This window comes from Pseudomonas sp. TZ252 (genome assembly GCF_056110345.1).
Genome location: NZ_CM148566.1, coordinates 337589 through 560705 on the forward strand (window position 1 = coordinate 337589; position 223117 = coordinate 560705).

The following is a 223117-nucleotide window of genomic DNA, read 5'->3' on the forward strand; positions in this document are numbered from 1 at the left end:
AGAGGTTCGCTGATCGGGTGGCGCTTGAGCGGGTTGATCGTCGGGCCGTCCATCGGCACCCAGTCTTCGGCGCGCATTCCGCCCTTGCCGTCGAGGGCGCGGCCGGCGCCATCGAGCACCCGGCCGAGCATCGACATGCCCATCGGCAGGCGCCCGGTGTCCGGCAGCGGCACGACCCGCGCGCCAGGCGCGATGCCGGCGAGGCTGCCGACCGGCATCAGGTACACCTTGCTACCGGAAAAGCCCATCACTTCGGCCTCCACCTGCACCGGGTGGTAGCCGCTTTCGTTGATCACGTTGCAGCGGCTGCCGACCGCGGCCTGCAAGCCTTCGGCTTCGAGGGTCAGGCCGACCATGCGCAGCAGGCGGCCCTCGACCACCGGCTGCGCCGGCAGCGAGACAGCCTCGGTGTAGCCCTCCAGGCGCCTGGCGAAACTGGTTCGCTCAAGGCGCATCGACGTCTCCGGGGGCGTCGAGGTCGATCCGGATGTCGCTGGCCAGCGGATGGGTCGCCTGTTCGCGCTGTTGCTCGAACAGTTGCTTCACTGCCTGCGCCAGGCGCGTCTCGATGGTCGCGTCGATGCGACTGTGCTCGGTCTCGATGCGGCAGCCGCCGGGCAGCAACGAATCGTCCTCGAGAATCCGCCAGCTCTCTTCGTGGCGCTCGCGCAGCGCCTTGACCCGCTCGAAGTCCTGCGGGTTGACATGGATACGGATGTTCGCCGCGCCCATCGGCAGCAGCTTCAGAGCCTCGCGCAGGACCTGGCGGACATGGCTGGAGTCCATGTGCAGTTCGCGCTGGATCACTTGGCGGGCAACGTGGTTGACCAGGTTGACCATGCCCTGCTCGATCAGGGCGTCCTGCTCGGCGATGGGTTCCAGAAGCTGCGTCATCAGACGCTCGAGACTTTGCAGACGCTCCTTCAGCGCCTCCTCGGCTTCCTGCCGCGCCTTCAACTGGCCGGCGTGGAAACCGTCGCGCTCGCCGGTGGCGAAGCCTTCGTTGTAGGCGTCCTGGCGGATCGCCTCGATCTCCTCCAGCGTCGGCGGCTTGACGGTCTCCAGCTCGACCTCTTCCACCGCCGGCGGCGCCGGCGCGGGTTCGGCGACCGCGGGCACCTGCGGCGCGGCAACGGCCGGCTCGTCGCGCGGCTCGTCGAAGCTCGGCAACGACCAGAGGCCGAAGGCCGCCACGTCCTTGCCGCGGATCAGTTCGCTGGGATTGTCTTTGTCCTTGTCGTGGGGGACCACCTCAGATCATCTCCTCGCCACCCTTGCCGCCCAGCACGATATCGCCGGACTCGGCCATGCGCCGGGCAATGGTGAGGATTTCCTTCTGCGCACCTTCCACTTCGCTGACCCGTACCGGCCCCTTGGCCTCCAGGTCGTCGCGCAGCAGCTCGGCGGCACGCTTGGACATGTTCTTGAAGACCTTCTCGCGGATCGCCTCGTCGGAGCCCTTGAGCGCCAGCACCAGTACGTCCGAGGAGACTTCCCGGAGCAGCGCCTGGATGCCGCGGTCGTCGACGTCGGCGAGGTTGTCGAAGACGAACATCAGGTCCTCGATCTGTCCGGACAGGTCTTCGTCGACCTCGCGGATCGAATCCATCAGTTGGCCTTCGATGGAGCTGTCGAGGTAGTTCATGATGTCCGCCGCGCGCTTGACCCCGCCCATGGTGGTGCGGGTGGCGTTGGAATTGCCGGCGAACTGCTTCTCCAGGATCAGGTTGAGTTCCTTCAGCGCCGAGGGCTGCACGGTGTTCAGCGAGGAGACGCGCAGGACGATATCCAGGCGCACCTTGTGGTCGAAATGGCTGAGCACCTCGGCGGCCTGGTCGGGATCGAGGTAGGCGACCACGATGGCCTGGATCTGCGGGTGTTCGTAACGGATCACGTCGGCCACGGCACGCGGCTCCATCCACTTCAGGCTGTCCAGGCCGCTGGTGCTGCCGCCGAGGAGGATGCGGTCGATCAGGTTGTTGGCCTTGTCCTCGCCGAGGGCCTGGGTGAGCATCTTGCGGATGTAGCCGTCGGCACCGACGCCGAGGCTGGTCTGGTCGCCGACCACTTCGACGAACTCGCCCATCACCTGCTCGACCTGTTCGCGATGCACGTTGCGCATCGACGCCATGGCCACGCCGACCCGCTGCACCTCTTTCGGTCCCATGTGCCGCAGCACCTGCGCCGCGTCGGTCTCGCCGAGCGACAGGAGCAGGATGGCGGCCTTGTCGACCTTGGTCAGTTTGGCGGCGAGACGATTCTCACTCATGGCGCTTACTCATCGGCGTTGATCCACTCTTTCACGACCTGGGCGACGCGGCCCGGGTCCTGTGCGACCAGGTTCTTGATCGCGTTCAATTGCGCATCATACCCCTCCGTGGGGCTCGGCAGGAGGATGCTCGACGGCCCGCCGATGCTCACCCGGTCGTCGGCCAGCGAGCCTTCCAGGCCACTCTCGCCCAGCGCCAGGTCGCCGTCGCGACCGCCGCCGCCGGCCAGCGACTTGCCCTTGCCGCCGCCGGTGATGTTGCTCAGCACCGGACGCAGCACGCCGAACACCAGGACCAGGATGAACAGCACGCCGAGCACCTGCTTGACGATGTCCCAGAACCACGGCTGCGAGTAGAACGGAATGCTGTCGATCTCTTCGGCCTGGGCCGGGGCGAACGGCGCGTTGATCACGCTGACGCTGTCGCCGCGGCTGGCGTCGTAGCCCACCGAGTCCTGTACCAGGCGGGTGAAGCGCGCCAGTTCGTCGGCGCTCCAGGGCTGGTGGCTGACCTCGCCGGTCTTCGCGTCGACCTTCATCTGGTCGTCCAGCACCACCGCCACCGACAGTCGGCGCAAGCGCCCCTGCTGCTGCTTGGTGTAGCTGATCGAGCGGTCCAGTTCGTAGTTGCGGGTGGTCTGGTCGCGCTTGTCGGTCGGGTACGGCGCCAGCTCCGGCTTGCCGGTCTTCGGATCGATGATGGTCTGGCCGTTGGCGTCCTTCAGCGGCTGGCCCGGCGCGACGTAGTCGGCCGGCGCGCTGGCGGTGGCCTGCTGCGGCGCGCTGGCCGGGCCCGGCGGCTGGTTCGACAGCGCCCCCGGCACGCCCTGCGGGCCGGACGAATTCTGCCGTTCCTCGTTGTTGCGTTGCTCGCTGCGCAGGGCCGGCTGGTCCGGGTTGTACATCTCCGAGGTCGACTCGACCGCGCTGAAGTCGACGTCGGCGGACACCTCGGCCTTGTAGCGACCGTTGCCCAGCACCGGTTGCAGGATATTGTGCACGCGCTGGGTGAGCAGGCCTTCCATGCGCCGGGTGAAGTCGAACTGCTTGCCGGCCATGGTCAGCTCGGAGAGTTCCTGCTGGTCGGAGAGCAGGTTGCCCTTCTGGTCGACCACGGTGACCTGCGACTTGTCCAGCTCCGGCACACTGGTGGCGACCAGGTTGACGATCGCCATCACCTGGCTCGGCTCCAGGCTGCGACCCGGATACAGCTCGACCAGCACCGAGGCGCTGGGCTTGCGGTCGTCGCGGACGAACACCGAACTCTTCGGGATCGCCAGGTGCACGCGGGCGGCCTTGACGTTGTTCAGGCTCGACACGGTGCGCGCCAGCTCGCCTTCCAGGCCGCGGCGGTAGTTGGTGGCTTCCATGAACTGGCTGGTGCCCAGCGCCTGTTCCTTGTCGAGGATCTCGAAACCGACGTTGTTGTCGGTCGGCGCCACGCCGGCGGAGGCCACCTTCATGCGTGCCCGGCCGAGGTCGTCGGCCTTGACCAGCAGCGCGCCGGAGTTGGGTTCGACCTTGTAGGGAATGTCCGCCGCGGTCAGCGCTTCCACCACACGGTTCGCGTCGACCCCGTTGAGGCTGCCATAGAGCGGCTTGTAGTCCGGCTGCTGGGACCAGAGCACGACGGCGAAGCCGATCGCCACGCTGGCGGCGAGACCGACCAGCAGGCCGATCTGGCGCAGCATGGTCATCTCGGAAAGGTTGTCGAGGAACGACAGTCCCGGGAAGGATTTCTTCAGCATCCCGGCACCGCCGCTCTTGGCGGGAACCTGGCTGTCGATCAGTGCATCGGCCATGAACTAGTTATCCTCGCGCCGCTCAGACCGGCATCTGCATGATGTCTTGGTAGGCCTGGACCAGCTTGTTGCGCACCTGGGTCATGGCCTGGAACGACACGCTGGCCTTCTGGCTGGCGATCATCACGTCGGTCAGGTCGACGCCGCTCTGGCCGACCTCGAAGGCGTTGGCCAGAGCGGTGGAGGCCTGCTGGGTCTCGTTCACCTTGTCCACGGCCTGGGAGAGCATTTCCGAAAAGCTCGGCGCCCCCGCTTCGGCCGGCGCCTGAACCGGTTTGGCCTTGGCCATGGCTTCCATTTGCATGGAACGCATTTCCAGCATCAGACGATTGAACTCGACACCCTGACTCATGACTCTTCCTCCAACAGCCGCGGCTTTTTTGACGCCGCCCGGCACTTTGCAGAGGAGTTAGCAACAAGGGTGCCAAGTCGACCCCAAGGCCCGGCATCGGCGTTCGCCGCCAATGCCCGCGACCGCTGCAGGGTCCGTCCCTGCTCCGGTTATCGGCAGGCGCGCACGCTCGAACAGCCCCGGGCGACGACCGGCGGCGGACGCAAAAGGCCCGCACGAGGCGGGCCTGGGGAACATGGCGAGCCCTCAGATGGCGTAGAGATAGGCCTCCACGTCCATCCCCGCGTCGCGCATCTGGGCGAGCTTGTAGCGCAGGGTCCGCGGGCTGATGCCAAGGCGCTCGGCGGCCTCCTTGCGGCGGCCGCGCTCGGTGCGCAGGGTATCGATGATCACCTGGAATTCGCGGCGGCGCAGGTCGTCGCCCAGCGCGCCGCTAGCGTCCTGGCCTGCGGCCGGCGACGGAATCTCGACGCTCGGCGGGGTGGCCGGTGGCATTGCCGGCATGGGCACCGGCACCGGGGCCGCGAGCGGCATGCCGATCGGCGCGGTGAGACACAGGTCGGCGGGCTGGATCAGGCCGCCCTGTTGCAGGATCAACGCACGCTGGATGGCGTTGTCGAGTTCCCGTACGTTGCCCGGCCAGGCATGCCGGACCAGGCACTGGGCGGCCTCGGGGCCGAGCGCCACCGCGCCGAGGTTCATCTTGCGGCTGTGCTTGCGCAGCAGACGCTCGGCCAGCGGCAGGATGTCCGCAGGGCGTTCGCGCAGCGGCCGCCAGGCCAGCGGGAAGACCGACAGGCGATAGTAGAGGTCCTCGCGGAAACGCCCCGCCGCGACTTCCGCCGCGAGGTCGCGGTTGGTCGTGGCAAGCACGCGGATATCCAGGTTGATCGGTTTGCGCGCACCGACCCGCTCCACCTCGCGCTCCTGCAATACGCGCAACAGCTTGGCCTGCAGGCCGAGGGGCATTTCCGATATCTCGTCGAGAAGAATGGTGCCGCCGTCGGCCAGCTCGAACTTGCCGGGCTGGGCGGCAATGGCGCCGGTGAAGGAACCTTTCTCGTGGCCGAACAGGGTGGCCTCGAGCATGTTGTCCGGGATCGCCGCGCAGTTGATCGCGATGAACGGCTTGCCGGCACGCGGCGATTGCTGGTGGATATAGTTGGCCAGGACTTCCTTGCCGGTCCCGGACTCGCCGGAGATCAGCACGGTGGAATCGCTGCGCGCGACCCGCGCGGCCAGTTCCAGCAACTGCCGGCTGGCCGGCTCCAGGGCCACCGGACCATCCTCCTCGCTGCCCGGCAACTGGCCCAGCGCATGGCGTGCCACCAGGTCGAGCAGCGCCCGCGCCTCGAACGGCTTGACCAGGTAGTCGGCGGCGCCCTGGCGCATCGCCTCGACGGCGCGATCGACCGCGCCGTAGGCGGTCATCAGCAACACCGGCAGGTGCGGGTAGCGTGTACGGATCAGGCCGAGCAACTGGTGCCCGTCCATGCCCGGCATGTTCACGTCGCTGATCACCAGGCTGAAGGCTTCGCGGGCCAGGACCGGCAGCGCCGCCTCCGCCGAGTCCACGGCGACGAACTCGTGACCGCCCAGCAGCAGGGTGTCGCTGAGGGCTTCGCGTAGTGCGCGGTCGTCTTCGACCAGCAGGACTTTGGCTGCCATGGGGTTACTCCTGAATCGCAGAAAGAGGCGCCGCCGGAATCAGCGGCAGGATCAAGGTGGCGCAGGTGCCGCGCCCCGGCCGAGAGCGCAACTGCAATTGCCCCTGGTGGGCGCGCGCCACGGCCTTGACCACCGCCAGGCCGAGCCCGGTACCGGTGGTCTTGGTGGTGAAGAAGGGTTCGCCCAGGCGCGCCAGGGTCGCCGGGTCCATACCCGGTCCGTTGTCGCTGACGCTGAGGCGCAGGCTGTCGGCGCGGGCATAGAGATGCACCTTCAGGCGCAGTTCGGGCCCGCAGGCCTGGATCGCGTTCTCCACCAGGTTGAGCACGGTGCCCACCAGGGTGTCGCGATTGCACAGCAGCTCGCCGCCGCGCGCCTCGCACTGCCAACGCACCTGGAGCCCCTGGACATGGACTTCGGCCGCCGCGCGCAGGCTGTCGAACAGCGCCTTCGGCGCCACCCGGTCGGTCAGCGGCAGCTCGCCGCGGGCGAACACCAGCATGTCGCGTACCTGATGCTCCAGTTCGTGCAGGCGCTCCTTCAGGCGCCCGGCGAAGCGTTGCTGCTGGTCGGTCGGCAGCGCCTGCTCGCTGAGGTGCCCGGCATAGAGCAACGCCGCTGACAACGGCGTGCGGATCTGGTGGGCCAGCGAGGCGACCATCCGCCCCAGCGCCGACAGGCGCTCGTGGCGCGCCAGTTGCTCCTGGAGACGGCGGGTATCGGTAAGGTCGTTGAGCAGGATCAGTTGACCCGGTTCGCCGTTCAGCGAGCGGGTGGCGATGGACAGGCGACGTCCGTCGCGCAGGGAAATCTCGTGGCCGTCATCCTCGCGCGGAGCGAAGCAGCGGGCGATCACCTCGCGCCAGAGCATGCCCACCAACGGTTCGCCAAGCAGGCCCAGGGCCGCCGGGTTGGCCTCGCGGACCACACCATGGGCATCGATGACGATGACGCCGCCGGGAAGCAGGTCGAGCAGGCTCTGCAAGCGGTTCGCCAGGCGCTCCTTTTCCGCCAGCTCCTCCATGCGCTGCGCGCTGACCAGGGCCAGTTGCCCTTTCAGCTCGGTAACGCGCTCCTCCAGCAGGCTATAGGACTCGCTGAGCTGGCTGGACATCTGGTTGAACAGCGCGAAGGCCTGCTCGAGGCCGGCGCGGCTGGTGGCCTCGGCCGTATCGGCTGGCTGCTCGGGGAAGGCGTGGAGGGCTGGTTGCATTGCGTTTCTCTCGGTCGGCGCGACGTCATGGTTCTGTCGGTCGACGGAGATATAGCAATACCCGTGCCTAAATTTTTTTCATTTGAAAATCAAAGCGTTGCGAAACGACCTGTCAATCATCCGACAGGTCGTCGTCGCGCCGGCTCATGCCGTACTTGCGCATCTTCTCCACCAGCGTGGTGCGACGGATGCGCAGGCGTTCGGCGGCCCGCGCGACCACTCCGCCGGCGTCGTCGAGGGCCTGCTGGATCAGGCCCTGCTCGAGGTTGGCCAGGTAGTCCTTGAGGTCCAGGCCTTCGGCCGGCAGCATCGCCGGCGCGTCCATTCCCGGCAGCCCGGCGTTGATCGCCGCGCGCTCTTCCAGCTCTTCGCGCAGGCTGCTGGCGAGTTGCTCGTCCTCGTCGTCGACATGGCGGAATTTCTTCGGCAGTTCGCCGACCCCGATCACCCCGTAGGGATGCATGATCGCCAGGCGCTCCACCAGGTTCGCCAGTTCGCGGACGTTGCCCGGCCAGTCGTGGCGGCAGAGCGACATGATCGCTGCCGAGTTGAAGCGGATCGACCCGCGCTTCTCATGCTCCATCCGCGAGATCAGTTCGTTGAGCAGCAGGGCGATGTCTTCCACCCGCTCGCGCAGCGGCGCCATCTCGATGGGGAATACGTTGAGGCGGTAGTAGAGGTCTTCGCGGAAAGTGCCGTCCTCGATCATCTTCTCGAGGTTCTTGTGGGTCGCGGCGATGATCCGCACGTCGACGTTCTGCGTCTTGTTGCTGCCGACCCTTTCGAAGGTGCGCTCCTGCAGCACGCGCAGCAGCTTGACCTGCATCGGCAGCGGCATGTCGCCGATCTCGTCGAGGAACAGGGTGCCGCCGTTGGCCAGCTCGAAACGTCCGGCACGACTGGTGATGGCACCGGTGAAGGCGCCCTTCTCGTGGCCGAACAATTCGCTTTCCAGCAGTTCCGCCGGGATCGCCCCGCAGTTCACCGGGACGAAGGGCCCCTCGCGGCGCTTGGAATGGTAATGCAGGTTGCGCGCCACCACTTCCTTGCCGGTGCCGGACTCGCCGAGGATCAGCACGCTGGCATCGGTATCGGCGACCTGCTGCATCATCTGCCGCACCTGCTGGATCGCCCGGCTGGTGCCGACCAGGCTGCGGAACAGGTTCGGCTCGCGGGAGCGGCCGCGCTCGCGGGCCTGGTCGTACATCTCGCGGTAGACCTGGGCGCGATGCAGGGAGTCGAGCAGCTTGTTGTAGCTGGGCGGCATCTCCAGGCTGGCGAGCACCCGGCGGCGCAGCTCTTCCGGCCAGTCGGCCGGGGCCGGCTCGCCGATCAGCAGGATCGGCAGGTACTCGTCCCAACTGGCCAGCTGCTTCAGCAGCTCTACCGCCCCGCCCTTCGACTCGACGCTGCCGAGCAGCACGCACAGGGCTTCGCGACTGTTGCTCAGGCCCGCCGCTACCTCTCGCCAATCCTCGCTGTTACAGGTCAGCTGATCTTCGCCGAGGAAGTTGAGAATGACTGCCAGGTCGCGACTGCGATCGAGATTGTCGTCAATCAGCAAGAGTTTGGTTTCGCGCCACATTTTGATCAGCTGCCTTGCATCGAATGGGTCTCGCTCGACCCGAAAGAGGGCTGGGACTAATGCCTATTTCTAATAAGCAGCCAGCATTTGGCCACTAGTTAAGTCAAATGTGAACGATTAGTCAATTTTATGGCGTGTTTTTTTTGCTGTTTCCGACAGGGAGAGGCAATAAAAAACCCCTACAGACCGCATGGAAAGCAGTACTGGCAGGGGTTTTGGGGGATATGTAAATTTTTCCGAAAAGCCTTGCGCCAAAGTAACGGCACAAAGCCATGAAAAACTTATCCGAACATCTGGTAGACCTTGGCGCCTTTACTCGCACGCTGCAGACCGGTCAGCTCCGCACCGATCGCTTCGCGCTGCTGCCGGCAAGCGCTGAGCATATCGTTGTACAAGCTGAGCAACTGCTCCAGGCTCACGCGCAAGGCCTGCTCGTCGCGCTCGTCATCATGCATGGCCTGGTCGATCTTGACCTGACAGACCTGATCCAGCTCACCGATGGCATCCCAGTTGCCGGCCTGCAACGCATCGGCCAGGGCGAGTCGGGTTTCATCCAGTTGTTGCGTGGCTTGGCTCATAACCGATCCCTTTACATCTCTTTCAGTGCGAAATACCGTCCCAACCGGACTTCACTTCCAACAACAGGGCGCTGACTTCGTCTAGCAGGCTGGTATCGTTGCTGGTATTGGCCTCGACCAGACGAGCGATCATGTACTCGTAGAGACGATCCAGATTGCCGGCCAGCTCGCCACCACGCTCGCTGTCCAGCGCTTCGCGAAGGCCGCCGATGATGCCGATGGCCTTGCCGATCAGGATCCCCTTTTCCGGGATCTGCTCCCGCTCCATCGCACCACGCGCCTGGGCCAGACGCTCCAGACCACCCTGCATGAGCAGTTGGATCAGACGGTGCGGGTTGGCATCGGAAACCTGAGCCTCGATGCTGACCTGCTGGTATTGCTTCATCGCTTTCATCGCGTACATGGACCGCTCCCAGTGGGCTTCGCTATGACCAAGTTATCGGCAAGGAGCGCGGGAGCTTTACGGTGGGCGGGAGGTTTTTTTGCCGGCGATACGGCCTTGGGCCGCACCGCCAGCCAGCGGATCAGGTCTTCTTGCCGCTGCCGTAAGGCAGGCTGGCGAGGTTGTCCGTGATGCTCTTCTGACGCTTGGTCATTTCATCCTGCATCGCGGAAAGCAGGTTGAACTGAGTGGTCAGTTTCTCCTGCAGCGCCGCCAGCCGCTTGGCCAGATCAGCCTTCTGCGTGTCGACGTTGCTGAGGGTCTTCTGCAAGGTCGTGGTGCGCTGGTCGAGAATCCCCTGGGCGTCGGTGTAGGGCTTCATCTTATCGCCCAGGCGCTTGGCCAGGCCGGTATCGCCGGTGAAGTAGCTGGCAACGCCTTCGAAGTCGGCGCTGATCGCCTTGTCGAGCTTCTTCTCGTCGATCTCCAGCGTACCGTCCTTGGTCGTGGTGATTCCGAGGGCGGCAAGGTTGCGTACGCTGCCGTTCTCGTTGGAGGCGATCAGTTCGCTGCGCATGGTGTTGACCAGCGCACGGACGGAGGCATCGCCGAGCAGAGCACCAGTGACCGGATTCTTGTCTTCGCCGACCTTGGTCACCACGGTCTGTTCGTTGATGAACTTGGTGAGGGTGTTGTAGGCCTCGACGAACTTCTTGACGTTGTCCTTCACCCCGGCATCGTCCCGGGAAACAGTCAGGGTGATCGGCTTGCCGGCTTCGGTGACGGCTTTCACGTCGAAGCTGACGCCGTCAATGACGTCGCTCACGCTGTTGGAGGCGATGCTGCGCTTGAGGCCGTCGACGGTGATTTCACCGTTTGCCGCCTTGGTCACGTAGCCGGCAGCGGCGCCGTCGCTGAGCTTGGGAGCCGTCGCGGGATCGAAGGCCAGTTGACTGAGCGACGTATTGCCGCCGCTGCCGTCATCGCTGACCTCGACCTTGATGTCCTTGCCGTCGCCGGTCTTGGTGCTGCTCAGCACCAGACGCGAGCCGGAGTTGTCGGTAATGATGGTGGCGCTGACGCCCGCTTCCTTGCCGGCCTGATTGATGGCGTCACGCATGCCGGCCAGCGTGTTGTTGCTGGAGTCGACGGTGATCGCCGGCAGCTTGGTGTCGCCGACGGAGATGTTCAGCGTACCGCTGTTGAACTTGGCATTGGCCGGATCGGCGATGGCCTGGAGGGCAATCTTGCTGCTGGTGGCAAGGCTGTTGACCTGGATCTGGTAGGTGCCAGCCCCCGCGCTCTGGGTGGCGCTCGCCTTGAGAATGTCTTCGTTGGAAGACTTGGCGGTGCGCGCCATGAACACAGCATTGCTGTTCAGCGCCGTGAGCGCCGTCTGGAACGCGCTGATCGCACTCTTGAACTGGCCCAGGGCAGTGAGACGAGTAGTGGTGGTCTTCTCCAGGGTGGCGAGCTGGTTGGTCTTAGCCGCGCCCTCCAGGTTCACCATCTTGTTCACCAGATCGGTGTAATCGGTCGAGCCTACTCCTATCGAGATACCGGCCATAATCCATCTCCGTCAAAAAACCGTGCATGTACTGCCCTATCCCTTCGATAGGGCAAGCACCATGCCAAGTCGTTCAACCCGCGCGTCAGGCGCGGGTTTCGAACAGGACACTGCGTACGTCGTCGAGCCGGGCGGCAAGTTTTAGTACTTCTTCGGAAGGGATTTGCCGCACGACTTCGCCCGAGTCACCGTCGATCACCTTGACCACGACCTGGCCAGAGGAGTCGTCGATGCTGAAGTTCAAGTTGCGCTTGACGCTCTGCACGAAAGACTGGATGTCGCTGACGGCGAGCCCCAGGTCATCGCGAGATTCGCTGGCCTCCCGGGAAGCCGTCACTTCCGGCAACGGTTTGCCGCTGCCATCCGCTGCGCTGCGCGGCGCAAAGATATCGCCGCTGGCCTCCAGGGCCCTGCCGGTCTTGAACGTAGAAAGGGAAGTGATATTTCCGACGTCCATTTCTCATGCCTCGCAAAGGGAAAAGGGAGGAAGGGTCACCCCTTCCTCCCAGTACCGCGTGAGTGACCGTTCCCGGGCTTAGCGCAGCAGGCTCAGGACCGCCTGCGGCAGCTGGTTGGCCTGGGCCAGGATCGCGGTACCGGCCTGTTGCAGCACCTGGTTCTTCGACAGCGCCGCGGTTTCGGCAGCGAAGTCGGTGTCCTTGATGCGGCTACGAGCGTTGGTAGCGTTTTCCGAGATGTTGGTCAGGTTGTCGATAGTGTTCTTGAAGCGGTTCTGAACAGCACCGAGGTCAGCACGCTGGGCGTCGATCGCAGCCAGGGCGTTATCGACTACCGCGATGGCGTTCTGGGCGCCGTCGGCAGTGGAGATGTCGACGCTGGCAACGCTGCTCTTCTGCGCGGCGCTGGCGTTGCCGAAGACCTGCGAAGCCTGGGTGCCGGTACCGCTGACCGAGTAGGCGGTCGGCGAGTTCAGTTGCACGTAGCCGGTCACGATGGTGGTGGTAGCGGCAGTACCGGCAGCTACCACGTTCTTGGCGGCCGCTTCGAACTTGCCGTCGGAACCCTGGACCTTCACTGCGACCTGACCGGCAGTAGCGGTACCGGTCTGCGCACCGAACTTGACGTTCTCGCCGGTAGCGGAGGTGATGGTCAGTACACCCTTGTCGTTGATGCTGGCAGTGATGCCCAGCTTCGACGAGTTGGAGTTCAGTTGGTCGGCCAGATCCTGAGTGGAGGTCACGCCTGCCAGGCTCACGGTGTTGCTGCCAACGGTTACGTCGAAGTTCAGCGAACCACCGGTCACGCCGCTGACATCAGCGGTGAACACGGTACGGGCACGAGCCGACAGGTTCGGGATCGCACCGTCCATCTTCTCGGCGATGGCCTTGGCGCTATCGCCGGCGGCGATGGCGATGTTCTTCACCTGACCGCCACCGACCAGGTTGACGGTGCCCGAGGCGATGCCCGAAGCGGTCGCGGTGCCCGCTACGCTGGCGACGGTACCCGCGCCGTTGCTGCCGACCTGGTAAGAACCGATGGCGCTGGCAGAGGCATTCTGCAGGCTGATGTCAATGGTCTCGTAGGCGTTGGAACCGACCTGGAAGCTGGTGGTGCCGAAGGAGCCGTCGAGCAGCTTGCGGCCACCGAAGGTGGTGGTATCGGAGATACGGGTCAGTTCGGCCTGTTGCGCAGCGACTTCTTTCTGCAGGGCGGCACGGTCGGCGTCGCTGTTGGAGCCGTTGGCGGATTGCAGGGCCAGGTCGCGGATACGCTGCAGGATATTGGTGGACTGCTGCAGGGCACCTTCAGCGGTCTGCGCCAGGGAGATGCCGTCGTTGGCGTTGCGGGTGGCAACGTTCAGACCGCTGATCTGGTTGGACAGGCGGTTGGAGATCTGCAGGCCGGCAGCATCGTCCTTGGCACTGTTGATGCGGTAGCCGGTGGTCAGACGCTGCAACGAGGTGTTGAGGTCGTTGGAAGAAGCATTCAGGTTGCGCTGAGTGTTCAGGGAAGCAATGTTCGTGTTGACTGTAAGGGCCATGGTGATTTCCTCCAAAGGACCTATTTCGGTTACCTGAGCTTGCGATCTCTCGGCCTGCTTGCTCAGGTGCCCCAAGAATTCGCGTTCATGGTGTTTATCGGCGTTTCCCGGCGGAGCTTTAGAGAAAAAATCAACATTTTCTTTTTCTCTTCCTCTTCAGTGGGTTACATGCTTCGAAGAGGACTCGCCAATATCGGTCCTGAACCGCCCCCGGTTGGTCCGGCAGAGGGTGGAAGTTCCGACACCCATTGCATCGACCCCCCGGCGATTTTCTTTAGCCCTCCCGTGCAACAGGGCACGCCGGGCATGAAAAAAGGCCGATGGCTTGCGCCACCGGCCTCGTTCGAGAAAACCCCGGATTCAGTCCGGCAGCCAGGCTGCCGCCCATGCCTCGAGATGCGCGCCTTCGAGCATCCAGTCGCGGCGCACCGCCTCGCGCAACTGCGCGCCGGCCGCGGCGTTGGCGTCTGCATCGGCCAGGTGCGCGCGGATCGCCTCCAGCCAGTCCCTGGAACGGTTCTTCACCCGCGTGACCGGGAGACTGTCGCGATAGCAAAGCACGTCGCTGCAGATCACCGGGAAGCCGAGCACGCCGTACTCCAGGAGGCGCAGGTTGCTCTTGCACTCGTTGAAGCGGTTCTGCTCCAACGGCGCCAGGGCGAGATCAAGGTCGAGGCTGGCCAGGTAGGCGGGATAGCGTTCGATCTCCACCCCCGGATGGTATTCGCGCACATAGGGACGCAAGGCATCCGGGCAGAATCCGAAGAACACCCAGTCCACCTCGTCCGCCAGCTCGCGCACGACCTCGGCGATCACCTCGAGATCGCCGCCATGGCCGATCCCGCCGGCCCATCCGACCCGTGGCCGCTCTGCGTCCCGGCGCCGACTGGAAAGGTCGCGCCACCAGGGCAACGGAAGGCGGTTCGGCACGACCCGGATGTCCCCGTGCATGCGCCGGAATGCCTCCGCCAACGGTTCGGTCGAGACCACGAAACGGTCCGCCAGGCCCAGGGCACGACCGAGGATCTGGCGAATGTCGCCGGGCATCTCGGCCCGATGCAGGCTCTTCAGCGGCAGCTCGGGCAGATAGTCGTCCAGTTCGTAGACCCGGAAGGCGCGGTTGAACGACCGCATCCGGGAAATGGCCCGCAACTGCTCTTCGCTGATCTGCCGCTGGAGAATCACGCTGTCGACCTCCAGGCGCTCCAACGCCACCGGCTGCAGGAGCGACTCGCTGAGCATGCCGTCCAGCAGGCCGGCGTCGTGCAGCGCGCGGAACGGCTGACGCACGCGATAGTGGCCACAACCGTAGGGATCGGCAGGATGCGCCAGGACCCGCGGCAGCGGCGACCGTCCGAACAGCGGTTGCCAGGCCGGTACCTCGGGGCGCTCCAGGGCGAACCCGGCCCCCTCCAGGCTGAGATTGCGGTTGTACGCGGGATCCCGCGCCAATGCCGGTAGCCAGCGCCGGTAGAGCGACTCATCGGCCTCCACGGAAGGCAGCTCGACGTTTCCGTTCTGGGCCAGGATCGCATAAGGCGTCCACACGGACAGGTAGCCGAGCTGGCGGGCACGCAGGCTGAAATCGACGTCGGCGTGGCCATGAGCGAAGTCGTTCTCGTCGAAGCCGCCGAGTTCGTCGTGCAGCGAGCGCTTGAACAACAGGCAGGAAGCCGACAGAGCCGTGTGATTCTGGACGACCAGCAGGCGATGCATGTAGCCGGCGCTGTCTCCCGCCTCGCCGGCGAACGCGCGGCCCGCCGTGCCGCCCAGGCCAAGCACCAGGCCCGCCTCGCGGATCGTTCCGTCCAGGCCCAGGAGCTTGCCGCCGACCGCCCCGACCTCCGGGCGGCGGCCGTGGTTGAGCAACTCGCGCAACCAGTCCGGACGAAGGGCCACGACCCCCGCCCCCAACGACAGGAGGAATTCGCCTCGGGCCTCGGCCACGCAGAGGTTGAGGCACCCGGCCAGGCTCGAAGCCTGCGGGCTGAGCACCCGGATCTGCTCGCTCCCCAGTCCCTGGACCGCCTCCAGCCAGGCGGCCATGTCGGGCGCCAGCGGGCCGGAGGCGACCAGCAGCAATTCGTAGGACGGGTAGTCGGTGTTCTCCAGGAAGCTTTCCACGCTGCGCTGGAGAGCGCTCAGGCTGTCTCCCACGGGAAGCAGCAGGGACACTGCCGGCGTCCCCGGATAGTCGTAGGCGATGCGGTTGATCACCGCCAGCCGGCCCGGCTCGATCCGGTGCGGAACCCCGAGGCGGTTCAGGTGCTCGTCGACCACGCTCGCGATGAACGGGCGCACGGCGGCGCTCGCCAGCCATTCTCCGAAGGCGCGAGCGCTGTGGTAGAGGACCTCGGCGAGATGGCCGATACGATCCAGGCCCTCCCGCTCCGCCAGGCGGAACATGAAGTCCTGCAACGCCAGATCGCCGAAGCCTTCCTGCAAGCCGCCCTGCGCCAGCAAGGCGGCACGCTGGAAGGCCAGGGAACGACCGCAGTAGGGGTAGCTGCGCAGAAGGTCGAGGTTGAAGTCGGGCTTCAGCAACGGTGCCTCGTAGCGTCCGTCGCACACATGGTCTTCATCGCTGTAGCAGCACAGCAGCGCGGTTTCCGTACGGATCTTTTCCGCCAGCAGGAGCAACGCGGAACGCGCCAGTTCGTCTCCGGCATGGATGACGATCAGCCAGTCGGCGTCGCTGGCGGCCGCCGCCAGGTTGATCCGCTCGGCGGCGGAACCACCCTCGGCCAGCCACGCCAGGCCCTTGCGCGCAAACGCCGGGGCTCTGCCCAGTATCCGCGTGCGCCAGGCCGGCAAGGCCTGGCCGTCGATGCTCGCCAGGCTGCGCTGGAGGTCTGCGTCCTCGGCCTCCTCGGCAAGCACCAGGACTTCGATCCGCGAGTCGCGTCGCAAAGCGTCGATGAAGGGACGGTAGCGGGCCGGCTCCACTTCGCGCCCGTGCAGCCAGGTCTCGTATTCGCTGCGGAGGTCCTCCCCCGCCTCCGGGCTCGCTGCGCCGGCCGCGAGGGCCGCGCAATAGTCTCCCGGCGCCGGCTGGAACGCGGTCTGGAGCAGCAGGGAGACCGGCGTGGAAACGCCTTCGAAAGCCGGATAGCTGCCGTCGCACTCCAGTTCGATCGTCATGCCACCGCGTTCGTCACCCCGGAACGGCAGGACCAGCGACTTCGCTCGCGCGTCCTCGACGCTCACGCGGCTGAAGAGCTGGCCGTTGAGGCACACGCGCAACTGGAACGGGAAGCGGTCGTAAAGCTGGCTGGCGAAGGGCGTGACCTGCAGGACGACCTGGCGCTGGCGCAGCGGCAGGCCCGACACGCAAGGAACCGCGCGCAGCCGAGCGCGCGCGCAGAGCATATGCACGTCGCCCTGGCGCAACAGTCCCTCTTCGGCGAACAGGTTCAACTGCCCGACGGGCCATTCGACCGGCGCCTCGGCTGCCGCCACGGCGCGCAGCCACAACGGCTGCTCCGCTTCGTCCGGCAGGTCGGCCAGTTCCTCGCGCAACAGCGCGGGCGCCAGCAGACGCCAGGCCGGCTTCGGCTGCAGGCGGGCGAGCAACCTGTGCAGGCGGCGAGCGCTCCAGTCGGTTTCGCCAGCGGGCCCGGCCTCGCGCTCTTCCAACGCCAGCCGGGCATGCCGCAACTGGCCCATGGCGATGGCCGGCAGGAGCGCGCTTACCTGATGCGCGCTGCCCGGCAGCAACTGGCCGTCGTCTTCCACCAGAAGCACCGCCGAAGCCCTGCGTTCGAGCGTGGCAGCCTCCGCGTCGCACCAGGCCCGCCACGAATCGAAGCGCCGCACGTCGGCCGGCAATGCCGCGCCGGACGGAGCGATCAGGTCGATACGGCGATGGGCGAAGCAGGCCGCATAATGTTCGGCCAGTCGCTGCCCGCCATCCGCAGCGGCCCGCGCGTCGAGCACGATCTGCAAGCGCGGCGCCTCGGCGATCGCTGCGGCGACCCTCTGGACGCTGCGTCCGTCGCGAAACCGGCCGTACAGCTGCTGCGTGCGGTTCTCCTGGGTATCGCGACTCTCCGCGTGCCGGGTAAAGGCATTGGCCAGCAGGTCGAGCAGTTGCTCGTCGTCGGCGAACTCCAGTCCGATATCGCGCCAGGCGTTCCCTGGAGCCTCCGGGTTGTAGGCCCAGCGGGCGATCCGCTGTTCGCGGGAGAACAGCAGGATCGGTCGGTCGAGCGTCATGAACTCGAAGATCAGCGAAGAACGGTCCGCCAGCAGAATGTCGGCTTCGGCGAAGCTGGCCGCGATGCTCGCCTCGGGGTCGTCCACCAGAGTGACCAGCGGGTCCGTGCGTGACTGTTCGCGCCAGAGCTTCATGAGGTCGCGGAACAGATCCTTGTCGCTGACGAACGCATGTTCGTGCTGGACGATGGCGGGATGCGGCTTGATGATGATCCGCGACGCGGGATAGACCTTGCGGATCAACGCCACCACACGCTCGCCGAGGTGGACGGCGGCGCTGATCTCGGGGTTGTAGGTGGGGGCGAAGAGGATGGTCGGCGCGTTCTCCGCCGGGGTTCTCGCGGGCAGCCGGAACACCTCGTCGCACCAGGCGTTGCCGGTCAGCAGGAAACCGTTGCGCGGCATCACCGAGGAAGCCAGGGTGTCGTCGATGTCCCAGGCGCTACCGCACAGATAGTCGGCGTAGCGGTAGGTGCCCTCGGCGAATCCGTAGCGGGTGACCGAGCCATGGCGCATGCCGACCAGCAATACGTTGTGCGCATCGCAGTAGTCGCGCCAGAACTCCACCGACCAGCCGTCGGCCACCGCTATCACGTCCGGTTTCCAGGCCATGACTTCATCGATGTCGAGGCTCAGGAGGCTGTCCTCGAAACACTCGGCCAAAGGACGCAACGAGCGGTAGTGGAAAGGCATGTTGCCGTAACAGGCGACCCTCAGGCCCGAGTAGCGCTGCATGCGCGCAACCGCCAGGTCCTGCCGGAACAGTTGCAGCACCCGCTGGCGTCCGCCGTCGTCCGGCGCGCCCAGGTGCAGTTCCGCGACCTGCCGCAAGCCCAGGGAAAGCGCCAGGCGGGCCTGCGCCTGGGGACTCCGGCAAGCGCCTGCGGCGCATACCGAGAGAACCTCCTCCAGCAGCAGCCAGCCGCGATCCTCCAGGCTCTCCACCGCGCGCAGGAGCAGGCGCATGGCCTGCCAGTCGTCCGCCACGCCTCCCACCGCCCCGCCCAGGCAAGCCAGGCGGAAACGCTCGTTGCCAGGCAGCTCGCCAGCGACGGAAGCCTCGACGACCTTGTGTGCGCCCCCGGCGAACGGCGCGCCGTCCAGCCCGGAAACCCAGACCGCGTCCCCCTCCTCCAGCACCGGCAAGACCTGCCGCTGCAGCCAGGCCAATCGTTTCCCGGCATCCCCACCGTCGCGCCGGCCGGGTTCGCTCACGCTGTCCTCAATCATTCAGGTTCCAGTTATTCAGGTGCACGCGCCGCGCCATATCCAGGTCGCTGGCGGTATCGATGTCGAAGGCGTCGAGTTCCTGCGCGGGCAGCGGCAGGTACGGTTCGAGCGCCTGGTACACGTATATCGGCCGGTCCACCACCATGTCCGGCCGGAGAATCGCGATACCCGTCCATTCGTAGGCGTGCTGCGGCTCGCGGGTGAAAGCGGTGACCGCCTCGCCACCCGCATCCAGCAGAACGCGCACGCCATCGCTGGTGGTGTAGCGCGAGACGCCGATCAGGCCCGCCTGCCCGGCGGCGGCGCGGAGAAAGCGTTCGAACGAGCGATTCTCGATGAAGGTGTCGCCATCCACGGCGAGGAAGCGCCGGTCGAGATAACGCGAAACCCGGTGGATACTCTGCAAGGTATTGGTTCGGTCGAAATCGGGGTTGCGCACGATGATCGCGTCCCTGCGCAGGTTGCGCACCTGCTCGATGACCAGTTCCTCCTGAAACCCCACCACGACCCAGACGTTCGGGATCTCCGCCAGGCGCTCGAGGTGCTGGGCCAGCAGCGTCTTGCCACCAACCTCGACCAGGCACTTGGGTTTGTTCAGTCCCAGACGAGAGCCGATGCCCGCCGCGCTGATCACAGCATGTTCAATAGGCGACACAGGGCTTCTCCTTCATGGACCACGAAATCGCTCAGGCCGGTCAGCACCCGGTTCGGCACATGCACTCCGCCGTAGGCCACGCGCAGATCGGCGGCCTCGAACATCGGCACGTCGTTCATCCCTTCGCCGACGGCGACGATGCGCTCGAACTCGCCGCGCAGGGAGGTCACCGCATCGCCCTTGTGGAGGATCTCCTCGACTCCCTCCAGACGTCCGTCGCGCATCCGCGCCCGCGAGGTGAAGCTGCGCACTCCGAGGCGTTCGAGTACCGGCTCGACCCAGAGGTCCAGGTTGCCGGTCACGACGAAGCATTGCCGAGGGCGCGCGGAAATGAACGCCTGGATATGCGGGTCCAGCTCCACCTGCTGACGCAGGGCGCTGTGGATCCACTCCAGGTTCGCGTCGCGCAGCAAGCGGACACGCAGCTTGAAGGATTTGTCGAACGGCAGGAAACCGTCGATGGTGGCCTGGGTCAGCACCTCGATCTCGTCTTCGAGACCGACGGACGACGCGATCAGCGGCAACAGTTCCTGACGGGTCAGGGTTCCATCCAGGTCGAAGCAGTAGGCAGTGCGCACAGAGTCATCCCCGTCGCTGCAGGATCATGAAGTACTGGCGGGTCTCCACACGCTTTTCCAGCGCTTCGGCGAACAGGCAGTCCTCTTCGAGAATCGCAGGCCCTTCCCCTCCGCCGGCCTGTACGAGCATGTCCTTGAGTTCGGCGACGGTGCGATAGACCGCCGAATACTCGTGTTCAAGTTCCTTCGAAAAGAAGCGATCCAGGGTCAGGCGCTGTTCCACGGCTACCGGTTCGCGCAGGTAGATCCGCCCGCCCGGTGCGCACAGCTGCAGCGCCTGGCGCAACAGTTCCTGGCAGTCGCTGTCGTTGAGATAGATGAGTAGTCCCGAGACCAGCAGCAGGTCGTAGGGAGGACTGAGCGCCAGCTCGGCGGGACGGATGTCGGTCGCCGACATCCGCTGGAAAAGCAGCCGCTCGTAGCCGCGCTGCCGTGCCTCGTCGCGGGCTTTCTCCACCAGCGCGGCGGAGAAGTCGATGCCCAGGTAATCGGCCTGCGGCGCTTCCTCGGCCAGCAGCCAGCCCCAGCGCCCGATACCGCAGCCGATGTCGAGGACCCGCCGGGCCATACCGAGGGCGAGTCCCGGAGCGACGCGCAGTTTCTCGCGCCGATCGCGCTCCTCGACCAGTTCCGGCTGCTGGTCCTGATACATCGTCGAACTCAGGGCATTGCGATATTCGCGGGCGGCCCGACCTTCGAAGAAAGCCAGCGTGCTTTCGTAGTCGATAGCGACGGGCCTGCCCTTTATCCGTTGTTTGTCGGTCATTCCGTAGCCTGCTGTCGACTCCGCGCCCCTGCTGGGCTATCGCTTGTCATCCGCTTAACTCAGGTAGTTGAACAGGCTCAAGCCGCGAATCTTGACGAAACTCTGCTGCGCCGCATCCATGATGGTGGATTGCAGGGTCAGCCGTGACAGCGCTTCAGGGTAGTCCAGATCCTGGATCTGTGAGATCACGGCGGTATTCACCAGGGTCACGTCGTCGATGAAGGTTTCCGTCGATTCGGCGACGTTCATCCGCGCGCCGATGCGTCCCTGGCCCGTGAGGATTTGCGAGTTCGACGAGTCCAGGTTGGAGATCGCCACCCCCACCGCGTCGCGGATAGCCAGGTTTCCAGCCGGCGTGTCCTCGGCGCTGAGCAGGGCCTTGCGCAAGTCCGACACGGTATTGAGCAAGCTGCGCTTTTCCTGGTCCGGCTGGCGCTTGATACTGAAGGTGTCGCCGCCCTGCGGCTCGCCGTCGATCTGTACCTTGACGCCGCCGAAGGTGATGAAGTCGCTGGTCTGGGCGTTGTCGTCGATCTTGCCGCTGGCGAGCGTGGCGAAGCTCGGCGGGTTGGGGTCGCTGGTGCTCCAGTCGTAGCCCGGCGGGATCGTCTTGAGGTCGTAGACCACGTAGTTCTTCGCGTCGGTGAAGTGGATACCGACGCCATCGCTGGCCAGCGGTGGCGTGCTCGACGGGAACACCGTGTCGTAGGCTTCCTTGTCCGTCACCAGGCCCAGGGAGATGCTGCTGTCGCTGGGGTTGCCGCTGGCGTCCAGGCCTGCGGCGCCCTTGCCGGTGGAGACCCGGTTGGCGTTGCTGCCGCTTTCGAAAAGGATCTTGCCGTTGTCGCTGATGGCAATGAAGGTGCTGCTGGCGATCTGTACCTCACGCTGGCCTTCGTCGCCGTTGTAGGAGTAGGTACCGTCCGGGTTGCGAACGAACGGCTGGGTATCGCCCTGGCTGCCGGAGAACAAGTACTTGCCGCTGGCATCGCGGCTGTTGAGCAGGTTCAGCAGTTCGTCCTCGCGCTGCGCCAGTTCGGTGGCCAGCGCGTTCTTGTCCGAGGCGTCGAGGCCGCCGTTGCCGGCCTGCACGGCGATCTCGCGGATACGATGGATGACCGTGCCGACCGAATTGAGGATGGTCTCCTCCTGCTGCAGGCTGTTCTTCGCTGCCGTGATGCCCGATTTGTACTGACTGTTGAGCGCCTGCTCCTGGTTCAGCTGAAGCAGCCGGACGGCGCCGACCGGGTCGTCGGCCGGGGTCAGCAGGCGCTTGCCGGCACTGATTTCGGCCTGGGTGCGCGTCAGGTCGGCATAGTTGCGGGAGATGCCACTGACCGAGTTGTTGAAAGCCTGGATCGTTGAAATGCGCATGACGACGGTCTCTCGGTTAAGGCGCTCAGCGGAACGCGCCTATCAGGGTATCGAACAGCGAGCGGGCAACTTGAATGACCTGGGCCGACGCGCTGTAGTACTGCTGGAACTGGATCAGGTTGGCCGCCTCTTCGTCGAGGCTCACCCCGGACAGCGAGTCGCGGCTGTCCTGCGCCTGCTTGAGCACGGTCTGCGAGGCGTCGGCGCTGGCGCGCGCCTGGGCGGTCAGGGTGCCGACCCGCTCCACCAGGCCACCGTAGGCGTCGTTGTAGGTAGACCCCGTGCTGTCGGTACCGCCCACCGTCGGCTTGGTCTGCAAGGCATTCAGGTTGAGGGCGTTGCGGTTGTCCGCAATGCCGTCCTTGTTGAAGCTCAGGGTGAAACTGTCGCCGGTCTGCGGCACGTTGGACAGGTTGAACTCGTAGGTATAGGTCTGGCCGCTGCCCGGATCGGTATAGGCCATGCGCACGCTGTTGCTGGTACCGCTGTTCAGCGTCGGACTGCCGGGCAGCGCGTTGCCGTCCTTGTCGACATAACTCCAACCGGCCGGCAGCGGCGAGGTCATGGTGTAGGTCTTGCCATCCGCGCTGACCGTCGCGCTCAGCGGCAGACCATTGGCGCCGAAGGCGTTCTGCAGAACCGCCGGATCGATCGGCGACGGTCCGTCGACCAGGTTCGGCTGGCCGATGGCGCCGCTGCCGCGGTTGTTGGTGGTCGCCTCGGCGCGAGCGGACCCGGCGAAAGCCAGTTGCGAAGCGTTCTTCAGGGTCGTCTCGATATCGCTGGCGCCGCGCCGGGTCGGCTGCAGGGTGAAGCGGTCGCCCGCGGCCGGCAGTTGGTCGAGGGTCACGCTGAAGCCCTGGTCGACGCCGTTGGCATCCTTGAACGAGAGGGTGTAGGGACCGGTACCGCTGACCGTGACCTGCATGCTTGCGTCGTCGCCCAGGCGCCGCGCGGTGAAATTGGTGCCGTCGAAGTCCAGGCGGAAATCGCTGGAATTCAGCTTGCTGGTATCGGTGATGTTCAGGTTGGCGTGGACATTGCCGGTGTTGCCGTTCTTCGCCAAGACCCGGAGCGCCGTGATGTCCGGATCGTTGATGTCGCCGAACAGGTTGGCGCCGGCCTTGCCCGCCAGGTCTAGGCCCTGCCCCAGTTGCTTGTTGACGGTATCGGCGAAGGTCAGCGCAAGTTGGCCGAGCTTGTTGTAGGAGCTATCCAGGACGGTATCGCGATACGCCAGCAGGCCGCCCATCTGCCCGCCGGAGACCAACCGGGTCACGTTTTGCGTGGAGTCGCCAAGCGTGAGCTGCACCTGGTAGCGGGTCGGGTCGTCCAGCCCCGGCACCACGCTCAGCGTCGAAACGGTATTGCCCACCACCAACGGCTGGCCGCTGCCGATGAACAGGCTGACGCTGTTGTCGTCCTGGGTGACCGCGGTCACGCCGACCATCTCGGAGAGCTTGCGCACCGCTTCGTCGCGCGCGTCCAGCAGATCGTTGGGCACGGCCCCGGCGGATTTCGCCTTGGCGATGGCATCGTTGTACTCGGCCACGCTCTGGCTGAGATTGTTCACCTGCGAGGTCAGGGCACCCAACTGCTGGTTGATCAGGCTGTTCTGCTTGTCCAGTTGGTCGTAGAGGGTATTGAAGGTCTTGCTCAGGCCCTGCGCCTGGGCCAGCACCGCCTCGCGCGCCTCGGTCGAGGACGGGTTCTGCGCAGCGGTCTGCAAGGCGGAAAAGAAACGCTGCATCGCCGGGCTGACCCCGGTGGTGTTATCCGCCAACAGCGAGTTGAGCTGGTCGATCTGGCCCAGGAAAGCGTTCAGCTCGCTGTTCTGGCTGGTGGCGTTGCGCAACTGGCCGGTGAGGAAGTCGCTGGCCAGGCGGCGCACGTCGACGATCTGGCTGCCCGAGCCCATGTAGCCGGCACCGCTGAACTGCGGGATCCGGGTCTGCTGGATGGCATCCTGGCGGCTGTAGCCCGGCGTCTTGACGTTGGTGATGTTGTGCCCGGTGACAGTCAGCCAGGTCTGGCTGGTGCCGAGGCCGGACAGGCCTATCGAGAGTAGGTCGGACATGGGTCAGTTCCTCCTTGCTCAACCCAGAGGCGGCGTGCCGGCGGCGGCGACGGCCTGGTAGGTCTGCATCTGTCTGGCGATCTGCGCCACCTTGCGGGCGTACTGCGGATCGGTGGCGTAGCCGGCGCGCTGCAGTTCCTGCATGAAGCGCTCGGGGTTGGCGGCGCTGTCCAGGGCGTTCTGGTAGCGGTCGTTGCCCTGGAGGAAGCTGACGTAGTCGTGGAAGCTCTGCTCGAACGACGAGTAGGAGCGGAACGCCGCGACTTCCTTGACCGCCTTGCCGCCTTCGTATTCGGTGGTGAGAGCGCGCGCCGAGGCACCATCCCAGCGGCTGCCGGTCTTGATGCCGAACAGGTTGTGGCTGCTGCCGCCATCCTGCTGGCGGATGATCGATTTGCCCCAGCCGGTCTCCAGCGCGGCCTGGGCCACCAGGTAGCGGGCATCGACGCCGATCCGCTCGGCGGCCTTCTGGGCCATCGGCAGCATGGTGGCGATGAACTCGTCGGCCGAGGCGAACATCGACTTGCCCCTGGCCAGCGGCGGCTGGGCGATGCGCCGGCTGCCCTGGCTGTCGACGCCATCGGTGGAGAAACCGCGGCGGCTCGCCGCCGGGTAGCTCTGCGCCGGCAGGTAGCTGTCCTGGCCCAGGCTCTGCATCTGGCTGGCGGCCGGCGAGGCGGAGGGAACGATGCCGGCGAGCATGCGCTCGGTCAGCTTGCCCGGCAGCGCCAGGCGCCTCTGGTTGAGCAGCTTCGAGTCGTCGCGGCCGGCTTCCGGCATCGGCAGGGCCTTGCCGGCCTGCGCGCTGGGGTTGCTCGGCCAGCGACCGGCGCCGTTCTCGGCGACCCGGGCGAACGGGTTTTCGCCGTTGCCCCTGGAGCCTTGCTTCATCTTCGACAACTGGCGCACCAGCACGTCGGCCAGGCCGATGCCGCCGGCATTCTTCGACAGGCTCACCGACAGTTGCTGGTCGTACATGTCCTGGTACTGCTTGGTGGTCTGGCTGTTCATGAAATTGCCGTCGCCCAGCGCTTCGTTGGCCGAACGCATGGATTTGAGCATCTCGTTGAGGAACAGCGATTCGAATTCCTGGGCGACCTTGCGGATGTTCGCCTCGCCGTCGCGGTCCTTGCCGACCTTGAGCTGGTTGAGGCGGTTGAGATCGGTATAGGAGCCGCTGTCGGGGCCTGCGCCGATACCGCTGAGCAAACGGGAATCCATGGCGTCGTCCTCAGATCACGATCAAGTCGGCCTGCAACGCGCCGGCCTGCTTCAGGGCTTCGAGGATCGCCATCAGGTCGCTCGGCGCGGCGCCGACCTGGTTCACCGCGCGGACGATGTCGTCCAGGGTGGTGCCGGGACCGAACTTGAACATCGGCTTGGTCTCCTCCTCGGCGTTCACCCGCGAGCGCGGCACCACCGCGGTCTGGCCGTTGGAGAAGGCACCGGGCTGGCTGACGATCGGGTCCTCGGTGATGCTCACGGTCAGGCTGCCGTGGGTGACGGCGGCCGGCGATACCTTGACGTTCTGGCCGATGACGATGGTGCCGGTGCGCGAATTGATGATGACCTTGGCCACCGCCTCGCCCGGCTGCACGTCGAGGTTCTCCAGGATCGACAGGTAGTCGACCCGCTGGTTCGGGTCGAGCGGCGCGCTGACCCGCACCGAGCCGCCGTCCACCGCATGGGCGACGCCCGGACCGAGCAGTTCGTTGATGCGGTCGACGATGCGCTTGGCAGTGGTGAAGTCCGGGCGGTTGAGGTTCAGCGTCAGGCTGTTGCCCTGGTCGAAGCCGCTCGGCACCGCGCGTTCGACGGTGGCGCCGGCCGGGATACGTCCGGCGGACGGTACGTTGACGGTGATCTTCGAGCCGTCGCGGCCTTCGGCGTCGAAGCCGCCGACCACCAGGTTGCCCTGGGCGACCGCGTAGACCTGGCCGTCGATACCTTTCAGCGGAGTCATCAGCAGGCTGCCGCCGCGCAGGCTCTTGGCGTTGCCGATGGACGACACGGTGACGTCGATCGGCTGGCCCGGCTTGGCGAACGGCGGCAGGTCGGCATGCACCGATACCGCGGCGACGTTCTTCAACTGCACGTTGCCGACGTTGGCCGGCACCTTGATGCCGAACTGCGCCAGCATGTTGTTGAAGGTCTGCAGGGTGAACGGCGTCTGCGTGGTCTGGTCGCCGCTGCCGCTCAGGCCGACCACCAGGCCATAGCCGATCAACTGGTTGGTCCGCACGCCCTGGATGCTGGCGATATCCTTCAACCGCTCGGCCTGGGCCGCGCCGGCGGCCAGGAGCAGCGCGGCGAGGGCCAGCAGGTGCTTGAACTTGGTCATCGCGAGCGTCCTCAGAACGGCCACAGCGGGCTGAGGAAGAAGCGGTCCAGCCAGCCCGGCTGACTGGCATCGGCGAAGGCGCCGGTGCCGGAATAGGTGATCCGGGCGTCGGCCACGCGGGTCGAGGACACGGTGTTGTCGGTGGCGATATCGTCGGCGCGGACCAGGCCGGCGATGCGCACCAGCTCGTTGCCGGTGTTCAGGGTCATCCACTTCTCGCCGCGCACGGAGAGGATGCCGTTGGGCAGCACCTCGGCCACGGTCACGGTGATCGAGCCGGTCAGGCTGTTGCTCTGCCCCGCCTGGCTATCGCCCTTGGCGTCGCGCGAGCCGCCGTATTCGGCGCTGAGGCTGAGGTCGCCGCCGCCGATCGGGTTGTTGGTGGTCATGCCGCTGCCGAACAGCGAAGTCAGCCCCATCTTGGTCTTGCTGTCCTTCTGGATATCGGAGTTGGCTTTCTTGCTCGCCTGGGTCTTCTCGTTGAGGGTGATGGTGATGATGTCGCCCACGCGGAAGGCCTTGCGGTCGTCGTAGAGGTTCTGCTCGAAACCGGCCTGGTAGATCGCGCCGTTGTTCTGCGCGGCGGGCAGCGGGGTGCGCGGCAGCACCGGCGCGTAGTACGGATCGTTCGGCTTCGGCGGTGGATTGACGCAACCGCCCAGGGCGGTGGCGATGCCAAGCAGGGAGACGATCATCAGCCGGTTCATATCAAGCTACCTCGCGGCGTACAGCCAGGGCCCGGTCAGGGCCCGTCAAAGATTCTGGGTGACGAAGGACAACATCTGGTCGGCGGTGGAGATGACCTTGGAGTTCATCTCGTAGGCGCGCTGGGTGGTGATCATGTTCACCAGTTCCTCGACCACGTTGACGTTGGAGTTTTCCAGGGTGTTCTGGGCAACCGTGCCGAGGCCGTTGAGACCCGGCGTACCGACCTGCGGCGCGCCGCTGGAGCCGGTTTCCAGGAACAGGTTGTTGCCGATGGCCTGCAGGCCGGCCGGGTTGATGAAGTCGGCGGTCTGGATGTTGCCGATCACCTGCGGCTGGGCGTTGCCGGTGATGGTCACCGAGACGGTGCCGTCCTGGCCGACGGTGAAGGTCTGGGTCTCGTTGGGCACCACGATCGCTGGCTCCAGGGCGAAGCCGTTGGAGGTGACGATCTGCCCGTCGGAGTTCAGGTGGAAGCTGCCGTCGCGGGTGTAGGACACGGTGCCGTCCGGCAGCAGGACCTGGAAGAAGCCGCGCCCGTTGACCGCCATGTCCAGCGGCTGCTCGGTGGTCTGCAGGCTGCCCGGGGTGAAGATCTTCTGGGTGCCGACGACGCGCACACCGGTACCCAGTTGCAGGCCCGAAGGCAGCTCGCTGTCCTGGGTCGACTGGCCGCCCGGCTGGCGCCGGATCTGGTACAGCAGGTCCTGGAACTCCGCGCGGTCGCGCTTGAAGCCGGTGGTGGATACGTTGGCCAGGTTGTTGGAAATGGTGGTCAGGTTCATGTCCTGGGCGGACAGACCGGTCTTGCTGACCCACAGTGCCGATAACATCGTCGTGCTCCTCGGGTGCCGGTTTTATGGCACCACGCTCAAGTGATTAGCTGATTTGCAAAACCCGCGCCATGGCCGCCGAATCGTCCTCGGCGGTGCGCATCATCTTCACGTGCAGCTCGAATTGACGGGACAGCGAGAGGATCGCGGTCATCTCTTCCACCGCGTTCACGTTGCTGCTTTCCAGGAAACCGGAGACCACCTTCACGTTGGCGTCGGCCAGCGGCGCCTGCTCGCCCGGCTGCGGCTTGTAGTGCAGCAGGCCGTCGGTACCCTTCTCCATCTGCTTCAGGTTCGGGTTGACCAGTTTGATCCGGTCCACCACGGCGACCACGTTGGGGTTCTCGCCAAGGGCGCGGATGCTGATGGTGCCGTCCTGGCCGATCTCCACCTTTTCCTCCGGCGGCACGGCGATCGGCCCACCGTTGCCGAGCACCGGCAAGCCGTCGCCGGTGCGCAGCATGCCGAGGGCGTCGATATGCATGCCGGCGGTACGCACGTAGGCCTCGCTGCCATCCGGCGCCTGGACCGCGACGAAGCCGTCGCCGTCGATGGCGATGTCCAGCTCGTTGCCGGTTTCCTGGAGGCTGCCATGGCTGAAATCGGTACCGGGCCGCTCGCTCATGGCGAATACCCGCGCCGGGAAGCTGTCGCCGAACACCTGCATCGAACGCGCCTGCTCGAAGTCGCGACGAAAGCCGCTGGTCGAGATGTTCGCCAGGTTGTTGGCATGAGCACGCATCGCCAGGGTGTTCTGGCTGGCCCCGCTCATGGAGACGTACAGCATCTTGTCCATCGAATCCTCCAGGCACCGGCACAATCCGCCGGGCTTTCTTGCAGGTTATCCAGCAAGCGCCGTGCCAGAATTCGAAAAAACAATTAATACATTGATTTAAAAGGATTTTATAAAACAGAAAGCCTCCTTTCGGAGGCTTCGGGGGCAACCCCTGGCCATGGGTTGCCGCTGGCGGCAAGGGCCTTGCCGGTGCCCGGACGGCACCGGCACGCCGTCATCAGCGCAGGTTGATGATGGTCTGGGTCACCGCATCCTCGGTCTGGATGGTCTTGGCATTGGCCTGGTAGTTGCGCTGGTGGACGATGAGGTTCACCAGTTCGTTGGAGATGTCCACGTTGGACGCTTCCAGCGCGCCGGATTGCAACGCCCCCAGGGTGCCCGAGCGCGGCGCGCCGACCGCCGGCTCGCCGGACTCCGAGGACTGCACCCAGGAGGTCTTGCCGATCGGCGTCAGGCCCTGGATGTTGGCGAAGTTGGCCAGCACCACCTGGCCCTGCACCTTGGACTGGCCGTTGGTGTAGCGGGCGAAGATCACCCCGGTGTCGTCGATTTCCAGGCCTGCCAGCTGACCGGTGGTGTAGCCGTCCTGGATCGGGTTGCTCTGGGCGAACGCGGTGGAGTACTGGGTGGTCTTGCGCATGTCGAAGGAGATGCCGCTGGCGGCACCGGTCGCGCCATTCCAGGCGTAGGTCGGCGGGGTCTTGCCGTCCGAGGCCGCCGGAATCCAGCCGGTGCCGGGAGTCGGCGGATTGCCGGTGGCCGGGCTGAACTGGATCACGTTGGTGGTCGCGTCGATGCTGAAGCCCGGCCCGCTGGTGCTGCCGTCCGGAGCCCGTACCGAGGTCATCTGGCCGCTGGCGTCGAAGGTGACGTTGAAGCTCATCGGCGTCTTGTTCGACGGGTCGAGCGGATTGACCCCGTCGATCAGCACTTTCATGGTCCAGCTGTTCTCCGGAATCGGCGGGGTCGCATTCGGATCCGGCTCGTTCTTGATGAAGAACTGGCTCATGGTGTGGGAGTTGCCCTGGCTGTCATAGATGCCCAGCGAAGAGGACGAGTTGTAGGTAGCGGCGTCGGACGGATCGAACGGCGTCACGGTCGGCGGCTTCAGCGTCGAGTTGAGGTTGTACGACTGCTGGATGCTCGAGGTGGCCTGCGGCGCCTGATTGGCGCGCTCGACCTTGAGGTCGGTGACCACGCCGTTCTGCAACTGGCCGTTCGGCCCGACGGCATAGCCCTGCAGGCGGTAGCCGTTGTTGTCGACGATGAAATCCTGCTTGTCGGTATTGAAGTAGCCGGCGCGGGTGTAGCTGATCGCCCCGTTGTTGCTGGTGACGAAGAAGCCGTTGCCGTTGATGGCCAGGTCCAGCACGCTGTTGGTCGAGTCGATGTTGCCCTGCTTGAACATCTGCGAGACGTCCGAGAGCAGCACGCCGCTGCCCTGCGGGTTGCTGCCCGAACCCAGCACCGAGGCGGCGTAGACGTCGGCGAACTCCGCGCGGGATTGCTTGAAGCCTACGGTGCCGGCGTTGGCGATGTTGTTGCCGGTGACGTTCAGGCCGCTGGAGGCCGCCTGGATGCCGCTCAGGCCGATGTTGAAACTCATGGATAGCTCCTTGCCGGAAACGCCGGCTTACTGGCCGATGATCTGTACTTTGGACAGCGCGATGCTGCCCAGGCCTGCGAGGTTGAGCATCAGCTCGCCGCCGTTCTGCCCCAGGGTGACGCTGTCGACGTTGGCCGGCAGGTAGGTCTGGAGCCCGTAGGTCTTGCCGTCGATCGAGGTCTGCGCCTCGAACTTGTAGGTGCCCGGCGGCATGATGTTGCCGCTGCTGTCCTTGCCGTCCCACATGAAGCTGACGCTGCCGGCAGCCTGCTGGCCGAGGTTGATGCGATTGACCACGGTGCCCTTGTCGTCGTAGACGTTGACCCATACGTTGCTGCTGGAGACCGGCAGGTTGAGGGACGCCTTGAAGGTGTCCTTGGTGTCCACCACCGACTTGTCGGTCGCCACGATGACCTTGCGCCCCACCAGCGACGAGGCTTGCAGGGCCTGCGACGACTGGTAGTTGGAGAGAATGCTCTCCATGCTCTTGTTCAGCGACTGCACGCCTTCCACGGTGCTGAACTGGGCCAGTTGGGCGATGAACTCGCCGTTCTGCTGCGGCGACATCGGGTCCTGGTTCTTCAACTGGGCCACCAGCAGCTTGAGGAATTCGTCCTTGCCAAGGTTGCTGCTGCCCTTGACGCTCTGCCCGGTCTCGGTGGCGCCGCTGCCGGCGGCGCGCTTGCTGCCGTTGACGTTGCCGGTGTTGCTGCTGGTGCCGCTGACGTTATCGATGCTCATGCTCTACTCCGCTCACTGACCCAGGGTCAGGACCTTCTGCATCATCTGTTTGGCGGTATTCATCATTTCCGCGTTGGTCTGGAAGGCACGGCTGGCGGAAATCATGTCGGCCATTTCCTCGACCACGTTCACATTGGGGTAATACACGTAGCCGTTGGCATCCGCGGCCGGATGGTTCGGCTCGTAGCGCGGCATCAGCGAACTCTGGTCCTCGACGATGCCCAGCACCTGCACGCCGGCGCCGGAGCTGTCCTGGTCGGCGAACAGCGAGCCGCTGTCGCCCTGGGCCTGCTGGAACATGGTGGAGAACACCGGATGGCGGGCGCGGTAGGTCTTGTCGACGCTGGAGGAAACCGTCTCGGCGTTGGCGATGTTGCTGGCCACGGTGTTCAGGCGGGTGCTCTGGGCGCTCATGCCGCTACCGGCAATGTTGAAGACACTGGCGAGGGACATGGCGGTTACTCTCCACGCAGGGCGCTGACCAGCCCTTTGAATTTGCTGTTGAGGAAGGTGAAGGACGCCTGGAAGTGCATGGCGTTCTCGGCGTAGTTGGCCTGCTCGATCTGGGCGTCGACAGTGTTCTGGTCGATCGACGGCTGGACCGGGATGCGGTACTGCAGGCTGCCCTCGCCCATGCCGAAACCTTCGGCGGCGATATGCCGCTCGTTGGTGGTGCGGGTGGCGAAGGTACCCTTGGCGGCCTTGTCCTTCTGCTCGGCGAGAACCGCGGCGAAGTCCAGGTCGCGAGCCTTGTAGTTCGGGGTATCGGCGTTGGCCAGGTTGTTGGCCAGCACTTCGGCGCGCTGGGCGCGGAAGCTGAGGGCCTGCTGGTGGATACCGAGTGCTCTGTCGAAACTGATGCTCATGGCTGCGAACCTGTTTGCCGGTGTGGCTTTCGTCGCCAACACTTCAGCAAGGCCCGTGCCAAATTATTAAAAACCTTTATATTCAATAACTTGAGTTTATTTAAGGGCAACCCGGAAGCGGCAAGCGGCAAGCCGTTTCCGCTTGCCGGCAAGGGTGGCAAGCCCCTGGAACGGCTTCTCCGGCAAACGAAAAAAGGCCCGATATCGTCGATATCGGGCCTTTCCCATGCTTCCGGCCGCCAGGGACACGGCTCACTCGTGGCGAATGATCCGCTCGAGATCCACCGGTTCGCCGGGATGGGCATGCAGCTTGGCGCGAATGTCCTCGAACATCGCATCGTATTCCTTGTGCACCCGGGTGATCGCGCCGAACTTCGGGTGCAGGCCGTGCTTCTGGGCGACCCGCGTGGCATCGCTGGCGAAGTTGAAGGCGGTATCGCGCGGCAGCTCGAAGGAGTCGCTGAACGGCTTGCCGTCGATCTCGCCGTCCATGTCGAAGTGCACATAGGCGCCGGATTCGGCGTTCTGCCGCACCTCGTAGCGGATATGGATATTGATGTCCTGCTGGTCGAGGCCGGGCAGGCTGACCAGATGGAGGTGGCCTGGTTCGAACATGACGAATCTCCTGGTGGGAATCGGAATCAGTCTAGCCAGGGTCGAGCGAAAGAAAACCGCCCTGGATCAGTGCAACGTCGCTTTTTCCGCGCGTTCCTGAATGACCACCCAGGGCGCCACCACCACCGCCCAGAGGGTCGGGTCGCGTTCGAGGAAGTCCTTGGCCGCATCCTCCCCGACCTTGCTCAGGCCGCCGCCGGAAAGCCAGGCGGCGACCTTCTCGCGGTCGTCCCCGGCCAGGGCCTCGGCGACTTCCACCAGGTCCAGCGCGGCATCGACCTGGAGCAAGGCGCCACGGGCGAAAAACGGTTGCAGCTCGGCCCAGGAAATGACCGCGGTCTCGCCGAGCAGCTTGGCATAGAGGGTGCTAGTTTGTTCTGTCATGGGATCTACCTGGATTGCATGGGCGCCATGATAACGCCCGCCGGTAGCCCACGACAGCCGAAGGGAAACCGGGCCCAGGGAGGTGAGGCAGGTCCGCGCCGTTTTTCTATACGTTTATGTCAACCAGGCGACACGACTCACGGGAGCTCGCCGTGCCGTGCTTTTCAAGCGACGAAGCGCCGCTCTACACTGTACCGGTACAGTTCCCGGGGTCCGTCCATGACGATCACCCGGTCTCCTCCGGCCCCCGCGGCCGCGAGACTACAACAATGACAACACACAAGAAGAGTGGAGCACTATGAAGAAGGGTACTCAGCGTCTATCCCGCCTGTTCGCCGCGATGGCCATTGCCGGGTTCGCCAGCTACTCCATGGCCGCCGACACCATCAAGATCGCCCTGGCTGGCCCGGTCACCGGTCCGGTAGCCCAGTACGGCGACATGCAGCGCGCCGGTGCGCTGATGGCAATCGAACAGATCAACAAGGCAGGCGGCGTGAACGGCGCGCAACTCGAAGGCGTGATCTACGACGACGCCTGCGATCCCAAGCAGGCCGTGGCGGTCGCCAACAAGGTGGTCAACGACGGCGTCAAGTTCGTGGTCGGCCATGTCTGCTCCAGCTCCACCCAACCCGCCACCGACATCTATGAAGACGAAGGCGTGCTGATGATCACCCCGTCGGCCACCGCCCCGGAAATCACCTCGCGCGGCTACAAGCTGATCTTCCGCACGATCGGCCTGGACAACATGCAGGGCCCGGTGGCCGGCAAGTTCATCGCCGAACGCTACAAGGACAAGACCATCGCGGTACTGCACGACAAGCAGCAGTACGGCGAAGGCATCGCCACCGAGGTGAAGAAGACCGTGGAAGACGCCGGCATCAAGGTTGCCGTCTTCGAAGGCCTGAACGCCGGCGACAAGGACTTCAACGCGCTGATCAGCAAGCTGAAGAAAGCCGGCGTGCAGTTCGTCTACTTCGGCGGCTACCACCCAGAAATGGGCCTGCTGCTGCGCCAGGCCAAGCAGGCCGGGCTGGACGCGCGCTTCATGGGCCCGGAAGGGGTCGGCAACAGCGAAATCACCGCGATCGCCGGCGACGCTTCGGAAGGCATGCTGGCGACCCTGCCGCGCGCCTTCGAGCAGGATCCGAAGAACAAGGCCCTGATCGACGCCTTCAAGGCGAAGAACCAGGATCCGAGCGGCATCTTCGTCCTGCCCGCCTATTCCGCGGTCACAGTGATCGCCAAGGGCATCGAGAAAGCCGGCGAGGCCGATCCGGAGAAGGTCGCCGAGGCCCTGCGCGCCAACACCTTCGAGACTCCCACCGGGAACCTCGGGTTCGACGAGAAGGGCGACCTGAAGAACTTCGACTTCACCGTCTACGAGTGGCACAAGGACGCCACCCGGACCGAGGTCAAGTAAGCATCGTTGCAGTACGGAGCCCACGTCACCCACCGTGGGCTTTGTTTTAGTACCCGCATGATTCCGCGAGCGGCGGCCCGGCAAGGGCAGGCGAAGACCGGCAGCGTTCACTCCTGGTGGACGGGAGCGCGGCTTTCCCCTGCCTCCCGCCGGCCCGCCGCGCGCCGGATCGTGACGGGTCTCAGCAGCGTTCCGGCCCCACACCCGCGAGCCGAACGTCTACCTGCCGTACAACGGCGGGCGTTTAGCGAGAGAGTCCCATGCCCGAGATTTATCATTACCTACAACAATTGGTTAACGGCCTGACCGTCGGCAGCACCTATGCGCTGATCGCGATCGGCTACACCATGGTCTACGGCATCATCGGCATGATCAACTTCGCCCACGGCGAGGTGTACATGATCGGCTCGTACATCGCCTTCATCGCCATCACCCTGCTGGCGATGATGGGGCTGGACAGCGTTCCGCTGATGATGCTCGCCGCATTCGCCGCCAGCATCATCGTCACCAGTGCCTTCGGCTACAGCATCGAGCGGGTCGCCTACCGCCCGTTGCGCGGCGGCAACCGCCTGATCCCGCTGATCTCCGCGATCGGCATGTCGATCTTCCTGCAGAACGCCGTGATGCTCTCGCAGGACTCCAAGGAAAAGGCCATCCCGACCCTGCTGCCCGGCAACTTCGTGTTCGGCGAAAGCAGCATGAACGGCGTGGTGATCTCCTATATGCAGATCCTGATCTTCGTCGTCACCTTCCTGGTGATGTTCGGCCTCACCCTGTTCATCTCCCGCTCCCGCCTGGGCCGCGCCTGCCGCGCCTGCGCCGAGGACCTGAAGATGACCAACCTGCTGGGTATCAACAGCAACAACATCATCGCCCTCACCTTCGTCATCGGCGCCGCCCTGGCCGCCGTCGCCGCGGTGCTGCTGGGCATGCAGTACGGCGTGATCAACCCCGGGATCGGCTTCCTCGCCGGGATCAAGGCGTTCACCGCCGCGGTGCTCGGCGGCATCGGCAGCATCCCCGGCGCCATGCTCGGCGGCCTGCTGCTGGGCGTCGCCGAAGCCTTCGGCGCCGACGTGTTCGGCGACCAGTACAAGGACGTGGTGGCCTTCGGCCTGCTGATCCTGGTGCTGCTGTTCCGACCTACCGGCATCCTCGGTCGTCCGGAGGTGGAAAAAGTATGAGCCAGTCCCTCAAGCGCGCGCTGTTCAGCGCCCTCCTCGTGATCCTGGTGTCCTATCCGATCCTAGGCCTGAAGCTGCGCACCGTCGGCATCAAGCTCGAGGTCCTCGGCGCCGATGCGCAGACCCTCTGGACCATCGCCGCGGCCGCCCTGGCCATGTTCGTCTGGCAGCTGTTCCGCGACCGCATCCCGCTCAAGCTGGGTCGCGGCGTCGGCTACAAGGTCAACGGCAGCGGCCTGAAGAACTTCCTCAGCCTGCCATCGACCCAGCGCTGGGCGGTCCTCGCCCTGGTCGTGGTGGCTTTCGTCTGGCCGTTCTTCGCCTCGCGCGGGGCGGTGGACATCGCCACCCTGATCCTGATCTACGTGATGCTCGGCATCGGCCTGAACATCGTGGTCGGCCTGGCCGGCCTGCTCGATCTCGGCTACGTCGGCTTCTACGCGGTAGGTGCCTACACCTACGCGCTGCTCGCCGAGTACGCCGGGTTCGGCTTCTGGACCGCCCTGCCGATCGCCGGGATGATGGCCGCGCTGTTCGGCTTCCTCCTCGGCTTCCCGGTGCTGCGCCTGCGCGGCGACTACCTGGCGATCGTGACCCTCGGCTTCGGCGAGATCATCCGCATCCTGCTGCGCAACATGACCGAGATCACCGGCGGCCCCAACGGCATCGGCTCGATCCCCAAGCCGACCCTGTTCGGCCTGACCTTCGAACGCCGCGCGCCGGAAGGCATGCAGACCTTCCACGAGTTCTTCGGCATCGCCTACAACACCAACTACAAGGTCATCCTGCTCTACGTGGTGGCCCTGCTGCTGGTGCTGCTGGCCCTGTTCGTGATCAACCGGCTGATGCGCATGCCGATCGGTCGCGCCTGGGAAGCGCTGCGCGAGGACGAAGTGGCCTGCCGCGCTCTCGGTCTCAACCCGACCATCGTCAAGCTCTCCGCCTTCACCATCGGCGCCAGCTTCGCCGGTTTCGCCGGCAGCTTCTTCGCCGCCCGCCAGGGCCTGGTGACGCCTGAGTCCTTCACCTTCATCGAGTCGGCGATGATCCTTGCGATCGTCGTGCTCGGCGGCATGGGTTCGCAGCTCGGCGTGATACTCGCCGCGGTGGTGATGGTGCTGCTCCAGGAAATGCGCGGGTTCAACGAATACCGCATGCTGATCTTCGGCCTGACCATGATCGTGATGATGATCTGGCGTCCCCAGGGACTGCTGCCGATGCAACGCCCGCACCTGGAGCTGAAGCCATGAGCCGACCGATTCTCGAAGTGAGCGGCCTGACCATGCGCTTCGGCGGCCTGCTGGCCGTCAACGGCGTCAACCTGAAGGTCGAGGAAAAGCAGGTGGTCTCGATGATCGGCCCGAACGGCGCCGGCAAGACCACCGTGTTCAACTGCCTGACCGGCTTCTACCAGCCCACCGGCGGCCTGATCCGCCTCGACGGCGAGGAGATCCAGGGCCTGCCCGGTCACAAGATCGCTCGCAAGGGCGTGGTGCGGACCTTCCAGAACGTCCGCCTGTTCAAGGAAATGACCGCGGTGGAGAACCTGCTGGTCGCCCAGCACCGCCACCTCAACACCAACTTCCTCGCCGGCCTGTTCAAGACCCCGGCATTCCGCCGCAGCGAGCGCGAGGCCATGGAGTACGCCGCGCACTGGCTGGAGGAAGTCAACCTTACCGAGTTCGCCAACCGCAGCGCCGGCACCCTCGCCTACGGCCAGCAGCGACGCCTGGAGATTGCCCGCTGCATGATGACCCGCCCGCGGATCCTCATGCTCGACGAGCCGGCCGCCGGCCTCAACCCGAAGGAGACCGACGACCTCAAGGCGCTGATCGCCAAGCTGCGCAGCGAGCACAACGTGACGGTATTGCTGATCGAGCACGACATGAAGCTGGTGATGAGCATTTCCGACCATATCGTGGTGATCAACCAGGGCGCCCCCCTGGCCGACGGGACGCCGGAGCAGATCCGCGACAACCCGGACGTGATCAAGGCTTATCTGGGGGAAGCGTGAGCATGCTGAGTTTCGACAAGGTTTCCACCTACTACGGCAAGATCCAGGCGCTGCACGACGTCAGCGTGGAAGTGAAGAAGGGCGAGATCGTCACCCTGATCGGCGCCAACGGCGCCGGCAAGTCGACCCTGCTGATGACGCTCTGCGGCTCGCCGCAGGCGGCCAGCGGCAGCATCCGCTACGAAGGCGAGGAACTGGTCGGCCTGCCCTCCTCCACCATCATGCGCAAGAGCATCGCGGTGGTCCCGGAAGGCCGCCGGGTCTTCTCCCGCCTGACGGTGGAAGAAAACCTGGCGATGGGCGGCTTCTTCACCGACAAGGACGACTACCAGGTGCAGATGGACAAGGTGCTGGAACTCTTCCCGCGCCTGAAGGAACGCTACGAACAGCGCGCCGGGACCATGTCCGGCGGCGAACAGCAGATGCTCGCCATCGGCCGCGCGCTGATGAGCAAGCCAAAGCTGTTGCTGTTGGACGAACCTTCGCTCGGCCTGGCGCCGATCATCATCCAGCAGATCTTCGAGATCATCGAGCAGCTGCGTCGCGAAGGCGTCACCGTGTTCCTCGTCGAGCAGAACGCCAACCAGGCGTTGAAGCTCGCCGATCGCGCCTACGTGCTGGAGAACGGCCGGATCGTCATGCACGACACCGGCGCCGCCCTGCTGACCAACCCGAAGGTGCGCGACGCCTACCTCGGCGGCTGAGCACCGTCCCGCCGGAGACTTCAGCGCATAAAAAAACGGCCCTCACGGGCCGTTTTTTTATGCCGAGGCGTACCGGCTACAGGCCGTAGCGCTCGATAGCGTCCAGGTGCGGCTGGGTGTCGACCTCCGCCGCTTCCGCCAGGCGCAGCCAGCACATGCGGTGCGGCCATTGCCCGGTGGCCTCCTGCAACGCCTGGTGCAGGTCGCGCGGCGCCTGCTGCGCGGGTGTCGCGACGGTGAAGTAGATCGCCCGCAGTTCCTCGCCGCTGCTGGCATCGGTGACCTGGTAGTCGCGGTTGCTGTGCACCCAGACCTTCCAGCCGCGCGCGTCGAGCGTTTCGCGGAAGGCGTCGAAGGCCTCGTCGCCCGGATAGACGCCGTCCACCAGCCAGCTCGGCGAGTAACCACCGCTCTCGAGGACGTGCACCACCGCATAGGTGGGAACGAAACGCTTGCGCTCCTCCTCGTCTTCCGGAGCCGGATAGATCAGGCCGGCGTCGAACACCACCCAGTCACCGACCCGCTGGCTGCGATTGCCCGGCGCGTTCTCGAGGACCCGCGCGGTCACCGGGCCGGTGCGCCGGGCGTAGTAGTCGAGCGCTTCGCCATCCTCGATGTAACGGACGATCACCCAGCCCCAGTCTTCCTCGATCGGTCCGTCGCCGGCGGCGAACTCCATGCCCATGCCGGCAGCGACCTCGCGCAGCATCGTCCAGTCGCGCGCGGCGCTGGCGGCGGTCATCTGGTCCCACTGCACCGACTGCGGCTCCTCCAGCTTGCCGGCCAGACGCTGGTAGGCCAGCGCCGCCTCGGCGAAGCGATCCTGCTCCATCAGCGCCTTACCCAGCAGGCTGTGGGCTCCCAGCGAGCCGGGAGAAATTTCCAGCACCGATTGGCAGGCGCGCTCCAGCTCCGGCCAGTCGTTGAGTTTCTCGGCCAGCTTGACTTCGCTCCACAGCGCGATCAGCGGCACGCTGTCGGCGTAGAGCCGGCCGAGGCGCTTGACCTGGTCGTACTCGCCGCGGGCCAGCAAGGCATTGAGCAGGTAGTAGGCCAGTTGCTGCTCCTCGTCGGTGTGGCGCTCGACGTACTCCCAGAGCAGGTCGATGGCCTCGTCGTCGGCGGAGCAGGCCTGTAGCGCCGAGGCGGCCACTTCGCGCAAGGCGGTGTCGTCGGGCCGCTCGGCCAGCGCCTGGAGCAGCCACTGCACTTCTTTCTCCGGGTTGCGCGGCGCGTCTTCGCTGCCCTGAGCAGCCAGCCAGTCGAGCAACTCCGCAGCCGGCACCGGCAGCTCCTGCTGCTGCGGCGCGGCATCGATCTCCTCCCTCAACCCGGCGAGCAACTGGCTGGCGCCCCGATCGCGCTGCAACTGTTGAGCATGCTGTTCGGCCAGCGCCAGGTGGCGCCTGGCGCTCCATACCGAACCGCGTTGCAACGCGAGGCGGATGGCCTGGCTGGCAACATCGATGACCACCCGGTGCGCGCCCTTCTGCGAGTAGTGTTCGAGCATCTGCTGCAGGCGCCCGCCGAAGTCCCAGGTGTTGCGCTCAGGGGTCCGTTGCAGCAGCAGGTAGACGGCGCGCAGCCAGATCGTACGGTAGCGCGGGGCAATCTCGGAGAACGGCAGCAGCGCCTCCAGGGCCTCCTCGTCGCGCCCCAGCAACGCCAGGCCGTGGGCCTTGTACAGACGCCGTGGCTGGCTGATGTTGTTCCACTCCGCGCCCTCGACCTTCTCCTCCATCTCGCCGATCAGGGCCAGCGCCTGTTCCGCGCGCCCCAGGTTCAGCAGGATCGCCACACGCATCTCCAGGAGGCTGTCGAATACCTCCTCGCCGGCGGCGAGGATCTTCTTCTCCTGTTCGGCCAGGAAGGCCAGGGCATCTTCGCCGCGCCCGTCGTCGAGCAGCGCCTCGGCCTTCTCGTTGCTCAGACAGTGGAAGCAGGCCCAGGTCGGGTCGATCCGCGCCAGGGTCTCGTCGCACACCTCGATGCGTTCCTCCACCCAGCCCGGGCCGTCGACGTTGGCGTAGCACGACGCCAGGTCCTGGGTCACGCAGACCGACTGCGGGCAGGCCTGGGTGTCGTCGCGGTTGGCCAGTTCGAACAGGGAAACGGCGTCGGCCAGGGCGGTCTCACCCTCCAGTTGGTTGCCGACCCGGTTACGCATTTCCCAGTGGCGGACGAAGATTTCCAGCCACGGGTTGTTCAACGTCCGGCTCAGCGCCTTGACCTCCGGCAACAGCGCCTCGGCGCGCTCCACCTCGAGGTCGCAGACGTACGCGGTGAGTTCGTCGATCAGCCGCGCACTCTGCTCCTGGCCGGCCTCACGCAGGTCGGCGCGGAGCTTCTCCACCCAGTTCCAGATATCCATATGCTTCAGTCTCCATCAGGCGTGTTGCGAATTTTCTTATTGCCCCAGCAGGCGCTTCACCGAATCGGCGAGTCCGGCCAGGGCCTGGTTCAGCGAGGTCGCGGGCTGGCCGCGTCCCTGTCCGGCGATGATCACTTTGAACGAGCGCAGCAGCAACGCCGCATGGGCCGCTTCGTCGCGTTCCTCGCCGACGGCCGCGAGCAGCGCCTGCACCGCCGGATTGTCGAGGTTGACGTAGAGCCGGCTCGGCTGGCGATTGTCGAGCTTGCGGGTGAACTGCCGAGCCAGGCGCAACGCCGCGGTGGAAATACGCTTGTCGGCCTCGTCGTCCTCCAGTCGCCGCTTGAGTTCGGCGTCGCGGTCGGGCACCACCACAAGCGGCAATTCCTCGGGGCTGAAGCGGGCGATCACCAGTTGCTCCTCGGCGCCGCCCAGGTGTTCGGCCAGCCAGCCGGTCTCGCGCTCGGGCAGTCGGTCGAGGCGGAACAACTGGCGGTTGCCCTGCTCGGTGCCCAGCTCCACCAGGCGCATCCCCTTGGCCTGCGCCCAGCGACGGAGGAAGGGTACTACCGCATAGCGATTGCCATGGGCCACCGGTACGCCCATGGCACGGAACAGCATTTCCTCGAAGCCGCTGTCGTTGTCCAGCAGCACATGCACCGCTCCGCGCGAAAGGAGTTCGGAAGCCGGGAGGTCGCCCTGGGAGGTGGGTACGCGCAGGCTGTCCATCATCAGCGCGAACAGACGCTCGTCGCACAACGCCGCTCCCAGCAGGGCCTCGTTGTGCCGCAGCAGGACCCGCCGCCAGGCCTCCGGCTGCTGCCGCGCCACCTCGCCGAGCCCGACGATCAGCGCCTCGGCCAGCGCATGCTGGATCGCCGCGTAATGGTCGTCACGCTGCAGGTCCTCGCGGCTGGCGGTGGGCGTCAGGCGGTTCGACTCGATCACCCCGCCGACGAACCCGGCCCAGGACGGCAGCAGGTCGCGGGCGTCATCGTCGAGCAGCATGCCGCGAAGGAATACCGAGAGATTGCGGTTGTCGCTGGTGCCATAGGTGCCGCCGTCCTGGATCCACAGCAGGCCCTGCACGTCGACCCGCTCGTCCGGGCGCACCGGCAGGCAGCAGATCGGTTCGAAGTCATGTTCGAAACGCGCGGCGAACTCCAGGTCGCGGCGCTGCCGTTGCAGCGGGTGCAGCGCGGCGTCGGCGGCCAGCCGCCACGGCGGCGGCTCCGGGTTGATCGACTGGGCGTCGCCGCCGACGTGGATCGGCTCGCGCAGCAGCACGCAGTAGCGTTCGAGGATCTCGCGCAGGCGCGCGGCCTGGGTCAGCGCACTGTATTCGTCCTGCAGTTCGAGGGTGATCTCGGTACCCACCGGGCGCGCCGGCATCGGCGTCACGCTGTATTGCTCGGCGTTGCTGGAGACGTAGCAGAAGCCCAGTTCCGGCTGCTGGTAGGACGTGGTCCGCACGCTGACCCGGCGGGCCAGGACGAAAGCGGAGAGGAAGCCCAGGCCGAACATGCCGATCAGCCCGCTGTCCTCGTGGCCGGACTGGCGCAGTCCACGGGTGTAGCCGACGCCGACGGTGGCCAGGTAGGCGTGGATTTCGTGCTCGGTGAGCCCGGCGCCGGTGTCGACGATGCGCACGGTGTTGCTGGCACTGTCGCCGATCACCTCGATTCGCGACGGCCCTTGCCAGTCGGGCTGCTCCAGGCGGCGACGGAGGATCGAGTCGTGGGCGTTCTGCACCAGCTCGCGCAACGCCACGGTGGGCGTGGAATAGAGGTGCTTGCTGAGCACCGACATCACGCCGTTGAGGTCGACTCCAGCGCGACGGATCTGGGGAGTGTTCGATTGCGGAAAGCTGCTTTGCATGTCCCTATCCAAGCGTTCGATGAATGGCGTCCGCTCGCACGCGAGCGGTCCGGTGCGGGATTCTGCCACGTTCCGTCACGTTCCTTGTGCAACGACGTGCCCGCGATGAGCTTCAGGCCGCATGGAAGCGGCCCGGAGTGCAATAGAGCCGCGTCGCGGCGAAATGTTCAACCCTCCAGGCCGATCAATTGTCGCCGGCTGCGCTCGAACCAGTCGAGCAGGTAATCGGCGAGTACCTGGGTGCGCCGCGGCAGGCCGCCCTGGAACGGATGGACGAGGAACATCGGCGTGCTGCGCGTCTGGTAGTCGCGCAGCAACCAGGCCAGGCGGCCGTCGCCCAGTTCGTCGTGGACCATGTATGACGGCAGCCGGGCGATGCCGGTGCCGGCCAGCGCGGCCTTCTTCAACAGGCTGTAGTGGTTGCTGGCGAGAAAGCCGGCAACCCGTACCCGCTCCAGCCGATGGTGGCGGTGATAGAGCCACTCCTCGTGGCCGCTGTAGTGCGAGTTCAGCAGGCACTCGCGCTCGGCCAGCTCGGCCGGGCGTTGCGGCTCGCCGTGTCGCGCCAGGTAGGCGGGACTGGCGCAGGTGATTTCCTGCAGGACGAACAGCGGCCGCGCCACCAGCCGGGCGTCCTGCTCGACCCCAGAGCGGATCGCCAGGTCGAAGCCCTCGCCAACCAGGTCGCGCAGGCCGTTGTACAGGTCCAGCTCGACGCGCAGCAGCGGATGGCATTCCTGGAAGTCCTCCAGCAGTGCATCGAACAGGGTCTCGCCCAGCGAGACCGGGAGGGTCACCCGCACCCGTCCTTCCGCTCGCTCCTGCAGGCGCGCCACAGCCTGCCGCGCGCGCTCGGCCTGCACCAGCAAGGCCTGCGCCTCGGGCAGCAGCGCGGCGCCGGCGGCGGTCAGCGAAAGACGGCGGGTGGTGCGGTGCAAGAGGGTCACGCCGAGCTTCTGCTCGAGGACGCCAATGCGCTTCGACAGTTGGCCCTTGCTGCAACCGAGACGCTCGGCGGCGCGGGTGAAACTGCCCAGGTCGTGGAGTACGGCGAAGGCGGCGAGATCGTCCAGGTCCTTCACGATTGTTTCCCTATGAAAACGGCAGGTTGTCGATTGACAGGATTATCCATGGCAAAAGCGACTCTACACTGGAAACCACTCACCTTCACTCAACGAGAGGCCTGTATGAAAATCATCCTGATCGGCGCCAGCGGCACCCTTGGCAAGGGTATCGACAAAGAACTCTGCGAGCGCCACGAGATCGTCCGGGTAGGCCACAGCAGCGGCGATTTCCAGGTCGACATCAGCGACTCAGACTCCATTCGCGCCCTGTTCGAGAAAACCGGTCGCTTCGACGCGCTGGTCGCCGCGGTCGGCAAGGTGCACTTCGGCGCCCTGGAGGAAATGGGCGAGGCGCAATACCAGCTCGGCCTGCGCGACAAGCTGATGGGCCAGGTCAACCTGGTACTGCTCGGCCGCGAGTACGCCAACGACGGGGGCTCCTTCACCCTCACCAGCGGCGTGCTCGCCGAGCAGCCGATCCGCTTCGGCAGTTCGGCGAGCATGGTCAACTGCGCCGTCGAGGGCTTCGTCCGCGGCGCAGCCCTGGAGTTGCCGCGCGGCCTGCGCATCAACGCCGTCAGCCCGACCGTGGTCAGCGAGGCGCTGCCCGGCTACGCGCCCTACTTCCGTGGCTTCAAGCCGGTTCCGGCGGCGGACGCCGCGCTGGGTTACGCACGCAGCGTGGAAGGCGCGCAGACCGGCCAGGTGTACCGCATCTGGTAAGCGATATTTCTCAGGAGAGGCGGTCGGCGTAGCAGGTCGGCGAACTGCCCGGCTGCTGGCGGTCCAGCTCCTCCTCGAGGAACTCGGCCAGCACCACGGCATTGTTGTGCTGCTGGTCGTGGGCGCCGTAGAGCAGCGTCAGGGTGCCCTCGCGAGCGCTGTCGAGCAGGCCCCACCAATGTTCCGGGTGCGCCTGCAACTCGGCGCGGTAGTGTTCGCGGAAGCTGTCGAAGAGTGCCGGATCGTGGCAGAACTGCTTGCGCACCTCGTTGGAGGGCGCGACCTCCTTCAGCCAGTCGTCCATGGCCAGGGCTTCCTTGCGGATGCCGCGCGGCCACAGCCGGTCCACCAGTACGCGCCGGCCATCGGCGGGCGACGCCGGTTCGTATACACGCTTGCATTGGATCATCGATCGACTCCCTGGTTGCGATGAAGTCCGATCCGGACTTGAGCTAGGCCCGGACGCTCGGTAACGTGGGCGCATTTTCGATGGAGTCTTCCCTATGCGCCCTGCCCGTCTGCTGGTCTACAGCCTGCTCCCCTTGTTCGCCGCCTGCCAGGTGTGGAAGCCCGAATCGCCGAGCACCAGTGTAGACACCCGCTTCCAGGGCGAACTGGTGAAGATCAACGGCGCGCTGCAATTCCGCCCCTGTACCGAGAAGCGCCTGTTCAGCATCGAGGACGTGGCCAATACCGGCCTGCGCCGCGAAGCCGACAGCCTGTTCGACGACGGCGCCCAGGGCCTGTTCGTCGACCTGCGCGGCACCATGGGACCGGCCAAGGTCCGCGGTACCGACGGCAAGCTGGAGGTCAGCCGACTGTACCGCGTGCAGAACGAGGGCCCCGGCTGCGACGACCCGAACTTCAAGCTGCTGACCTTCGCCGCCAACGGCAACGAACCCTTCTGGAGCGCCAGGGTGAACAACCAGGGCCTGCGCCTGGACCGCCCGGAACACGAGACCCTGGCCTTGCCTTACGTCGCCGAGGAACTGCCGAACGGCAGCACCAGCTATTCCAGCGAGGCGAACGGCAAGAAGGTCGAATTGTGGATCGCCCCGTCGTCCTGCACCGACAGCATGAGCGGCGCCTTCAGCAGCTACTCCGCCGAACTGCGCATCGATGGCGAGACGCTGCGCGGCTGCGCCTATCCGGGCGCACTGGGCAAGTGAAGCGAGGGGCCGCGCAGCGGCGGCCCTTCCCTACAAGAGCAGTCCGGCCTGCTCCAGGCGCCGCCGCAGCGCCGTCAGGCCGCCCTCGTACTCCCAGTAGGCGACGCGCCCGTGGGAGGCGCTGACCAGCAGGTATTTCTCGCTGATCGACTGGATCCGTTCGATGCGCAGCAGTTTCTCGACGAAGCGTTCCTCGCCGATCTGCTCGACGATTTCCCGGTTGTCCGCGTCGTAGCCGTGGACCATGAAGGCGGCGCGCACCTTGAGGCGGATGAAACTCATCGCACGGCTCTGCGCTGGAGGGAAAGATTGCGATGGCACACTGTCGAGCGCCCCGAGCCGTTCGGTCGCCGCGCCGGATCGGCGTAGGTTTCCAGCTCGACGAAGCCGGCCTTGCGCATCATTCCCGCCGACGCCAGGTTCTCTTCGTGACGATCGATATAGACGTCCTCGATGCCTTCGTCGGCCAGTTGGGCCAGCACCGCCTCCAGCAACGCGCTGCCGAGCCCCTGGCCGGCCGCCGCCGGATGCACTACCGCCTCGCAGATGTAGGCCCGCGGCGCATCGGCACGCTGCGGCTGGTAATGGGCGAAATCCTCGGTACGACGGAAGCTGGCGAACCCCAGCAGCCGATCGTCGCGCTCGGCCAGGACGGCACGTACCTCGCCGTCGGCGATGGCTCGCAGATGCGCACGCACCCCCTCCTCCGGCAAATGGTTCCAGGGATTCGGCCCGTGGCGCAGCAACAGGTCGGTCATGGCCTCGATATCGCCGGTTTCGGCAGCTCGCAAACGGTGCATATCCACTCCTTCAAAGTCCAGCCACCAGCAGCCCGTCGGGCAACGCCACGCCCCGCTCGATGCAGGCAGCCAGCGCCTCGACCAGGGGTTCCAGCGCATAGCCCTGCCTGGCCAGCCAGACCGGATCGTAATAGGTGGTCGCATAGCGTTCGCCGCCGTCGCAGAGAATCGCCACCAGCGAACCCTTCTCGCCGGCCGCGACCATTTGCCGTGCGGCCACCAGGGCGCCGATCAGGTTGGTTCCGCTGGAGCCGCCGACCCGCCGCCCCAGGCGTCGGGCCAGGTAATGCATGGCCGCCAGCGACCAGGCGTCCGGCACCTTGACCATCGCGTCGATCACTTCCGGCAGGAAGGACGCCTCGACCCGCGGCCGGCCGATGCCCTCGATCCGCGAACCGCAATCCAGGGTCAGGCCACGGTCGCCGCTGACATAGGCGTCGAAGAACACCGAACGCTCGGCGTCGGCGCAGAGTACCCGGGTGCAGTGCTGGCGATAGCGCACGTAGCGGCCGAGGGTCGCCAGGGTGCCGCCGGTACCGGGGCTGGAGATCAGCCAGGTCGGGGTCGGGTACGGCTCGTGGCGCATCTGCTGGAAGATCGATTCGGCGATGTTGTTGTTCGCCCGCCAGTCGGTGGCGCGCTCGGCATAGGTGAACTGGTCCATGAAATGGCCACCGCTCTCCCGCGCCAGGCGTTCGGACTCGGCGTAGATCTGGGTGGGGTCCTCCACCAGGTGGCTCTGGCCGCCGTAGAAGGCGATCTGGGCGATCTTTTCCTTCGAGGTGCTGGCCGGCATCACGGCGATGAAGGGCAGGCCCAGCAGGCGCGCGAAATAGGCTTCGGAAATCGCCGTGGAACCGCTCGATGCCTCGATCACCGGCGCGGCCGGCCTGAGCCAGCCGTTGCACAGCGCATAGAGGAACAGCGAGCGCGCCAGGCGATGCTTGAGGCTGCCGGTGGGGTGGCTGGACTCGTCCTTGAAGTACAGTTCGACGCCAGGCAGGCCGGGAGTCTCCAGGGGGATCAAATGGGTATCGGCGCTGCGCTGGAAATCCGCTTCGATGATGCGGATCGCCTCGCGGGCCCATTGGCGGTGGTCGACGGTCATGGAAACTCCTTCAGTTCAGGACGCCGGCCGGAGGCGGCGGCGGAGCGCTGCGCCACTGGCTGATGGCGACGCCGATGAAGACCAGGCCGGCAGCGAGCATCTGCGGGCCGTTGAGGGTTTCGCCGAGGAACAGCGCGGCGAATACCAGGGTGAAGACCGGGATCAGGTTGATGAAGCCCGAGGCCTGGCTGGCCGGCAGTCGACCGACGCCGAAGTTGTACAGGCCGTAGGCGCCCACCGTGACCACCACGCCGAGATACACCACCGCCTGGATCCCCAGCGCGCTGGGCTGGCTCGGCAGGTCGGCGCTGGCCAGCGCCAGCGGCAGGAAGAACAGCGTGCCGACGAAGGCCTGCATGGCGGTCAGGGCGAATGCCGAGTAGCGCGCCGAAAGGTGCTTCAGCAACAGGGTATAGCCGGTGGCGCAGAGCATCGCGAGAAGTTCGAAGAAGTTGCCCAGCAGCGGCTGCGGCGCGTGCAGGTCGGGCTCGCCGGCGAGGCTCAGCCAGATCGAACCGAGCACCGCCAGGCCAAAGCCGATCCAGGTCATCCGGCCGATCCGTTCGTGCAGCAGCAACCAGGCCCCCACCGCCACCAGCAACGGCAGCAGCGCGGTGATCATCCCGGCCTGGGCCGCGCTGGTGTATTGCAGGGCGAAGGATTCGCAGAGGAAGTACAGGCAGGGTTCGCAGACGGCCAGGCCGAGCAGGTACTTCCAGTCGCCCGGGCGGTAGTCGATGCGTCCGCGCCAGCGCCAGGCAACGAGGAACACCAGGCTGCCGAGGGCCATGCGACCGAAGATCACCCAGAGCGGCGGCAGTTCGCGGAAAGCGACCTTCAGCACCACGTACGAACTGCCCCACAGCGCCATCGCCAGGATCAGGCAGGCCAGGGCGAACCAGCGCGTCCGAGTCAAGGGAATCTCCACCACGGGCGCCGCCGCGGCGCCGGAAAAAGGACTCCCAGTATAGGCAGCCGGCTAGCTGCGCCGACAGGCACAGAAAGCGGGCAAAACTGTTGCGCCGGGCCTCACTGCTCCCAGGGCTTGCCGCGAGTCTTCTTCTCCAGCGGCAACTGCTGCAGCACCGCGGCCTTGGCCAGCATGTAGGCGCTGACCGGGGCGCTGATGAAGAGGAACAGGCTGATCAGCAATTCGTGCAGGCTGATGCCCGCCTGGCGGTTGGAGAAATAGATCAGCGAGGCGACGATCACCCCGCCGACCCCGAGGGTGGTGGCCTTGGTCGGCCCGTGCAGGCGCATGAAGAAGTCCGGCAGGCGGTACAGGCCGATCGCGCCGATCAGGACGAAGGCGCTGCCCAGCAGGAGGAACGCCGAGACGATGATTTCCAGCCACAGGCTCAGGGGTTCGCCAGTCATTCGATGATGTCTCCGCGCAGCATGTATTTGGCCACCGCCACCGTACCGACGAAGCCGAGCACCGCGATCAGCAGCGCCGCCTCGAAGAACAGGTCGCTGTCGCGCCAGATGCCGTACAGCACCAGCAGGGCGATGGCGTTCACGTAGAGGGTGTCCAGCGCCAGCGCCCGGTCCGGCAGGCACGGCCCCTTGACCAGGCGCGCCAGGGTCAGCAACAGGGCCAGGCCGAGCAGCGCCAGGCACAGCGGGATCACGTAAGCGAGCATGGGAAGATCTCCTTCAGCGGCGCTTCGTAGCGTTGCTTGATCTCGGCGATCAGCGCCGCCTTGTCCGGCACGTCGAGGCCGTGCACCAGCAAGGTCTTGCGGTCGTCGCTGAGGTCCGACGACACCGACCCCGGGGTCAGCGAGACGATGCTCACCAGCACGCTGATGGCGAGGTCGTTCTCCAGCTCGATCGGCACCTCGACGAAGGCCGGACGCAAGCGCTCGATCGGTCCGAGGGTCAGGCGGGCGACCTGGATGTTGGCGACGAGGATGTCCCACATCACCAGCACCAGCAGCTTCAACAGCAGCAACGGATGCCACTCCTGGCTGCGCCCGACCAGCAGGCGGTTGGTCAGCAGCGGAATGCACACGCCGAGGAAGGCGCCGAGCAGCCAGTGGCCAATGGCGAAGGAATCCACCAGCAGCAACCAGACCAGCAACAGCAGGACACTAAGCACGGGATGAGGCAGTACGCGAAGAAGCGGACGCGGCAACGAGCGGCTGATCATGCGGCACCTCCGCGGGTGATGATCTGGCGATACAGGTCGAGGTCGTGCAACTGCGCCGCGGTGGCCTGGACGTAGGCCAGCAGCGGCTTCGCGGCGAACACCAGCAACGGGCCGGCGGAGAGCAACAGGATGCAGGCGAACAAGCGGCCGTGGTCCAGTTCGGCGCTACCGAGCACGGTATGCCCGGTGCGCCAGAACAGCGTGCTGCCGGCCCGGCTCAACGCCACCAGCGCCACCAGGCCGCTGCCCAGTACCACGCTCCACAGGGCCAGCGCCTGGCTGCCGGGAGCGACCGACTGCAAAAGCATGACCTTGCCGAAGAACCCCGACAATGGCGGCAGACCGGCAACGGCGATGGCGCCGATGAAGAAAGCCCCGCCGAGCAACCGAGGATTCTGCAACGCCGGGCCCTGGACCAGGTCGCCGGCCTTGTCGCCGCGCTGGCGGGCGACCAGGTCGGCGAGCAGGAACAGGCCACCGGCGATCCAGGTACTGTGCAGCAGGTAGTACAGCGACGCCGCCAGCGCCCGCTCGCTGCCCAACGCCACGCCAGCCAGGAGGGTTCCGGCGGAGACCACCACCAGGTAGGCCAGCAGGCTTTGCAGGGTCCGCGCCGCCAAGGCACCGATCGCGCCCAGGCCGAGGGTCGCCAGGGCCAGCGGCCAGAGCCAGGCCTGCGCCAGGTTGGCCAGCTCGCCGGCGGCATCGCCGAAGACCAGCGTGTAGACCCGCAGGATCGAGTAGATGCCGACCTTGGTCATGATCGCGAACAGCGCCGCCACCGGCGCGCTGGCCGCGGCATAGGCGCGCGGCAGCCAGAAGTACAGCGGCAACAGCGCCGCCTTCAGGGCGAACACCACCAGCAGCAGGAGCCCGGCTGCCGCCAGCAGCGGCGCGCGCTCGGCATCTGCCATGGCGATCTTCTGCGCCATGTCGGCCATGTTCAGGGTGCCGGTGAGGCCATACAGGGTACCCACGGCGATCAGGAAGAACGCCGAGCCGACCAGGTTTAGGATCACGTAGTGCAAGCCCGAGCGCACCCGCTCCGCGCCGCCGCCATGCAGGAGCAACGCGTAGGAGGCGATCAGGAGTATCTCGAAGAACACGAACAGGTTGAACAGGTCGCCGGTCAGGAAGGCGCCGTTGATACCGAGCAGCTGGAACTGGAACAACGCGTGGAAATGCTTGCCCAGGCGGTCGTCGCCACGCAACGCGTAGATCAGCGCGGCGCTGCCGAGCACCGCGGTGGCCAGCAGCATCAGGGCGGCGAGACGATCGAGCATGAGCACGATGCCGAACGGCGCGGCCCAGTTGCCCAGGGCATAGACGCTCAGGTCGCCGCTGGCGGCCGTACGTATCAGCAGCAGGCTCAGGGGGATCAGTGCCAGCGCCGCGAGCAACGACAGGCCGCGCTGCCAGCGCTCGGCCAGCGGCAACAGCAGCAGGCTGCCGGCAAACAGGGGGAGCAGGATCGGCAGGATCAGCCAATGGCTCATGGGCGCGGCTCCTCCTCGTCCGGGCGTCCATCTACGTGGTCGCTGCCGAGGTCACCGAGGCCACGCAGGGCCAGGACCACGACAAAGGCGGTCATGGCGAAGCCGATGACGATGGCGGTCAGCACCAGCGCCTGGGGCAACGGATCACCATACTCCCCGGGAGTGCCGATCACCGCGACGCTGCCGCCGAGCCGGCCCATGGCGAACAGGAACAGGTTGACCGCGTAGGAGATCAGCGTGAGACCGAGCACCACCGGGAAAGTCCTCGCCCGCAGCAGCAGGTAGACGCCGCTGGCGGTGAGCAGGCCGAGGGTGATGGCGAACAGGGCTTCCATCAGAGCGCCTCCTCTTGTGCGACGGGTTCAGGCATCAGGCTGAGCTTGCCGAGGTAGGACAGGATCAGCAGCGCGGCACCGACCACGGTGAGGTACACGCCGAGGTCGAACAGCATCGCCGTGGCCAGCTCGATCTCGCCGATCAGCGGCAACTCGAAGTGGCCGAACGCGGAAGTCAGGAACGGATAGCCGAACAGCCAGCTGCCGAGCCCGGTGAGCCCGGCGATCAGCACTCCGGCGCCAGCCATGGCCGCATAGTTCAGCGGCAGGCGCTGCTCGACCCACTGCGAGCCGCTGGCGATGTACTGCAGCACCAGGGCGATGGCAGTCACCAGGCCGGCGATGAAACCTCCGCCCGGCAGGTTGTGGCCGCGCAGGAAGATGAACACCGAGATCAGCAACGCCAGCGGCAGCAGCACCCGCGACAGGGTTTCCAGGATCAGCGGGTGCTTGGCGTGGGCCCAGTTGCGACCCTGCGGGTCGCAGGTCGGCTTGTGCAGGGCGAAACCGGCGAGCATCGCGTAGATACCGACGCCGGCAATCGCCAGCACGCTGATCTCGCCGAGGGTATCGAAACCACGGAAGTCCACCAGGATGACGTTGACCACGTTGTAGCCGCCGCCCCCGGAGACGCTGTTCTCGACGAAGAATCCGGCGATGCTCTCGTAGGGCCGGGTCAGCACCGCGTAGGCCAGCAGCGCCACCAGCATGCCGACCCCGCCGGCCAGCGCCACGTCGCGCAAGCCGCGCAGGCTGGAGGACTCCGCCGGAGTGCGCGAGGGCAGGAAATACAGCGCCAGCATCAGCAGGACCATGGTCACCACTTCCACCGACAACTGGGTCAGCGCCAGGTCCGGGGCCGAGAAGCGAGCGAAGGCCAGGGCTACCAGCAGGCCGGCGACGCTGAGGATCAATAGCGCGACCAGGCGCATGCGATGGAACAGCGCCGTGGCCAGGCCGCTGAAGGCCAGCACCAGCATGCCCAGGGCGGTGATACCGTCCAGCGGGGTCAGCCCGCGCGAGCCGGTCAGCCTCGCCAGCGGTGCCAGCTCGACCGCCACCACGACCAGCGCCGCGCCCAGCAGCCAGGCCAGGTAGCGCTGCAGCGACCCGTTCTCCAGCCAGGCGGTCAGGCGCGCGGCCAGGGCCACCACACGTTGCACCTGCTGCTCGAAGACCAGCTTGGCGTCCACCTCCGGTAACCCGGCGTACCAGTTGAACAGCGGCTTGCGCAGGACATAGACCAGCACACCGCCAACCAGCGCCACCACGCTCATCAGCAATGGCAGGTTGAAACCGTGCCAGATCGCCAGGCTGTATTCCGGCAGTTGCCCGCCAAGGCTGGCACTGGCGGCGGCGGCCAGCAGCGGCGCCACGGTGTAGGCCGGCAGCATGCCGACCAACAGGCAGAGGAACACCAGGATCTCCACCGGTACCTTCATGTAGCGCGGCGGCTCGTGGGGCGGGAACTTCGGCAACCGGGCCGGCTCGCCGTTGAAGAACACGTCGTGGATGAAACGCAGCGAATAGGCCACCGAGAACACGCCGGCCAGGGTCGCCACCGCCGGCACCAGCCAGTTGAAGCTGCCCAGCAGGTTCTGGCTGAGGGTTTCGCCGAAGAACATCTCCTTGCTGAGGAAGCCGTTCAGCAGCGGCACCCCGGCCATCGCCAGGGAGGCGACGATGGCCAGCACCGCGGTATGCGGCAGGTACTTCCACATCCCGTTGATCAGGCGCATGTCGCGGCTGCCGGTCTCGTGGTCGATGATCCCGGCGGCCATGAACAGCGAGGCCTTGAAGGTCGCGTGGTTGATGATGTGGAACACCGCGGCGACGTTCGACAGCGGGGAGTCGAGGCCGAACAGCAGGGTGATCAGGCCCAGGTGGCTGATCGTCGAGTAGGCCAGCAGCCCCTTCAGGTCATGCTGGAACAGTGCCATGCCGGCCCCCAGCAACAGCGTCACCAGGCCGCTCAGGCTGACCAGGTAGAAGAACCACTCGGTGCCGGCCAGCGCCGGATACAGCCGGGCCAGCAGGAATACGCCGGCCTTGACCATGGTCGCCGAGTGCAGGTACGCGGAAACCGGGGTCGGCGCCGCCATCGCGTGGGGCAGCCAGAAATGGAAGGGAAACTGCGCCGACTTGGTGAACACGCCGAGCAGGATCAGTATCAGCACCAGCGGATACAGAGCGTGGGCGCGGATCAGCTCGCCAGCCGCGAGGACCTCGGTGAGTTCGAAGCTGCCGGCGATGTGGCCGAGCAGCAGCACCCCGGCCAGCAGCGCCAGGCCGCCCCCTCCGGTAACGGTCAGGGCCATCCTCGCACCCTTGCGGGCGTCGGAACGGCTGCCCCAGAAGCCGATGAGCAGGAACGAGGACAGGCTGGTCAGCTCCCAGAAGAGCATCATCAGCAAGAGATTTTCCGCGAGCACCACGCCGAGCATGGAGCCCATGAACAGCAGCAGGAAAGCGAAGAAACGCCCCATCGGCTCCTGTTCGGAGAGGTAGTAGCGGGCGTAGAGGATCACCAGCAGGCCGATGCCGAGGATCAGCAGGGCGAAGAGGAAACCGAGGCCGTCCAGGCGCAGGCTGAGGTTGATGCCGATTTCCGGCAGCCAGGAATAGCTGGCGGTCAGGGTCTGCCCGGCGAACACCGTGCCGCGCTGTCCGAGCAACAGGATCAGGCCGATCAGCGGCGCCACGCCGGCGGACGCCGCGCACAAGGTGCGGCCGCCACGCTCGGCAAGCAGGGGCAACAACGCCCCCATGAACGGCAGCGCGATGATCAGCGCCAGAATCATGGGCTACTCCTCTTCGATGGCGGAGCCCCCGGCATGCCTGGCCGGCGGTGCTTCCCCGCGGTTGTCGGTGCGCGGCCGGATCGCCAGCAGCTCGAAGCCCCATCGGCCACCGGCAGGCGCGGCGCGACGGAACTACGATTATCGCAATCTATCGAACGAACGTCATGGATTGAATTATTACAAAATTCAGGCGTTCCGACTGCCGGAAAGCCGAAAAAAACTCTGCAGCGGCAACGACTTGAAGCTTAGCAAGACAACGCCGGCAGTGGTTCGGCGCTACAACGAAAACGGCCGGCGAAATGCCGGCCGCGGGATAACGTGGGAAGAATCAGTGGGCGACGCGGCTGGTGCCGTTGACGGTCAGGATGCGCACGCGCTCGCCGACGCGGAAGATCTGGCCCTGGTCGACCTGCTGGACATAGGCGCGGGTGCTGCCGTCGTCTTCGCGCACGGTGATCTCGACGCCCTGGGTGCGCGTCAGGCCTTCTTCGGTAGCCGCGCCCAGCAGGCCGCCAGCGACCGCGCCGATGATGGCCGCGACGTAGCTGCCCTTGCCGCCGCCCACCGCGCTGCCGGCGACACCGCCGACGCCGGCACCGGCGATGGAACCGATCGGGGTCTTGGTGCCTTCGATCTTGACCGGGCGCAAGGCCTGGATGGTGCCCATGCGTACAGTCTGCACGGTACGGGCTTCCTCACGGCTGTAGGTATCGCCGGTGAGGCTGGATTGGCAGCCGCCAAGAGCCAGGGCCATGGCGGTGAAGGAAGCAACGATCAAGGCAGACTTGCGCATAACGGCATCTCCGAAAGGGATAACTGACGAATATTAGACTCTCCCGCAGCCGCTCCTGTCACCTGGCCGGCGCGAGATAATCGAATCGATTCAGCAATGGTACAGGTTCGTTCAGTTTCGACCGAACCCTCCCGCTTTCATCGGCGGGACCGATCGGCTAGGGTGAGCGCCCGCAGAAGGAACAGCCATGGACTATTTCATCATCGTCGTCACCACCGCCGCCGGCCTGTATTTCCACTGGTGGATCTACTGGCGCATCCGCCGCTGGATGGACCGCGACCTGGCGCTGTCATTCGCCGGCGACGACCCGCAAAAGCGTGACTATCTGTTACAGCGACTGGCCGAGGCCAAGGCCAGCAAGGTGAAGCGGCGCGACCTGCCGGCCTGGCTGGAGCGCGCCGCCGCCGACTACCCTTCCCGCGAAGCCTGAGCCAGGCGCCAGAGCCGGGCGATCTGCTCGGCGCGCGCCTCCAGTTCCGCCGCCGCTCCGGCACAGGCCTGCTCCAGGCTGATCGGTCCCGGCGCCAGGCTGAACGCCGCATCGATGCCGGCGTCGTGCAGGCGCTGGTAGCCGTCGCCCAGGCTGCCGGCCAGGGCTACCACGGGAACGCCGGCCTGGCGCGCGATCCGCGCCACGCCCACCGGGGTCTTGCCGTGCAGGCTCTGCGCATCCAGACGGCCCTCGCCGGTCAGCACCAGGTCGGCACCGACCAGCGCATCGGCCAGCCCGGCCAGCTCCGCCACCAGTTCGATGCCTGGGCGGAAACGCGCGCGGAGGAATGCCCTCGCGGCGAAACCCAGGCCGCCGGCGGCGCCGACGCCCGGCACCCGGCTGAAGTCCTCGCCAAGGGTCGCCGCGACCACCTTGGCGAAGTGCGCCAGGGCGGCATCCAGTTGCGCCACCTGTTCGGCGCTGGCGCCCTTCTGCGGACCGAACACCGCCGACGCGCCGCGCGGCCCGCATAGCGGGTTGTCGACGTCTGCGGCGACTTCCACCGCGACATCCACCAGGCGCGGATCCAGCCCGCCCAGGTCGAGACTGTGCAGGCCAGCCAGCGCGGCGCCGCCGGGCGCCAGTTCCTCGCCGTCGGCAGCCAGGAAACGCACGCCGAGCGCGCCCAGCAGGCCGGCGCCGGCATCGTTGGTAGCGCTGCCGCCGAGGCCGAGGATAATCTTCCGCGCCCCGGCGTCCAGCGCCGCACGGATCAGCTCGCCAGTGCCACGGCTGCTGCTGCGCGTGGCGTCGCGGCGGTCGCGCGGGACCAGGTGCAAGCCGCTGGCGGAAGCCATTTCGATCACTGCGGTGGCGTCGTCCAGCCAGCCCCAGTGCGCCAGGGTCGGCTCACCGAGCGGGCCTTCGACCCGGCATTCGCGACGTTCGCCGGCGGTGGCGGCGAGTACCGCATCGACCGTGCCTTCGCCGCCGTCCGCCAGTGGCCGCAGCAACACCTCGGCCTGCGGGAAGACTCGCCGCCAGCCGCGGGCGATAGCCTCGGCGACGTCGGGCGCGGACAGGCTTTCCTTGAACGAATCAGGAGCAATCACGATTTTCATCAGTCACCTCGCAGGGCCGGGAGTCCCCGGCCCCGCTTCAATCAGAGCAGCACAAGGCTGAGCAGCCATACCGCGAGCATACCGGCGATACCCTGGACCAGGGTCGCCAGGGTCTGGGCGCGATAGGCAGTGGATACGGTCATGCGGCTGAACTGTGTGACCACCCAGAAGAAGCTGTCATTGGCGTGGGACACCGTCATCGCTCCGGCACCGATCGCCATGACCGTCAGCACCCGGCCCATCTCGCTGTCCAGGCCGAGCTGCGGCAGCAGCGGAGCGACCAGCGCCGAGGTGGTGACCAGCGCCACGGTGGTCGAGCCCTGTGCGGTCTTCAGCGCGGCCGCCACCACGAACGGCATGAACAGGCCGATGCCCAACGCTGACAGGGTGCTGCCCAGGTAGTCGCCGAGCGGAGTGATCTTCAGCATCGCACCGAAGGCGCCGCCGGCGCCGGTGATCAGCAGGATCGGCGCGGCCGACTGGATGCCTTCCACCACGCGCTCATGGAATTCCTCGCGCTTGCTCTGGCCCTTGAGCAGGGTGCAGGCCAGCGCCAGGCCGACCAGCAGGGCGATCACCGGTTGACCGAGGAAGTTCAGGCAGGCGAACAGTACGCCCTCGCCCAGCGGCTTGCTCGGGAATACCGCGACCGAGCCAAGGCAGATCAACAGGATCGGTACGAAGATCGGCGCGAACGCCTGGGTGGCGCTGGGCAGCTTGCCGTAGCGGGCACGCAGCTCGCTGAAGTCCTCTTCGGTCTGGACGACCTGGCCGTCGTCGACCAGGGGAATGTCCTTGCCGACGAAGCGATTGGCCCACCACATGCCGGCCATCGCGGTGACGAAGGCGACCACCAGGCCGACCACGATCACCAGGCCAAGGCTGGCGTCCAGGCCGAGGTTGCCGGCCGCGGCGATCGGTCCCGGGGTCGGCGGCACGAAGGTGTGGGTGGCGTAGAGACCGGTGGCCAGGGCCACGCTCATGGCGATGGTGGATATCTTCATCCGCGCCGCCAGGGCGTTCTTCAGCGAGTTGAGGATGACGAAGCCGGAATCGCAGAACACCGGGATCGACACCAGGTAGCCGATGATCGACATGGTCAGGGTCGGGAAGCGTTCGCCGAGCAGGCGGATCACGCTTTCCGCCATGGTGATCGCCGCACCGCTGCGCTCGAGGATCACCCCGATGATGGTGCCGAGCACGATGACGATGCCGATGTAGCCGAGGATGCTGCCGAAGCCGCCGGTAACGGTCTTGACGATTTCCGCCGTGGGTACCTGGTAGGCGAAGCCGGCGATCAGCGCGGCCGCCAGCAGGGCGAGGAACGGGTGCAGCTTGAGTCGCGTGGTGGACAGGACGATAAAGGCGATCAACGCCAGCAGGATCAGGACCAGGGTCATGAGCCGCCTCCTTGTTGTTATGGGTGTGGGATGGGCGCCCAGGGGCGGGTCATTTTCGCTCCGTCGGGACCGGACACGCCTTGTGCAACGGCCAGAGGAAGACGGCGCTGGAAGGGGAACATTTTGTGCGACTGCACAGTGAATCGATTGATCGCCCGTTACCCGCGGCGCGGAACGAGCAATTGCAGCCCCAGCAACAATTGCTGGCGGTGCTCCAGGCGAGCGAGATCGAGCCCGCTGATCGAAGCGATGCGCTCCAGTCGGTAGCGCAGGCTGTTGCGATGGATCCCCAGCGCCTGGGCACAGGCCTGGGCGTGCCCGTCATGGGCGCACCAGGACTCCAGGGTAGCGGCCAGCGAACCTTGCGGATCGTGGTCGAGCAACCGCTGCAAGGGCGCCAGCAGCTGCCGCACCTGCCAACTGTCGCGCTGGCTGAACAGCAGGCTGGCGAGGCGGTGTCCGTCCAGGGTCACGACCCGCCGACCGGGCAACCGGCTGCGCGCATAGTCCAGCAGGTCGCGCGCGGCGCAGGCCGAGGCGCGCAGCTCGGCCAGGTCATGCGCCGGGTCGCCGGCACACAGGCGCGCCACGCCCCAGCCGCGCGCGTCGGCGCGCTCCAGCCAGTGCTCGAGCGTATCTGCGTGGGCTACCGGCCGGCACCAGAACACCAGGCGCTCGCCCAGCGCCGCGCTCCAGTGCTCCGCCCGGCCGCCGAGTGCCGCCAGCAGGCGAGCCTGGCAAGGCAGCGGATCGGCATGCTCGGGCAGCTCCAGGAAGACCGCCTGGCGCGGCCAGTGCATGGCCAGCCCCAGGTGTTCGGCATCGGCCGCCAGCGCCCCGAGGCCGTGGCCGGGATCGAGCAACTGGCGCAGCCAGGCTTCGTGACGCTGGCGTTGCCAGTGTCGCTCGTCCTGCATCTGGCGCTGTTCCATGAGCATTTCCGCTGCCATCCGCACCAGCTCGGCATAGGGCCGGACCACCTCCGGCGCGCCGGTGATGCCGAGCACGCCGACCAGCCGCTCGGCGTGCAGCAACGGCAGGTTCACCCCTGGCCGCACCCCGCGCAGGCAGGCGGCGGCCTGCTCGTCGATTTCCACCACCCGCCGGTTGGCCAGCACCAGTTGCGCCCCTTCGTGGCGGGTATGCAGGCGCGATGGATCGCCGCTGCCGATGATCATGCCCTGGGCATCCATCACATTGATGTTGTGCGGCAGGATCGCCATCGCCCGATCGACGATGTGCTGCGCCAGCGTCGAATCCAGTTCGAACATGGAGGACTCAGGGCGCCAGGCGTTCGCGCAGCCAGCCGCCGTCCTGGCGTCGATAGTCGAGACGGTCGTGCAGGCGGCTCGGCCGCCCCTGCCAGAACTCGATGCGCTGCGGCAGGAGACGGTAGCCGCCCCAGTGCTCGGGACAGCTCGGCGGCTGGTCGGCGAAACGCCGCTCGGTGTCCGCGAGCAGCCGTTCCAGCTCGGCGCGATCGGCGATGACCCGGCTCTGCGGCGAGGCCCAGGCGCCCAGGCGACTGCCCAGCGGACGCACCTGGTAGTAGGCGTCGGATTCCTCGGGAGTGACCTTCTCGACGCTGCCTTCGATGCGCACCTGGCGCTCCAGCGCCGGCCAGAAGAAGGTCATGGCCGCCCGCGGATTGGCCGCCAGTTGCCGGCCCTTGGCGCTTTCGTAGTTGGTGAAGAAGGTGAAGCCGCGCTCGTCGAGGCCCTTGAGCAGGAGGATACGGCAATGCGGATAGCCGTCGGCGTCGACGGTGGCCAGGGTCATGGCGTTGGGTTCGACCGGCAGGCGCTCGGTCTTCACCGCGTCGTCGAACCACTGGCGGAACAGGCTGAAGGGATCGCTAGGGGCGTTGGCCTCGCTGAGGCCATCGCGGGTGTACTCGCGGCGCATATCGGCCAGGGACTGGGTCATGGCGCATCTCCAGGGGGAAATGCGCCATAGCTTAACCGCAGACTCCGCCTCGCGCTTGATCCGGGACAATGGCGCCAAGCGCCCTGCCCCGGTTCGGCTCAGTTGCCCTGGGCCAGGGACAGCAGGCTGGCGCGCTGGGTATAGAGCACTTCGACGCGACGGTTCTGGGCGCGGCCGGCGGCGCTGGCGTTGTCCGCGCGCGGCATGTCGGAACCGACCCCCTTCAGGCGCAATTGGTCGCCTTTCAGGCCGCTGAGGCGGAAGATCGCCGCCACCGACTGGGCACGCTCGAAGCTCAGCTTGTCGTTGACCGCCTTGCTGCCGGTGCTGTCGGTATGGCCGAGTACCAGGATACCGCTCTGCGGATCGGCCTGGGCCATCTTGGCGACCTTGCCCAGCGGGTTGAGGGTGATCGGCATCAGCATGGTGTGGCGCTTGGGATTGAACGAGTAGTCGGCGGGGGCGATGACGATCAATGCGTTGTCGCGGCGTTCGAGGGTGAACTCGCTACCGGCGATCGCTTCGCGCAGGGCTTTCTCATGGGCATCCAGCCACTCCTTGGTGACCTTCTGCTGGACCAGTGCCGGCTTGCCCGACGCCTTGCTCGCCGAGCTGGCGCCGAACGGCCACCACCAGGGGTTGGCGGCCTTCGGCTCGGCTGCGGCGGCGACTTCTTTCTTCGCCGCGGCGATCTCGGCCTTCTGCTCCGCAGCCTTGGCGGCTACGTCCCGACCGCCTTCGTCCTTGCCGAACGGCCACCACCAGTGGCTGGAGCCGACATGCTCGGCTTCGGCCTTCTGTTCCGTGGCCTGCTTGGCGACGGTCTGTCCGTCGTCCTTGCCGAACGGCCACCATGAATGGCTGGAAGCCTGCTCGGCCGGAGCCTTGGCTGGCTGCGAGGAAGCGTCCTGGGTCTGGAAATAGCTGCAGCCGGAGGCGGTCATGCAGAGAAGAAGCGTCGAGGTCTTAAGCAGTTTCATACGTCGGGGTCCGTTGGAAGTGAAAGAAGGCGAGCCCGATGGAACATTCGGCTCAACCGCCGGTCACATCGCAGCGATGCCGGAGTCGATCCACTGCCCCGGCAACGCCCTATCTCATACGACGCTTTAGATTGTGTCGCTAAGCCATTATTTGGCAATGAAATTTAGCGTCGAGCCGACAAGCGGTTAAAAGTTAACCAACGGATTACAGACACTCCCCCGCGACACGCGCCAGCTGCTGCGCCCGCGGATCCATCAGCACATACGGCCCCAAGGCGTTGCTGACAAAGGAAAAAGCCAGGTCGCGCTCGGGATCGGCGAAGCCGATCGAGCCACCCGCCCCAGGGTGGCCGAAGGCCTTGGGGCCGAGTCCGTAGGTCGCATTGGCCACGCCCGGTTGGTCGAGCATGGTGCCGAGGCCGAAGCGGGTCCGGGTCAGCAAGGTCCGATCCTCGCCTACCGCGTGTTCGTGGGCCAACTGGCCCAGCAGTTCATCTTCCAGCAAACGTCCCTGCAACAGGCCGCTATAGAAGCCGGCGAGCGCGCGCGCGTTGCCATGGCCATTGGCGGCCGGCTGCTGCATGCGTCGCCATTCCGGCTTGTTGGTGCTGGTGAGGATCGACGGCGGATTGGTGAAGGCACGGGTGGTCAGCGCCAATGGCTCGCTCATCATGGTCTTCAGCATGCGCTGGGCGGCAGCGTCGCCGAGGCTGCCCTTGCTCCGTGCCATGTGGGCGACGCGGCCGAACTGGCTGTCGTCCAGGCCGACATGGAAATCCAGGCCCAGCGGTGCCGCGGTGCGCGCCACGATGGCCTCGCCCGGCTCGCGGCCGTCGACCCGGCGGATCACCTCGCCGAGCAGCCAGCCATAGGTAATCGGTGCATAGCCGTGCGCTTCGCCAGGCGTCCACCAGGGCTCCTCGGCGGCCAGTGCCGTGGTCATCGCCTGCCAGTCGTAGAGTGCCTCGGGCGGCATCTGCTCGCGCAGCGCCGGCAGGCCGGCGCGATGGCAGAGCAACTGGCGCACGCTGATCGCTGCCTTGCCGGCCGCGGCGAACTCGGGCCAGTAGTGTGCCACCGGCGCGTCCAGTTCGAGCTTGCCCTCGGCCACCAGTTGCAGCACGGCAACGGCGGTGAAGGTCTTGGTGCAGGAGAACAGATTGAGGATGGTGTCGCGCTGCCAGGGCTGCTCGCCGTCCTTGTCCGCGACGCCGCCCCAGAGGTCGACCACCGTCTCGCCACCGACCTCCAGGCACAACGCCGCGCCGCGCTCCTGCGGATTGTCGAAAAGCCGGGCGAAGGCCTCGGCAAGCGGGGCGAAACGGCTGTCACAGTGGCCTTGGGGCGTCATGGGCAAGTTCCGGTGGGAAAGTGGTCGGGGCATTCTTCCAGCCCTCGGCGGCCTTGTGAACCCTGACATAAGAGGGGTTCGCCGCAAGCGGGCGGCGGTGAATGCGCGCTCATGAACCGGCTGAATCCTCGCGCGGCGGCAGAGGCTCGACGGCAGGCATGGACCTGGCCATCGCCGACAGTCGCGACAGGGCGGCAAGGTTGCTTCGGCGCACCGTGTCGACGAAGCCGGCGAACGGCAAGCCCGTGATCCCGACCAGGCCGATATGGCCGTTCTCGCCGTCCAGCAGACGCCCGCTGGCCGGTTGGTCGAGGTACTGGAACCAGTGGGCGCCGACGATATACGGACTCTTCAGCGCCGCCTCCAGGAACGTTCGGTAGGAGTCGCCGCGCGCCCGCTCATTGGCCGCCTCGCTGACACCACCCCAGAACGGACCGCGATCCCGCGAGCCGAAGTGGAACTCGCTGATCAGCACCGGCTTGTCCAGCCGCGCCAGCAGGGAGTCGTCCAGGCCCTGCCCGGGCAACGGCGTATAGAGGTTGAAACTGAGGAGGTCGCAATACCGGGCGCAGGAGGTGATCGCCTCGGGAGTGCTGACGGCGAAGCGGCCGCCGAGCAGGAGGTGGTTCGGTGCGTGCCATTGCAGGGCGTCGCGCAGGGTCTTGAAGTAAGCGTCGGCATACAGCCGGAGGAAGGCGCTGTAGTCCTCGGCGATGGCCGGATGCCCCTCGCCCGGCAGCGGAGCCGCGTAGCCCGGCGCCTCCAGGGCCTCCCAGGCGGCCAGCTCGATGCCCCAGGCCTCGGCCAATGCCTCATGGCCCAGGTACTTGGCTTTCAATTGCTTGACGAAGGCGCGCTTCGCCGGACTGTCCATGGACAGCGTCAAGGCTCCGAAAGCGAGGCCGTAGCGCGCCAGGGCCGAGCCGTCGCGCCCGGCCCAGGCCAGTTCGTTGTCGGCGTAGTAGCCGAGCAGCCAGGGATCGTCGCGGTGGTCGCGAGCAGCGATGGCGATGACGCGCTCGGCGGCCATGGCGAAGCGCGGGTCGAAGGGATCGGGCATGGCTCCCCACCAGTCGAAACCGCTGCTGACCGTGGCGTAGTCGCCGGCGATCGACAGCGGCAGGCTGTAGGGCATCCGCGCCTGTGCGGCGAGCGCCGGATCGCTCCAGTTGCCGAGGCTGTTGAAACCCCATGCCGAGAGGCGCTCCAGGGTGCGCTGGCGCCATTCGCCGGCGAGCTGGTCGGCACTCGCCTGGGGAGCGATGCGCTGGCGATTGGCACCGAGGAAATCGAACCAGCGGCCATGCCCGAAGCGCCGCCCGGCCTGCGCGGCGACGCCGCGGCGGTCGTCGCCCTCACCGAAGAATGCGGCCAGCGGCTCACCCTCCGCCGGCAGTTCGGCGAACATCGGCTCGCGTCCTTCGACGTAGGTCCGGCTGCCGTCGGCGGTCACCGCATTAACGCCCAGCGACCAGAACGGATGTCCTTCCGGAGTAACCAGCCACCAGCGCCCGCCACGTTTTTCCGTGCGGAAGAAACCGCTGGCTTCGAACACCGGCCCACCCAGCAGGCCGCCGAAACGGTCGCGCGCCGGTGTCTGCCGTTCCCAGTCGCGGAGCTGTGCGGCCTCGGCCGCATAGGCGCTGCGCAACTGTTCGTCGGAACGAATCTTTTCCGGCCAGTCGGCGCGGCTGTACTGGCCATAGCGATCGATCAGGCCGGTCAGGATGCTCCGCTCCACCGCCCTCCCTGTGCGTATGCCGAAACGTCCGAGCAGGATGCTCTGGGGAGCTTGCGGCGAGCGCAGGGACAGGCTCAGCGCTCCGACCCTGGCGCGGTCCAGCGAGCCCTCCACGCGTGGCGCCAGCAGCACCCGCTGGCCTTCGACCATCTGTGGCATCGGCGGCCCCGCACGCATGCCCAGAGCCTCTGGCGAAACCGCCCGCAACGGCACCAGCAGGGTCTGCGGCGGGCCTGCCGGTAGCTCGATGGATGCCTGCAGCCCCGGCGCGCCCTGCTCGCCCTCGATCGCGACCTCCAGGGTCATGTCCCAGCTCATCGCGTTCTGGATGCGCAGGCTCACGTAGTCCGCTGCGGACCAGTCCCAACGGCCCAGCGCCGGACTCATGCGCAAGGTGGGCCGTTGCGCCGGGCTGAAGGTGACGCGACGGAGAATGTCGCCCTCCGGGGTGGCCTCCGCCGTCGCGCTGGGCAGGTCGGCATCCTCAAGGGTGATGCCGACCACGGCCATTGGCTTGACGAAGTTGAACAGTACCTGCTGGATGTCGCTCGCCGCCAGCGGCGTGGCCACCGCGAGCAGGCCGAGAAGCAGGGGAAGATGCCAACGCGAACGGATCATGAAGCCTGTTTTCCTTAACTCCATCCCGGCCTGGGCAAATGCCGGGAATTCCTGATGCGGCTCGGACGTGAAGGCTGGCGCCCTCCCGCGCAGGCCAGCGCGTCAGGCGATTTCCCGGCGGAACGGCGGCAATGCATTGAGGATAGCCTTGCCGTAGCGCTGGGTGACCACGCGGCGATCCAGCAGGGTGATGGTGCCGCGGTCCTGCTCGGTGCGCAGCAGCCGCCCGCAGGCCTGGACCAACCGCAGCGAGGCGTCTGGCACGGCGATCTCCATGAACGGATTGCCGCCGCGCGCCTCGATCCACTCGGCCAGCGCCGCCTCCACCGGGTCGTCGGGTACCGCGAAGGGAATCTTGGCGATCACCACGTGTTCGCAATAGGCCCCCGGCAGGTCCACGCCTTCGGCGAAACTGGCGAGGCCGAAGAGCACGCTGTCCTCGCCGTCGTCGACTCGCGACTTGTGCTTGTTCAGGGTTTCCTGCTTGGACAGGTTGCCCTGGATGAACACCCGCTTGCGCCAGTCGCGGTCGAGACCGTCGAAGACTTCCTGCATCTGCTTGCGCGAGGAGAACAGCACCAGGCTGCCGCGCGCGCCCTTCACCAGTTCCGGCAGCTCGCGAATGATCGCCGCGGTGTGCTCGGCGGCGTTGCGCGGATCCGCCTTGAGGTCGGGGACCCGCAATACCCCGGCCTCGGCATGGTGGAAGGGGCTCGGCACCACCGCGGTGACCGCGTTGCGCGGCAGGCCCGCGCGCATGCGGTAGCGGTCGAAGGTGCCCAACGCGGTCAGGGTCGCCGAGGTCACCAGCACGCCATAGGCGACGTTCCACAGGTTGCGGCGCAGGGTCTCGGCGGCGAGGATCGGGCTGGCGTTGGCTTCGATGTCGTAGAAGCTGCCGCTCTCGGCGAGGGTCAGCCAGCGCGCCATCGGCGGGCTGTCCTGCGGGTCCTCGCAGGTGAAGGCGGTCCACAGTTCCCAGTTGCCCTGGGCGCGCGCCAAAAGACTACCGAACAGCGGGTACCACTCCTCCGCCTGGTGGCTGGCGATGCCGCCGGCGCCTTCGCCGTCCATCGCCTCCTTGAGGATATCGGTGAGGCGGGTGAACAGGTCGGTCAGCTTGGAGAAGCCTTTCTTCAGCTCGATGCCCATCTCGCGGATATGCTCGGGGACCACCCCGCCGACGAAACGGTGACGCGGCCGCTCGCGACCTTCCATGTCCTCGCCGGCGCGGAAATCGCCGATCTCTTCGCAGGCGGTGAACATGAACTGCTGCTGGGTCTTGATCTCCCGGGCCAGCTCCGGCACCTGTTCGATCAGGCGGCCGAGGTCGCCCGGCAGCGGGTGCTGGGCGAGCAGCTTGGTGAGGTTCTTGGCGATCTGCTCCAGCCAGTCGGCGGTAGCGCGCAGGCGGGTGAAATGGGCGAAATGGCCAATCGCCTTGTCCGGCAGGTGATGGCCCTCGTCGAACACGTAGAGGGTCTCGCGCGGATCGGGCAGGATGGCGCCGCCGCCCAGGGCCAGGTCAGCCAGGACCAGGTCGTGGTTGGTGACGATCACGTCGACCTTGGTCATCCCTTCGCGCGCCTTGTAGAAGGCGCACTGCTGGAAGTTCGGGCAATGTCGGTTGGTGCACTGGCTGTGATCGGTGGTGAGCTGCGCCCAATGCGCGTCGTCGATCGCCTCCGGCCAGCTGTCGCGGTCGCCGTCCCAGCGGTTGCCGGCCAGGCGTTCGATCATCTGGTTGAACAGCTTGCTGCTGGTCTCGTCGACATCGATGTAGAAACCGTCGTCGGCGAACAGTTGCGCCGTCGCGCTCTGCGCCTGGCCTTCCTGCAGCAGCACGTCGAGCTTGGACAGGCACAGGTAGCGCCCGCGGCCCTTGGCCAGGGCGAAGCTGAAGGCCAGCCCGCTGTTGCGCAGCAGGTCGGGAAGATCCTTGTGGACGATCTGCTCCTGCAGGGCGACGGTCGCGGTGGCTATCACCAGGCGCTTGCCACTGGCCTTGGCGCAGGCGATCGCCGCCAGGCTGTAGGCCACGGTCTTGCCGGTACCGGTTCCGGCCTCCACCGCGACCACCGCCGGCTCGCCCTCGCGGTGCCCCTCCTCGTCCTCCTTGATCGCGCCGAGGGCCTTGGCCACTTCGGCGATCATCAGGCGCTGGCCATAGCGAGGCTTCAGCTCCTTGGCTTCGAGAAAGCGGGTGTAGGCACCCTGGATCTGGGACTTGAGTTCGGCGCTGAGCATGGAATTCCTGGGCCCGGCGCGCAGCGGAAGACGAATCCGCCGGCGCGCCATAGCTGGATAAATTTTCAGTGGTTCGACAGGGCGGCTATGATAACGCGCTTCGTCACAACCGCCAGCGGAGATCGCCGAATGACCCCCTACGCCCTCGTCTACGCCCTGCATGTCCTGGCCGCCCTGGTCTGGGTCGGAGGCATGTTCTTCGCCTGGACGATTCTTCGTCCGGCGGCCGTCGCCGCGCTGGAGGCCCCAGCCCGCCTGGGCCTGTGGCTGGAGGTGTTCCGCCGTTTCTTCCATTGGGTCTGGGCTGCGGTGATCCTGCTGCCGATCAGCGGCGTCGGCATGCTGCACCTGAGCTTCAACGGTTTCGCCGGCGCGCCGCGCTACGTACAGGTAATGATGGGGCTCTACGTCGCCATGCTGGCACTGTTCCTGCGGGTGCAGGCGCTGCAAGTGCCGGAACTGCGCCGCGCGGTGCAGGCCCAGGACTGGCCGGCAGGCGGGCAGGCGCTGGGGAAGATCCGCCGCACCGTCGGCTTCAACCTGCTCCTCGGCCTGTTGCTGACAGCCCTGGTAGCGGCACGCCCGAGCCTCTGAACCGGCGATGCGCCGGAAGCCGTGCTGCCGGCCTCTCCTCAGAAGCGCACGACGTCCAGGCTGCCGTCGCTGCCGTTGGTGCCGTTCGCGCCGTCCTCTCCGCTGCGCCCCGCACGACCGGCATCCACCGAGTAGATCCAGCAACCGGTGGCGTTATCCGCCGCACCCGGTTTGCCGGCCTTGCCTCCAGCGCCGCCGACGCCGCCTTGCAGACGGGTTTGCAAGCGCTCCAGAGGAAAATCGCCCGGCACTTCCAGACGAATCCGACCGCCCGCCCCGCCCGGACCGCCGTCGCTTCCGGATTGGCCGTCGCCACCTTTCAGCGCGCTGCCCCAGAGGCAGCCGGAGGCCTTGCCGGAAGCCCCGTCCAGGCCATCGTAGCCTGGAGCGCCGACGCCACCGCGGGCGTCCAGCAGCAGGCTTTCCACCTCCACCGCCTGCAGGCGCAAGGTCAGGTCGCGGCCGTTACCGGCGCTTTGCCGGAAGGTGCCGGTCGCGCCGGGCGCGGAAATGATGCTGCCATCGGCCAGGCGGCCGCTGACGACTTCGATGCTGATTCGCTCCTCGCCTGGCGCCACGCCGATCCGGGCGTTCTTCGCCATGTGCAGTTCCTCGATGCGCAGGACGCTGACCTCCAGCGGAATCAGCAGGGCGGCATCCTCGCCGATCTCCACTCTGCGCAGGCGCAGCTCCTGGGCCCGCTTGGGCAGGCGCATCACCGAGTTCGCCTGCACCTTCACGGTTCCGCCGATACCCTGCTGGCGTGCCGGCGGCGCCTCGGCCGAAAACACGGCGCCAGCCCAGGCCAGGGGAACGACCAGGAACAATCCGAGCATGGCCTTACGCATGATCGTCCTCCTTGTCCTGCGGTAACTCGCTGGCCGGGCTCAACGCCGGCAACGCAAGCATGTGGAAGACCCCGAACAGCAAGACCTGGAGACGATCCAGCCAGGGATGCGCGCGCGCTTTCAGGCGTCCTCCGAGGACGAGAATCTCGATCAGGTGGATCAACAGGATCAGGCCGCCGGCTATCGACAACAGCCAGTTCAGCGGATAGGCGAACGGATGCAGCAGATTGACCAGCACCGCGCCCCAGAACACCAGGGTCACGAGCTTGCCCAGCCCGAGAAACGCTTTCATGGAACTCCCCCCAAGACATCGTGTGCGGGGGAACATACTCGCCAGCCCGCCGCGGCGCCAGCCATGAACGAAAACGGGGGCTTCGACGCCCCCGTTCTGCTCCGCGCCGCCTGCGTCATTCGCGCTTGATGAGGATTTCCACCCGGCGATTCTCGGCCCGCCCTTCGCGAGTCTTGTTGTCGGCGACCGGCTGGCTTTCGCCCAATCCCTGCACGCCGACGATGATGCTCGAAGGCACCCCGGCATCAATCAGATAGTTCGCAACGGCATTCGCGCGCCGTTCCGACAGCTTCTGGTTGTAGGCATCGGAACCGACGCTGTCGGTATGCCCGGTGATACTCAAGCGCGTACTGGCCGCCTCGCCTTTCAGGCGTTCGGCGATGCCGTTGAGCTTCTCGCTGTCGGCGGCGTCCACCTTCGACGAATCGAAGGCGAAGTGCAGGTCGCGCACGACAATGGTTTCTTCCTTGACGACGGGAGGCGGCGGCGCGACTTCCTCGACCGGCTGCGGAGGCGGCGGCGCGACCTGTTCGCCGGCACCGTGCACCCAGCAATAGGCGGCACCGACGCCACCGCCGATCAGGGCGCCCCAGCCGGCCCAGCTGCTGCTTTCGATCGCGCCCAGGCCGGCGCCGGTAACACCACCGACCGCCGCACAGGTCGGCCAGTCGCTTTTCTGCAACCCTGCGCAACCGGTCAGCAAGCCGCTGACCAGAATCAGGGGTAAAGCGGTCCTCGTGATGCTCATTGGAACTCTCCTCGTGGATCGGTTGTAACCGACAAATAGGGAGTAAAGACCCCAGCCGAAAAAAGCGCCAGCACTAGGCCATGCAGGCGCTTCAGGCTAGTCTTGGCGAATCCCAGGAGAGTGTTTTCCCATGAGCGAACCGATTTCTCCCCGCACCCCGCAGCAGGCCCTGGCCGCGTTGCTCGCCCGCTACGCGCCGAAGCGCTTGCTGCTGGTCGGCGCCAGCCGGCTGCCGGCGGTGGAGGCCTTCATCCACAACCATCCCCAGTGCCAACTGGCGCACAGCCCGGCGGCGGCATTGCCCGCCGAACTGGCCGGCCAGCGCTTCGACCTGGCGCTGTTCGTCGATTGCCTGGAACACCTGCCGCAGCGCACCGGTCTGCAGTTGCTCGCGGGCGTGCGCAACCTGAACGCCAGCCGGGTCGCCGTACTGGTCGACCTCGAGGCCAGCGACTGGCAGGAAACCGACTTCTTCGCCCTCGCCATGCAGAACAGCGAACGCTTCCAGCGCGAAGGCCAGACGCTGACCCTGTACACCTACGACCTGTACGAATACAAGCAGGTCCCCGATTGGCTGAACGCCAAGTTCTGGGCCAACCCGGAAAACTTCGGCAAGTACTGGTGGTAACCATGACCCAACCCTCTTGCCCCTGCGGCAGCGGCGACCCGCTCGACGATTGCTGCGGCCGCTATCACCAGGGACATCCCGCGCCTACCGCGGAAGCCCTGATGCGCTCGCGCTACAGCGCCTACGCCCTCGGACTGGTGGACTACCTGCGCGACACCACGCTGCCGGCGCAACAGGCCGGCCTCGATCTCGACGGCATCCGCGCCTGGAGCCACGGCAGCACCTGGCTCGGTCTGGAGGTGGAAAACCACGAGGTGCTCGGCGGCCAGCCGGAGCATGCGCGAGTCACCTTCGTCGCGCGCTGGCACGACGCCGACGGGGAACATGCCCATCGCGAATGTTCCGGCTTCGTCCAGCGCAACGGTCGCTGGTACTTCCTCGATCCGACCGTGGCCCTGAAACTCGGCCGCAACGATCCCTGCCCCTGCGGCGCCGGCGGCAAGCTGAAGAAATGCTGCGGTCCGTGGATCACCTGATGCATTCGCTCGCCAGCTATATCCGCGCCATCCATGCCCTGCCCTCGCCAGTCTCGATAAGCGATGCACAGGTCGAAGAGCAACAGCGCTGCGAGGACGGCGTCGAGATCCACAGCTGCGAAGCGCTCTACCGTTTCGACAACGGCGTGCGCCTGCGCCAGCACTGCGAGCGCGACCTCCTGCCGAGCAGCGGGGCCTGCGAGGAATGCTGGATCGGCTACGAAGTGCTGGATTCCGCCGGGCAGGAAATCAGCCCACGCCACAAGCACTTCGTCAACGCCTGCCAGGAACGCTTCTGGTTGCGCATGCACGCCTGAGATGCAGCGCCAGGCGGCGCGGTTTGGGCGTTGACGAGCGCTCGGGTAGAATGCGCAGCCTTTTCATCCGGGCCCCATCCCCATGCTGCTGACCGTGCTCTACATCATCGCCATCACCGCCGAAGCCATGACCGGTGCGCTGTCGGCCGGCCGGCGCAGCATGGACCTGTTCGGCGTGGTGCTGATCGCCTGCGTCACCGCCCTGGGCGGCGGCTCGGTACGCGACATGCTGCTGGGCCATTACCCGCTGACCTGGGTCCGTCACCCGGAATACCTGGCGCTGACCGCAGTCGCCGCGCTGGTGACAGTGTTCATCGCGCCGCTGATGCGCCACCTGCGCTCGCTGTTCCTGGTACTCGACGCGGTCGGCCTGGTGGCCTTCACCCTGATCGGCTGCCAGGTCAGCCTGGAAATGGGCCACAGCCTGCTGATCGCGGCGATCAGCGGGGTGATCACCGGGGTGTTCGGCGGCATTCTCCGCGACATCCTGTGCAACGACGTACCCTTGATCTTCCGCCGCGAACTCTATGCCAGCGTGTCCTTCGCCAGCGCCTGGTGCTACCTGATCTGCGTGGAGCTGGAACTGCCCTCCGAACAGGCGATGCTGATCACCCTGTTCAGCGGCTTCCTGTTCCGCCTGCTGGCCATCCGCTTCCACTGGGAAATGCCCAAGTTCGTCTACCAGGACGATTTCGACCACTGAAGCAAGCGCCTGCCCCTGGTCGACGCGTTCCTCCAACCCCTCGCCTGCCCCGATGCCACGGCCCGCGACGCGGTTATCCGCCCCACGCCCACGCTTGTCGCAGGCCGCTGCCCGCCTCAGTCCTGCAGGCGCAGGTGGCTGGTGTCCGGAGCCGGAGCCGCTGGCTCGGGGCGTGCCTGGCCCATGTCGCTACCGACCGGGGCGACGCTGAAGCGGCTCAGGTCGAGCTTCGGCGCCTCGGCTTCGGCCTTGGCGTCCTGTAGGTCGGCGCCTACCGGAGCCAGGCCGAAATCCGGCGCATCGACCTCGGCGAACGCCGCCATGTAGCCGTCCCGCGGCGCTACCTGCAAACGTCCGGAGGGCGCGCTGTCCCGCGCAGCGACGCGGGCCTGTGGGGCTTCCACGGCGGCCTGCTGCGCAGGCGGCGGCGCCATGACCACCTCCTCGATCTCCATCTCGGCGACCACGGCGATCGCTCCCGCTCGCTCCAGCACGCTGCGGTATTTTTCCGCGGAGGCGGCATCGAGGTTGTTCTTGATCACCACCCGGCGGCCGGAGAACAGCAGTTCGATACGCTGCGCGTCGGCCTGGAACAGCTTGGCCAGGTTGGCCTTGACCACCTCGGGCCGGGCGCCGGCGACCAACTGGCCGGAAAAGGCGATTTCAAAGCGGCTCATTGGCATCTCTCCGAGTGAAGGGCCGCTCGGCATGGCGGCCCTGGCGTTTCGTCGAACGATTGTACCCATCGACAGCCACGCGTGGAGTGACTGGGTCCGGCAAATTGGCCGGCGGGTCCGTTCAGGTTAGCCGAGCCGGTCACGCCAGCCGACGGGAAGACTTGCACGGGCGTACCCGCTTCTCCATGCTCCCCCGACTGCGCTACGGGAAACATATGGACACAGGCCTGTACCTGAAACATCTTTCCTCTATACAACAATAAGTTGCAGCACAATCACTGCTTGTTAAACTGGGGCGTCTCGGGGGGAATAGCATGAATTACCAGGCGCAAATGATAAGAATTATCAGCCTAATAATGGCGTGGGGAGTTCTCTCCAATCTCTCGGGCTGCAGCTGGATGACCGGCAGCTTCGAAGACCCCGACGTCAAGCTGCTGAAGGTGGAAGTGGTCAAGGCACGCTTGCTGGAACAGGAGTTCGTGATGCGCTTCCGTATCGACAACCCCAACGATTTCAGCCTGCCGGTACGCGGCCTGCAGTACGCCGTGCAACTGAACGACATCCAGCTCGCAGAAGGCGAGTCCGGGCAGTGGTTCACGGTTCCCGCCCACGGCCACGAGGTATTCGACGTGCCGGTGCGAACCAATCTCTGGCGCCACATGAAATACATCGTCAAGCTCCTCGAGCGTCCCGAGGAGCCGATCCGCTACCGCCTGCAGGGCGAAGTGAAGACCGGACTGATGTTCGGCCGCAGCGTGCACCTGAGACGAAATGGCGAGATAATTCCCGGCGATTTCATCCCAGAATAGGTCCACCATGAGTCAGGAACCCCACGTACACGGCCCGAACTGCAACCACGACCACGATCATCATCACGATCATGGCCATGGTCATGTCCATGGTCCGCACTGCAACCACAGCCACGAGCCGGTGCGCAATCCGCTCAAGGCCGTAGGCCGCAACGATCCCTGCCCCTGCGGCAGCGAGAAGAAATTCAAGAAGTGCCACGGCGCCTGACCCTTCGCACGCGCCGGCATCCGAAGGCCCGCTGAGCAGCGGGCCTTTTCGTTGGCGCGCCACCAGCCCCGCCGGGGCGTCATGCGCGACAGCGGTTTGCATCGAACCTAGGTTCCTGGCGTAGAGTCTTCCGTTCGTAGCCCATCGACGAGCCGGAGACGCACCGATGATCGACCTGTACTACTGGACCACCCCGAACGGCCACAAGATTACTCTTTTCCTGGAAGAAACCGGCCTGCCCTACGCCATCCATCCGATCAACATCAGCCAGGGCGACCAGTTCCAGGCGGATTTCCTGAAGGTGTCGCCGAACAACAAGATTCCCGCCATCGTCGATCGCCAACCGGCCGACGGCGGCGCTCCCCTGTCGCTGTTCGAGTCCGGCGCCATCCTGCTCTATCTCGCGGAAAAGACTGGACGCTTCCTCGCCAAGGACCTGCGCGCGCGCCAGGAAACCCTGCAGTGGCTGTTCTGGCAGATGGGCGGGCTGGGGCCGATGGCCGGGCAGAACCACCATTTCAACCGCTTCGCCCCGGAGAAGATTCCCTACGCCATCGACCGGTACGTCAAGGAAACCGCGCGCCTGTACGGCGTTCTCGACCAGCGCCTGGCGGACCGCGCCTTCGTCGCCGGCGACGACTACAGCATCGCCGACATGGCCATCTATCCGTGGATCGTCCCGCACCAGTGGCAGGAGCAGGATCTCGCCGACTTCCCGCACCTGCAGCGCTGGTTCGAGAGCATTCGCCAGCGTCCGGCGACGCAACGCGCCTATGCTTTGGTGGAGCGCATCAATCCGCCGAAGTAGCGAGTCCCGAGCCGGCCTGCGGACGTCCTCGCGGACGACCGCAGGCGGAGCTTGCGCAGCCCTGCGCTCCTCACTAACGTAGCGCCTCTCGACGCGACCACTCCCGCAGGAGCCCCCACCCCATGGCCTCGCCAGCCTTCATGCGTTTTCTTCCCCGTTGCGGCGCCGCCGCGGCCTTCGGCACCCTCCTGGGCCTGGCCGGTTGCCAGTCCTGGCTCGACGATCGCTACGCCGACAGCCTGCCGCCGACCTCCGGCGTACAACCGATCAAGGGCCTGGCGCAAAACGTATCGATCCGGCGCAACGCGCTGGGCATGCCACTGATCGAAACCGGCACCTTCCATGACGCGCTGTTCGCCCTGGGCTACGTACACGCCTCCGACCGCCTGAGCCAGATGGTCAGCCTGCGCCTGCTGGCCCAGGGACGGCTGGCCGAGATGGTCGGCCCCGGCGCGCTGGAGATCGACCGTTTCATGCGTACCGTGAACCTGCGCCAGGCCGCGGAGATCCAGTACAGGAACGCCTCGCCGCGCCTGCAACGCTTCTTCGAGGTCTACGCGCGCGGGGTCAACGCCTACCTGTATCGCTATCGCGACAAGCTGCCGATGGACCTGGCCCAGTCCGGCTACCGTCCGGAATACTGGAAGCCCGAGGACTCGGCGCTGGTCTTCGCCCTGCTCAACTTCGGCCTGGCGGTGAACCTGCAGGAAGAAATCGCCTCGCTGACGCTCGCGCAGAAGGTCGGCAGCGACAAGCTGGCCTGGCTGACGCCGACCTATCCCGACGAAAACCTGCCGTTCGACGAGGCGGAAAAGCTCAAGGGCCTGCGCCTGGACGGGCAGGTTCCCGGCCTCGCGGGCGTCGAGGGCGCGGCGCGGCAGGTCGCAGCGCTGAGCATGCTCGGGGTCGCCGCCTCGAACAACTGGGCTATCGCGCCGCAACGCAGCCGCAGCGGCAAGAGCCTGATGGCCAACGACACCCACCTGCCGCTGAGCATGCCGTCGGTGTGGAACTACGTGCAGATCCGCTCGCCCAAGTACCAGGCCGCGGGCGTTTCCATCGCCGGTCTGCCGGGCGTGGTGGCGGGCTTCAACGGCAAGCTGGCCTGGGGCATGACCATGGTCCTGGGCGACAACCAGGATCTCTACCTGGAACAGTTGCGACGCCAGGGCAACCGGCTCTATTACCTGGCCGACGGCAAGTGGCAGCCAACCCGCGAACGCCAGGAAACCTTCTTCATCAAGGGCCAGCGGCCGATCCGCGAGGTCATCCACGAAACCCGCCATGGCCCGCTGCTCAACAGCGCCCTGGGCGAGCGCAAGAACATCCTCCAGCCGCTGCCGCTGAAGAGCGGCTACGGACTGGCCTACCGGAGCATCCAGCAGGAAGCCGACAAGACCCTGGACGGCTTCTTCGACCTGTCGCGGGCCAAGACCATCGAGCAGGCCTTCGACGCCACCCGCGAGATTCGCGCGATGCCGCTGAACATCGTGTTCGCCGACGAAAAGCACATCGGCTGGCAGGTCACCGGACGCTATCCGAACCGCAAGGAAGGTCGTGGCCTGCTGCCCTCCCCTGGCTGGGACGGCCGCTACGACTGGGATGGCTATGCCGACCCGATCCTCCACCCGTCCGACCAGGACCCGCAGCAGGGCTGGCTGGGTACCGCCAACCACCGCACCGTGCAGCCCGGCTACGGCGCCCAGTTGTCCAACTCCTGGTACTACCCGGAGCGCGCCGAGCGCATCGCCCAGCTCGCCGGTGCCAGCAAGAGCCACGACACCCAGAGCATGATCCGCATGCAGTACGACCAGACCTCGCTGTTCGTCGCCAAGTTGCAAGCCATGCTCGACAATCCCGGCATGGCGCTGCCGCTGCGCCAGGCCATCGACGCCTTGCCGGAGGCGCAACGCAGCCGGGCGCGGGAGGCCTACGACCGGCTGATGGCGTTCGACGGCAAGCTGACAGCCAGCTCCAGCGACGCCGCGCTGTACGGCGCCTTCCTCCACGAGAGCGCCAGGCAGATATTCCTCGACGAGCTAGGACCGGAGGACGGCCCTGCCTGGAAAGCCTTCGTCGAGACCGCCAACCTCTCCTACTCGGCGCAAGCCGACCACCTGCTCGGGCGCGACGACAGTCCGTTCTGGGACGATACCCGCACTCCGCAGAAGGAGGACAAGCCGGCAATCCTCGCGCGCAGCCTCGCCGCCGCCGTGGAGTTCTGCGAACAGCGACTGGGGAGCGAGCGCAAGGCCTGGCAATGGGGCAAGCTGCACACCTACGAATGGCAGAGCGACAGCTCGAAAATGGCCCCCTACCTGGGCGCCGGCGAGCGCGCCGGACTCGGCGCGATCAAGGGCTATCTCGATCGCGGACCCTATCCGGCCGGCGGCGACCACACCACGCTGGACGTATCGGCCTACGGCTGGGGCCAGGACTTCGACACTTGGCTGATCCCGGCGATGCGGCTGATCGTCGACTTCGGCCAGAGCGAACCGATGATCGGCGTGAACAGCAGCGGCCAATCCGGCAATCCGGCCAGCCCGCACTATGCCGACGGTATCGACGCCTGGCTCAAGGGGCGCTACGTCAGCTTCCCGTTCCAGCCACAGAACCTCGATCGCGTTTACGGCAACAAGCGGCTGACGCTCACTCCCGCTCGCTGAACGGACGGCGCGGAACTTTCCTCCGCGCCGTGGCTCTGAACAGCCGACTTACTCCATGATCATCTTCAGGGCGTCCTTCCGGACGCCCTTCTTTTATCCCCCTCCCGGAAAGCCTCCGTTTTCTCGAAAGCCCGGGCACGGGATCGAACCGATCTCACTCCTCTCCGGCCTCTTCCACGGGCGCCACCAGCGCCCGGTCCAGCCAGTCCGTCGGCAGGCTCTTGCTGGCGCGGGCACCGAGCAGCTTGAGTTGCTCGCTGCGACTGATCAGGTTGCCACGTCCCTCGGTGAGCTTGTTGCGCGCCGCGGCATAGGCCTTGTCCAGTTGCTGCAGGCGCGAACCAACCTCATCGAGGTCCTGGACGAAGAGCACGAACTTGTCATACAGCGAACCGGCACGTTCGGCGATTTCCCGCGCATTCTGGTTCTGCCGCTCCTGGCGCCAGAGGCTGTCGATTACCCGCAGGGTGGCCAGCAGGGTGGTCGGGCTGACGATCACGATATTCTGCGCGAAGGCGTCCTGGAACAGGTTCGGCTCGGCCTGCAGGGCCGTCGAGAAAGCCGCCTCGATCGGCATGAACAGCAGGACGAAGTCGAGGCTGTGCAATCCTTCCAGGCGTCGATAGTCCTTGCCGGAGAGGCCTTTCACATGGTTGCGCAACGACGTTACGTGCTGCTTCAGCGCCTGCTGGCGCAGCAGATCGTCGTCAGCGGCGATGTACTGCTGGTAGGCCGTGAGACTGACCTTGGCATCCACCACCACCTGCTTGTCGCCGGGCAGGCGGATCAGCACGTCCGGCTGGAAGCGTTCGCCCTCGGCACCCTTCAGGCTGACCTGGGTCTCGTATTCCCGGCCTTTTTCCAGGCCTGCATGCTCGAGCACCCGCTCCAGCACCAGTTCGCCCCAGTTGCCCTGGGTCTTCTGGCCCTTGAGCGCGCGGGTCAGGTTGGTCGCTTCCTCGCCCAGGCGCAGGTTGAGCTGCTGCAGACGCTCCAGTTCCTTGCTCAGGGAGAAACGCTCGCGCGCTTCCTGCTGGTAGCTTTCCTCCACCCGCTTCTCGAACGCCTGGATGCGCTCCTTCAGTGGATCGAGCATCTGCCCCAGGCGCTGCTGGCTGGTCTCGGCGAAACGCTGTTCGCGCTCGTCGAAGATCTTTCCCGCCAGTTCGGCGAACTGTGCCCGCAACTCGTCGCGGGCCGACTGCAGGTCGGTCAGGCGCTGCTGGTGGCTTTCCTGCTGCTCGCGAAGTTCCGCAGCCAGCGCAGCCCGTTCGGAAGCCAGGCGACGCAATTCCTCTTCCCGGCCCTGGCGCTCGCTGGCCCAACGTGCCTCCGCCTGGGACGCCCGTTGCCGCTCCTCCCCCATCAACTCGGCTTCCCGACGCAGCGCGGCGACCTCGCCGGAGAGCCTGGCATGGCGCTCGCCGAGTTGCTGGTAAGCCTCCCTACTGGTCTCCAACTGCGCATTCAGCCCGTCCTGGGCCAGTTGCGCGGTCGCCAGTCGCTCGCCGAGCAACGCCATCTCGCGCTCCGCCAGGCTGGCCCTTCTCTGTAGCTGCCATGCCAGGCCGGCCAGGGGAATCGCGGCAGCCAGCAGGCCAAGCAACAGGTTCGGTAGATCGACGGGCATGGGGCACTCCAGCGGAAAACGACGCAACACCCGCCTGGCAGGCGCGCGTGCAGCGGATTCTAGGTTCTTGGGAAAAGACCGTCGAGCGAATAGCGCCGCGCCGAACGAGCACTCCGCTTCCGAGCTGTGCGTACCCCATGCGCAGGACATTTCAGATACTTCCATAACGGAAGCCATCGCCCTGCGCCCTTCGCCGCCAGGACATTTCTGCCTCCACGGCATTTTTGTCGCGGCTACAGGGCTTGCCTTGGAGCGTGCGATGTGCTGTCGAGCAAGCGCTTGGGAAATCCACAGATCCTGTGGATAACCCAGTGGAAAAGCCCCTAAAAAACTGCCGAACCCCCGATGGAGTGGGGCTATGGGACAGATTGACGATTTTTTCACCAACTATTTTTATCGTTATTTTTCAATAAGTTACGTTTCAAACATGAAAAATCAAGCGTTTAGAGCCTAACGCTCTCAACCCTTGACAAGCTGCTTTCCATTTGTGCACAAATTTTCGCCGAAGCCTCTTGCCGCCCCATTGCAGGGCAATGCCGTTCGAAATCCTCAGCCACTCTTTCCCTCGGCGCATGCAGGCCAGCCCTGCCCAACCGGCAGGTGGCGGCCTTCAGACGGCGCCCCCGGATCGCTGGCAACCGTGCCCCCCTCCACTCACGCCGGATGCGGCAACTTTCCGTCCACCAGGAACAGCTCCCAGGAGAAGATTTTCGGCGACCCCGGCACATGCGCCGGCTTGAAGGCCACGTAACCGGCCGTGGTTTCGCACAGCCAGGGCGTCAGGTTGCGAGGACGCTTTTCGGTGAAGGCCGCGGGCGTGAACAGGGCGACATTGCAGCCGCGCTCCGGGCAACGCGCCGAACGGTATTCGAATGCCTGCACCCCGGCGCTGCGCATGGCACTTCCCAGTTCCTGGGGAGCGCGGTAGTCGGCGATGTCGGTCAGCGCAGCCTCGTGATCGGAGAAAGGCGGCGCCTGCAGACGGATTCCCCGCTCCACCTTCCAGCCCGCCTCGAACGAAGCGTGCTCGGACAGAATCCTCCCGCTCGGTGGCGGCACCGCCATGCCACTCCACAGGACGCAACGGTAATACGCGCTTTCGGCCATGGCCGTTTCCAGCTTCAACGCGGCGTAGAACAGGCTTGGCTCGTGGCGACGGCCAAACCGCGACCCCCAGCGCAAGGGCGGATAACGGAACGGGGTCTTCAACAGGTAATGCAATGGCTCGGCATCCGCCGGCACCGGCGGCTTGCTCGACTCGAGCAGTTCCTCGAGCAACGCCTGTTCTTCCAGGGTGTCGACCAATTGCAGGGTCGCCACCTGCTCCTGGCTCTCCACCAACCGCACCAGGCGCCCCTGGAGCGGTCGGATATGCCGCTCACCCTTGCACTGTCGCCAGATCTCGCTCACCTTCCGCCCCTCGCTTCCTGTGGTGTCGGATGCCAGCGTAGCGGCACCGCAGTCTCCATTCAGCCAGGCTTGTCGCCTCTGGCTGCCAGCCTTTTCCGTGACAGGCGTAGGCCCCCGTACAGGCGCGCCGGGTATCAGACCTTGCCGCGGATCGCATCGAGGTATTCCAGCACATGAACCAGGCCCTGCACCTGTCCCATCAGTGCCAGCGGCTCGCCCGCCAGGTGATGGTTGGGAGTGCGCAGGAAGTGGCGCATGTCCTCCTGCTGCCCGCCGAACAGGGCATACAGTGCGCGATAGACTCGCACCAGCAGCAGAGCCAGCTCGCCGGTCTTGCTGTCCACCCGCAGGCCCTGGGTCTTCCAGCGGCTGATGGCGCTGCGATCGACGCCGACGATGCCGGCCAGTTCGAGCTGCGTCAGCCCCAATTGCTCGCGCGCGGCCAGGACGGCCTTGGCCAGGACGGCATCGGCGCTGGGACGTTCCTTGATGAGAGCGCTCATGACGACCTCCTCATGTGTGTTTACAACAAACTATCATTATTTTGCTGAAAACACACCTTGATTCGGTCGAGCCTAGAGAACCACGCGCAAGCATTGACCGGCGTGATAGAGAGAAAAACCCATCTCGTAGGCGCAACTGCGCAGCCTGGCCGCGGGGACGGGCTTCATGTCACTGAACGGCAACGGCAATGTCGCTCGCTCGCCGCTCAGCAAGTAGTCGGCGAACGCCTTGCCCACTACCGTACCGGTGGTCACGCCGCGTCCGTTGTAGCCGGTCACCGCCAGCAAGCCTTCCGCAGGCTCGAACAGGCGCATCAGATGATCGGGGGTGAAGGCGATGCAACCCGTCCAGCTGTACTCCCAGTTGACCTGGCCCAGGTCGGGAAAGTAATGGCTCTGGATTCGATCGGCCCATTGCCGCAGGAACCAGGCGGGCTTGTTCGCGCCATTGCCGAGGCTTCCCAGCAACAGGCGACCCTGGGCATCGCGACGAATGCTGCTGAGCACCGTCCTGGTATCCCAGGAACCCTGGCCGTGAGGCAGGATGCGCTCGGCCGCGGCGCCGTGCAGCGGCGCCGAAGCCACCTGGTAGTAGTAGCCGGGAAAGAAGTGCCGCCTCAGGTTGGTCCACTCGCCCTCGGTATAGGCGTTGGAGGCGATCACCACCTGTTCCGCCAGTACTGCCCCCGCGGCGCTGCGCACCGCCCACAGCGCGCCCTGCCGCTCCAGGGCGAGCACCGGCGAGCGCTGGTACAGTTGCCCACCCCGCTGTACGACGGCGGTAGCCAGTCCACGCGAATAGGCCATGGGATTGAGAGTGCCGGCGCGTCGGTCGAGCAACGCCGCGCTGATTCGCCGGGTGCCGCAGGCCTCGTGGCAAGCCGCGCCGGTCAGCAACTCCAGCGGAGCGCCGCGGCGCGTCCACTGCGCGTGACGGCGTTGCAGATCGGCCACGCCGCTGGCGTTGTGCGACATGTGCAGGGTGCCCTCGCGGCGCAACTGGCAATCGATGCCGAGGCGTTCGATGGTCTCCATCACCAGCGCCGGCGCCCGCCCCAGCACGGCGTTGAGCTTTTCTCCCTGCTCGGCGCCGAGGGTGGCGACCACCTCGTCCGGGGGAATCCAGGTGCCAGCGTTGATCAATCCGACATTACGTCCCGACCCGCCGTGGCCGACCTCGTACGCTTCCAGCACGCACACCGAACGGCCGGCCTCCAGCAGGTGGAGCGCCGCCGAAAGCCCGGTGAAACCGGCGCCGATCACACATACGTCGGCGCGCTGCTCGCCGTTCAGGCTCGCCGCTCCGGACAGGCGAGGCGTAACCACTTCCCACAGACACCGTTGCTGCAAACCGCCCATGCGCGACTCCGCTGCCAGCCTCATTGCCATGCGGCGGGAGCCCGCCGCGCCCCGTTCAATCGAAGGTGATGCCCTGTGCCAGCGGCAGCTCGCGGGAATAGTTGACGGTGTTGGTCTGCCGTCGCATGTAGGCCTTCCAGGCGTCCGAGCCGGACTCGCGGCCGCCGCCGGTCTCTTTCTCGCCGCCGAACGCCCCGCCGATTTCCGCCCCGCTGGTGCCGATGTTGACGTTGGCGATCCCGCAGTCACTGCCCGCCGCGCCCTGGAACAGTTCCGCCTCGCGCAGGTCGGTGGTGAAGATGCACGACGACAGTCCCTGGGGAACCTCGTTGTTCAGGCGCAGGGCCTCGTCGAAATCGCGGTAGCCGACCACGTACAGGATCGGTGCGAAGGTCTCCGTGCGCACCACTTCGGTCTGTCCCGGCATCTCGACGATGGCCGGCGACACGTAGTAGGCATCCGGATAGCGCTCCTGCAATTGCCGCTCGCCGCCGAACACCCGCCCCCCCTGCTCGCGGGCTCGCGCCAGGGCGTCCTGCATGGCCAGGTAGCTGCGTTCGTCGATCAGCGGCCCGACCAGGTTGCCCTCCAGCGGATGACCGATACGGACCCTGGAATAGGCTGCCTTGAGGCGCTCGACTATCTCGTCCTTCACCGACTCATGGGCAATCAACCGGCGCAAGGTGGTGCAGCGCTGCCCGGCGGTGCCCACCGCGCCGAACAGGATGCCGCGCACCGCCAGGTCGAGGTCGGCGCTTGGCGCCAGGATCATCGCGTTGTTGCCGCCCAGTTCGAGGATGCAGCGAGCGAAACGCGCCGCCACCCGCGGCGCCACTTCGCGCCCCATGCGAGTGCTGCCGGTGGCGCTGACCAGGGCGACGCGACGGTCGTCCACCAGCGCTTCGCCGGCCTCGCGGTCGCCGATCAGCAATTGGCTCAGGTGCGCCGGCGCATCGCCGCCGAAGGCCCGCGCGGCACGCTCGAACAGTGCCTGGCAGGCCAGTGCGGTGAGGGGGGTCTTCTCCGAAGGCTTCCAGACCACGGAATTACCGCAGACCAGCGCCAGCGCGGTATTCCACGACCACACCGCGACTGGGAAGTTGAACGCGCTGATCACGCCTACCACGCCCAGCGGGTGCCAGGTCTCGCGCATGTGGTGGCCGGGACGCTCGGATGCGATGGTAAGACCGTACAACTGGCGCGAGAGGCCCACCGCGAAGTCGCAGATATCGATCATTTCCTGGACTTCGCCGAGGCCTTCCTGGGTGATCTTGCCCGCCTCCCAGGACACCAGTTCGCCGAGTTCGGCCTTGTGCCGACGCAATTCCTCGCCGAACAGCCGCACCAGTTCACCACGGCGCGGCGCCGGCACCTGGCGCCAGGCGCGGAACGCCTGTTCGGCGCGCTCGACCTTGGCGGCAACGGCGGCGCGCCCCTCCAGTCGCACCGCAGCCAGGCGACTGCCGTCGATGGGGGTATGCACGGCAAGCTCGCCATCGCGAAAAGCATTGGGGTCGAGGCCGAGACTGCGCAGCAATCCGTCGATCATGTGAGGTTCTCCTGGCTGTTCGTTTCCGCTCGTTTTAGTCGGTTTGCCCGGTAGCGACAAACGACCTTTATTCGCCACGTCATTCCGAGTTTTCATACTGGCTCCGAGCTGTCGCGATCCGCCGTGTTTCCCGTACCATGCACGCCTTCGCCGGCCAGCCCCCGCCTACCCGACATGGACAAGAAAAAGCTGTTGCGCCTGATCACGGAAAAGCTCGCCGCGGACCTGGAAGTCGCCGTCCGCGCCGCGCAGACCGCCCATGAGACGGCAACCCACGAAGAGAACGTCGCCGAGAACAAGTACGACACCCTCGGCCTGGAAGCGGCCTACCTGGCCGCCGGGCAGTCGCGCCGGGTCGAGGAGATCCGCCAGGCGCTGGGCCTGTACCGCAACCTGGTGCTGCGCGATTTCGACGAGGAACAGGGCATCCAGCTCACCGCGCTGGTCACCCTGCTGAACGCCGACGGCAGCCGGCGAACAGTGTTCCTCGGCCCCGAGGCGGCCGGGCTGAAGATCGATTGCGAAGGTCGCGAGGTGTTGGTCATCACGCCTCGCTCGCCACTGGGCCAGAGCCTGATCGGCAGGCACCCGGGCGACGAGACCGGGGCGAAGGACTCCCCCCTTGCGGTGGAAATCCTCGCCGTCGACTGAGGCTACTGCTGCGGCGCACCGCAGGCGCCGCAGAACTTCGCGCCCGCCGCGAGATCGGCGCTGCAGGCGATACAGCGCAGCGGCGCCAGGGCGCCGCCGCAGCCCTGGCAGAATCGTGCCGTCGCCGCATTCGCGGTGCGGCAGGCGCGACAGGCCATTCCCGCCGCGACTGGCGCCGGCGGATAGCCGCCCTGACCGCGGTGATGACCGCCGCCGTGATGACCACCGCCCTGTCCATGATGACGCCCACCCATCAACAACCGTTCGAAGAACCCCATGGCACAACCCTCTCGTCTGGATCTGACGGCTTCCAGTGAAAAGGCTGTAGCCACTACAGGGTCAATGGCGCGGAAACATCGGGAAACTCAAGTCCGCTTCACCACAGCGGCAACGCGTAGCTGACGATCAGCCGGGTCTCGTCGATGTCGTTGCCGAAATCGCTGCGGAAGGTGCCGTTGCGCAACTTGATCCCCAGGTTCTTCAGCGGCCCCGATTGCACCAGGTAGGCGATATCGGTGTCCCGCTCCCATTCCTTGCCGCGCCCACCGCCGTCCAGAAGGTCGATGTGTTCGCCACGCAGGTAGCGGCTCATGAATGTCAGGCCGGGCAGGCCGATGGCGGCGAAGTCGTAGTCGTAGCGCAACTGCCAGGAGCGCTCGTCCTTGTTGGCGAAATCGCCGATCTGCACGAAGTTGACCAGATACGGATCGGTCCCGGCCAGGTAGGCGAAGCCGCTGTCGCCGGACATGCGCTGGTAGCCGAGGCCGAAGGCGTGGCCACCCAGGCGATAGGTGAACAGCGCATTCAGCGCGCGATTGTCGACGCGGCTGCCGCCCTCGTCGGTGGAACGCGCCCAGCGGATGTCGGACTTCAGCGACTGGTCATCGGTGAGCGGCAAGAGGTGCTGCACGCCGAGATAATGCTGGCGGTAGAAATCCTCCAGGTTGGCGTAGTGGTAGCTGCTGCTCAGTCGCTCGCTCCAGCGGTAGGTACCGCCGGCGAAGTCGAAGCGGTCGCTGCCGGGGTGCCGGCCCGCCAGTACGTTGCGCTTGTTGCCGCGGGTGATGCCGAGGTCTTCGGCGTTGGTCGAGTCGCGCTGCTTGACCTGGCGCAACTGGCCGAACTGCAGCGCCAGCCCGTCGATCTCGTTCACTTCCAGCAGTCCACCCTGGAAGGTTTGCGGGTGCAGGCGCGTGTCGTTGAACTGCACCACCGGCAGCCTGGGCATCAGGCTGCCGATCTTCAGCGTACTGTGCGAGACCCGTAGCTTGGCGGTCAGGCCCAGGCTGGAATAGTCGTGGGCGGCGCGCCGGTCGCTCGTCGAATACGGCAACAGACCACTACCGGATCGCTCTGGCGAGGAGTCCAGCCTGACGCCCAGCAGGCCCAGCGCATCGACGCCCAGGCCGAAGAGCCCCTCGGTGTAGCCGGACTCGTAGCGCAACAGGAAACCCTGCGCCCACTCCTCCGAATAGGACTGGCTGGCGCCGGGCTGGCGATAGTCGCGATTGAAATAGAAATTGCGCAGTTCGAGGCCGGCCTTGCCGTCGGCGAAAAACTCCGCCTGGGCGAACGACGGCAGCAACGCCAGCCCCGCGGCCAGCATCGGAACGGGAAGAATTTTCATTGTTGTTGTCTCTTCGTCGTCAGTGGATAGACACGGCGCCGCGAGCACTCCCTGCCGCGACCGCCGTGGCGGAGCGGATCAGACCCCGGCGAGCATGCCCTCCAGGCGTTGACGCACCAGTTGGCGCGCCTGCTCGACGATGTCCCTGAGCAACTCGGCGCAGGCCGGTTCGTCGTCGATCAGGCCCTGGACCATGCCGGCCGACCAGATCCCCAGGTCGGTATCGCCCTGCCGGTACACCTGGCGACCGCGCTGGCCGCTGACCAGCGCAGCGATATCGGCGTAGCCGGCGCCGCCGCGTGCCTCGATCGCCAGTACTTCCTGGCTGATCGCGTTGCGCGCCACCCGCGCGGTATTGCGCAGGGAACGCATGATCAGGTCGGTGGAACGCTCGTCGGCCGCACGGATCGCTGCCTTCACCGCAGGGTGTATCGGACATTCGCGAGTGGCCAGGAAGCGCGTGCCCATGTTGATCGCGTCGGCGCCCAGCGCCAGCGCCGCGACCAGGCCACGTCCATCGGCGAAACCGCCGGAGGCGATGATCGGCACGCGTAGCCGGTTGGCCGCGGCCGGCAGCAACACCAGGCCGGGGATGTCGTCCTCGCCCGGGTGGCCGGCACACTCGAAGCCGTCGATGGAGACGGCGTCCACGCCCAGTCGCTCGGCCTTGAGCGCATGGCGCACGGCGGTGCACTTGTGGATCACCTTGACGCCGTGTCGACGGAATTCGGCGATGTGCTCGCCGGGGTCGTTGCCGGCGGTTTCGACGACGGGGATTCCCGTCTCGATGATGGCTGCGCGATATTCGGCATAGGGCACCGGCTTCTGCGTCGGCAGCAAGGTCAGGTTGACCCCGAACGGCCGATCGGTCAGCTCGCGGCAGCGGGCAATCTCCGCAGCCAGTGCCTCCGGGCTCGGCTGGGTCAACGCCGACAGCGTCGCCAGGCCACCGGCGTTGGCCACCGCCGCAGCCATCTCGGCACGGCCGACCCACTGCATGCCGCCCTGCATGATCGGGTGTTCGATGCCGAAGGTCTCGGTGAAGCGGGTCCTGAACACGCCCATGGATTGCCTCCTCGGTCAGATCGGGTCCCAGGAGAACACGTCCGGGCTGCGCGCCAGGTCCATGAAGCTGCCGCGCAACGCCGGCATGCCGTGCTCGGCGATGCTCTCCGGGGTCCAGCCGTGCTCGCTATGCACACTGCGCAGCGGCCGGCTCTGGCTCATCAGGAAGAGTTCGTGGTGACGCGCGGCGAACACCTGGCCGGTGACCTCGCGGGCGGCGTCGGACGCCAGGTAGACGGCCAGCGGCGCGTTCTTCTCGGGGGTCATGCGCTGCAGCTTGTCGACGCGGGCCTTCTGCTCCGGGGTTGCGGCCGGGATCGAGTCGGTCATCCGGCTCCAGGCGAACGGCGCGATGCAATTCGAACGCACGTTGTAGCGCTGCATGTCGAGGGCGATGGATTTGCTCAAGGCGACGATGCCCAGCTTGGCCGCGGAATAATTGGCCTGGCCGAAGTTGCCGATCAGCCCGGAAGTGCTGGTCATGTGTACGAAGGCGCCGGCCTGCTGGGTACGGAAGCGTTCGGCGGCGGCCCGGCTGACGAAGAAGCTGCCGTTGAGATGGACATTGATCACCGACAGCCAGTCGTCGGCGCTCATCTTGTGGAAGATCGCATCGCGCAGGATGCCAGCGTTGTTCACCACGATATCCAGACGCCCGAAACCGTCCATGGCGCATTCGACGATACGCCGCGCGCTGTCCCAGTCGGCGACGCTGTCGGTGTTGATCAGACCTTCGCCGCCTCGCTGGCGGATCAGGCCAAGGGTCTCTTCGGCCGGCGAGGCCGACCCGCCCTCGCCCTGTAGCGATACGCCGATATCGTTGATCACCACCCGTGCCCCGGAATCGGCCAGGGCCAGGGCGATCTCGCGGCCGATGCCGCCGCCCGCGCCGGTAACGATCGCGACCTTGCCTTCATTGAGTCTGCTGCTCATGGGTAATCCTCTTCGTCCCGTGGATGTCGTTCGGTTGCGCTCAGCCCGGCAGGCCGAGGACGCTCTTGGCCAGGATGTTGCGCTGGATTTCGTTGCTGCCGCCGTAGATGGTGGTCGGCCGCGACTGGATGAAGATCCCCGCCGGATGCAACTCGGGGTCTTCGGCGAAGGGCTGCAGCAGGGCCGAATCCTCCCCGGCGACCTCCAGGCCCAGCTCGCTGATGCGCTGGAACAGTTCGGACTGGAAGATCTTCAGCATGGATACCTCCGGGCCGAGGCTCTCCCCACGCCGCAGGCGTTCGGCGAAACGCTCGTAGAGCGCCTTGTGGCTGTCCAGGTCCATGCTCAGCGCGGCGAAGCGGCGCGCGAACAGAGGGTCGTGCCACAGTCCCAGGTGCCGGGCCAGGCGCTCCAGGCGCTGGAGGGCGAAGGTGGACTGCTTGGGCGAACCGAGGAAGATCCGCTCGAAACCGAGCAGCGCCTTGGCCATGCTCCAACCCTGGTTGATTTCGCCGACCAGGCTGTCGTAGGGGACCCGCACGTCGTTGAAAAACACTTCGCAGAACTCGCCGTGCAGCTCCAGGTTGAGGATCGGCCGCACCTCGATGCCCGGGCTGTCCATCGGCACCAGCAGGAAGCTGATGCCGTGCTGCGCCTTGGCGCTGCGCTCGGTGCGGACCAGCAGGAAGATCCAGTTGGCCTCCGAGCCCATGGTGGTCCAGGTCTTCTGTCCGTTGATCACCCACTCGCCGTTTTCCAGGCGCGCCTCGGTGCGCAGGCTGGCCAGGTCGGAGCCGGCGTTGGGCTCGCTGTAACCCTGGCACCAGATGTCTTCGCCGCTGAGAATGCGCGGCAGGAAGCGCGCCCGTTGCGCCTCGTCGCCATAGCGGATCAACAATGGGCCGAGCATGGTCACGCCGCTGTCGGGCAGGCGCGCGCAGCCGTACTCCTCCATTTCCTCCATCATGATCAGTTGCTTGCCGGCGCTCAGCCCCATGCCGCCGTACTCCCTGGGCCAGCCGGGACACAGCCAGCCCTGGCGCGACAACAGCAGGTACCACTCGCGGGTTTCCTCGCGCCCCAGGCGACGGGGCGGATTGCGGATGCGCTGCGGATAGTTGGCGGCGATCCACTCACGGACCATCAGGCGAAAGGCGTTGTCATCAAGACTGTCGTAGTCGCTCATCTCAGTTTCCTCTGAATACGGGGGGACGCTTGGCGAGAAAGGCCGCCTTGCCCTCGGCGTGGTCGGCGCTGAGAAACAACTGGCTCTGCAACTCGCCCTCCCGCTCCAGCAATAGGTCAAGGCCCTCGGCGAGCAACGCCTTGGTCATCGCCAGGGGCAACGGCGCCTGCTGCTCCACCCGCCCGGCCAGCTCCAGCGCCATCGCCAAGGCGCCGCCAGCGGCGCAGAGGCGGTCGGCCAGGCCGATGCGCAGTGCCTCCTCGGCCTCTACCACCTGGCCGAACATCAGGATCTGCCGTGCCCGCCCCCAACCGATGCGCGCCGGCAAGGTATGCAACTGGCCGAGGTCGGCGAGCAGCCCGACCTTGCCGAAGCCGGCGGCGAAGCGGGCGCCGGCGCCGCAAACGATGCTGTCGCAGGCCAGCGCCACGGACAGCCCGGCCCCCACCGCCCAGCCCTCGACCGCGGCGATCAGCGGCTTGCCCATGCGCACCATCTGCCGCACCAGCCGCGCGTTGTCCTGCATTCGCGCCCTGCCGGCGGCCAACTCGGTCACCCGCATGTCGCCCAGGTCGCCGCCGGCGCAGAACACCTCTTCGCCACCGGTCAGCAGCACGCTGCGGATCGATAGGTCGCATTCGGCCGCCTCCAGGGCCCGCAGCAATTCCATGCGCAGCGCCGGCGACAGTGCGTTGCGCCGGGCCGGGTTGTCGAAGCGCAGCAGGCGCACCGTGCCGCGCGTTTCCTGCAACAAACCGCTCATCAGGCCACCTCCCGCTGTAGCAGCGCGGCGTAGCGCGCCTTGTGGAACGCCAGCGAGCCGTGGGCATTGAGCAGTACCATGGCGCGGCGCAGGAACAGGCCGATGTCCGCCTCGTCGGTGTAGCCGATGCCGCCGTGCAACTGGATGGCCTGGCGGGTCACCAGCAGAGCCGCTTCCGAGGCCCGTACCCGTGCGCTGGAAACCTGCCGCTGGCGCTCGCTTTCCGACGCCCCGGCATCGATCGCGGCGGCGGCCTGCTCGACCATGGCGCGCGACAGTTCGATCTGGATCCTCAGGTCGACCATGCGGTGCTGCAGCGCCTGGAAACTACCGATCTCGCGGCCGAACTGGCGACGTACCTTGAGGTACTCCAGGGTTCGCTCGAAGGCGCCATCCATCAGTCCGACCAGATAGGCAGCGCAGGCCAGCGCTGCCTCGTCCAGAACCTGTTCCGTTACCTCGCCGGACAACCACCGTGCCGGCGCATCGCGGAAACGCAGGCGCGCCAGGTGAGCGCCATCCTGGGTCGCCTCGCAGAGCAGTTCCACGCCATCGGCATCGCGCTCGACCAGCGCCAGGCCCTGCTCGCAGGCCACCAGCCAGGCATCGGCGGCACCAGCCAGATGTACGTGAGCGACTTCGCCGTGCAACCGCCCTTGCTGCATACGAGGGCGTCGCCGCCCATCGCGGTAGGCGATGCCCGCCGGCAGGACCAGCCGCTCAGCGGCCAGCAACGCAACGCGCTCGTCTTCCGGCAGCAGCGGCGCCACCAGCCCGGCCTCGATCAGCGGCTCGGGCAGCAGGCCGCGCCCCAGCGCCTCCAGCAACGCCGCGTATTCGCTCATGCCCAGGCCGCTGCCGCCCAACGCTTCATCCAGGCGCAGCGCCGGCCAGCCCATGGCGCAGACCTCGCGCCAGGCCTGGCGGTCCACCCCGCTACCGGTGAAACGACCGCGGCGCACGCGGGTCAGGTCGCCGTCGCGTGGCACCAGCGAAGCCGCGCTGTCGCGGATCATCCGCAGACGCTGCTCGCGCTCGCCGGCCCACTCGTCTTGCTCACTCATCTGTTCGCCCTCCTGTCGATACGCCGTCCGCCCGTCCGTCATCTGCACGGGAGGCGCCGGCTTGTCCGCGCGGAGCGACCGCGCAGGCCGTGGTCCGGACGCGCGACGGATGGCTCCGCTGCCGCGCCGCCGGAACTCCGCTACGGCTTAGCCGCGCGGTACCTGAAGCTGCCCGAGGCCATGGCGATGACCTCGCCGTCCTCGTTGCAGATTTCCGCCGTGCAGAAGCAGATCGTGCGGGTCCGCCGCACCACCCTGCCAACCGCACGAAGCTCGCCGCGGGCGCTCCCCATGAAGTGGGTAGCCATGTCGATGGTCACCATCGAGCAGTCCGGCAGGCAGGCACGGATCGCCTGGGCCATGGCGGCGTCCAGCACCGACATCAACACCCCGCCATGGAACTGTTGCAGGTAGTTCATCAGTTCCGGGCGATGCCCCAGGCGCACCCGCGCCACCCCGTCGGCATCGGTCCAGCGCTCGAGGCCGATGAACTCCTGGAAGCTGGCGGGCCGCTGCTCCGCCGCTGGCTGTCGTGGAAAAGAACTCATGGATGTGCACTCCTGCCGCAGGATCAGGCCTTGGCCGCGCTCCGCTCGGCGGTATTCCCGGCACTGCCCGGCGCTTGCCGTCGGGAAGCACTCTCGGCATCGCGGGACTCGCGGTTCGGGTCGTAGAGCCGGTCCGCAATGAACAGCGCCGGGATCAGCCCGGTGAGCACGTAGGTGATGCCCATCACCAGGAAACCCGCGCCGATCGACACGTGGGTGGCCAGCAGGCCGATGCCGGCGGGCGCCACCGCCGCGCCGATACGACCCAGGTTGTAGGCGGTGCCCACCGCCGAGCCGCGGACGCGGGTGGAGAAGCTCTCGGTCATGTAGGTGGCCAGCACCCCGACCGGAACGCCGTAGATGAAGCCGAAGGTGATGAGGATCCAGAGGATGTTGGAAGGCGAGTGGTAGAACACGATCAACGGCATGAAGGCGGCGCTGCCGATGGCCCCGGCGGCGAAGGTCAGGCGCCGGCCGAAGAGATCGGCGCAGACGCCGGCGGCGACCTTGCCAAGGATCATCGCACTGTAGGTGCCGACCATGTAGCCGGTCATCGACTTGAAGTTCATCCCCAACTCGCTCTCCAGGTAGGACGGCATCCAGTTGTTGGTGCCGTAGTAGCCGAACAGCAGGAAGCAGGAGGTGAGGCTCCAGAGCAGGAACATGCCGCGCGTTTCCGGATCGCCCAGCATCCGTCCCAGCGGGCCGGCGCCGCCAGCCTCGGCGTGGCTCTGCGGAGCCGCGCCGGGACGCTGGCGCCCGGCCTGGGCCGCGAGCCAGGACGGCGACTCCGGCACCCAGGGCCGCAGGGCCAGGCAGACCAGCGCCGGCGCCACGGCGGTGAAGAACAAGACGCGCCAGCCGAACTCGGGGATGATCTGCCCCGCCAGCAGGGTCGCCACCAGGTAGCCCACGGTCCAGCCGGCCTGCATGGCGGCGAGGATGGTGGTGCGGTACCTGGTTCCGACGCACTCGGACATCAGGATGTTGCAGGCGACGAACAGCGAGCCGAGGCCGAGCGAGGCGACGAAGCGGATCAGCGCGAACTGCCAGTAGTTCTGGGTCAGCCCCAGCAACGCGGTACCGATGGAGAACAGCACGATGGTCCAGGTCACCACTCGCACCCGGCCGAAGCGGTCGCAGCACCAGCCGCCATAGATGCCGCCGACGGCCATGCCGGCGAGAGTCAGGCTGCCGAGGGAGCCGGCTTCGAAGTTGCTCAGGCCGAATTCGGCCTTCAGGCTGTTGAGGCTGTAGGCCAGGAACATCAGGTCGACGCCGTCGGCGAGCAGGCCGAGGAAGCAGAAGACGAAGGCGATCAGCATGGTGCGCCGGGAAATGGCCGGCGCCGGGTTCGGGGAAAGCGCGGTTGCATTCATTATTCTTGTTCTCGCAAGCAGGATTTCGGTTGATCTTCACGGCAGCCCGACGGTCGTTCCCTCGCGCCGCCGCCCTTCGCTTCAGTCCGGCCGCTCTGGCGGCGGACCTACCCGGCCGTTGTCCAGCACCACCACATCGCGCTCGACGACGCGAGTGCGGAACGAGCCGTCGCTCCACATCTCGGTACGCAAGGTCTCGCCGGGAAACACCGGAGCCGAGAAACGCACCTGCAGATGTCCCAGTTGCCCCGCGCGGTAGTCGGCGAGCCCGCGCAACACCGCGTGGAATGCCACGCCGAGGGTGCACAGGCCATGCAGGATCGGCCGCGGGAAGCCGGCCCGCAGCGCTGCCGCGGGCTCCGCGTGGAGCGGGTTGTCGTCGCCGTTGAGGCGGTAGTACAGGGCCTGCTCCGGACGGGTCGGCAGGTCGAGTCGCAGGTCGGGTGTCCGTTCAGGCAAGCGATGCGGCGTTTCCGGCACCTGCCGGGAACCACCGAAGCCGCCGTCGCCGCGAAGGAAGGTGGTGCTGCGGGCGACAGCCAGCACCTCGCCGCTGAGCGCGTCGCTGAGCACCTTCTCGCTGTAGAGCAGCGCGCCCTTGTCGGCGCCCTTGTCTACCAGACCGGTGACCCGGGTCCGACCGATCACCTCGCCTTCCGCCGGCAACGGCCGCCGCCACTCCAGGCGCTGCTCGCCGTGAACCAGGCGCAGCGCGTCCACGCCAGTCGCCGGATTGCCCAGCCAGAAGCCCGGATGACCGAGCACCAGGGCCATGCACGGCAATGCCTGGAGATCGCGGCACGGATCGACGTAGACCAGTTGGCGCTCGTCCAGCGGGTCGCCGCCCAGACCGAGGGTCAATGCATAGAAGGCGCTGTCGCGCCGGCTGTAGCGCTGGCGTACTTCGGGGATCGGGTAGTTCAGGAGCACCTCAGGATCGAGCGCCATCGGCCACCTCCTCGACTTCCAGCACCGCATCCACCGCCCAGGCGCCCTGGCCCTCCGGCAAGGCGATGACCGGGTTGAGGTCCACCGAGCGCAAGCGCTCTCCCGCCTCCCAGGCGAACCGCGAGAGATTCGACAGCAGCCGTGCCAGCGCCGCGACGTCGGCCCGCGGCCGGCCACGCGCGCCGAGCAGGAGCGGCGCGCCTCTGATGCTACGGATCATCGCCTCGGCTTCGTCGACCTCGAACGGGCAGCGGCGGAACACCACGTCCTGCAGCACCTCGACGAAGATCCCGCCCAGGCCGAACAGCGCCACCGGGCCGAACAGCGGATCGCGCTGGATCCCCATGAAGCACTCCACCCCACCCTGCAGCTGACGCGCCACCAGGACGCCATCGAGACGCGCCTGCGGCGCCTTCTCGGCGGCCCGGCGCAGGAGCAGTTGGAAACCGGCGCGTACCGCGTCCGCATCGCTTACGCCAAGCAGCACGCCGCCGATTTCCGACTTGTGCTGGATGTCCGCCGAGGCGAGCTTCAGCACCACCGGGTATCCGATGCCCTCGGCGAAGGCAACCGCCTCTTCGGCACTGCCCAGCACCGCCTCGGCGGCGGACTCGATACCGGCGCGCGCCAGCAGGCGCTTGGCCTCGGCTTCGCCGGGCGTGGAGGCGGGCAACTGTAGCCCGCCGGCAGGCCGGCGCAGGCGCAACGGCCGGGCGAAGGCTTCGCCGAGCCGCCCCATGGCCTGGATCGCCACTACCGCCCGGGTGGGGTCTTCGAACAGTGCGAAGCCGGCCTCCTCGTAGGGTGCCAGCTCCTCCCCCTCACCCATCACCGAGACCACGAACAGACGCTCGGGATAAGCCTCCTTGATCCGCCGGAACTGCTCGGCCAGACGCGCGCCGATGGAGGCGGCGGTGCCGGCCTGGGTGAAGAAGGCGAGCAGCGAACGGTAGCCACCGTCGACCACCATCGACTCGGTAAAGTCGCGCACCAGCGTCAGGTCGTTCAGGGCCTGCGCGGTGCAGTCCACCGGGTTGATCGGCGAAGCGAAGGACAGCCGTGCCTTCAGCCGCTCCTGGGCCATGTCCGGCATCGGCGGCATCGGCAGGCCGACTTCCTCGGCGACATCGCTGACGATGATCCCGGCGCCGCCGCTGACGGTGATCATGCCGAGGCTGTTGCCCACCGGATAGATACGCCGGGTGGCGAGGTAGGCGATGTCCATCAGTTCCTCGGTGGTCCTGGCGCGGATCACCGCATAGTCGCCCAGCACGGCGTCCAGCACCTTGTCGTCGCCGGCCAGCGAAGCAGTGTGGGACAGCGCCGCGCGGCTACCCAGGGCGCTGCGCCCGACCTTGTGCAGGATCACCGGCTTGCCGGCGCGATGCGCGGCCTCCAGGGCGGCGAGGAAGCTGTCGACGTTGCGGATGGATTCGGCGTAGGCCATCACCACGTCGATCTCCGGCGACTCCACCAGCCAGCCGATGCTGTCGCCCAGGGTGACGTCGGCCTCGTTACCGGTGGCCACGCAGATAGGGGTTCCCAGGCGCCGCTGGCGCGCCATGCCGAGCAGGTGCGCGCCGTAGGCACCGGACTGGGTGGCGATGCCTACCCGGCCGGGCAGCGGTACGCCACGTTCCAGGCTGGTGGAGAAGAACGCGTAATAACCCAGGTTACTGTTGAACGCACCGAGCGCATTCGGACCGAGCAGGCGCATACCGTGCTCGCGGGCAGCGGCTACCACCGCATCCTGCATCGCCGCGCCGGCCTCGCCGACCTCGCTGAATCCGGAAGAGAACACGATGGCACTGCGCGCCCCCTGGCGGCCCAGCGCCCGGACGGTCTCCAGCACCTGAGGCGCAGGCACCGCGACAATGGCCACGTCCGGTGCCTGCGGCAGCTCCGCAACGCTGGCGAAGGCCGGCAGCCCCTGGATTTCAGCACGATTCGGATTGACCGGGAGGATTTGCCCGGCATAGCCATGGCGCAGCATGTAGGCGATGGGACGGCCACCGATGCGGGTCGGGTCGCTGGAAGCGCCGATCACCGCGACCGAGCGTGGTTCGATCAATGGAGTAAGACTGGCGAAACGGGGAGCGTCGATGAGCTGTTGCGAGTGGTTCGCTGACATGGGTTCACCTCATCCGTTTGTCTGTGGCCGGCACGACAACCTTCTCGCGGGCGAGCGCGCCCGCGGGACGCCGCCACGGCAGCGCCCGGAAGACCTGTCGGCCAGGGGTCTAGAGCGTGTCGCCGGTGCCGAGCAACGCGGTTACCTGGCTGGACAGCGTGCCGCCGTTGCCGTGCAGCAACGCCACGTCGGCCTTGGCCAACTGCCGCTCGCCGGCCTGGCGGCGGAGCTGGGTCACCGCCTCGATGATCAGGAACATCCCGTACATCCCCGGATGCACGCAGGACAGCCCGCCACCGTTGGTGTTCACCGCCAGCTCGCCGCCGGGCGCGATGCGTCCGCCCTGGACGAATGGGCCGCCCTCGCCCTTGGCGCAGAAACCCAGGTCCTCGAGGAACAGCAGGGTGTTGATGGTAAAGGCGTCGTAGAGCATCACCAGGTCGATGTCGGCGTGCCGCACACCGGCCATCTGCATGGCTCGCGGAGCGCTTTCCGAGGCCGCCGTCACGGTGAGGTCGGGCATCGACACGATCGAGCGATGCCACTGCGCTCCGGCCGCGCCAAGGAAGTACACCGGCGCATTGGGCAAGTCGCGGGCGCGCTCGGCGCGCACTACCACGCAGGCGCCACCGCCGTCGGTGACCAGGCAGCAGTCGGCGGCACTCAGCGGGTCGCTGACCATCCGCGCGGCAAGGACGTCATCGACGCTCAACGGTCCGCGGGCGAACGCCTCGGGATTCAGGTTGGCCCATTGCCGGGCAGAGACCGCCACCTCGGCGAGCTGCTCGCGTGTGGTGCCGTACTGGTGCATGTGCCGGCTGGCCGCCAGGGCATAGGCGGTGATCGGGTGGCGCGGCTTGTAGGGCGTCTCGTGCCATTGTGGCTCGCTCATCGATACCAGGCGGCCGCCGGCGGTTCGCTGGTTGGAGCCGTAGCAGATCAGCGCAGCGTCGCAGAGACCGGCCTCCAGTGCCAAAGTGGCCTGCAGCAGGTGCAGCTCGAAACTGGAGCCGCCGATATTGGTGCCATCCACGAATTTCGGGCGGATGCCGAGGTATTCGGCGACCGACAAGGTGGGAAAGGCATGGGAGCTGGTGGCGGCGAAGATCGCGTCGATGTCGGAAAGCTTCAGGCCGGCATCGGCAATGGCCTTGAGCGACGCCTGGCCGAGCAGTTCGATGGCGCTGTAGCCCGGCGCCTCGCCGACGCCGGCGCTACCGATGCCGACGATGGCGGTCTTGCCACGGATGGCCGCGCTCATGGTCGTCCCTCCTGGTGGGGAACGAACACCACGACATTGGCACCGTCCTGCTCGACGATGCGCGCCTGCACACGGGTGCCGATCGGCAGGCTCTCGTGCCCGTCGATCCGCGACATCATGCGCACGCCCTCGTCCAGGTCGACCAGCGCGACATTGTGATTGCCGCCGCGGGAGCGATTGACAGTGATCGCGTAGAGCGTACCCAGGCCGCTGGCGGGAACCCACTCGAGATCAGTCTCGCCGCTACCCGGCACCAACTGGCGCGGGTAGAACACATGGCGACCGCTGGAACGGCTGCGCTGCAACATGAAACGGCCCTGGGCGAGAAACGCAAGGTACTGCGCCTCAGGTCCCGGAGTACTGCCATCGGGAAGATCTGCCACGAGGTTTCTCCTTTGTTCTTGTCGACCTTTGCTGCAAAGTGCATCGCGCTGGACGCCGAACCGGATACTGCTTCCGTCCCCGGTTGTACGTTCCGGAAGGCCAGAATATATTCACTATCGTGAATGTCAATCACAATACTGAATGAAAAGAGGAAAAATGACCAAGGACGCCACAACCAAAGGCACCAGCAGCAAAGATGTCGGCGCGGTAGTGAACGCCATTCAGATACTTCGCCACCTGGCCCACGCCGACGGACCGCAAGGCGTGGCCGCCATAGCTCGCGCCACCGGCATCAGTCCGAGCAGCGCCTTCAATATCCTGCGCACCCTGAGCAACGAACGGCTGACCTCCTTCGACGATGCGGGCAAGACCTACCAACTGGGCCTTGGCCTGTCGGAACTGGCCGTAGGATTCGTCGGACGCAGCTATGCCGACCTGATCCAGCCAGAGCTGGAGCGACTGAGCCTTGCCCACCACATCCTCATCGCCCTGTGGCAAGTCACCGACGATGCGCACATCCGCGTCATCGCCCTTGCCGCACCGCCCGTCGCCCACGTCAACGTCGCCGTCGGCACGCGCCTGCCGGAACTGGTCGGCGCCGCCGGGCGTTGCATTGCCGGCCTGCGCGAACTGCCGGAGGACGAACTGCGCCGCCGACTGACCCGCGTGCGCTGGGAAAATCCGCCGAGCTTCGAGCGCTACCAGGCCGAAGCGACCGAGGCCGTCGAGCGCGGCTGGGCTATCGACCAGGAACACCTCTACCGCGGCGTGAGCATGGTCGCCAGCGCCATCACCGACCGCGACGGACAACCGCGCTTCGCCATCTCCGCGATCGGCATCAGCGCCCAGCACCAGCCCGACGACCTGGAACGGATCGGCACCAGCCTGCGGGATACCGCGCGCTTCGTGAGCCGCGCGCTATTTCCCCAGGGCGAGGCACTGAAGGAGAAATCCTGAAATGGCATTCAACCCATTGAAAGATTAGCCGGCCAGCCGTCATCGACCCTCGACGCCGGTACCACCTTTCAACCCGAGGACCGGCAGATAACGGAGAAAGCGCCAGAATCGCTTCAGCGTCACCCGGTCCCACGCCCTCAGCGGCACCGAGCGGAACAACTGCCAGGCATATCGCCCATCCTGGACAACAGCCTTCTTCAGCGCCTTGTTCAGGATCAGTTGCCGGGCCCGGCGATAATTCGGGTGAGCCCGATAAGGCTCGATGGCTTGCATATCCGCCTCGTAATTGAGCTTGTACCTGCCGGACAGACCGCTTCCATGCCGGCGATAACGCCCCATGTAGGCCGGCAGTCGATGAATTTCATAGCCCTGCGCCGCGATCCTTAGGGTGATCTGGAAATCCTGCACGCGAATCGACGGGTCGAAGAAATCCGCCCGCTTCATCGCTTCCATGCGGTAGAGCGCCGTCAGCGGCATGACCACCAGGGTCTCGGCCAATGCTGCATCGAACCCCCAACGCTCCACACACCCCTCGCTGAAACCGTCTCGCGCCACTTCGTTACCGGCACTGTCGATACAGATATTGAAACCGCCCACGCACCCGACCTCGGGGTGCGCAAGCAAGTAGTCGACGCGCGTGTCGAGCGCTCCAGGCAGGAGAATGTCGTCCAGGTCGGGAGTCATCACGAACTCGCCCCGCGCATGACGCAAACCGTGATTGAGCGCGTCGCTCACCCCTCGGTTAGCCTGGCGGTAGAGCTGGAAGCCGTGACGCTCGCGGAGCATGGCGAGACGCTCATAGGTGTCGTCCGTGGATCCGTCATCCACCACGATCAACTCGAGATTGGGATAGCCCTGCGCGTAGATGCTGGCAATCGCCTCGTCCAGATACTTCGAGATATTGAAACAGGCGCAAACGACGGAAACGAGCGGTCGCATTTCTTCCTCCCCAGCCCCAGCTCCGGGACTCGGCACAAACCGATAACCTGGCTGTCCGCTGGAAGGAAACCGTGCCATGCAGCTCGGCCACACATCCGCGGCGCCTTCAAGCGCCGGGATACTAAGAAGAACCGCCCCGACCATCGAAACCGGCAGGTCGCCCGACCCGGCGCTCGAAGGACAGAAAATCGGAAGCAATGGAGAAATGCGCGCTCAGCGCACCCACGAAACCCAGACAGAGCGGGACGACCACCCAGAGGAGAAGGAAGGACAGAACGAAGGAAGGGCCCGCAGCATTCCTAGGAGAACTGCACGACCTGGCCAATACCCGAAACCATGGCACGGCTTTCTCGCCCGCCCCGCAGAGGGGACGCCCGAACGCTCGCCAGAAAAGACAAAGCCCCTGGAACGCCAGGCATTCCAGGGGCTTTGCTCATATGTAATGGCGGAGAGATAGGGATTTGAACCCTAGGAGCCATTGCTGACTCAACGGATTTCGAATCCGTCCCGTTCGACCACTCCGGCATCTCTCCGTGCGGCGCGCATGATACCAGCTTGTACGAAGAACGCGAAGCTTTCTTGAAGATTTTTTCGCGTTCTTTCAGATGGTTGCGCGCATTTTGAGGTTAAAGCGGCACGCCCAGGCGCTTGGCTACCTCTTCGTAGGCTTCGATCACATCGCCGAGGCCCTGGCGGAAGCGGTCCTTGTCCATCTTCTTGCGGGTTTCCTTGTCCCACAGACGGCAGCCGTCCGGGCTGAACTCGTCGCCGAGGACGATCTGGCCATGGAACAGGCCGAACTCCAGCTTGAAGTCCACCAGCAGCAGACCGGCATCGTCGAACAGCTTGTTCAGCACTTCATTGACCTTGAAGGAATAGGTCTTCATCTGCGCCAGCTGCTCGGGAGTGGCCCAGCCGAAGGCCTGGACGTGGGATTCGTTGATGAACGGATCGCCCAGGGCGTCGTTCTTCAGGAACAACTCGAAGGTGGGAGGAGTCAGGGCGATGCCCTCTTCCACGCCGAGGCGACGCACCAGGCTGCCGGCGGCGAAATTGCGCACCACGCACTCGACCGGGATCATGTTGAGCTTCTTCACCAGGCACTCGGTATCCGACAGCAGCTTGTCGAACTGGGTCGGAATGCCGGCAGCTTCCAGCTTCTGCATGATGAAGGCGTTGAACTTGTTGTTCACCGCGCCCTTGCGATCGAGCTGTTCGATGCGCTTGCCGTCGAAGGCGGAGGTGTCGTTGCGGAACAGCAGGATGAGACGATCGGCATCGTCGGTCTGGTAAACCGACTTGGCTTTGCCGCGGTAGAGTTCTTCGCGTTTTTCCATGATGGGCTCCGCTTACGGGTAATAGGGCCTAGGCGATCTCGCGCCAATCCAGGCCTGAATGCTGATCGGCCACCTGCAGCCAGCCCGGATCGCACCCGAGGGTGTCGACGAAGGTTTGCCGGGCCAGCTGCGGCGAGTTGTTCTTTTCGCTGAGATGGGCCAGCACCAGGTGCTGCATGCGACCCCAATCCAGCTGCTTCACCAGTTCTGCGGACTGATGGTTGTTCAAGTGCCCTCGCGAACCGCCTACGCGGGCCTTGAGAAAATAGGGATACGGGCCACCGGCAAGCATCGTGCTGTCGTGGTTGGCCTCGACCACCAGAGCATCCACCGCACGATAGCACTCCAGCACCTCGGCCGTGGCCATTCCCAGATCGGTGAGCATGCCGAAGCGCCGCTGCCCATCGGACAGCACGAACTGGGTAGGCTCGCGGGCGTCGTGCGAGACGCCAACCACCTGCACTTCCAGCCCGCGGATCGCCAGGCGCTGGCCGGCCCTCAACAGCTCGGCGGGGTGCACCGGGCGGCGCATGCCGCTCAGGGTACCCGCACTGAGATAGACCGGGATTTGGTAATGCCGCGCCAGCAGTTCGACGCCATGGATGTGATCGGCGTGTTCGTGCGTGACCAAGATCGCGTCCAGCTGCGCGGGGCTCAGCCCCAGGCGCGCCAGACGCTTGATGATTTCACGCAGCGGGAAGCCGCAATCGATCAGTATCCGGGTGTCAGAACTGCTCACCAAGGCCGAATTGCCCCGGCTTCCGCTGCCCAGAACCGCGAACCGCATTGCGCATGCTCTCCTGGAGTTTTTCCAGTACGTTTTGCGCGACATCGGCCGGCGCAGAGGTGTTGATGTCCTTGTCGACGGTGACCTGCACGGCGTCGCTGACGGTGGTCAGGCGGACCTGGTAGCGCTGCGCCTTGGCGTCTTCCTCTTCCTTGGTCTTCTCGCCGCCGCCGAACAGGCGACTGAAGAACCCGGGCTTGTCTTCGTCGGGCTTCTTCGCCCCTTCGGCGATGTTCACGTAGTACACGCCAAGGCTGCGGTTGAGGTCGTCGACGCGGATATCGGCGTTATCCAGGGCACGCCCGACACTGACCCAGGAGCGGTCGAAGTCGGATTGCAAGGTCAGCACCGGGTTGCCGCTGCCGTCCTTGCTCAACTCGAAGGTGCCGGGCGTGTCGTAGATCGAGTTGGCTGCCAGCAGGGAGACCGAGCCGCCCTGCTCGGCGCTGCGCGCCATGCTCGCGACCATCTCGTCGAGCAGCGCCGCGTCGAGGCTCGGCGCCACCGACTTGCTCGGCCAGCTCGGGCTGCTGGTGTCACCGGCGGCGCGGGTCTGGCTGAGCACGTAGACCTCGCTGGTATTGCTTTGCACGCCGGGCTCGATACGCACCCGAACCCGTGCCTGGCCGTCCGGCTCGACACCGCTCACGCGGCTGCTAAGGCGGCGTGCCAGCGGCGCGGAAAGCTGCGACAGCGATTGCCAGTCGGAACTGAACTCGCCGGTCTGCGGGCGCTCGTCGGCGATGCGGAAACCGTTCTCCTCGAAGAACTGCCGGGCCACCGGCCAGACTTCCGCCGGCGGACGCTGGGCCACGACCCAGCGGCTATCACCGCTGCGCTGCAGGCTGTAGTCGCTGATGTCGCCGGCGTTGGCCAGCGGCTGCGGACGCGGAACCTCGTACTCACCCTCTTTTTCGTGGGTGGTGGCGACGTTCAGCGGAATCGGCAGCAGCGGATCGAGCGGCTTGCTGTGCACCCCTTCGGGCAATTGCATGGGAGGCGTTTCGCGGGCGCCGAGGTAGTCGTCACCGCGGTCGCGGAAATAGCCCTCCGGCCCCCACAGCCAGCCGCAGCCGGAAGTGTTGCCGATAACCAGGGCGAGGGCGGTCAGTCCAGCCAGTCGCTTCATTGCGTGGAGCTCCTTGATCAAGCCAATACGCCGGTCTGGCGCATGGCCTGACGCAGCGGCTCGTGGCAACGCGGGCTGAGCCAGGTCAGGGGCAGGCGGATGCCCTCGGGGATCAGACCCATCTCATGCAGGGCCCACTTCACCGGAATGGGGTTGGATTCGATGAACAGCGCCTTGTGCAGCGGCATCAGGCGATCGTTGATGGCGCGCGCGGCTGCGGCGTCGCCGCGCATGGCGGCGGCGCACAGGTCGCTCATGGCGCGCGGCGCGACGTTGGCGGTCACGGAGATGTTGCCCTTGCCACCCAGCAGCATCAGCTCGACGGCCGTGGCGTCGTCGCCGGAATAGACGAGGAAGTCCTTGCCGACGCGCTCGATGACTTCCTTGGCGCGTTGCAGGTCGCCGGTGGCCTCCTTGATGCCGATGATGTTCGGCACCTTGGACAGGCGCTCGACGGTCTCCGGAAGCATGTCGCAGGAGGTGCGGCCCGGTACGTTGTAGAGGATCTGCGGGATCGCAACGGCTTCGGCGATATGGCGGAAGTGCTGGTACATGCCTTCCTGGGTCGGCTTGTTGTAGTACGGCGTCACCAGCAGGCAGGCGTCGGCGCCGCCGCTTTTCGCGGCCTCGGTCAGCGCCACCGCCTCGCGGGTGGAGTTGGCGCCGGTGCCGGCGATCACCGGGATGCGGCCCTTGACCTGGTCGACCACGCGACGGATCACCTGGATGTGCTCTTCCACGTCCAGCGTGGCCGATTCACCGGTGGTGCCGACGGCGACGATGGCGTTGGTGCCTTCCTGCAAGTGGAAGTCCACCAGCTTGGCGAGGCTGTCCCAGTCCAGTCGACCCTGAGCATCGAAGGGGGTGACTAGTGCCACCATACTGCCCGCAATCATGCAACCGCTCCTGCCGCGAAATTAAAGCGGTAATGGTACTGTCGGCGGCAGGCCTTGCACAAGACGAGCGCCACCTCGTCGGAAGCCGCTGACAGGCGGCAGACGTTTCCCTCGGCGGCGCTTTTCGCTACCCTTCCCGCTTTAGGTACGGCCCGTGCCGCCAGCGTATTCCAGGAAAGTTGAATGTCCACCAGCCAACCCCGCGAACAATTCCTTCTGATCAGCGCCCTCGGCCCCAACCCGATGGAGCTGACCACCCTGCTCTGCCGCGCCTGCGTCGAGAGCCGCTGCGCCGTGGTCAGCAGCCGCCTGACCCGCCACGGAGAGTTCAGCGCCCTGGTGCTGCAGATCTCCGGAAGCTGGGATGCCCTCGCCCGCCTCGAGGGCAGCCTGCCGGCCCTCACCAAGCGCGGCGACATCACCCTCAGCATGACCCGCAGCAACGCTCACGTGACCCGCGCCCAGGCGTTGCCTTACGTGGCCTATGTCAGCGCGGTGTATCGCCCGGACATCCTCAACGAACTCTGCCAGTTCTTCATCGACCACAACATCGAGCTGGAGAACCTGACCTGCGACACCTACCAGGCGCCGCACACCAACACCACCATGCTCAACGCCACGATTACCGTGACGCTGCCCGCCGGCACCCAGATCAGCTGGCTGCGCGACCAGTTCCTGGACTTCGCCGACGCCCTGAACCTGGATGCCCTGATCGAACCCTGGCGCCCCCAACACCCCTGAGGAGCCGAGCCATGCCGGTCGCAATCGACAAACCCGTACCCGACTTCACCGCCCCCGCAACCAGCGGCAAGGAGGTGACCCTGTCCGCGCTGAAGGGCAAGCAGGTCGTCCTGTATTTCTACCCGAAGGACAGCACCCCCGGTTGCACCACCGAGGGCCAGGGCTTCCGCGACCAGTACGCGGCGTTCCAGAAGGCCAATACCGAGGTCTTCGGCATCTCCCGCGACGGCCTGAAGTCCCACGAGAACTTCAAGTGCAAACAGGAATTCCCCTTCGAGCTGATCAGCGACAAGGATGAAGCGGTCTGCCAGCTGTTCGACGTGATCAAGCTGAAGAAGCTCTACGGCAAGGAATACATGGGCGTCGACCGCAGCACCTTCCTGATCGACAGGGACGGCGTACTGCGCCAGGAGTGGCGCGGCGTGAAGGTGCCCGGGCATGTCGACGCGGTTCTCGCCGCCGCCCAAGCGCTCAACGGCGCCTGAGCCCCGCCCCAAAAAAAAGGCCGCATCCGCGGCCTTTTGCATTTTTCATGCGGCCGATGCTATCGCGTGGCTGCCGGAGTCTCGGGAAGGTCCTTGGGCCAGGCATCCAGCACCGCTTTCACCAGGGTCGCCAGGGGGATCGCGAAGAACACGCCCCAGAAGCCCCAGAGCCCGCCGAACAGCAACACCGCGCAGATGATCGCCACCGGGTGCAGGTTCACCGCCTCGGAGAACAGCAGCGGCACCAGCACGTTGCCATCCAGCGCCTGGATGATCGCGTGGGCCACCATCAGGTAGATGAACTGGTCGCTCCAGCCCCACTGGAAGAAGGCGATCATCGCCACCGGTACGCTCACCACCACCGCGCCGATGTACGGCACCACCACCGACAGGCCGACCAGCAGGGCCAGCAGCGCTGCGTAGTTGAGCCCCAGGTAGGCGAAGGCGATGTAGGTCACCGCGCCGGTAATAACGATCTCGATGACCTTGCCGCGAATGTAATTGGCGATCTGCTGGTTCATCTCGGCCCAGACCTGTTTCATCAGCCCGCGCTCGCGCGGCAGGTAGCGGTGGAACCAGGTATGGAAGCGCTTCTTGTCCTTGAGGAAGAAGAACACCAGGATCGGCACCAGCACCAGGTAGATCATGACGTTCACCACCACCGGCAGGCTGGCCAGCGACGAGGTCAGCGCCCACTGGCCGATCTGGCCGAATTCGCCGCGCGCGGTCTCGATGGCCTTGAGCACCTGCTCCTCGCTGATCAGGCTGGGATAGCGCTCGGGCAGCATCAGCAGCACGCTCTGCCATTCGCCGAGCATCCGCGGCAGTTCGTTGAACAGGGTGAACAATTGCTGCCAGAGCAGCGGCAGCAGGACCACCAGGAACAGCGCCAGCAAGCCGAGGAACAGGCTGTAGACCAGCCACACGGCGAACAGGTGCGGCACCCGGAAGCGTTCCAGCATGCCGACCACGCCCTGGATCAGGAAGGCGATCACCATCGCCGCCAGTACCGGCGCGAGCATCCCGCCGAAGGCGAGGATGACGCTGAAGCCGAGCACCAGCATGATCGCCAGCACCACTGCCTCCTCGTCGGAGAAGTAGCGCTGCATCCAGTCGCGTAACACCTTGATCATCGGAAATCCTGAATCGGAACGGCGAAGGCTCCGCTAACGCTTGCGCAGCCAGTATCGATAGACGCCTTCGGCGGCCTCTTCGCGCAGCAGTTCATGGCCGGCGAGCTGGGCGAAGGCCCGGAAGTCTCGCTGCGACCCGGCATCGGTGGCGATCACCTTGAGCACCCCGCCGCTGGGCAGGCGGTTCAGCTCCAGCTTGGCCTTTAGCAGGGGCAGCGGACAATTGAGACCACTGGCATCCAGCTCCGCGTCACATACCAGGGGGGATGAATCGTTATCCGTCATGACAGCCTCTCCCGAAGGGCCGACAAGCATACCCAAGCCTATCCGCCGCTGGCCAGTTGAAACGGCGCTCGAAGTCCAACAGCTTCGGGTCTCGGGCAGATACCTAGGCAGTGCCGATAACCAACGGCTAAAGTAAGGCCTTTGCCAACCTGAGCCTCCTGCATGAATGTACTGCGCCCTGCCCTGTTGACGCTCGCCTGCATGCTCGCTTCGCCGGTCATGTCGGACGATCTGCCCTCCCTGGGCGACGCATCTTCCTCGATCGTTTCGCCGGAGCAGGAGTTCCAGCTGGGCCGCGCCTGGCTGAGCATGCTGCGCAACCAGGTCGATGCGATCTCCGACCCGCAGCTCAAGGACTTCGTCGAAAGCAGCGTCTACCGGCTGGCCGAAACCAGCGACCTGCAGGACCACCGGCTGGCCTTCATCCTCATCCGCGACGCACAGATCAACGCCTTCGCCGCGCCCGGCGGCGTGATCGGGGTCAACGGCGGGCTACTGCTCAACGCCCAGACCGAAGGCGAGTATGCCGCGGTGCTGGCCCACGAACTCGGCCACCTGATCCAGCGCCACTTCGCCCGCGGCATCGAGGCACAGCAGCGCATGCAACTGCCGGTGATGGCAGCGATGCTCGCCGGCATCGTCGCCGCGGCCGCCGGCGCAGGGGATGCGGGTATCGCGGCGATCGCCGGGACCCAGGCGGCGGCGATCCAGAACCAGTTGCGCTTTTCCCGGCAGAACGAGCAGGAAGCCGACCGCGTCGGCGTCACCAACATGGTTCGCGCCGGTTACGATCCGCGCTCGATGCCGAACATGTTCGAGCGCCTGGCGCGGCAGTACCGCTACGACGGCAAGCCGCCGGAGTTCCTCCTCACCCACCCGGTCACCGAATCGCGTATCGCCGACACCCGCAACCGCGCCGAACAGTATCCCCAGGGCGGCAAGGAAGACAGCCTGCGCTACCAGCAGATGCGCGCGCGCACCCAGTTGCTCTTCGAGGAAACCCCGGGGATGGCCGGCAAGCGCTTCCGCGCCATGCTCAACGACAATCCCAAGCTGGATGCCGCGCGCTACGGACTGGCCATCTCGCAGACGCGCATCGGCCAGCTCAACGATGCCCGTGACAACCTCAGGCAATTGCTGGCGAAGGCACCCAACGACGTGGCCTACAACCTGGCCCAGGTCGAGCTGGACATCACCGCCAACCGCCTTCCGGATGCCGATCAGCGGTTGAAGAAGATGCTCGCCCAGTTCCCCAGCAGCTACCCGCTGAAACAGGTGCGCGCCGACCTGATGCTGAAGATGGGCAAGCCGCAGGAATCGGAGAAGATCCTCGACGACCTGAGCAAGGCGCGGCCGCTGGACCCGGATGTCTGGAACCGTCTGGCCGAGGTGCGCAGCCTGACCAACAACGCCATCGGCGTGCACCAGGCCCGTGCCGAGTACCTGTCTCTGACCGGCGACTACCAGGCCGCCATCGAGCAGCTCGATTTCGCCAAGCGCCGCGCTGGCGGCAACTTCCAACTGGCTGCGCGACTCGACGCTCGTCAGCAGGAAATTCGCCAGCAGGAAAAGATGGTCAAGGAAATGTTCCGCTGAGCGGCATATCCGAGGAAAAACACCCGGCGAAGCTCATCGAAACAGGGGGTTGGGCGAACAACCGCACCGCGCTTACTCGCCCTACGCAGCGGCACGCCCTCGCCAGGATCAGGCGTTCCCGGCCTGGCGCAGGCGCGCGGCCTGGGTGAAGTCGAGCATGCGCTTCAGCGGACGGACCGCCCTCGGGATCAACGCCGGGTCGACGAAGATTTCCCCGCTGCCCTCGCGCAGGCAGGCCAGGGTCCGCTCGAGCGTGTTCATCGCCATCCACGGGCAGTGCGCGCAGCTGCGGCAGGCGGCGCCGTTGCCGGCGGTGGGGGCCTCGATGAAATCCTTGTCCGGGCACAACTGCTGCATCTTGTAGAAGATGCCGCGATCGGTGGCGACGATGAAGGTCTTGTTCGGCAGGGTCTGCGCGGCCTTGATCAACTGGCTGGTCGAGCCCACGGCATCGGCCAGCGCGACCACGCTTTCCGGCGATTCGGGGTGGACCAGGATGGCGGCGTCCGGGTAGAGCGCCTTCATGTCTTCCAGCTGCTTGGCCTTGAACTCCTCGTGGACGATGCAGGCGCCATCCCAGAGCAGCATGTCGGCCCCCGTCTCGCGCTGGATGTAGCGTCCCAGGTGCTGGTCCGGCGCCCAGAGGATGGGCTCGCCGTTGTCCATCAGGTGTTCGACGATCTCCACCGCGCAACTGGAGGTCACGACCCAGTCGGCGCGTGCCTTCACCGCCGCGGAGGTGTTCGCATAGACCACCACGGTCCGTTCCGGGTGCTGGTCGCAGAATGCCGAGAATTCATCCACCGGGCAGCCCAGGTCGAGCGAGCAGGTCGCTTCGAGGGTCGGCATCAGCACGCGCTTCTCAGGGTTGAGGATCTTCGCCGTCTCGCCCATGAAGCGCACCCCGGCCACGACCACCGTCTGCGCCGGATGCTGGTTGCCGAACCGGGCCATCTCCAGCGAATCGGACACGCAACCGCCGGTCTCCTCGGCCAACGCCTGGATCACCGGATCACAGTAGTAATGCGCCACCAGTACCGCGTTCTGCGCCTTCAGTTCGGCCGCGATCGCCGCGCGATGCTCGGCGCTCTCCTGCTCGCTCAACACACGGGGTTGCTTGGCGGCCAGGTGGGCCTGTACCAGGAGTCGTTCGGAAATGTGCGTCATAGTCGCTACACCTGAAGGCGCAACAGCGCGTCTCTCGATTTTATACCCGGCGGCAGGCTGGACCGCAGGGAACTGACGATTGCAGGTTTCGGGCACGGCACCCGTGTCCCCTTGAGCAAACCCCGGGGATCCGCCTGCAAGGCCGCGGATTCTAACCGCATAGGTCGCGCCAGGGCCATCCCGGCATCCGTACCGGCCTGGCCGGTGGCTACGCTAACAAAAGACATAGGTTTCGGTCGTTAGACCTACGCGACATAATTTTTTCGTTTCTTAGAACCGTCTATAGCTCGGCTCGCTCCACGACCGAACACGACATGCCGGCATGCCAGCGTTAATACTTTGGTATTAGGCCCTTGGTATTAACGTTAAATAACCGGTAAATATCCGGATTTTCTTTTCGTCGAATTTACGAGCAATATGAAACATATTTCGTTGAAATAAGCTCTTCTTTCACATAATTATAAAAATATCCTGAAACAGAGCCGTCATCCCTCACCTCCAAAACGACGACTCCCCGTGCCGTGCACCCGCCGCGCAGAAAGCGAGCCGGCGGCCGATTCCACCCTCGCACGCCAGCCCTTGCGCTTCACTGACCGACGGGAGGTTTCCCCGATGAAAACGTCATCCAGAAGACAAGTTGAAACACTCGGGCGCTATCTATCGAGTCCTCGACGCTTCTTCCACAGTAGCGGCAACCTGACCCGATCAAGGGAAGCGGCACGCGCCACCCAATAAAAGGAATAAGGGATGCCTATTCATAACCTGAATCACGTGAACATGTTCCTCCAGGTCATCGCCTCCGGTTCGATTTCCTCCGCTGCGCGGATCCTGCGCAAGTCGCACACCGCGGTCAGCTCGGCGGTCAGCAACCTGGAAATCGACCTGTGCGTGGAGCTGGTCCGTCGGGACGGCTACAAGGTCGAACCCACCGAGCAGGCGCTTCGCCTGATCCCTTACATGCGCAGCCTGCTGAACTACCAGCAGCTGATCGGCGACATCGCCTTCAATCTCAACAAGGGTCCGCGCAATCTCCGGGTGCTGCTGGACACCGCCATCCCGCCGTCGTTCTGCGATACGGTGAGCAGCGTACTGCTCGACGATTTCAACATGGTCAGCCTGATACGCACCTCGCCCGCCGATAGCCTGGCGACGATCAAGCAGGACAACGCGGAAATCGATATCGCCATCACCATCGACGAGGAACTGAAGATCTCCCGCTTCAACCAGTGCGTGCTCGGCTACACCAAGGCGTTCGTCGTCGCCCATCCGCAGCACCCGTTGTGCAATGCCTCCCTGCACAGCATCGCGAGCCTGGCCAATTACCGGCAGATCAGCCTCGGCAGCCGCTCCGGGCAGCATTCGAACCTGCTGCGGCCGGTCAGCGACAAGGTGCTCTTCGTGGAAAACTTCGACGACATGCTGCGTCTGGTGGAAGCCGGCGTCGGATGGGGCATCGCGCCGCATTATTTCGTCGAGGAACGCCTGCGCAACGGTACCCTGGCAGTCCTCAGCGAACTCTACGAACCGGGCGGCATCGACACCAAGGTGTATTGCTACTACAACACCGCGCTGGAATCCGAGCGCAGCTTCCTGCGCTTTCTCGAAAGCGCCCGCCAGCGCCTGCGCGAACTCGGCCGCCAGCGTTTCGACGATGCGCCGGCCTGGCAACCGAGCATCGTCGAAACGGCGCAGCGCCGCTCAGGCCCGAAGGCGCTCGCGTACCGCCAGCGCGCCGCACCAGAGTAGAGCGTTCTCCAGCAGACGCTGGCCGTGGGTGGTGAGAATCGACTCGGGATGGAACTGCAAGCCCAGCTGTCGATTGCGCGGATCGGCCATCGCCATGATCTCGCCATCGGCATCGGCCAGGCAGTCGAAACCTTCCGGCAGGCGACTGACCACCAGCGAGTGGTAGCGCGCGACGCGCAGATCAGCGATGCCGTCGAACAGCGGGTGACGCTGATCGAAACGCAGGGACGTGCTCTTGCCGTGCAGCGGCTTCCTCGCCTCGCCCACCGCGCCACCGGCGGCCAGCGCCAGCGCCTGGTGGCCGAGGCAGACGCCGAGCACCGGCAAGCGCCCGCGGGCCCAGGCGAGCAATTCCAGCATGCAGCCGGCGTCTTCCGGCCGACCGGGCCCCGGCGACAGCACCAGCAGTTCGCAACCGTCGGCCAGCAATGCCGCCTGGATCGTCGGCAACGGCGTATCGTTGCGCATCACCCGGACCTCCGCGCCGAGCAGGCAGAACTGCTCGACCAGGTTGTAGGTGAAGGAATCGAAGTTATCCAACAGCGTGATGCGCATCGCGCTCTCCCCTTTCGCGTTCGGCAGCGGCCACGGCGGTCAGCACCGCCAGCGCCTTGTTGCGGGTTTCCTCGGCCTCCAGCCGTGGATCCGAATCCAGCACCACGCCGGCGCCTGCCCGGACCCGGGCGATACCTTCGCGGACCTCGGCGGAGCGGATGACGATGCTGGTATCGAGGTTGCCGGCGCTGTCGAGAATGCCGATCGCGCCACCGTAGCTGCCGCGATAGCCATCCTCGTACTGCCGCAGCAACTGCATGGCACGGACCTTCGGCGCACCGACCAGGGTGCCCATGTTCAGGCAGGCACGGTAGGCATGCAGCGCATCCAGTTCGCCATGCAGTTCGCCAGCCACGCGCGAGACCAGGTGCATCACGTGGCTGTAGCGATCGACCTTGAGCATGTCGCGCACCTGCCGCGTACCGCTGCGGCAGACCCGCGCCAGATCGTTGCGCGCCAGGTCGACCAGCATCATGTGCTCGGCGATCTCCTTGGCGTCCAGGCGCAACTCCGCTTCCAGGCGATTGTCCAGTTCCGCATCGATGGCGCCCCGGGCATCGCGTCCGCGCGGGCGGGTGCCGGCGATGGGATAGAGTTCCACCTCGCGACTCTCCGCGTCGTACTTCAATGCCGACTCCGGCGAAGCGCCGAACAGGCAGAAGTCCTCCGCATCGAGGAAGAAGCGGTACGGGCTGGGGTTGCGCAGGCACAACTGGCGATAGGCCCGCCAGGGGTCCGCACACGGCATGCTGAAGCTGCGCGACGGTACGATCTGGAACACGTCGCCGGCCCTCACGTGGGCCTGCAGGCGCTCTACCTGGCGGGCAAAGCTCGCATCGTCCAGGTCGACCTGGTAGTTGCCGGCCCGTACGCCTGCCACCGGCGACTCGGAAGCCTCCTCCACGGCGCCATGGAATTCGTCGGCACACTGGCGCAGGCTGGCGGCCAACCGGTCGTGCCCGGCCGGATCGTGAACGAACGCCTGCAGCGAAGTCCGGCGCGCCAGGTGATCGATGTCCAGCAGCAACTCCGGCACCAGGAACAGGTAGTCCGGGCAATGCCGCGCAGGTTCGGCCGGCGCCGGCAAGGGTTCGAACTGCTCGGCCAGGTCGAAGCTGAACAGGCCGCCCAGCAGCGCGGGCCCCTCCGCGTCGCCCAGCGTTCCGAGCACGCGGCGCAGCGCCTCCAGGCTGGACAGGCCATACAGGCGTCGCCACTCGTCCACATGCGACTCTTCCTGGGGGAAGCGCCAGTGCAGGGTGTCGCCGTCACGCAAGCAGGTGACCTGGGCCGGACAGGCCTCGCTCAACGGCGCCAGCAAGGCGCGTCCGTTGGAGTTCAACGCCCGCAGCACCACATCGCGCCCCCAGCACTCGATGCGCAGGCAGCTGGAAAGGATCGCCACGCTACGCCGCGCAGCCTTGCTGTCCACGTCGAAGCAGTCGAACAGCATCCGGTTGGCGCCGGCCATGCGCCAGATCGACAGCGCCTCCGGCACCAGCGTGCGGTACTCCAGACTTTCTTCCAGTCGATAGCCAACCCCGCTCACGAGCCACCTCCTCGCGCCCATGGGCGACTGGCCTGCGCGACGCTAGCGCGCAACGGCATGTTCATCATCGGTACCCCCCCTTTTCCCCCAATTGCGACCGCTGCCGTCGGCGGCGATCGCCGCAATGGATGTCCCGTCTCAGTCCAGAGGCAGCGCCTGGCGGGAGAGAATCTCCAGCATCCGGCGCATGCTCCCCAGGTGCAGTTCGCCGGGCAGGAAGTCGACGCTCTGCCCACCCCAGGCGCGGTGCAGCTCCTCGCTCAGTTCGTCGAGGGATTCGCCCATGGACTGGCGCCAGAGCAACCGCCGGCACAGGCGCAGACACTCGGTATAGGCCGACTCGGCCCCATCCGCGGCCAGCCGCCCCCGCAGCAGGCCGCCGTGTCCCGGGATCAGTTGCAGCAGGGTCGGCAGACGCTGCAGACGTTCCAGGGACTCCAGGTAAGCCTCCATGTCGTCGAACACCAGCGGCCGCCACACCCCCTCTGCCTCGTCGAACTCGCCCAGGGCATCGCCGCAGAACAGGCGTCGGCGTCGCACGTCGTAGAAAACCACGTGATCGTCGCTGTGGCCGTGGGCCTCTATGACCTGCAGGCGATGCCGCGGTCCCAGCTCCAGCCACTCGCCGTCGGCCACCGCGCGAACCGGCAGAGCGTCCCAGGCACAGGCCTCGGGCAACCGCTGCTCCGCACGCAACAGTTGCCGGTTCAAGCGCTCGACCACCCGCACCGCGCTTTCCGACTTCCAGGCCTGGCAGGTCCGCTCGGACGCCAGGACCTGTACGTTCGGCAGCCGCGGACACAGGTAGGGCAGCAGGCCGCAGTGGTCGTAGTGCTTGTGGGTGATCAGCCAGTAGTGCACCTGGGACGGGTCGGCGACCCAGCGGCACAGGTCCGCCCAAACCAATTCGGCATCCCGGCTGATCCCTCCTTCAACCAGCGCCCAGCTCGCCTCACCGAGACGCAGCAGGAACACCGGCACCTGGACGTCCCCCAACAGGCACAGGTCATCATCCAGTTGACCGGGAGCCGAAAGCCTCAACATGGCCGGTTCACCTCCTCAGGTTTGCGGTACAGCGCCGCGCCCCAGGTCGCGCCGGAGCCGTAGGTCAGGACCAGCACCCGCTGTCCCGGCTGGATGTCCGGCCAGAACATCGCCAGCGTGACCGGGGTCGAGGCCGAAGCCATGTTGCCCAGACGATCCACGGTCACCGCGAACTTGTGCTGGGGAATGCCCAGTTGCTCCTGCACCGCATCGAGGATGCGCAGGTTCGGTTGATGGCAGATCACATGGTCGATGTCGTCCAGGGTCAGCTCATGGGCCGCGAGCATTTCGCCGGCGATCCGTACCAGGGTCTGGCTGGCATGCTCGAACATCGGCCGGCCGCGCATGAGGAACTCGCCCCCGCCCTCGCGCAGGACATTCTCGTCGAGGAAGGTCGGCGAGGCACTGCCCGGCGCCGCAGTCATCAGCAGGTCGAAGTAGTTGCCGTCGGCGCCCAGGCGCAGGTCCAGCAGGCCGTCGTCGAGGCTCTCGCCGGCGCAGACCACCACTGCGCCGGCACCGTCGCCGAGCAGGATCGACAGGTTGCGGCCGCGGTCCGAACAGTCCATGCGCTTGGACAGCACCTCGCCGCAGACCACCAGGACATGCCGTGCCAGCCCGGCGAGGATCTGCCCGCGAGCCATCTGCAAGCCGTACAGCAACCCGCTGCACTGTGCCCGGATATCCAGCACCGGGATGTGCCGCAGGCCCAGCAGCGGCTGGATCAGGCAGGCCTGGGACGGGTCGTGGTGGTCCGGCGACAGGGTGTTCACCAGCAACAGGTCGATGTCCTCCGGCAGCAGCCCGGCAGCCTCGATGGCCTGGCGCGCCGCCGGCACCATCAGCGCGCTGACCGCCTGTTCCGGCTCGACGTGATAGCGGGTGCGCACGCCGGTACGTTCGACGATGAACTCATCCGACGTATTGATGCGCCCTACCAGGTCATGATTGCTGACCTGGCGTTTCGGCAGGCTGAAACCCAGCCCGGCCAGGATCGGATTACCCATGTGCAGCCCTCCTCGGACACCGTGGTTCAACATGGCGATGCCTCAGCACACCAGCACCTCGCCCAATTGCCAGACCTGGGCGGCGAACCCCCAGCCAGTGGCTGCGCCGGCCATGACGATACGATCGCCGGGGCGGATCTTGCCCTCGCGCAGGCCGGTCATCAGGGTGTACGGGATGGAAACGGAGATCATCACGCCGGTATCGCCCATCGTCAGTTGGTACTGCTCAGGACGGGCACCGATGCCCTCGGCCCAGGCCTTGACCAGGAACGGCGCTGGCTGGTGGAAGACGAAATAATCGATGTCATCGCTGCCCAGGCCGGCCTTTTCCAACGCCCGGCGCATCGCGATCGGCACGTTGGTCGGGACGAAGCTGGCCATCTTGTTCTGGCCGTCGCTGAACAACGAGAAATACAGCCGCGGCTTGGCCTCGCCGGTCGGGTTTTCCGGCAGGCGCCAGCGACCGGTGGCCACTTCATAGAACGTAGCGTCGCTGTGTTCGGCCGAAGCCAGCAGGTCGCAGCTGTCATCGTCGCCGCGGGTCAGCAGGGCCACCGCGCAGCCATCGGCGAACAGGGTCGAGGTACGCGAGGTGAAGTCGAGCAGGTTGGAGATGTACTCGCTGCACACCACCAGCACTTTCTCGGCCTTACCCTGGCGGATCATGCTCGCTGCCAGGCGCAGGTTGAGCAGGAAGCTGGCGCACTCCATCTGCGAATCCAATGGCAGCGCCCGACTCAGGCCGAGCTGCTTGGACAGCACGTTGGCCATGCGCGGGTAGAGACGTCCGCGCAGGTCCGGCAGGACATCGCCGGCGTCGGTCATGATCGGCGAGGAAGCCGAACAGATCAGCATGTCCACGCTATCCGGCGCGGTATCGCTGCTGCGCAGCAGGCGCTCGGCGGCCCGGACCACCAGGCTGAACTCGTTCTCGCCGTTCCGCGGGTCGAAATAGCCCCGCCGATTGACGCCCCAGAATTGCCACCAGGACTCGCTGAGGTCCGGTACCGCGGCGAACACCGGATCGTCGTTTTCGTAGCTGCGAGCCGGAAGTTCACAGGTGATCGCTGCCAGTTTGACCTTATGCATGAGCTTCTCCCGCCAGTTCCAGGGTCACGCCCTCCACCACCATGCCGAACGGATCGAAGCTGATCAGCAGCAGTTCATCCAGACGGTCGCGCTGTGCCGCGCGCAGTTGCGACGCCAGTTCGAACGGCCCCAGGCAACGACCATCGGGCCGTCCCTGGCCGAACCATTCCTCGCGCACCCAGTTCAGTTGCGGGAAGTCCCCGGCCAGACGGGTGAATCCGGCGCGTACCGCTTCGGGCAATCCAGGTTGGGCCGGCAGGTTGAGGTGTCCCTTGACGTCGCCTACCTGGCGAATATCGGTATTCAGCGGAATGCTCAGCGGCAGCCATTCCTGCGCCGGATCACCGCCCAGCGCACCGCGACGGAACGCGGCCTTGCCGGTCGGCCGGCAGAGCAGCGCCAGGGCGCCGTCGGCAAGGGCGAAGCCGGACTCGCTGTCCACTTCCAATCCCTGGCTGGATTCGCCGCGCACGACCAGGACGTTGCGATAGCCCTGGTCGCTGGCGAGGGTATCGACCACGTAGAGGGCGCGGGCCAGGCTCGAGTCGGTGAGGTCGAAGACATGCGCGCGATTCGCGCCGAGGACCTTCTGCAACGGATGGCCAATCTTCGGCGCCATGATGTCGCGGTTCTCGATCAGATGGTCGGGAGACAGGGCGAGGCCGACGATCAGGTCGATCTCCTCGGGCTTGACCGCCGCCTCGTCCAGGGCTTCGCGAACCGCCGGCAGCAAGCGCTGCATCAGCATCTCGTCGCCCTGGGCGCGAGGGCGTTCGCCTCCCAGCGGCCCCTCCAGACACACATAGGATGGGGGCAGGTTCACCCCCACAGCCTGAATCAACATGCCCGTTCCTCCGGAAGGTTGTCGTGATAAAGGGTGTCGGCCAGGTGGCGCAGCTCGGCGCGCGCCAACTTGCCGTTGTCGTTGCGCGGCAAGGCCGGCAGCACATGCAATTGGCTGGGCAGCATGTGCGAGGGAATCTGTTCGGCGAGATGCTGGTCGATGCGCTGCGCCAGCAGGATCTGGTTGTCGTCCAGCGGAGTGGCCAGGGTGACGAACAGGGTCGGACGCAAGCCGTCGTGCAGCCGGCAGGTAGGAACCAGAACCGCCTCGCTCACTTCCGGCAGATGACGGCAGATCGCCTGCTCGACCTGGGTCGGCACCACCCAGCGGCCATTCACCTTGAACAGATCGTCTTCCCGCCCACAGTGACGGTAGGCACCCGACTCGTCGCGCTCGAACAGGTCGCCGGTGCGGTACCAGCCACCTGCGAAGCGCGCCTGCTGCTCTTCGCTGGCCCGCCAGTAACCCGGACTCAGCCCAGGGCCACGCACCAACAGCACGCCTTGCCGGCCCGCTTCCTCGATAGTGTGTCCTTCGCGGTCCACCAGCCGGCACTCATAGCCAGGCAACGGCAGCCCGGTGCTGTCGGCACGCGCCTGGCCCGGGCGGTTGGCGAGGAACACATGGCCGACCTCGGTAGCCCCGATGCCGTCGCAGATCTCCAGCCCGTGCGCGGCCCAGAATTCGAACTCGCCACGCGGCAGCGGCGAGCCGGCGGAAAACGCCAGGCGCACGCTGCTCAACAGCTCCCTGGCCTGCGGACGCAGCGAGGCATAGATGGCCGGCACCCCAAACAGGACCCGGGGGCGGAAGGCGACCAGGTTCTCCAGAACCCGCTCCGGGCTCGGCCAGGTATCGTCGAGCAGCGCCGAGGCTCCGCTGAACCAGGGAAAGAACAGGCTGTTGCCCATGCCATAGCCGAAGAACATCTTGGGAATCGAATACAGCCGGTCTCCCGCCTGCAATGCCAGCAACTCCGTAGCGAACGCCCGGCAGAAACCGAGCGTGTTGCGCAGGCTGTGCATCACCCCCTTGGGCGCCCCGGTGGAACCCGAGGTGTATTGCAGGAAACAGGCTGCCGCCGGGTCCTGGCGATGGAAGGCACTCCAATCGAGGTCCGCAGGGCCGACCAGCGCGTCCAGCGAGAAATCGTCGAGCAAAGGGCGACCTGCGGCCGCACGCAGGGTCAACGGCGCCAAAGGACCGCTCAGCGACGGTGCATCGGCTTCACGTACCACCAGGCTGGCCTGGCAGTCGGCAGCGATATCGGCCAGGGCCTGCTCGCGGGACTTGGGGTTGATCACGGCGGGAATGGCGCCGACCGCGATGCAGGCCAGGAACAGGCAGGCCAGCGAAGGCGAGTCGTTCAACGCCAGCACCACGCGATCGCCGGGCTTGAGCAGGCGGGCCAGTTGGCTGGCCTGGGAGAGAATGTAGGTCCGGCATTGCAGCCGGCTGAGAGTCTGGCCCCGATAGTGATAAACGGCAGTATCAGGATCGAAATCGAGGCGGAACAGAACCTCGGTCAGGTTGGCCAATGTGGACATGACAGAACGTTCCCTCTTCAGCGATATGCATCCGGATCAGGAGATACCTGAGCCAGAGCGCTTGCTTTGTCAGGAACGGGAAACTAGCGGCGCTGGGCGAAGCGCGATATTCGGAGTCCGAACGAAAAAGTTTCGGGGAGAAGAACCACGGGCTTTGTAGGCCGCGGCAATCGGCGCGATCCAAACCGCGAGAAATTTGGCACACCCACCGGGCTGCGCGGGATCCGAGAACGGCAACCAAGCAAGAAGGGCGGCAGCCTTTTTACGCAAGAGCCCATTGGCCAGACAAAAACCGTTACAACCCTTGCTCGAGGCCTCGTCCGAACCTATGAGATGGCAAACCAATGACAACCCACTTTGCTCGGCAAATCGCCTCCCAGATCTCACAGTTCGAGGCGCTCGGCCTGGGCTCCAAGGGGGCGACGGCATGCCTGGAAGCAGGCGGCCATCCATCGGGCCGATAGCGCTCCGCCCCGCCTCGCCTGCCATTTGCAGGCTTCCCTGTTGAAATCCCATTGCGTAGTACACTGGGCGAGCCTGCCGAAGAGGACACCTACATGCCCCATAGCTACAGGAAAATGGAATCGCCGGTCGGGACACTGACCCTGGTAGCCAGGGACGATGCCTTTCTGGTCGCGATTCTTTGGCAGCATGAGCGTCCCAACCGAGTACCGCTGGACGAGATGCGGCTCTCCGAGGACAGCTCCCTCCTGGCGGAAACCGAACGCCAGTTGCGGGAATATTTTTCCGGCAAACGTTCCCGGTTCGAACTCCCGCTCGACTTCCAAGGTACCGAATTTCAGAAAAAGGTCTGGTCCGCCCTGCTCACCATTCCATTCGGCGAGACCCGCAGCTATACGGAAATAGCCGTGCAGATCGGCAGCCCCAACGCAGTACGGGCGGTTGGAGCCGCCAACGGACGGAACCCACTGTCCATTGTTGCACCTTGCCATAGGGTGATCGGAGCCTCTGGCGGCCTCACCGGTTTCGCCGGTGGGTTGGCCGCCAAGCAGTGGTTGCTGCGTTTGGAAACCCGAGGCAGGACACCAGACCTGTTGAGCATGATCGAGGACGAGTGAGCTGCCGCTTGCCCTCGCGCCCGGTGTTCACCGGAAAAATCCTCGCCTTTTGACTTGACCCGACTGCAGCGGTGACATTTCAGATCGAGGACCGACGGCAACTGAGCGCAACTCGTTCGTAAGTCAGGTCCTTGTTCCTGGGCGGCAACTGATAGTCGACGGAACAGGAGCCATCGCTCCAGCGAATGGACAGGCGCCCCTGGTCCTCGATACCGAACACCAGCAAACGGGACAGGTTGTCGACCATTCCCACGACCCGCTCTTCCTTGTCGTATGCCTGTGCACCGAAGGGAATCTTTCCTCCAGAGTCCATGCTCAGGTCGAACTGCACCCGCCGACCGGACTCCGCGGAGAAACGCTTGGCGATCACGGCGCCCCGGGTCGGCACGGCCATTTGCGTGCTGTCGCTGATCTCGGTATCGCTTCCAAGGGTATTGGTATCCAGGTTCACCCAGTTGTAACGATAGGGTTGCATGTAGGGGAGCACGGCATAGCCACGGCCGTCGGTGCGAACCGAAGAGTAGCCGTCGAGGCCGACGCCGCCGACCTCCGGAACCTCCACCAGGCCGAACGTTTCCCCCACCGGCTGGCCGAAGGTCACTCCCCCCGAATGCACCACTACCGAACCGCTTGCTCCCAGGTTGATCTGCTTGTTGTCGCGCCCCTGGCTGTAATTGGCGGACAACTTGGCCTTGGACGTGTCCCAACCCAGGCCGACGCTGCCGGAGTTGCCGCCGTCCTTGCTGTAGTTGGCCTGTGCGCTGTAGTTGAACGCATTGGCTTCATCCAGGTATCCGGAGATACCGGTGTTCAGACTCGAATCACCATGCTGTGAACTCACGGCATTGGCATATACCTGACTGGAGCGTGCGCTACCGCCCAAGGGGATGCTGACGGAGGCCGTGAACTGGGTATCGGAGCGCCCGAACGAACCCGTCTCCTGGGTACGGGAAACCGCCAGGCTATAGCTCGCGCGCTTGATGCCGCTGCTGAAGCCGAACTGCACGCGACGGCTGCTGCCGGGGCGATTCCAATATGTGGTTTCGCCCGCCGTGAGATAGAGCGAACTGCGTCGGAACAGCGTCTGGTTCACCGTCAGGTCTATGCGGCTCTTCTGCCGACTGGAACTTGAGCCATAGAGGTAGCTCTCTTCGGACATGTCGTCGATATGCTGGCTGAGAGTACGGTAGCCTTCCGTGGAATAGCGATAGCCCACCACGGTAAAGCTGGTTTCGGTGGCGTTGATGGTCTTGGAATAGAGAAGCCGCAGACTCTGTCCCTGGTTGCGCCCACCCCGCCGCGTGCGGGACTGGCTATGGGTCACGTCCGCAGAAAAACCGCCCAGGGGCGTGTTGAAGCCGAGGCCCAGGTTGGTGGCATTGTACTTCTCCGCAGCGAGCAGGCCGCCAAAGCCGGTAACCCTGTCGGACAAGCCATACACAGCCGACCCCTGGAGCAGGTTGACCGACGGCTGGCCATCATTATGGTACTCACCGGCGGCCAGGCCATAGCGCAGGTTCCCCTTGCGGGTCATGACCGGCAGGTAGGAATAGGACTGCTTGAAGGACCGCTGGCGTCCGTCCGCCTCGATGATCTTGACCTCCAGGTCGCCATTGGAGCCGCTGGGATAGATGTCGGTGATCTCGAACGCACCGGGCGGTACGTTGGTGGAATAGATCACGAAGCCATTCTGGCTCACCTCGACCGTCGCATTGGTTTCAGCGATACCGCGCACCACCGGGGTATAGCTGATCTCGTTGTCGGGCAGCATGCCGATATCGGATTGCAGTTGCACGCCGCGCATACGCACGCTCTCGAAAGCATCCCCCTGAGCGGAGGTATACAACTCGCCGAGGGACAAGGTCCCCTTCAGGGCACGAATGTCACGTTCCACATAGGTACGGCTGCTACTGAACTTGTTGCGCATGCCGGTACCTCCGCTCAGGGAGGAGTCGTTGCGCAGACGCCAGCCAAACAGGTTGAAGCCGTTGCGCAGGCCCAGGTAGCGATAATCGCTGTTCTGGCCAAAGTTGGTGTTGCGCGTGAAGTTGGCCTGGTAGTTGGAAAACAACGCGGTGACACCGTCATCCCAAAGAGAGGGATCCACATAGCCACGCGAGTGCCGCTGTACATACAGCTGTGGAATGCTGACCAGCAGGGAAAGGCTGTTGACGTCGAACTCGATGGATGCACCGGGGATGAGTTCGGCGACATTCAGGGGCGTATTGTTTTCCAGATTATCCGGAATGAGTTTGTCTCGCGTCAGCCGGGCTATATCGACCCCGATCTCCTTGAGCAGCCCTACCCGGACGACCGGACGAACGCTTCCGGTTTCGGGATCGGCACTGAACACGACATCTTCGCGCCGGATCATGATCTGGTTCAAATGAATGTCGACGCTGTAAGTGCCGGGCGACACCGAGTTGCCGTTCTCGAAATACTTCAGTTCAACGGGCGCCCCGCCCTCGTTGTTCAGGAACTCGGCGTTGAATTCCACCGCGAAAGTTACGGCAGGCAAAGCCAATCCCAAGGCCATGAGACAGGAAGACCTGGAATAGACGGACAACTCGAAGTCGAACTTTTTCCTAAATATGGCCACGCGAATATTCCTTGGACTAATTTCCGACAAAACGGAAACACCCATCCATAGGGGAAGTTAAGAGCAGTTCTTCTGCTCTTCTACTCTGCTCTTCTGAGCTTCAGTCGGATAAGGAGCTGGAATGTTTATCGAGTCCGCCATAGTCATTTACGCTCTGGAACTCGACATTTCCAGAAACGCCGGATGGAGTTCCCTTGATTTCGAATCGGCGACTCGACTTCGGCGCGACCATGTCGGCATCAACAACATAGTAGGCATTGCCAGCTTTTAATTTCACGCTGGCCAAAGAGACATGAAACGCAGTATCGTTGGAAACTTCGACAACCGACTTTCCACCCTGACGGACAAGACGCCAGTTCAACTTTCCAGGCGCTTCGGCGGAAGTTCCCGACAAGTTATCGGGGCGGTAGAAGACCTTGATACGCTGGCGCAAAGCTATCTGCAACGTATTAGCCGAGGCAGATTTTTGCGGAATTTCCTGGACGTTCAGGCGGAATACGGATTCCCTGTCGCTCGGCAAGCCTTCCCCTTGAAACAGGATACGCAGGGTTTGCTGCTTGTTGCCTCCCAAACGACTGAGGGCAGGCGTGATGACAAACGGAACCTCACGTTTATCTGCCCCATTATCAGCCTCTACCCAGGATTGAATCATCACGTCCTTGGAAGCCTGGTTCCTGACCAGGATCGCAGCCTCCTTGGCAGGCGCCTGCAGAACGACCCGGGTTCCTCCCAGTGTGATTCCCGCATTGGCCAGGGTGGAAAAAAGCAAAAGGATGCCACCCCAGATAACTCTGGAAGAAAATGGATATTTCATGATGAACTCGCACCTCATGGAACGGGGTATATACATACCCCGCCCACGTAGCAGAACTTAGTTGTATTCCAGGGTGAACGGCAGGGAGCCGTTGGCACTACCAGCCGTAGGAGCTACGGAGCCGGATTTGACATAAGCGGCACGCAGATTCAGCTTGGCACTGTAGACAGTGATGTCATTGCCTTCGCCATCTTTTTGTACCTTGGAATCCAGGGGAGCATCGATGGTCTCGTTCGCCGACAGGTTCAGCAGCTTGCCATCGGATCCATAGATACCGATGCCGACACCGGTGGCGGTGCCGACGGTTTTCAGCAGGCTCTCATTGTTCGGGTCAATAGTGCTCCCAGACATCGGGTTGAACTTCAGCTTGACGGTGGTCAGGCCGGTACCGGTCTTGCCACAGTCCAGGTTCAGGTTCAGGCTGGTACCACCGGCGATGCTGCCGCCCGCGGTGCCGCCCAGCGAGTCGATGCTGATCTTGCCAAGGTTTACGTCGATGGTCTGGTTGCCCGCAGCACCGCCAACGGTGGTGCCGGCACCACCAGTGATGCTGCAAGCGGCCGCGGTGATTTCACCTTTGAAATTGATGGTGCCGTCTGCCGCCATGGCATTGCCGACGACCAGGCTGGCTACTGCGGCAGCCAGAATGCTTTTCATGGAAATGGACACGATTGAGCTTCCTTTTGACAGTGAAAGTGTTGCGATTTTTGAACTCTATAAGAGCCAGCAACATTCTCCGAAAAGCCGAATAGAACGACAACGAAGCACTTCCCAGGCAATCGTGTGAAATCTCCCCAGTGCTTGTATGAAGTTTCCTACAAGCGGAAAAAACCTCGTAGTTAAAAACTCTCCGACACCATAAGCCCGCTACCACTAATAGCCAAACAAAATGAACGATCCGAAAGAAGCGCATCAGCTTCGATAGCGCCTCTTATATAGAAAAATGAAAAACCAAGACAAACCAAAGCAAACCCAGCAGGCTCCCAATTATCCCATTACCCCAGCAGCAGGCGCGGAGCTTACGGGAACGGGAAATCCATGCTGGTGAATAGATGCGATTCAGGTTATGGAGAAACCTGAACAGCTTCTGAAACCTCTATCTGGTCCGATCTCTAGAGCTTTGCCAATTCGGTTGAGATACTGATTTCGAACGCACTTAGTCTGCCTTCCAATGAAGAGGCCAGATTGGCTATCCGCTCGGAAGACTCCGATGGGTTCTGGCAAGCCTTTTCAAGGCAGGAACAAGACTCGACCAATAGGCTGCTGCCCACCACCCTCGCAGCCCCTTTTATCCTGTGCGCAAGTTCGGCCACTCCTTGCAGGTCTGCGAGTTCAAGCAATTCCGCCAACCGAGTACGATCATCCCGACTGCTGGCCAATAAAGTTTCCAGCAACCGCTGCAATGCAGCCGGCTCGCCGCCGGTAATGGCCTCCAGCGAACGAATGTCGAAAAGACTTTCCATCGGCGATTCCGAACCAAGCTCTTTCATACAGACTCCATCGATATGCTTAAAGGAAGGTCACTGCGCGTTGCGCTGTCCCGCCTGCGGGACTCCAGGCATCCGTAGAACGACAAGGCCGTACATGCCGTCCGGGCCAGTTATCCGCAAGCAGCATAAGGGAATTGCCTCCGCCTCTGCCGTCCAAACAGGGGAGCATCGCTTGTTGCGTCTCCTCGAACGGACCCAAACGGCCCTGGAAACGCTCATGGCCGGCACGGAGTCTACCTTTGCCAGCCGACCGCAGCCGGCCCGACCGCTCGTTTCGGGGAGGGAAACTCCTACGGTAAGTCTGTGCGAAGAGGCGTCATCGGTTGCGACCGCCTGACGGTTCGAAGCGAACCTGGCAGTGGAGCCATCGCTGCGACACGCGAACCTGGGTTACGCGCATGTGTTGGAAAGCGACGGTCGCAACCAGGGTTTGATGGACCACTATTGGCGTGCACAGGCATACGAGGAAGACGCAGGGAACACCTGGTTGAAAACCAGTTCTACAGATCATCGAGCAGCGAGGGGTCTATCTATGGCACAACCATTGGACGGCTCGCACGACGCGGACCACCCGAAGGCCGAAAAAACGGAAGGAAAGGTGCCATCGGTCAGCGATCCCAGGGCGCTTGCCCATCTTCTGGAATTGATACTGTCCACCGCCCAGGCCGGTCTCGCCTTCTCCAAGGACCGCTTCGACATCGGACGCTTTCGCGCGCTCCAGCATGCCGTCGCCGAATTCATCGCCAGCGACCAGGGGGTAGCGTACGAACGGGTCGAGAACTGGATCGCCCTGGACAGCCACTACCCGACCCCGAAACTGGACGTCCGTGCGTTGATCCTCGACTCGCAACAGCGGGTCCTGCTGGTCCGCGAGGCCTCGGATGGTTGCCGGACCCTACCAGGCGGCTGGTGCGACGTAAACGAGTCGCCGGCAGATGCGGTAGTTCGCGAAACCCAGGAAGAAAGCGGACTGGAAGTTCGAGCGATACGCCTGTTGGCATTGCTGGACAAGCACAAGCATCCCCACCCTCCCCAACTGCCGCATGCGTTGAAAGCCTTCTTCTTCTGCCACGTCACCGGTGGCAGGCTTCAGCAACAAACGGACGAAACGTCGGCGGCCGAGTACTTCCCGGTGGACGCCTTGCCGCCGCTTTCCGAGCACCGGGTACTGGCCTCGCAGATCCAGATGTTATGGCAGCGAATCCGCGCAGGAACACCAGAGGCGCTTTTCGACTAGGCCACAGACCTCATGGAATCATCGCGCGGCAGACGGCCTTCCCCCAACGGCGTCCAGCAGGCGCACCCGGCAGATCGACCGACCAGCCGATGAGCGCCTGCCGCCCTCCCCCATCGCCGGCAGCTTGACGCCGCCAACAGCGGTGCAGCGTGCCTTCCGAGCAGTAAAGCCAGCCCGTCGTTCTCGCTCGAATGCGTGCCGGAGCGCACCCGAGGCGTCAGCCGCCCGACCATCCCGAACGTGCCGATAGAGCAAGCTCCGAGCGAGTTTCCCCCGCTTCGTCCATAGCTCATCCGTGCTAGTCGACCCTCACCTTGGGATGCACCTATGATTCGTCCCTTGGATGACCCTCCGCGGTCGGGAACAAGACATTCAAGGACGAACTCATGGGCAAACCATTCCTTCATGCTCGGCGCTGGCTGCTGCCGCTCGCCTTCATCTGCACGGCAACGACTGCGGTCGCCGAAAGCACCGGCGACTACTGGATCGTCTACGGCAAGGGCGAACGCTACAACAACGAGGTATTCGTCGCCAACGCCACCGGCATCTTGCAGCAACCCAAAGGTATCCAGTCGGCGCAGATCATCCAGCTATTCGAAGACCGGTCGATGCCGACGCTGACGGCCTACGAGGTCCAGTTCAAGTGCAAGGAGCGCAGGGTTCGCTTCGACAACGCGCGCGCCATGCGCCGCATCGACAACGTCATCACCAACGTGAAAACCGTCGACGGCTGGATCGACCCGGAGAAATACGATTATTGGCTGCAACGCTCGTTCGCCTTCGTCTGCGCCCCGGCCATCCGCGACAACAACCAGATGTTGCCGCTGGGCAAGATGCCCATTGCGCGCATGGTGCAGACCGTCCAGGCAATGTTCGTCGAACTGCAGGGCGTCCAGGCCAAGAAACAGACCATGCGCGATCTGGATGCGATGCTCGGCAACGAGTAGAAATGAAGGAAGGCGGCTTGCCGCCCTCCTCCGGAGCGCCACGGAGCAGGTCAGCGGCATGCCGCTCGCAGCGTCCTGCCGGCCGTAGCCAGCGCCGCGACGAATAGCCAGAATGTGTCTCTATGCGAGGAGCGCGCGGAGCTGCGCGGGGACTTCCATGACTTCGCGGGTATCCGGGGAGACACAGACCTGCGTCAGACTCGCAGTGAACGCCACCACGTCCGGCGAAAGACGTCCTTCGACTGAAAACGAGAAAGAATGCGTCCCCACGTTCGACACACCCACTCGCAGCGTGAGTTCGTCGTCCCAGGTGACCGGATGCAGGAATTCCAGGGAGAACGCTCTCGCCGGGGGAAGAATCCTGAAACCCAGGAGGGTTCTGAGCCCCGGGCCTCCCAGCCAGACCCCGAGCGCCTCCTGCACCGCTTCCAGCACGAAGTATGAAAAACGTGGCGTATAGACGATCCCTTCGGGATCACAGTCGCCAAACAGTACCGTTCTTTTTATGAAAACCGGGGTCGGCATCGCGTCACTAATCCAGTCGCGAGGAAAGGAGCTTCACTCTATGAAAGTCCAGGCCCACTGACAAATCCTCGGATAGCCATGCACCTGTTCACCAGGCTGCATGGAAACAGACTGGCAGGCACACGAATGTGGGCCAGTGCCGATATAACTGGCGAAAGCACGAAACCAGCCGCTCGTTCTGGCGCGCTGTGGATCAGATATCCGGACTCCAGAAACAGAAAAGCCCACCTCGAGGGCCTCGGCTCGTTGAACCAGGATGGGGCTCGGTAGAAATGGTGTTGGCACGACAACTCATTGCAGCATGAACAGATAGGCCACCTTCGGGTGGCCCATCTATTAGAGAAATTACCAACTGCGGATTTTATTGGCAGTATCGCTCCTTCCCCTTGCGTTCAAACGAACACTAACGCGCTGGTTTGTATCTGAGCTGGAACCAACTCACCCGTGGGCTCTAGCAATGGCACTAATCGTGAATGTCCTTCCCGCAGCCTATCGTGCAAGCGGTTCAGTGCATCCACATCGTCAAAGCCATCACGTGCCTCAGCCCAGAGCACAAGTCTACCGGCATCGTCCGCCGCAAGTTTCACCGGTGCCAAGGATGAGAATGGAGAGTTCACTTGTAACAATTGCAAGATCACACCCAGCGGTAACCCTGAAGGCACAAGTCCCAACTCGACGACGAAAAGCCAACCGCCCTCGAGGCGCTCCATAACCAGTTCCGGTCCCTCTGCCGGTTGCAGCCGCAACGTGGCATCGTTGCTCGAGGGAAGTCTCAAGCCCCACTGTGCCAGCCATGTATCAATCATGTGAACTCCTTATTCCGCCAAGCCTTAGCCATCTCAACGGTAGTCGAACTCAAGGGTTTGCCGAAACGCAGGAAGCCTCGTGCCGAGTAGTTGTCGACGATATCGTTCAGCGCTTGATTGATTTCCGCCGGACTGGTGGCATGCCGTAGCTGCTCCTCCGCCCGACGTAACAGAGCTACGTTGGAATCCGGCTGGCCAGGGCGATACAGAGAGGGGAAGATAACTTCCTTACGAATGTTCTCGGCAATAACCGCCACTTTGCGGCGCTGCGCCTCTGCTAACGCAGCGGCGAGCACCGGCGACTGCACCGTCTGCCCGCGCATGGCATCGAGTAACTGCTGATGATCAACGTTATCAGCATGGTTCAACTCAGCTGCCAACCATGCTAGGCGTTCCGGAGTATCTGCCAGCGCATCGAGTCGCTGAAGAGCGGAGCGCATAGCCTCGTCCAACTTGAGCCTACCCGCCAAGCCATTGGCGCTAACGATAGCGACAGTCAGCTCGGTGAACGCATCCCGCGCCTTCTGGCGAAAAGCCACCGCCCCGTCTGTGATCTCCGGGTTCTGTTGAGCAACACTGGTGAGCATACTGTCATCAAGTGCCAGCAGCGCCTCGTCGAGAGAAGCGAAGGTATGACGCTCTGAAGCCTGAAGACGTTTCTCCAGATGTTCACCGACTCGCTCCTGGAGGCGCTCCTGAAGATGCGCCTTGATCTCGTCCGGCATGGTGAAGTTCAAGGTGCCACCGAGCATGCCACTGAAATCACCGCGCTCGCTCTTCAACGGCACCACAACGGTTTGCTCGCGCAATTCCTCCAGGCCCTCGAGCTGCAGCATTTCGCGCGCCTGCAGGGCAGGCACCCCGACGACCCAGCCCTTGAGCGCGCCGCCCCTAGTACCTCGGTCGGGCGCTACCTCCCCAGCTTCGCCCTCGAACTCAAGGATCAGGTTGTCGTTGCGCCGCAGTGGCCCGCTGTCAAAATTCTTGTCGATCATCTCAGGGACCGGCACGTTAATCATCACCCCGCCATCCTGGAATTCTGTCCACTCTACGCCGGCCTGGTACGGCTGATCACTCAAGCTGACCTTCTGGAACACTCCTGGGAAGGAACCGGAGATATGTGCCGCCTGGGCGACCTCCAGATCCGGTGTGTGGCTGGCATTGAACACCACTAATTGCGGACGCCCCTCGAACATGGCCGTACCTGTGATGTTCAGCGTCTTAATCTGGGGAATGTAAGCACTCAACCGATCTAGATCGCCAAAGGTGACTCCGGAGCCGGACTGCAATCTGCTGGCGATGGCGGCAACGGTCGGCTGGCGTGCAACCTCTGGATGCGTAGCGATCTGTCCGAGCACGGCCTTGCGTGTCTCGTCGCGCAATAGGCGTTCTAGGGGCTCAGCCCGCGAATCTATGCGTGGGAGTACATTGAGCAGCAACTCAGAGAAGCCGCCGATCTTGTTGCCCAAGCCCTTTTTCAGCGATGCGCCGATCTCGCTGCTAATGTGTTGGAACAGCTTCAGCTTCTTGTTCGAGCTGTCGAGCAGCGAAATAAGATCCATCTTGTCGGAAAGGGTCTTGAACGCCGCCGGGCTCATACCTGAGGCCAAAAGGGCGGCGGTGATGCCGCCAGCGGACGAACCGGACATGCTGCGGATGCCATCGAGCATGCCTTTCTCTTCTAGCGCCAGCATTGCTCCCGGGTATGCCGCACCTTTGGCACCACCGCCGCTTAGGACCAGACTGGTCAATGGTGGCCGACTGAGCTGTAGCTCGGTGACTCCGTTCTCAAACTGGCGCAGAGTGATCTGCCGCGGCCCTGCCGAGTCAGTCAGAGTACGGGACTCCCCTTGCCCTTGGGGACTGCTGAAACGCACGTCGCTAACGCTTTCCGGCAACTTCCCGGAAAGTATTCCCGGCGTGCTCTTTAGGGCAACCCCGAGACCTTGCCCTGAAGGTTCCTGACGCAAGCTGGCGGACTTATGCGCTGCCTGCGACGGGGTTTCGACAGGCTCCTGATTCAGCGAGGAGGCAGTAGCCCCCAACGATTGGATATGCATGTTCGCTCCTTGAAATACCGAGGGTTCGGAGCAAATATTAGGAAAACCGGCCATAAGGTTTTGCCAGTTTCGGACGTTTTTTTATCAGTTCGGACTGGCCTGCCCCCAGTTTTAGTACCGCTGCCTAGTTAGTAGGCTATGGGGTTGATATCAACTTTTCCCGCTTCAGCTGCTGCTGGTTGGTTCGCCACTTCGCAGCAAGCTCTGCCGGGGAGAGATTGCCAATGGCGCTGTGTGGTCGGTGCTCGTTGTAATCCCGCCAAGCCGCGATACGGATTCTGGCTTCGACCAGCGAGCAGTGCTCATTGAGGCATTCGCCCCGGAACTTGCCGTTGAATGACTCGATGAAGGCGCTCTGCGTGGGCTGGCCAGGCTGAATCAGCTTCAACTTGATGTCACGCTGACAGGCCCACTGATCAAGCGCCTTGCCGGTGAACTCGGGGCCCTGGTCGGTGCGGATCGCCTGCGGGTAGCCACGAAACCGCGCCATCTCGTCCAGCGCCCGCGTGACACGAAAACCGCTGATACCGTACTCCACCAAGATGTCGACCGACACCTTGGTGAAGTCATCGACCACCGTCAGGCATTTGATCCGTCGCCCAGTGCTGAGCGCGTCGAAGACGAAATCCATCGACAAGACCTGGTTCGGTGCGCTCGACAGGCTCAGGCGTTCGCGCGCCACCGCGACCCTCCGCCGCCTCACCATCAAGCCGGCGGCTCGGTACAGCCGGTAAATCCGCTTGTGGTTGACCTGCACGCCACAGCAGGATGTGCAGGCGGCGTTAGCTACAGCGTCGATACTCCTGGGCCAGTTCCACCAGTTGGGCGTGCAGCTCGGTCGGTACACTAGCCTCGACCCGCTTGAGGAAGTCGAGAAGAACGCTTCTGCACTGCCGTCTCCTGCTTGGAAAACGGACTCTACTAAGTTCAGCGTGGTACTGAAATCGGGGGGCAGGTCAATCGACAAAGGTATCCCGACCGCAGGTTTGTTGGCCCACGTGATGGTGGCCAAGTTTGCCGATCACTTGCCGCTGTACCGGCAGGAGAAAATCTTTGGCCGCGCCGGGCTGGCAATTGCTCGCTCGACCCTGGCGCAGTGGGTCGGACAAACCGGCGTGCGGCTTCAGCCACTGGTCGATGCACTGCGTGAAGCCGTGCTGAACCAGGGCGTGATCCACGCTGATGAAACACCGGTGCAAATGCTTGCGCCAGGCGAGAAGAAAACCCACCGGGCCTATGTCTGGGCGTACAGCACGACGCCGTTTTCAGGGCTCAAAGCGGTGGTTTACGACTTCAGCCCAAGCCGTGCTGGCGAACATGCGCGCAACTTCCTGGGTGACTGGAACGGCAAGCTGGTCTGCGACGACTTCGCTGGCTACAAAGCCGGTTTCGAACAAGGCATCACTGAAATCGGCTGCATGGCCCACGCCCGGCGCAAGTTCTTTGATTTGCACGTGGCGAACAAAAGTCAGCTGGCTGAACAGGCCCTGCACTCGATCAGCGGCTTGTACGAGGTCGAACGTCAGGCGCGGGACATGAGTGATGAAGAGCGCTGGCGAATACGACAAGAATTGGCGGTGCCGATCCTCAAAAAACTGCATGACTGGATGTTGGCTCAGCGAGACCTGGTGCCCAATGGATCAGCCACGGCCAAAGCCCTCGATTACAGCCTGAAACGCTGGGTAGCGCTGACGCGCTACCTGGACGATGGGGCTGTGCCCATCGATAACAATCAGGTCGAGAACCAAATACGGCCATGGGCGCTCGGGCGTTCGAACTGGCTGTTTGCCGGGTCGCTGCGCAGTGGTAAACGGGCGGCTGCAATCATGAGCCTGATCCAGTCGGCGCGTATGAATGGGCATGATCCGTATGCCTATCTCAAAGATGTGCTGACGCGGCTGCCCACGCAGCGGGCCAGTGAGATCACTGATTTGTTGCCGCATAAGTGGGTAAATAGTCTGGAATAATCCTACAGCCGCTTCTCCATAACGATGGTGCGCTCCGCCCCATGAAACTCGTCGCGGATTTTCTGATAACCCAATGCGGTATAAAACCTTTCAGCTGTAATCGACGATGGCACACGTACAGCTCCAACTCCTGCGCTGGCAGCAGTTGTATGAATGACATCCATCAAATGCCGCCCGATACCGCCTTTCTGGTGAGCTGGGTCAACGAAAACACTTCTGACGACGTCACCGTCGAGACCGGCAGTGCCAATAATTGTTTTCGCCCAATAAGGCTACGAAGACCCTACGCTTCGTAAGCTGTGTGGTGATGGCTTCAGGAGAAAAGCTCTGCTCAACCTGAGCGATCACATCAGGCGGATAGTCCTGTGAATTTGACTCACGCAGGGCGGCTATAACTACGCGGCTTATCGCTGCTGCATCTCTGCTCGTGGCGGGACGAACGTGGCATTCCATGCTGAGACCTCAATCCTAAAGGATTACAGCTTAGCGCATCGCAATGTGCCTTCCCCGGACGCTTACGAACATCGACACCGCACAGTCGAAGGGCATTACAGCGACCCCGACCCTCGTCACCCGGGACAACCAGACGGGACGAAGCGTGAAGCTTGAAGGCATGGCCGACGAGACCACGTTGCTGTCGGCGATAGACTGGCTAGCCAAGGATCTCTAGCGTCGCGCCAAGAGACTCTTGGCTAAGAAATCGGCGAGGATTCCAACATCCCTCTTTTGGGCCTCCAGGATGCCCTGCACTTCACCTGGCAGAACCTCGACCTCCTCCCCATCCACAATCTTTACCATTCTCTTGCGGCCGGAGCTGGTGAGGCTAAACCTCAACTCCATCGCCGGCCGGGCATTGATGTAAATGCTCTCGAGCAAGCGTTCCATGACTTCGACCACTCCTTAATATCAGTTAGCCATCTCCATACAGGGATTATGCCCTCTAGGGCATGAGGGAGTCACCCCTAACGCTGCAAGCAGCAGTTCTGGATACGGCCGGGCTGATGGTTTCCTGCTGCCCCATCGCAAGCGATCCTGTCTGCTGTCTATTCCTTCCTCGAACCGGTACAAGCCCGCACCTCTTCATCACTTCCCCAAATGGGCCACCACGCCCCCTGGCTATCGGCTTACTCTTAGTACTACTCACTAGCGTGTGCCTGACCTAACCAAGACTACAAAACGATAGGCGGTTCATCTTTCCTCATAACTTGAGGTTACTATTGAGTCTCATCCAACCCTCAGGGTTAAGGAGATTGGAATGCTTATTAAAATTCTTCGAATTATATTCTTGTTGCCTATAGTTGGTTTGGCACAGCAGGCTGCTGCCTCCCCGCCCGCAGAGTCACACTCGGATGAACAATCTGAATCTTCGTGTATCGATGTCCAAGTCAATGGAGCACGTAGCCTGTCTTATAACTGCATGGCTCAGCAAATGACTCCACCCAAAGAGGATCCTCGGCGTCGGAACCCTACCTTGAACTCCACATTAGCGTCTGAACGCGCCACTCGCCTGCCACCCACACAGACAGGACTTTTTACCAGCCTTCATCAACGTGCCATATCGAACTCGAAAGACTAGCCCTCAGCCAAACGACTTCCAGCCTATGCAGGGCACTCTATAGAGTGCCCTGCAGCACATTCACAAGCTGAACACCTTGAAATAAAATCCTACTAAGGCGCATCCTTAGTTCAAAACCACATTTATTATTCCTGACACATTCTGGACCTCGCCATACACTGCCCGCCCATCACGATAACTGTAGCTCATTATCACTGGAATCGTTGTTTTGAATGCAGTGCAACTGTAGTTTACAACAACAGATCCGCCATATGGCTCAACACCCAATTGAATGTCGGTCGGGCCGACCCATGACACATTACACCCTTGAGATGAATTCCCGGGGGTATTGTAACCAACACATCGTAGATCTGATGTTCCCCTGCTAACACCGTCTGGATAGAAATTGGCATAACGTGGAGCATAAAGATTTGCCCGGCAAGATGTTGTAAACTTCCTATCTCCGCTGGCGGAAACAGTGACCGCTCCTGGTGAAGACATTGCCGAAATGATCATCCTTTGCAGAGGAGGGAGTGTAGGCGCTCTTTGACTCGACTTCATATTACTTGGAAGAATCGAACAAACTACAACATCTTCAACATCCACACCCTTTGAGACTTCCCCTAGACTTGTTATTTCAACTCCACCCTGCGCCCGACATATCTCACTTCCATCATTTGAGCCCTCATCAGCACACGCGAAATTGCTAGCCACCAAAAGCACAATCGACATAACAAGTGATTTTTTCATTTTCAAAAAGACCTCTCCAGGCTAAAAATTATTCATTCAGTGAATACCCAGCTCATTGGGCGGCTTTCGTATCAGCTTCTCTGATTCAAGAACACGACCTTCAATTGGATCGCAGTTCAGCCGATTCAACCTCACACTCCCCTCTTCATTATCATTAACTCCGGAAAGCTTTTGCTCTCTCTCAAAGCAGTGCTGCCCAATCTCATCCGATCCACCTCCACCACCGACACACCCATAGATAAGAGCAATTAAAGAAAATAGAGAGAAGTACCTATATCCGACCCAACCACCCATCTTCATACCGCAAGAAAAATACAACATTTGCGTCACACCTTTGTAATTCTAAATAGTTACCCTTCACCTAGAAAAACCCTACCCCCAATTTCGCTTCAATTCTGTTTCAGAAGACAACAACTATCTAATTTACTAGCAGGAATCTCAGCGCAGCCTTCCTGCCTCTTAGCAACAAAAATAACTGTTTCGGCAGCGACTGCTCAGTCCGCGCAAACACCTGAGTGTAGTGGTCTACTGATCCCGGACACCGATTTAGGCGAGAATCCTCGCCCTGAGAGAGGTGTCTGATGAGCAAGCAACGACGTACATTTTCCGCCGAGTTCAAGCGAGAGGCCGCCGCCCTGGTGCTGGACCAGGGCTACAGCCATATCGAGGCCTGCCGTTCGCTGGGGGTGGTGGATTCGGCCTTGCGCCGTTGGGTGAAACAGCTCCAGGCGGAACGCCAAGGCGTGACCCCGAAGAGCAAGGCGCTGACGCCCGAACAGCAGAAGATCCAGGAACTGGAAGCCCGGATCAACCGGCTGGAGCGGGAGAAAGCGATCCTAAAAAAGGCTACCGCTCTCTTGATGTCGGACGAACTCGATCGTACGCGCTGATAGACCAGTTGAGTGAGCAGGAATCGGTGGAAGTGGTCTGTTCAGCTTTCGATGTGGCGCGGTCTTGCTACTACGTCCACCGTCTTCGACGTCGTCGGGTCGATGCTCGTCGCATTGTGCTACGCAGCCAGGTCAACCAGTTGTTCAGCCAGAGTCGGGGCTCGGCCGGCAGCCGCAGCATTCTGGGCATGCTGCGCGAAGAGGGCGTGACCATCGGCCGTTTCCGAGTGCGTAGGTTGATGCGTGAGCTGGGCCTGGTCAGCAAGCAACCGGGCTCGCACGCCTACAAACAGGCCACGGTTGAGCGGCCGGATATCCCGAATCGGCTGAACCGCGAATTCGCGACCGAGCATCCCAATCAGGTGTGGTGTGGCGACATCACCTACGTCTGGGCGCAAGGCCGTTGGCACTACCTGGCCGCGGTGCTGGATCTGCATACCCGGCGGGTGATCGGCTGGGCGTTCTCGGCCAAGCCGGATGCCGAGCTGGTGATCAAGGCCCTGGACATGGCCTACGAACAGCGCGGCAGGCCACAGCAGGTGCTGTTCCATTCAGACCAGGGCAGCCAGTACGCCAGCCGCCTGTTTCGGCAACGGCTCTGGCGCTATCGGATGCAGCAGAGCATGAGCCGCCGAGGGAATTGCTGGGATAACTCGCCGATGGAGCGCCTGTTCCGCAGTCTGAAGTCGGAGTGGGTCCCGTCAACGGGTTACCTGACGGCGCAGGAGGCCCAACGGGACATCAATCATTACCTGATGCACCGCTACAACTGGATCAGGCCGCATCAATTCAACGACGGGCTACCGCCTGCGGTGGCCGAAGAAAAACTCAACCCACTGTCCGGGATGGGTTGACCACTACAGACATGCGTGCCGTGCTACATGCTAGAAGCCTGGCCCAAGGCGCGCTGGAGAACGTCAGGAAGGTGGATTACAGCGGCTCCCCGCAGGCCTCTGCCAAACCGAAGCCATGCGGGCAACCTCTCGCTCGAGTGGGTGAAGTACCGCCAGCGGAGGCCTGGACAGAGCTTGCTGAACCAAGGGAGCACACACCAGGGACAGGCACTCAGGGAGGTCCAACCGCGTGGGAAGCAGAAGCGCTACCACAGCCACCTGACACCTTCGAGCAAAGCGTGCTGTTCACTCTGATGGCTCAACACTTATCGAACCGTGCCGCCTCGGCCTCCGCGGCTCCCGCGGCAACAAGCGGATCTGGTGGATGGGGATCTGCCGCCCGAAGCAGTCTCGCCTAGCGATACCGGTACTGAGGGGCCGGCTACCGGACGAAAGGTAGCCGCGCCTCCCTGCAGATCGCTAGGCCTGTAGGAAAAATCTGGAATTACCGAGAGCGCCTGGATTCCAGCGCCGGCATGCTGGCAGAGGCGCGCAATTTCAAGGCCAATACAACAGTACCCTCTGTAATCGCTGATTACGCCGGGGGCGCATTGCTACGCCTGCAGAATGGTTTCAGGACCTTAGAAACAGAAAAGCCCACCTAGAAAGGTGGGCTATTCCATATTGAAATCACGTCAATTCGGGCCTAATGTTCGGCCCAGACGGCTGCTAGACAAGAACCGGCGTAACACCCCTTCCTAGCCTATGCAACTCGCCCCGTAGAAAATGGTGGGTCGTGTAGGATTCGAACCTACGACCAATTGGTTAAAAGCCAACTGCTCTACCGACTGAGCTAACGACCCAACGCGAGGCGTATAATACTGATTTCTAACGTAAAAACAACACCTCTCGCGAATTTTTTTCAGAAATATGGCGTCGGGTCGGAAATACCAGCCGCCGCGAAGCCATCCGCACGCAGCCGGCAGCTATCGCATTTACCGCACGCACGTCCCTGCTCATCGGCTTGATAACAGGACACCGTCAGGCCGTAATCCACCCCGCGCGCCACGCCCGCCTGGATGATCTGCGCCTTGGACAGATACTGCAGCGGCGCCTGGATGCGGAAGCCATTGCCTTCCACGCCCGCCTTGGTTGCCAGGTTCGCCATGCGTTCGAAAGCCTCGACGAACTCAGGGCGACAATCCGGATAACCAGAGTAATCCACCGCATTCACACCGATGAAGATGTCACGGGCATCCAGGACCTCGGCCCAGCCCAGGGCGAGCGAGAGGAACACCGTATTGCGCGCCGGCACGTAAGTCACCGGTATACCTTCGCTAGGCGACTCGGGCACCGCGATGCTCTCGTCGGTCAATGCCGAGCCGCCCATGCCATTGAGGTCGAGCCCTATCACCTTGTGCTCGATCACGCCCAACTGCCGGGCCACGCGCTCGGCGGCCTGCAGCTCGGCACGATGGCGCTGGCCGTAGTCGAAACTCATGGTGTAGCAGGCGTAGCCGTCGGCCTTGGCCATGGCGACAACGGTGGCGGAGTCGAGGCCGCCGGAGAGCAGGATGACCGCTTTCTTCTGATTCATGATGGATTCCTCGTCTCAATGGCCCGGTTCGTCGTTCCAGAGAATCTTGTGCAGTTGCAATTGCAGGCGGACCGGCAGGTTGTCGGCCACGATCCAATCGGCCAGTTCTCGCGCGCTGACCTGATGGTGGCTCGGCGAGAACAGGACTTCACCGGCACGCTGGTCGAGGCGGTACTCGATCAGCTTGGATACCGCCCAGTCGTAGTCCTCTCGCGAACAGACGACAAACTTCACCTGATCGTTGTCGGTCAGCAACGGGATATTTTCGTATCGGTTGCGTCCGACCTCGCCAGATCCCGGCGTCTTGAGGTCGAGAACCTTGCTTACGCGCGGGTCGACCCGTGACACATCGAGGGCCCCGCTGGTTTCCAGGGAAACCTCGTAGCCGGCGTCGCAAAGCCGCTCCAGCAGAGAAATGCAATTCGGCTGGGCCAGCGGCTCCCCGCCGGTCACGCAGATGTAGCGAGGCTTGTAGGTGGCAACCCGCTCGAGAATAGCGTCCAGGCTAACGACGTCGCCGCCGCTGAAGGCATAGGCGGTATCGCAATAGTGACAGCGCAGGGGGCAGCCGGTCAGGCGCACGAAGACCGTCGGCAAGCCGGCGGTACGTGTTTCCCCCTGCAACGAGTAGAAAATCTCGGTGATGCGCAGGGTCTGTTGCATATTCAGCCACGGGCGTGACGACTGAACAGGTCGTCCGCCTCCGTTGCGGTAAATGAAGGGGCGCCACGGAACGTATCCTGTCGTGGCACTCGAAATCCCGGAAGGTCTCGCGAGGAGAGGCACGAAGATCAGCCGAGCTGAAACCATGCAGCTTCACGGGGGCGCAGATTCTAACGAAAAAACCCGCGACAGGCGCGGGTTTGTTCATCGGGAACGGGGTCAGCGAAGGTTCTTCAGGTCGCGCTGCGCCAGTTGGGCGGCCGAAGTGCCCGGGTACTGGGAAATGACCTGCTGGAGGATGCCCTTGGCCTTGTCGTTGTTACCCAGGCGACGCTCGACGTCCGCCAGCTTGTACAGCGAGTCGGGCACCTTCTGGCTGCTGGGGTAGCTCTGGCTGACCCGCGCGAAAGCCTGGCCGGCACCTTGCAGGTCGCCCTTGGCCAGGTTCACCTCGCCGAGCCAGTACTGGGCGTTGCCGGAGTACTGGCTGTTCGGGTACTTGCGCAAGAAGGCATTGAACGCCTGGCTCGCCTTGTCGAAATCCTTGCTCTTTATCAGGTCGAAGGCCGCGTCGTAGTAGAGCTTCTCCTTCGCCGGGTCGCCCGGCTCGCTACTCGGCGCCGGTGCGTTGTTGCCTGCGGGAGCCGCAGGCGCCCCATTGGCGTTGATGGCGCCAGCAGGTGCGGGATTCTGTGCAGCGGGAGCGCCACCACCGGAAATCCGACGGTCGAGGTCCTGGTAGCGTTCCAGGCTTTCCTGCTTGAGCTGCTGGATCTGGTTCTGCTGTTCCTCGAGCGTGCCACGCAGGCGAGCCAACTCGTCCTGCATCTGCTGGAGCTGCATGAACAGTTCGCCCTGCACGGAGGTGGGGGTTGTCACCCCACCTCCGGCAAAGGCGCCGCCGGCACCTGCCGTGCCATACCCGGAAGGAGGAACGTTGCCGCCATTGTTGGCGGCAACGCCGTCATACACAGGAACTTCCGCCCAGGCCGCTAATGGCAGGCTGAGCGCGAGGAACGTCAGGACACGCAGGTGCTTGGGCATAACGACTTCTTACTTCTTCAGCTCGACGCGACGGTTCTGAGCCCAGGACTGCTCGTCGTGGCCGGTAGCGACCGGACGCTCTTTACCATAGGAAACCAGTTCCAGCTGGGCCGGCGAAACGCCCTGCAGCACCAGGTAGCGCTGAACGGCCTTGGCACGACGCTCGCCCAGAGCCATGTTGTACTCGCGGGTGCCGCGTTCGTCGGTGTGGCCTTCCAGCACTACGCGCTGACCGCTGCCTTTCAAGTCTTTCGCGTGTACGTCCAGAGCGCGCATGGCTTCCGGCTTCAGGTCGGAGCTGTCGTACTCGAAGTAGAAGGTGGTGATCGCACGCAGAGCGGCTTCGTCGCTCAGGCTGCCGTCAACGGCACCGCTGTTGGCGCCATAGCCTGCGTTCGGGTCGACGCCGCCATTGGCACCTTCACCGGAAGCATCGCCGCCCTTGGAGGAGCAACCCACAGCCACAGCCATGGCCAGAGCCAGCGCAGCAAATTTGCCGAATTTCAGCATTTCCATCATGTAACTCCTAATGAACCCCAGTGTATAAGTTTGTAACCGTTGGCGACCGTCAGTTCAGGTAAGGGGACCAGGAAGGCTCGCGCACATCGCCCTGAGCGGTAGGGAGAGGTATCCGTACGCGTCCGTTGATGGATACGAGCATCAGCACGCCCCGGTCCTGCTGGCGGGTGGCGTAGATTAGCATGGTGCCATTGGGCGCAACAGTGGGCGAATCGTCCAGAGTGGTGTTCGACAGCACCCGCAGATTGCCGCGCTGGAGGTCCTGGGCGGCGATCTGGAAGTTGGTGTAGCCCTGCTGGCGGTGGACCATTACCAGGGTCTTCTCGTCGGCCGAGAGTTTCGGGTTGGCGTTGTAGTTGCCGATGAAGGTTACCCGGTCCACGGCACCGCTGTTCACGTTCATTTTGTAGATCTGCGGCTTGCCGCCACGGTCCGAGGTGAAGTACAGGGTAGAGCCGTCCTTGCCCCAGAAGGGTTCGGTATCGATCGCCAGGTTGTTGGTCAGGCGGCGCAGGGCGCGGCTGCCAAGGTCCATGACGTAGATTTCCGGGTTGCCGTCGCGCGACAGGACGAAGGCCAGGCGGTTGCCGTCAGGGGAGAATGCCGGAGCGCCATTCAGGCCCTCGAAATTGGTGATCTGCTCACGACGGCCAGTATCGACGTACTGGATGAAGATACGCGGGCGCTTCTGTTCGAAGGAGACATAGGCGATACGGCGGCCATCGGGCGAGAAGCGCGGCGACACGATGGGCTCGCGCGACTGCAGCAGGGTCACCGGGCGGGCGCCGTCGTAGTCGGAGCGCTGCAAGGTGTAGCGGGTGTTGTCGACCGAGAAACGCTCGGCGGTGACATAGAGCATCTTGGTGGAGAACGCGCCCTTGATACCGGTGAGCTTCTCGAACGACTGGTCGGCGATGTAGTGCGACATGTCGCGGAGCTGATCGGTGCTGCCGGTCACGCTGCCGGTCAGGACCTGCTGCTCGGTGCCGACATCGAACAATGCGTACTGCACCTGCAGGCGTCCGCCGGCAGGCACGATGTTGCCGACCATCACGTAGTTGACGCCAACTGCCTTCCAGTCACGGAAGATCACTTCGCTGGCCTGCGCCGGCTGGCTGATCATGTTCTGCCGGGGCAGCGGCTCGAAGTAGCCGGAGTTGCGCAGGTCGTTGCCGATGATATTGGACATGTCTTCCGGCAACACGTTGCCCCCCTGGAAGCCGAACGGCACCACGGCGATGGGAATGGCACGGTCGTTACCGCTGGAGATCACCAGCGGGTCGGCAGCCTGCGCAGCACCTGCCACCAGGGCCAGGGCGAAGAGCGCAATGCGAATCAGGGTACTCACAGACTCAAATCCTCCGGTTTAAAGATGATGCGGCGCTGACGATACAGGCTGTCGAAGGTAGCCCGCGGCAATTGCTGCATCTCGGGAATACGGCCGACGTTGCGCACCGCCGCCACCGCCGAACTGTCGAAAGGCTTGTCGCCACTCGAACGGCTGACGCTGGCATTGGTGATGGTACCGTCCGGCAGCATTTCGATCAGTACTTCTACGCTCATTCCATTACGCGCCGATGGAGGACGCCGCCACTGCTGGCTCACCAGGTTGACGATCAGGTCGTCGAGACTGCCGGTGACCTCGCTGCCCACCTCGTCGGCCAGGGCCTGCTGGCGCTCGGTCGTATCCGAAAGCAACTCGGCCAATGCCTGCGCCTTCTTGTCCTCGGCAGCCTTGCGGGCTGCCGCGGCAGCGGCGGCGGCCTTTTTCTTGGCGGCCTCGACGGCGGCTTTCTTCTTCGCCGCTTCCGCAGCAGCCTTCTTCTTGGCCTCCTCGGCCGCTTTCTTCTTCGCGTCCTCGGCTGCCTTTTTCTTGGCGTCCTCAGCGGCCTTTTTCTTGGCCTCGTCCTCGGCGCGCTTCTTGGCTATGTCAGCCTGCTTCTTCTGTTCGGCGGCCTTGGCCTCGGCAGCTTTCTTGGCTTCATCGGCCTTTTTCGCCTCGGCGGCTTTCTGGGCCTCGGCCTTTCGAGCCTCGTCAGCCTTCTTTTGTTCCGCCGCTTTCGCAGCAGCGACCTGCTGCTGTTCCAGCTTTTGTTGCTCGAGTTTCTGCTGCTCGAGCTTCTTCTGTTCGAGCTGCTCGACTTCGTATTGCTTGGAGGCGGTCTTCTTCGCCTCGCCAGCGATCTTCTGGTTGGTCTGTGTCGTCGCCTGGCTCTTCGACTTGAGCTGGTAGAGCGTGGCCTGCACGATCGGCTTGGAGGGAGGAAGCTCCGGAGCAAACGCCCAGCTGACGAACAGCATGGCGAAGATCAGAACGTGCAGGACCACCGCCAGGACGACGGGCCAGAAATAACTCTCGGAAGGCGAGCGTTCGAACTGTTGCTTCAAGATCAGGGGGCCTCGGTAATCAACCCGACGTTGGGCACACCGGCCTGCTGCAAGGCACCCATGGCGCCAACCACCGCACCATAGTTCACCGCCTTGTCGCCGCGGATGAATACCTGGGTGTCCGGACGGGCACTCATGATCTTGGTGACTGCATCGGTCATCTGTTCCAACGACACGGCACTATCGGTCTGTTTTTCAGTATCCACTTCGCTGCCGACGTTCCAGTAATAGGAACCGTCGGCCTTCACCGAAAGGGTCAGGACCTGCTTGTTGTTGTCCTGAGGCAACGCCTCGCTGGACACCTTCGGCAGGTCGACCTTGACCCCCTGGTTAAGCATCGGTGCGGTCACCATGAAAATCACCAGCAGTACCAGCATCACGTCGATGTAAGGCACCACGTTCATTTCCGCGACCGGCTTGCGCTTGTGACGAACCCTTGCCATATCGGCTTACCTCTCAGTCGTCTTAGTCGTCGCTGGTGTGCACCTTGCGGTGCAGGATGGCCTGGAACTCGTCGGCGAAGGTGTAGTAACGACCGATCAGCATCTCAGAACGTGCGGAGAAGCGGTTGTAGGCGATGACCGCCGGGATCGCGGCGAACAGGCCGATGGCGGTAGCGATCAGCGCTTCGGCGATACCCGGGGCGACGGTGGCCAGGGTTGCCTGCTGCACGGTGGCCAGGCCACGGAAGGAGTTCATGATACCCCAGACGGTACCGAACAGGCCGACGTACGGGCTGGTGGAACCGACGGTTGCCAGGAATGGCAGGCTGGCTTCGAGTTTCTCCTCCTCACGGGAGATGGCCACACGCATGGCGCGCGCCACGCCCTCCATCACCGCATCGGGATCGACGCCGGGCTGCTGGCGCAGACGGGAAAACTCCTTGAAGCCGGCACGGAAGATCTGCTCGACGCCGGAGTCCGGGTCCGGATTGCTACCGGCCTGGCGGTACAGCTTGGACAGGTCGATGCCCGACCAGAAGCGTTCTTCGAAAGCATCCAGTGCCTTCTTGGCGGCGCGCATGGCATTGCCGCGCTGGAAAATCATGATCCAGGATGTGACCGAGGCGGCCACGAGGGTCAGCATGACCAGCTGCACCACGATACTGGCGTTGCTGATCAGGCTCCACATGGAGGTATGGTCGACGACGTTCGGTTCCACTTTAATCTCCTGCTGAAAAAGAATCCGGGCTTCCGGCAAAAGCCGCACGCAACGTTTCGGGGATAGCACGTGGCTTCAGGGTGTCCGCTCGCACGCACGCCACCAGGAACCGCCCCTCGCAGAGCAGGACGGAGTCCGACGCTCGACGAACCTGTTGACGAAACTTCAGGCTCGCCCGGTTCAACTCCTCGACCTCGGCGCTGACAAGCAGTTCATCATCGAGCTTGGCCGGGGCGTGGTAACGCGCCTCGGCGGAGTGCACGACGAACAGCAGATTGTCGCCGACCAGTTGCGATTGGGCGAACCCCAAAGCTCGCAGCCGCTCGGTCCGAGCCCGTTCCATGAACTTGAGATAGTTGACGTAATAGACGATGCCGCCGGCATCCGTGTCCTCGTAATAGACCCGGAAACGCTGCTGGAACGGCTTTCCCCCGTGTTGCGCGCGCATACTCTAGAACCAAGTCCCGGCTTTGCCAATCGGCAATCGCCCACAAATGCAATTAATTACCATCTTCAGACGTGAACAGATCCGTCGTCACCCCCGGCCCCAACCTTTTCGGAATATTCAGGCCAAAGTGCAGGTACGCATGGCGTGTTACCACGCGTCCCCGCGGTGTCCGCATGATGTAGCCCTGCTGGATCAGATAGGGCTCCAGTACATCTTCGATCGTGTGCCGCTCCTCGCTCAACGCCGCAGCCAAGTTGTCGATTCCTACAGGCCCGCCATCGAACTTGTCGATCATGGTCAGCAACAGACGACGGTCGAGGTGGTCGAAGCCACGCTCGTCGACATCGAGCAGGTTCAATGCCTTGTCGGCGATCACCCGGGTAATGTCGCCCTGCCCCCGGACCTCGGCGAAGTCGCGTACCCGGCGCAGCAGGCGATTGGCGATTCGCGGCGTACCGCGGGCGCGCTTGGCGATTTCCGCCGCGCCCTGCGGCTCGATCTCCAGGCCGAGAATGCCGGCCGACCGACTGACGATGGTCGCCAGGTCCTCGACGTTGTAGAACTCCAGGCGCTGGACGATACCGAAGCGATCGCGCAGTGGATTGGTCAGCATGCCGGCACGAGTGGTCGCGCCGACCAGGGTGAACGGCGGCAGGTCCAGCTTGATGGAGCGGGCCGCGGGCCCTTCGCCGATCATGATGTCCAACTGGAAATCTTCCATGGCCGGATACAGCACTTCTTCGACGATGGGCGAAAGACGGTGGATCTCGTCGACGAACAGGACGTCGCCGGCCTCCAGGTTGGTCAGCAACGCGGCGAGATCGCCGGGACGCTCGAGCACCGGCCCGGAAGTACTCTTGATGGAAACGCCCATTTCCTGGGCGATGATATTCGCCAGGGTCGTCTTGCCCAGCCCCGGCGGACCGAAGATCAGCGTATGGTCGAGCGCCTCCTGGCGGCCGCGCGCGGCATGGATGAACAGCTCCATCTGCTCGCGCACGCTGGGCTGGCCGATGTAGTCGGCCAGCTTCAGCGGGCGAATGGCGCGGTCCAGCTGCTCATCGCGTTCGCGACCGGAAACGGCGGATATGAGGCGATCAGGCTCGATCATCGGGCGCCACCTAGACCATGCCCTTCAGGGCCTGGCGGATCATTTCTTCGCTGGACAAATCCTCTCCCGGTACGGCTGCGACGGCACGACTGGCTTCCTGTGGCTTGAAGCCGAGGGCGATCAGCGCGCTGACTGCATCGGCCTCGGCGCTTGAGACTGTAGCGCTGGCACGGGGTTCCATCACCAACGGTGCAATCGTGGGCATGTTTTCCCAAGCCTTGAAGCGGTCCTTCAACTCCACCAGCAGGCGCTCGGCGGTCTTTTTGCCAACACCGGGGATCTTCACCAGGGTGGAGGTGTCCTGTGCCTGGACGCAACGCACCAGTTCGTCCACTTCCAGGCCCGACATCAGCGCTAGAGCCAGTTTCGGACCCACGCCGTTGAGCCGGATCAGCTCACGGAACAGCTCTCGCTCGCGCTTTTCGGCGAAGCCATAGAGCAAGTGCGCATCCTCACGCACAACCAGATGGGTATGCAAGGTCACCGGCTCGCCTACCGAAGGCAACCGATAGAGGGTCGTCATCGGCACTTCCACTTCATAGCCGACGCCATTCACATCGAGGATCAGGTGCGGCGGCTGTTTCTCCGCCAGGGTGCCACGCAAGCGTCCGATCACGAAGAGCTTTCCTTATTCAAAGACGCAGGCGCCCGCCACGTCGGCGTGCGCCCACCAGGCCATGGGGGACCAGACTCTGTTGGGTATGGGCATGACACAGGGCGATGGCCAGGGCATCGGAGGCATCGATCTGCGGTTTCTGGGTCAGCTTCAACAGATGCATGACCATCATCTGCACCTGCTGCTTGTCTGCACCGCCGGTCCCCACGACTGCCTGCTTGACCTGCGAGGCGGTGTACTCCGCCACGCTCAACCCCTCCTCCATTGCCGCGACGATGGCCGCCCCCCGCGCCTGCCCCAGCTTCAGGGCCGAATCGGCGTTGCGCGCCATGAACACCTGCTCGATGCTCAGGGCCGTCGGGCCATGGGTGCGGATCACCTCGCGGACGCTGCGAAACACCACGTGTAGACGCTCGTGCAAGGGGCCATTACCGGTCCGTATACATCCGGACGCCACGTATTCGCAACCGCGCGCCGTTTCCCGCACCACGCCGAAGCCGGTGATGCGCGAGCCCGGGTCAATCCCTAGAATCAAAGTCATAAGCTGGATACTAAAAGCCGGAAGCGGGGTTCGAACGCATCAAGCGTACCCCACTTCCGGCTTCGCGTTATCGCTCCGATCGGCTCAGCCGAGCTGCGCCATCACGTCGTCCGGGATATCGGCATTGGAATAGACGTTCTGCACGTCGTCCAGGTCCTCGAGCATGTCGATCAGCTTGAGCACCTTCTGCGCGGTTTCCAGGTCCAGGGTCGCGGTGGTCGAAGGGATCATGGTGACTTCGGCTTCGTCGCCCTTGAATCCGGCGGCGGCCAGCGCCTCGTTCACCGAAATGAAGTCGGCGAAGGTGGTGAACACGTCGATGGAGCCATCATCGTTGACTACCACGTCATCGGCGCCAGCCTCCAGGGCCGCGTCCATCAGCGCTTCCTCGTCCACGCCGGGAGCGAAGCTGATCTGTCCCTTGCGCTCGAACATGTAGGCGACCGAACCATCGGTGCCCAGGTTGCCGCCACACTTGCTGAAGGCATGACGCACTTCGGCAGCGGTACGGTTGCGGTTGTCGGTCATCGCCTCGACGATGATCGCTACGCCGCTCGGCGCATAACCTTCATAGGAAAGCTCGACCATGTTGTCGGCATCGTTGGAGCCGACGCCGCGCGCAATGGCACGGTCGATGGTATCGCGGGTCATGTTGGCGGTCAGCGCCTTGTCCACGGCCAGGCGCAGACGCGGGTTGTCCGCCGGGACGCCGCCGCCCTGCCTTGCAGCGACGGTCAGCTCACGGATCAGCTTGGTAAAGATCTTGCCTTTCTTGGCATCTTGCCGCTCTTTGCGGTGCTTGATGTTGGCCCATTTAGAATGACCAGCCATAACTCACTCCGTATTGCTCTCTCGGCAGGAGGCGCCGCAAGCGGCGCCTCCGCGGGTTGATTCGAATCACTCGGCCTTCGGCTGCTCGCGCAGGCGAATGTGCAGCTCGCGCAGGGCCTTGCCGTCCACGGAACCCGGTGCCTGGGTCATGACGTCGCCAGCGCTCTGGGTCTTCGGGAAGGCGATCACTTCGCGGATAGACGATGCACCGGTCATCAGCATGACCAGGCGATCCAGGCCGAAGGCCAGGCCGCCATGCGGCGGCGCACCGTACTTGAGCGCGTCGAGCAGGAAGCCGAATTTCTCTTCCTGTTCCGCCTCGTCGATGCCCAGCACACGGAACACCGCCTGCTGCATGGACTTGTCATGGATACGGATGGAACCGCCACCCAGCTCGGTACCGTTGAGCACCATGTCGTAGGCGCGGGAAAGCGCCGCGCCCGGATTGGCCTCAAGCTCGGCCGGGGTGCACTTGGGCGAGGTGAACGGGTGGTGCAGCGCGGACAGCGAGCCGTCGTCGTTCTCCTCGAACATCGGGAAGTCCACGACCCACATGGGCGCCCACTCCCGGGTGAGCAGCTTGAGGTCATGGCCGACTTTGATACGCAGCGCGCCCAGGGCATCGCAAACGATCTTGGCCTTGTCGGCACCAAAGAACACGATGTCGCCGTCGACCGCGCCAACGCGATCGAGGATCACGTTCAGGTTGGCCTCGGGGATAAACTTCACGATCGGCGACTGCAGACCTTCCACGCCCTTGGCGCGCTCGTTGACCTTGATGTAGGCCAGGCCCTTGGCACCATAGATGCCGACGAACTTGGTGTAGTCGTCGATCTGGCTGCGCGGCATGGAGGCGGCGCCCGGCACACGCAGGGCGGCGACACGCCCCTTCGGATCGTTGGCCGGACCGGAGAAGACCTTGAACTCCACTTCCTTCAACTGGTCGGCGATGTCCACCAACTCCAGCGGGATGCGCAGGTCGGGCTTGTCCGAACCGTAGCGGCGCATGGCCTCTTCGAACGGCATGTGCGGGAACTCGTCGAACTCGACATCCAGCACTTCCTTGAACAGCTGGCGCACCATCTTCTCGGTGATGCCGATGATGTCGCTCTCGTCGAGGAAGCTGGTCTCGATGTCGATCTGGGTGAATTCCGGCTGGCGGTCGGCACGCAGGTCCTCGTCACGGAAGCACTTGGCGATCTGGTAGTAGCGATCGAAGCCGGCGACCATCAGCAGTTGCTTGAACAACTGCGGCGACTGCGGCAGGGCGAAGAAGTGGCCCGGGTAGGTACGGCTCGGCACCAGGTAGTCGCGCGCGCCTTCCGGCGTCGGCCGGCCGAGGATCGGGGTCTCGACGTCGAGGAAGCCGTTGTCGTCCAGATAGCGGCGAATGCTGCTGGTGATGCGCGCGCGCAGCTTCAGCTTAGCGGCCATCTCCGGACGACGCAGGTCGATGAAGCGGTAGCGCAGGCGGGTTTCCTCGCCCACATCGGAGTATTCATCCAACGGGAACGGCGGAGTCTCGGCCTGGTTCAGCACTTCCAGTTCGTAGCCCAGTACCTCGATGGAGCCAGACGCCATGTTCGGGTTGCGCGCGCCTTCAGGGCGCAGGCGCACCTTGCCGGTGATCTTCACCACGAACTCGCTGCGCACCCGGTCGGCCTTGGCGAAGGTTTCCGCACGGTCCGGATCGAACACCACCTGGGCCAGCCCCTCGCGATCGCGCACATCGAGGAAGATCACTCCACCATGGTCGCGGCGGCGGTGAACCCAACCGCAAAGGGTGACTTCCTGGCCGTCCAGGCTCTCGTTCAGTTGGCCGCAATAGTGGCTGCGCATCATGGTGTGGTTCGCTTCTCGTAAGTCTTGGATTCTGTGGAGCCGCCGGCTGCCTGGCGACCATTGCCGGGCTCTCGCCGGCCCTGACCGAGCACCGGAACCATCGGTACGCCCCCGGAAGGACATCTCCCGCGCTGCCCGGTGAACGGCAACGGCGAAGCACCCGCATCCGGGTCCACTTCGCATTGAAGGCGGGGATTATAGCCTGAAAAATCCATGGCTTGCAGCCAGCCCCGCCGGCCTGTCACGCGGGAAGCCAGGCCGTTGAACGGAAGCATTTCGCCGCACCCTGCGAACCATTCGCTTGACCGGGCAGTCGGAATAGATTCTCCCTATCGCCGCCTTTGACATAGACCAAGAGCGCTGGGAAAAACCCTGTGTTAGCCTCACTCCAACTGTTTCGGAGTGCCCCATTCACAAGGCCGACTGAAAGGAGAACGCCATGGAAATCAATATCGGAATCGGCGAACAGGATCGCGCAGCCATTGCCGAGGGCCTGTCGCGGCTACTGGCCGACACCTACACCCTCTACCTGAAAACCCACAACTTCCACTGGAACGTCACCGGCCCGATGTTCAATACGCTGCACCTGATGTTCGAAGGTCAGTACACCGAACTGGCCGTTGCCGTGGACGACATCGCCGAGCGCATCCGGGCCCTGGGCTTCCCGGCGCCCGGCACCTACGCCGCCTACGCCCGCCTGTCGTCCATCAAGGAAGAGGAAGGCGTGCCGGAAGCCGAGGAGATGATCCGGCAACTGGTCCAGGGCCAGGAAGCCGTGGTGCGCACCGCCCGCAGCATCTTCCCGCTGCTGGACAAGGTCAGCGACGAACCCACCGCCGACCTGCTCACCCAACGCATGCAGGTACATGAAAAGACCGCCTGGATGTTGCGCAGCCTTCTCGCCAGCTGATCGTCGATCGCTCGATAGAAAGCGGGGCCCGCCTCAGGGCCCCGCCCTCCCCTCCGGCGCCAACCGCTTGATTTGAGTAGCCTCCTGCTTTCCTGTTAAATAGCCGCCGTGCGTCACACGCATAGGCCGGCCGTCCTTCCGCACCTTTCGTTTCATGCACCGAAGCGCTGTCCGGCTACTTGATCGTTACCCCATCAAGGTGAACTCATTGACATGTTGAAAATCGTCCTTCTGGTCACGGGCGTCGCCGCCCTATTGCTGTCCTTCATTCCCAGCCTAAGAACCGAAGCCACACCCTTCCTGCAACATCCCGATGCCATCTACCTGGCCATTCTGGGCCTGATCAACCTGCTCTTCGCTCCCGTACTGCAATCGTCACATCCAACCCGCCCGCTGCAGGCCGGCGCAGCCGCCCTGCTGGTCCTGGGCGTCGTCCTGCAGGCACTGATCCTGCTGGCGTCGCTGCCGACCATCGCCGACCAGCCGGCGATCGTCCTGCCCCTGCTAAGCCTGGTGCTGGCCACGGCCCTGCAACTGGCGGGCAGCCTGAAGCCCGGCAAACCGGTCTCGCACAGCGCCAGCGCCCCGACGGCCCTCGGCGGCAGCCAGGACAGCGGCAACCGGGAGACCGGTACCGTGAAGTGGTTCAACACCTCAAAAGGTTTCGGCTTCATTTCCCGCGATTCGGGCGAGGACATCTTCGTCCACTTCCGAGCGATTCGCGGCGAAGGCCACCGCATCCTCATCGAAGGCCAGCGCGTGGAGTTCTCGGTGGTACAACGGGACAAGGGCCTGCAGGCGGAAGACGTAATCGCCTCCCGCCGCTGACCGCCGCGAAAAACAGAAAACCCGCCGAACGGCGGGTTTTTTGTGCATTCAATAATGGGGAGGAGGCGCTTCGTCTTCCCCCGCCTCGCCCACCAGCCCCTGGACGTCTTCCAGACGCTTGATCAATGCCGCGACCTGAAGCTGCAGTCGCTCGATGCTGCGCTGCTGCTCGACCACCACATCGTTGAGAGCCTGCAAAGTGTCATCCTGGAAAGCCTGGCGGCATTCCAGGTCATCCATGCGCGCGCCCAGCTCCATCTAGGCCTCCCCGGCAAAACGGAAGCCATCGGTCAGCACCATCCGCAACTTGCCGCGGATCGCCTCGACCTGCTCGGAAGAATAAGGCTGAGCCGGATGGCGCCCCCAGACAGGGCCGGGCCAGGCGTCGTCGCCACGTCGCCGGACGATCACGTGCATGTGGAGCTGGCTGACCACATTGCCCAGGTTAGCGACATTCATCTTGTCCGCACGGAAGGTGTCCTTGAGCACCTCTGCCAGCAGCGTGGCCTCGCGCCACAGCGCCTGCTGGTCATCGACATCGAGCTGGAACAGCTCGGTGACATCCTCCCGCCTCGGCACCAGGATGAACCACGGATAGCGGGCATCGTTCATCAGCAGCAGGCGGCTGAGGGGAAAGTCGCCGAGCAACAGGGTGTCCTGCTCCAGCCGGGGATCCAAAGCGAACATACTGACCTCTCCTGTTCGACCGTCATTCATGGACAGCTTAGCCCCTCCTTCCGAGAAGGGACCCGCCATAACTGCCGCGCAGGATACTTCGCCGCCCGGCCAAAGCAAGCCCGCACATCCGACCGCCCCAGCTTGGCGCGCCTCTCCTGCCGAACGCCCCATAAGATGCCGGTCGAATGAATACAGCGCGATGCCGAACATAAGACATGCCGTGGATACAAACGCATTCGCCACAGACAACTCGATGGCAACCAACCCTTGAAGCAGACGGATTACAAACAGGTTTCAAGGCATGATTCGTTTGCTTTCAAACAGAATAGCTTCGCTCTCGAAGAGACCAACTGGAATACATAGGCGAAGCCGTTTTCCAATTTGTGCACGGAGTTTGCTTATACCTCTTTCATCACAGTAAGAGGGGCCGTACGGAACATGACATTTTTATTACAAGACCCCGCCAATCGGGAAAAGCGACTTGAGAAGCGACCTCAACAAGAGTGACCAAGCCCGCGACATACGTCATTTTTTCAACTGCGCACCTACGCAGATGCGACATACGTCATGCAATTTTGCGACAACGCCGTAAAGAATCCGTCGCTTCGGAACCTCAACTATCGCCAAGAAACACTGCGTGCTATAAGTTAGCGCCGACAAGAAGAACTAGCCGTCACTGCGGCACTGTGATGGCAGAGATAATTTCAAAACCAAAGGAGCAATCACAATGAAAGTGATGAAGTGGAGCGCCATTGCACTGGCGGTTTCCGCAGGTAGCACTCAGTTCGCCGTGGCCGACGCATTCGTCAGCGATCAGGCCGAAGCGAAGGGGTTCATCGAAGACAGCAGCCTCGACCTGCTGCTCCGCAACTACTATTTCAACCGTGACGGCAAGAGCGGCAGCGGGGACCGCGTCGACTGGACCCAAGGCTTCCTCACCACCTATGAATCCGGCTTCACCCAAGGCACCGTGGGCTTCGGCGTCGATGCCTTCGGCTACCTCGGCCTGAAGCTCGACGGCACCTCGGACAAGACCGGCACCGGCAACCTGCCGGTGATGAACGACGGCAAGCCGCGCGACGACTACAGCCGCGCTGGCGGCGCCCTGAAGGTGCGCATTTCCAAGACCATGCTGAAGTGGGGCGAAATGCAACCTACCGCGCCGGTCTTCGCCGCCGGCGGCAGCCGCCTGTTCCCGCAGACCGCGACCGGCTTCCAACTGCAGAGCAGTGAATTCGAAGGGCTCGATCTCGAAGCGGGCCACTTCACCGAAGGCAAGCAGGGCACCACCACCAAGTCGCGCGGCGAACTCTACGCAACCTATGCAGGTCAGACCGCCAAGAGCGCGGACTTCGCCGGCGGCCGCTACGCGATCACCGACAATCTCAGCGCCTCCCTGTATGGCGCCGAATTGAAAGACATCTATCGCCAGTATTACCTGAACACCAACTACACCATCCCGCTGGCATCCGACCAGTCGCTGGGCTTCGACTTCAACATCTACCGCACCACCGATGAAGGCAAAGCCAAGGCCGGCGACATCAGCAACACCGCCTGGTCCCTGGCCGGCGCGTACACCCTGGACGCGCACACCTTCACCCTGGCCTACCAGCAGGTGCATGGCGACGAGCCGTTCGACTACATCGGCTTCGGCGAGAACCGTTCCGGCGGCGGCGGTGACTCGATTTTCCTCGCCAACTCCGTGCAGTACTCCGACTTCAACGGCCCCGGCGAGAAATCCTGGCAGGCCCGCTACGACCTGAACATGGCCTCCTACGGCGTTCCCGGCCTGACCTTCATGGTTCGTTACATCAACGGTAAGGACATCGACGGCACCAAGGTCGACTCCAGTTCCTCCTACGCGGGCCTGTACGGCGAGGACGGCAAGCACCACGAGACCAACCTGGAAGCCAAGTACGTCGTCCAGGCCGGCCCGGCCAAGGACCTGTCGTTCCGTATCCGCCAGGCCTGGCACCGCGCCAATGCCGACGAAGGTGAAGGCGACCAGAACGAGTTCCGCCTGATCGTCGACTATCCGCTGTCGATCCTGTAATCGACCGACAGGCAACGAAAAAACCCGGCATCGCCGGGTTTTTTCTTCTCGGCGGCAACGCGCCTATAAAGGAAGGGCGTAGGTACCGGTCACATGGGCCACCAGGTCTTCCTCATTACTCTGCGAAAACACTCCGACCTCGCAGACGACCTGGCGCCGCCCCAGCTTGAGGATGCTCGCCTCGGCCAACAGGTCCTCGGGCCTGGGCTTGCTGAGGAAGTTGATGTTCAGGTTCGAGGTCACGGCCATCTCGACCGCCCCGAGACGCCCGAGAATGACCGCGTACATCGCCGCGTCGGCCAGCGCCATGATGGTCGGGCCGGACAACGTTCCACCGGGACGCACCAGCTTGCCGTGAAAAGGTATGCGCGCCAGCGCATGTCGTTCGTCGAGACGCTCGACACGAAAATCGATGTCCTCGGCCATGGGCAGCCCCATGCGGATCAACGCCTGTACCTGCGCCGCGTTCATTGCCTGCTGACTCCTCATCATCGATGGCCGGCGCCCTGTACGCAGCCAGACCGGCACCGTACAATGCCCAGCCATTCCTCCCGATACAACCGACATAACGGCCAAAGATGCGTACCAGTCAGTATCTGCTTTCCACGCTCAAAGAAACCCCCGCCGACGCGGTGGTAATCAGCCATCAACTGCTGCTTCGCGCCGGCATGATCCGTCGCCTGGCCTCGGGTCTCTACACCTGGCTGCCAATGGGCCTGCGGGTACTGCGCAAGGTCGAGACCATCGTCCGCGAGGAAATGAACGCTGCCGGCGCCCTGGAAGTGCTGATGCCGGCGGTGCAGCCGGCCGAGCTGTGGCAGGAGTCGGGGCGCTGGGAGCAATACGGCCCTGAGCTGCTGCGCCTGAAGGACCGCCACGAGCGCGAATTCTGCGTAGGCCCGACCCACGAAGAAGTGATCACCGACCTCGCGCGCAACGAGCTGAACAGCTACAAGCAACTGCCGATCAACTTCTATCAGATCCAGACCAAATTCCGCGATGAGATCCGCCCGCGCTTCGGCCTGATGCGCGGACGCGAATTCATCATGAAGGATGCCTATTCCTTCCACCTGAGCCAGGACTCGCTGCAGCAGACCTACGACGGGATGTACCAGGCGTACAGCAAGATCTTCTCCCGCCTCGGCCTGGATTTCCGTCCCGTGCAAGCCGACAACGGCTCCATCGGCGGCAGCGGCTCCCATGAGTTCCACGTGCTGGCCAACTCCGGCGAGGACGATATCGTCTTCAGCGACAGCTCCGACTACGCCGCGAACATCGAGAAGGCCGAAGCCGTGCCGCGCGAGAGCGCCCGCGGCAGCGCCACCGAGGACATGCGCCTGGTCGACACGCCCAACACCAAGACCATCGCGGCCCTGGTGGACGGCTTCCAGCTACCGATCGAGAAAACCATCAAGACCCTGGTGGTGCATGGCGCCGAAGAAGGCACCCTGGTCGCCCTGATCGTCCGCGGCGATCACGAACTCAACGAAATCAAGGCCGCCAACCAGCCGCTGGTCGCCAGCCCGCTGGTATTCGCGTCGGAGGCCGAGATCCGTGCCGCCATCGGCGCCGGCCCCGGCTCGCTGGGCCCGGTCAACCTGCCGATCGCCTGCATCGTCGACCGCTCCGTCGCCCTGATGAGCGATTTCGCCGCTGGCGCCAACATCGAGGACAAGCACTACTTCGGCGTGAACTGGGAGCGCGACCTGCCGCTGCCCGAGGTCGCCGACCTGCGCAATGTCGTCGAAGGCGACCCCAGCCCGGACGGCAAGGGCACCCTGGTGATCAAGCGCGGCATCGAGGTCGGTCATATCTTCCAGCTTGGTACCAAGTACAGCGAAGCGATGAAGCTGAACGTCCTGAGCGAACAGGGCAAGCCGGTCAACCTGATCATGGGCTGCTACGGCATCGGCGTATCCCGCGTGGTCGCCGCCGCCATCGAACAGAACCATGACGAGCGTGGCATTCTCTGGCCAAGCGCACTGGCGCCGTTCCAGATCGCCCTGGTACCGCTGAAGTACGAAACCGAGAGCGTCAAGCAGGCGACCGACAAGCTCTATGCCGAGCTGACCGCAGCCGGTTTCGAAGTGCTGCTGGACGATCGCGACAAGAAGACCAGCCCCGGGGTGAAGTTCGCCGACATGGAGCTGATCGGCATTCCCCACCGCATCGTGATCAGCGACCGCGGCCTCAACGAAGGCGTCCTGGAATACAAGGGCCGCCGTGACAGCGAGTCGCAGAACCTGCCGATCGGCGAACTGATGTCGTTCATCACCGAAAAACTCAGCCGCTGAGCGTAACGATGCCCACCGGAAGACCCCTGCGCCTATTCGCCGCCGCCCTGTGCGGCGGCCTTCTGCTGAGCGGCTGCGCCAACCAGTTGCCGCAGCGTAGCGAGCATGAGGAGCGCGTCGAGCGGAAGCTGCTCGAACACACCCTGCAAGTCGATGTCGGCCAGCCCGATGTGCTCGAACTGCCGCAGCGCCGGGTCCGGATCAACGACCAGAAGTCCTTCGAGGTCACCGAGTTCGAGGTGACGCGCCGTTACGACCGCTATACGCCGTACCAGGCCTGGCGGGAGATCTACGAGATCCCGTTGGGCGCGGTGGCGCTGGTGGCCGGCGTCGGAGCGAACATCGTCAACGTGGTGACCTTCGGCAGCGTACCGGACAACATCACCCACGGCTGGATCAACTACGGACTGGCCGGGGTGAATCCGTTCATGAACGTGGAATCCAACGGTCGCGCCGAACAGAATCTCGCGAGCATCGACGAGAAACAGCGCGACAAGCGCCTGGAATACTCCAGCCTGCCCTGGGCGGAGCGTCCGGTCCTGGTCAGTTCCGGCAAGGAACTCAACGAACTGCTTACCGACCGTCATGGCGTGCTGCGCCTCAACCTGCTCGACAGCCCCTTCGCCGAACAGGACATCAGCCGCATCTCGCAGATACACCTTTCGGTGAGCGACCCACAGGATGGTACCCGCGCCGATGCCAGCCTCCGCGTCAGCCGCAGCCTGCGCGGCAAGCTCCTGGAAGCTCACGCCCTGATCTATGACGACCTGGAAGGCGATGACGTCCACCACTGGGTCCATCGGGTGAAACGCCTCGCGGAGCTGGGCCTGGAAGAAGAAGCCAGCGAACTGGAACAGAGCCTGATCGAGCTCACGCGCAACGACCCCGAACTGCAGCAGCAGTTCATGCATGCCCTGCTCCGGGATGCCGGTCGCCTGGCCGCGGACCCTGGCGAGACGCCCTGACGGCGAACTCGCCTCGTCAGCGACGGACGACGAAGCCAGCGATCCCCTGCAGCGGCATTTGCTCGACCTCGACCGCAGAGACCTCCGCGTGCCGCGGGCCCCGCCCCAGCCATCGCTCCAAGGCTTTCGCCCGGTCCTCCTCGCCCTCCCAGACGACTTCGACACGCCCGTCATCCAGGTTTCGCACCCAACCGTCGAGTTCGAGGCGATCAGCCTCTTCCCGGGTCGCCTGACGGAAACCGACGCCCTGTACCCGGCCGCCGACATAGGCATGCAAGCAGATCCTCGCCATCAGCGTCCCTCCCGCAAAGCCTCGAGCTGTTTCAATATGCCATCGGCCGTCTGCTCGCCCAGCAGACGCTGACGCATTTCCCCCCGAGCATCGACGATATAGGTGACGGGCAACGCTTCGCTGCGAGGGAGCTTGAAGCGAGGCGCCGGATCATCGGCCAGCACGGTGAAGCGAATCCCCATGCCATCGGCCGACTTCTTCAACTCGGCATCGCGCAGGCCATCGAAATTCACGCCAATGACGCGCCCGCCCTGCCCTTCCAGCACCTGCGCAAGGCGATTCATCTCCGGAATCTCGGTCCGGCAGGGCGCGCACCAGTCAGCCCAGTAATTGACCACCAGCCAATGCCCGTCCAACTGCTCCGCAGCGACAGGACGCCCGTCCTGGTCGACTCCGTAATCCGCCGAACAGCCCGCGAGAAACAACACCGCAGCAGCGCCCAGCGGGCGTAGCCAACTCCCCATGTCAGGAACCTCTCGAGTCAGGAAAACTTCGGCCGGACCAGGGCAACCCGGCGCGGCACTATGGCGAGACCTTACTGGAAGCCATCCACCTCTGCAAAACCGAGTGGAGACGAATATGGGAAGAAGAAGCCCCGATACTTCCTACAAGGCACAAAGTGCGAGGAGAGTCACGACGATCGCCGTCGAACCGCACAGTTTGACGCAAAGGACCACCCCTATAATCCGCGTGCCACACACGACACGACGACTCAACCGGCCGTATGCCCAGGCATCGGCAGGATCGACTTGGGGAGAAGTCGAGAGCGACGAGTCCGAAGCCCTTTTAAACGGACACACTGCTGCTTATGAAAGACCATCTGATCGGAAGCGTCCCCGCACACCTGGTGGATGCCGCACGCCCGACCCTGACAGCCCACGAGGGCCTGGTCGCGGACTACAACATTGCCGCCTGGCTACATCTTCCGGATGCCTGCGACCTGCTGGTGTCACTGGTGGTCAGCTATCTGGATGGCGGGCGCCAGCGCGAAGTGGCGGTGGATCACGGACGAATCGACCGCCAGCAACGCATCCTGCTTTCCGGCATTGCCCGCCTGCCCGTACGGCAGAAAGTGGAGAACATGCAGGTACGCCTGAAGTCGGCGACGGCCTTTTCCCGACTGGTCGTGGAGGAGTTCTTCGTACAAGCGGTGGAGCAGGAAAACAGGTCCCAGCAGGTGTCCGAAGCTTGAGCCGGATCGCTCAGCCCTGGCGCACCTGATCGAGCAGGGGTTCGTCCCGCGCTTTCTCAGGCGACGGTTCGCTGACGCTGCGCGCCGGCACCAGCGACTCCGGCCAACTGCTGAACTGCAGCCCGGTAATCCGGTTCAAACGCTCAAGCGCTGCCTGCTCATCCTTGTGATGCAAATGGACGACCTTGTTCGACATTGGGAGCATGAACGGGAACCTCGGCGGAACTACGGAGTGAAACGACTGTCACACGAGGGTTTGCCAGAAGCGTGCCAACAGCGCTTTCCCTGCGCTTGCTGGGGTTCCTCCGGCAGCATGCAGCGCCTCATGCACATCGTTCGCCGCAAACTGACACTTTACGTCACCTTCGCTCCCGAGGTTCCGTCCGCCAGCCAGTGGGCCAGGCTTTCTCCGAACAGCGCCTCCTGCTCCACCTGCAAGCGCTCCATGGCCTGCTGGAACGGCGGATACCACGCCTCGTCCAGATTCGCAGGCATGCGCTCTCGGCTAGGCATGGGCCAGGGGCAGCGATTCAGCAAGCGATGCAGACTGTAGGCGCCAAGATCCCGGCACAGCACCCACTCGCCTCCGCCGGCGCGACAGACGAACTGCTCCTTCTCGAGAAAGTCCAGCAGTTCCTCCCACTCATCCTCGGGCAACAGCCAACCCGCACGATGCAAGTGGGTCAGGCGCAGCGACTGTCCAAGCTGCTGGCGCTGGTGGAACACCCTCAGCACGCCGAGCAGGACGATCAGCTTGGGCAGCGAGCGCCGCCGCCAGAGACGGGAAGAAGAGAGATTGCAGACCAGCACCGCGCCGAACAGAACGATCATCCAGGAAAGATAGATCCACAGCAGGAAGATAGGCACGGTGGCGAAGGCACCGTAGATCAACTGGTAGCCGGGAAACAGGCTTACGTACAGCCCGAACAGGGTTTTCGCGGCTTCGAACAGTACCGCGGTGAACACGCCGCCCATCAGGGCATGGCGCACCGGGACCCGGGCGTTCGGGACCGCCGAATAGAGCAGGGTGAAGGCCGCCACGCTGAACGCCAGCGGCATCAGCCCCAGCAGCGTCTCCGCGCCCGGCAACGCGTCCGGGCCATGGAGCAGCGACAGCGAAGTGATGTAGGTGGTCACGGCGAAGCCGGCCCCCAGCAACAATGGGCCCAGGCTGAGGATCGCCCAGTAGAGGAGGAACCGCCCGACACCGCGGCGTGGCTGGCGAACCCGCCAGATCTCGTTGAAGGCTTTCTCGATGGTCACCAGCATGGTGAAGGCGGTGACTGCCAGAAAGACCACCCCGACCCAGGTCAGGTGCCGGGCCTGGGTGGTGAAACTCTTCAGGTAGGTTTCCACCGCTTCTCCAGCGGAGGGCACGAAATTGCGAAAGATGAAAGTCTGGATCGACTCGCCCATGCCATGGAATGCCGGAATCAGCGAAAGCATGGAAAACATCACCGTCATCATCGGCACTACCGCGAACAACGTGGTGTAGGTCAGCGCCGCCGCGCTGTTGGGAGCCTTGTCGGTGACGAAGCGATGAGCGAGGAAGCGAGCGAACTCGACCCCATCGTTGAAATGTTCGCGCATGCCCTCTCCTTGAAGTCGCGCCGGTTCTTCGCCTCTCGGGGCGGTACTTCGCGCCGACGGGTTCAGTCCTGGTCGACGAGGCGGTTAGAATAGCCGTCACTTCACCGGCCATGCGACCCCTGACATGAGCGAACTGATCCTGTTGCACAATCCGCGCTGCTCGAAATCCCGCGCAGCGCTCGAACTGCTCGAAGCCCGCGGCCTGCAACCGCAGGTGGTGCGCTATCTGGAAACCCCGCCGAGCGCCGCCGAGCTGAAAGCGATCCTGGCCAAGCTCGGCATTCCCGCCCGCCAGTTGCTGCGGACCGGGGAGGACGAATACAAGGCCCTCGGCCTGGATGAGCCCAGTCTTGGCGAAGAGGCCATCATCGAGGCAATGGCCAGGCATCCGAAGCTGATCGAGCGCCCGGTGCTGGTCGCGGGTGACAAGGCGGTGGTTGGCCGGCCTCCGGAAAGAGTCCTGGAGATCCTCGCTTGAGCAGTCCCTACATCCTGGTGCTGTACTACAGTCGCCATGGCGCTACCGCGGAAATGGCCCGGCAGATCGCCCGTGGCGTCGAACAGGGCGGCTTCGAGGCGCGCGTACGCACGGTTCCCGCGGTATCCACCGAATGCGAAGCGGTCGCCCCGGACATCCCCGCGGAGGGGGCGCTGTACGCAACCCTGGAGGACCTGAAGAACTGCGCGGGCCTGGCCCTCGGCAGCCCGACCCGCTTCGGTAACATGGCTTCCCCGCTGAAATACTTCCTCGACGGTACCAGTAGCCTATGGCTGACCGGCGGCCTGGTCGGCAAGCCGGCAGCGGTCTTCACCTCCACCGCCAGCCTGCACGGCGGCCAGGAGACCACTCAGTTATCGATGCTGTTGCCGTTGCTGCACCACGGCATGCTGGTCCTGGGCATTCCCTACAGCGAACCCGCCCTGCTGGAAACCCGCGGCGGCGGCACGCCTTACGGCGCCAGCCACTTCGCCGGCGCCGATGGCAAGCGCAGCCTCGATGAGCACGAACTGACCCTGTGTCGCGCGCTGGGCAAACGCCTGGCGGAAACCGCCGGCAAGCTGGGGAGTTGAAATGGCCCGCAAGAACAAACCGCTGCCCGAAGTAGTGTGGCTGCAGCCGCGCCTGGCGCTCAGCCGCGCCATCAGCCTGGGAAGCTTCGTCGGCCTGGTCCTGCTCATCCTCATTCGCGACCTGATCTACGCGGACGCCCATGGTGCGGCGAGCTGGGTGCCCTGGCTGGTCCTCGCCTTCAAGCTGCTGCCGCTGCTGGTGGTGGCCCCCGGACTGCTCATGGGCAGCGCGCGCGGGCATGCCTGGGCCTGCTACGTGGTCAACCTGTATTTCATCCTCGGCGTACTCGCCGCCTTCGATCCCACGCAGCGCCTGTTCGGCTGGGCCGAAGTGCTACTCAGCGTGACCTTGTTCTGCGCCGCGCTGCTCTATACGCGCTGGCGATTCCAGTACGACCGACGGGTCGCCGGGGAACGCTGATGGTAAGGCAGGAGCCCCCTCCTGCCCTGCCGACCGCCGGGAAGCCTGCGGACAGCGCTCCAGTATTGCCGGCGCATGGATGGAGAGACGGATAGAAGGCGGTCACTTCCTGCCGCAAGCGAAACCCAAGGACTGCGGCACGGCCATGCGGGAGTTCGCCGACGGACTGTCGACGCTTACCAGCCGAGGGTTTCCTTGAGGAAAGGAATGGTCAGCTTGCGCTGAGCCTGGAGCGAAGCGCGATCCAGTTGCTCCAGCAGATCGAACAGAGAGTTCATGCTGCGCGAACCGCGGTTGAGGATGAAACGACCGACTTCATCGGTCAGATGCAGGCCACGACGGGATGCCCGCAGTTGCAGGGCACGAAGCTTGTCCTCGTCGGAAAGACCGTGCAACTGGAAGATCAGCGCCATGGTGAGGCGGGACTTCAGGTCCGGCAGCTTGACCTGCAGCTCCCGGGGCGACTTCGATGCCGCCAGCAGCAGGCGCCGACCGGTATCGCGCAGTCGATTGAACAGGTGGAACAGCCCCTCTTCCCACTCTCGCTTGCCAACCAGCACATCCAGGTCGTCGATGCAGACCAGCTCGCACTGCTCGAGATCGTCGAAGATTTCCGGGCCGTACTGCACCAGATCGGCCATCGGCAGGTAGATGGTTCGCTCTTCGAACTGCTCGAAACGCAAGCAGGCCGCCTGCAACAGGTGGCTGCGGCCGACGCCGTCGTGTCCCCAGAGGTAGATGAGGCTTTCCGCCCAGCCAGCCTCGGCTTCGCACAAACGCTCGACATATCCCAGTGCCGCGGCATTGGCACCGGGATAGTAGTTGGCGAAGGTGGCGTCGTCGCGCAGACGCACACTGAGGGGAAGCTGAATAGGTTTCATGCCAGGCTGGGCGGACAATCCGAAAACGCCGCAGGAGTCACCGTAAAGGCTGCAAAGTTTATACGCCTCGGCAAGGCCGCACAATGAGCAACTAGGCAAGCAAAATCAAAGGTTTGCCGATAGCCGAGGCTCCTTGCCCAGAGCATCGGCCGGTCGCGCGCCGGCCCGCTCCGTTGCATAGGAGCGGATCGGCGCGCCGACTCACTGCCAGCGGAAATTCAGTTGGGTCGACGACGGTACCGCCGCGCTGGGCGCTGCGGGCTGGCCGGACGCATCCACCGGTACGCTGTCGGCCGGGACTTCCTGCAACTGCGCCAGGCCCAGCTGGGCACGCAATTGCTCGGGACTGGCCTTCACGGAATAGTCGAGGCGGTCGCCCCGCACGCCTACCAGGCGCGCGCCGAACGGATCGAGCAGGCGTTGCAACTCGGCATAGCGTGCCAGTGTCGCGCCCTGGACCTGGAGGGTCAGGCCGGTCGCCGCTCCCGGCGTGGCAACGAAACGGGTAGACAGGCGGTTGCCGACGGCCAGCATCACGCTGTCTGCCAACGCGTCGGGCGTAGCGCCTTCAGCCTGGCCTTGCTCTCGCGAATCGCCCATCCACAGCCGCCATTGCGCCTGCCATTTGCCGTCCGCCTCCTTGGCGTCCACTGCCAGCAAGGCATCGGCGGCATAACGCTCGGAGGCTGCGCGCAGGGCATCGGGTTGGGCGGCGGTGAGGTTCTCCGGGGTACCGACGATCTGTTCGTCGAGATCCGCCAGAGGCAGGCGCAACGGCAAGCCGCGGTTCTGCGCCGCACGCTTGAGCGGTTCGGCCGAGGCCTGGTTGTCACCGACCAGGGAGCTGCCATCGGCGCTTTCGTTCAGCCACCAGGCCAGCACCGCCGGCCGGTTGGCGCCCCAGCTCGGCAGGCCGGCGGCCCGCAGCGCATTACCGGTGGCGGTCGGATCGAAATCGACCACCAGCGCCAGCGGCGGACCATTTTCGAAGGCGTACTGGCTGATCAGTTGCTGCGGATCCTTCAGGTACCCCGCCAATGCCGGATTCTGCGGCGCCTGCGGATTGCCGGTCAGGCGCACCAGCAGGGTCTGCAGGGCTCGCACCAGTCCGGCATCGCGCTCCCCGGGCTGCTGCGACGAAACCGGCTCGTGGACCTGGTAGAGATTGGGGACCGTTGCCGCGAAGACGGGCAAGCCTAGCAGGGAAAAACAGAGAACGAAGAGTCGGGCTATGCGCATGGAGGGCTCTCGACGAACGGATGGGAACGGCGGCGACGAGCTGTGAAGGCCGCGCAAGTGGACCTATACCTTAAACAGCAGTCCGTCCAGCGGCAACCGAGATGGCCGCTGCGTGGCAAGCCTGATAAAATCGCGCGCCTTCAAAACCGGCAAACAGCGTTGCACGCCTGGGCGGCCGGCCGATCTCCGAATTACCCCTATAGGCCTGGATTTATGAGCAGCAAGCAACCCTCGTTGAGCTACAAGGACGCTGGTGTGGACATCGACGCCGGCGAAGCCCTGGTGGAACGCATCAAAGGCGTGGCCAAGCGCACCGCACGCCCGGAAGTGATGGGCGGCCTCGGCGGCTTCGGCGCCCTCTGCGAAATCCCGGCCGGCTACAAGCAGCCGGTGCTGGTATCCGGCACCGACGGGGTGGGCACCAAGCTGCGCCTGGCGCTCAACCTGAACAAGCACGACAGCATCGGCCAGGACCTGGTGGCGATGTGCGTCAACGACCTGGTGGTCTGCGGCGCCGAGCCGCTGTTCTTTCTCGACTACTACGCCACCGGCAAGCTCAACGTCGACGTCGCCGCCACCGTAGTTACCGGCATCGGTGCCGGTTGCGAACTGGCGGGCTGTTCCCTGGTCGGCGGCGAGACCGCCGAAATGCCCGGCATGTACGAAGGCGAAGACTATGACCTGGCCGGCTTCTGCGTCGGCGTCGTGGAAAAGGCCGAGATCATCGACGGCTCCAGGGTCCAGGCCGGCGACGCGCTTATCGCCCTGCCCTCCTCCGGCCCGCACTCCAACGGCTACTCCCTGATCCGCAAGATCATCGAGGTTTCCGGCGCCGACATCGAGCAGGTCCAACTCGACGGCAAGCCGCTGGCCGACCTGCTGATGGCGCCGACCCGCATCTACGTCAAGCCGCTGTTGCAACTGATCAAGCAGACCGGCGCGGTCAAGGCCATGGCTCACATTACCGGCGGCGGCCTGCTGGACAACATCCCGCGCGTCCTGCCGGACAACGCCCAGGCCGTGATCGATGTCGCCAGCTGGAACCGTCCGGCGGTATTCGACTGGCTGCAGGAACAGGGCAACGTCGACGAGACCGAGATGCATCGCGTACTCAACTGCGGCGTCGGCATGGTCATCTGCGTGGCCCAGAGCGACGCCGAGAAAGCCCTGGAAGTCCTGCGTGCCGCCGGCGAGCAACCCTGGCAGATCGGTCGCATCGAAACCTGCGGCGCGGACGCCGAGCGCGTGGTCCTGAACAATCTGAAAAACCACTGATGCCGAAACTCTGCAATGTCGTGGTGCTGATTTCCGGCTCCGGCAGCAACCTGCAGGCGCTGATCGACAGCCTCCGGGACGGCGCCACGCCGGCCCGGATCCGCGCGGTGATCTCCAACCGCGCGGACGCCTATGGCCTGGAACGCGCACGCCAGGCCGGCATCCAGACCGAGGTGCTCGATCACAAGGCCTATGCCGATCGCGAAAGCTTCGACCAGGCCCTGGCACAACGGATCGATGCCCATGAACCGCACCTGGTGATCCTTGCCGGGTTCATGCGCATCCTCAGCGCCGATTTCGTTCGCCATTACCAGGGGCGTCTGCTGAATATCCATCCCTCGTTGCTGCCGCGCCACAAAGGGCTGCATACCCATCAGCGCGCCCTCGAAGCCGGCGACCGCGAGCACGGTTGCAGCGTGCACTTCGTGACGGAGGAACTCGACGGGGGGCCACTGGTCGTACAGGCAGTAATCCCGGTAGAGTCGCAAGATACGCCGGAACGCCTGGCCAGACGGGTTCACGAGGAAGAACACCGGATCTACCCGCTGGCCATGCGCTGGTTCGCCGAGGGCCGCTTGCGCCTGGGCGAACAGGGCGCCCTGCTGGATGGCCAGGCCCTGCCTGCCACCGGCCATCAGATTCGCACCAAGGAGATTCGCAATGCGTAAAGCCATGCTGTTCCTGCTGACGCTGCTGACCCTGCCGGCCTATGCCTTCGAGCTGAAGCCGTTTACCGCCAGCTATACCGCCGACTGGAAACAGATGCCCATCAGCGGCAATGCCTCGCGCAGCCTGAAGGCTCTCGCCGACGGCCGCTGGCAACTGGACTTCGAGGCCTCCATGCTGCTGGCCAGTCTCAACGAAGTCAGCACCTTCAAGGTCGAGAACGACACCTTCCTGCCACAGACCTACCGCTTCGCCCGCCAGGGTCTGGGCAAAGGCAAGCAGATCGAACTGGACTTCGACTGGTCGCAGAAGCAGGTGCTCGGCAGCGACCGCGGCGATGCGGTGCGGCAACCCCTGAATCGCGGTCAACTGGACAAGTCCACCTATCAACTGGTCCTGCAGCATGACGTTGCCGACGGCAAGAAGAGCATGAGCTACCAGATCATCGAGGGCGAGGATGTCGATACCTACGACTTCCGGGTTCTCGGCGAGGAAAAGGTACGCACCCAGGCCGGCCTGATCAACGCGATCAAGGTCGAGCGCGTGCGTGATCCGGGCAAGAGCAACCGCAAGACCATCCTCTGGTTCGCCAAGGACTGGGACTACCTGCTGGTCCGCCTGTACCAGATGGAAACCGACGGCAAGGAATACCAGATCATGCTCAAGGAAGGCACCATCGACGGCAAGACCGTCACTGGTGAAAAGAGCTGACCCCCTCTCCCACGAAAAGCCGGGCCATTGCCCGGTTTTTTATTGCCCGCGGGTCAGCCGCAGGCCTGGTGCTCGCGGCAGATCAGCTCGGCATCGACAGCGCTCAACGGCTCCCCGGTTAGACCGCAGAAGGGCGAGCCCGCACGCCGTTGATGGAACCGGCAGGACCGACAAAGGCCGAAACCAGGCACATCCTCCTGACGCTGGATGACGACCAGAAGATCACGCAACAAGCCTTGCAAGTGTTCGCCCTTCTCGCCCAGTGCCGTGACGGCCTGCTCGAGGAACTGCGGCGGAATCACCGCCTCGATCAGCGCGCGCCCCGCATCGGTCAGCCGCAGATGAACGCTGCGCCGATCCCGCGCATCCGGCAGCTTGCTGATCAGCCCCCTCCCTTCCAGCACCTTGAGCGATTGCGACACTGTGCCCTTGGTCAAGCCAAGGTATTCGGTCACGCCCAGCGGAGTGTCCGAATAGCGATTACAACGCGCCAGGTAATGCAAGGCGCTCAACTGCACCGGCTGCAGCTCAGCCACCAGCGGCTGCTCGCGGGACCAGGCACGCATCAGGCTGGTCAGCCTTTCCAGGTAATCGTAAAGGGCGATGGCGGACATGGGATACCTCCTTGCCAATATAGTATCGACTAAAAACATGTTTGACAAAGAGGTCGCCCTTGTTTAGGCTGAAAACGTATCGTATCGATACTAAATTCCTACAGGAGAATCAGCATGACCAAAGCCATCTACTACCACGCCGGCTGCGCAATCTGTGTCGAAGCCGAACGTTCCTTGCTGCCATTGCTCGATCGCAAGCAGGTGGACATCGAAGTGGTCCATCTCGCCGAACAATCGGCACGCATCGCCGAGGCGGAAAAGGCCGGGGTCAAGTCGGTTCCTGCCCTGGTTGTCGATGGACAGGTACTGCACCTTAACTTCGGTGCGGCGCTCAGCGATCTGAAATAAGGAGAACGGCCATGGAGGTGAAGATCTTCGACACCCATGTGCGAACCCGCGACGGCCGCTACCTGCACTTCGATGTCCTGGTCACGGAGGAGCTGGGGGCTCGCGCCGGCGAGTTCGCTCGACGCTGGCTCGCCGGAAGAGGCATAGACGAGGCCGATATCAGCCAGGGGCATTGCAGCTACTGCCATAGCGAGATTGCGACAGCAGAGGTTGCCGAAGCCATTCGGCTCCATGGCCATTACATCCTTCCCCTGGAAGGCTGTTGAGGCCAATGGACAGCTACCGCCCAATCGCCTGCGATCTCCATGACTACCTGGAGATCGCCTGCCTCTACCGCTACCGGTTGCTCCTCGAACTCGAGGACGGTGTTCGCTTCGAAGCCGAGGCGCGCACGACGCATACCCGGGCCGTTCGGCCAGGCGGCGGCAAGGAGGAATACCTTGAGGTGGCCGTCGAAGGAGCGACTCTGCTGCTGCGCCTGGATCGCCTGTTGGCGATTAGCGCCCTCACGGAAGCGGCCTTGTTCGGCCGCATACGCCTGAGGGAAGAGGCCTGTTCCAGAGCATCCGGCATGCCATCTTCACACCTTGGAAACTGAAAAGGTTTTTCTCAATTCCAGGGCTATTTGATTAGCCTGCTATTGAAATAGGCTGAATTTGCCTTGATGCAGATCAACCCTGGAGCAGAAAAATGAGTGTGACAGTGACCGAGCGTGACGATGACCACAAATCCCGCGAGCTGCGTGCGCTTGGCCGCCGCTGCTGGGACGTGCATCAGCAGGGACTGCTGGTTGGCGTCTTCCATAACGAGGATGACGCCCACGCCTATCGGATCAAGCTGGAGAAAGAAGAAGAACTGCGGCAGATAGGTGAATCGGCCTGAACCATGCGCCCCCGCGTACTTCGGGGGCGCACCTTTGGTCTCAGGTCCCTGAAAGGCTCCGGTCGAGGCTGACGACTCCCGGCGGCAGGCTATCTTCCTGTACCCGTTGCCGTGGGGCACGCAACATCGCCCGAACCAGAGCCACCAGCACGCCGAGCGCCAGCCCACCCAGGAGGCCCAAGGCCACCACTAGAGCCTTGCGTGGCTTGATCGGCCTCAGAGGCGTTGCAGCTTTCTGGTCGACCCGTACCAGTTCGATCTTAAGGTCACTTGCCCTCAAGGTCTGTAGACGCGCCTGCTCTCCACGCAGCTTGTCGATGTTTTCGAAGAAACGCTCCTCGCCCTTTCGAGCCTGCAGGTATTGCACTTCACGGTTGTTCTCCAACTGTTTCAGCTCTTGCTGGATCGTCGCCACGCGGGGCTCGGTGAAGTCATCGCCCTTGCGTTTGAGCAAGGTATCGCGCTCGGCGGTCAAGGCATCGACGCCCATGAAATACAGGGGAATCTGCTGGTTATTCACCTCGGTGCGGAAAACGCTGCGCGAGCCATCCTGCCCGACCTCTCCCAGTGCGCCCGGGGTCGTCGGCTTGACGATCCCCAGCCGCGTGGCGATCTGGATGGCTTCGTTGAGCTGCTGGATACGCGAGTCGCGCACCATCTTCAGCCGCCCGCGCAACGCCCTGAGTTCATCCTCCAAGCCAGCCCGCCGGATGCTGTCCGCTTCCAGCAACCGGGCGATCTTGCCTTCCTTGCTAGCCTGGTAACTGGCACGCTTGCCTTCGATATCCTGCTCGAGGAATTGCAGGCGACCGTCGATACGTGCCTGGAGGTCGTCCAGGATTCGCTGGCGCTCGTTCTCGATGGTCGACGCGAGCATGCCGTTGAGAATGGCGGCACCATCCATGCCCTGGGGATACTGCATGGACAAGCGGAAGAAAGGCGCCGCCTGGGGGGCCGTCTTCAAGTCCGTCTGCTGCATGCTGAAGGCATCCTGGTTGAACTTCCAGAAAGCCTGCTCGGGGGACAGGCCCTCGGTGTTCAATTGCTGGAATAGCTCTGGATGGGCTTCGAAATACTCCAGCCTGCCGGAGTAGGCTGCCAGCTCGTTGCCGACGCGCTCCAACGCTTCCCGCGGAGTCATGGCGTAAAGACCTTCGATGTTGACAGCCTCCAGGGCCTTGGTCTGTATAGGCCGCAACAGGACATCCACCTGGTAGGTCGGAACGACCAACAGCGCATAGGCGAGCGCAGCGGCGGTCGCCAAGGCTGCGATCAGCGCTATCAGCCATTTCGACGCCCACAATTGCTGGAACAGTTGAACGATATCGATCTCCGAGGGCGAAGCCCCCGGACGCTGTGAGGAAGGCATACCAACGTCCTTTTCGATAGGCGGCTAGCCCACAGATGCACGCAAAGGCAGCCGTAGGAAATTTCTGAGGAAAGGCATTATGCTATCGAAACGAAATCATCGGTAGTTATTTTAGAACTGCTTCGCATTCCAGAATTGGTAGTTGACCGGCATCCGTACCGGTCAAGCGACACTCCGGATGCGGACCTCACCACATGAGATCGTCGGGCACCACATAGTCCTTGTAGGGATCGTCTTCGTCCGGCTCCTGGCTCTGTACGTTGAGCAGCACCACCCGCCGCGGATCGCGCTCCTGGATCTTCACCGCCGCATCCCGGGGCACGATCTCGTAGCGTCCGTCATAGCTGACGATAGCCAGGCTGCCTCGGCTCAGCTTGTCGCGGATCAGGTCGTTGACCGCGATCCGCTTGACCTTCTTGGCGTCGACGAAATTGTAGTAGTCGTCGCTTTCCAGCTTGGGCAGGCGCGTCCCTTCGATAAGTTGCTTGATCTGCGCGGCCTTGGCCTTCTTCTCGGCTTTTTCCTGCTGCTGGCGGTTCAATTCCTGGTCGCGCGCCAGCTTTTCCGCCTTGGCCTGCTCCGCCGCCTGGCGCTGGGAGTCGTCCTTGTCGACCTGGTTCTTGTGCTCCAGACGCTGCTGTTTCTGTTTCTGCTTGGTGGCCTGCTTGGCCTGTTTCTCATTGACCAGCCCGGCTTTCAGCAACTGGTCACGCAATGACATGCTCATTCGTCAACGACTCGCTCGCGTGGCACGCCCGGTGGGGTGCGACATAATCTTCCAGCCGACTGGGGTTCAGCCGGCCCTCGCAGGGGGTATAATCCTCCAGCCTCAGCCGCCTCAACGCAAGTCTCGGCGGCTCGCAAACTGCCACGCATGCCCTGGAGACCCCTCCCTACCGTCCCGAGCACCCGCAGGCACTCCTCCCGGCCCCTGATATCGAAGGCATGGAAAGCAAGGCATGAGCGTTTCTCTCCTGGTAAAAGTCACTCTGGTGGGCCTGTTCGTCGCCAGCGTCCTGTTCGTCCATTTCCGTGGGCGCGCGCGCTTGCCCTTCCTGCGCCAACTGGTCAACCACTCCGCCTGGTTCGCCCCCTACAACTCGCTGATGTACCTGTTCTCCAGCGTTCCCTCGAAGCCCTATCTGGATCGCAGCCGTTTTCCGGAGCTGGACGAACTGAAGAACAATTGGCAAACCATCCGCGAAGAAGCCCTCAACCTGTTCGACGAGGGTTATATCCGGGCTGCCCTGAACAATAACGAAGCCGGCTTCGGCTCGTTCTTCAAGAAAGGCTGGAAGCGCTTCTACCTGACCTGGTACGACGGCCCGCTGCCCTCCGCCCAGCAGCTCTGCCCGAAGACCGTAGAGCTGGTGAGCCGCATCCCCAACGTCAAGGGCGCGATGTTTACCCTGCTTCCCGGCGGCAGCCACCTGAATCCGCACCGCGACCCCTTCGGCGGCTCGCTGCGCTATCACCTCGGCCTGTCCACGCCGAATTCGGACAACTGCCGCATCTACGTCGACGGCCAGCCCTACGCGTGGCGTGATGGCGAAGACGTGATGTTCGACGAAACCTTCGTCCACTGGGTGAAGAACGAGACCGAGCAGACCCGGGTGATTCTCTTCTGCGATATCGAGCGGCCGCTCCGCTCCCGCCTGCTGACCCGGCTCAATCGCTGGATAAGCGGCATTCTCGGGCGTGCGACCGCACCGCAGAACGTCGAAGGCGAACGCGTCGGCAGCATCAACCAGGCCTACTCGGTCGCCATTCGCGGCGGCAATGCCATCGGCGCCCAGGTGAAGCGCTTCAAACGCGCCTACCCGAAGGCCTACCGAATCCTCCGCCCGGTGCTGGCGGTGATCCTGCTGGTCATCCTCTATCGTTGGATCTTCGGCTGATTCAGATGCCGTGGCAGCCCGGCTGCCACGGTAATTTTCCCATTAACAGCCGGGCGCGCTCCTCTCCGCTTTCTTAGCCTCGCCCCAGAGGCTGTCCAGTTCCTCCAGCGAACACTCTTCGGCTTTCCGGCCGGCTTCGCGCAGGTTCCGCTCGATGAACCGGAATCGCCGCTCGAACTTGCCGTTGGCCTGGCGCAGAGCAGCCTCCGGATCGACCTTGAGATGCCGGGCCAGGTTGACCACGACGAACAGCAGGTCGCCAACCTCCTCGCCCACGGCACCCTCGTCACCCTCTGCCATCGCCTCGAGGACTTCGTCCAGCTCCTCGCGAACCTTGTCCACCACCGGCAGCGCTTCCGGCCAGTCGAAGCCGACCTGCGCCGCGCGCTTCTGCAGCTTCGCCGCCCGTGACAACGCCGGCAGGGCAACAGGAACGTCATCCAGCAGCGACAACTGCTGCGGCTCCTTGGCCTTGGCGGCACGCTCCTCGGCCTTCAGTTCTTCCCAGCGCTGCTTGACCGCCGCTTCGGCCAGCTTCGCCGCATCGGGCTTGCCATAGAGATCGCCATCGAGGAATACGTGGGGATGTCGACGGATCAGCTTGCGGGTGATGCCGTCCACCACCTCGTCGAAAGCGAAGCGATCCTCTTCGCGAGCCAACTGGCTGTAATAGACCACCTGGAACAGCAGGTCGCCCAGTTCCTCGCGCAATTGCGGGAAATCCCCCTGTTCTATGGCGTCCGCTACTTCGTAGGCTTCTTCCAGGGTGTGCGGGACGATGGTCGCGTAGCTCTGCTGGAGATCCCAGGGGCAGCCGAATTCGGGATCGCGCAGGCGCGCCATGAGGTGGAGCAGGTCGTCGAGTCGGTACATGGGTATCTCGGGTCTTCAGTGAACGGTCCGGGCATTCTGCCCTTTCCGGAAACGAAAAGGCCACGGGCAGCCTGCGAGCGCCCGTGGCCTGTTTCCGCCTCGCCTCAAGGCGTACGGTTGCGCCGCGCCTCGATGATGTTGGGCAGTTGCGAGACGCGCGCCAGCAGGCGTCCAAGAGCGTCCAGACCGGGAATCTCGATGGTCAGTTGCATGGTCGCGGTGTTGTCTTCCTTGTTCGAACGGGTATTCACCGCCAGAACGTTGATCCGCTCGTTGAGCAGCACCTGGGACACGTCGCGCAACAGGCCGGAACGATCATAGGCACGGATCGCGATATCCACCGGATAGGTGCGAACCGGCTCCGGCCCCCAGCTGACCTGGATCATCCGCTCCGGTTCGCGTCCCGCCAGTTGCAGCGCGGTGGCGCAATCCTGGCGGTGGATGGTGACCCCACGGCCCAGCGTGATGTAGCCGACGATGGGATCTCCCGGCAGCGGCTGGCAGCAGCCGGCCATCTGCGTCAGGAGATTGCCGACACCCTGGATCTGCACGTCGCCGCGCTTGCCGTGGCCGATCTTGCTCGGCTTGCGCGGGATCAGTTCGAGTTGCTCGCTGTCGCGGTCCGGCTCGACCAGTTGCTGGGCATAGTTGACCAGGTGCGCCAAGCGCAGGTCGCCGGCGCCGAGAGCGGCGAACATATCCTCGGCGGTACGCACGTTGGCCTTCTCCGCCAGCCGGTCGAAATCCACCGGCGGCAGCGCCAGGCGCGACAGCTCGCGTTCGATCAGGGCCTTGCCGGCAGCGACGTTCTGGTCCCGCGCCTGCAGCTTGAACCAGTGGACGATCTTCGCCCGCGCCCGGGAGGTGGTGACGTAGCCCAGGTTGCTGTTCAGCCAGTCGCGGCTCGGACCGCTGTGCTTGCCGGTGATGATCTCGACCTGCTCGCCGGTCTGCAGGCTGTAGTTCAGCGGCACGATGCGTCCGTTGATCTTCGCCCCGCGGCAGTTGTGCCCGACTTCAGTGTGGACCCGATAGGCGAAATCCAGCGGGGTCGCGCCCTTGGGCAGGTCGATGGCATGGCCGTCGGGAGTGAAGACGTAGACCCTGTCCGGCTCGATATCGACCCGCAGTTGCTCCGCCAGGCCACCGATGTCGCCCAGTTCCTCGTGCCATTCGAGCACCTGGCGCAGCCAGGAGATCTTTTCCTCGTAATGGTTGGAGCTGGCCTTGACGTCGGTCCCCTTGTAGCGCCAGTGCGCGCAGACTCCGAGCTCCGCCTCTTCGTGCATGGAGTGGGTACGGATCTGTACTTCCAGCACCTTCCCCTCGGGGCCGATCACTGCGGTATGCAGCGAGCGATAGCCGTTTTCCTTGGGGTTGGCGATGTAGTCGTCGAATTCCTTGGGAATGTGCCGCCAGAGGGTATGCACGATGCCCAGCGCGGTGTAGCAGTCGCGCATCTCCGGAACGAGCACGCGCACGGCGCGAACGTCGTAGATCTGGCTGAAGTCCAGGCCCTTGCGCTGCATCTTGCGCCAGATCGAATAGATGTGTTTCGCCCGTCCGCTGAGATCGGCCTGTACGCCGGTGGCCGCGAGAGCTTCCTTCAACTGGCTCATCACGTTGGCGATGTACTGCTCGCGATCCAGCCGGCGCTCGTGCAGCAGCTTGGCGATCTGCTTGTACTGGTCGGGCTCGAGGTAACGGAAGGACAGGTCCTCCAGCTCCCACTTGATATGCCCGATGCCCAGGCGGTGGGCCAGCGGCGCGTAGATATCGAAGACTTCCCGGGCGACGCGGTGGCGCTTTTCCTCGTCGGCGTTCTTCACCGCGCGAATGGCGCAGGTGCGCTCGGCCAGCTTGATCAGGGCGACGCGAACGTCGTCGACCATCGCCACCAGCATCTTGCGCAGGTTCTCCACCTGCGCCTGGGTACCCAGCACCATGGAATGGCGCGGATTGAGGCTGGCGCTGATCGCGGCCATGCGCAGCACGCCCTCGATCAGCTTGGCCACCACCGGCCCGAAATGCTTGTTGACCGCTTCCAGGGTGATCTTGCCTTCCCGCACGCCTCGATAGATGACCGCGGCGACCAGGGACTCCTGATCCAGCTTGAGATCCGCGAGGATCTCGGCGATTTCCAGTCCGGTCTGGAAGCTGGACGTGCCTTCCGCCCAGGAGTTCTGTGCGGCGATCGCTCGCTGCTCGGATTCGCGAGCGAACTCGCAAGCCTCCAGCAAGCCCTGACGATCGAGCCCGGGGACGAGGTTCTGGACGTGGTCCAGCCAGGCCTCGAGGTTGATACTGCCGTCGGTGTTGACCGGCTGGTGCGCTCTCACCTGTACCATCTTGCCTACCCTTTACCACGGTGCGCGTAGCCCACCGATGACTGCGCCAGCCTTCGAACGGGCTGGTCGGATTACGCAGGCATCCTAGCCTGCCTCGAACAAAGCCATGGCCTCGACATGTGCGGTCTGCGGAAACATATCGAGGATTCCGGCGCGCTTCAGACGATAGCCCTGCCTGGCCATTTCGCCAGCATCGCGCGCCAGGGTCGCCGGATTGCAGGATACATAGACTACCCTCCGGGCACCCAGAGAACTCATTTCGCGTACCGCCTCGAACGCGCCGTCGCGCGGCGGATCGAGCAGCACAGCGGTAAAACCTTGCTCCGCCCAGGGCGCTTCGGCAAGCGCTTTGGACAGGTCGGCCTGGAAAAAGTGCGCGTTGCCAAGGCCATTGGCCAGCGCGTTGGCGCCTGCCCGCTCGACCATCGCCGCCACGCCCTCCACCCCGACTACCCGCGCCACCCGGCGCGCCAGCGGCAGGGAGAAATTGCCCAGCCCGCAGAACAGGTCGAGGACCCGCTCGTCGGCGGTCGGCGCCAGCCAGTCAAGGGCCTGGCGGATCATCGACTCGTTCACCGGCGCATTGACCTGGACGAAGTCTCCGGGTCGGTATGCCAGAGTCAGTTGCCAGTCACCCAAGGAGTAGCCCAGTTCGGCGGCCGGCTCCACCGGCAAGGGCTGTTCCGCACCTTGCAGCCAGAGCTGGGCCTGGTGTGCGGAGCAGAAAGCGGCCAGGCGCTGGCGATCCTCGTCGACCAGGGCAGTCGTATGCCGCAACAGCAATGCACTGGCCGTGCCATGGAAGAGCTCCACGTGGCCGATGCTTTCCGGCTTGCGGAAGTCCTGCAGAAGAGCAGGCAGGGCACGGGCAATCGTTTGCAAAGGCGGCACCAGGACCAGGCACTCATCGAAGGCGACGATCTCCTGGCTGGCCGAGGCACGGAAGCCGACATCCAGACGCCGCGCCCTGGCATCCCAGCGCACGGCGATCCGAGCGCGGCGCCGATAGCCGAATTCGGGCCCGACCAGAGGGGCGGCCCATTCTTCCGGCTCGATCCCGGCGAAACGCTGCAACTGCTCCTGCAAGGTACGCTGCTTCAGGGCCAACTGCTCGCCGTGTTCCAGGTGCTGCAGGGTGCAGCCGCCGCAGCGACCCGCTACAGTGCAGGGCTCGCGGCGACGCAGGTCGCTACTGCTGAACAGGCGCTCGCTGCGCGCGTCGACCACCTTGCTTCGTGCGCCCAGCACCCGGGCCTCAAGTTCCTCGCCAGGCAGCCCTCCGCTGACGAACCAGGTCATCCCCGCCTCGTGGGCGATACCTCGGCCGTCATGGGCCAGGCGCTCGATGGTCAGGCGCTGCTTCTTGCCTACCGGTATCGCGGGACCGCGCGCACCACCGCTGGGCTGGAAGCGCAGCCCGCCCTTATTTCTGGCCATGGACATGCTCAGCGCGGGTCATAGACGCCGGAAGACAGGTAGCGGTCGCCGCGGTCGCAGATGATCGCCACCAGCACGGCATTCTCCAGTTCGCGGGACAGGCGCAGCATCGCCGCCACCGCCCCACCGGAGGACACGCCGCAGAAGATGCCTTCCTCGCGGGCCAGCCGGCGCATGATGTCCTCGGCTTCGTCCTGGTGCATGTCGACGACCCGGTCGACGCGACTGGCGTCATAGATCTTCGGCAGGTATTCCTGCGGCCAGCGTCGGATTCCCGGGATGGCCGAGCCCTCCATGGGTTGCAGGCCGACGATCTGCACCGCCGGGTTCTGCTCCTTGAGGTAGCGCGAGACGCCCATGATGGTCCCGGTGGTGCCCATGGAGCTGACGAAATGGGTGATGCTGCCGCCGGTCTGCTGCCAGATTTCCGGGCCGGTGCTGTGGTAATGGGCTTCCGGGTTGTCGCCATTGGCGAACTGGTCGAGGACCTTGCCGCGGCCTTCGCGCTGCAGCTTGTCGGCCAGATCGCGCGCGCCCTCCATGCCCTCTTCCTTGCTGACCAGAATGAGCTCGGCGCCATAGGCGGTCATCGCCGCCTTGCGTTCGGCCGTGGAGTTGTCCGGCATGATCAGGATCATCTTGTAACCCTTGATCGCCGCCGCCATGGCCAGGGCGATGCCGGTGTTGCCGGAAGTAGCCTCGATCAGCGTATCGCCGGGGCGGATGTCGCCGCGCAGTTCGGCACGGGTGATCATCGACAGGGCCGGGCGGTCCTTCACCGATCCCGCCGGGTTGTTGCCTTCGAGCTTCACCAGCAGGGTATTGGAGGTTTCCCCGGGAAGGCGCTGCAGACGCACCAGAGGGGTATTGCCAACGCAGTCGGCGATAGTCGGGTACTGCACGGTCATGGAGGCACTCGTTCGGCACTGACGGTAAAGGCTGAGCATGATACCGGGAAACTGGGGCCGGACCCTAGCACCGCAATATCCGGTCATGCATGCCGATTCAGCCGAAAGACCGCCCGAAACGGCATGCGATGCGATGACCAGAGGCGTCCGAAGAGAAAACCTGGCGTTGGACAGCCGATGCCTGACCAACGCCAAAGAAAGGTCCGACAGGCGTTGCGCCTGCCGGTGAAAGCGCGTTGGCCGCGGCGATCAGAACGAGGTGGTCATCGAAACGTAGTAGGCGCGACCCGGCTCGTTGTAGGTTGCCGCGCCGGCGTCGAAGGAGTTGCCCTGGCGGTACAGGCGCTTGTCGAAGAGGTTGCTTACCCCGCCCCGTACGCTCAGGTTCTCGCTGAAGGTGTAGCCGGCGCTGACGCCCCAGATGCCATAGGTACCCACCTCTTTTCGCGAGACCACCGGCGTGTTGCGGCTGGTGCCATGCTTCGGCGGCTCCTGGCGGCCGTAGATGGTGCTGGTCAGTTGGGTGGAAAGACGCTCGCTGGCCTGCCAGTCCAGGGTCGAGTTCAGGGTGTACTCGGGGATCACCGAAAGCGGGTTGCCGGTGTCCTTGTCCTTGGATTGCAGCATATAGGTCAGGTTGGTGCTCCAGCTCAGGTCCTCGTGCAGGGGGACCAGCAGGTTGCCTTCCAGGCCCTCGACCACTGCTTTCTTCGCGTTGCTCCATTGCAGGATGTTGTTACCGGTCCCGGTCTGTCCCATGACATCCAGCGGCGCGACGATCTTGTTCTTGTAGTCGTTGCGGAAGTAGGTGAGCCCGGCGACCCAGCCATCGCGCCGGAACTCGATGCCCAGTTCCTTGTTTACGCTGGTCTCGGCGTCCAGGTTCTCGTTGCCGACCAGGTAGCAGCCGCCGCTGCTGGTCTGGATCGGGCAACCGTTGCCACGGGTATAGAGCAGGTAGTTCGGGTTGCTCTGGTACAGGTTGGGCGCCTTGAAGGCCCGTGCGATACCGGCCTTGACCGTGAAGTATTCGCCGAGCGTTTGGGAAGCGTTCAGGCTCGGGCTCCAGTTCAGGCCGAAGTCGCTGTGATCGTCCAGGCGCAGCCCGGGGGTGAGCATGGTGCCGGGGCGCAGTTCGATATTGTCTTCCACGTACAGCGCGCGGATCTCCGCCTTGCTTTTCGGGCTTCGCGAGCCGGCCGCGGGGGTCCCCGGCAAGCTATCGCTTCCCACGAAGCCCTGCTTGAGCGAGGACGGGTCGTTGAGGGTTTCCTTGTTCCACTCCGCGCCCACCGTCAGCACCTGCTCGAACAACGCATGCAACGGAAGGTTGAGTTCGCCGCTGAGGCGATAGTTCTCCAGCTTGCTGGTGCTGAACGAACGGTCGGCGCCGATCTGCCCCTCGACGGAACCGGCCAGCCCCTCCTCCAGACGGTTGTTGCGGGTGGAGTCGTACTGGGCGACGAACCTGGAAGTACCGAACGACCAGGTCCCGTTGTGGGTGATGGCGTAGTTCTCGCGATACATGCGGTTGGTCTCCGCACCGTCGTCGGCGAGTCCCTGGGTATTGGCGGTGCCGTTGTTGTTCTGGGTATCGCCGGCATAGATGTTGCCCTGTCGGCTGAAGCCCGCTTCGAAATCGACGACCTGGTCGGGGGTCACCTGCCACGACAGCATCCCGCTGAGATCGCGATTGCGTACCCCTTCGCGTCCGGCCACGGTACGGCTCGGGTTGACGGTATGTCCGAGGTTGATGTCGGTATCGTCCGAATCGGTCTTGTTCGCGCTGCCGTACGCGCGGAAGCTCAAGGCTTCGGTCAGCGGCCCGCTGAGGCTGAAGTTGGCGCGGCGCGTGGCGCCATCCTTGGAGCTTTCCGGAATGTTGGTGAACACCGTCATGGAACCACGCAAACGATCGGTCGGGCGCTTGGTGATGATGTTGACTACCCCGCCCGCCGCGCCGGAACCGTAGCGTGCCGCCGCGGGCCCACGGAGGACCTCGATGCGCTCGACCTCCTCCGGCGGCACCCAGTTGCTGTCGCCGCGGGTGTCGCGTTCGCCGCGCCAGCCGTAGCGCACCGAGTTGCGCGAGCTGACCGGTTTGCCGTCGACCAGGATCAGGGTGTTCTCCGGCCCCATGCCGCGGATGTCGATCTGCCGGTTGTTGCCGCGCTGGCCGCTGGAACTGTTGCCGGTGAGGTTGACCCCGGGCATGGTGCGGATGATCTCGGAGAGATCGTTCACCGGCGGGCGCTTCCTGATGTCCTCGGCGGTGATGATGGACACCCCCGGTGCCTGCTTGAGCTCCTGTTCGGCGGTGCCCAGCACCACCTCGTCACCCAGCTGGACCACCGATTCGGCGCGTTCGTCCAGTTCTTCCAGGCGCTCGTCCTCGGCCAGGGCCTGCCCGCCCAGCAGGCTCGATGAAGCGAAAAGGACGGCAGCGGCGAGATGGCCGCGACGGAATTGGGGGTACATGCGTGACTACTCCTGTCGAGGGAAAACGGGTAGCAGGCGAGCCACGAGGGATACGTTGACGTTTTTTCTGAAGCCTGGGTCGCCGGCGTTGCGCGGGTGACGTCTCGGCACGGGTAGGACAGGGCGCAGACCCGGAACAAGGCCGGCCGAGGAGATCGGCACGGATGATAATCATTCACAAAAGAGAGTAAAGATCATTTACATCTAGACCAAATGTAAAGGTACCTGCGCCTCGCTAGGCAGAAGGCAGCACCAGGCACAGGCGCAGCCCCGGATCGGCGGCTTCCGCCCATAGGCGGCCGCCCTGGAGCACCACGGCGCGACGGGCAATGCTCAGTCCCAGGCCGAAGCCCTTGCCGGTACGTGCCGAAGACAGCCGGGTGAACGGGCGGAAGATGGTCTCCAACTGGTGCTCGGCCACACCCTCGCCCTGGTCTTCCAGGCAAAGCCACCAGCAACTTCCTTCGCGCCGACCATGCAGGCGGATCACGCCGCCTTCCGGCGAATGCCGGATGGCGTTGCGCAGCAGGTTCTCCAGGGCCTGGGCAAGTGCATTGAGGTTGCCACGCACGACACAATCCTCGGGCAGATCGCTGCGGAACCGCTCGGCGGCCCAGCCGCTTTCGAAGCGTGCGTTCTCCACCAGCAGGTCCCATAACGCCGGGATGGAAATGTCCTCCAGCGCCAATACCGGGCGTTCGGTGTCCATCCAGGCCAGCTCCAGGGTGTTGTCCACCAGTTGCTGCATGCCCCGTACCTCCTGCTCCAGGCGCTCGCGCAGGAGCTGCGCGGACAGCGTGCCCTCTGCCGCCACCTGCAGGCGCGCCAGCGGCGTGCGCAGCTCGTGGGAGAGATCGCGGAGCAGTTGGCGCTGCAACACCATGTGCTCGTCGAGTCGCTCGGCCATATGGTCGAACGCCCGCCCCAGATCGCCCAGCTCGTCGCTGCGCCGGCTGATCTCTGCCTGCGTACGCGCCGTCAGGTCGTTGCCGCGCAGGGCATTGGCCTGCGCTCGCAGGCGTCCCAGCGGCACTATCCAGCGCCGATACAGCAACACTCCCAGCAGCAGGGCCAGCCCGGCCGGCACCAGGCCATGGGTGACCAGGCGCTTGGCCGGCGACAAGCCGGGAGGGACGAACTCGGCGGGAAGACGCAGGACCACCCGGCCTTGCTCCGGATGTTCGGGGAAGCGCAGGCTGATGAACGGCCGCGACAACGAGCGGGAGCTCATCGGCCAGTCGACGCCCCGCAGGAAAGTCAGGCGCTCGGCTTCCTCCGTGGTGAGCGGACGACTGCCCAGCGATTGCAGCCGTCCGTCGAGCACGACCACCCAGTCCAGCGCCCGCTGGCGCGGCTCGGCCAGCCAACGGTCGATGCCCTCGCGGCCATCGTCGAGCCAGGCACGTTCGGCTCGCCGCGCATAATCCGCCAAGGCGGAGCGGGCTTCGGCGGACAGGTAGTAACCCTTCAGTTCGGCGCTGCGTCCCCAGGTCCAGGACAGCCATACCGATAGCAGGAAGAACGCCACCAGCACCAGGGCCAGGCGCCAGAACAGCGAATGACGGTTGGGCATCATGGCGCCGGTGTCAGGACGTAACCCTTGCCCCAGACGGTATGCAACTGGTGACCGGCGTAACCGAGGCGTTGCAGCTTGCGCCGCAGGTGACTGACGTGCATGTCCAGGCTGCGATCATGCTGGGTATGACCGCGGTGCAGGACATGCTGGTAAAGGAAGGCCTTGGTCAGGGTCTCGCCTTCCGCGGCGAGGAAGGTTTCCAGCAGGCGGTATTCGGTCGGCGTCAGGCCGGCGAACCGCTCGCCAAGGCTGACATCGCAGACATCGGCAGAGAATTGCAGCGAGGGCCGCGCCAGCGGTTCGGCGCAGCGGCCCGGCGCGCCCCCCCGCTCCAGGGCGATCCGACGCAGGATGGCATCGATGCGTACCCGCAGCTCGGCCAGGCTGAAAGGCTTCGGCAGATAATCGTCGGCGCCCTGGCTGAACCCGGCGATGCGGTCCTGCTCGGCGCCCAGGGCTGACATCAGGATCACCGGCAGCGCCTGCTCCTGGCGGAGTTGGCGAAGAATCTCGAGGCCATCGCGCCCGGGCAGCATGATGTCCATCAGGATCAGGTCATAGCCGCCGCTGCGCGCAGCCGCCAACCCCTCTTCCCCGTCTCGGCACCAGGTCACCTCGAAACCGCTGCCATTGAGGTGCTGGAACAGATGTGCGCCCAGTGTCGGATCGTCCTCGATGGCCAGCAGTCGGGGGTCGGGCGTCAGGGATGGGAACATGGCAGACAAATAAGATTGATTAGCAATCGTGCCAGTATTCACGATCTTTCCGCTTCGTCGCAAGCCGAATCCGCCGGGCTGCGCACATCGGTGCAGATTCCCCTTCCGCGACCCGCTAAACTGCGCGGGGTAAACGTATGGCCGGGGAGCGTCGGCCATCCCGATCTGGCTCGACGGAGAGACGTGTGTTCAAGGATCTCGGCATCAAGGGGCGCGTACTGCTGCTCACCCTGCTCCCCACCAGCCTGCTGGCGATGGTGCTTGGCGGTTACTTCACCTGGGTCCAGCTGTCCGACATGCGCGCCCAGTTGATCGAGCGCGGGCAACTGATCGCCGAACAACTGGCGCCGCTGGCCGCCACCGCGCTGGCGCGAAAGGATACCGCCGTGCTCAACCGCATCGCCAACGAGGCGCTGGACCAACCGGACGTGCGCGCGGTGACCTTCCTCGACGCCCGCCAGGAACGCCTCGCCCATGCCGGGCCAAGCATGCTCACCGTCGCCCCGGCCGGCGACGCCAGCCATCTGAGCATGTCCACCGAACTGGACACCACGCACTTCCTGCTACCGGTTCTTGGCCGCCACCACAGCCTGTCCGGCGCCACCGAGCCTGACGACGAGCGCGTACTCGGCTGGGTCGAACTGGAACTGTCGCACCACGGGACTCTGCTGCGCGGATATCGCAGCCTGTTCACCAGCCTCTTGCTGATCGCCGCCGGCCTCGGCGTCACCGCCCTCCTCGCCCTGCGCATGAGCCGCGCGATCAACGCGCCGCTGGAACTGATCAGCCAGGGCGTCGCCCAGCTCAAGGAAGGCCGCATGGAAACCCGCCTGCCACCGATGGGCAGCAACGAGCTGGACGAACTGGCCTCCGGCATCAACCGCATGGCGGAAACGCTGCAGAGCGCCCAGGAGGAAATGCAGCACAACATCGACCAGGCCACCGAGGACGTACGGCAGAACCTGGAAACCATCGAGATCCAGAACATCGAGCTGGACCTGGCGCGCAAGGAGGCCCTGGAGGCGAGCAGGATCAAGTCCGAGTTCCTCGCCAACATGAGCCACGAGATCCGCACCCCGCTCAACGGCATCCTCGGTTTCACCAACCTGCTGCAGAAGAGCGAGCTCAGCCCGCGCCAGCAGGACTACCTCACGACCATCCAGAAATCGGCGGAAAGCCTGCTGGGGATCATCAACGAGATTCTCGATTTCTCGAAGATCGAGGCCGGCAAGCTGGTTCTGGAAAACCTCCCTTTCAATCTCCGCGACCTGATCCAGGACGCCCTGACCATGCTGGCTCCGGCCGCCCACGAGAAGCAACTGGAACTGGTCAGCCTGGTCTACCGGGATACCCCGATCCAATTGCAGGGCGACCCGCAGCGGCTGAAGCAGATCCTCACCAACCTGGTCGGCAACGCCATCAAGTTCACCCAGGGCGGCACCGTCGCCGTACGCGCCATGCTCGAGGACGAAAGCGACGACCGCGCGCAGCTGCGGATCAGCGTCCAGGACACCGGTATAGGCCTCTCCGAGGAAGACCAGCAAGCCTTGTTCAAGGCCTTCAGCCAGGCCGACAACTCACTGTCGCGGCAAGCCGGTGGCACCGGCCTGGGCCTGGTGATCTCCAAGCGCCTGATCGAGCAGATGGGCGGCGAGATCGGCGTCGACAGTACGCCTGGGGAAGGCGCCGAGTTCTGGATCAGCCTGAGTCTGCCGAAAAGTCGCGACGACAACGAGGAGCCGGGCGCCTCCTGGGCCGCGGGCCAACGCGTGGCGCTGCTCGAACCGCAGGAACTGACGCGCCGCTCGCTGCACCACCAGCTCACCGACTTCGGCCTGGAAGTGAGCGAATTCGCCGACCTCGACAGCCTCCAGGAAAGCCTGCGCAACCCGCCGCCCGGCCAGTTGCCGATCAGCCTGGCGGTGCTCGGCGTCTCGGCCGCGATCCATCCGCCGGAAGAGCTGAGCCAGTCGTTCTGGGAATTCGAACGGCTCGGCTGCAAGACCCTGGTGCTCTGCCCGACCACCGAGCAGGCGCAATACCACGCGACCCTGCCCGACGAACAGGTCGAGGCCAAGCCCGCCTGCACCCGCAAGCTGCAACGCAAGCTGCAGGAGTTGCTTCAAGTCCGCCCGACGCGCAGCGACAAGCCCCACGCCATGGTTTCCGGACGGCCGCCACGGCTGCTATGCGTCGACGACAACCCGGCCAACCTGCTGCTGGTGCAGACCCTGCTCAGCGACCTCGGCGCCCAGGTCACCGCGGTGGACAGCGGCTACGCGGCCCTCGAGGTAGTGCAGCGCGAGCGCTTCGACCTGGTCTTCATGGACGTGCAGATGCCCGGCATGGACGGCCGCCAGGCCACCGAGGCGATCCGCCGCTGGGAGGCCGAGCGGGAAGTCAGCCCGGTGCCGGTGATCGCGCTCACCGCACATGCGCTTTCCAACGAGAAGCGCGCATTGCTGCAGGCCGGCATGGACGACTACCTGACCAAGCCGATCGACGAGCAGCAATTGGCCCAGGTAGTGCTGAAGTGGACCGGACTGAGCCTGGGCCAGTCGCTGGCCAGCATGAGCCGTGCGCCGCAGCTCGGCCAGTTGAGCGTGCTCGACCCCGAGGAAGGGCTGCGCCTGGCCGCCGGCAAGGCCGACCTCGCCGCCGACATGCTGGCGATGCTGCTGGCCTCGCTGGCGGCGGACCGCCAGGCGATTCGCCAGGCCCGCGACAACGACGACCGCACCGCTTTGCTCGAGAGGGTCCACCGGCTGCATGGCGCCACTCGCTACTGTGGCGTGCCGCAGTTGCGCGCGGCCTGCCAGACCAGCGAAACCCTGCTCAAGCAGAACGATCCGGCGGCGGCCGCGGCCCTGGACGAGCTGGACAAGGCCATCGAGGCCCTGGCCGACACTGCCTCGGCCACCACCCACCTGTCCTCCACCAGCCTCGACTCCAGCGAACTCTGACCATGCGCATCCTGTTCTTCAGCAGCCAGGCCTACGACAGCGAGAGCTTCCAGGCCAGCAACCACCGGCACGGCTTCGAACTGCACTTCCAGCAGGCCCACCTGCAGGCGGACACGGCGGTCCTCGCCCAGGGCTTCGAAGTAGTCTGCGCCTTCGTCAACGACGACCTCTCGCGGCCGGTGCTGGAACGCCTGGCGGCCGGCGGCACGCGCCTGGTCGCCCTGCGCTCGGCCGGCTACAACCACGTCGACCTGGCCGCCGCCGAAGCGCTCGGCCTGCCGGTGGTGCACGTCCCGGCCTATTCGCCGCACGCTGTCGCCGAGCACGCGGTCGGCCTGATCCTGACGCTCAACCGGCGCCTGCACCGCGCCTACAACCGGACCCGCGAGGGCGATTTCTCGCTGCATGGGCTGACCGGCTTCGACCTCCACGGCAAACGCGTCGGAGTGATCGGCACCGGACAGATCGGCGAGACCTTCGCCCGCATCATGGCCGGCTTCGGCTGCGAGCTGCTGGCCTACGATCCCTATCCCAATCCGCGCATCCAAGCACTCGGCGGCCGCTACCTGGCGCTCGACGCCCTGCTCGCCGAGTCCGACATCGTCAGCCTGCATTGCCCGCTGACCGCCGACACCCGCCACCTCATCGACGCGCAGCGCCTGGCGACGATGAAACCCGGCGCGATGCTGATCAATACCGGCCGTGGCGCCCTGGTGAACGCCGCGGCGCTGATCGAGGCGCTGAAGAGCGGACAACTGGGCTACCTCGGCCTCGATGTCTATGAAGAGGAAGCGGATATCTTTTTCGAGGATCGCTCCGACCAGCCCCTGCAGGATGACGTGCTGGCACGCCTGCTGAGCTTCCCCAACGTGGTGGTGACTGCCCACCAGGCCTTCCTTACCCGCGAGGCGCTGGCGGCGATCGCCGACACCACCCTGGACAACATCGCCGCCTGGCAGGACGGGACGCCGCGCAATCGGGTCCGGGCCTGATGGCGTGGTAGCATGCGCGGCTGATTGGAGGCTCCATGGCTGAACACGATTTCCGTTACACCCTGCTCAACCCGCAATACACCCTCAACGAATGCCGCGCGCTCTCCCCGGGGCGCTACCAGGTCACCGGCACCGGCGGCTCGATCAAGGCCGACGACGTGCTGCTGGTCAGCCTCAAGGGCAGCAAGACCCTGAGCATGCGCCTGACCGTGGAAAAGGTCCGCCACCTGATCAACCCGCCCGGCCAGTGGCTGGCTGTCGCCCGCGGCCCGGCATTCCGCGAACTGGCGATCCATACCTGGCAGGTCGACTGCGACCAGTGCCAGGCTCGTCTCGACTTCGAGTTCGCCGTGGACGCCAGTCTCGGTCGCAAGGCCCTGGCGCCGGCCGCCGAAGAGCGCATTCACGAACTGGGCTGGCGCAGCCGCGAAGGCAAGCACCTGTGCCCGAAATGCCAGTAGGGCGAACGCTCCGTCCGACCGACGGTCTGTGAACTATCGCCCGTACGAAATGCGCAAAGGAAACGCCATGAAACCCTCTCTCGCCCTCTTCGCCTCCACCGCCCTGGTACTGGGCGGTTGCGCCAGCCAGGAGACCACCCTGGAAACCGAGCAGGCCTACCAGGTCGACTGGGTCGGCGCACAACCGACGATGGACTACAGCCACATCAGCCTGACCTTCGACGGCCAGGGCCGTGCCTTCGGCAACGGCGGCTGCAACCACTGGTTCGCCAGCTACACCTTGCAGGACGACCTCCTTCAGTTCGGCGCCATCGGCAGCACCCGCCGCCTGTGCGCGGCGGAGATCATGGAGCAGGAACGGCGCTTCCTGGCCCTGCTGCAGAGCGTCCAGCACTGGGACATTTCGCCGTCCGACGAGCTGCGCCTGTGGCCGGCCGAAGGCAAGCCGCTGCGCCTGGTCCCCGAGCACGACTGAAGCCTGAAGCGGCGCTACCCGGCGCCGCCCGTTTACATTTTTTTGACATCCATTTCATTCCCGCTTGACCACCACGTCCCTAGGCTTCCGCATCCTCGCCCGGAGACGCTTGATGTTCGCCCCACCCAGCACCGAGACACTCAACCGCTTCTTTCTGTTGTCGTGGCTGGTGGTGCTCTGGCAGGTGCTGCGCCTGCAGGACGGGATCGTCTTCGACGACGCCTGGCTGCCGCTCTGGAGCGTCGCTGCCAGCCTGAGCTACGCCTTCCTTTATATAGTCCCGGTGTACCTCGCCTGCCGACTGCTCCTGCATTTCCATGATCGCCTTCCCGTGCGCCTCAGTCCGTGGCTGGCAGGCGTGCTGGCCATCGTCGGCAGCGCGGCGGTACAGATACTGCTCTACGCCGACCGCACCCTCTACGACCTGTACGGATTCCACCTCAACGGTTTCAGCATCGGCCTGCTGGTCTCGCCCGGCGGCCTCTCCAGCCTCGGCAGCGGCGACGGCACCCTGCTCAGCGCAAGCCTGGCGGCCCTGGCCCTGCTCTGTCTGCAGGTGCTGCTGTACAGCGCCTGCCAGGTCAGCCGCGAACGCCTTCCCGCGCTCCCTCGGCGCGCCTGGCGCTACCTGTTGGCGGCCTTCCTCTGCCTGGCCCTGGGCGAACGCCTGGCCTATGCGTTCAGCTCCCTGCGCGACTACCGGCCGATCCTGCTGGCCAGCGAACGCTATCCGCGTTACCTGCCATTGACCGTCCGCAGCCTGGCGCGAAGCCTGGGCATCCAGCCGACGCCCACCCAGCGCGAGCTGCTCCAGCAGCAGAGCGACCTGCACTATCCGCTCCGGCCGCTGGAGATCAGCGCCCCGGCGCACCCATTGAACATCGTCTGGATCGTCGCCGAGTCGCTCCGCGGGGACATGCTCGATCCGCGCTACATGCCCAGGCTGTGGGACTTCTCCAACCGGGCGATCCGCCTGGACAACCACTACAGCAGCGGCAACCTGACCCAGATGGGCGTCTTCGGCATGTTCTACGGGCTGCACGGCGGCTACTGGGACGCCGTGCTGAAGGCCGGCCAGCCGCCGGTGCTCATGGAGGTACTCAGGCAGCAGAACTACCAGTTCCGGATCAATGCCGCGCAACGTTTCAGCTATCCGCCCTTCGACCGCAGCGTGTTCGTCAACCTGCGCCCCCAGGACCTGCACGTGCTGGATAGCCCGGAGCCTGCCTGGCAGCGCGACGCCCGGAACACCGACGACCTGCTGCGCTTCGTCGATCGCCGACTACCCGACCGGCCGTTCTTCGCCTGCCTGTTCCTCGAGTCGAGCCACGCCAACTACAGCTTCCGCGACGAGACCGCGAAAATCCGCCCCTATCTGGTCAACTTCAACTACCTGACCACCGATTTCCAGGCGCAGATGCCGCTGATCAAGAACCGCTACCTGAATGCCGTGCGCGAAGTCGATACACAGATCGGCCGCCTGCTGCAGCACCTGGAAAACCAGCACCTGCTGGAAAACACCGCGGTAGTGGTGCTCGGCGACCATGGGGAAGAGTTCATGGAACGCTCGCGCTGGGGCCACAATACCGAGTTCAATCGCTACCAGACCGGCACCGTCGCCGTGCTGAGCATTCCCGGACAGGCGCCCCGTGCCGTCCGCGGCATCACCAGCCACATCGACCTGCCCGCAACGCTCCTGCCGCTGCTGGGCGTACGCAATCCGCCCCGCGACTACTCGCTGGGACAGGACCTGCTCGCAGCGGACTACCATCGCGACTATGCGGTGAGCGCCGATACCACGCGCATCGCCTACCTGGGCGAAGGCTTCAAGGTGAGCTTCCCACTGCGTGGCGCGGACCGTCACCACGGTCCGGTGAGCGATGGCGACGACCGCCCGCTCGACGTGGAACAACAGGAAGCCATACGCGGCCCACTCCGTGCAGCACGCCTGGAACTGCTGCAGGATCTCGGCCGCTTCAGCGCCTTGCCGGTAGGGGAAGAGCCGTCGCCGCGGAACCTCGCGACTTCGTTGAGGCCATGAGGAGCATCAGAACAACCTGAGTTGTTCGTGGGCGCCCTGCAGGTCGAGCAGGCGCACGCCGACGCCTATCAGGCGCACCGGACGATTGCCACGGGCAAAGGCCTGGCCGAGCAATTGCCGGTAGCTCTCCAGGTCGCGCCCGGCGCCGGACTGTTCCACCGTGGTCTGGGTGAAATCGTGAAACTTCAGTTTCACGAACGGCTTGTCCGGCCGATAACTGCCATCCAGGCGTTGCAGGCGTCCGTCCAGCTCCCCGAGCAGGGTCGGCAGTTCCTCCAGGCAAGCCGCCAGGTCCGGCAGGTCGCGATCGAAGGTACATTCGACGCTCACCGACTGGCGCCGGCTGTCGACTTCCACCGGTCGCTCGTCGATACCATGGGCCAGTCCCCACAGGCGTTCGCCGAAGCTGCCGAACTCGCGCACCAGGCTCAGCTTGCTGCCCTGGCGCAGGTCGGCGCAGGTGCGGATGCCCATCCGCGCCAGGCGCTCCGCCGTGACCTTGCCGACGCCATGCAACTTGGCCACCGGCAACTCGGCGACGAACCCGTCGACCTGCTCCGGGGTAATCACGAACAGCCCGTCCGGCTTGCGCCAGTCGCTGGCGATCTTGGCCAGGAACTTGTTCGGCGCGACGCCCGCCGAAACGGTGATGTGCAGCTCCTCGGCCACCCGGCGGCGGATGTCCTGGGCGATCCGCGTGGCGCTACCGGCGAAATGCGGCGAAGCGCTGACGTCCAGGTAGGCCTCGTCCAGCGAAAGCGGCTCGATCAGATCGGTATAATCGCGGAAGATCGCATGGATCTGCTTCGACACCGCCCGGTAGACATCGAAACGCGGGCGCACCACCAGCAGATCGGGACACAGCTTGAGCGCCGTGCGCATGGCCATCGCCGAGCGCACGCCATAGGCTCGCGCCTCGTAGCTGCAAGTGGCGACCACTCCGCGCTTGTCCGGCGAACCGCCAACCGCCAGCGCCTTGCCGCGCAGGCTGGGGTCGTCGCGCATCTCGAGGGCGGCGTAGAAACAGTCGCAGTCTATATGGATGATTTTCCGCACCGGAATCTCGCTACAAGCCCCGCCGGGCCTGCCCCGGAGCGCTGAATTCTAACATTGGGCAAGCGCTAAGCATTTGAAGAAAAAACACTTTTTTCGAAAAATCGATTGACAGCCCGACGAGAGTCCGTAGAATGCGCCCACACAGACGCGGGATGGAGCAGTCTGGTAGCTCGTCGGGCTCATAACCCGAAGGTCGTTGGTTCAAATCCAGCTCCCGCAACCACATTCGAAAAGCCCCGGCACTAGCGATAGCGCCGGGGCTTTTTGCATTCCGCCCCTCCTGCTCCACTGCATCGCCTCGCCCTCCGTTCGCTCGCATCATCGCACATTTAACTGTATATTCGTACAGCCAGCTCAGCCTTCGATGAATGCTCGGTAACGGATACGGAAAGGACAGACAGATGCTGAACGTCGAACAATTGAAGCGCAGCGTGAACCGGATGGAACTCGACGACATCCGCCAGGCAGTGGACGAACTGCAGATGGACGGCCTGGTCACCGACGGCAAGACGCCGTTCACCCGCGTGCACTTCAACACCTGCTTCGCCGAGATCGAGGCGCTGTTCCAGCGCGCCGGCTTCCACCGGCCGCTCGATGTGGTCGGCTACCAGGGCGAGATCTATGCGTTGTACGACCCCTCTCGCTGGGAGGCCGTGGAAGTGCTGCGCTGGTTGAAGGAATACCGCGAGGAATCGCGTCACCTGACTCCGGCGTGAGCGCAACGCCTGCGTCAGCGCAACTCGTGTGCCAGGCGCGCGCAGGCCATCCCCACGACCAGCATCACCAGCGGACCGAAGGCCCGCATGGAGATCCGCGCAAGGCTCCAGGACTCTTTCGCAGCGAACAGGCTGGCCGGATTCACCGAATAGACCAGCAGGGAACCGCAGAACAGCCCCAGGCCCAGCAGGCCCAGGCGGCGCAACCAACCGTCGTGGCGGAGCAACACCACCAGCAGGGCGCCGTACAACAGGCAATCGACCCGCGCCACCGAGTCCTTGACCTGCAACGACTGTTCCCAATCCCCCAGCCACCATCCAGCGGCCACGCCCAGCACGACTCCGGCGCCGACATGAATGCCCGCCTGGATCATCGTCACCCTTCCCCCCTCGGAAATGGTCGGACAGTGCAAGCCGCCACTATGCCCACGGCAAGCTGAACCATCGCTGAACGAATACCAGCAAATGGCCTTCGGCCACTTCGCCGACGCAACTCCTGCAAAACCCGACGGTCTTCTCCCTGTGACAGGACGCCGCCCCGCACAGAAAAAATCTGCTGCGACCACTTGGGAACTCGCCCGAGAGGCCATACTCTGTCGCGCAAATTCCCATGAGGTGGCTGATGCGCACCGACGCTCCCGTTCCAGAACATCCCGCTCCACCCAGCTCTCCCGCGTCCCCACAACGCATCCGGCTGATCGATCGGATTACCGCCTACCGCCAGCCCATCGGCCTGGTCTTCACCTTGCTGCTGTTCGGCCTGGCGCTGGTGGCCTGCTACCACCTGCTACGGGAGATCGATCCCGGCGCCCTCCACGATGCCATCGCCGACGTGCCCAGGCCGGCGCTGCTCGGCGCCCTGGGCGCGACCGCCCTCGGCTTCGTCATCCTGCTCGGCTACGAGTGGTCGGCCAGCCGCTTCGCTGGCGTCACGCTGCCCATGCGCAGCCTGGCCACCGGCGGCTTCAGCGCCTTCGCCATCGGCAATGCGGTAGGCCTGTCGCTGCTTTCCGGCGGCTCCGTACGCTACCGACTGTATTCCCGGCATGGCATCGGCGCTGCCGAAATAGCCCGGATGACGCTATTTGCCAGCCTTTCCCTGGGCTGCGCACTGCCGGTGCTGGCGGCACTCGCCGCACTCTGCGACCTCGACGATGCGGCGTCGGCGCTGCACCTGCCCCGCGCCCTGGTCGCCGTCATCGCGATCGCCGTCCTGTCGCTGGCTGTCGGCCTGGTGGCGTTCCTGGCCCGGCACCGTCTGCCGGGAGAACGGCCGTCCCCCGACAGCCTGCTGGTCCGCCTCGGCCGCCGCAGCCTGCGCCTGCCAGGCCTGCGCCTATCGCTGCTGCAACTGCTGATCACCGCCCTCGACGTCGCCGCCGCCGCTACCGTCCTTTATCTGTTGCTGCCGGAAACCCCACCCTTCGCGGCGTTCCTGCTGGTCTACCTGCTCGCCCTGGCCGCCGGCGTGCTCAGCCACGTACCGGGCGGAGTCGGGGTGTTCGAGGCGGTGCTGCTGGCCGCGTTCGCCGGCCAACTGGGCGCCGCGCCGCTGGCCGCGGCCCTGCTCTTGTACCGCTTGATTTATGTGGTACTGCCACTGCTGCTGGCCTGCCTTTTGTTGCTGTTCCTCGAAGCGCGCCGGTTGTGGGTGACGCGCCAGGCGATCCGCGTCGCCTCGGGTTTCGCCGCACCGATCCTGGCGATCCTGGTCTTCCTCTCCGGTGTCGTGCTGCTGTTTTCCGGCGCCACACCGGCGATCGACACCCGCCTGGAACACCTCGGTTTCCTCATTCCACATCGCCTGATCGATGCCTCGCACCTGGTCGCCAGCCTGATCGGCGTGCTCTGCCTCCTGCTCGCGCAGGGTTTGCGCCGACGGCTGTCGGCCGCCTGGGCCCTGACCCTGGTGCTGTTGCTGGTGGGCGCCCTGCTTTCGCTGCTGAAAGGCTTCGACTGGGAAGAAGCCAGCCTGCTGAGCCTGACCGCCGCGCTGCTCGCCATGTTCCGCCGCTCCTTCTACCGTCCCAGCCGGCTGATGGAAGTACCCTTCTCGCCGCTTTACGTAGGCGCCAGCATCTGCGTGGTCGGCGCCTCGGTCTGGCTGCTGCTGTTCGCCAACCAGGACGTGCATTACAGCAACCAGCTCTGGTGGCAGTTCGCCCTGGACGCCGACGCCCCGCGCGCCCTGCGCGCCGCCCTCGGCAGTTGCCTGCTGCTCCTGGCCCTGGCCCTTGGCTGGCTGCTGCGCGCGGCACCGCCGGCGATCCGCGAGCCGAACGCGGAAGAGCTGCAGCGCGCGGCGCGGATCATCCGCCACTCGGACCAGCCGGATGGCGGCCTGGCCCTGACCGGCGACAAGGCCCTGCTCTTCCATGAGAGCGACGACGCTTTCCTCATGTACGCCCGCCGCGGTCGCAGCATGATAGCCCTGTACGACCCGATCGGCCCGGCCATGCAGCGCGCCGAACTGATCTGGCAATTCCGCGACCTCTGCGACCTGCACCATGCCCGCCCGGTGTTCTACCAGGTGCGTGCCGAGAACCTGCCGTTCTACATGGACATTGGCCTGACCGCCCTCAAGCTCGGCGAAGAAGCGCGAGTCGACCTGCTGCGCTTCGACCTGGAGAACAAGGGCAAGGAAATGAAAGACCTGCGCTACACCTGGAACCGCGGCCAGCGCGACGGCCTGGCCCTGGAGTTCCATGAACCGGGCCAGGCTCCGCTGGACGAGCTGAAGGCGATATCGGACGCCTGGCTGGGCGGCAAGCAGGTGCGCGAGAAAGGCTTCTCCCTGGGCCGCTTCACCCCGGCGTACCTGAACTTCTTCCGCATCGCCATCGTCCGCCACCAGGGCAAGCCGGTGGCCTTCGCCAACCTGCTGGAAACCGACAGCCGCGAACTGGCGAGCCTCGACCTGATGCGCGTGCACCCGGACGCGCCGAAGCTGACCATGGAGTTCCTCATGCTCGGCCTCATCCTCCACTACAAGGCCCAGGGCCACGCGCGCTTCAGCCTCGGCATGGTGCCGCTGGCCGGGCTCCAGCCAAGGCGCGGCGCGCCGTTGACCCAGCGCCTGGGCGCGCTGGTCTTCCGGCGGGGCGAACAGTTCTACAATTTCCAGGGGCTGCGACGCTTCAAGGACAAGTTCCAGCCCGACTGGGAACCCCGCTACCTGGCCGTGCCAGCCGGGCTCGACCCGCTGGTGGCCCTGGCCGATACCGCCGCGCTGATCGCCGGCGGCCTGACTGGATTGGTGAAACGCTGATATGTCTGTCGTGAAACGTCACTGGCGCCGTTTTCTGGTCGCCGCCCTGGTGCTGATCGTTGGTGCCGCCCTGCTGCTCTGGAGCCGACCGGCGGCCCAGGCGAAACTGGAAGCCCTGGACCTCGACGACGGCGGCCACGCCACCCTTGCCGAACCCGGCGAGAAGCCGCGCTCGCGGGTGGTGGTGATCGCCGCCCCCGAACAGCAACTGAACGACGCCCAGATGCTGAACCTGGCTCACGACAGCGCCGCCCGGGTGATCCAGTACTTCCCTCCGGAAAACGGCGATTGCAGGGCGCAGCAGTCCCGGCTCGAAGCGGTCATTGCCCGCCTCGGCGGCAAGCCGAACCTGGTCGCCGGCATCGGCCCAGGCTCGACCACCGCCTGGCGCTGGCTCGCCAGCCAGGACGACGACAAGGCCAAGGCGCTCTCGGTCGGCTTCGACATTGCCCTGGCCGAGCGCGACTGCGACGCCCCGCTGCCGCACCAGGCGTCGCACGGCCAGTGGCTGCTGGCCTGGAACGACAACCCGGACGACGACACCGCAGTCTTCGTCCGCAAGCAGTCGAGCGCGGAAACCAGCATCAGCGACTACGACACCCCGCTGTCCGACGTGCTCGCCCATCAGTTGCGCCTGCAACTGCAAGGCAACGCCGAGGCCCTGCCGGTACTCGAGGTCCCCGCGGCGCAACCCTCGGACATCGTCACCCTGTTCTACTCCGGCGACGGCGGCTGGCGCGACCTGGACAAGGACTCTGCCGAGCATATGGCCAGCATGGGCTACCCGGTGGTCGGCATCGACACCCTGCGCTACTACTGGCAACACAAGAGCCCGGAACAGAGCGCCGCCGACCTCTCCAAGCTGATGCAACACTACCGCGAGAAGTGGGGCGCGAAACGTTTCGTCCTGGCCGGCTACTCGTTCGGCGCTGACATCCTGCCGGCGATCTACAACCGCCTGCCCGGAAAGGACCAGCAGCAAGTGAAAGCCATGCTGCTGCTGGCGCTGGCGCGGACCGGCAGCTTCGAGATCGAAGTGGAAGGCTGGCTGGGCAAGGCCGGCGAGGAAGCCGCCACCGGCCCGGAAATGGCCAGGTTGCCGGCAGCCAAGGTGTTCTGCATCTATGGCGCCGAAGAAAAGGACGAAAGCGGCTGTACCCAATCCCAGGCCGTCGGCGAGAAGCTCGAACTGCCGGGCGGCCACCACTTCGACGAGGACTACCTGTCCCTGGCGAAGAAGATGCTCCAGGCCATCCGCGACCGCGAGAACGCTCCCGACGCCTGATCGCGATCAAGCTCTCCCCGCTCCGCCCTTCTTGTCCCCGGCCGGCGCCAGCTAGACTGAGCCTGCCGGGGGCATTCAGGCTGGCTTCAGCGGAGCCGCCGAGAATACCGGCCGACCCGCCGCAGAGCGGGCTCCCGAGAGCCGAAGAGAAGGAACCGTGATGAGCTGGAAAAACACCGAATCCCGTTATGGGAGCCTGACCATTGTCCTGCACTGGCTGACCCTGCTGCTGATCGCCGGGGTCTACGCCTGTATCGAACTGAAGGGCAATTTCCCCAAGGGCAGCGAAACCCGCGAACTGCTCAAGCAATGGCACTTCATGCTTGGCCTGAGCGTTTTCCTGCTGGTCTGGTTGCGCCTGCTGGTGCGCCTGGCCACCCCTACCCCGCGCATAGAGCCCGCCATCCCCGCCTGGCAGGCGACGCTGGCCAGGCTGATGCACTACGCCCTCTACCTGATGATGATCGGCCTGCCCTTCGCCGGCTGGCTGATCCTCAGCGCCGCCGGCAAGCCGATACCGTTCTTCGGCCTGGAGCTACCGCCGCTGGTCGACAAGAACCCCGACCTCGCCGGGCAAATCAAGGAATGGCACGAAACCATCGGCAACGCCGGTTATTTCCTGATCGGCCTGCACGCCGCCGCGGCGCTCTTCCATCACTTCGTCAGCCGCGACAACACCCTGGTACGGATGCTGCCGCAACGGCGCTGAGAAACGCGCAAAAAAACGCGCCCAATCGGGCGCGCTTTTTTGCAGCGGAGCGGATCAGATCTCGACCTGGGTTCCCAACTCGATCACCCGGTTGAGCGGCAGGTTGAAATAGCGCAGGTTGCCGTTGGCGTTCTTCAGCAGGAAGGCGAACAACCCCTCGCGCCAGCGCGCCATGCCGATGCGCTTGGATGGAATCACCGTCTCCCGGCTGAGGAAGTAGGTGGTGCGCATCGGGCTGAAGTCCAGTTCGTTGAGATGGCACAGGCGCAAGGCAGCCGGGATGTCTGGCTCTTCCATGAAGCCGAAGTGCAGGATCACCCGGAAGAACCCGTCGCCATAGGCCTCGACCTCGAAACGGCGATCCGGCGAAACCCGTGGGCTGTCTTCGTTGACCACGGTGAGCAGCACCACCTGCTCGTGCAGCACCTGGTTGTGCAACAGGTTGTGCAGCAGCGCGTGAGGCACCGCGTCGGTACGCGCGGTAAGGAACACCGCGGTCCCCTGGACCCGGTGCGGCGGCTGCACGCGCATGCTGGAAATGAACACCGAGAGCGGCAGCGAGCCCTCGTCGAGACGCTCCACCAGCAGTTGGCGGCCACGCTTCCAGGTGGACATCAGGATGAAGATGACGATACCCGCGATGACCGGGAAGGCGCCGCCCTGGATCACCTTGGGCAGGTTGGCGGCGAAGAACAGGCTGTCCACCGCGAGCATCACGCAGAAGAACGGGACGCCCAGCCACAGCGGCCATTTCCACAGGCGCCAGATCACCACGCCCATCAGCAGGGTGGTGATCAGCATGGTTCCGGTCACCGCCACGCCGTAGGCAGCCGCCAGCGACGCCGAGGACTCGAAGCCGAGCACCAGCAGGACCACGCCGACCATCAGCGCCCAATTCACCCCGCCGATGTAGATCTGCCCCTGCTCGTGGCTGGAAGTGTGCTGGATGGTCATCCGCGGCACGTAGCCGAGCTGGATGGCCTGGCGGGTCAGGGAGAAGGCGCCGGAGATCACCGCCTGGGAGGCGATCACCGTGGCCAGGGTGGACAGCGCCACCATCGGCAGCAGCGCCCAGCCCGGCGCCAGCAGGTAGAAGGGGTTGCGCGCCGCCTCGGCGTTGGAAAGGATGGTCGCGCCCTGGCCGAAGTAGTTCAGCACCAGCGCCGGCAGCACCAGCAGGAACCAGGCACGGGCGATCGGCTTGCGACCGAAGTGGCCCATGTCGGCGTACAGCGCCTCGGCGCCGGTCAGCGCCAGTACGGTGGCGCCGAGGATGGCGACACCGATGCCGGGATGCGAGCTGAAGAAACGCACGGCCCATACAGGGTTCATCGCCTGCAGCACTTCCGGCTGCTGGATCACCCCGTAGACGCCCAGCGCCGCCAGGGCGCCGAACCAGAGCACCATGACCGGGCCGAACAGGATGCCGATCCGCGCGGTGCCGTGCTTCTGGATCAGGAACAGGCCGATCAGCACGATAAGCGCCAGCGGTACCGTCCAGTGCTCCAGGCCGTCGAAGGCGATCTCCAGCCCTTCTACCGCCGACAGTACCGAGATCGCCGGGGTGATCATGCTGTCGCCGTAGAACAGCGCCGCGCCGATCAGGCCGGCAACCACCACGAAGGTCTGCAGCCTGCCGAACGGCGCCGCCGCCCGGCGCGCCAGGGCCGACAGCGCCATCACCCCGCCCTCGCCCTGGTTGTCGGCACGCAGGACGAAGATCACGTACTTGATGGAAACGACCCAGACCAGCGACCAGAAGATCAGCGAGAGCACGCCAAGGACGCCATCGTGGTTGGCCTGCACCCCGTAGCCGCCGATGAAGACCTCTTTCAGGGTATACAAGGGACTGGTGCCGATATCCCCATAGCAGACTCCAACCGCCCCGACCATCAGGCCGATGGCAGAGCTGGAATGCCCCTCCGACGTCTCCTCGGCACGCGTCGCTGCATCACTCATGAAACGCTTTCCCCCGGAAAAATTCGGCAAATGCTGCGCCCATGCCGTCCGCGATGCAAGCGCCGAGGCCACGGACTGCTATGACTATAGAAGGCCGGGGAGCCGATTGCCGAGCGCCCGCGGTGAGTTTTTCCAGGGCCGGAAAAGAGCTGCACGGGAGACTGGAAAAGCCGCGGCGCTGCCGCTAGAATTGCGCACTTTTTGATCAGAGGCGCCAGCAAGCGCGCCCGCCTACCGAGGTTAGCCATGTCCACCCCCACTCCCAAAGTCGGCTTCGTCAGTCTTGGATGCCCCAAGGCGCTGGTCGACTCCGAGCGCATCCTCACCCAGCTGCGCATGGAAGGCTATGAGGTCGTTCCGACCTACGAAGACGCCGACGTCGTGGTGGTCAACACCTGCGGTTTCATCGACAGCGCCAAGGCCGAGTCCCTGGAAGTGATCGGCGAAGCCATCGCCGAGAACGGCAAGGTCATCGTCACCGGCTGCATGGGCGTGGAAGAGCACGCGATCCGCGACGTCCATCCCAGCGTCCTGGCGGTCACCGGCCCGCAACAGTACGAGCAGGTGGTTACCGCGGTGCACGAAGTGGTGCCGCCGAAGACCGAACACAACCCGCTGGTCGACCTGGTCCCGCCGCAAGGCGTCAAGCTGACCCCGCGCCACTACGCCTACCTGAAGATTTCCGAAGGCTGCAACCACAGCTGCAGCTTCTGCATCATCCCGTCCATGCGCGGCAAGCTGGTCAGCCGGCCGGTCGGCGACGTGCTGAGCGAGGCCGAGCGCCTGGTCAAGGCCGGGGTCAAGGAACTCCTGGTGATTTCCCAGGACACCAGCGCCTACGGCGTGGACCTGAAGTACAAGACCGACTTCTGGAACGGCCAGCCGGTCAAGACCCGCATGAAGGAACTCTGCGAGGCGCTGAGCAGCATGGGCGTGTGGGTTCGCCTGCACTACGTCTACCCGTACCCCAACGTCGACGACGTGATCCCGCTGATGGCCGCCGGCAAGCTCCTGCCGTACCTCGACATCCCCTTCCAGCACGCCAGCCCGAAGGTGCTCAAGGCCATGAAGCGCCCGGCCTTCGAGGACAAGACCCTGGCCCGGATCAAGCAGTGGCGCGAGATCTGCCCGGAACTGACCATCCGCTCGACCTTCATCGTCGGCTTCCCGGGCGAAACCGAAGAAGACTTCCAGTACCTGCTCGACTGGCTGACGGAAGCCCAGCTCGACCGCGTCGGCTGCTTCCAGTACTCCCCCGTCGAAGGCGCTCCGGCCAACGAGCTGGGCCTGGAGCCGGTGCCGGACGAGGTCAAGCAGGACCGCTGGGAACGCTTCATGGCCCACCAGCAGGCGATTTCCGCCGCTCGCCTGCAGCTCAAGGTGGGCAAGGAAATCGAAGTGCTGATCGACGAAGTCGACGAACAGGGCGCGGTCGGCCGCTCCTGGGCCGACGCTCCGGAAATCGACGGCAACGTGTTCGTCGACAGCGACGAGCTGAAACCGGGCGACAAGGTCCGCGTGCGCATCACCGATGCCGACGAGTACGACCTCTGGGCCGAGCTGGTCTGAGCCCCCCTGAAGAGCCCCGCCCCGCGGGGCTTTTTCATCGCCAACCGTTCCGGAGAGCACGATGCTCAACAACGACGTACTACGCAGCCTGCGCTACCTGCTGGATCTTCCCGATGCACATCTGGCCGAACTGGCCGCCCCGTTCGGCGAGCAAGTCGAAGCGGACCTGCTCGAGGCTTACCTGAAGAAGGAAGACGAAGACGGCTTCCAGGCCTGCCCCGACCGCTACCTGGCGCGCTGCCTGGACGGACTGATCATCCAGCGCCGCGGACGCGACGAGTCGCGTCCGCTACCGCCGCTGGAGCTGCCGTTGAGCAACAACATGATCCTGAAGAAGCTGCGGGTCGCCTTCGAACTCAAGGAGGAAGACCTCCATGCCATCCTCGCCAGCGTCGACTTCCCGGTCTCCAAACCCGAGCTGAGCGCCCTGTTTCGCAAGCCCGGCCACAGCAACTACCGGACCTGCGGCGACCAGTTGCTGCGCAACTTCCTCAAGGGCCTGACCCTGCGCGTCCGTGGCTGAACGAGCGGAGCCGCTGCTGGCGGTTCTGCTCCAGGCGCCGCCCTGCGTCGCCCCCTGGTTCCTGGAGTGCCGCCAGGATCGCGCCGGCCTCACCATCCTCGTCCGCGACCTCGCCAACCAGCGCACCTGGCGCGTCGAGTTCGTCGAAGTCGAAGGCCTGCGCCAGCTCGACGCTGCCGACCTGCTGGAATTCTGGCCAGCCTGCGCGGCATCCGAGGGTTGGCTGTACCGGGTCGAGCAAGGCGGCTGGCTGGACCAGGAATGCCGTCGCGAGGGCTTCGTCGCCCGCGAGACCAAGGCCGTCGACGAGTATTTCGTCAATGGCGGCGATCGCTGCCTGAGCGTGCTGTCCTGGTCGCCACCGAAGGTTTCCCCGCTGATCTGACCGCCATGAAAAAAGCCGCCCGTGGGCGGCTTCTCGCGTGGCGCTCCGGCTACATCAGGAAGATCGTCGCCAGGCCGAGGAAGATGAAGAAACCGCCGCTGTCGGTCATCGCAGTGATCATCACGCTGGAGCCCATCGCCGGATCGCGTCCGAAACGATGCAGGGTCATCGGGATCAGCACTCCCATCATCGCCGCCAGCAGCAGGTTCAGGGTCATCGCGGCGGTCATCACCACGCCCAGTTCCCAGTTGCCGTAAAGATAGAAGGCCACCACGCCGATCACTCCGCCCCACGCCAGGCCGTTAACCAGCGCGACGCCAAGCTCCTTGCGCAGCAGGCGGTTGCGACTGTTGCTGGTCGGCTGTACCTGGTCGAGCGCGATGGCGCGGACGATCATGGTGATGGTCTGGTTGCCGGAATTGCCACCGATGCCGGCAACGATCGGCATCAGCGCGGCCAGCGCCACCAGTTTCTCGATGGAGCCTTCGAACAGACCGATCACCCGCGAGGCGACGAAGGCGGTGATCAGGTTGGTGGCCAGCCAGGCCCAGCGGTTGCGCACCGACTTCCAGACCGAGGCGAAGATGTCTTCTTCTTCACGCAGACCGGCCATGTTGAGGACTTCGCTTTCGCTTTCCTCACGGATCAGGTCGACCATCTCGTCGATGGTCAGACGACCGATCAGCTTGCCGCCCTTGTCCACCACCGGCGCGGAAATCAGGTCGTAACGCTCGAATGCCTGGGCGGCGTCGTAGCCGTCCTCGTCCGGGTGGAAGGTCACCGGGTCAGTGGCCATCACTTCCAGCACTTGCTTGTCCGGATCGTTGACCAGCAGGCGCTTGATCGGCAGCACGCCCTTGAGCACGCCGTCGTAGTCGACCACGAACAGTTTGTCGGTATGCCCGGGCAGTTCCTTCAGGCGGCGCAGGTAGCGCAGCACCACTTCCAGGCTGACGTCCTCGCGGATGGTGACCATCTCGAAGTCCATCAGCGCGCCGACCTGGTCCTCCTCGTAGGACAGCGCCGAACGCACTCGCTCGCGCTGCTGCGCGTCGAGGCTTTCCATCAGTTCATGGACCACGTCGCGCGGCAGTTCCGGTGCCAGGTCGGCGAGTTCGTCGGCGTCCAGGTCCTTGGTCGCGGCGATGATCTCGTGGTCGTCCATGTCCGCGATCAGGGTTTCCCGGACCGCGTCGGAGACTTCGAGGAGGATGTCGCCGTCGTCCTCGGACTTGACCAGTTGCCAGACCGTCAGGCGGTCGTCCAGCGGCAGCGATTCGAGGATGTGGGCGATGTCGGCGGGGTGCAGTTCCTCCAGCTTGCGCTGGAGTTCTACGAGATTCTGCCGGTGGACGAGGTTTTCCACCCGGTCATGGTGCTGGCCTTCCTGACGATGGGTCAGGTCTTCCACCACCTTGTGGCGATGCAGCAGCTCGACCACCTGCGCTAGGCGGTCCTGCAGGCTTTCCTGCGGCTTCTTGGCTTCTACTTCGGTCATAGCGCGCTCCACCCCCAGTAGCGGAGCACGCCAAAGGGGTCAATCAGAAACGTGATTGGTCAAACGGGAAACTGTTCGAGTTTCTACTGGGTAAGTCCATGGGGGTGTTCCAAGGGCCCTCTCGGGGCAGATACGGATAATGATAACACTCCGCTTGCGTTTTGCGCGTTACAAAATGGCGGCAAGAACAAGCGCTTGCGGCACAAAGTTCATCGTCACTCGACGCCTGACTGCGACGCCGGAAATTTCACTCAGGACACTCGGCCCCGCGGAAAAAGGCAACGCGTTAGCCTGCACTCACCCTTATCCGACCCGGAGTGCCGCCCATGCGTTCCCTGTCCCTCCTTCTCCTCCTCTCGCTGGCATCCACCTGCGAGGCCGCTGCGGTATTCCGCTGCGAAGACGCCAGCGGCCATGTCAGCTTCACCCAACTCGGTTGCCCCGCCGGGCAGGCCGGCGAGACCGTCGTGGCGGACAACCCGCCGCCGGGAGGCAGGAGCGTCACGCCGAGGGCCGAGACGAAGACGAAAAAGGCGTCCATCGGCCGGAAAAGCGTGCCGCTCGCGGTGATCGGAGAAAGAGAAGATCGCTGCGGCAGACGCCTGGACGAGAAGGAACGCCGCAAGGCGATCGTGGAGCAGCGGATAATGGCGGGAATGACCCGCTCCGATGTGGAGCGGGCGCTGGGCAAGCCGGACCGGGTCAGCGGGAACAATGCGGAGGTGCGTTATCAGTACAAGGCCGACAAGCGACGGGGAGCGAGAAGCGTGAGCTTCGATCAGGAGGGATGTGTGAAGGGAAAGAGAAGGTACCGGGTGGAGCGAGTCGATCCCGGGAGCTAAGGCCGGGCCGTCCTCATACCGATGAAAGCAGGACCGGCATCGCCCTTAGCGTGCCGGGCAGGGTGTCGCCCTGCCTGCATGGAAAAGACGGACGACAGTCTTCAGCAACCTACCGCCTGCCCGCCGTGCACGCCTCTGGCTGGCGGTTATGGTCAGGCTCAATCCTCTTTCTGCGGTTCGCCGGGCAACAACGCGCGTGATGAACAGACCGCGATACAGGTGGAATCCCGTTTGCACGTCCACCGTTTCGGAAGCGCCTTGCAGTGAAGTCAAGGCAGCGATGCCCTTGCGCACACGGCACTCGTTCAACGCGCGGCTGCCTCCCTCCATCGGCAGCAAGGAGGGCAACGGCTCGCCAGCGGGCGCATGGTCGACAATGCTGCCGACGATGGTGATGAGCTTGTCGCCGCGCGCGCTGACGGCAGCCTCTTGCCCCGTCTCGACGACACTCCCGGCAGCCTGCGCGAGGTTTTCGGAAATCACCGCATCCAGGCGAACGATGCCGACGCGACGACTGATCAACATGACCATGGATCTCTCCTCTATGTATGGATGGCATCGCTACGATGCATCGCAACGACCTCTAGTAAGCCGTTCCACCCGTCCCCCCGGAGGCCTGCCCGGAAGCGGTGCGCTCGAGGTCGACGAGCAGCACGTGTTCGTGAGCGAGAACAAGGTCGAAACGAGCCTGTCCCAGCGCCTGGCCATCCTGCACGACGGACAGGTTTTCGATGGGCGTCAGGCGCAGCAGGCTGGCCTTCAGCACGCGCAGGCGCTCGCCGGCATTGCCTGACTGCAGCAGGCAGCGGGCATCCTGCAGGTACTGGTGCGCCTCGGGACCATGCCAGGTCAGGCGAAAGATGCTCTCGCAACTGGCCAGCAGGGACTCCTGCTCGCCACTGGCGGAAAACTCCCGCCGCACCTTGCCAAGCAGGCTCGAGGACTCCAGGCGCAAGGTCATGAAGGGGATGGCCGGCGGGGCCAGCAGTTGATCGGCATCGATGACGCTGCCGGCGGGCAGGCCGAACAACTGCCGCAACGTTTCGCGCAGGGCGGCGTGATCCAGGCGCACGGTTGCACTGGACATGTCGAACTCCTTTTTCAGGATGGATGGATGACGGACAGGCACCGACGCGGCGGATACAACCGCCGGCCAGGCCGGAGCGAAGTACGTTCGTTCAATGCAGGCGCAGGACCCGCGCCAGGTTGCCGCGCGCCTGCAACAGCAGGACCAGCAGCACCAGCAGTACCCCGAGCATCCACGGCGAGAGGTGCTCGGCACGATACAACCCGGCCACTATTCCCAGCGCCTGGCAGCCGGTGCACAACGCCAGCAGGTAGGCGCACAGGGAAACGCCGGGGCGGAAACGCGCGCCGGCGCGGCGATAGGTGATCAGGCGCATGCAGATCGCCGAGCAGACCAGCACGGTCAGGGTGGACAGCGGATCAACCATCGGACTTGCCTCCCCGGCGGCGCAACAGCCCGCGCATCCAGCTGGGCAGTTCGCCGCCACGCATCCACTCGAGCATGCCGATGCCGCCGGTCACGCAGAGGGTCGCGGCGACGAAGGCGGCCATGCCGCTGGTCTGGGTCAATCCGCGGCCGAGCGCCTCGATTCCGGCGTAATAGCCGCCGACCCAGGACACCAGCAGGTAGCCGAGGCGGGTCAGGGCGTTGTAGTCACGGGCGAACACGACAAAGAAGATGGCGCCGCCGAAGCCTCCCAGCAAGGCGTTGCCATCGATACCCGGCAGGTACATGGCCAGGCCGACGCCAGCCATTGCGCTGGCGGCGGAGGCCGCAGAGCTTGGCTCGGACATGGATGACTCCCGGAAATGCAAAGGCCCGCCGAAAAGGCGGGCCCGGAACGGCCGAAGCCCGCATCGGCGGGCTTCGGCCAGAGGAATTTCAATCGTGGAGAATTTATACCTTTATCGTCCCATAGCGTCAATATGGGAAAACCCGTTTTCATACAGAAATTTTTTTAGCGCTCGCCCACGATCCCCACCTCCGCCATCGGCTCCTCCAGCCGCTGCAAGGCCTGGCGCAGCAAAGCGACGACCCGCTCGCGCCATTCCTTGTCCCAGCGATGCAGGGTGCTCTTCGACAGCCCGCTGAGTCGCTCGATCTCGCGGATGCTCGACGGCGGACGACGGAACATGCGCATCAGCAAGGCCAGGGTTGCCCGCTGCTCGATCAGGTCGGCCCCGGGCTTCAGCCAGTCGCGCAAAGCCGCCAGGCCAAGGACGAAATCCCGCCCGCGGGCGAACTCGGCCCGCACCACCGCCAGCTCCAGTGGGTGCGCAGCCAGCTGGCGCTGGGCGAAACGCACGGTCATCACCGCCTGGGCCTGCCATTCGTGCGGACTCAAACCGCTGGGCAGGTGTTCGATGAAGCTGCGATCGAAGCGCTCGCGCAGGCCATCGATCACCATCGCCGTCGACGACTTCGGTCCCGGCTGGTGCTCGAACATCCAGTAGGCCACGGCCAGCGCCTGCTCGGTACTTTGAAACATGGTATTCCCTCCTTGGCCGGCCCACCTGGCTGGCCGCTCGCATTAGCCACCCGCAGTGGCTGTGTTGGGCCGCCGTCCTACCCGAGGCGAGTAGGAAAGCGCTGAAATTATGGTAATACCCATATACGGAGGCTTGCAATGCCACAGGCACACCCTTAGTCTTGCCCCCTATGGAACTCAAAGATCGCATCAAGGCGGCGCGCAAGCACGCCCATCTCAGCCAGGTCCAGCTTGCCCAGGCGGTAGGCATGACCCAGACCTCCATTTCCGATCTGGAGCGCGGCAAGTCCCGCGCCACCAGCTTCGTCGCGCAGATCGCCGGCGCCTGCGGCGTCAACCCCCTGTGGCTGGCGGAAGGTCGCGGCGAGATGCTCGCCGAGCGCGGCCAGGCGAATGCAGGCCCCAATGCCAGTTGGCTTGGCGCAGTAGAGTCATGGGACGACGAAACGCCCCTGGATGCCGACGAGATCGAACTGCCCTTCTACAAGGAGATCGAGCTGTCCGGCGGCAAGGGCAGCACGGTGATCCTGCAGACCGGCGGGCGCAAGCTGCGCTTCGGCAAGTACACCCTGCGCAAGAAGAACATCGATCCGGCCAGTGCAGCCTGCGTCACGGTCAGCGGCAACAGCATGGAGCCGGTGCTGCCGGACGGCAGCACGGTAGGCGTGGACACTAGCGCGCGGACGATCAAGGACGGCGACATGTACGCCTTCGACCACGACGGCCAACTGCGCGTGAAACTGCTTTACCGCCTTCCAGGCGGCGGCCTGCGCATTCGCAGCTTCAACAGTGACGAGCATCCGGACGAGCGCTACGAGCCCCAGGAAGCCGCCGAGCACATCAACGTGATCGGCCGGGTGTTCTGGTACTCGGTGCTGGTCTGACCCCTTCCCGCCCCGCCTGACGACGGGGCCGCGTTCCGGCGGAAGAAAAATCCCGGGCAAAGAAAAAGGGCCTGCATTGCTGCAGGCCCTTTCGGTATGGCGCACTCAGGAGGATTCGAACCTCCGACCGCTCGGTTCGTAGCCGAGTACTCTATCCAGCTGAGCTATGAGTGCGTGTCGGTGCTTTTTCCGGCCACCTGCCGGTAACGCTTGTTTTACCGTGAAAGACCGCAACTGTCGATCCTTCGCTCGCCGAGCCCCTGACGAGAGGAACCCTTCGAAATATGGCGCACTCAGGAGGATTCGAACCTCCGACCGCTCGGTTCGTAGCCGAGTACTCTATCCAGCTGAGCTATGAGTGCGTCGTGGGGGCGCATTATAGATTGTGGATTTTATCCGTCAAGCGATTTTTTCAATCAAATCAGTAACTTAGTTACCAAGATGGCTTTCGCCGCCTGAATCAACCTCTAACACTTGAATGGCGGAGAGGGGGGGATTCGAACCCCCGACACCCTTTTGAGGTGTACTCCCTTAGCAGGGGAGCGCCTTCGGCCACTCGGCCACCTCTCCGCAACACGGGGCGCATGATACCCATCTTTACCCCGTTTGCAAAGGGAAAATTAGATAAAAATTAATGGTTTGGCTCTTGATCTTTCTCTTTCTGGATGCGCTGGTAAATTTCCTCCCGGTGTACGGCGACTTCCTTCGGCGCGTTGACGCCGATGCGCACCTGGTTCCCTTTGACACCCAGTACCGTCACGGTGACGTCGTCACCTACCATCAGGGTCTCTCCGACCCGACGAGTCAGAATCAGCATTCCTTTCTCCTCACGCGAATATTTCAGGACAACAGTCTGCAAAAAAGAAATGGCGGCGGATCCGCAGAAATCAAGAGCGCGATCCTTCACCCAGTATTGACCAGTCCCGCCGGAATGAAAGTTCCTGCCAAACGGTCAAAAACGACAAAAGGCGCGGGGTTGCCGCGCCTTTCGCCTGTCAGCGTCACTCACCCTGTCGCGCCGGCGCGTCGAGCTCGAACGCCGTGTGCAGAGCACGTACCGCCAGTTCCAGGTACTTCTCTTCGATCACCACGGAAACCTTGATTTCCGAGGTGGAGATCATCTGGATGTTGATGCTTTCCTTGGCCAGCGCTTCGAACATGCGGCTGGCCACGCCGGCGTGCGAACGCATGCCGACGCCGACGATGGAAACCTTGGCGATGTTGGTGTCGCCGATGGCTTCGCGCGCGCCGATGTTGGCGGCGGTCTGCTTGAGGATTTCCAGGGCGTTCAGGTAATCGTTGCGATGCACCGTGAAGGTGAAGTCGGTGGTGTTATCGTGCGCCACGTTCTGCACGATCATGTCGACTTCCACATTGGCGGCACTGATCGGCCCGAGGATCTTGAAGGCCACGCCGGGGGTATCGGGTACGCCACGGATGGTCAGCTTGGCTTCGTCGCGGTTGAAGGCGATGCCGGAGATGATCGGCTGTTCCATGGATTCCTCTTCATCATCGATAGTAATGAGGGTGCCCGGACCCTCCTGGAAGCTGTGCAGCACGCGCAGCGGAACGTTGTACTTGCCGGCGAACTCGACCGCCCGGATCTGCAGCACCTTGGAACCGAGGCTGGCCATTTCCAGCATTTCCTCGAAGGTGATCTTGTCCAGCCGACGGGCCTGCGGCACTACGCGCGGATCGGTGGTGTAGACGCCGTCGACGTCGGTGTAGATCTGGCATTCGTCGGCCTTCAACGCCGCCGCCAGGGCCACCCCGGTGGTATCGGAACCGCCGCGGCCCAGCGTGGTGATGTTGCCGTTGCCGTCGACGCCCTGGAAACCGGCGACCACCACTACCCTGCCGGCCTTGAGGTCGGCGCGGATGTGGGTGTCGTCGATGTGCAGGATGCGCGCCTTGGTGTGCGCGCTGTCGGTGAGGATACGCACCTGGTTGCCGGTATAGGAGACCGCCGGCACGCCGCGCTTGATCAGGGCCATGCTGAGCAGGGCGATGGTCACCTGCTCTCCGGTCGAGACCATGACGTCCAGTTCGCGCGGAACCGGCTGCTCCATGATCTGGTTGGCCAGGCCGATTAGACGGTTGGTCTCCCCGCTCATGGCGGATACCACCACGACGACGTCATCGCCCGCTTCGCGGAATTTCTTCACCTTCTCGGCCACCTGCTCGATACGCTCGACGGTGCCGACGGAGGTCCCTCCAAACTTCTGTACGATCAAAGCCATTTCAAACCGCCTGATTCCGTGAAGGGCGCCCTTTTGAACCTGCCACATTCTTTCGCTACCCGGACTGGCGGGGCGCACCGCCGGCCGGGCATCAAGGGGCGCTGGCCGCCCGGCCCCGCGTCGCTCTGGCGCGGGGCCGGCATGGCATCAGAGCCCTTGCTCGACGAAGCGCTGGGCCAGGGCCAGGGCCTCGTCCAATTTCGCTGCATCGGTGCCGCCGCCCTGGGCCATATCCGGGCGTCCGCCACCTTTGCCACCAACTGCCGCCGCGGCTTGCTTCATAAGCTCGCCGGCCTTCAGTTGGCCGGTCAGGTCCTGGGTCACGCCTGCGACCAGTACGACCTTCCCGTCCAGCTCGCCGCCGAGCAGGATCACTGCGCGGCCGAGCTTGTTCTTCAACTGGTCGACCAGCGCCAGCAGCGCCTTGCCGTCCAGACCATCGAGGCGCGCGGCGAGTACCTTCGCGCCCTTGATTTCCACCGCCGCCGCCGAAAGGTCGTCGCCGGCCGCGCTGGCAGCCTTGGCCTTGAGCTGTTCCAGCTCCTTCTCCAGCGAGCGGTTGCGCTCCAGCAGGGCGCCGAGCTTGTCCAGCAGGTTGTCGCGGCTGCCCTTGACCAGGCTGGCGGCTTCCTTGAGCTGCTCCTCGGCACCGTTCAGGTAGGCCAGCGCCGCCGCGCCGGTGACCGCCTCGATACGGCGTACGCCGGCAGCCACGCCACCCTCGCTGGTGATCTTGAACAGGCCGATGTCGCCGGTGCGGGATACGTGGGTGCCACCGCACAGCTCGACGGAGAAATCGCCGCCCATGCTCAGTACGCGCACCTGGTCGCCGTACTTCTCGCCGAACAGCGCCATGGCGCCCTTGGCCTTGGCGGTGTCGATATCGGTTTCCTCGGTCTCGACCTCGGTGTTGCGACGGATTTCGGCGTTGACGATATCCTCCAGGGCCTTCAGTTGTTCCGCCTTGATCGCCTCGAAGTGGCTGAAGTCGAAACGCAGGCGCTGGCTGTCCACCAGCGAGCCCTTCTGTTGTACGTGGTCGCCCAGTACCTGGCGCAGCGCGGCATGCAGCAGGTGGGTCGCGGAGTGGTTGAGCGCGGTGGCCTGGCGTACCGAGGCGTCGACCTCGGCCTTGACCGCGCCGCCGACGCTCAGGTTGCCCCGGGCGACCACGCCATGGTGCAGGTGCGCGCCGCCAGCCTTGGTGGTATCGCGCACGTCGAAGCGCACGCCAGCCGCCTCGAGGTAGCCACTGTCGCCGACCTGGCCGCCGGACTCGGCGTAGAACGGCGTCTGGTCGAGGACCACGACGCCCTCCTCGCCCTCCTCCAGGCGCTCGACGGCCTGGCCGTCCCTGAACAGCGCGACGATCTGCCCGGCGCCGGAGACGCCCTGATAGCCGAGGAAGCGGGTCTCGCCGTCGACCTTGACCAGGCTGTTGTAGTCCATGCCGAAGGCGCTGGAAGCGCGGGCGCGCTCGCGCTGGGCCTCCATCTCGCGCTCGAAGCCGTCCTCGTCGATGGTCAGCTCGCGCTCGCGGGCGATGTCATTGGTCAGGTCGACCGGGAAGCCATAGGTGTCGTACAGCTTGAACACCACGTTGCCGGGAATCACGCTGCCCTGCAGTTCGGCGAGGTCCTGTTCGAGGATCTTCAGGCCTTGCTCCAGGGTCTTGGCGAACTGTTCTTCCTCGGTCTTCAGCACGCGCTCGATGTGTGCCTGCTGTTGCTTCAGCTCGGGGAAGGCATCGCCCATCTCGGCGACCAGCGCTGCGACGATCTTGTGGAAGAAGGTGCCCCTGGCGCCCAGCTTGTTGCCGTGGCGGCAGGCGCGGCGGATGATCCGCCGCAAGACGTAGCCGCGACCCTCGTTGGACGGCAGTACGCCGTCGGCGATCAGGAAGCTGCAGGAACGGATGTGGTCGGCTACCACCTTCAGCGACGGCGCGTCGTCGTTGGCGCAGCCGATGGCCTCGGCGGAGGCTTTCAGCAGGTTCTGGAACAGGTCGATCTCATAGTTCGAGTGCACGTGCTGGAGTACCGCGCTGACGCGCTCCAGGCCCATGCCGGTGTCCACGCTCGGCGCCGGCAGCGGGTGCATGACGCCGTCCGCGGTGCGGTTGAACTGCATGAACACGTTGTTCCAGATCTCGATGTAGCGGTCGCCGTCCTCTTCCGGCGAACCGGGCGGGCCGCCCCAGATCTCCGGCCCATGGTCGAAGAAGATCTCGGTGCAGGGACCGCAGGGTCCGGTATCGCCCATCGCCCAGAAGTTGTCGGACGCATAGGGCGCGCCCTTGTTGTCGCCGATCCGCACCATACGCTCGGCGGGCACGCCGACTTCCTTGGTCCAGATGTCGTAGGCCTCGTCGTCGGTGGCGTAGACGGTGACCCAGAGCTTTTCCTTGGGCAGGTTCAGCCATTTCTCGCCGGTGAGGAACTCCCAGGCGTAATGGATGGCGTCGCGCTTGAAATAGTCGCCGAAGCTGAAGTTACCCAGCATTTCGAAGAAGGTGTGGTGCCGCGCGGTGTAGCCGACGTTTTCCAGGTCGTTGTGCTTGCCGCCGGCGCGCACGCATTTCTGGCTGGTGGTCGCACGGGTGTAGGCGCGCTTTTCCAGGCCGAGGAAGCAGTCCTTGAACTGGTTCATGCCCGCGTTGGTGAACAGCAGGGTCGGATCGTTCGCCGGGATCAGCGAACTGGAAGCGACACGGGTGTGTCCCTTCTCTTCGAAGAAGCGGAGGAAGGCTTCACGGATTTCAGCGCTTTTCATAGGTTCTTCCACGGAAAATTGGCGGCCACGAATCGCCGGCAAAGGGCCGCATTATATCGGCCCTTGGGCAAGGTTGTAGTGTATTTGCGCGATAGTTATTGCCTATTGCCGACCTTTTCGCTTATGAGCGACGAAAGGCCGCGAAGGCATCCAGTACTTGTCCTATGGACTCGGCGGAAACGTCCAGGTGGGTGACCAGGCGCAAACGCGCCGCCGCGCTGATCCGCACCCCGCGCTCGGCGAGGAAGTCGCGCAGCGCGACCGCCCGCTCGCCGACATCGACATAGACCATGTTGGTCTGCACCGGCTCCACCGCATAGCCCAGTTCGCGCAGCCCGTCGCCCAGGCGCGCGGCGTTGGCGTGGTCGTCGGCCAGGCGTGCCACCTGGTGGTCGAGGGCGTACAGGCCGGCAGCCGCCAACAGGCCGGCCTGGCGCATTCCGCCGCCGACCATCTTGCGCCAGCGACGGGCCTTGCCGATCAGTTCGACGCTGCCGCAAAGCACCGAGCCCACCGGCGCACCGAGGCCCTTGGACAGGCACACCGACACCGAGTCGAAGTGTCGGGTGATCTCGCTGGCGTCTACGCCCAGCTTCACCGCCGCGTTGTACAGGCGCGCGCCATCCAGGTGCAGGGCCAGGCCACGCGCGCGAGTGAAGGCGCGCGCCGCGGCCAGGTAGTCGAGCGGCAGCACCTTGCCCTGCATGGTGTTTTCCAGGGCCAGCAGGCGGGTCCTGGCGAAGTGGAAATCGTCGGCCTTGATCGCCGCCGCGACCTTGTCCAGGTGGAGCGATCCGTCGGCCTCGCCGTCGATCGGCTGCGGCTGGATCGAGCCCAGCACCGCGGCACCGCCGCCCTCGTATTTGTAGGTATGCGCCTGCTGGCCGACGATGTATTCGTCGCCGCGCTCGCAGTGGGCCATCAATCCGAGCAGGTTGCTCATGGTCCCGGTCGGTACGAAGAGCGCCGCGGCGAAGCCCAGGCGCGCCGCCAGTTCGGCCTCCAGGCGGTTGACCGTGGGGTCCTCGCCATAGACGTCGTCGCCCAGTTCGGCCGCGGCCATGGCTTCGCGCATGCCGGCGGTGGGCTGGGTGACGGTGTCGCTGCGCAGGTCGATGACAGGCACGGAGGGCTCCTCGGTTCGGCGGAAAAGCCCGATCCTACGGCGCTCTACCGACAGCCACAAGGGAAGTCGGGAAATCTTCCCGGCCGCAACGGAAACGGAGCGCCGAAGCGCTCCGTCATGTTCGAGAGGGAAGGCCGATACGCCTCAGAGCTTGGCCGGCACCACCAGGATTCCGGCACGCAGGCCGTTCTTCACCCGTGGATTGGGGAAGATGATGCGCGCGCCGACCTCGTCCACCACCCAGCGCGTGCCGCCGATATCCTCGGCCAGCAGGTAGCCCGGCGAGAGTTCGGTGAAGTTGGCCACGTCGTCGTCGAGGTGCAGGCGGAAGTGGTCGCTGTGCTTGATCACCTCGCGCGACACGCTGAACAGCTTGAGGCCGTCGAGCCGGGAGCCGTCCGGCTGTTCCTCGCTGCCGTCGATCAGCAGCTCCAGGCTCCGCTCCAGGCGCTCCAGGTTGACCTCCTGGTTCTCTCCGAACGGACGTGCCTTGCCCAGTTCCAGGGTAAAGGCCTCGGCGCCGAGCTGGCCGTAGGTGTAGGCGCTGAAGGTGATGCCCGGCTTGTTCTGCAACAGCACCGCCTCGATGCCGGCGTCGCGCAGGCGGGCCAGTTCGCTGCGGGAATGCTGGCGGCCCTCGGCCCAGGGGTAGAGGGCGAACTGCTCGATCTTCGAGCCGCGGATCGCGGTATGCAGGTCGTAGTGCAGGTGGACTCGCTCGGTCTTGCTGAAGAACACCTGGGCCAGGCGCTCCAGCTCGGCGGCACGGAAGGCCTCGTTGCCACTGCCCTCCTCGTGGCGACCGTTGAACAGGCGGTTCATGTCCTGTTCGACGTAGCGCTCGCCGCGGCGGATGGCTTCGGGGTTGCCGAACAGGAAGAGGACCCTGGCGGCAGGCTTGAGGGTGCCAGCGGCGACCTTGCGGATCAGCCGTTCGAGCAGTTCGATGGGCGCGGTCTCGTTGCCATGGATACCGGCCGAGAGCAACAGGTCGACGCCGTTGTCGCGGGCGCCGATCGGCGTGACTTCCAGCGCGCCCTCGGCCAGCCAGTGCAGGCGGGTGCCGTCGGCGGTGAGCTGGATCTTCTCGGTCGGCTCGCGGCCGGCCAGGGTCAAGTCGAGCAGTTTGCCGAGGGCGAGCATGGGATGTCCTCAGTCAGTGGGTGTGGTCGCAGCCGCAGTCGGGGCCGTGCTCGTGGTCGTCGCCCTCTTCGATCGGCTCCATCTCCAGTTGCAGGCTGACCAGATTGGTCGCCATCGGCCGCAGCAGCAGGTTGGTGTATTCGGTATCGCCGTCTTCGACGTCGACGCCGATCAGCAACTGGCCGTTGCCGGCTTGCTGGACCCACACTTCCTTGCCCTGCCAGACCACGGCGAAACGGGTGCAGGAAGTTTCCAGCTGGGTGCCGTCGGTATCTTCGAGGATCAGTTGCAGGCTATCGGACATGGTGGCGAGGCTCTCAATCGAGTTGGAAGGAATAAACCGAGCCCAGTTTAAGGATCTGCGTCAGTTCATCCAATGCCGTCCGGCACTCCAGCAGCAGTTGCGGGTCGGCCAGGTCGGTTTCGCTCAGGCGGTCGCGGTAGTGCCGGTCGACCCATGCTACCAGCGTGTCGTACAGGCCGGCGCTCATGATCACCCCCGGATTCACCGCTGCCAGCTCCCGCTCCTGCAGCGCCACGCGCAAGCGCAGGCAGGCCGGGCCGCCGCCGTTCTGCATGCTCTGCTTGAGGTCGAAGACCTTCACTTCGCGGATCGGGCCGTCGTCGCCGGTGAGCTGGTCCAGGTAGTTCCAGACCCGCGGGTTGTTCCGACACTCCTCCGGTACCACCAGCAGCATCGAACCGTCGGCCTTCGACAGCAGTTGGCTGTTGAACAGGTAGGACTTCACCGCGTCCTCCACCGCGACCTGGTCGCGCGGCACGCAGATGGCGCGGAAGCGGCCGCCGCGGCGGCCAAGCTTGTCGTGCAGTTCGGCAAGGACCTTCTCGGTATCGAGGAAGGCGTCCTCGTGATGGAACAGCACCTCGCCATTGCCCACCGAGATCACATCGTTGTGGAACACGCCCTGGTCGATCACCGCCGGGTTCTGTTGAGCGTAGACCACTCCGGTCTCGCTCAGCCCGTGCAGACGCGCGACGGCCTGGCAGGCTTCCAGGGTCTGGCGCGCCGGATAGCGTTGCGGCGCCGGGAAGCGACTGTCGAAGGCGCTGCGACCGAAGACGAAGAACTCCACGCCGGCATCGCCATAGTCCTTGCAGAAGCGCGTGTGGTTGGCCGCGCCTTCGTCGCCGAACTGGCTCACTGCCGGCAGCGCCGCGTGATGGGCGAAATGCCGCTCGTCGTTGAACATCGCCGCCAGCACGCGGCTGGTGGTGGGATGCTCAATGGATCGGTGGAACTTGCAGTTCAGGTTGGCCGCGGTGAAATGCACGCGGCCATCGGCGGTGTCGGCACTCGGGCTGACCGTGGCGGCATTGGCGGTCCACATGCTCGAAGCCGAGCTGCAGGCGGCGAGCAGAGGCATCGCTTCCTTCGCCGCGCGGCGGATCACCTCCTCGTCGCTGCCGGAGAAGCCCAGGCTACGCAGCGCAGCGGTATCCGGGCGGGCTTGCGGAGCGAGTACCCCCTGCTTGAAACCCATCTCCATCAGCGCCTTCATCTTCGCCAGGCCCTGCTTCGCCGCTTCCTTCGGGTTGGACACCGCCTGGCTGTTGCTTTGCGAAGCGACATTGCCGTAGGACAGGCCGCCGTAGTTGTGGGTCGGGCCGACCAGGCCGTCGAAATTCACTTCATGGGCATTCATAGGCTGATCCCGGGAGTCAGGGTGGCAGGAAGGGACACGCTGGGGCTTTCCAGCGAGGCGACCGGATAGGCGCAGTAATCGGCGGCGTAGTAGGCGCTCGGCCGGTGGTTGCCGGACGCGCCGATACCGCCGAACGGCGCGCTGCTGGCGGCGCCGGTGAGCTGCTTGTTCCAGTTGACGATGCCGGCGCGGCTTTCCACGAGGAACTGCTCGAAACGCTCGCGGGAATCCGACAGCAACCCGGCGGCCAGGCCGTACTGGGTGGCGTTGGCTTCACGGATCGCCGCAGCGAAATCGGAGTAGCGGATCACTTGCAACAGCGGCCCGAAGAACTCTTCGTCCGGTCGCTCGGCCACCGCGCTGACGTCGAGGATGCCCGGGGTCAGCAGGGCGGCGCCGTCGATCGGCTGGGTCATCGCCAGCAGCGGCTGTGCGCCCTTGCCGATCAAATGCTCCTGGGCCTTGAGCAGGTGCTCGGCGGCGCTCAGCGAAATCACCGCGCCCATGAACGGCGCCGGCTGTTCGTCGAAGCGACCGACCCGCAGGGTAGCGCTGACCGCCACCAGGCGCGCCAGCAGTGCGTCGCCCCAGGCGCCCTGCGGCACCAGCAGGCGGCGGGCGCAGGTGCAACGCTGGCCTGCGGAGATGAAGGCGGACTGGATGATGGTGTAGACGGCGGCGTCGAGGTCGGCGACCTCCTCCACCACCAGCGGGTTGTTGCCGCCCATCTCCAGCGCCAGGATTTTCTGCGGCTGGCCGCCAAACTGGCTGTGCAGCAGGTTGCCGGTGCGACTGGACCCGGTGAAGAACAGACCGTCGAGCCCACGGTGGGCGGCCAGCGCGACGCCGGTTTCGCGACCGCCCTGGACCAGGTTGAGCACGCCGGCCGGCAGGCCGGCCTGGATCCAGGCCTTGAGCGTCAGCTCGGCGACCTTCGGGGTCAGCTCGCTGGGCTTGAACACCACGCAGTTACCGGCCAGCAGCGCCGGGACGATATGCCCGTTGGGCAGGTGGCCGGGGAAATTGTAGGGACCGAATACCGCCACCACGCCATGCGGCTTGTGCCGTAGCACGGCGGTAGCGTCGGCCAGCGGACCGGATTTCTCGCCGGTGCGCTCGCGGAACGCCTGCACCGAGATCGCCACCTTGTTGACCATGCTGGTCACTTCGGTGGCCGACTCCCACAGCGGCTTGCCGGTTTCCTCGCCGATCACTCGGGCCAGCTCGTCGGCGCGGGACTTGAGGGTCGCAGCGAAGCGCTCGAGCAACTCGATGCGCTGCTCCAGCGGGCGCCGCGCCCAGGCCGGGAAGGCCTCGCGGGCGGCGCGCACGGCGGCGTCGACCTGGGTGGCGTCAGCGCCGCGCCCGGACCAGACCACGCCCTGGCCAACCGGGTCGAGGGACTCCAGGGTCTCGCCCTGGCCCGCCAGCCACTGGCCGGCAATGTAATGGGTACTCATCATCGACTCCTCGGGCGCCCTCGCCGGGACGCCTCCATCAGGCTTTCAAGCGCGCTTCTGCGCCGACAGCGGCACCGCGCGTACCGAGGCGCCGGCCGACAGGCGCAGGCGCTTGGCAGTCAGCGGATCGACCACCAGGGTGCCGGCGGCGGCCCGCGCCGGCGCGGCGGTGATGCGACAGTCTTCGCGCTTGCGGTTGTGGATCAGGTAGGGCTCGGCGTCGTCGCCGGGAGTGCCCACCGCCAGCACCAGGTTCTGGCTCTCGGCGATGGCGCGGATCTTGTCGGTCTCGGCCTCGATCGCCGGGCCGGCGTCGAAGATGTCGACGTAGCCCTGGTAGCTGAAGCCCTCGGCCTTGAGCATGGCCAGCGCCGGCTCGGTGTTCGGATGGACGCGGCCGATCACCCCGCGCGCCTCCTCGGAGAGGAAGCAGGTGTAGAGCGGGAACTTCGGCATCAGCTCGGCGATGAAGGCCTTGTTGCCGACCCCGGTGAGGTAGTCGGCCTGGGAGAATTCCATCTTGAAGAAGTGCCGGCCGAGGCTTTCCCAGAATGGCGAACGCCCCTCCTCGTCGGACATGCCGCGCATCTCGGCGATCAGCTTGTCGCCGAACAGGTGGCGGAATTCGGCGATGAACAGGAAGCGCGCGCGCGACAGCAGCTTGCCGTTGAGGCCGCTGCGGTGGTCGGCGTGGAGGAACAGCGAGCACAGCTCGGAATTGCCGGTCAGGTCGTTGGCCAGGAACAGCGTGGGGATCTCGCGATGGATGTTGAGTTCCTGCGAGGCGCTCACGGTGAGGCCGACCCGGTAGTTGTACCAGGGTTCGCGAAGCCCCACCGCTCCGGCGATGGCGGAGATGCCGACGACCTTGCCGGCGTCGTCCTCGAGGACGAACAGGTAGTCGGCGTCGCCGCGTTCGGCCTCGCCGCGGAAGGCCTTCTCGGCCCAGCTGACGCGATGCTGCAGGCGCTGCTCGTTGGCCGGCAGGGTGGTCAGACCGGTACCGGTGCTGCGCGCCAGCTCGATCAGGGCCGGCAGGTCGGCGCTGGTAACAGGACGTACGATCATGACTGGCTCCTTCAGACCGCTACCAGGCGCACGCTGGCGCCTTCGCCGACGCCCAGGGCCTCGGCGGCTTCAACACTCAGGGCCACCGGCTTGCCGGGCGCCCAGTCCAGGTCCAGCACGACCGCGCGGAAGTCCTGCAACTGGCCGTTGGTGACCAGGTATGGACGCCCGCTCTTCGGCGCCTCGCCGATCTTCACCGGAACCACCCGGCTCTGGGCGATCGAGCGAATCCCCGAGGTACGCGCGTGCAGGGTCGGGCCGCCATCGAAGATGTCGATGTAGTTGTCGGTCTCGAAGCCTTCGCGCATCAGGATATCGAAGGTGATCTGCGCTCGCGGGTGGACCTGGCCCATGGACTCCTGGGCGGCATCCGGCAACAGTGGCACATAGATCGGATAGTGCGGCATGAGTTCGGCGAGGAAGGTGCGGCTCTTCAGCCCGGAGAGCTTTTCCGCCTCGATGTAGTTCAGGTCGAAGAAGTTGCGCCCGACCGCGTTCCAGAACGGCGATTCGCCCTGCTCGTCACTGTAGCCGACGATCTCCACCACCACCGCGTCGGCGAAGCGCTCCGGATGGCTGGCCATGAACAGCAGGCGACCGCGCGAGTTGAGTTCGGCATAGACGCTCTGCACCAGGTCGCGCTGTACGTAGAAACTGGTCAGCAGGCTGTTGCCGGTAAGGTCGTGGCACAGCGAGAGGACATGGATCTTGTTGTGGATCGACAGCGAGCGCGAGGCGTGCACGAAGGTTTCATTGCGGAAGCTGTAGAACGGTTCCGAGAACCCGGCCGAGGCGACGATCGCCGAGCAGCCGACCAGCTCGCCGCTGGCGCTGTCCTCGAGGACGAAGAAATAGCTTTCCTCGCCGTTGTAGCTCACCTCCGCGGCGAACGAGGCCTCGGAAGCGAGGATCTTGTCGCGCAGGCGTTCGGCGTCATCCGGCAAGGACGTGACGCCTACCGGGCTGTCCGCCGCCAGACGCTGCACCTGTGGCAGGTCGGCCGCTTGGGCGGGGCGCATCACCAACATGGCGTCACTCCTTTCTCAGACAACGATGATTGCCGCATCCATGCGCGGGACCGCGGCACCTTCCTGTGCCACGGTTTCGAACGTCCAGCAGGGAAGATCCCGCGCCACGCACGGCGGCACGGTTCCCGGCTCCGGCGCGGGCCGCTCCGGGATGTCGCATCGGGTGCCCCGGCCTGCGCCGGGGCCCCGTGGGTTCGCTCAGCCGCGGACCAGCTTGGCCACGGCGCGCTCGAAGCGCTCCAGGCCTTCGTCGATCTCGGCGTCGTCGATCACCAGGCTCGGCGCGAAGCGCACCACGTCCGGGCTGGCCTGGAGCACCATGACCGCCTCTTTCTCGGCGGCGTTGAGCACATCCCTGGCCTTGCCCTTCCACTCGTCGGTCAGCGCCGCACCGATCAGCAGGCCCATGCCGCGGATCTCGTCGAAGATGCCGTACTCCTGGCCGATCTTCTGCAGGCGGGACTTGAAGCGCTCATGCTTGGCCTTCACGCCATCCAGCACTTCCGGGGTATTGATCACGTCCAGCGCCGCCTCGGCCACCGCCGACGCCAGCGGGTTGCCGCCGTAGGTGGTGCCGTGGGTGCCGACCGACAGGTGCTTGGCGATCTCGCCGGTGGTCAGCATCGCACCGATAGGGAAGCCGCCGCCCAGGCTCTTGGCGCTGGAGAGGATGTCCGGGACCACGCCGTAGTGCATGTAGGCGAACAGCTCGCCGACCCGGCCCATGCCGCTCTGGACCTCGTCGAAGACCAGCAGCGCGTTGTGCTCGTCGCACAGCTTGCGCGCCCCTTCCAGGTAGGCCTGCTGCGCCGGCAGCACGCCGCCCTCGCCCTGGATCGGTTCCAGCACCACGGCGCAGGTCTTGTCGGAGATCGCCGCCTTCAGCGCTTCCAGGTCGTTGTAGGGAACGTGGGTGATACCCTCGAACTTGGGCCCGAAGCCATCGGAATACTTCGGCTGGCCGCCGACGTTGACGGTGAACAGGGTGCGCCCGTGGAAGCTGTTGCTGGCGGCGATGATCTCGTACTTCTGCGGGCCGTAGACATCGTTGGCGTAGCGGCGAGCCAGCTTGAAGGCCGCCTCGTTGGCTTCGGCGCCGGAATTGGCGAGGAACACCCGCTCGGCGAAGGTGGCGTCCACCAGCTTGCGCGCCAGGCGCAGGGCCGGCTCGTTAGTGAAGACGTTGGAAACGTGCCAGATGCGCTGGGCCTGCTCGGTGAGCGCCTTGACCAGCGCCGGATGCGCGTGGCCCAGGGAGGTCACGGCGATGCCGCCGGCGAAATCGATCAGTTCGCGGCCGCTCTGGTCCCAGACGCGCGATCCCTCGCCTCGCACCGGAATGAAGGCGGCGGGGGCGTAGTTGGGGACCATATACCGGTCGAAATCGGCACGTTCTACCTGCGCATGGGGAGCGGACATCGGTGTTTCTCCTGCCTGAAGGCGGCTATCGATGAAAGGATTGTAGGGATTGGGACCGGGCCGGCATTGCCGCCATGCGACAACTTGTTATAGCGCCAACCCGGGAATTTCCGCGGCTTTCGGAAATGCGACAGAAAGCATCGGGAAGGCGCAGTGTAAACGCGCGATGCACTCGGGTGCATACTTCTTCTACGCCGCCCCGCGGGCGGGAACAGCAGGGAAACAAGCCATGCCCATCGAGGGAATCGACTACCGTCTCGTCTTCGCCTCCGACGTCAATCCGCGCGACGGCCTCGGCCTGGAGTGCTGGCGCGGCGAACAGCCGCTGTTCGAGGTCTTTCGCGACGACGTCGGCCGGCGTTTCGTGGTCAACCTGTTCGCCAGCGACGTTCCGCTGGAACTGCTGGAGGCGATCATTCCGACGGCCCGTCGCGAACTCGGCGACTTCCCGAGGCGATCCGCCTCCCGGGGCGTCGCAAAGCCCGGCTGAAACCGCCGCGCCGTTGGCGATCAGCCGCGTTCGACGGGAGTGAAGGTCGTCTCGAAGGCGCTGCCGCCGCGCCGCTGGTTGCGGTCCTCGCGCGGAGTGACGCCGAAGAAGTTGCGGTAGGCGCTGGAGAAATGCGGCCCGGAAGAGAAACCGCAGGACAGGCCGATCTGGATGATCGACTTGCTGGTCTGCATCAGCATCTGCCGCGCGCGGTTCAGGCGCAGCTCCAGGTAGTACTGGCTGGGTACGCGGTTCAGGTATTGCTTGAAGATCCGTTCCAACTGGCGCCGCGAAACACACACATGCTGGGCGATCTCGTCGGTGGTCAGTGGCTCCTCGATATTGGCTTCCATCAGCAGTACCGCCTGGGTCAGCTTCGGATGGCTGGAGCCGAGGCGATTCTTCAGCGGGATGCGCTGGCGCTCGTTGCCTTCGCGAATGCGCTCCACCACCAGCTCCTCCGAGACCGCGCCGGCCAGTTCAGCGCCATGGTCGCGGGACAGCAGCGCCAGCAGCAGGTCGAGTACCGCCATGCCGCCGCAGGCGGTCATGCGGTCGCGATCCCACTCGAACAGGTGATTGGTGGCGATGACCTTGGGGAAGCGCTCGGTGAAGTCATCGTGCCAACGCCAGTGCACCGCGGCGCGATAGCCGTCGAGCAGGCCGAGCTGGGCCAGCGGGTAGATGCCGGCGGACAGCGCGCCGATCGCCGCTCCCGAACGCGCCAGTTGCTTGAGCGCCAGGCCCAGCGCTGGCGACACCGCCGCCGGCGCCTCGTCGGCGACCAGGAACAGCCGCGAGCATTGCTCCAGCCTGCCGTTCCAGGCCGTTCCCGGCAGGCGCCAGCCCTCCTCTTCGGCCGGCGCTTCGGCGAGCAGGAACAGCGGCTCGTAGAGCGCCTCGGGGTGCAACCGCCGGGCCGCCCGCAGGGCTTCCTCGGCAAGCGATAGCGTCAGCGCGCGGGTGGCGGGCCAGAGGAGGAAACCGATGCGTTGGGGTTGGGGTTGGGCAGTCATGGGAGCAGCTTAGCCGGCCTCTGCGATGAATGTTACTTGAGGCTGCCGGAGAGGAACTGCTTGAGGCGGTCCGACTGCGGGTTGGCGAGGACTTCCTTCGGGCAGCCGTGTTCCTCGACCAGGCCCTTGTGCAGGAACACCAACTGGTTCGACACCTCGCGGGCGAAACCCATCTCGTGGGTCACCACCACCATGGTGCGGCCTTCCTGGGCCAGGTCCTGCATGACCTTCAGCACTTCGCCCACCAGTTCGGGGTCGAGCGCCGAGGTCGGCTCGTCGAACAGCATCACTTCCGGCTCCACCGCCAGCGCCCGGGCGATCGCCACGCGCTGCTGCTCGCCGCCGCTCATGTGCGCCGGGTAGGCGTCCTTGCGGTGCGCCACGCCGACCTTGGCCAGGTAGTGCTCGGCCTTCTCGATGGCTTCCTTCTTCGACACGCCGAGCACATGCACGGGCGCCTCGATGACGTTCTCCAGGGCGCTCATGTGCGACCACAGGTTGAAATGCTGGAACACCATCGACAGGCGCGAGCGCATGCGCTGCAACTGGCGGGAGTCGGCGGCCTTCAGCGCGCCGTCGCGGCCGGGCACCAGCTTCAGCTCCTCGCCGTTGAGCAGGATCTTGCCGGCGTGCGGCTGTTCCAGCAGGTTTATGCAGCGCAGAAAGGTGCTCTTGCCGGAACCGCTCGAGCCGATGATGCTGATCACGTCGCCCGCTTTCGCCGCCAGCGAGACGCCCTTGAGCACCTCGTGGCTACCGTAGCGCTTGTGCAGGTCTTGGACTTCCAGTTTGTACATGTGTGTGTTCTCGGCTAATCAGTCGCTGAGCAAGCGTCCCTGACGGATCGGTTGACGACCGGCCACCTTGGCCAGCCAGAGTCCCGGCTGCGCGTAGCGCATCCGTTCGATGGCGAAAAGCACGCCGGAAACCCCGGCGCACACGGTGCTGGCACGGTCGGCCAGGGGATCGATGACCTGGAACAGCGGTTCGCCCGCCTCCACCCATTCGCCCGGCCGGCGCAGGAAACTCACCACGCCGGTATGCGGGGCGTGGACGTATTCGGTGCCCTCGAAGGGCAAGCCTTCGCAGCAGGCTTCGGGCGCCGCCGGCCATTCGCCCTCGACGAAGCCCTGCTCGGCGAGGAAGGCCAGGATCGCCGCGGCGTTGGCCTCGGCCTGCTGCACGGTGGTGTCGGCCTGGCCGCCGAGTTCGACGGTGGTCGCCAGGCAGGCCAGCGGCAGCTCGGCGCGCGGATACAGGCGCGACAGGCGCAGCCACGGCACCGAGCAGGCCTCGTCGAAGGAACCGCCGCCGGACTCCTCGGCGAGCAGCCCGACGGCGGCGCCCAGGCGTGCGGCCAGGGAGGCGAAGGCGGGCCATTGCTGCGGCAGGGTATAGAGATGGATGGCGGCCTCGAAGTCGCAATGCAGGTCGAGCACCAGGTCGGCGTCGCAGGCGTGGCGATACAGCAGGCGCTGCATGCCCTCCAGTTCCGAGGTCGCCGGCGGCAGGGCGTCCAGCGCCGCGCGCAGGGCCTGGCGGACCAGCGCGACATTGGCCGCCGGATCGCTGCCGAGACGCTCGCCGACGCTGTCGATCACCGCGTCCAGCAGGTCGGGGAAATCGCGATTGAAGTTGCGCCCGCTGCTCATTTCGAAGCGCCCCTGGTGCAGCGCCTGGATCATCTGCCCGAGACCGACCGGATTGGCCACCGGCACCAGCTCGACGGTGCCGCGCAGGCGGCCTTCCGCCTCCAGCAGGCGCAACCGCTGCTTCAGCTCCCAGGCGGTGCGCATGCCCGGCAACTCGTCGGCGTGCAGGCTGGACTGGATGTAGACCTTGCGCGCGCCGCAGCCGAAGCGGAACACGCTCAGGCGCTTCTCGCTTCCCAGGGTGCTCCACGGCAGCAGGTGGTCGATACGCTCCATGCGGTCCTCCGGATCAGGATTTGCGCGGCGCCAGGTAGGCCAGCCAGCGGCGCTCGGCAAGCTTGAACAGGCGCACCAGGATGAAGGTCAGGCACAGGTAGAACAGGCCAGCGGTGATGAACGCCTCGAACGGCAGGTAGTACTGCGAGTAGACGGTCCGCGCGGCGCCGGTGATGTCCACCAGGGTGACGATGGACGCCAGGCTGGTGGTCTGCAGCATCATGATCACTTCGTTGCTGTACTGCGGCAGGGCGCGCCGCAGTGCCGACGGCAGGAGGATGCGGCGGTACATCTTCAGGCGCGACATGCCCATCGCCTTGGCCGCCTCGATCTCGCCATGGGGCGTGGCCTTCAGGCTGCCGGCGAGGATCTCGGCGGTATAGGCGCTGGTGTTGATGGCGAACGCCAGGCAGGCGCAGAAGGAGGCGTTCGACAACCAGGGCCACAGCGCGCTCTCGCGCACCGCGTCGAACTGCGCCAGGCCGTAGTAGATCAGGAACAGCTGGACCAGCATCGGCGTGCCGCGGATCACGTAGGTGTAGAGCCAGGCCGGGAAGTTCACCAGCGGCTGCTTGGAGACCCGCATCAGCGCCAGCGGCACCGCCAGCAGCAGGCCGATCAGCAGGGAGATCGAGAGCAGCTTGAGGGTGACCAGCAGGCCGTCGAAATAGAGCGGAAGGCTGTCCCAGATGACGGAGAAATCGAAGATCACGATAGGGCCCCTTGACTCACAGTTCCGCGGTTTTCACGCCGACCGAATAGCGGCGT

215 protein-coding genes, 6 tRNA genes and 5 pseudogenes (2 of these 226 cut by a window edge) are annotated in these 223117 nt (G+C 64.8%); 63 read left to right on the forward strand and 163 right to left on the reverse strand.

Going from position 1 to position 223117, the window contains the following annotated elements; all coding sequences use genetic code 11:
• The 30 genes from fliI to ACYAF3_RS01730 all read right to left on the reverse strand — a co-directional run.
• Window positions 1-455, reverse strand: the beginning of a protein-coding gene (gene fliI / locus ACYAF3_RS01585) for a flagellar protein export ATPase FliI (RefSeq protein WP_003086458.1). Its footprint begins 901 nt before the window's first position; the window shows 455 of its 1356 coding nt (coding positions 1-455); its start codon is at window positions 453-455; the stop codon falls past the left edge of the window.
• A complete protein-coding gene (gene fliH / locus ACYAF3_RS01590; protein WP_003082217.1) occupies window positions 445-1251 on the reverse strand; it encodes a flagellar assembly protein FliH in 807 nt (268 codons plus the stop codon). The genes fliI and fliH overlap by 11 nt, the downstream gene beginning before the upstream one ends.
• 1 nt (window position 1252) lies before the next feature.
• Window positions 1253-2269 (reverse strand): flagellar motor switch protein FliG, encoded by a 1017-nt coding sequence (fliG, locus tag ACYAF3_RS01595; protein WP_003082212.1) that lies wholly within the window; start codon window positions 2267-2269, stop codon window positions 1253-1255.
• A gap of 5 nt (window positions 2270-2274) precedes the next feature.
• On the reverse strand, window positions 2275-4071 hold the full coding sequence (gene fliF / locus ACYAF3_RS01600) for a flagellar basal-body MS-ring/collar protein FliF (protein WP_003109118.1): 1797 nt from the start codon (window positions 4069-4071) through the stop codon (window positions 2275-2277).
• Window positions 4072-4093: 22 nt separating this feature from the next.
• A complete protein-coding gene (gene fliE / locus ACYAF3_RS01605; protein ID WP_028681282.1) occupies window positions 4094-4423 on the reverse strand; it encodes a flagellar hook-basal body complex protein FliE in 330 nt (109 codons plus the stop codon).
• Between the two features lie 246 nt (window positions 4424-4669).
• Entirely contained in the window at window positions 4670-6091 is a 1422-nt protein-coding gene (gene fleR, locus ACYAF3_RS01610; RefSeq protein ID WP_003082202.1) for a sigma-54-dependent response regulator transcription factor FleR, read from the reverse strand.
• Between the two features lie 4 nt (window positions 6092-6095).
• Window positions 6096-7304 (reverse strand): sensor histidine kinase FleS, encoded by a 1209-nt coding sequence (gene fleS / locus ACYAF3_RS01615; protein WP_003082199.1) that lies wholly within the window; start codon window positions 7302-7304, stop codon window positions 6096-6098.
• 112 nt (window positions 7305-7416) lie between these two features.
• Entirely contained in the window at window positions 7417-8889 is a 1473-nt protein-coding gene (gene fleQ / locus ACYAF3_RS01620; RefSeq protein WP_003086448.1) for a transcriptional regulator FleQ, read from the reverse strand.
• A 281-nt stretch (window positions 8890-9170) separates the two neighbouring features.
• Window positions 9171-9467 carry a pili length/flagellar attachment protein FleP gene (gene fleP, locus ACYAF3_RS01625; protein WP_003082194.1) on the reverse strand — a complete coding sequence of 99 codons (297 nt, stop codon included), beginning with the start codon at window positions 9465-9467 and terminating at the stop codon, window positions 9171-9173.
• A gap of 22 nt (window positions 9468-9489) precedes the next feature.
• The gene (gene fliS, locus ACYAF3_RS01630) at window positions 9490-9870 is read right to left on the reverse strand and encodes a flagellar export chaperone FliS (RefSeq protein ID WP_003082192.1); all 381 of its coding nucleotides are present in this window, start codon (window positions 9868-9870) and stop codon (window positions 9490-9492) included.
• A 121-nt stretch (window positions 9871-9991) separates the two neighbouring features.
• Entirely contained in the window at window positions 9992-11416 is a 1425-nt protein-coding gene (fliD, locus tag ACYAF3_RS01635) for a flagellar filament capping protein FliD (RefSeq protein WP_023120799.1), read from the reverse strand.
• A gap of 85 nt (window positions 11417-11501) precedes the next feature.
• Window positions 11502-11873, reverse strand: coding sequence for a flagellar protein FlaG (locus ACYAF3_RS01640; protein ID WP_241382627.1), 372 nt, complete (start codon window positions 11871-11873; stop codon window positions 11502-11504).
• Window positions 11874-11951: 78 nt separating this feature from the next.
• Entirely contained in the window at window positions 11952-13418 is a 1467-nt protein-coding gene (gene fliC, locus ACYAF3_RS01645) for a B-type flagellin (RefSeq protein WP_003112503.1), read from the reverse strand.
• 360 nt (window positions 13419-13778) lie between these two features.
• Window positions 13779-18863: a CDP-glycerol glycerophosphotransferase family protein gene (locus ACYAF3_RS01650; protein WP_033982942.1), complete on the reverse strand. Its 5085-nt coding sequence runs from the start codon at window positions 18861-18863 to the stop codon at window positions 13779-13781.
• A complete protein-coding gene (locus ACYAF3_RS01655) occupies window positions 18856-19518 on the reverse strand; it encodes a phosphocholine cytidylyltransferase family protein (protein ID WP_003082180.1) in 663 nt (220 codons plus the stop codon). The genes ACYAF3_RS01650 and ACYAF3_RS01655 overlap by 8 nt, the downstream gene beginning before the upstream one ends.
• Complete coding sequence (locus tag ACYAF3_RS01660) at window positions 19494-20096, reverse strand: HAD-IB family phosphatase (RefSeq protein WP_003082178.1); 603 nt, start codon at window positions 20094-20096, stop codon at window positions 19494-19496. Before ACYAF3_RS01660 ends, ACYAF3_RS01655 begins: the two co-directional genes overlap by 25 nt.
• 4 nt (window positions 20097-20100) lie before the next feature.
• Window positions 20101-20862, reverse strand: a complete 762-nt coding sequence (locus tag ACYAF3_RS01665) for a class I SAM-dependent methyltransferase (RefSeq protein WP_128669448.1) — start codon at window positions 20860-20862, stop codon at window positions 20101-20103.
• A gap of 54 nt (window positions 20863-20916) precedes the next feature.
• Window positions 20917-22236 (reverse strand): flagellar hook-associated protein FlgL, encoded by a 1320-nt coding sequence (gene flgL, locus ACYAF3_RS01670; RefSeq protein ID WP_003082175.1) that lies wholly within the window; start codon window positions 22234-22236, stop codon window positions 20917-20919.
• Window positions 22237-22261: 25 nt separating this feature from the next.
• Complete coding sequence (flgK, locus tag ACYAF3_RS01675; protein ID WP_003112507.1) at window positions 22262-24313, reverse strand: flagellar hook-associated protein FlgK; 2052 nt, start codon at window positions 24311-24313, stop codon at window positions 22262-22264.
• 18 nt (window positions 24314-24331) lie between these two features.
• The gene (gene flgJ, locus ACYAF3_RS01680; protein ID WP_003082172.1) at window positions 24332-25534 is read right to left on the reverse strand and encodes a flagellar assembly peptidoglycan hydrolase FlgJ; all 1203 of its coding nucleotides are present in this window, start codon (window positions 25532-25534) and stop codon (window positions 24332-24334) included.
• A 10-nt stretch (window positions 25535-25544) separates the two neighbouring features.
• On the reverse strand, window positions 25545-26654 hold the full coding sequence (locus tag ACYAF3_RS01685; RefSeq protein ID WP_003082169.1) for a flagellar basal body P-ring protein FlgI: 1110 nt from the start codon (window positions 26652-26654) through the stop codon (window positions 25545-25547).
• Between the two features lie 11 nt (window positions 26655-26665).
• Window positions 26666-27361, reverse strand: a complete 696-nt coding sequence (gene flgH, locus ACYAF3_RS01690) for a flagellar basal body L-ring protein FlgH (RefSeq protein ID WP_003082166.1) — start codon at window positions 27359-27361, stop codon at window positions 26666-26668.
• Between the two features lie 45 nt (window positions 27362-27406).
• Complete coding sequence (gene flgG / locus ACYAF3_RS01695; RefSeq protein ID WP_128669450.1) at window positions 27407-28192, reverse strand: flagellar basal-body rod protein FlgG; 786 nt, start codon at window positions 28190-28192, stop codon at window positions 27407-27409.
• 46 nt (window positions 28193-28238) lie between these two features.
• Window positions 28239-28988 (reverse strand): flagellar basal-body rod protein FlgF, encoded by a 750-nt coding sequence (gene flgF / locus ACYAF3_RS01700; RefSeq protein ID WP_003082159.1) that lies wholly within the window; start codon window positions 28986-28988, stop codon window positions 28239-28241.
• 217 nt (window positions 28989-29205) lie between these two features.
• Complete coding sequence (gene flgE, locus ACYAF3_RS01705) at window positions 29206-30594, reverse strand: flagellar hook protein FlgE (RefSeq protein WP_003082154.1); 1389 nt, start codon at window positions 30592-30594, stop codon at window positions 29206-29208.
• A 27-nt stretch (window positions 30595-30621) separates the two neighbouring features.
• Complete coding sequence (flgD, locus tag ACYAF3_RS01710) at window positions 30622-31335, reverse strand: flagellar hook assembly protein FlgD (protein WP_003082153.1); 714 nt, start codon at window positions 31333-31335, stop codon at window positions 30622-30624.
• 12 nt (window positions 31336-31347) lie between these two features.
• Entirely contained in the window at window positions 31348-31788 is a 441-nt protein-coding gene (flgC, locus tag ACYAF3_RS01715) for a flagellar basal body rod protein FlgC (RefSeq protein ID WP_003082150.1), read from the reverse strand.
• A gap of 5 nt (window positions 31789-31793) precedes the next feature.
• Entirely contained in the window at window positions 31794-32201 is a 408-nt protein-coding gene (gene flgB, locus ACYAF3_RS01720) for a flagellar basal body rod protein FlgB (protein WP_003082144.1), read from the reverse strand.
• Window positions 32202-32453: 252 nt separating this feature from the next.
• Window positions 32454-32816: a DUF5064 family protein gene (locus ACYAF3_RS01725; protein WP_003082140.1), complete on the reverse strand. Its 363-nt coding sequence runs from the start codon at window positions 32814-32816 to the stop codon at window positions 32454-32456.
• Between the two features lie 66 nt (window positions 32817-32882).
• A complete protein-coding gene (locus tag ACYAF3_RS01730; RefSeq protein WP_003086400.1) occupies window positions 32883-33200 on the reverse strand; it encodes a DUF2288 domain-containing protein in 318 nt (105 codons plus the stop codon).
• 298 nt (window positions 33201-33498) lie between these two features.
• Here ACYAF3_RS01730 and ACYAF3_RS01735 point away from each other — a divergent pair, with 298 nt between their 5' ends.
• From ACYAF3_RS01735 to ACYAF3_RS01755, 5 genes are all read left to right on the forward strand, one after another.
• Window positions 33499-34620, forward strand: coding sequence for a branched-chain amino acid ABC transporter substrate-binding protein (locus ACYAF3_RS01735; protein ID WP_003082136.1), 1122 nt, complete (start codon window positions 33499-33501; stop codon window positions 34618-34620).
• 260 nt (window positions 34621-34880) lie between these two features.
• On the forward strand, window positions 34881-35804 hold the full coding sequence (gene livH / locus ACYAF3_RS01740; RefSeq protein ID WP_003086391.1) for a high-affinity branched-chain amino acid ABC transporter permease LivH: 924 nt from the start codon (window positions 34881-34883) through the stop codon (window positions 35802-35804).
• Entirely contained in the window at window positions 35801-37054 is a 1254-nt protein-coding gene (locus tag ACYAF3_RS01745) for a high-affinity branched-chain amino acid ABC transporter permease LivM (RefSeq protein ID WP_003082131.1), read from the forward strand. Before livH ends, ACYAF3_RS01745 begins: the two co-directional genes overlap by 4 nt.
• Entirely contained in the window at window positions 37051-37818 is a 768-nt protein-coding gene (gene livG / locus ACYAF3_RS01750) for a high-affinity branched-chain amino acid ABC transporter ATP-binding protein LivG (RefSeq protein WP_003082125.1), read from the forward strand. The genes ACYAF3_RS01745 and livG overlap by 4 nt, the downstream gene beginning before the upstream one ends.
• Window positions 37819-37820: 2 nt before the next feature.
• Window positions 37821-38522 carry an ABC transporter ATP-binding protein gene (locus ACYAF3_RS01755; RefSeq protein WP_003086389.1) on the forward strand — a complete coding sequence of 234 codons (702 nt, stop codon included), beginning with the start codon at window positions 37821-37823 and terminating at the stop codon, window positions 38520-38522.
• Between the two features lie 76 nt (window positions 38523-38598).
• Here ACYAF3_RS01755 and ACYAF3_RS01760 read toward each other — a convergent pair whose 3' ends face one another.
• The 3 genes from ACYAF3_RS01760 to ACYAF3_RS01770 form a co-directional block, all read right to left on the reverse strand.
• The gene (locus ACYAF3_RS01760; RefSeq protein WP_003082116.1) at window positions 38599-40893 is read right to left on the reverse strand and encodes a tetratricopeptide repeat protein; all 2295 of its coding nucleotides are present in this window, start codon (window positions 40891-40893) and stop codon (window positions 38599-38601) included.
• Between the two features lie 36 nt (window positions 40894-40929).
• Entirely contained in the window at window positions 40930-42840 is a 1911-nt protein-coding gene (locus tag ACYAF3_RS01765) for an ATP-binding protein (RefSeq protein ID WP_025270913.1), read from the reverse strand.
• 98 nt (window positions 42841-42938) lie between these two features.
• Window positions 42939-43853, reverse strand: coding sequence for a LysR family transcriptional regulator (locus tag ACYAF3_RS01770; RefSeq protein WP_004348563.1), 915 nt, complete (start codon window positions 43851-43853; stop codon window positions 42939-42941).
• A 105-nt stretch (window positions 43854-43958) separates the two neighbouring features.
• On the opposite strand from ACYAF3_RS01770, the gene ACYAF3_RS01775 reads away from it, so the two are divergent.
• The gene (locus ACYAF3_RS01775; protein ID WP_015648327.1) at window positions 43959-44558 is read left to right on the forward strand and encodes a short chain dehydrogenase; all 600 of its coding nucleotides are present in this window, start codon (window positions 43959-43961) and stop codon (window positions 44556-44558) included.
• Window positions 44559-44568: 10 nt separating this feature from the next.
• On the opposite strand, the gene ACYAF3_RS01780 is transcribed toward ACYAF3_RS01775, so the two are convergent.
• Window positions 44569-44967 carry a DUF488 domain-containing protein gene (locus ACYAF3_RS01780; protein ID WP_003112512.1) on the reverse strand — a complete coding sequence of 133 codons (399 nt, stop codon included), beginning with the start codon at window positions 44965-44967 and terminating at the stop codon, window positions 44569-44571.
• A gap of 94 nt (window positions 44968-45061) precedes the next feature.
• Between ACYAF3_RS01780 and ACYAF3_RS01785 the strand changes: the two genes are divergently transcribed.
• On the forward strand, window positions 45062-45727 hold the full coding sequence (locus ACYAF3_RS01785; protein WP_003082099.1) for a COG3650 family protein: 666 nt from the start codon (window positions 45062-45064) through the stop codon (window positions 45725-45727).
• A gap of 30 nt (window positions 45728-45757) precedes the next feature.
• Here ACYAF3_RS01785 and ACYAF3_RS01790 read toward each other — a convergent pair whose 3' ends face one another.
• From ACYAF3_RS01790 to ACYAF3_RS01840, 11 genes are all read right to left on the reverse strand, one after another.
• A complete protein-coding gene (locus tag ACYAF3_RS01790; protein ID WP_003082096.1) occupies window positions 45758-46009 on the reverse strand; it encodes a hypothetical protein in 252 nt (83 codons plus the stop codon).
• Window positions 46006-46527: a GNAT family N-acetyltransferase gene (locus tag ACYAF3_RS01795; RefSeq protein ID WP_003082093.1), complete on the reverse strand. Its 522-nt coding sequence runs from the start codon at window positions 46525-46527 to the stop codon at window positions 46006-46008. The genes ACYAF3_RS01790 and ACYAF3_RS01795 overlap by 4 nt, the downstream gene beginning before the upstream one ends.
• A 10-nt stretch (window positions 46528-46537) precedes the next feature.
• A complete protein-coding gene (locus ACYAF3_RS01800; RefSeq protein ID WP_003112514.1) occupies window positions 46538-47635 on the reverse strand; it encodes a PLP-dependent cysteine synthase family protein in 1098 nt (365 codons plus the stop codon).
• Between the two features lie 10 nt (window positions 47636-47645).
• Window positions 47646-48551, reverse strand: coding sequence for a DMT family transporter (locus ACYAF3_RS01805; RefSeq protein WP_003082086.1), 906 nt, complete (start codon window positions 48549-48551; stop codon window positions 47646-47648).
• Window positions 48552-48664: 113 nt separating this feature from the next.
• Window positions 48665-49012: a Na+/H+ antiporter subunit G gene (locus ACYAF3_RS01810; RefSeq protein WP_003082083.1), complete on the reverse strand. Its 348-nt coding sequence runs from the start codon at window positions 49010-49012 to the stop codon at window positions 48665-48667.
• Window positions 49009-49278 carry a K+/H+ antiporter subunit F gene (locus ACYAF3_RS01815; protein ID WP_003082079.1) on the reverse strand — a complete coding sequence of 90 codons (270 nt, stop codon included), beginning with the start codon at window positions 49276-49278 and terminating at the stop codon, window positions 49009-49011. Before ACYAF3_RS01815 ends, ACYAF3_RS01810 begins: the two co-directional genes overlap by 4 nt.
• Complete coding sequence (locus ACYAF3_RS01820) at window positions 49263-49787, reverse strand: Na+/H+ antiporter subunit E (protein ID WP_003112515.1); 525 nt, start codon at window positions 49785-49787, stop codon at window positions 49263-49265. The genes ACYAF3_RS01815 and ACYAF3_RS01820 overlap by 16 nt, the downstream gene beginning before the upstream one ends.
• The gene (locus ACYAF3_RS01825) at window positions 49784-51283 is read right to left on the reverse strand and encodes a monovalent cation/H+ antiporter subunit D (RefSeq protein WP_003123177.1); all 1500 of its coding nucleotides are present in this window, start codon (window positions 51281-51283) and stop codon (window positions 49784-49786) included. The genes ACYAF3_RS01820 and ACYAF3_RS01825 overlap by 4 nt, the downstream gene beginning before the upstream one ends.
• Window positions 51280-51618, reverse strand: coding sequence for a Na+/H+ antiporter subunit C (locus ACYAF3_RS01830; RefSeq protein WP_003082068.1), 339 nt, complete (start codon window positions 51616-51618; stop codon window positions 51280-51282). The genes ACYAF3_RS01825 and ACYAF3_RS01830 overlap by 4 nt, the downstream gene beginning before the upstream one ends.
• The gene (locus ACYAF3_RS01835) at window positions 51618-54419 is read right to left on the reverse strand and encodes a monovalent cation/H+ antiporter subunit A (protein WP_003082059.1); all 2802 of its coding nucleotides are present in this window, start codon (window positions 54417-54419) and stop codon (window positions 51618-51620) included. Before ACYAF3_RS01835 ends, ACYAF3_RS01830 begins: the two co-directional genes overlap by 1 nt.
• 328 nt (window positions 54420-54747) lie before the next feature.
• Window positions 54748-55212 (reverse strand): outer membrane lipoprotein, encoded by a 465-nt coding sequence (locus ACYAF3_RS01840; RefSeq protein WP_003082056.1) that lies wholly within the window; start codon window positions 55210-55212, stop codon window positions 54748-54750.
• A 187-nt stretch (window positions 55213-55399) separates the two neighbouring features.
• Between ACYAF3_RS01840 and ACYAF3_RS01845 the strand changes: the two genes are divergently transcribed.
• On the forward strand, window positions 55400-55642 hold the full coding sequence (locus ACYAF3_RS01845; RefSeq protein ID WP_003082053.1) for a hypothetical protein: 243 nt from the start codon (window positions 55400-55402) through the stop codon (window positions 55640-55642).
• Here ACYAF3_RS01845 and ACYAF3_RS01850 read toward each other — a convergent pair.
• The 8 genes from ACYAF3_RS01850 to dinG all read right to left on the reverse strand — a co-directional run bounded on the left by ACYAF3_RS01850 (window position 55621) and on the right by dinG (window position 67029).
• A complete protein-coding gene (locus tag ACYAF3_RS01850) occupies window positions 55621-56766 on the reverse strand; it encodes a glycerate kinase (protein ID WP_003082051.1) in 1146 nt (381 codons plus the stop codon). The genes ACYAF3_RS01845 and ACYAF3_RS01850 overlap by 22 nt on opposite strands.
• A 41-nt stretch (window positions 56767-56807) precedes the next feature.
• Window positions 56808-58166, reverse strand: coding sequence for a GntP family permease (locus ACYAF3_RS01855; protein WP_003086363.1), 1359 nt, complete (start codon window positions 58164-58166; stop codon window positions 56808-56810).
• A gap of 158 nt (window positions 58167-58324) precedes the next feature.
• Window positions 58325-59437 carry a CdaR family transcriptional regulator gene (locus ACYAF3_RS01860; protein WP_003112517.1) on the reverse strand — a complete coding sequence of 371 codons (1113 nt, stop codon included), beginning with the start codon at window positions 59435-59437 and terminating at the stop codon, window positions 58325-58327.
• Between the two features lie 7 nt (window positions 59438-59444).
• On the reverse strand, window positions 59445-60092 hold the full coding sequence (pdxH, locus tag ACYAF3_RS01865; RefSeq protein ID WP_003112518.1) for a pyridoxamine 5'-phosphate oxidase: 648 nt from the start codon (window positions 60090-60092) through the stop codon (window positions 59445-59447).
• A 98-nt stretch (window positions 60093-60190) separates the two neighbouring features.
• Window positions 60191-61072, reverse strand: coding sequence for an OmpA family protein (locus ACYAF3_RS01870; protein WP_003082037.1), 882 nt, complete (start codon window positions 61070-61072; stop codon window positions 60191-60193).
• Between the two features lie 205 nt (window positions 61073-61277).
• The gene (locus ACYAF3_RS01875; RefSeq protein WP_003112520.1) at window positions 61278-62423 is read right to left on the reverse strand and encodes an EstA family serine hydrolase; all 1146 of its coding nucleotides are present in this window, start codon (window positions 62421-62423) and stop codon (window positions 61278-61280) included.
• A 109-nt stretch (window positions 62424-62532) separates the two neighbouring features.
• Window positions 62533-64806: a beta-agarase gene (locus ACYAF3_RS01880; RefSeq protein WP_003120626.1), complete on the reverse strand. Its 2274-nt coding sequence runs from the start codon at window positions 64804-64806 to the stop codon at window positions 62533-62535.
• A 78-nt stretch (window positions 64807-64884) separates the two neighbouring features.
• On the reverse strand, window positions 64885-67029 hold the full coding sequence (gene dinG / locus ACYAF3_RS01885; protein ID WP_017002298.1) for an ATP-dependent DNA helicase DinG: 2145 nt from the start codon (window positions 67027-67029) through the stop codon (window positions 64885-64887).
• 129 nt (window positions 67030-67158) lie between these two features.
• On the opposite strand from dinG, the gene ACYAF3_RS01890 reads away from it, so the two are divergent.
• Complete coding sequence (locus ACYAF3_RS01890; RefSeq protein ID WP_017002297.1) at window positions 67159-67623, forward strand: CopD family protein; 465 nt, start codon at window positions 67159-67161, stop codon at window positions 67621-67623.
• Between the two features lie 38 nt (window positions 67624-67661).
• Here the strand turns inward: ACYAF3_RS01890 and ACYAF3_RS01895 are convergent, their stop codons facing one another.
• The 3 genes from ACYAF3_RS01895 to ACYAF3_RS01905 all read right to left on the reverse strand — a co-directional run bounded on the left by ACYAF3_RS01895 (window position 67662) and on the right by ACYAF3_RS01905 (window position 69511).
• Window positions 67662-68471: a hypothetical protein gene (locus tag ACYAF3_RS01895; RefSeq protein ID WP_003112523.1), complete on the reverse strand. Its 810-nt coding sequence runs from the start codon at window positions 68469-68471 to the stop codon at window positions 67662-67664.
• Entirely contained in the window at window positions 68464-68763 is a 300-nt protein-coding gene (locus ACYAF3_RS01900) for a DUF1145 domain-containing protein (RefSeq protein WP_003082018.1), read from the reverse strand. Before ACYAF3_RS01900 ends, ACYAF3_RS01895 begins: the two co-directional genes overlap by 8 nt.
• A gap of 115 nt (window positions 68764-68878) precedes the next feature.
• Window positions 68879-69511: an OmpA family protein gene (locus ACYAF3_RS01905; protein ID WP_003082015.1), complete on the reverse strand. Its 633-nt coding sequence runs from the start codon at window positions 69509-69511 to the stop codon at window positions 68879-68881.
• 130 nt (window positions 69512-69641) lie between these two features.
• On the opposite strand from ACYAF3_RS01905, the gene ACYAF3_RS01910 reads away from it, so the two are divergent.
• The 4 genes from ACYAF3_RS01910 to ACYAF3_RS01925 all read left to right on the forward strand — a co-directional run bounded on the left by ACYAF3_RS01910 (window position 69642) and on the right by ACYAF3_RS01925 (window position 71635).
• Window positions 69642-70139: a DUF6231 family protein gene (locus ACYAF3_RS01910; RefSeq protein WP_003086343.1), complete on the forward strand. Its 498-nt coding sequence runs from the start codon at window positions 69642-69644 to the stop codon at window positions 70137-70139.
• Window positions 70140-70141: 2 nt separating this feature from the next.
• Window positions 70142-70615, forward strand: a complete 474-nt coding sequence (locus ACYAF3_RS01915; protein WP_003082003.1) for a YchJ family protein — start codon at window positions 70142-70144, stop codon at window positions 70613-70615.
• Window positions 70615-70932 carry a hypothetical protein gene (locus ACYAF3_RS01920; RefSeq protein WP_009315410.1) on the forward strand — a complete coding sequence of 106 codons (318 nt, stop codon included), beginning with the start codon at window positions 70615-70617 and terminating at the stop codon, window positions 70930-70932. The genes ACYAF3_RS01915 and ACYAF3_RS01920 overlap by 1 nt, the downstream gene beginning before the upstream one ends.
• 82 nt (window positions 70933-71014) lie before the next feature.
• Complete coding sequence (locus ACYAF3_RS01925) at window positions 71015-71635, forward strand: trimeric intracellular cation channel family protein (protein WP_003081997.1); 621 nt, start codon at window positions 71015-71017, stop codon at window positions 71633-71635.
• Window positions 71636-71751: 116 nt separating this feature from the next.
• On the opposite strand, the gene ACYAF3_RS01930 is transcribed toward ACYAF3_RS01925, so the two are convergent.
• A complete protein-coding gene (locus ACYAF3_RS01930) occupies window positions 71752-72312 on the reverse strand; it encodes a hypothetical protein (protein ID WP_003123185.1) in 561 nt (186 codons plus the stop codon).
• A 314-nt stretch (window positions 72313-72626) separates the two neighbouring features.
• On the opposite strand from ACYAF3_RS01930, the gene ACYAF3_RS01935 reads away from it, so the two are divergent.
• From ACYAF3_RS01935 to quiP, 4 genes are all read left to right on the forward strand, one after another.
• Window positions 72627-73121 carry an LEA/WHy family protein gene (locus tag ACYAF3_RS01935; protein ID WP_003123186.1) on the forward strand — a complete coding sequence of 165 codons (495 nt, stop codon included), beginning with the start codon at window positions 72627-72629 and terminating at the stop codon, window positions 73119-73121.
• Between the two features lie 7 nt (window positions 73122-73128).
• Window positions 73129-73329, forward strand: coding sequence for an SEC-C metal-binding domain-containing protein (locus ACYAF3_RS01940; protein WP_003081984.1), 201 nt, complete (start codon window positions 73129-73131; stop codon window positions 73327-73329).
• Window positions 73330-73495: 166 nt separating this feature from the next.
• Window positions 73496-74137, forward strand: coding sequence for a glutathione binding-like protein (locus ACYAF3_RS01945; RefSeq protein WP_003112525.1), 642 nt, complete (start codon window positions 73496-73498; stop codon window positions 74135-74137).
• Between the two features lie 122 nt (window positions 74138-74259).
• Entirely contained in the window at window positions 74260-76803 is a 2544-nt protein-coding gene (gene quiP, locus ACYAF3_RS01950) for an acyl-homoserine-lactone acylase QuiP (protein ID WP_016561630.1), read from the forward strand.
• A 154-nt stretch (window positions 76804-76957) separates the two neighbouring features.
• Here the strand turns inward: quiP and ACYAF3_RS01955 are convergent, their stop codons facing one another.
• The 5 genes from ACYAF3_RS01955 to amaB all read right to left on the reverse strand — a co-directional run bounded on the left by ACYAF3_RS01955 (window position 76958) and on the right by amaB (window position 83254).
• Window positions 76958-78319: a DNA recombination protein RmuC gene (locus ACYAF3_RS01955; protein ID WP_073658462.1), complete on the reverse strand. Its 1362-nt coding sequence runs from the start codon at window positions 78317-78319 to the stop codon at window positions 76958-76960.
• 768 nt (window positions 78320-79087) lie between these two features.
• The gene (locus ACYAF3_RS01960; protein ID WP_003163133.1) at window positions 79088-79843 is read right to left on the reverse strand and encodes an RES family NAD+ phosphorylase; all 756 of its coding nucleotides are present in this window, start codon (window positions 79841-79843) and stop codon (window positions 79088-79090) included.
• Window positions 79844-79977: 134 nt separating this feature from the next.
• Window positions 79978-80346 (reverse strand): antitoxin Xre/MbcA/ParS toxin-binding domain-containing protein, encoded by a 369-nt coding sequence (locus ACYAF3_RS01965; protein ID WP_003086329.1) that lies wholly within the window; start codon window positions 80344-80346, stop codon window positions 79978-79980.
• 72 nt (window positions 80347-80418) lie between these two features.
• Window positions 80419-81705: an L-pipecolate oxidase gene (gene amaA, locus ACYAF3_RS01970; protein WP_003163134.1), complete on the reverse strand. Its 1287-nt coding sequence runs from the start codon at window positions 81703-81705 to the stop codon at window positions 80419-80421.
• Window positions 81706-81760: 55 nt separating this feature from the next.
• Entirely contained in the window at window positions 81761-83254 is a 1494-nt protein-coding gene (amaB, locus tag ACYAF3_RS01975; protein WP_003086325.1) for an L-piperidine-6-carboxylate dehydrogenase, read from the reverse strand.
• Window positions 83255-83428: 174 nt separating this feature from the next.
• Here amaB and ACYAF3_RS01980 point away from each other — a divergent pair, with 174 nt between their 5' ends.
• Window positions 83429-83905, forward strand: a complete 477-nt coding sequence (locus tag ACYAF3_RS01980) for a GreA/GreB family elongation factor (RefSeq protein WP_003112531.1) — start codon at window positions 83429-83431, stop codon at window positions 83903-83905.
• A 2-nt stretch (window positions 83906-83907) separates the two neighbouring features.
• On the opposite strand, the gene ACYAF3_RS01985 is transcribed toward ACYAF3_RS01980, so the two are convergent.
• From ACYAF3_RS01985 to ACYAF3_RS02045, 13 genes are all read right to left on the reverse strand, one after another.
• Window positions 83908-84183, reverse strand: coding sequence for a zinc ribbon domain-containing protein (locus ACYAF3_RS01985; RefSeq protein ID WP_010792073.1), 276 nt, complete (start codon window positions 84181-84183; stop codon window positions 83908-83910).
• Window positions 84184-84281: 98 nt separating this feature from the next.
• Window positions 84282-85532 (reverse strand): OprD family porin, encoded by a 1251-nt coding sequence (locus ACYAF3_RS01990; RefSeq protein ID WP_003120635.1) that lies wholly within the window; start codon window positions 85530-85532, stop codon window positions 84282-84284.
• A 78-nt stretch (window positions 85533-85610) separates the two neighbouring features.
• Window positions 85611-86597 (reverse strand): NADH:ubiquinone reductase, encoded by a 987-nt coding sequence (locus ACYAF3_RS01995; protein ID WP_025270909.1) that lies wholly within the window; start codon window positions 86595-86597, stop codon window positions 85611-85613.
• A gap of 15 nt (window positions 86598-86612) precedes the next feature.
• Window positions 86613-87530, reverse strand: coding sequence for an SDR family NAD(P)-dependent oxidoreductase (locus ACYAF3_RS02000; protein ID WP_003120637.1), 918 nt, complete (start codon window positions 87528-87530; stop codon window positions 86613-86615).
• A 40-nt stretch (window positions 87531-87570) separates the two neighbouring features.
• On the reverse strand, window positions 87571-88716 hold the full coding sequence (locus tag ACYAF3_RS02005; RefSeq protein ID WP_003116999.1) for an acyl-CoA dehydrogenase family protein: 1146 nt from the start codon (window positions 88714-88716) through the stop codon (window positions 87571-87573).
• Window position 88717: 1 nt separating this feature from the next.
• Complete coding sequence (locus ACYAF3_RS02010) at window positions 88718-89479, reverse strand: enoyl-CoA hydratase/isomerase family protein (RefSeq protein ID WP_019396826.1); 762 nt, start codon at window positions 89477-89479, stop codon at window positions 88718-88720.
• Window positions 89479-90543: an acyl-CoA dehydrogenase family protein gene (locus tag ACYAF3_RS02015; protein WP_003158193.1), complete on the reverse strand. Its 1065-nt coding sequence runs from the start codon at window positions 90541-90543 to the stop codon at window positions 89479-89481. Before ACYAF3_RS02015 ends, ACYAF3_RS02010 begins: the two co-directional genes overlap by 1 nt.
• 140 nt (window positions 90544-90683) lie before the next feature.
• Complete coding sequence (locus tag ACYAF3_RS02020) at window positions 90684-91091, reverse strand: PaaI family thioesterase (protein ID WP_003158192.1); 408 nt, start codon at window positions 91089-91091, stop codon at window positions 90684-90686.
• Window positions 91092-91114: 23 nt separating this feature from the next.
• Window positions 91115-92470 carry an MFS transporter gene (locus ACYAF3_RS02025; protein ID WP_003123197.1) on the reverse strand — a complete coding sequence of 452 codons (1356 nt, stop codon included), beginning with the start codon at window positions 92468-92470 and terminating at the stop codon, window positions 91115-91117.
• Window positions 92471-92551: 81 nt separating this feature from the next.
• Window positions 92552-93418, reverse strand: coding sequence for a MaoC/PaaZ C-terminal domain-containing protein (locus ACYAF3_RS02030; RefSeq protein WP_003123198.1), 867 nt, complete (start codon window positions 93416-93418; stop codon window positions 92552-92554).
• Window positions 93402-95549 (reverse strand): acetate--CoA ligase family protein, encoded by a 2148-nt coding sequence (locus ACYAF3_RS02035; protein WP_003140644.1) that lies wholly within the window; start codon window positions 95547-95549, stop codon window positions 93402-93404. The genes ACYAF3_RS02030 and ACYAF3_RS02035 overlap by 17 nt, the downstream gene beginning before the upstream one ends.
• 109 nt (window positions 95550-95658) lie before the next feature.
• A complete protein-coding gene (locus tag ACYAF3_RS02040; protein ID WP_003112542.1) occupies window positions 95659-96810 on the reverse strand; it encodes a thiolase in 1152 nt (383 codons plus the stop codon).
• Entirely contained in the window at window positions 96807-97193 is a 387-nt protein-coding gene (locus tag ACYAF3_RS02045; protein WP_011666727.1) for a Zn-ribbon domain-containing OB-fold protein, read from the reverse strand. The genes ACYAF3_RS02040 and ACYAF3_RS02045 overlap by 4 nt, the downstream gene beginning before the upstream one ends.
• Before the next feature lie 157 nt (window positions 97194-97350).
• Here ACYAF3_RS02045 and ACYAF3_RS02050 point away from each other — a divergent pair, with 157 nt between their 5' ends.
• A complete protein-coding gene (locus ACYAF3_RS02050; RefSeq protein WP_003112543.1) occupies window positions 97351-98151 on the forward strand; it encodes an IclR family transcriptional regulator in 801 nt (266 codons plus the stop codon).
• Between the two features lie 39 nt (window positions 98152-98190).
• Here the strand turns inward: ACYAF3_RS02050 and wapB are convergent, their stop codons facing one another.
• The 6 genes from wapB to dapA form a co-directional block, all read right to left on the reverse strand.
• A complete protein-coding gene (gene wapB, locus ACYAF3_RS02055; protein ID WP_004348414.1) occupies window positions 98191-99183 on the reverse strand; it encodes a 1,2-glucosyltransferase WapB in 993 nt (330 codons plus the stop codon).
• Window positions 99184-99533: 350 nt separating this feature from the next.
• Window positions 99534-99623 (reverse strand) — tRNA-Ser (locus ACYAF3_RS02060).
• 93 nt (window positions 99624-99716) lie between these two features.
• Entirely contained in the window at window positions 99717-100427 is a 711-nt protein-coding gene (purC, locus tag ACYAF3_RS02065; RefSeq protein ID WP_003123204.1) for a phosphoribosylaminoimidazolesuccinocarboxamide synthase, read from the reverse strand.
• 28 nt (window positions 100428-100455) lie between these two features.
• Window positions 100456-101214, reverse strand: a complete 759-nt coding sequence (locus ACYAF3_RS02070) for an MBL fold metallo-hydrolase (protein WP_003123205.1) — start codon at window positions 101212-101214, stop codon at window positions 100456-100458.
• A complete protein-coding gene (gene bamC, locus ACYAF3_RS02075; RefSeq protein WP_003086271.1) occupies window positions 101153-102343 on the reverse strand; it encodes an outer membrane protein assembly factor BamC in 1191 nt (396 codons plus the stop codon). The genes ACYAF3_RS02070 and bamC overlap by 62 nt, the downstream gene beginning before the upstream one ends.
• Before the next feature lie 17 nt (window positions 102344-102360).
• Window positions 102361-103239 carry a 4-hydroxy-tetrahydrodipicolinate synthase gene (gene dapA, locus ACYAF3_RS02080; RefSeq protein WP_003086270.1) on the reverse strand — a complete coding sequence of 293 codons (879 nt, stop codon included), beginning with the start codon at window positions 103237-103239 and terminating at the stop codon, window positions 102361-102363.
• A 183-nt stretch (window positions 103240-103422) separates the two neighbouring features.
• Between dapA and ACYAF3_RS02085 the strand changes: the two genes are divergently transcribed.
• Both ACYAF3_RS02085 and ACYAF3_RS02090 read left to right on the forward strand, forming a co-directional pair.
• The gene (locus tag ACYAF3_RS02085) at window positions 103423-103980 is read left to right on the forward strand and encodes a glycine cleavage system transcriptional repressor (protein ID WP_003086267.1); all 558 of its coding nucleotides are present in this window, start codon (window positions 103423-103425) and stop codon (window positions 103978-103980) included.
• Window positions 103981-103991: 11 nt separating this feature from the next.
• A complete protein-coding gene (locus ACYAF3_RS02090; RefSeq protein WP_003086262.1) occupies window positions 103992-104465 on the forward strand; it encodes a peroxiredoxin in 474 nt (157 codons plus the stop codon).
• A gap of 59 nt (window positions 104466-104524) precedes the next feature.
• Here the strand turns inward: ACYAF3_RS02090 and ACYAF3_RS02095 are convergent, their stop codons facing one another.
• On the reverse strand, window positions 104525-105598 hold the full coding sequence (locus tag ACYAF3_RS02095) for an AI-2E family transporter (RefSeq protein ID WP_003108615.1): 1074 nt from the start codon (window positions 105596-105598) through the stop codon (window positions 104525-104527).
• A gap of 33 nt (window positions 105599-105631) precedes the next feature.
• A complete protein-coding gene (locus ACYAF3_RS02100) occupies window positions 105632-105883 on the reverse strand; it encodes a sulfurtransferase TusA family protein (protein ID WP_003086258.1) in 252 nt (83 codons plus the stop codon).
• A 162-nt stretch (window positions 105884-106045) separates the two neighbouring features.
• Here ACYAF3_RS02100 and ACYAF3_RS02105 point away from each other — a divergent pair, with 162 nt between their 5' ends.
• Window positions 106046-107479 (forward strand): tetratricopeptide repeat protein, encoded by a 1434-nt coding sequence (locus ACYAF3_RS02105; protein ID WP_003112546.1) that lies wholly within the window; start codon window positions 106046-106048, stop codon window positions 107477-107479.
• 108 nt (window positions 107480-107587) lie between these two features.
• On the opposite strand, the gene nadA is transcribed toward ACYAF3_RS02105, so the two are convergent.
• Complete coding sequence (gene nadA, locus ACYAF3_RS02110) at window positions 107588-108646, reverse strand: quinolinate synthase NadA (protein ID WP_003112547.1); 1059 nt, start codon at window positions 108644-108646, stop codon at window positions 107588-107590.
• Between the two features lie 747 nt (window positions 108647-109393).
• On the opposite strand from nadA, the gene mvfR reads away from it, so the two are divergent.
• Window positions 109394-110392 carry a multiple virulence factor transcriptional regulator MvfR gene (mvfR, locus tag ACYAF3_RS02115; protein ID WP_003108614.1) on the forward strand — a complete coding sequence of 333 codons (999 nt, stop codon included), beginning with the start codon at window positions 109394-109396 and terminating at the stop codon, window positions 110390-110392.
• Here the strand turns inward: mvfR and phnB are convergent.
• The 7 genes from phnB to pqsA form a co-directional block, all read right to left on the reverse strand.
• On the reverse strand, window positions 110345-110947 hold the full coding sequence (gene phnB / locus ACYAF3_RS02120) for an anthranilate synthase component II (RefSeq protein ID WP_003112548.1): 603 nt from the start codon (window positions 110945-110947) through the stop codon (window positions 110345-110347). The genes mvfR and phnB overlap by 48 nt on opposite strands.
• Window positions 110925-112517 carry an anthranilate synthase component 1 gene (locus tag ACYAF3_RS02125; protein WP_031653406.1) on the reverse strand — a complete coding sequence of 531 codons (1593 nt, stop codon included), beginning with the start codon at window positions 112515-112517 and terminating at the stop codon, window positions 110925-110927. The genes phnB and ACYAF3_RS02125 overlap by 23 nt, the downstream gene beginning before the upstream one ends.
• Window positions 112518-112634: 117 nt before the next feature.
• Entirely contained in the window at window positions 112635-113540 is a 906-nt protein-coding gene (gene pqsE / locus ACYAF3_RS02130) for a 2-aminobenzoylacetyl-CoA thioesterase PqsE (RefSeq protein ID WP_003086247.1), read from the reverse strand.
• Window positions 113534-114547 (reverse strand): anthraniloyl-CoA anthraniloyltransferase, encoded by a 1014-nt coding sequence (gene pqsD / locus ACYAF3_RS02135; protein ID WP_009876034.1) that lies wholly within the window; start codon window positions 114545-114547, stop codon window positions 113534-113536. The genes pqsE and pqsD overlap by 7 nt, the downstream gene beginning before the upstream one ends.
• Window positions 114548-114589: 42 nt before the next feature.
• Window positions 114590-115636, reverse strand: a complete 1047-nt coding sequence (pqsC, locus tag ACYAF3_RS02140) for a 2-heptyl-4(1H)-quinolone synthase subunit PqsC (RefSeq protein WP_003108612.1) — start codon at window positions 115634-115636, stop codon at window positions 114590-114592.
• A complete protein-coding gene (gene pqsB / locus ACYAF3_RS02145) occupies window positions 115629-116480 on the reverse strand; it encodes a 2-heptyl-4(1H)-quinolone synthase subunit PqsB (protein ID WP_003108611.1) in 852 nt (283 codons plus the stop codon). The genes pqsC and pqsB overlap by 8 nt, the downstream gene beginning before the upstream one ends.
• The gene (pqsA, locus tag ACYAF3_RS02150; RefSeq protein WP_003112552.1) at window positions 116474-118027 is read right to left on the reverse strand and encodes an anthranilate--CoA ligase; all 1554 of its coding nucleotides are present in this window, start codon (window positions 118025-118027) and stop codon (window positions 116474-116476) included. Before pqsA ends, pqsB begins: the two co-directional genes overlap by 7 nt.
• Window positions 118028-118584: 557 nt before the next feature.
• Between pqsA and ACYAF3_RS02155 the strand changes: the two genes are divergently transcribed.
• A complete protein-coding gene (locus ACYAF3_RS02155) occupies window positions 118585-119106 on the forward strand; it encodes a methylated-DNA--[protein]-cysteine S-methyltransferase (protein WP_003086236.1) in 522 nt (173 codons plus the stop codon).
• A gap of 79 nt (window positions 119107-119185) precedes the next feature.
• Here the strand turns inward: ACYAF3_RS02155 and ACYAF3_RS02160 are convergent, their stop codons facing one another.
• The 4 genes from ACYAF3_RS02160 to ACYAF3_RS02175 form a co-directional block, all read right to left on the reverse strand.
• Window positions 119186-121705: a fimbria/pilus outer membrane usher protein gene (locus ACYAF3_RS02160; protein ID WP_031755410.1), complete on the reverse strand. Its 2520-nt coding sequence runs from the start codon at window positions 121703-121705 to the stop codon at window positions 119186-119188.
• Window positions 121706-121805: 100 nt separating this feature from the next.
• The gene (locus tag ACYAF3_RS02165; protein ID WP_003120653.1) at window positions 121806-122519 is read right to left on the reverse strand and encodes a fimbrial biogenesis chaperone; all 714 of its coding nucleotides are present in this window, start codon (window positions 122517-122519) and stop codon (window positions 121806-121808) included.
• A gap of 57 nt (window positions 122520-122576) precedes the next feature.
• Window positions 122577-123188: a fimbrial protein gene (locus ACYAF3_RS02170; protein WP_003163144.1), complete on the reverse strand. Its 612-nt coding sequence runs from the start codon at window positions 123186-123188 to the stop codon at window positions 122577-122579.
• A 443-nt stretch (window positions 123189-123631) separates the two neighbouring features.
• A complete protein-coding gene (locus ACYAF3_RS02175) occupies window positions 123632-124009 on the reverse strand; it encodes an Hpt domain-containing protein (RefSeq protein ID WP_025324792.1) in 378 nt (125 codons plus the stop codon).
• Window positions 124010-124607: 598 nt separating this feature from the next.
• Between ACYAF3_RS02175 and ACYAF3_RS02180 the strand changes: the two genes are divergently transcribed.
• Window positions 124608-125246, forward strand: coding sequence for an NUDIX hydrolase (locus ACYAF3_RS02180; protein WP_031755412.1), 639 nt, complete (start codon window positions 124608-124610; stop codon window positions 125244-125246).
• Between the two features lie 386 nt (window positions 125247-125632).
• Window positions 125633-126193: a hypothetical protein gene (locus ACYAF3_RS02185; protein ID WP_003108605.1), complete on the forward strand. Its 561-nt coding sequence runs from the start codon at window positions 125633-125635 to the stop codon at window positions 126191-126193.
• 120 nt (window positions 126194-126313) lie between these two features.
• Here the strand turns inward: ACYAF3_RS02185 and ACYAF3_RS02190 are convergent, their stop codons facing one another.
• The 4 genes and pseudogenes from ACYAF3_RS02190 to ACYAF3_RS02205 all read right to left on the reverse strand — a co-directional run.
• Window positions 126314-126718 (reverse strand): acyl-CoA thioesterase, encoded by a 405-nt coding sequence (locus ACYAF3_RS02190; protein ID WP_003108604.1) that lies wholly within the window; start codon window positions 126716-126718, stop codon window positions 126314-126316.
• A 392-nt stretch (window positions 126719-127110) separates the two neighbouring features.
• On the reverse strand, window positions 127111-127524 hold the full coding sequence (spcU, locus tag ACYAF3_RS02195) for a CesT family type III secretion system chaperone SpcU (RefSeq protein ID WP_031755414.1): 414 nt from the start codon (window positions 127522-127524) through the stop codon (window positions 127111-127113).
• On the reverse strand, window positions 127521-129584 hold the full coding sequence (exoU, locus tag ACYAF3_RS02200; protein ID WP_003134060.1) for a type III secretion system effector cytotoxin ExoU: 2064 nt from the start codon (window positions 129582-129584) through the stop codon (window positions 127521-127523). The genes spcU and exoU overlap by 4 nt, the downstream gene beginning before the upstream one ends.
• A gap of 136 nt (window positions 129585-129720) precedes the next feature.
• Window positions 129721-130344 (reverse strand): annotated as a pseudogene (locus tag ACYAF3_RS02205) (integrase core domain-containing protein); the annotation flags it as partial.
• 199 nt (window positions 130345-130543) lie between these two features.
• Here ACYAF3_RS02205 and tnpC point away from each other — a divergent pair.
• A pseudogene (gene tnpC, locus ACYAF3_RS02210) lies at window positions 130544-131551 on the forward strand (IS66 family transposase); the annotation flags it as partial.
• A gap of 2 nt (window positions 131552-131553) precedes the next feature.
• On the opposite strand, the pseudogene ACYAF3_RS02215 reads toward tnpC, so the two are convergent.
• Window positions 131554-132004, reverse strand: a pseudogene (locus ACYAF3_RS02215) (GNAT family N-acetyltransferase).
• 64 nt (window positions 132005-132068) lie between these two features.
• On the opposite strand from ACYAF3_RS02215, the pseudogene ACYAF3_RS02220 reads away from it, so the two are divergent.
• A pseudogene (locus ACYAF3_RS02220) lies at window positions 132069-132221 on the forward strand (DsbA family protein); the annotation flags it as partial.
• Here the strand turns inward: ACYAF3_RS02220 and ACYAF3_RS02225 are convergent.
• Window positions 132218-132436: a hypothetical protein gene (locus ACYAF3_RS02225; RefSeq protein WP_031755419.1), complete on the reverse strand. Its 219-nt coding sequence runs from the start codon at window positions 132434-132436 to the stop codon at window positions 132218-132220. The pseudogene ACYAF3_RS02220 and the gene ACYAF3_RS02225 sit on opposite strands and share 4 nt — an antisense overlap.
• Before the next feature lie 2001 nt (window positions 132437-134437).
• Here ACYAF3_RS02225 and ACYAF3_RS02230 point away from each other — a divergent pair.
• Together ACYAF3_RS02230 and ACYAF3_RS02235 are read left to right on the forward strand one after the other, a co-directional pair.
• Window positions 134438-135600, forward strand: a protein-coding gene (locus tag ACYAF3_RS02230; RefSeq protein WP_108202092.1) for an IS3-like element IS222 family transposase whose coding sequence is annotated in 2 segments (ribosomal slippage) — window positions 134438-134693 and window positions 134693-135600 — 1164 coding nt in all. Because the reading frame shifts where the segments join, the coding sequence is not laid out codon by codon here.
• Between the two features lie 11 nt (window positions 135601-135611).
• Window positions 135612-135998 (forward strand): annotated as a pseudogene (locus ACYAF3_RS02235) (site-specific integrase); the annotation flags it as partial.
• A 368-nt stretch (window positions 135999-136366) separates the two neighbouring features.
• On the opposite strand, the gene ACYAF3_RS02240 reads toward ACYAF3_RS02235, so the two are convergent.
• The 15 genes from ACYAF3_RS02240 to aspS all read right to left on the reverse strand — a co-directional run bounded on the left by ACYAF3_RS02240 (window position 136367) and on the right by aspS (window position 148340).
• Window positions 136367-136442, reverse strand: a tRNA-Lys gene (locus ACYAF3_RS02240).
• Window positions 136443-136501: 59 nt separating this feature from the next.
• Entirely contained in the window at window positions 136502-137176 is a 675-nt protein-coding gene (gene queC / locus ACYAF3_RS02245) for a 7-cyano-7-deazaguanine synthase QueC (protein ID WP_003111415.1), read from the reverse strand.
• A gap of 15 nt (window positions 137177-137191) precedes the next feature.
• A complete protein-coding gene (gene queE / locus ACYAF3_RS02250; RefSeq protein ID WP_003111416.1) occupies window positions 137192-137839 on the reverse strand; it encodes a 7-carboxy-7-deazaguanine synthase QueE in 648 nt (215 codons plus the stop codon).
• A 219-nt stretch (window positions 137840-138058) separates the two neighbouring features.
• On the reverse strand, window positions 138059-138883 hold the full coding sequence (gene ybgF / locus ACYAF3_RS02255) for a tol-pal system protein YbgF (protein WP_025297304.1): 825 nt from the start codon (window positions 138881-138883) through the stop codon (window positions 138059-138061).
• A gap of 9 nt (window positions 138884-138892) precedes the next feature.
• On the reverse strand, window positions 138893-139399 hold the full coding sequence (gene pal, locus ACYAF3_RS02260; RefSeq protein WP_003111417.1) for a peptidoglycan-associated lipoprotein Pal: 507 nt from the start codon (window positions 139397-139399) through the stop codon (window positions 138893-138895).
• A 52-nt stretch (window positions 139400-139451) separates the two neighbouring features.
• Window positions 139452-140750: a Tol-Pal system beta propeller repeat protein TolB gene (tolB, locus tag ACYAF3_RS02265; RefSeq protein ID WP_003086128.1), complete on the reverse strand. Its 1299-nt coding sequence runs from the start codon at window positions 140748-140750 to the stop codon at window positions 139452-139454.
• On the reverse strand, window positions 140747-141790 hold the full coding sequence (tolA, locus tag ACYAF3_RS02270) for a cell envelope integrity protein TolA (protein ID WP_003117096.1): 1044 nt from the start codon (window positions 141788-141790) through the stop codon (window positions 140747-140749). Before tolA ends, tolB begins: the two co-directional genes overlap by 4 nt.
• A 2-nt stretch (window positions 141791-141792) precedes the next feature.
• Window positions 141793-142233, reverse strand: coding sequence for a protein TolR (tolR, locus tag ACYAF3_RS02275; protein ID WP_003086126.1), 441 nt, complete (start codon window positions 142231-142233; stop codon window positions 141793-141795).
• Between the two features lie 22 nt (window positions 142234-142255).
• The gene (gene tolQ / locus ACYAF3_RS02280) at window positions 142256-142951 is read right to left on the reverse strand and encodes a protein TolQ (protein ID WP_003086125.1); all 696 of its coding nucleotides are present in this window, start codon (window positions 142949-142951) and stop codon (window positions 142256-142258) included.
• Window position 142952: 1 nt separating this feature from the next.
• Window positions 142953-143399 (reverse strand): tol-pal system-associated acyl-CoA thioesterase, encoded by a 447-nt coding sequence (ybgC, locus tag ACYAF3_RS02285; RefSeq protein ID WP_003086124.1) that lies wholly within the window; start codon window positions 143397-143399, stop codon window positions 142953-142955.
• Window positions 143400-143451: 52 nt separating this feature from the next.
• Window positions 143452-144510 (reverse strand): Holliday junction branch migration DNA helicase RuvB, encoded by a 1059-nt coding sequence (gene ruvB / locus ACYAF3_RS02290; RefSeq protein WP_003086123.1) that lies wholly within the window; start codon window positions 144508-144510, stop codon window positions 143452-143454.
• 10 nt (window positions 144511-144520) lie between these two features.
• Window positions 144521-145126 carry a Holliday junction branch migration protein RuvA gene (ruvA, locus tag ACYAF3_RS02295; RefSeq protein ID WP_003086122.1) on the reverse strand — a complete coding sequence of 202 codons (606 nt, stop codon included), beginning with the start codon at window positions 145124-145126 and terminating at the stop codon, window positions 144521-144523.
• Window positions 145127-145142: 16 nt separating this feature from the next.
• Window positions 145143-145667 (reverse strand): crossover junction endodeoxyribonuclease RuvC, encoded by a 525-nt coding sequence (ruvC, locus tag ACYAF3_RS02300; protein WP_003112575.1) that lies wholly within the window; start codon window positions 145665-145667, stop codon window positions 145143-145145.
• Window positions 145668-145751: 84 nt separating this feature from the next.
• On the reverse strand, window positions 145752-146498 hold the full coding sequence (locus ACYAF3_RS02305; protein ID WP_003086107.1) for a YebC/PmpR family DNA-binding transcriptional regulator: 747 nt from the start codon (window positions 146496-146498) through the stop codon (window positions 145752-145754).
• Between the two features lie 66 nt (window positions 146499-146564).
• A complete protein-coding gene (gene aspS / locus ACYAF3_RS02310) occupies window positions 146565-148340 on the reverse strand; it encodes an aspartate--tRNA ligase (protein ID WP_046638563.1) in 1776 nt (591 codons plus the stop codon).
• 439 nt (window positions 148341-148779) lie between these two features.
• Between aspS and ACYAF3_RS02315 the strand changes: the two genes are divergently transcribed.
• Together ACYAF3_RS02315 and ACYAF3_RS02320 are read left to right on the forward strand one after the other, a co-directional pair.
• On the forward strand, window positions 148780-149250 hold the full coding sequence (locus ACYAF3_RS02315) for a Dps family protein (RefSeq protein WP_003086103.1): 471 nt from the start codon (window positions 148780-148782) through the stop codon (window positions 149248-149250).
• A gap of 213 nt (window positions 149251-149463) precedes the next feature.
• Window positions 149464-150078, forward strand: a complete 615-nt coding sequence (locus ACYAF3_RS02320) for a cold-shock protein (protein WP_128669601.1) — start codon at window positions 149464-149466, stop codon at window positions 150076-150078.
• A gap of 48 nt (window positions 150079-150126) precedes the next feature.
• Here the strand turns inward: ACYAF3_RS02320 and ACYAF3_RS02325 are convergent, their stop codons facing one another.
• On the reverse strand, window positions 150127-150336 hold the full coding sequence (locus ACYAF3_RS02325; RefSeq protein WP_015648240.1) for a SlyX family protein: 210 nt from the start codon (window positions 150334-150336) through the stop codon (window positions 150127-150129).
• Window positions 150337-150765 (reverse strand): HIT family protein, encoded by a 429-nt coding sequence (locus tag ACYAF3_RS02330; protein ID WP_003086095.1) that lies wholly within the window; start codon window positions 150763-150765, stop codon window positions 150337-150339.
• Window positions 150766-151483: 718 nt separating this feature from the next.
• On the opposite strand from ACYAF3_RS02330, the gene ACYAF3_RS02335 reads away from it, so the two are divergent.
• A complete protein-coding gene (locus ACYAF3_RS02335) occupies window positions 151484-152809 on the forward strand; it encodes an OprD family porin (protein ID WP_023107107.1) in 1326 nt (441 codons plus the stop codon).
• Window positions 152810-152872: 63 nt separating this feature from the next.
• Here the strand turns inward: ACYAF3_RS02335 and ACYAF3_RS02340 are convergent, their stop codons facing one another.
• Complete coding sequence (locus ACYAF3_RS02340) at window positions 152873-153280, reverse strand: PaaI family thioesterase (protein WP_003086091.1); 408 nt, start codon at window positions 153278-153280, stop codon at window positions 152873-152875.
• A gap of 107 nt (window positions 153281-153387) precedes the next feature.
• Here ACYAF3_RS02340 and ACYAF3_RS02345 point away from each other — a divergent pair, with 107 nt between their 5' ends.
• Both ACYAF3_RS02345 and ACYAF3_RS02350 read left to right on the forward strand, forming a co-directional pair.
• The gene (locus ACYAF3_RS02345; RefSeq protein WP_003109948.1) at window positions 153388-155103 is read left to right on the forward strand and encodes a proline--tRNA ligase; all 1716 of its coding nucleotides are present in this window, start codon (window positions 153388-153390) and stop codon (window positions 155101-155103) included.
• A gap of 8 nt (window positions 155104-155111) precedes the next feature.
• Window positions 155112-156068, forward strand: a complete 957-nt coding sequence (locus ACYAF3_RS02350; RefSeq protein ID WP_003102379.1) for a hypothetical protein — start codon at window positions 155112-155114, stop codon at window positions 156066-156068.
• 16 nt (window positions 156069-156084) lie between these two features.
• Here ACYAF3_RS02350 and ACYAF3_RS02355 read toward each other — a convergent pair whose 3' ends face one another.
• Window positions 156085-156360 carry an acylphosphatase gene (locus ACYAF3_RS02355; protein WP_003102385.1) on the reverse strand — a complete coding sequence of 92 codons (276 nt, stop codon included), beginning with the start codon at window positions 156358-156360 and terminating at the stop codon, window positions 156085-156087.
• On the reverse strand, window positions 156360-156824 hold the full coding sequence (locus ACYAF3_RS02360) for a TlpA disulfide reductase family protein (RefSeq protein WP_003102387.1): 465 nt from the start codon (window positions 156822-156824) through the stop codon (window positions 156360-156362). Before ACYAF3_RS02360 ends, ACYAF3_RS02355 begins: the two co-directional genes overlap by 1 nt.
• A 344-nt stretch (window positions 156825-157168) precedes the next feature.
• On the opposite strand from ACYAF3_RS02360, the gene ACYAF3_RS02365 reads away from it, so the two are divergent.
• The gene (locus ACYAF3_RS02365) at window positions 157169-157552 is read left to right on the forward strand and encodes a hypothetical protein (protein WP_003109947.1); all 384 of its coding nucleotides are present in this window, start codon (window positions 157169-157171) and stop codon (window positions 157550-157552) included.
• Between the two features lie 10 nt (window positions 157553-157562).
• On the opposite strand, the gene ACYAF3_RS02370 is transcribed toward ACYAF3_RS02365, so the two are convergent.
• Together ACYAF3_RS02370 and ACYAF3_RS02375 are read right to left on the reverse strand one after the other, a co-directional pair.
• A complete protein-coding gene (locus tag ACYAF3_RS02370) occupies window positions 157563-157748 on the reverse strand; it encodes a hypothetical protein (RefSeq protein WP_003112577.1) in 186 nt (61 codons plus the stop codon).
• A gap of 158 nt (window positions 157749-157906) precedes the next feature.
• A complete protein-coding gene (locus ACYAF3_RS02375) occupies window positions 157907-159142 on the reverse strand; it encodes a YihY family inner membrane protein (RefSeq protein ID WP_003117099.1) in 1236 nt (411 codons plus the stop codon).
• A 124-nt stretch (window positions 159143-159266) separates the two neighbouring features.
• Here ACYAF3_RS02375 and arsC point away from each other — a divergent pair, with 124 nt between their 5' ends.
• Genes arsC through ACYAF3_RS02390 form a run of 3 tightly spaced genes read left to right on the forward strand, consistent with a single transcriptional unit; the run spans window position 159267 to window position 160634 of the window.
• Window positions 159267-159620, forward strand: coding sequence for an arsenate reductase (glutaredoxin) (gene arsC / locus ACYAF3_RS02380; protein ID WP_003112580.1), 354 nt, complete (start codon window positions 159267-159269; stop codon window positions 159618-159620).
• Window positions 159617-160213: an NAD(P)H:quinone oxidoreductase gene (gene wrbA / locus ACYAF3_RS02385; RefSeq protein ID WP_003102394.1), complete on the forward strand. Its 597-nt coding sequence runs from the start codon at window positions 159617-159619 to the stop codon at window positions 160211-160213. Before arsC ends, wrbA begins: the two co-directional genes overlap by 4 nt.
• Window position 160214: 1 nt before the next feature.
• Window positions 160215-160634, forward strand: coding sequence for a DUF2069 domain-containing protein (locus ACYAF3_RS02390; protein ID WP_003102396.1), 420 nt, complete (start codon window positions 160215-160217; stop codon window positions 160632-160634).
• Window positions 160635-160810: 176 nt separating this feature from the next.
• On the opposite strand, the gene hda is transcribed toward ACYAF3_RS02390, so the two are convergent.
• Both hda and ACYAF3_RS02400 read right to left on the reverse strand, forming a co-directional pair.
• Complete coding sequence (gene hda / locus ACYAF3_RS02395; protein WP_003102398.1) at window positions 160811-161515, reverse strand: DnaA regulatory inactivator Hda; 705 nt, start codon at window positions 161513-161515, stop codon at window positions 160811-160813.
• Between the two features lie 201 nt (window positions 161516-161716).
• Window positions 161717-162754: a DUF2066 domain-containing protein gene (locus ACYAF3_RS02400; RefSeq protein ID WP_015503398.1), complete on the reverse strand. Its 1038-nt coding sequence runs from the start codon at window positions 162752-162754 to the stop codon at window positions 161717-161719.
• A gap of 213 nt (window positions 162755-162967) precedes the next feature.
• Between ACYAF3_RS02400 and purM the strand changes: the two genes are divergently transcribed.
• The 3 genes from purM to ACYAF3_RS02415 are packed head-to-tail and all read left to right on the forward strand — an operon-like array spanning window position 162968 to window position 165406.
• Entirely contained in the window at window positions 162968-164029 is a 1062-nt protein-coding gene (gene purM / locus ACYAF3_RS02405; protein ID WP_003109942.1) for a phosphoribosylformylglycinamidine cyclo-ligase, read from the forward strand.
• Window positions 164029-164697 (forward strand): phosphoribosylglycinamide formyltransferase, encoded by a 669-nt coding sequence (gene purN / locus ACYAF3_RS02410; RefSeq protein ID WP_003102402.1) that lies wholly within the window; start codon window positions 164029-164031, stop codon window positions 164695-164697. The genes purM and purN overlap by 1 nt, the downstream gene beginning before the upstream one ends.
• A complete protein-coding gene (locus ACYAF3_RS02415; RefSeq protein WP_003102406.1) occupies window positions 164690-165406 on the forward strand; it encodes a DUF3108 domain-containing protein in 717 nt (238 codons plus the stop codon). Before purN ends, ACYAF3_RS02415 begins: the two co-directional genes overlap by 8 nt.
• A 53-nt stretch (window positions 165407-165459) precedes the next feature.
• On the opposite strand, the gene ACYAF3_RS02420 is transcribed toward ACYAF3_RS02415, so the two are convergent.
• Window positions 165460-166020: a MarR family winged helix-turn-helix transcriptional regulator gene (locus ACYAF3_RS02420; RefSeq protein ID WP_003086060.1), complete on the reverse strand. Its 561-nt coding sequence runs from the start codon at window positions 166018-166020 to the stop codon at window positions 165460-165462.
• 114 nt (window positions 166021-166134) lie between these two features.
• On the opposite strand from ACYAF3_RS02420, the gene ACYAF3_RS02425 reads away from it, so the two are divergent.
• The 4 genes from ACYAF3_RS02425 (at window position 166135) to ACYAF3_RS02440 (ending at window position 167250) form a co-directional block, all read left to right on the forward strand.
• Window positions 166135-166368 (forward strand): glutaredoxin family protein, encoded by a 234-nt coding sequence (locus tag ACYAF3_RS02425; protein ID WP_003086058.1) that lies wholly within the window; start codon window positions 166135-166137, stop codon window positions 166366-166368.
• 11 nt (window positions 166369-166379) lie between these two features.
• Window positions 166380-166634 carry a DUF2024 family protein gene (locus ACYAF3_RS02430; protein ID WP_003086057.1) on the forward strand — a complete coding sequence of 85 codons (255 nt, stop codon included), beginning with the start codon at window positions 166380-166382 and terminating at the stop codon, window positions 166632-166634.
• A gap of 5 nt (window positions 166635-166639) precedes the next feature.
• Window positions 166640-166966 (forward strand): Rho-binding antiterminator, encoded by a 327-nt coding sequence (locus ACYAF3_RS02435; protein ID WP_003102410.1) that lies wholly within the window; start codon window positions 166640-166642, stop codon window positions 166964-166966.
• Between the two features lie 92 nt (window positions 166967-167058).
• Window positions 167059-167250 carry a hypothetical protein gene (locus tag ACYAF3_RS02440; RefSeq protein ID WP_003112587.1) on the forward strand — a complete coding sequence of 64 codons (192 nt, stop codon included), beginning with the start codon at window positions 167059-167061 and terminating at the stop codon, window positions 167248-167250.
• Window positions 167251-167290: 40 nt separating this feature from the next.
• Here ACYAF3_RS02440 and ACYAF3_RS02445 read toward each other — a convergent pair whose 3' ends face one another.
• Window positions 167291-168619, reverse strand: a complete 1329-nt coding sequence (locus ACYAF3_RS02445) for a Wzz/FepE/Etk N-terminal domain-containing protein (RefSeq protein WP_015648231.1) — start codon at window positions 168617-168619, stop codon at window positions 167291-167293.
• Window positions 168620-168806: 187 nt separating this feature from the next.
• A complete protein-coding gene (locus ACYAF3_RS02450; RefSeq protein ID WP_003086049.1) occupies window positions 168807-169346 on the reverse strand; it encodes a DUF2058 domain-containing protein in 540 nt (179 codons plus the stop codon).
• Window positions 169347-169578: 232 nt separating this feature from the next.
• Here ACYAF3_RS02450 and lpxO2 point away from each other — a divergent pair, with 232 nt between their 5' ends.
• The gene (lpxO2, locus tag ACYAF3_RS02455) at window positions 169579-170517 is read left to right on the forward strand and encodes a lipid A hydroxylase LpxO2 (protein WP_003086047.1); all 939 of its coding nucleotides are present in this window, start codon (window positions 169579-169581) and stop codon (window positions 170515-170517) included.
• 42 nt (window positions 170518-170559) lie between these two features.
• Here the strand turns inward: lpxO2 and mazG are convergent, their stop codons facing one another.
• The 7 genes from mazG to pirR all read right to left on the reverse strand — a co-directional run bounded on the left by mazG (window position 170560) and on the right by pirR (window position 180853).
• Window positions 170560-171390, reverse strand: a complete 831-nt coding sequence (gene mazG, locus ACYAF3_RS02460; protein WP_003086045.1) for a nucleoside triphosphate pyrophosphohydrolase — start codon at window positions 171388-171390, stop codon at window positions 170560-170562.
• 104 nt (window positions 171391-171494) lie between these two features.
• The gene (gene relA, locus ACYAF3_RS02465; protein WP_003086042.1) at window positions 171495-173738 is read right to left on the reverse strand and encodes a GTP diphosphokinase; all 2244 of its coding nucleotides are present in this window, start codon (window positions 173736-173738) and stop codon (window positions 171495-171497) included.
• 84 nt (window positions 173739-173822) lie between these two features.
• A complete protein-coding gene (gene rlmD, locus ACYAF3_RS02470; RefSeq protein ID WP_003102417.1) occupies window positions 173823-175175 on the reverse strand; it encodes a 23S rRNA (uracil(1939)-C(5))-methyltransferase RlmD in 1353 nt (450 codons plus the stop codon).
• Between the two features lie 8 nt (window positions 175176-175183).
• Window positions 175184-176083: a cysteine synthase B gene (gene cysM, locus ACYAF3_RS02475; protein ID WP_003102419.1), complete on the reverse strand. Its 900-nt coding sequence runs from the start codon at window positions 176081-176083 to the stop codon at window positions 175184-175186.
• A 249-nt stretch (window positions 176084-176332) separates the two neighbouring features.
• Entirely contained in the window at window positions 176333-178561 is a 2229-nt protein-coding gene (gene pirA, locus ACYAF3_RS02480; RefSeq protein WP_003117107.1) for a TonB-dependent siderophore receptor PirA, read from the reverse strand.
• A gap of 235 nt (window positions 178562-178796) precedes the next feature.
• Window positions 178797-180134: a sensor histidine kinase PirS gene (gene pirS, locus ACYAF3_RS02485; protein WP_073658460.1), complete on the reverse strand. Its 1338-nt coding sequence runs from the start codon at window positions 180132-180134 to the stop codon at window positions 178797-178799.
• Window positions 180134-180853 carry a response regulator transcription factor PirR gene (gene pirR / locus ACYAF3_RS02490; protein ID WP_003102425.1) on the reverse strand — a complete coding sequence of 240 codons (720 nt, stop codon included), beginning with the start codon at window positions 180851-180853 and terminating at the stop codon, window positions 180134-180136. Before pirR ends, pirS begins: the two co-directional genes overlap by 1 nt.
• A 185-nt stretch (window positions 180854-181038) precedes the next feature.
• On the opposite strand from pirR, the gene gacS reads away from it, so the two are divergent.
• The 5 genes from gacS to ACYAF3_RS02515 all read left to right on the forward strand — a co-directional run bounded on the left by gacS (window position 181039) and on the right by ACYAF3_RS02515 (window position 187785).
• Window positions 181039-183816: a two-component system sensor histidine kinase GacS gene (gacS, locus tag ACYAF3_RS02495; protein WP_003102426.1), complete on the forward strand. Its 2778-nt coding sequence runs from the start codon at window positions 181039-181041 to the stop codon at window positions 183814-183816.
• 2 nt (window positions 183817-183818) lie between these two features.
• Complete coding sequence (locus tag ACYAF3_RS02500; RefSeq protein ID WP_003112591.1) at window positions 183819-184808, forward strand: 2-hydroxyacid dehydrogenase; 990 nt, start codon at window positions 183819-183821, stop codon at window positions 184806-184808.
• Window positions 184809-184843: 35 nt separating this feature from the next.
• A complete protein-coding gene (locus tag ACYAF3_RS02505; RefSeq protein WP_003112592.1) occupies window positions 184844-185269 on the forward strand; it encodes a hypothetical protein in 426 nt (141 codons plus the stop codon).
• Window positions 185270-185336: 67 nt separating this feature from the next.
• Window positions 185337-185744 (forward strand): META domain-containing protein, encoded by a 408-nt coding sequence (locus ACYAF3_RS02510; protein ID WP_003086021.1) that lies wholly within the window; start codon window positions 185337-185339, stop codon window positions 185742-185744.
• A gap of 112 nt (window positions 185745-185856) precedes the next feature.
• On the forward strand, window positions 185857-187785 hold the full coding sequence (locus ACYAF3_RS02515; protein ID WP_474727349.1) for a sulfatase-like hydrolase/transferase: 1929 nt from the start codon (window positions 185857-185859) through the stop codon (window positions 187783-187785).
• Between the two features lie 6 nt (window positions 187786-187791).
• Here the strand turns inward: ACYAF3_RS02515 and dinB are convergent, their stop codons facing one another.
• Window positions 187792-188841 carry a DNA polymerase IV gene (gene dinB, locus ACYAF3_RS02520; protein WP_003109930.1) on the reverse strand — a complete coding sequence of 350 codons (1050 nt, stop codon included), beginning with the start codon at window positions 188839-188841 and terminating at the stop codon, window positions 187792-187794.
• A gap of 146 nt (window positions 188842-188987) precedes the next feature.
• On the opposite strand from dinB, the gene ACYAF3_RS02525 reads away from it, so the two are divergent.
• Window positions 188988-189064: transfer RNA gene (locus ACYAF3_RS02525), tRNA-Met, on the forward strand.
• A 178-nt stretch (window positions 189065-189242) separates the two neighbouring features.
• On the forward strand, window positions 189243-189557 hold the full coding sequence (locus ACYAF3_RS02530) for a hypothetical protein (RefSeq protein ID WP_003086015.1): 315 nt from the start codon (window positions 189243-189245) through the stop codon (window positions 189555-189557).
• Between the two features lie 14 nt (window positions 189558-189571).
• On the opposite strand, the gene ACYAF3_RS02535 is transcribed toward ACYAF3_RS02530, so the two are convergent.
• Window positions 189572-189931 carry a PA0921 family PhoP regulated protein gene (locus ACYAF3_RS02535; RefSeq protein WP_003104747.1) on the reverse strand — a complete coding sequence of 120 codons (360 nt, stop codon included), beginning with the start codon at window positions 189929-189931 and terminating at the stop codon, window positions 189572-189574.
• A gap of 248 nt (window positions 189932-190179) precedes the next feature.
• On the opposite strand from ACYAF3_RS02535, the gene mprF reads away from it, so the two are divergent.
• From mprF to ACYAF3_RS02550, 3 genes are all read left to right on the forward strand, one after another.
• Window positions 190180-192825, forward strand: a complete 2646-nt coding sequence (gene mprF, locus ACYAF3_RS02540; protein WP_003104749.1) for a bifunctional lysylphosphatidylglycerol flippase/synthetase MprF — start codon at window positions 190180-190182, stop codon at window positions 192823-192825.
• Window position 192826: 1 nt separating this feature from the next.
• On the forward strand, window positions 192827-194110 hold the full coding sequence (locus tag ACYAF3_RS02545) for a virulence factor family protein (RefSeq protein WP_003112596.1): 1284 nt from the start codon (window positions 192827-192829) through the stop codon (window positions 194108-194110).
• 160 nt (window positions 194111-194270) lie between these two features.
• Entirely contained in the window at window positions 194271-194819 is a 549-nt protein-coding gene (locus tag ACYAF3_RS02550) for a cytochrome b (RefSeq protein ID WP_003454537.1), read from the forward strand.
• 54 nt (window positions 194820-194873) lie between these two features.
• Here the strand turns inward: ACYAF3_RS02550 and ACYAF3_RS02555 are convergent, their stop codons facing one another.
• On the reverse strand, window positions 194874-196778 hold the full coding sequence (locus tag ACYAF3_RS02555) for a potassium transporter Kup (protein WP_003104754.1): 1905 nt from the start codon (window positions 196776-196778) through the stop codon (window positions 194874-194876).
• Window positions 196779-197024: 246 nt separating this feature from the next.
• Here ACYAF3_RS02555 and rimO point away from each other — a divergent pair, with 246 nt between their 5' ends.
• The 3 genes from rimO to ACYAF3_RS02570 all read left to right on the forward strand — a co-directional run bounded on the left by rimO (window position 197025) and on the right by ACYAF3_RS02570 (window position 199255).
• Entirely contained in the window at window positions 197025-198347 is a 1323-nt protein-coding gene (gene rimO, locus ACYAF3_RS02560) for a 30S ribosomal protein S12 methylthiotransferase RimO (RefSeq protein WP_003086001.1), read from the forward strand.
• A gap of 61 nt (window positions 198348-198408) precedes the next feature.
• The gene (locus tag ACYAF3_RS02565) at window positions 198409-198870 is read left to right on the forward strand and encodes a YehS family protein (RefSeq protein WP_003085999.1); all 462 of its coding nucleotides are present in this window, start codon (window positions 198409-198411) and stop codon (window positions 198868-198870) included.
• Window positions 198863-199255: a hypothetical protein gene (locus ACYAF3_RS02570; RefSeq protein ID WP_031755608.1), complete on the forward strand. Its 393-nt coding sequence runs from the start codon at window positions 198863-198865 to the stop codon at window positions 199253-199255. The genes ACYAF3_RS02565 and ACYAF3_RS02570 overlap by 8 nt, the downstream gene beginning before the upstream one ends.
• Before the next feature lie 49 nt (window positions 199256-199304).
• Here ACYAF3_RS02570 and mgtE read toward each other — a convergent pair whose 3' ends face one another.
• Window positions 199305-200753 (reverse strand): magnesium transporter, encoded by a 1449-nt coding sequence (mgtE, locus tag ACYAF3_RS02575; RefSeq protein ID WP_003085996.1) that lies wholly within the window; start codon window positions 200751-200753, stop codon window positions 199305-199307.
• Between the two features lie 326 nt (window positions 200754-201079).
• Here mgtE and ACYAF3_RS02580 point away from each other — a divergent pair, with 326 nt between their 5' ends.
• Complete coding sequence (locus ACYAF3_RS02580) at window positions 201080-201595, forward strand: DUF4124 domain-containing protein (protein WP_031755610.1); 516 nt, start codon at window positions 201080-201082, stop codon at window positions 201593-201595.
• Between the two features lie 45 nt (window positions 201596-201640).
• Here ACYAF3_RS02580 and ACYAF3_RS02585 read toward each other — a convergent pair whose 3' ends face one another.
• From ACYAF3_RS02585 to ACYAF3_RS02605, 5 genes are all read right to left on the reverse strand, one after another.
• The gene (locus ACYAF3_RS02585; RefSeq protein WP_031755612.1) at window positions 201641-202126 is read right to left on the reverse strand and encodes a hypothetical protein; all 486 of its coding nucleotides are present in this window, start codon (window positions 202124-202126) and stop codon (window positions 201641-201643) included.
• A gap of 52 nt (window positions 202127-202178) precedes the next feature.
• Complete coding sequence (locus ACYAF3_RS02590; RefSeq protein WP_003145589.1) at window positions 202179-202682, reverse strand: phage neck terminator protein; 504 nt, start codon at window positions 202680-202682, stop codon at window positions 202179-202181.
• Window positions 202683-202773: 91 nt separating this feature from the next.
• On the reverse strand, window positions 202774-203049 hold the full coding sequence (locus ACYAF3_RS02595; RefSeq protein WP_003085989.1) for a phage holin family protein: 276 nt from the start codon (window positions 203047-203049) through the stop codon (window positions 202774-202776).
• Window positions 203042-203416 (reverse strand): phage holin family protein, encoded by a 375-nt coding sequence (locus tag ACYAF3_RS02600; protein ID WP_003104765.1) that lies wholly within the window; start codon window positions 203414-203416, stop codon window positions 203042-203044. The genes ACYAF3_RS02595 and ACYAF3_RS02600 overlap by 8 nt, the downstream gene beginning before the upstream one ends.
• Window positions 203417-203580: 164 nt before the next feature.
• On the reverse strand, window positions 203581-204111 hold the full coding sequence (locus ACYAF3_RS02605) for a hypothetical protein (protein WP_003159664.1): 531 nt from the start codon (window positions 204109-204111) through the stop codon (window positions 203581-203583).
• Between the two features lie 170 nt (window positions 204112-204281).
• On the opposite strand from ACYAF3_RS02605, the gene alpR reads away from it, so the two are divergent.
• Entirely contained in the window at window positions 204282-204995 is a 714-nt protein-coding gene (gene alpR, locus ACYAF3_RS02610; protein WP_003085982.1) for a transcriptional regulator AlpR, read from the forward strand.
• 97 nt (window positions 204996-205092) lie between these two features.
• Here the strand turns inward: alpR and ACYAF3_RS02615 are convergent.
• The 14 genes from ACYAF3_RS02615 to aruC all read right to left on the reverse strand — a co-directional run bounded on the left by ACYAF3_RS02615 (window position 205093) and on the right by aruC (window position 218915).
• Window positions 205093-205169 (reverse strand) — tRNA-Arg (locus ACYAF3_RS02615).
• A gap of 111 nt (window positions 205170-205280) precedes the next feature.
• A tRNA-Arg gene (locus ACYAF3_RS02620) sits at window positions 205281-205357 on the reverse strand.
• A gap of 117 nt (window positions 205358-205474) precedes the next feature.
• A tRNA-Ser gene (locus tag ACYAF3_RS02625) sits at window positions 205475-205565 on the reverse strand.
• A gap of 61 nt (window positions 205566-205626) precedes the next feature.
• Window positions 205627-205812 (reverse strand): carbon storage regulator CsrA, encoded by a 186-nt coding sequence (csrA, locus tag ACYAF3_RS02630; protein ID WP_003085981.1) that lies wholly within the window; start codon window positions 205810-205812, stop codon window positions 205627-205629.
• Between the two features lie 184 nt (window positions 205813-205996).
• Complete coding sequence (locus ACYAF3_RS02635; protein WP_003085971.1) at window positions 205997-207235, reverse strand: aspartate kinase; 1239 nt, start codon at window positions 207233-207235, stop codon at window positions 205997-205999.
• Window positions 207236-207382: 147 nt separating this feature from the next.
• On the reverse strand, window positions 207383-210007 hold the full coding sequence (gene alaS / locus ACYAF3_RS02640; RefSeq protein WP_003112602.1) for an alanine--tRNA ligase: 2625 nt from the start codon (window positions 210005-210007) through the stop codon (window positions 207383-207385).
• Window positions 210008-210128: 121 nt separating this feature from the next.
• Window positions 210129-211133, reverse strand: coding sequence for a low-specificity L-threonine aldolase (ltaE, locus tag ACYAF3_RS02645; protein WP_003112603.1), 1005 nt, complete (start codon window positions 211131-211133; stop codon window positions 210129-210131).
• 144 nt (window positions 211134-211277) lie between these two features.
• Window positions 211278-212276: a succinylglutamate desuccinylase gene (astE, locus tag ACYAF3_RS02650; RefSeq protein WP_003112605.1), complete on the reverse strand. Its 999-nt coding sequence runs from the start codon at window positions 212274-212276 to the stop codon at window positions 211278-211280.
• A gap of 13 nt (window positions 212277-212289) precedes the next feature.
• The gene (locus ACYAF3_RS02655; protein ID WP_003085959.1) at window positions 212290-212580 is read right to left on the reverse strand and encodes a hypothetical protein; all 291 of its coding nucleotides are present in this window, start codon (window positions 212578-212580) and stop codon (window positions 212290-212292) included.
• Window positions 212581-212593: 13 nt separating this feature from the next.
• Window positions 212594-213940, reverse strand: coding sequence for an N-succinylarginine dihydrolase (gene astB, locus ACYAF3_RS02660; RefSeq protein WP_017148802.1), 1347 nt, complete (start codon window positions 213938-213940; stop codon window positions 212594-212596).
• Window positions 213937-215403, reverse strand: a complete 1467-nt coding sequence (gene astD, locus ACYAF3_RS02665) for a succinylglutamate-semialdehyde dehydrogenase (RefSeq protein WP_003123236.1) — start codon at window positions 215401-215403, stop codon at window positions 213937-213939. Before astD ends, astB begins: the two co-directional genes overlap by 4 nt.
• 42 nt (window positions 215404-215445) lie before the next feature.
• A complete protein-coding gene (astA, locus tag ACYAF3_RS02670; protein ID WP_003110258.1) occupies window positions 215446-216468 on the reverse strand; it encodes an arginine N-succinyltransferase in 1023 nt (340 codons plus the stop codon).
• A gap of 11 nt (window positions 216469-216479) precedes the next feature.
• Complete coding sequence (gene aruF, locus ACYAF3_RS02675; RefSeq protein WP_003085950.1) at window positions 216480-217496, reverse strand: arginine/ornithine succinyltransferase subunit alpha; 1017 nt, start codon at window positions 217494-217496, stop codon at window positions 216480-216482.
• Between the two features lie 198 nt (window positions 217497-217694).
• Window positions 217695-218915: a bifunctional succinylornithine transaminase/acetylornithine aminotransferase gene (gene aruC / locus ACYAF3_RS02680; protein ID WP_003112608.1), complete on the reverse strand. Its 1221-nt coding sequence runs from the start codon at window positions 218913-218915 to the stop codon at window positions 217695-217697.
• Window positions 218916-219081: 166 nt separating this feature from the next.
• Here aruC and ACYAF3_RS02685 point away from each other — a divergent pair, with 166 nt between their 5' ends.
• Window positions 219082-219405 carry a hypothetical protein gene (locus ACYAF3_RS02685; RefSeq protein ID WP_003123239.1) on the forward strand — a complete coding sequence of 108 codons (324 nt, stop codon included), beginning with the start codon at window positions 219082-219084 and terminating at the stop codon, window positions 219403-219405.
• Window positions 219406-219425: 20 nt separating this feature from the next.
• On the opposite strand, the gene argR is transcribed toward ACYAF3_RS02685, so the two are convergent.
• The 5 genes in view from argR to ACYAF3_RS02710 are tightly spaced (at most 32 nt apart) and all read right to left on the reverse strand, a layout consistent with a single transcriptional unit that may run on beyond the window.
• Window positions 219426-220421, reverse strand: a complete 996-nt coding sequence (gene argR, locus ACYAF3_RS02690; protein WP_031756458.1) for a transcriptional regulator ArgR — start codon at window positions 220419-220421, stop codon at window positions 219426-219428.
• A 32-nt stretch (window positions 220422-220453) separates the two neighbouring features.
• Window positions 220454-221218: an arginine/ornithine transport ATP-binding protein AotP gene (gene aotP / locus ACYAF3_RS02695; RefSeq protein ID WP_003085940.1), complete on the reverse strand. Its 765-nt coding sequence runs from the start codon at window positions 221216-221218 to the stop codon at window positions 220454-220456.
• Window positions 221219-221236: 18 nt separating this feature from the next.
• Entirely contained in the window at window positions 221237-222349 is a 1113-nt protein-coding gene (locus tag ACYAF3_RS02700) for a M14 family metallopeptidase (RefSeq protein ID WP_003112610.1), read from the reverse strand.
• A 13-nt stretch (window positions 222350-222362) separates the two neighbouring features.
• Window positions 222363-223061, reverse strand: coding sequence for an ABC transporter permease (locus ACYAF3_RS02705; RefSeq protein ID WP_003085936.1), 699 nt, complete (start codon window positions 223059-223061; stop codon window positions 222363-222365).
• A gap of 16 nt (window positions 223062-223077) precedes the next feature.
• Window positions 223078-223117, reverse strand: the end of a protein-coding gene (locus ACYAF3_RS02710) for an ABC transporter permease (RefSeq protein WP_003085934.1). Its footprint extends 650 nt past the window's final position; the window shows 40 of its 690 coding nt (coding positions 651-690); the start codon falls outside the window, past its right edge; it ends in the stop codon at window positions 223078-223080.

Bases quoted from the DNA above. Each gene is read 5' to 3' on its own strand.
- ACYAF3_RS02025 (WP_003123197.1), bottom strand. From the start codon at position 92,470: ATGAATGCAACCGCGCTTTCCCCGAACCCGGCGCCGGCCATTTCCCGG.
- phnB (WP_003112548.1), bottom strand. From the start codon at position 110,947: ATGCGCATCACGCTGTTGGATAACTTCGATTCCTTCACCTACAACCTG.
- ACYAF3_RS01925 (WP_003081997.1), top strand. From the start codon at position 71,015: ATGCTGCTGACCGTGCTCTACATCATCGCCATCACCGCCGAAGCCATG.
- ACYAF3_RS02565 (WP_003085999.1), top strand. From the start codon at position 198,409: ATGCTCAACAACGACGTACTACGCAGCCTGCGCTACCTGCTGGATCTT.
- ACYAF3_RS01760 (WP_003082116.1), bottom strand. From the start codon at position 40,893: ATGGATATCTGGAACTGGGTGGAGAAGCTCCGCGCCGACCTGCGTGAG.
- ACYAF3_RS02595 (WP_003085989.1), bottom strand. From the start codon at position 203,049: ATGGTTGATCCGCTGTCCACCCTGACCGTGCTGGTCTGCTCGGCGATC.
- ACYAF3_RS02225 (WP_031755419.1), bottom strand. From the start codon at position 132,436: ATGGAACGCTTGCTCGAGAGCATTTACATCAATGCCCGGCCGGCGATG.
- ACYAF3_RS02635 (WP_003085971.1), bottom strand. From the start codon at position 207,235: ATGGCTTTGATCGTACAGAAGTTTGGAGGGACCTCCGTCGGCACCGTC.
- ACYAF3_RS02070 (WP_003123205.1), bottom strand. From the start codon at position 101,214: ATGCGGTTCGCGGTTCTGGGCAGCGGAAGCCGGGGCAATTCGGCCTTG.
- ACYAF3_RS02420 (WP_003086060.1), bottom strand. From the start codon at position 166,020: ATGTCCGCCATCGCCCTTTACGATTACCTGGAAAGGCTGACCAGCCTG.
- ACYAF3_RS02125 (WP_031653406.1), bottom strand. From the start codon at position 112,517: ATGGGCGCGAGGAGGTGGCTCGTGAGCGGGGTTGGCTATCGACTGGAA.
- ACYAF3_RS02340 (WP_003086091.1), bottom strand. From the start codon at position 153,280: ATGAACGCGGCGCAGGTACAGGCGTTGATCCGCATGGGGCTGCCCATG.
- ACYAF3_RS02555 (WP_003104754.1), bottom strand. From the start codon at position 196,778: ATGAGTGATGCAGCGACGCGTGCCGAGGAGACGTCGGAGGGGCATTCC.
- ACYAF3_RS02330 (WP_003086095.1), bottom strand. From the start codon at position 150,765: ATGTTCGCTTTGGATCCCCGGCTGGAGCAGGACACCCTGTTGCTCGGC.
- flgE (WP_003082154.1), bottom strand. From the start codon at position 30,594: ATGAGTTTCAACATCGGCCTGAGCGGCATCCAGGCGGCCTCCAGCGGC.
- flgJ (WP_003082172.1), bottom strand. From the start codon at position 25,534: ATGGATTCCCGTTTGCTCAGCGGTATCGGCGCAGGCCCCGACAGCGGC.
- fleQ (WP_003086448.1), bottom strand. From the start codon at position 8,889: ATGTGGCGCGAAACCAAACTCTTGCTGATTGACGACAATCTCGATCGC.
- ACYAF3_RS01820 (WP_003112515.1), bottom strand. From the start codon at position 49,787: ATGATCAGCCGCTCGTTGCCGCGTCCGCTTCTTCGCGTACTGCCTCAT.
- ACYAF3_RS01915 (WP_003082003.1), top strand. From the start codon at position 70,142: ATGACCCAACCCTCTTGCCCCTGCGGCAGCGGCGACCCGCTCGACGAT.
- ACYAF3_RS02375 (WP_003117099.1), bottom strand. From the start codon at position 159,142: ATGCGCGAACATTTCAACGATGGGGTCGAGTTCGCTCGCTTCCTCGCT.
- ACYAF3_RS02550 (WP_003454537.1), top strand. From the start codon at position 194,271: ATGAGCTGGAAAAACACCGAATCCCGTTATGGGAGCCTGACCATTGTC.
- ACYAF3_RS02350 (WP_003102379.1), top strand. From the start codon at position 155,112: ATGCCCACCGGAAGACCCCTGCGCCTATTCGCCGCCGCCCTGTGCGGC.
- ACYAF3_RS01825 (WP_003123177.1), bottom strand. From the start codon at position 51,283: ATGAGCCATTGGCTGATCCTGCCGATCCTGCTCCCCCTGTTTGCCGGC.
- ACYAF3_RS02015 (WP_003158193.1), bottom strand. From the start codon at position 90,543: ATGAGTGAGCAAGACGAGTGGGCCGGCGAGCGCGAGCAGCGTCTGCGG.
- astD (WP_003123236.1), bottom strand. From the start codon at position 215,403: ATGATGAGTACCCATTACATTGCCGGCCAGTGGCTGGCGGGCCAGGGC.
- cysM (WP_003102419.1), bottom strand. From the start codon at position 176,083: ATGACCGTGCAGTACCCGACTATCGCCGACTGCGTTGGCAATACCCCT.
- ruvB (WP_003086123.1), bottom strand. From the start codon at position 144,510: ATGATCGAGCCTGATCGCCTCATATCCGCCGTTTCCGGTCGCGAACGC.
- ACYAF3_RS01985 (WP_010792073.1), bottom strand. From the start codon at position 84,183: ATGGGGTTCTTCGAACGGTTGTTGATGGGTGGGCGTCATCATGGACAG.
- ACYAF3_RS02030 (WP_003123198.1), bottom strand. From the start codon at position 93,418: ATGGCGCTCGATCCTGAGGTGCTCCTGAACTACCCGATCCCCGAAGTA.
- ACYAF3_RS01870 (WP_003082037.1), bottom strand. From the start codon at position 61,072: ATGAAACTGCTTAAGACCTCGACGCTTCTTCTCTGCATGACCGCCTCC.
- ACYAF3_RS02445 (WP_015648231.1), bottom strand. From the start codon at position 168,619: ATGCCTTCCTCACAGCGTCCGGGGGCTTCGCCCTCGGAGATCGATATC.
- aruF (WP_003085950.1), bottom strand. From the start codon at position 217,496: ATGTTGGTGATGCGCCCCGCCCAAGCGGCCGACCTGCCACAGGTGCAG.
- ACYAF3_RS01905 (WP_003082015.1), bottom strand. From the start codon at position 69,511: ATGAGCATCACGAGGACCGCTTTACCCCTGATTCTGGTCAGCGGCTTG.
- livH (WP_003086391.1), top strand. From the start codon at position 34,881: ATGCCCGAGATTTATCATTACCTACAACAATTGGTTAACGGCCTGACC.
- ACYAF3_RS02000 (WP_003120637.1), bottom strand. From the start codon at position 87,530: ATGAGCAGCAGACTCAATGAAGGCAAGGTCGCGATCGTTACCGGCGCG.
- pirA (WP_003117107.1), bottom strand. From the start codon at position 178,561: ATGTACCCCCAATTCCGTCGCGGCCATCTCGCCGCTGCCGTCCTTTTC.
- ACYAF3_RS01855 (WP_003086363.1), bottom strand. From the start codon at position 58,166: ATGACCCTGGTCCTGATCCTGCTGGCGTTGATCGCCTTTATCGTCCTG.
- relA (WP_003086042.1), bottom strand. From the start codon at position 173,738: ATGGTACAGGTGAGAGCGCACCAGCCGGTCAACACCGACGGCAGTATC.
- ACYAF3_RS01930 (WP_003123185.1), bottom strand. From the start codon at position 72,312: ATGAGCCGCTTTGAAATCGCCTTTTCCGGCCAGTTGGTCGCCGGCGCC.
- aspS (WP_046638563.1), bottom strand. From the start codon at position 148,340: ATGATGCGCAGCCACTATTGCGGCCAACTGAACGAGAGCCTGGACGGC.
- flgF (WP_003082159.1), bottom strand. From the start codon at position 28,988: ATGGACAAGATGCTGTACGTCTCCATGAGCGGGGCCAGCCAGAACACC.
- ACYAF3_RS01735 (WP_003082136.1), top strand. From the start codon at position 33,499: ATGAAGAAGGGTACTCAGCGTCTATCCCGCCTGTTCGCCGCGATGGCC.
- ACYAF3_RS02535 (WP_003104747.1), bottom strand. From the start codon at position 189,931: ATGATCCAGGCGGGCATTCATGTCGGCGCCGGAGTCGTGCTGGGCGTG.
- ACYAF3_RS01935 (WP_003123186.1), top strand. From the start codon at position 72,627: ATGAATTACCAGGCGCAAATGATAAGAATTATCAGCCTAATAATGGCG.
- ACYAF3_RS02505 (WP_003112592.1), top strand. From the start codon at position 184,844: ATGGCTGAACACGATTTCCGTTACACCCTGCTCAACCCGCAATACACC.
- alaS (WP_003112602.1), bottom strand. From the start codon at position 210,007: ATGAAAAGCGCTGAAATCCGTGAAGCCTTCCTCCGCTTCTTCGAAGAG.
- ACYAF3_RS02580 (WP_031755610.1), top strand. From the start codon at position 201,080: ATGCGTTCCCTGTCCCTCCTTCTCCTCCTCTCGCTGGCATCCACCTGC.
- ACYAF3_RS02500 (WP_003112591.1), top strand. From the start codon at position 183,819: ATGCGCATCCTGTTCTTCAGCAGCCAGGCCTACGACAGCGAGAGCTTC.
- ACYAF3_RS01755 (WP_003086389.1), top strand. From the start codon at position 37,821: ATGCTGAGTTTCGACAAGGTTTCCACCTACTACGGCAAGATCCAGGCG.
- flgC (WP_003082150.1), bottom strand. From the start codon at position 31,788: ATGTCCCTCGCCAGTGTCTTCAACATTGCCGGTAGCGGCATGAGCGCC.
- purM (WP_003109942.1), top strand. From the start codon at position 162,968: ATGAGCAGCAAGCAACCCTCGTTGAGCTACAAGGACGCTGGTGTGGAC.
- ACYAF3_RS02450 (WP_003086049.1), bottom strand. From the start codon at position 169,346: ATGAGCATGTCATTGCGTGACCAGTTGCTGAAAGCCGGGCTGGTCAAT.
- argR (WP_031756458.1), bottom strand. From the start codon at position 220,421: ATGACTGCCCAACCCCAACCCCAACGCATCGGTTTCCTCCTCTGGCCC.
- ACYAF3_RS01800 (WP_003112514.1), bottom strand. From the start codon at position 47,635: ATGACCGTCGACCACCGCCAATGGGCCCGCGAGGCGATCCGCATCATC.
- ACYAF3_RS02365 (WP_003109947.1), top strand. From the start codon at position 157,169: ATGAAAGACCATCTGATCGGAAGCGTCCCCGCACACCTGGTGGATGCC.
- ybgC (WP_003086124.1), bottom strand. From the start codon at position 143,399: ATGCGCGCGCAACACGGGGGAAAGCCGTTCCAGCAGCGTTTCCGGGTC.
- purN (WP_003102402.1), top strand. From the start codon at position 164,029: ATGCCGAAACTCTGCAATGTCGTGGTGCTGATTTCCGGCTCCGGCAGC.
- ACYAF3_RS02185 (WP_003108605.1), top strand. From the start codon at position 125,633: ATGGGCAAACCATTCCTTCATGCTCGGCGCTGGCTGCTGCCGCTCGCC.
- fliD (WP_023120799.1), bottom strand. From the start codon at position 11,416: ATGGCCGGTATCTCGATAGGAGTAGGCTCGACCGATTACACCGATCTG.
- ACYAF3_RS02175 (WP_025324792.1), bottom strand. From the start codon at position 124,009: ATGAAAGAGCTTGGTTCGGAATCGCCGATGGAAAGTCTTTTCGACATT.
- ACYAF3_RS01640 (WP_241382627.1), bottom strand. From the start codon at position 11,873: ATGGACGTCGGAAATATCACTTCCCTTTCTACGTTCAAGACCGGCAGG.
- ACYAF3_RS02305 (WP_003086107.1), bottom strand. From the start codon at position 146,498: ATGGCTGGTCATTCTAAATGGGCCAACATCAAGCACCGCAAAGAGCGG.
- ACYAF3_RS02655 (WP_003085959.1), bottom strand. From the start codon at position 212,580: ATGTCCGATAGCCTGCAACTGATCCTCGAAGATACCGACGGCACCCAG.
- ACYAF3_RS02515 (WP_474727349.1), top strand. From the start codon at position 185,857: ATGTTCGCCCCACCCAGCACCGAGACACTCAACCGCTTCTTTCTGTTG.
- ACYAF3_RS01980 (WP_003112531.1), top strand. From the start codon at position 83,429: ATGGACAAGAAAAAGCTGTTGCGCCTGATCACGGAAAAGCTCGCCGCG.
- ACYAF3_RS01745 (WP_003082131.1), top strand. From the start codon at position 35,801: ATGAGCCAGTCCCTCAAGCGCGCGCTGTTCAGCGCCCTCCTCGTGATC.
- pirR (WP_003102425.1), bottom strand. From the start codon at position 180,853: ATGTTCCCATCCCTGACGCCCGACCCCCGACTGCTGGCCATCGAGGAC.
- ACYAF3_RS02020 (WP_003158192.1), bottom strand. From the start codon at position 91,091: ATGAGTTCTTTTCCACGACAGCCAGCGGCGGAGCAGCGGCCCGCCAGC.
- queC (WP_003111415.1), bottom strand. From the start codon at position 137,176: ATGAATCAGAAGAAAGCGGTCATCCTGCTCTCCGGCGGCCTCGACTCC.
- ACYAF3_RS02190 (WP_003108604.1), bottom strand. From the start codon at position 126,718: ATGCCGACCCCGGTTTTCATAAAAAGAACGGTACTGTTTGGCGACTGT.
- fliF (WP_003109118.1), bottom strand. From the start codon at position 4,071: ATGGCCGATGCACTGATCGACAGCCAGGTTCCCGCCAAGAGCGGCGGT.
- lpxO2 (WP_003086047.1), top strand. From the start codon at position 169,579: ATGAGCGTTTCTCTCCTGGTAAAAGTCACTCTGGTGGGCCTGTTCGTC.
- ACYAF3_RS01685 (WP_003082169.1), bottom strand. From the start codon at position 26,654: ATGACCAAGTTCAAGCACCTGCTGGCCCTCGCCGCGCTGCTCCTGGCC.
- nadA (WP_003112547.1), bottom strand. From the start codon at position 108,646: ATGACGCACATTTCCGAACGACTCCTGGTACAGGCCCACCTGGCCGCC.
- ACYAF3_RS01845 (WP_003082053.1), top strand. From the start codon at position 55,400: ATGGACTATTTCATCATCGTCGTCACCACCGCCGCCGGCCTGTATTTC.
- ACYAF3_RS01795 (WP_003082093.1), bottom strand. From the start codon at position 46,527: ATGCACCGTTTGCGAGCTGCCGAAACCGGCGATATCGAGGCCATGACC.
- exoU (WP_003134060.1), bottom strand. From the start codon at position 129,584: ATGCATATCCAATCGTTGGGGGCTACTGCCTCCTCGCTGAATCAGGAG.
- ACYAF3_RS02100 (WP_003086258.1), bottom strand. From the start codon at position 105,883: ATGACGGATAACGATTCATCCCCCCTGGTATGTGACGCGGAGCTGGAT.
- flgG (WP_128669450.1), bottom strand. From the start codon at position 28,192: ATGTTATCGGCACTGTGGGTCAGCAAGACCGGTCTGTCCGCCCAGGAC.
- ACYAF3_RS02590 (WP_003145589.1), bottom strand. From the start codon at position 202,682: ATGTCCAGTGCAACCGTGCGCCTGGATCACGCCGCCCTGCGCGAAACG.
- alpR (WP_003085982.1), top strand. From the start codon at position 204,282: ATGGAACTCAAAGATCGCATCAAGGCGGCGCGCAAGCACGCCCATCTC.
- dinG (WP_017002298.1), bottom strand. From the start codon at position 67,029: ATGCTCAGCGCCGAACTCAAGTCCCAGATCCAGGGTGCCTACACCCGC.
- pqsC (WP_003108612.1), bottom strand. From the start codon at position 115,636: ATGCATAAGGTCAAACTGGCAGCGATCACCTGTGAACTTCCGGCTCGC.
- flgL (WP_003082175.1), bottom strand. From the start codon at position 22,236: ATGCGCATTTCAACGATCCAGGCTTTCAACAACTCGGTCAGTGGCATC.
- ACYAF3_RS01835 (WP_003082059.1), bottom strand. From the start codon at position 54,419: ATGATTCTGGCGCTGATCATCGCGCTGCCGTTCATGGGGGCGTTGTTG.
- ACYAF3_RS01995 (WP_025270909.1), bottom strand. From the start codon at position 86,597: ATGGGCGTGTTCAGGACCCGCTTCACCGAGACCTTCGGCATCGAACAC.
- ACYAF3_RS02035 (WP_003140644.1), bottom strand. From the start codon at position 95,549: ATGTCAGCGAACCACTCGCAACAGCTCATCGACGCTCCCCGTTTCGCC.
- ACYAF3_RS01725 (WP_003082140.1), bottom strand. From the start codon at position 32,816: ATGTTCGAACCAGGCCACCTCCATCTGGTCAGCCTGCCCGGCCTCGAC.
- mprF (WP_003104749.1), top strand. From the start codon at position 190,180: ATGCGCACCGACGCTCCCGTTCCAGAACATCCCGCTCCACCCAGCTCT.
- ACYAF3_RS02320 (WP_128669601.1), top strand. From the start codon at position 149,464: ATGTTGAAAATCGTCCTTCTGGTCACGGGCGTCGCCGCCCTATTGCTG.
- ybgF (WP_025297304.1), bottom strand. From the start codon at position 138,883: ATGCCCAAGCACCTGCGTGTCCTGACGTTCCTCGCGCTCAGCCTGCCA.
- fleR (WP_003082202.1), bottom strand. From the start codon at position 6,091: ATGGCAGCCAAAGTCCTGCTGGTCGAAGACGACCGCGCACTACGCGAA.
- ACYAF3_RS02370 (WP_003112577.1), bottom strand. From the start codon at position 157,748: ATGTCGAACAAGGTCGTCCATTTGCATCACAAGGATGAGCAGGCAGCG.
- ACYAF3_RS02415 (WP_003102406.1), top strand. From the start codon at position 164,690: ATGCGTAAAGCCATGCTGTTCCTGCTGACGCTGCTGACCCTGCCGGCC.
- ACYAF3_RS01780 (WP_003112512.1), bottom strand. From the start codon at position 44,967: ATGATCCAATGCAAGCGTGTATACGAACCGGCGTCGCCCGCCGATGGC.
- purC (WP_003123204.1), bottom strand. From the start codon at position 100,427: ATGGAAAAACGCGAAGAACTCTACCGCGGCAAAGCCAAGTCGGTTTAC.
- ACYAF3_RS01650 (WP_033982942.1), bottom strand. From the start codon at position 18,863: ATGATTGAGGACAGCGTGAGCGAACCCGGCCGGCGCGACGGTGGGGAT.
- ACYAF3_RS01775 (WP_015648327.1), top strand. From the start codon at position 43,959: ATGAAAATCATCCTGATCGGCGCCAGCGGCACCCTTGGCAAGGGTATC.
- ACYAF3_RS02585 (WP_031755612.1), bottom strand. From the start codon at position 202,126: ATGGTCATGTTGATCAGTCGTCGCGTCGGCATCGTTCGCCTGGATGCG.
- ACYAF3_RS01730 (WP_003086400.1), bottom strand. From the start codon at position 33,200: ATGACAGAACAAACTAGCACCCTCTATGCCAAGCTGCTCGGCGAGACC.
- flgK (WP_003112507.1), bottom strand. From the start codon at position 24,313: ATGTCCGACCTACTCTCGATAGGCCTGTCCGGCCTCGGCACCAGCCAG.
- pdxH (WP_003112518.1), bottom strand. From the start codon at position 60,092: ATGACCCAGTCCCTGGCCGATATGCGCCGCGAGTACACCCGCGATGGC.
- astE (WP_003112605.1), bottom strand. From the start codon at position 212,276: ATGCTCGCCCTCGGCAAACTGCTCGACTTGACCCTGGCCGGCCGCGAG.
- fleP (WP_003082194.1), bottom strand. From the start codon at position 9,467: ATGAGCCAAGCCACGCAACAACTGGATGAAACCCGACTCGCCCTGGCC.
- ACYAF3_RS02545 (WP_003112596.1), top strand. From the start codon at position 192,827: ATGTCTGTCGTGAAACGTCACTGGCGCCGTTTTCTGGTCGCCGCCCTG.
- pqsB (WP_003108611.1), bottom strand. From the start codon at position 116,480: ATGTTGATTCAGGCTGTGGGGGTGAACCTGCCCCCATCCTATGTGTGT.
- fliE (WP_028681282.1), bottom strand. From the start codon at position 4,423: ATGAGTCAGGGTGTCGAGTTCAATCGTCTGATGCTGGAAATGCGTTCC.
- ACYAF3_RS02700 (WP_003112610.1), bottom strand. From the start codon at position 222,349: ATGGAGCGTATCGACCACCTGCTGCCGTGGAGCACCCTGGGAAGCGAG.
- hda (WP_003102398.1), bottom strand. From the start codon at position 161,515: ATGAAACCTATTCAGCTTCCCCTCAGTGTGCGTCTGCGCGACGACGCC.
- ACYAF3_RS02355 (WP_003102385.1), bottom strand. From the start codon at position 156,360: ATGGCGAGGATCTGCTTGCATGCCTATGTCGGCGGCCGGGTACAGGGC.
- ACYAF3_RS02050 (WP_003112543.1), top strand. From the start codon at position 97,351: ATGACCAAGGACGCCACAACCAAAGGCACCAGCAGCAAAGATGTCGGC.
- ACYAF3_RS01850 (WP_003082051.1), bottom strand. From the start codon at position 56,766: ATGAAAATCGTGATTGCTCCTGATTCGTTCAAGGAAAGCCTGTCCGCG.
- flgD (WP_003082153.1), bottom strand. From the start codon at position 31,335: ATGAGCATCGATAACGTCAGCGGCACCAGCAGCAACACCGGCAACGTC.
- ACYAF3_RS02530 (WP_003086015.1), top strand. From the start codon at position 189,243: ATGCTGAACGTCGAACAATTGAAGCGCAGCGTGAACCGGATGGAACTC.
- csrA (WP_003085981.1), bottom strand. From the start codon at position 205,812: ATGCTGATTCTGACTCGTCGGGTCGGAGAGACCCTGATGGTAGGTGAC.
- amaB (WP_003086325.1), bottom strand. From the start codon at position 83,254: ATGATCGACGGATTGCTGCGCAGTCTCGGCCTCGACCCCAATGCTTTT.
- ACYAF3_RS02005 (WP_003116999.1), bottom strand. From the start codon at position 88,716: ATGAGCGACTACGACAGTCTTGATGACAACGCCTTTCGCCTGATGGTC.
- astA (WP_003110258.1), bottom strand. From the start codon at position 216,468: ATGATCGTACGTCCTGTTACCAGCGCCGACCTGCCGGCCCTGATCGAG.
- astB (WP_017148802.1), bottom strand. From the start codon at position 213,940: ATGAATGCCCATGAAGTGAATTTCGACGGCCTGGTCGGCCCGACCCAC.
- livG (WP_003082125.1), top strand. From the start codon at position 37,051: ATGAGCCGACCGATTCTCGAAGTGAGCGGCCTGACCATGCGCTTCGGC.
- ACYAF3_RS01920 (WP_009315410.1), top strand. From the start codon at position 70,615: ATGCATTCGCTCGCCAGCTATATCCGCGCCATCCATGCCCTGCCCTCG.
- ACYAF3_RS02360 (WP_003102387.1), bottom strand. From the start codon at position 156,824: ATGGGGAGTTGGCTACGCCCGCTGGGCGCTGCTGCGGTGTTGTTTCTC.
- mazG (WP_003086045.1), bottom strand. From the start codon at position 171,390: ATGTACCGACTCGACGACCTGCTCCACCTCATGGCGCGCCTGCGCGAT.
- ACYAF3_RS02685 (WP_003123239.1), top strand. From the start codon at position 219,082: ATGCACTCGGGTGCATACTTCTTCTACGCCGCCCCGCGGGCGGGAACA.
- fliC (WP_003112503.1), bottom strand. From the start codon at position 13,418: ATGGCCCTTACAGTCAACACGAACATTGCTTCCCTGAACACTCAGCGC.
- pqsE (WP_003086247.1), bottom strand. From the start codon at position 113,540: ATGTTGAGGCTTTCGGCTCCCGGTCAACTGGATGATGACCTGTGCCTG.
- pirS (WP_073658460.1), bottom strand. From the start codon at position 180,134: ATGCCCAACCGTCATTCGCTGTTCTGGCGCCTGGCCCTGGTGCTGGTG.
- ACYAF3_RS01875 (WP_003112520.1), bottom strand. From the start codon at position 62,423: ATGACGCCCCAAGGCCACTGTGACAGCCGTTTCGCCCCGCTTGCCGAG.
- aruC (WP_003112608.1), bottom strand. From the start codon at position 218,915: ATGTCCGCTCCCCATGCGCAGGTAGAACGTGCCGATTTCGACCGGTAT.
- fliG (WP_003082212.1), bottom strand. From the start codon at position 2,269: ATGAGTGAGAATCGTCTCGCCGCCAAACTGACCAAGGTCGACAAGGCC.
- ACYAF3_RS01910 (WP_003086343.1), top strand. From the start codon at position 69,642: ATGAGCGAACCGATTTCTCCCCGCACCCCGCAGCAGGCCCTGGCCGCG.
- ACYAF3_RS01940 (WP_003081984.1), top strand. From the start codon at position 73,129: ATGAGTCAGGAACCCCACGTACACGGCCCGAACTGCAACCACGACCAC.
- ACYAF3_RS02315 (WP_003086103.1), top strand. From the start codon at position 148,780: ATGGAAATCAATATCGGAATCGGCGAACAGGATCGCGCAGCCATTGCC.
- bamC (WP_003086271.1), bottom strand. From the start codon at position 102,343: ATGAAGCGACTGGCTGGACTGACCGCCCTCGCCCTGGTTATCGGCAAC.
- ACYAF3_RS02325 (WP_015648240.1), bottom strand. From the start codon at position 150,336: ATGGAGCTGGGCGCGCGCATGGATGACCTGGAATGCCGCCAGGCTTTC.
- rlmD (WP_003102417.1), bottom strand. From the start codon at position 175,175: ATGGCCAGAAATAAGGGCGGGCTGCGCTTCCAGCCCAGCGGTGGTGCG.
- ACYAF3_RS01945 (WP_003112525.1), top strand. From the start codon at position 73,496: ATGATCGACCTGTACTACTGGACCACCCCGAACGGCCACAAGATTACT.
- ACYAF3_RS02400 (WP_015503398.1), bottom strand. From the start codon at position 162,754: ATGCGCATAGCCCGACTCTTCGTTCTCTGTTTTTCCCTGCTAGGCTTG.
- ACYAF3_RS02510 (WP_003086021.1), top strand. From the start codon at position 185,337: ATGAAACCCTCTCTCGCCCTCTTCGCCTCCACCGCCCTGGTACTGGGC.
- ACYAF3_RS01815 (WP_003082079.1), bottom strand. From the start codon at position 49,278: ATGCTCGCTTACGTGATCCCGCTGTGCCTGGCGCTGCTCGGCCTGGCC.
- ruvC (WP_003112575.1), bottom strand. From the start codon at position 145,667: ATGACTTTGATTCTAGGGATTGACCCGGGCTCGCGCATCACCGGCTTC.
- ACYAF3_RS01965 (WP_003086329.1), bottom strand. From the start codon at position 80,346: ATGAGCGCTCTCATCAAGGAACGTCCCAGCGCCGATGCCGTCCTGGCC.
- ACYAF3_RS02010 (WP_019396826.1), bottom strand. From the start codon at position 89,479: ATGAGCGGTTTGTTGCAGGAAACGCGCGGCACGGTGCGCCTGCTGCGC.
- tolR (WP_003086126.1), bottom strand. From the start codon at position 142,233: ATGGCAAGGGTTCGTCACAAGCGCAAGCCGGTCGCGGAAATGAACGTG.
- ACYAF3_RS01790 (WP_003082096.1), bottom strand. From the start codon at position 46,009: ATGAGTTTCATCCGCCTCAAGGTGCGCGCCGCCTTCATGGTCCACGGC.
- ACYAF3_RS01810 (WP_003082083.1), bottom strand. From the start codon at position 49,012: ATGACTGGCGAACCCCTGAGCCTGTGGCTGGAAATCATCGTCTCGGCG.
- ACYAF3_RS02435 (WP_003102410.1), top strand. From the start codon at position 166,640: ATGGACAGCTACCGCCCAATCGCCTGCGATCTCCATGACTACCTGGAG.
- ACYAF3_RS02440 (WP_003112587.1), top strand. From the start codon at position 167,059: ATGAGTGTGACAGTGACCGAGCGTGACGATGACCACAAATCCCGCGAG.
- ACYAF3_RS01860 (WP_003112517.1), bottom strand. From the start codon at position 59,437: ATGTTCGAACTGGATTCGACGCTGGCGCAGCACATCGTCGATCGGGCG.
- mvfR (WP_003108614.1), top strand. From the start codon at position 109,394: ATGCCTATTCATAACCTGAATCACGTGAACATGTTCCTCCAGGTCATC.
- ACYAF3_RS02095 (WP_003108615.1), bottom strand. From the start codon at position 105,598: ATGATCAAGGTGTTACGCGACTGGATGCAGCGCTACTTCTCCGACGAG.
- rimO (WP_003086001.1), top strand. From the start codon at position 197,025: ATGTCCACCCCCACTCCCAAAGTCGGCTTCGTCAGTCTTGGATGCCCC.
- fliS (WP_003082192.1), bottom strand. From the start codon at position 9,870: ATGTACGCGATGAAAGCGATGAAGCAATACCAGCAGGTCAGCATCGAG.
- arsC (WP_003112580.1), top strand. From the start codon at position 159,267: ATGAGCGAACTGATCCTGTTGCACAATCCGCGCTGCTCGAAATCCCGC.
- ACYAF3_RS02105 (WP_003112546.1), top strand. From the start codon at position 106,046: ATGAATGTACTGCGCCCTGCCCTGTTGACGCTCGCCTGCATGCTCGCT.
- flgH (WP_003082166.1), bottom strand. From the start codon at position 27,361: ATGAACCGGCTGATGATCGTCTCCCTGCTTGGCATCGCCACCGCCCTG.
- amaA (WP_003163134.1), bottom strand. From the start codon at position 81,705: ATGGGCGGTTTGCAGCAACGGTGTCTGTGGGAAGTGGTTACGCCTCGC.
- fleS (WP_003082199.1), bottom strand. From the start codon at position 7,304: ATGCAACCAGCCCTCCACGCCTTCCCCGAGCAGCCAGCCGATACGGCC.
- ACYAF3_RS01785 (WP_003082099.1), top strand. From the start codon at position 45,062: ATGCGCCCTGCCCGTCTGCTGGTCTACAGCCTGCTCCCCTTGTTCGCC.
- ACYAF3_RS02430 (WP_003086057.1), top strand. From the start codon at position 166,380: ATGGAGGTGAAGATCTTCGACACCCATGTGCGAACCCGCGACGGCCGC.
- ACYAF3_RS01990 (WP_003120635.1), bottom strand. From the start codon at position 85,532: ATGAAAATTCTTCCCGTTCCGATGCTGGCCGCGGGGCTGGCGTTGCTG.
- ACYAF3_RS01665 (WP_128669448.1), bottom strand. From the start codon at position 20,862: ATGACCGACAAACAACGGATAAAGGGCAGGCCCGTCGCTATCGACTAC.
- ACYAF3_RS02390 (WP_003102396.1), top strand. From the start codon at position 160,215: ATGGCCCGCAAGAACAAACCGCTGCCCGAAGTAGTGTGGCTGCAGCCG.
- pqsD (WP_009876034.1), bottom strand. From the start codon at position 114,547: ATGGGTAATCCGATCCTGGCCGGGCTGGGTTTCAGCCTGCCGAAACGC.
- ACYAF3_RS02345 (WP_003109948.1), top strand. From the start codon at position 153,388: ATGCGTACCAGTCAGTATCTGCTTTCCACGCTCAAAGAAACCCCCGCC.
- queE (WP_003111416.1), bottom strand. From the start codon at position 137,839: ATGCAACAGACCCTGCGCATCACCGAGATTTTCTACTCGTTGCAGGGG.
- ACYAF3_RS02155 (WP_003086236.1), top strand. From the start codon at position 118,585: ATGCCCCATAGCTACAGGAAAATGGAATCGCCGGTCGGGACACTGACC.
- ACYAF3_RS02040 (WP_003112542.1), bottom strand. From the start codon at position 96,810: ATGAGCGCGGCCATCCGTGGCAAGACCGCCATCGTCGGCATCGGTAGC.
- aotP (WP_003085940.1), bottom strand. From the start codon at position 221,218: ATGTACAAACTGGAAGTCCAAGACCTGCACAAGCGCTACGGTAGCCAC.
- ACYAF3_RS02165 (WP_003120653.1), bottom strand. From the start codon at position 122,519: ATGAAATATCCATTTTCTTCCAGAGTTATCTGGGGTGGCATCCTTTTG.
- pal (WP_003111417.1), bottom strand. From the start codon at position 139,399: ATGGAAATGCTGAAATTCGGCAAATTTGCTGCGCTGGCTCTGGCCATG.
- ACYAF3_RS01900 (WP_003082018.1), bottom strand. From the start codon at position 68,763: ATGAAAGCGTTTCTCGGGCTGGGCAAGCTCGTGACCCTGGTGTTCTGG.
- mgtE (WP_003085996.1), bottom strand. From the start codon at position 200,753: ATGACCGAAGTAGAAGCCAAGAAGCCGCAGGAAAGCCTGCAGGACCGC.
- pqsA (WP_003112552.1), bottom strand. From the start codon at position 118,027: ATGTCCACATTGGCCAACCTGACCGAGGTTCTGTTCCGCCTCGATTTC.
- ACYAF3_RS01880 (WP_003120626.1), bottom strand. From the start codon at position 64,806: ATGGAGTTAAGGAAAACAGGCTTCATGATCCGTTCGCGTTGGCATCTT.
- ACYAF3_RS02425 (WP_003086058.1), top strand. From the start codon at position 166,135: ATGACCAAAGCCATCTACTACCACGCCGGCTGCGCAATCTGTGTCGAA.
- ACYAF3_RS02085 (WP_003086267.1), top strand. From the start codon at position 103,423: ATGTCCACCAGCCAACCCCGCGAACAATTCCTTCTGATCAGCGCCCTC.
- spcU (WP_031755414.1), bottom strand. From the start codon at position 127,524: ATGATTGATACATGGCTGGCACAGTGGGGCTTGAGACTTCCCTCGAGC.
- ACYAF3_RS02335 (WP_023107107.1), top strand. From the start codon at position 151,484: ATGAAAGTGATGAAGTGGAGCGCCATTGCACTGGCGGTTTCCGCAGGT.
- ACYAF3_RS02090 (WP_003086262.1), top strand. From the start codon at position 103,992: ATGCCGGTCGCAATCGACAAACCCGTACCCGACTTCACCGCCCCCGCA.
- ACYAF3_RS01890 (WP_017002297.1), top strand. From the start codon at position 67,159: ATGACCCCCTACGCCCTCGTCTACGCCCTGCATGTCCTGGCCGCCCTG.
- ACYAF3_RS01895 (WP_003112523.1), bottom strand. From the start codon at position 68,471: ATGCGTAAGGCCATGCTCGGATTGTTCCTGGTCGTTCCCCTGGCCTGG.
- ACYAF3_RS01840 (WP_003082056.1), bottom strand. From the start codon at position 55,212: ATGCGCAAGTCTGCCTTGATCGTTGCTTCCTTCACCGCCATGGCCCTG.
- dapA (WP_003086270.1), bottom strand. From the start codon at position 103,239: ATGATTGCGGGCAGTATGGTGGCACTAGTCACCCCCTTCGATGCTCAG.
- quiP (WP_016561630.1), top strand. From the start codon at position 74,260: ATGGCCTCGCCAGCCTTCATGCGTTTTCTTCCCCGTTGCGGCGCCGCC.
- ACYAF3_RS02605 (WP_003159664.1), bottom strand. From the start codon at position 204,111: ATGTTTCAAAGTACCGAGCAGGCGCTGGCCGTGGCCTACTGGATGTTC.
- flgB (WP_003082144.1), bottom strand. From the start codon at position 32,201: ATGAGCATCAGTTTCGACAGAGCACTCGGTATCCACCAGCAGGCCCTC.
- ACYAF3_RS01830 (WP_003082068.1), bottom strand. From the start codon at position 51,618: ATGGAAGCCCTGTTCGCCATCACCCTCGGCCTGCTCACCGCCAGCGGC.
- ACYAF3_RS02600 (WP_003104765.1), bottom strand. From the start codon at position 203,416: ATGTCCGAGCCAAGCTCTGCGGCCTCCGCCGCCAGCGCAATGGCTGGC.